This is a genomic window from Streptomyces sp. NPDC051207, assembly GCF_040682395.1.
In the GTDB taxonomy this organism is placed as follows: domain Bacteria; phylum Actinomycetota; class Actinomycetes; order Streptomycetales; family Streptomycetaceae; genus Streptomyces.
In genome coordinates, this window is sequence record NZ_JBFBAX010000009.1 from 1 (window position 1) to 227,714 (window position 227,714).

A 227,714-nucleotide genomic window follows, 5' to 3' on the forward strand; every position below is an offset into this window, starting at 1 on the left:
CGGCTGTTCAGCGCGGAGCTCACGGTCGACGGTTTCGTCACGTCGACGCCGCGCTCCCCCGACCAGGAGTTCAGATACGCGACCGGGCGGGAGCGTGATGCGGTCCGCGGACGTCGAGGGCCGGTTCGAGGACCGGCTCGACGGTCGTGACCCCGGGGCGCACACGGGTCGTCCGCTCCCCGGCGTACAGCCGGGAAAGCACGGACCCGGGCGGCGCGGGCGTGGGCAGCGTGAACCACACGACCTTGCCGGACTCGCCGTCGGGCCGCACCCCCCAGCTCTCGCTGACCGCGGCCACCATGGCGAGCCCCCGCCCGCACGTCGCCAGCGGCTGGGCGTCTCCCACTTCCGGGAGGCGCGGATCGTGGTCGCGCACCGAGACCGTCAACCGGTCGAGCAGCAGCTCGATCTCCACGGTGCACGTCTTGTCGGGCCGGGCATGACGGTGGACGTTGGACAACAGCTCCGTCACACCGAGCATCGCCCGGTCGATCAGGGAATCCATATGCCAGTAGCGCAATTGCGCAGATACGATTCTGCGGACCTGGCCGATCCGCGACGGCAGGGCTTGCAGCTCCACCGTGCAGTGTCTGCTTGGGTGACTGATCACGGCTGCGACTCCCCGGTGTCAGGTCCGGAAAGAGGTCCGGAAGAACACGGAGTAGGGACACAGCAGGGCGCCTGCGTGGCACTGCCGCCTGCTGTCGTGGCCGGCGGGCTGGTTCGCAGCGTTATCGCCGGTAAACCCAGAGTGACGTAAGGACAGCGTGACCCAGGGCATGAGGTACCGCAACTCGCGCACATCTCAGTGGCCGCGCCCCGCCGCTCTGCGTACCGCTTCGACGAACGTGCGGGCGGCCGGCGGCCCCGACCCGCCCGGCGCCGGGTCGTTCTCGCCCAGAGTCAGCAGGTACCGCCTGCCGTTGAGGTCGGCGAGCGCCCTGTCGTCCGGCACGAACCAGGGCTTGGACGCGCGCACCGCCTGCACCGGCGCGCTGTCGATCTCACTGCCGTAGCTGGTGAGCAACTCCAGCCTGCCGTCGTTGATCCGGACCTGCCCGGCCCGGGTGAGCGAACGCAGCCCATTGCCGATCCGCACGCCCCTGGCCGTGAACTCCGGCTCCGCCATGTCGTTCCGCCCCCTTGCGCGTGTGCTCGGGCCGCCGGACCGTGCTCTCGCCCGGGGCCCGTCCGGCTGCTGTCGTGATCCAGTGTGCCCCGGTTCGGGACCTCGGCCCCGCCCGGTGCAGTCTGCCTTCGCCGCGCGCAGAGCACCAGTGCGCGCGGGCCCCTTCGTGCCGGGTGCCCGGAGCATTGGAGCGCACGCGCCCCCGCCCCATGCGCCCCCTGCCCCAGGAGTGCCTTTGGTCGGCTCAAAGATGCGTTTATGCAGGTGAGAAGCGGGGTCGAGGGTGCTTATGATCGGTGTGTCGGCCGCGCGACGCGCCGTCGGCGCGCAGCCTAAGGAGCACCGCCGTGAGCACCCCACAGCAGATCAGACCCGGCGAGACCCTCGACGTCGACCGCACCGACCCCGCCTACCGGGCATGGCTGAAAGAAGCCGTCCGCAGGGTCCAGGCCGACGCGAACCGCTCGGCCGACACCCACCTGCTCCGCTTCCCGCTGCCGGAGCACTGGAACATCGACCTGTACCTGAAGGACGAGTCGACCCACCCGACCGGCAGCCTCAAGCACCGCCTCGCCCGCTCCCTCTTCCTGTACGCGCTGTGCAACGGCTGGATCCACCCCGGCCGCCCGGTGATCGAGGCCTCCAGTGGCTCGACGGCCGTGTCCGAGGCGTACTTCGCCAAGCTGATCGGCGTGCCCTTCATCGCCGTCGTGCCGCGCACGACCAGCCGCGAGAAGTGCCGACTGATCGAATTCCACGGCGGGCAGTGCCACTTCGTGGACGACCCGCGCACCATGTACGAGGCGTCGGCCGCCCTCGCGGCGCAGACCGGCGGCCACTACATGGACCAGTTCACCTACGCCGAACGCGCGACGGACTGGCGCGGCAACAACAACATCGCCGAGTCGGTCTTCCGCCAGCTGCGGCTGGAGCGGTACCCGGAACCGGCCTGGATCGTCGCCACGGCCGGCACCGGCGGCACCTCGGCGACCATCGCGCGCTACGTCCACTACATGCAGTACGACACCCGCATCTGCGTCCCCGACCCGGAGAACTCCTGCTTCTTCGACGGCTGGACCACCGGCGACCCGGACGTCACCTGCGACTGCGGCTCCCGCATCGAGGGCATCGGAAGGCCCCGCATGGAACCGAGCTTCGTGCCCGGCGCCGTCGACCGCATGATGAAGGTGCCCGACGCGGCGAGCGTCGCCGCCGTACGGGCACTGGAGTCGGCCATCGGCCGCAAGGCCGGCGGCTCGACCGGCACCGGGCTGTGGAGCGCGCTGAAGATCGTCGCCGAGATGGTGGCCGAGGGACAGCAGGGGAGCGTGGTGACGCTGCTGTGCGACCACGGGGACCGGTACCTCGACAAGTACTACTCGGACGCCTGGCTCGCCGAACAGGGCCTGGACATCGCGCCCTACACCCACGCGATCACGACCCTGCTGAAGACGGGCGTCTGGTCCGGCTGACTCCAGCTGCACCGTCGGGCGCCGGACGTCCGGTCCGCCCGACCCCGCCTACACCGTCAGGCGCCGGTCCAGCGCCGCGAGCGAGTCGCGGAACGCCCGTCCGAGCCCCGCCCGGGCCAGGTTCAGCGCGCCGCAGAACGGCACCGTCCCGTCCGCGGCGAGCGTCCACTGCACGCGCGTGCCCGTCCCGATCGGCACGAGCCGCCACTCCTCGGCCACGGCACGGGCGCCGGGCACGTTGGTGACGTCCACGCGATGGGCGTACACGTCGGGCGCCTCCGACACGAGGACCGTCTCCAGGAACCGCGCGCCGCCCCTGAGCCGGACGTCGCGCCCCGCCCCGTCCCGCACCGGCCGGGCCACCGCCACCGCCGAGAACCACTCGGCCCAGCCCACCACGTCGTCGGCGAGCGCGCGGAACACGGCCGGGGGAGGGGCGGTGATGCCCCGCGCGAAGACCAGTCGGACCGGCGCGGTCCGGACGAAGTCGTGGTCGACGGGGCGCAGACGGTGAGCCATGGGTCCAACTCCCTTGCACGGGGCCTGAGTCCAGTAGGTGCACAGCAGCTGATCGGCGGGCCGGAACCGTGCGGCTGCGCGCGGGGAGGGCCCGGTTCGGTCCTCACTCCTCGATGTCGTCGTCCTCGGTCTCGCCCGCGACCACGATCCGCCGCAGGTGCTCCGAGACCTCGGAGCGCGCCTCGGCCGGCAGCCCCGAGTCCGTCACCAGCGTGTCGACCTGCTCCAGCGCCGCGAACGAACTCAGTCCCACCACACCCCACTTGGTGTGGTCGGCGACCACCACCACCCGGCGCGCCGACTGCACGAGCCGCCGGTTGGTCTCCGCCTCCGCCAGGTTCGGCGTCGACAGGCCGGCCTCGACCGATATGCCGTGCACACCGAGGAACAGCAGGTCGAAGTGGAGCGCCGCGATCGCCTGGTCGGCGACCGGACCCACCAGCGAGTCCGACGGGGTGCGCACCCCGCCGGTCAGCACGACCGTCGCCGCGCCCTGCCGCGGCCCCGAGGTGCGCTGCGCGGCGTGGAACACGTCGGCGACCCGCACCGAGTTGGTGACCACCGTCAGATCCGGCACGTCGAGCAGCTGGTGCGCCAGCGCGAACGTCGTCGTACCGCCCGACAGCGCGATCGCCGCGCCCGGTGCGACCAGCCCGGCCGCCGTCCGCGCGATGTCCTCCTTGGCGGTCAGCTCCAGGCTCGACTTGGCCTCGAAACCCGGCTCGTGCGTGCTGGCCTCGGCCACCGGCACCGCTCCGCCGTGCACCTTCTCCAGCACGCCCTGGCGGGCCAGCGCGTCAAGGTCGCGGCGGACCGTCATGTCCGACACGCCGAGCTTGCGCGTCAGCTCGTTGACCCGCACACCACCCCGGCGCCGGACCTCGTCCAGGATCAGGGCGCGCCGCTGCTCCGCGAGGAGGTTCTGATTCTCGCTCACGTATGCTCCGGTCCTCTCGCCTCAAGCCGCCGTCCGGCACACCCGGCGCACCCGCTCCGACAAGGCGTCCCACCGGCCCCGGTGCGCGGACGTCCCATCCTCGCACGCCGCCGCACACGCCGCGTCACCACCCGGTCCGATGTGCACATGTCACATTGGCACCGGACGGGACACACCTGCCGCACGGATCGCGGAGATTCCGTGCCGACGCGTGCGCACCCGCCCGGAACGGGAGATCCTGTTCCCGCACACCGGCATACCGACGGCGCGTCACGGGGGAAGTGCCAACAGTGGAACGTGCGCAGGAACGCCCGACGACGGGCGACACCGGCAGTCCGGCACCGCGGCTCACGGGAGCCGCCCTGGAACTCCTCGTCCACGGAGTGGGCGGGACGACACCCGGGGAGATGCTCAACGATCCGCGCACCGTGCGGATCACCGGCGACAACATCGCGGCCGTCTTCCGGCGCGCCGACGACGTCGACGCCGAGAACGACCCCGCCACGGGCACCGGCACCCGGCGCGACGGCCCGGTGCCCGAGGCCTACGTCTGGTGCAACCTCACCTCCGGCAACGGCTCCCGCGCCCTGTGGCTGCTGCTGCTGCCGTTCATGGTGGCCAACCTCGCCCACTGGATGCGCCCGAGCACCCACGGCCGCAGCCGGACCGTGCGCCTGTACGGGCTGCTGGTGCGGCTCGCGGGACTGTCCCTGACCGTGCTGCTCGTGGCCGCCGCCTGCGAGGTCGCCCTCGACCTGACGGCCTGGCAGTGCGCGGGCACCGCCGCGTGCGCCGAGCGGCACTCCTGGCTCGGCTTCCTGTCGCCCGAGGCCACCGGCGACGGCTGGTGGAGCCGGCCGGGGCGCCGCCTCGCACTCGCCGCCCTGGTGCCCGCCGCCCTCACCTGCCTGCTCTGGTACCTGTCCCGGCGCACCTGGAGCGCGTACGAGGCCCAGCAGCCCATGCCCCGCACCCCCGAGACCGAGGAGGACCTCGCCGACTCCGCGCCCACCGCGCTCGGCCGTCCCGGCTTCTGGTACGGCCGGCGCCTGGTGGCCCGGCTGCGCGCCGCCCACACCGCCGCCGCGCTGCTCACCGTCGCCGCCGCGGTCGGCATCTCCGCGGCCCGCTTCGACCGCGAGCCCGGCGGCCCCGCCCTCCTCGGCACGGCCGGACTGCTGCTGGAGGCGGCACTCGTCGCCGGCGGCGCGGTCGTGCTGTGGGTGGTGTGCCGCCGCGGACGCAGCGAACGCCGCCTGGACGCCGAGCTCGACGAGACCGTCGTCCGCGGACTCCCGCTCGGCGCCCTCGCCCTCCTCGCGCTCTCCCTGGTCTACGCCGGCTGGGAGCGGCCCGGCTGGGAATCGTCCGGCCGGCTCCCCGGCGACGCGACCTTCGGCGCCATAGCCCTGGGCCAGGGGCTGCTCGTGATCGCCCTCGCTGCGGTCGCCCACCTGCTGCACCGCACCAAACCCGACCCGCGCGCCGCCATGCGCGGCCTGGGCGGACCCGCCGTCGCCATGCTGGCCTGCGCCCTGGGCGGCGTCATGTCCGGCGGCGTGTCCCAGCGGGTCTCCGACTGGCTGGACGGCACCGGGGGGTCCATCCCCGGCCCGCCGGTCATGCTGACCTGGCAGGCCTCCGCGATCCCGCCGCTGCTCCTGCTCCTGCTGGTGCTGTGCGCCGAACTGGCCCGGCGCACCTGGCTGCTCGCCCGCGCCGAACGCGCCGCCGTGGAACGCGATCACCCGCACGAGGTCCGCGACCCCGGCCGCACCCGCCGCATCGCCGCCGTGCGCGCCATGGCCCGGCTCACCGACCGGGCACCCCTCATCGTCGCCGTCACCTCCACGGCGACCCTGCTGCTCGGCGCGGGCGCGCTCGTCGGCGCCCTCACCACCGACGACACCCCCGGCGACGCCGCGAGCGGTTCGAACGACTTCGTGCAGGGCGCCGCCGAGACCGCCGAGGCGCTGGGCTCCTGGCTCATAGGGTTCGGCTTCATACTGTTCGTCACCTGGGGCCGCCGCGCCTACAAGGACCCCTCCGCGCGGCGCACCATCGGCATCCTGTGGGACGTCGGCACGTTCTGGCCGCGCGCCGCCCACCCCTTCGCACCGCCCTGCTACGCCGAGCGCGCGGTGCCCGACCTGACCTGGCGGATGGCGACCTGGACCCGCGTCACGGGCGGCCGTCTCGTCATCTCGGGGCACTCGCAGGGCAGCGTCCTCGCCGCCGCGGCGGCCTGGCAGCTCGCGCCGTCCGCCCGCAAACGGGTCGCGCTGCTGACGTACGGCTCACCGCTGGAGCGGCTGTACGGCCGGTGGTTCCCGGCCCAGTTCGGGCCGGAGGCGCTCGGTTCGCTGCACCAGGAGGTGGACTGCTGGCGCAACCTGTACCGGGTCACCGACCCCATCGGCGGCCCCGTCCGGCTGTCCGGCGGCGACTGCGGCCCCGGAGTGGACCGAGAGGCCCTCGAAGACCCTCTCGCGTACGGCCGTACCGACCTGCATCCGCTGCCCGCGCCGATCCTCGGTCACTCCGACTACCAGGCCGACCCGGCGTTCGCCGAGGAACGGCAGCGGCTGCTGGCCCGGCTGCGCCCGGACGTGCCCGCACCCCGTGGCGCCGCGCGGGAGGGCGGGCCGGGCCCGGACGAGGACCCTCAGAGCAGCTCGGGCACATCCTCGGCGTAGAGCAGGGTCAGGTCGTCCTTGCTGGGTTCGGCCAGCTGGGCGACCCGGCTCGCGTGCCGCTCCACCATCGCCTCGAACGTCTGCCGCGCCGTGCGGCCGTTGCCGAACGCCGGGCCCTTGGGGATCGCCGTGAAGTACTTCAGCAGCGCCTCCGCCGCGCCCGGCGCGAGCCGGTACTCGTGCTCCTCGGCCTGTTGTTCGACGATCCGCAGCAGCTCGTCCGGGCCGTAGTCGCCGAAGGTGATGGTCCGTGAGAAGCGGGAGGCCACGCCCGGGTTGACGGACAGGAACCGCTCCATCTCCGCGGTGTACCCCGCGACGATGACCACGACGGCGTCGCGGTGGTCCTCCATCAGCTTCACGAGCGTGTCTATGGCCTCCCGGCCGAAGTCCCGGCCCGAGTCCTCCGGCGACAGGGCGTACGCCTCGTCGATGAACAGCACGCCGCCGCGCGCCCGCTCGAAGGCCTCCTGGGTGCGGATCGCCGTGGAGCCGATGTGCTCGCCGACCAGGTCGACGCGGGACACCTCCACGAGATGGCCCTTCTCCAGCACGCCGAGGGAGGCGAGGATCTCGCCGTACAGCCGCGCCACCGTCGTCTTGCCGGTGCCGGGCGAGCCCGTGAAGACCAGGTGCCGCTTGACGGAAGCCGCCTTCAGCCCCGCCTGCTGCCGGCGCCGGCCCACCTCGATCATGTCGGTCAGGGCCCGCACCTCGCGCTTGACGCTCTCCAGGCCGACCAGCGCGTCCAGTTCGCCCATCACGTCCTTCGCGGACCGCGCCGGCTGCTCCGGCTGCGCGGCGGCGACGAGGGCCTCCTGCTCGGTGGTGCGCTGCCCGGGGATCGTGCCGAGCAGGCCGGCCGAGGGCGTCGCCGTCTGCACGGCCGTCTCCCGGGCCGCGGGCGGCGTGAGCCCGCCGCTCTCGTCGCTGGTGCAGTCCTCGACGACCGGACCCGCACCCGAGGCGGCGTCCGTCCCGGCGTCCGCGAACTCGTAACCCCCGCGCACGCAGCGCTCGGTGCGGCACTTCTTCAGCGTCGTGCGGCAGCCGTCGATCACGTGGAAGCCGTAGCCGCCGCTGCCCGTCACCCGGCAGCCCAGGAAGCTGCCCCGGCCGCCCGCCGAGACGTAGAACCCGGCCTCGGCGGGGGACTCGACGGTGCAGCGCTCGATGGTCGGGTCGGCGCCCTTGGTGACGATCACACCGGTCTGCGTGCCCGTCACGGAGCAGTTGCTGAGCGTGCCGCCGCTGCCGTGGTCGCGGAACCACGCCCCGGTGGCGGCGCCGCTGATGCGGCAGTCGTCGAGCTGCGCCGTCGCGCCGTCGCTCACCGACACCGCCGTGTTGCGCACCTGCGTCAGGTCGCTGTCCACGACGTCCGCGCGGGAGCCGCGGTCGAGGACGAACAGCGCGTCCGGCACGTCGTGCACCCGGCAGGAGTCCAGCACGGCCGTCGCGCCGTCGCTGACCCACACCGCGGGATAGTCGCCGGTGCTGTCAAAGATCTCGCACTGGTTGGCGTCCACGCGCGTGCCCGGGTCCCACACCGACAGGCCGTTGCGGCCGAACTGCCGCACGCTGGTGCGGGTCAGCGTCAGCACGGACCGGGACCGCAAGTCGACCGCGTTCTCCGGGATGTCGTGGATGCGGCAGTCCGCGAGCGTCAGCACGGCGTCCGTGTCGAGCGTGACACCGTCCCCGGTGGTGCGGTGCACGTCGCAGTCGGTGAGGTGAGCGGTGGCCCGGCCGGTGACCTGCACGCCGCTGCCCCGCACCTCGTAGACCTCGCAGCCCACCGCCTCCAGCGCGGAGTTCTCCCCGGTCGCCGTCAGGCCCGAGCCCGCCGCGTGGTGCACACGGCAGCGGTCCAGCCGCGGATGGGCGCCGCCGCGTACCGCGACACCCGCCTGACCGGCCGCGACGACCTCGCACTCCTCGAACACCCCGCCGCCGCCGTCGAGCACGGCGATGCCGATGCCCGCCGGATTGTCGACCGTGCAGCGCCGCACCGTGGGCCGGGCGCTGCCGCGCACCTCGATGCCCGCGGCGGACCGGGTGACGACCCGGACGTCCAGCAGCTCCGGGGTGCCTTCCTCCACCAGCAGCGCCGGCGCCGCCGCGTCCTGCCCCTCCACGTGCAGGTCCTGGATCACGGCCGAGGCCCGCACGGTGAGCGGCACGCCCTCGGTCGGCGCGATACGGACCGAACCGGCGGAACCCTCCGGGCCGCGCAGGGTCACCGCCCGCTGGACGACGAGGTTCTCCCGGTAGGTGCCGGGCGCGACGGTGAGCACGTCACCGTCCGTCGCGGCCTCCAGGGCGGCGGCGAGCGTCGCGTACTCACCCGTGCGGCGCCGCCACCGCGATGTGCCGGTGTGCGTCACCTGGACCGTGCCCTGTGCCATGGCGCTGCTGTGCCCCCACCTCGTCGTACGCGGGTTGTCGCCGATCGGTTCGGCCGGTCCACCGTAGCGTGTGCGCAGGCGGTGAGTTGACCGGAGGCGGAAGGCCGTCAGCTGCCGGCGCCGGTCCTGCCCCAGTCCGGGCCCGCCCGGTCCCAGGCCTGGTCCCAGCGCGCGTATCTGCGGCGGACCATGCGCCACAGGACCAGCCGCCGCCCCGCCTCGAACAGCCCTGCGGTCAGCAGGGCCGCGCCGAACCCGGCGAGGACCGCGTGCGTCGTCGCCGTGGCGGAGTCGAGCGGCCGGGCCACCAACCGGCCCTGCCGGTCGGTCCACAGCGCGAAGCGGTCGCCCGGGCGCGGGTCCGTGAGACCGGCCATGACGGTGCCGCGGCGCGTGGTGCCGTCCGGCGCGGTCCAGTGGGCGAGGACCCGGCTGCGCAGGTCGCGTCCCGAGCTCGTCTCCGGGTCGGTGTCCCGCAGGGACCGGTCGAGACGGCGTATCACGAAGGCCCCGACCAGGTGCCGGGTCTCGTGCTGGTCGCGCACGGAACGCTGCAGGGCGTCCTCCGCCGCGCCGCCCACCAGGATGCCGACCACCGGCGCCACGAGGAGGACGAGCAGCAGGGCCACCAGGGCGAGCCAGGCCTCGGCCAGGTCGGTCGCGCGGCACAGCGGATTGTGCCGCCAGCGCCAGAGTCCGCTGATCGCTCGCACGGGCCGCACCCCCTTCCCCGCTCCGTGATAACCCCCGGCGGAGCCGCACATCCGGAACCTCGGCGAAGAGAGAGCCACATCACCCTGCACGCGCCGGGACCGGAGTCCTCACGACCTCCTCACACAACGCCAACGGGCCTGGTCCGCCGCGGGTTCCCGTCCCCACGCCGCCGCTCCGCCGGGTCGGCCGGACGCTTCAGCCGACGACGCGGACCGGGTCGCCCACCCTGATCGTGCCGGGGGAGAGGGGCACCAGGTTTTGCCCGAAGACGAGCATGCCGTCGATGCGGCGGTGCCGGCCCAGCGTGTGCAGCGGCTCCTTGCCGCGCTCGGCGCTGCTCTGGTCGGTCGTGGTCACGACGCAGCGCCCGCACTTCTTGGCGACGCGGAAGTCGACCTCGCCGATGGACACCCGCTGCCAGCCGTCCTCGGCCCAGGCGTCGGTGCCCGTCACGACCACGTTCGGCCGGAAGCGGTTCATGGGCAGCGGGCCCTCGTCCGCGTGCTCACCCTGCGCGATCAGGGAGTTGAGGGCGTCGAGCGAGGCGGTCGTCGTGACCAGCAGCGGATAGCCGTCGGCGAACGAGACGGTCTCGCCCGGCAGCGCGAACCGCGGGTCGACGGGCCGGCAGGCGGCCGGGTCGGCCATGTGCACGAGGCGCACGTCGGCGCCGAGGAACGCGCTGCACCAGGCGTGCACCGCCGCGTCCTCGGCCGGAACGGCCTCGATCTCGTCCCGGAAGATCTGCACGGGCACCGCCGCGGCCGGACGCGGCACGGGCACCGTCAGCGGCTCGGCGCCCGGCGCGGACAGCCGGACGCCGCCGCCGGGCAGCAACTCGGCGGCGGCCGTCGCGAGGCGCGGCTGCTGACGCTGTGTGACGACCCTTCCCCCGTCGTCGACCAGCATCCAGCGCCGGTCCCCGGCCAGCCCCCAGGGCTCCACGCCGGCCTGCCGGGGCGAGACGCCCCGGAACGCCTTGACCGGGTGGATGTGTATCGACAGCAACTGAGCGTTCCCCATGGGGTCATCGTGCCAGGCGGCACCGACAGTCCGGGGAGCGCCTCAGTAACCGCGGTACTGCTGGTTGTTGTACGGGTCCTGATAGGGCGCCGGGGCCGGCCGGGGAGCCGTGGGGCGCATCGCCTCGTAGCCGACGGGCGCCGCGGGCCGGGGCTGGTACTGCTGCGGTCCGGGGTAGCCGCGCGGGGCGGTGGCCTGCTGCGGGATGTACGCCGCGGGCGCCTGCTGCAGCGGAGCGGGCTGCTGCGCCTGCGGATAGCCGTAGGAGGGCTGGGACGGGGCCGCCGGGAGGGCGGGCAGCGCTGACGGCAGGGCGGGCAGCTGGCCGGCCGGCATGTCGTAGGCGGCGGGGACCCGGATCGGGGCGATCTGCGGGGTGCCCCGCTCGGCCACGAGGGAGTCGTAGATCGGAGTGTCCGGGAAGGAGGCGGAGTAGTAGCCGCCACCATAAGTGGAGCGGGGGGAGGTCATGGCACATAAGTTAAGCCCACGATGTGCTGGTTGGGGAGACCGATAAGAGGGTTGTTTTCCGTGCCCGGGGTGACGGGGGATCCCCAATGCGAGCGAAGTCGGCAAAAAGGGGCGGCGAGCAGGCCCCTGATCCTGTAAAGGCCGAGTTCCGAGCGGGTTTACAGCGGTTGGACAGCTGTCTGTCCACAGCCCTCGTGACGGTTCGGGAACGTGGAATAGGTTGTGCGGGCAGACATCGGAAAGGGCGGCCGGAACCGGCCGGCGCGGTGACACGTGATGGGGGCGGACATGTCCATGCCGAAGGGATCGAATACGCCGGTGCCGACGTCGGCACTGCGGGTGGAAGTGGGGTGGCGTTCCGGACCGGGCGTGCCCGACGCGGACGCCTCGGCGCTCCTGCTGGTCGGCGGGAAGGTCCGTTCCGACGACGACTTCGTCTTCTACAACCAGCCGGCGCACACCTCCGGCGCGATCCGCCACGAGGGCAAGCAGAACACCGGCGGCCGGGTCACCGACACGCTCCTCGTCGACCTCGCGCGCGTGGAGCCCGCGATCGAGACCGTCATCCTGGCGGCCTCCACGGACGGCGGCGCCTTCGGCCAGGTCCCCGACCTGTACATCGAGGTCCGCGACGCCGCGCAGGGCACCGTCGCGGCCCGCTTCGACAGCACCGGCGCGAGCGTCGAAACGGCCTTCGTGCTCGGCGAGTTCTACCGCCGCCAGGGCGCCTGGAAGTTCCGCGCGGTCGGCCAGGGCTACGGCAGCGGACTCCAGGGCCTGGCCACGGACTACGGCATCTCCGTGGACGAGCCGCAGCAGGCCGCGCCCGCGGTGACACCGCCTCCCGTGACCGTGGCGCCCCCCGTCGCCCCGCCCCCGCCGGCCGCGCCCCCAGCCGCCCCGGTCCGGCTGACCAAGGTGACGCTCACCAAGGCGGCCCCCTCGGTGTCCCTGACCAAGCAGGGCGGCACCTCGGGCCAGCTGCGCGTGAACCTCAACTGGCAGGTCCGCAAGCAGTTCTCCGGCTGGGCGAGCAAGCTGGGCCGCTCCATCGCCATGCACGACGACCTCGACCTCGACCTGTGCGCCCTGTTCGAGCTCAGCGACGGCCGCAAGGGAGTCGTCCAGGCCCTCGGCAACGCCTTCGGGTCCCTGCACCAGCCGCCGTACCTCCACCTCGACGGCGACGACCGCACCGGCGCCGTGGCGACCGGCGAGAACCTCACCGTCAACCTGGACCACAAGGACGACTTCCGGCGGATCCTCGTCTTCGTCACCATCTACGAAGGCGCCCGCTCCTTCGCCGACCTGAACGCCACGGTCACCCTCCAGCCGCAGCACGGCGCCGCGATCGACTTCTCGCTCGACGAGTGCACGGTCCCCTCACCGGTCTGCGCCCTCGCCCTGATCACCAACAACGGCGGCGACCTGGTCGTCCAGCGCGAGTCGCGCTTCCTCGTCCCCGAGCGCGGCGTCAGCCCGCAGCGAACCGTCGACCACGCGTACGGCTGGGGCATGAACTGGACGCCGGGCCGCAAGTGAACCGGGACGGCGCTCAGCCCTCCTCGGGCACCGCGTCCGGGCGCGCGTACGTGCGGCCCTTCCAGGCCGCGCCGCGCCCCTGGTAGTGCCGCACCGCGGAGTCGACCGTCATCAACAGGTAGAGGAACGCGGTGAACGGCAGCAGGGGAGCGAGCCACAGGGGCTGCCGGTAGTACCGGAGCATCGGCACGTACGTCCCGGTCATCACCAGCCACGCGAGCGTGCCGGACAGCGCCGCCGCCCGGTCCCCGCCGGCCGCGCCCACGGCCACCGCCACCGGCGGCACCAGGTACACCAGGGCGAGCCCGGCGACCGTGCCGGCCAGCAGGACGGGACTGTGCCGCAGTTGCGCGTACGCGCTGCGCGCCACCATCCGCCACAGGTCGCGCAGCGCCGGGTAGGGGCGCACGCTGTCGACGCGGTCGGCAAGGCCCAGCCAGACGCGGCCACCGCTGCTCTTCACCGCCCGCGCGAGCGCCACGTCGTCGATGACGGCGTGCCGGATGGCGTCCGGGATCCGCGCCCGCTCGGCGGTCTCGGCACGCAGCAGGACACAGCCGCCCGCCGCGGCAGCCGTCCGCGTGCCTCTCCCGCTCCTCGTCTCCTTGCCGATGCGCCGGAAGGGATACAGCTGCGCGAAGAAGTACACGAACGCCGGCACGACGAGGCGCTCCCAGGCGCTCTCGACCCGCAGCCGCGCCATCTGCGAGACGACGTCGAAACCGCCCGTGCGGGCCGCCGCCACCAGCTCCCGCAGGCTGTCCGGCGCGTGCGCGATGTCGGCGTCCGTCAGCAGCAGGTACTCGGGCGCACGCGCGCGTGCCAGCCCGACGCCGTGCCGCACCGCCCAGAGCTTGCCCGTCCATCCCGCGGGCGGCTCACCCGGCGAGTCCACGGTGAGCGGCAGGCCGCCGTGGAGGCGGGACAGCTCCCGGGCCAGTTCCCCGGTGCCGTCCGTACTGCCGTCGTCCACGAGGAAGACCTCTGCCCGGCCCGGATAGTCCTGGGCGAGCAGCGACGGCAGGCTCGCGGGCAGCACCGCCGCCTCGTCGCGCGCCGGGACGACCACGCACACCGGCGGCCACGTCTCCGGTTCCCGGCGCGGCGGCAGCCTGACGTCCGTGCGCCAGAAGAAGCCCTGGCAGAGCAGCAGCCACAGCCAGGCGGCGAGTGATCCGGCGGCGGTCCACGCGATGGCGCTCACGTCCGCAGTCTGCCCCACGGCACGGGCCGCGGACGGCTCATCGTCTATCGTGGCCGGGTGAAGATCGCGCTCATGGACTCCGGAATCGGTCTGCTCGCGGCCACCGCCGCGGTACGGCGTCTCCGCCCCGACGCCGATCTCGTCCTCTCCCTCGACCCCGACGGCATGCCCTGGGGACCGAGGACCCCGCAGGACCTCACCGAGCGCGCGCTCGCCGTCGCCGAGGCCGCCGCGGCGCACCGGCCCGACGCCCTCATCGTCGGCTGCAACACCGCCACCGTGCACGCCCTGACCGCGCTGCGCGCCCGGCTGGAACCCGGCATCCCGGTCGTCGGCACCGTTCCGGCGATCAAGCCGGCCGCCGCGGGCGGCGGGCCCGTCGCGATCTGGGCCACCCCCGCCACCACCGGCAGCCCTTACCAGAAGAACCTCATCCGGGACTTCGCCGCCGGCGTGAGCGTCACCGAGGTGCCCTGCTGGGGGCTCGCGGAGGCCGTCGAGCACGCCGACCAGACGGCGATCGACGCCGCCGTGGCCGCCGCCGCGGAACTGACGCCCGACGACGTGACGACCGTCGTCCTGGGCTGCACCCACTACGAACTGGTCGCCGAGCGCATCAGGGCCGCCGTCCAGCGCCCCGGCTTCCCGCCGCTCGTCCTGCACGGGTCCGCCGGGGCGGTCGCCGCCCAGGCGCTGCGCCGGATCGGCGCCGGGCCGCAGCGGCGCGCCGCCGCGGGCGGCACCCTGACGGTGCTGCTCAGCGGCCGGGAGGGCCCGCTGCCCGCCGCCGCGCTGTCCTACGAGGAGGGGCGGATGCTGCGGACGGTCGCACCGGCGGGGTGAGCGCGGCGGCCGGGTCGCGCATCGGGATCGGATCCGCCGTGTCCGGGTCGGCGTATCCGGATCGCCCCCGCAGCGCCCGGGCCGCGCACCGGAAGGGGATCCGCAGCGTTCGGGCCGCGCGGCAACGGAACCGGAGCCCGGAGCACGCGGGCCGCGTATCGCGATCCGACGTGAAGCCCGCAGGCCGGGTATCGGAATCGGAACCGCGGCGTCCGGGCCGCACCCCGGAACCGCAGGCGCGTATTCCGGCCGCGCCCGTCCGGAGCAGTCGCCCTCCGCGACGAGGGTCCCGCGCGGCGGAACCTGAGTACCCTCGGAGGCATGAGGCACCACTCCCACAGCACGGGGCACGGCGCGGACGGCCCGCACCCCGATGTCTGGACGGGACGCGCCACCAACCGGGCCCAGTGGCTGGCGGCGCTCGCCGGTGCGGGCTGCCTGGCCCTCGGTATCGGGCTCGCCGTGGACTCCGCGTGGACCACCGAAATCGCCCCGCTGGCCATGGCGGTCGTCGGCTGCATCGCGGCCGGTCTGCTGGTCCTCTTCGGCACCCTCGCCTTCGTGCACGTGGCGCTGCGCGTGGACCAGGACTGGCTGGAGGTGCGCTGCGGCCACATCGGCGTGCCGCGCCGCCGCATCCCGCTCTCCCACGTCGCGGGCGCCGACTTCGCCCCGCACGTCACGCCGCGCCACTGGGGCGGCTGGGGATACCGCTGGCGCCCCGAGAGGGGCACGGCCGTCGTCGTACGCGGTGGTGAGGGCATCGTGCTGCGGCTGTGGGACGGGCACACGTTCACGGTCACCGTGGACGACGCCGAAGCGGCGGTGCGCGTCATCAGGGACCGGCTGCGGCCGACGACACCCGGTTCCGCCCACTGAACCGGCGCCCCGTACGGCGGTGTGCGTCAGCGGCGGCAGGGCGGCGCGTGGGACACCGACGGCGACCGTCCGGCCCGGCGGCGTACGGCGGCACGTCCGCACCTCGGCACCGCGATCACCCGGCGGGCCGGTCCTGCCGGCGGTGTGCGTCACCCAACCGGCTCCGGCGGGTCGTCCGTGAACGGCCGGGCCGTGGCCAGGCCCGCCAGCACTCCCGCGCCCACCGTGACCGCCGTGAAGCTGAGCGCGTTGCCGACCGACGCGATGGCCGCCAGCACCGTCAGGGCGGCGCCCGCCGTGAGCGCGATCGGCGTCGGGCGCGGTGTGCGCCACAGCGCGTGGAGCAACCAGCCGAAGGCCGCCGCCAGCAGGACCACCCCGACGACGCCCTGCTCGGCCGCCTGCTGAAGCGGCGCCGAGTGCGGCTTGCCGTCGGACAGCAGCGAGCCGGCCGCCGTGGCGCTGAGTTCTCCGAAGCGCCCCGGGCCGACGCCGAGAGCGGCGTCCTGCCCGGCCATGCCGAGCGCGTCGTGCCACAGCCGTACGCGGTGTGACGTCAGCTGTTCGTCCACGGCCGAGGCGAGTCCGCCCGGCAGGCGACGGGCCGCGACGGCCGGGATCAGGACGGCCACCAGGGCCGCGACCAGCGCCAGCCCCGCGATGCCCGCCCCGCGGTGCCGCATCCGTCCGGCGGCCAGCGCGCACAGCAGCACCGCGCCACAGGCCACGCACCCGGCGGTGGAGCCGAGCGCGGCGGCCGTCACCGCGGCCCCGACGGCCGGCACGCTCAGCACGAGGCGTGCCGCGCGGGTCGGGGCGGCCCAGACCGCGCAGCACGCGGCACCCGCCGACAGGGCCAGCACGGCCGCGGTGGCCCCCGCGTGCCCGAGCGGCGTGACGATCTGCGGCCCCGGCGCGAGGTGCGGAACGGCGACCGTCAATACGACGCCGGCCAGCGCCCAGGCGCACGGCGCGGCGACCGGCAGCAGCGCGCCGGAGATCCGGCCCGCGGCGTAACCGGCGGCGACCGCCAGCACCGCGAGCAGCACTCCCTCGGGCCGTCCCCCGTGTGCGGCGCCCGTGATCAGCGACCAGACGGCGCAGGCACCGAGGATCGCCACCCCCGCCACATCGGAAACGCCGTCCCTTCCCTCGTCCCACACGCTGTGCCGTCCGACGTGCGCCGACTCCGCAGACGCCATCATCCCCGTGAGACCCACCCCGCCCCCCGAACCACGTCGCCCCCGACCTGTGACAGTCCCGGCCGCGCGCCCGCGACAGGGCCGGGACCAGGACGTGGCCACCGTAACGGCTGGTGGACGGTTTGTGGAGAAGTTGCGGACGGGTCATGTGGAGCGGTGGGGGTGCGGTGGGGGCTGAAGGACTGGTACTGCGGCCGGGAAGGGGGTGGCGGCGGGGCCGGGCGCCCCGGGCCGCGCTGTCGGTGCGCAGGTCAGCCGCCGTACACTCCCGGAGTGACCGTCACCGCAACCTCCGTAGGCGAGTCGGACCGGCTGGAGCCCCGGGCGGCGTCCGCGTCTCGCGGCGCACGTCTCGCGTGGCTCGCGCGTCTCACGCCGTCCGCCGCGGCGGTGCTCTCCGGAGTGCTGCTCTACGTCAGTTTCCCGCCGCGGACGCTGTGGTGGCTGGCCCTGCCGGCCTTCGCCGTCTTCGGCGGGGTGCTGCGCGGGCGAAGCTGGAAGGCGGGCCTCGGTCTCGGCTACCTCTTCGGCCTCGGCTTCCTGCTGCCGCTGCTGGTGTGGACCGGTGTGGAGGTGGGCCCCGGGCCCTGGCTGGCGCTCGTCGCGGTGGAGGCGGTGTTCGTCGCGCTGGTCGGCGCGGGCGTCGCCGCGGTCTCGCGGCTGCCCGCCCGGCCGGTGTGGGCCGCGGCGCTGTGGATCGCGGGCGAGGCGGCACGCGCGCGTGCGCCGTTCAACGGCTTCCCCTGGGGCAAGACCGCCTTCGGGCAGGCGGACGGCGTGTTCCTGCCGCTCGCCGCCCTGGGCGGCACCCCGGTGCTCGGCTTCGCGGTCGTGCTGTGCGGTTTCGCGCTGTACGAGGTCGTCCGCCTCGCCCTCCGGGCGCGCCGCACGCGTGACGTACGGCGGGGCGCCGCCGCGGCGGCCCTGCTGGGCCTGGCCGTGCCGGTCGTCGCGGCCGTCGCCGCCCGCCCGCTGGTGAGCGACGCGGCCGAGGACGGCACCGTGACCGTCGCCGTCGTACAGGGCAACGTGCCGCGCGCGGGCCTCGACTTCAACGCCCAGCGGCGCGCCGTACTCGACCACCACGCGCGTGAGACGGAACGCCTGGCCGCCGCGGTCCGGGCCGGGACGGTCGCCCGGCCCGACTTCGTGCTGTGGCCCGAGAACTCGTCGGACATCGACCCGTTCGCCAACGCCGACGCGCGTGCCGTGATCGACGGCGCCGCCAGGTCGATCGGCGTGCCCATCTCCGTCGGCGGTGTCGTGGAGAAGGACGGCAGGCTGCTCAACGAGCAGATCCTGTGGGACCCGGCCGACGGCCCCGTCGACACCTACGACAAGCGGCAGATCCAGCCGTTCGGCGAGTACCTGCCGCTGCGCTCGCTCATCGGGGCGATCAACGGGACCTGGACCTCCATGGTCCGCCAGGACTTCAGCCGGGGCAGCGAGCCCGGCGTCTTCACCGTCGGCGGCACCCGCGTCGGCCTGGCCACCTGCTACGAGGCCGCCTTCGACTGGGCCGTGCGCGACACCGTCACCGACGGGGCGCAGATGATCTCCGTGCCGAGCAACAACGCGACCTTCGGCCGCAGCGAGATGACCCACCAGCAGCTCGCCATGTCCCGCATCCGGGCCGTCGAGCACAGCAGGGCCGTGACCGTGCCGGTGACCAGCGGTGTCAGCGCGGTCATCATGCCGGACGGGACCATCACGCAGAGGACCGGCATGTTCGTGGCCGACTCACTGGTCCAGGAGGTCCCGCTGCGCTCGTCGCAGACGCCCGCCACCCGGCTGGGCATCCTGCCCGAGATCGCTCTCGTGCTGGTCGCGGCCGGTGGCCTCGGCTGGGCGATCGGCGCGGGTGTGCGCGGCCGACGCGCGGGTGACGTGTAGCCGTACGACCGCCGTACGCCCCCGGAACCGGCCGTGGCGGCGCAATCCCGCCGTTAGGGTCGGCCTCATGGCAACTCCTGAGTTCATCCGCTCCCTGCGGGCATCGGCCGGTCAGCAGCTGCTGTGGCTCCCCGGAGTCACCGCGATCGTCTTCGACGACGCGGGCAGAGTGCTGCTGGGGCGCCGTTCGGACAACGGCAAGTGGTCGCTGATCGGCGGCATCCCGGACCCGGGCGAGCAGCCGGCGGCCTGCGCCGTGCGGGAGGTCCACGAGGAGACGGCGGTGCACTGCGTCCCGGAGCGGGTCGTCCTCGTGCAGGCGCTGGAACCCGTCAGCTACCCCAACGGGGACATCTGCCAGTACATGGACATCAGCTTCCGCTGCCGCGCGGTCGGCGGCGAGGCCCGGGTCAACGACGACGAGTCGCTGGACGTCGGATGGTTCGAGGTGGACGCGCTGCCGCAGCTGAACGAGTTCGCGCTGCACCGGATCAAACTGGCGCTGTCGGACACGCCGACGTGGTACGACCCCATCCCTTCCCTGTGAAGTGTGGGTGGTGAGCACATGGGGCGGTGGGGGGCCGCTGCCTAGGGTCGAGCCATGACCGCGCCCAGTCCCTTCCCGGGTCCCCACGCCTCCCCGCTCGACCTCGGTGGCCGCACCGCCCTCGTCACCGGCGCCGCCGGTGGCATCGGCCGCGCCTGCGTGCTGCGGCTGGCCGCCGCCGGGGCGAAGGTCAGAGCGGTCGACCGCGACGCCGCCGGCCTGGAGGCGCTCGCCGAACCGGCCGCCGGCCTGCCGGGCACCGTCGAACCGCACGTCCTCGACCTCACCGACCTGGACGCCGCCGAACACGCCGCCGCGGGCACCGACATCCTGGTCAACAACGCCGGGCTGCAACTGGTCAGCCCCATCGAGGACTTCCCGCCCGACGTCTTCCACACCGTGCTCACCGTCATGCTGGAGGCCCCCTTCCGGCTCGTCCGCGGCGCTCTGCCGCACATGTACGGACAGGGCTGGGGCCGCATCGTCAACATCTCCTCCGTCCACGGCCTGCGCGCCTCGCCGTTCAAGGCGGCCTACGTGTCCGCCAAGCACGGCCTGGAGGGCCTGTCCAAGACGGCCGCGCTGGAAGGCGCCCCGCACGGCGTCACCTCGAACTGCGTGAACCCCGGGTACGTCCGCACCCCGCTCGTGGAGAAGCAGCTCGCCGACCAGGCCCGGGCCCACGGCATCCCCGAGGAGCGCGTGCTGTCCGAGGTCATGCTGCGGGACACCGCCCTGAAGCGGCTCATCGAGCCGGACGAGGTAGCCGAGGCCGTGGCGTACCTCTGCGGACCCGCGGCGTCCTTCGTGACCGGCGCCTCGCTCGTCCTCGACGGCGGCTGGACCGCGCACTGACCACCGGCCCACCGGCCCGGTGAGTTTTCCACAGGCCTGCCGGACGGACGGGGCGATGGTGAATCCTGTGAGCATGTCCCGCGATCACGTGCAGTCGGCCGAGCGCTCCACCAGTGGCACCGAAGCCAGGGGGGAGCGCTCGGCTCCCTGTGCCGCCAGTTCCGGAGTTGGAGCGGCTGTGGCCGGAGCCGCGTCCGTCGATGAGGGCGCCGCCGTCCGCACCGGGGCGGACCCCGTCGATGAGGGCGCCGCCGCCGTCCGTGCAGGGGCCGCGTCCGGCGACGCCGAGGCGCCGTATCTCGAGCTGCTGGCCAGAGGCGCGGCGGCCGACGCCTACGAGCAGCCGGTGCTGCGGGCCCGCGCCCAGGGCGCGCCGGCCGAGCGGATCGCCGCGCTGGAGCACGCGAAGCTGCTCGCGCTGCGCGTCCGCGCCGAGCTGGAGGGCAGGCGCCGCCGGGAGGCCGAGCTGTCGGCCCTCTTCGAGACCGCGCACGACCTGGCGGGCCTCAGGGACCTGGACGCCGTCCTCCAGGCGATCGTGCAGCGCGCCCGCTCCCTGCTGGGCACGGACGTCGCCTACCTCAGCCTGAACGACCCGGAGCGCGGCGACACCTACATGCGCGTCACCGAGGGCTCGGTCGCCGCCCGCTTCCAGCAGCTCCGCCTCGGCATGGGCGAGGGTCTCGGAGGCCTCGTGGCCCAGACCGCACGCCCCTACGTCACCGACGACTACTTCCAGGACGCGCGCTTCCAGCACACCGACTCCATCGACGCGGGCGTCCGGGACGAAGGGCTGGTCGCCATCCTCGGCGTGCCCCTGATGCTCGGGTCGGGCGTCATCGGCGTGCTGTTCGCCGCCGACCGCCGTGCCCGCGTCTTCGAGCGCGAGCAGATCGCCCTGCTCGGCTCCTTCGCCGCGCTCGCCGCAGCGGCCATCGACACCGCGAACCTGCTGACCGAGACCCGCGCGGCCCTCGCCGGCCTGGAGCGGGCCAACGAGATCATCCAGGACCGCAGCGCCGTCATCGAGCGCGCCTCCGACGTCCACGACCGGCTCGCCGAACTCGTCCTGCGCGGCGGCGGGGTCCACGACGTGGCCGCTGCCGTCTCCCAGGTGCTGGACGGCACGGTCGAGTTCACGGAGGCGGCCGACGCGCCCGCCGGCGCCCTGGAGGCCTCCCGCGCCGGAGGACACGCGGTGCGGCACGGCGACGCGTGGATCGCCGCCGTCACCGCGGGCGGCGAACTGCTCGGCGCGCTCGTGCTGCGCGGCCACCCCGGACTCGACCCGGTCGACCAGCGCACCCTGGAGCGCGCCGCGATGGTCACCTCGCTGCTGCTGCTCGCTAGGCGGTCGGCGGCCGAGGCGGAACAGCGCGTCCGCGGCGAGCTGCTGGACGACCTGCTCGACGCCCGCGACCGCGACCCGCGCCTGCTGCGCGAACGCGCCACCCGGCTGCGGGCCGACCTCGACGCCACGCACGTCGTGCTCGCCGCCCGCCTCGACGGCGCGGCGCAGGACGCCGAACAGGAGGCGGACGCCCGCCGTCGCCTGTGGGCCGCCGCGTCCCACCTCGCCGCGACCCGGCAGGGCCTCGCCGCCGCCCGCGACGGCGGCACCGTCCTGCTGCTGCCGCTGGGCACCGGCGACACCGCCACCGACGTGGCGCGCCGCACCGCCCGCCACCTCGGCACGGCCGTGCACGAAGCCGTCACCGTCGGCGCCTCGGCACCGGTCGAGGGCCTCGCCGCCGCCCCGGACGCCGTGGCCGCGGGCTACGCGGAGGCCAGACGCTGCCTCGACGCGCTGCGCCTCCTAGGACGCGCGGGGGACGGCGCCGCCGCCGAGGACTTCGGGTTCCTCGGGCTGCTCCTCGCCGGAGACCGGGACGTCGCGGGCTTCGTGGACCGCACCATCGGCCAGGTGGTGGCGTACGACGAGCGGCGCGGCACCGAACTGCTGCGCACGATGGACGCGTACTTCGCCTGCGGCATGAGCCCGGCCCGCACCAAGGACGAACTGCACGTCCACGTCAACACGGTCGCCCAGCGTCTGGAGCGCGTGGGCCGGCTCCTCGGCGACGACTGGCAGAGCCCGGCCCGCGCCCTGGAGATACAACTCGCCCTGCGCCTGCACCGTCTGTCGGCACCGGTACAGCACTGACCCCCGTACGCGCGGGGCGTACGGGGGGCGGTCGGTGCGGGCCGGGTCAGACCCTGTGCGGGTCGGCCGCCGGGGTCTTCGCCGGCGCGCGGTCGGCGGTGGGCGTCACGTCGGACAGGTCGCGGTTGCGGGTCTCCTTGGCCGCGAGCACGGCGATCACCGTCACGAGCGCGGCGGCGATGACGTACAGGGCGATCGGGGTGGAGCTGTCGTAGTCCGCGAGCAGAGCGGTCGCGATCAGCGGGGCGGGCGCGCCGGCCGCGACGGAGGCGAACTGGGCGCCGATGGAGGCACCGGAGTAGCGCATCCGGGTGGCGAACATCTCGGAGAAGAACGCCGCCTGCGGTGCGTACATCGCCCCGTGCAGCACCAGGCCCACGGTCACCGCGAGGAGCAGGGCGCCGAACCCGCCGGTGTCGATGAGCGCGAAGAACGGGAACATCCACAGGCCGATACCGACCGCTCCGATCAGATACACCGGCCGGCGGCCGACGCGGTCGGACAGCGCGCCCCAGAGCGGGATGACCGCGAAGTGCACGGCCGAGGCGATCAGGACCGCGTTGAGCGCGGTCTGCTTGGAGACACCGGCCGAGGTGGTGGCGTAGACGAGGATGAAGGCGGTGATCACGTAGTAGCTGATGTTCTCGGCCATGCGCGCGCCCATGGCGACGAGAACGTCACGCCAGTGGTGACGCAGGACGGCCACGAGCGGCATCTTCTCGACGACCGCGTCCACATCGGCCTTGCGGGCCTCGGCCTGCGCCAGCGCCTCCTTGAAGACGGGCGATTCGTCGACGGACAGCCGAATCCACAGGCCGACGATCACCAGCACACCGGACAGCAGGAACGGAATGCGCCAGCCCCAGCTCTCGAAGGCGGAGTCCGACAGCACGGCGGTGAGCAGCGACAGCACACCGGTCGCCAGCAGCTGGCCGGCGGGGGCCCCGGTCTGCGGCCACGAGGCCCAGAAGCCGCGCCGCCGCGCGTCCCCGTGCTCGGAGACGAGCAGCACGGCCCCGCCCCACTCACCGCCGAGCGCGAAGCCCTGCACGAGACGCAGCACGGTCAGCAGCACGGCCGCGGTGACCCCGATGCTGGCGTGGGTGGGCAGCAGACCGATGGCGAAGGTCGCGCCGCCCATCAGCAGCAGGCTCAGCACCAGCAGCTTCTTGCGCCCGAGCCGGTCACCGTAGTGCCCGAAGACCAGGGCGCCCAGGGGACGGGCGGCGAATCCGACCGCGTACGTGAGGAACGACAGCAGGGTGCCGACGAGCGGGTCGGAGTCCGGGAAGAACAGCTTGTTGAAGACGAGCGCGGCGGCGGAGCCGTAGAGAAAGAAGTCGTACCACTCGATGGTGGTGCCGATGAGAGACGCGGCGACGATGCGCTTGAGGCTGTTCGGCGTCGGGGGAGCGGGTGGGGCGCTAGAGGGCGACGACATCGGCACCACTTCCTGGCATTTGGCGGGGACGTTTGCGTGTCGCCACACAGTAGGAACGTGCCGGGCGTTGACGTATGTGGTGGGACACCATAGTTCTGGGCACTGGGGTGCGTGCGCCCACCATGGGACGGTAGAGCAGGACCGCCCGATGCGAGCAGCGCGTCAGTGTGCTGTCGTGTCGGACGGTCCTGGTGGCGGTGGGGTCTGGCGGACGCCTGCCCTTATGGGGCGGTCAGTTGAACGGGTCCAGGGTGAGGAGGGCCTGGCGGGGGTTGGCGTCGTGGACGAGGGACTCGTGGTGGCCCACGTCGTCGAAGGCGAAGGCGTAGGCCTTGCCGTCGGCCATCTGGGCGTGGATGTGCCGGGCGTAGTGGTTGGTGACGGCGTCCTGGTAGAAGCCGGCCGAGCTGGTGTCGGGCTGGTTGGGGTTCGTGAGGAGGGTGGAGCGGTTGAAGCCGGCGCACAGTGTGCGGGAGATGGGGCCGCGCACCTGGTCGTTGGGGGCGTCCAGCCGCTTGTGGCAGCCGAAGACGGAGTCGGCGTCGGGCTTCTGGAAGCTGGTGACCACGGCGCCCGAGCTGTTGGTGAAGTTCATGACGTCACCGGAGACCCTGCCGTAGTACTTGGTGCTCGGCTGGTGGGCGAAGGGGGTGACCGTCAGTGTGGAGGTCGTGTACTTGCTCCAGACGCGGTTGATGTAGTTGTCCATGACCGAGGCCGGCAGGGCGCCGGTCTCCAGCCCGTACAGCGGGGCGAGTGCCCGCAGTACGGTGCCGTCGGACCGGGTGTGGATGAGGTTGGACCAGCCGCCGGACTGTCCCCTGAGTGCGTTGAAGAAGCCGTTGTATCCGCCGGGCTTGAGCCGGCCGGTGGTGGCGGTGCTTCCGTCGGAGCGCTCCACGCCCACCGAGTAGGGCACGGCGAACATGTCGACCTGCGAGCTGTTGAACCACAGCCCGGAGTCGTTGAGGGTGTACTCCGCCCAGTGGAAGAGGATGTTGCGGTTCGGGTCGGACGGATTCTGCACCGCCGGCTGCACCAGACCGCCGGTGGCCAGCTTGAACACGAGCTTCTGCCCGAAGGACATGTAGATGCGGCCGGAGAACTTCGGCATCCGGATGGTCATCGACTGGCCCACGGCCGGGCCCGGTATCGCGGCGTCGGGGGCGGGAACCGGCGGGTTGCCGCCGGCGGGCCACGGGTGGAACGTGCCGCTCGCGTCGGCCCAGCCCTGGCGTCCGGTCGACAGCTCGGTGCCGACGTTGTAGAGGTACACCTGCTGGCCGCGGGCCGAGTTGTTGGTGATTTTCAGGGGGATGGTCGCCGGGACCGCCGCATGGGCGGGTGTCGTCGCGCCCACGGCGAGCAGTGAGCCCGCCAGGGCCAGGACCATGGCCACCACGGCCAGTGCCCGCCACCTCAGTGTGCTGATCATGCTCTGCTCTCCTTCGGCTGTTGCCGGTGGGGAAGGGAAGCTGAAGCTGCCGTAGTTCTGAGAGCGCTCTCAGAAGCGTTCTTCGAGCGTGGCGTTATGGCGGGGACCTGTCAACCGTCGGGTCTGTCATCCGTCGGGTTCGTATCCGCCGGGTCCGTCATCCGGTGGTCCGTCATCTTGTGGCTGTCACCCCCTGACGCCGGTGACGTGAGGGAACTGATGGGCTGGAGCGTGCTGTTTCCAGCCAATCTTCGGCGGTCGGGGTCGGCGCGGGTGGTGCGGCTCGGCCCGCGAGCTGTCGGTCAGCGCAGCAGCAGGTCGATCACGCCCGTCAGGTCCTCATCACCGCTGCCCTCGGCCAGGCGGCGGCGCATCAGGCGGAAGTAGGGGGTGAGCAGTTCCGGGCTGACGCCCTGCTGCTCGGCCGTGCTCAGGAAGGTCGGTGTGCCCGCCACCTGCATGGCGAGGGTGGACACGACGCCCTGGGTGTAGTCGCCGCTGCGCAGCTGGCCGGCGGTCTGGTGCACGGCCGGGGCCATCGCGACGAGCCAGTCGGCCAGCAGCGGGGCCAGTGACGTGGGGTCGATGTCCTCCTTGCGGATCAGGGCGAAGGCGTGCGCGGCCCCGGCGAACATCCCGTACATGGCGCTGAGCAGTGCCACGTCGTGCAGGGCCGCGAAGCCCGCGTCCTCGCCGACGTAGCGGGTGCCGGCCGGCACGGCCAGCGTCGGCCGGTGCCGTTCGAACAGGTCGTGTGAGCCGCTGTAGAAGACGTAGCCGCCGGCCTCCGGGACGCCGATCATCGGGGGGACGGCCATGATCCCGCCGTCGAGGTAACGGGCGCCGCGTGCGCGGGCCCACTCGTCGCGGGCGCGGGCCTGGGCGGGGGTGCTGGTGGTCAGGTTGACCAGGTCCTTGCCGGTCAGGTCGGTGCCGGCCAGCGCCTCACCGACCGACGCGTCGTCGAGCAGGCAGACGACGACGAGGGGGTTCGCCGCGACCGCCTCGGCGGCGCTGTCGGCGACGGCCGCGCCCTCGGCGGCGAGCGCGGCGGCGCGGGCCGGGGTGCGGTTCCAGACGGTGAGCGGGTGGCCGGTGGCGAGCCAGGTGCGGGCCAGCGCGGTGCCCATCGCGCCGATGCCCAGCAGGGTGACGGGCGTCTTCTTCATGGTGTCCTGTTCAACGGTGTTCTGTGCCATGCCGATTAGGCTGGCCAGAGGGCCCGGGGTGATCAAGTACGCACTTTGGAGTGGGTGGTTACCCCGGGGTGAGCGAGCACGTCGGAAGGGGTGGGGCATGACGACGCTGAACCGGCCGGGCGCACCGGACCGGCACGTCTGTGGCATCGACGTCGCCATGGAGGTGATCGGCGGCAAGTGGAAGGTGCTGATCCTGTGGGCGCTGCACGAGCAGCCCTGCCGCCGCTTCGGCGAACTGCGCCGGATGCTCCCGGGAATCACCGAGAAGGTGCTGGCCTCTCACCTGCGGGAGATGGAAGCGGACGGCGTCGTACGCCGCGTCTCCTACGACGAGGTGCCGCCCCGCGTCGAGTACTCGCTGACCGATGAGGGCACGCGCCTGAACGACGCGCTTCGGCCACTGGCCGCCTGGGGCCGCGAGCGGGCTGCCCCCGGGGCGGGCGACGCGGGATGAGGCCGGTTCAGGCCGGGGCATCGGCGTAGTAGCGGCGGCAACTGCGGAGCATGCCTTCCGGGGAGAGGGTGAAGACGTCCACGAACTCGCGGTGCTGGGGCGCCAGCCGGCCCATCACGACCACGCAGTCGCCGTCCGCCACGATGCGGTTGATCAGGTGCCGGATGCCCGGTGGGCGGGACTGCTCCAGGTCGGTGCCGAGGGCGTCGGCGTCGAGGAGTGAGCCGTAGCCGTCGACGTCCCCCGCGTCGAGATAGTCATAGGCGAGACGCACATGGTCCACCCCGGACTCGGTGACGACGCGGCTCGGCGCGGGGCGCCGGGGGTGCGGGATGTCCATGGCATGTCCTCTCGTGCGGCCGCTTGGCGAGCGACGGTGGGGCGGCGCGGTGACGAGCCAGGGGCACCGCGGTGTCACCACCGTCGGCGACGGACGCATCCCGCAGCTATCGCCCCCCTATCACGGGAGCGCCCCACCGGACGGTGACGCGACGTCACGGTGCCGGCTCGACCTGCGTCGACACGGGCTCCGGTGAGGTCACCCGACAGGCGGGATTCGGCCAACGACACTTCATCAACATGAAAAGTCCGCGCCATGGACAACCTGTGAACGTTTCAGCGAGACTGAGCCAGCGCTCCACCACCCAGGTGCGGCCTCTGCTGGGAGAGTTATGACTGCTTCGCCCGGCGGGGCTGTCCGCACTCCGGAATCCGTGGCGTTCCGCATCCTCGGTCCGCTGACGGTGACCGGACCGATCGGACTCGTGCGCGTGCCGCCCGGCCGTCAGGAAGTCATCTTGGCAGCGCTGCTGCTGGAGGCCGACCGCATCGTCAGCACGGACTACCTGGTCGACCTCATCTGGGACGACGAGCCGCCGGACACCGCCCGCACCCAGGTCCAGATCTGTGTGTCGCGGCTGCGGAAACTGTTCAGCAAGGCCGACATCGCCGCCGCCATCACCACACGTCCGCCCGGCTACGTCCTGAGGACCGAGCACGAGCAGGTCGACGCCCTGCTGTTCGCGCGCAGGGTCGCCGAGGCGCGCGTCGCGACCCGGCAGGGCGACCCGGGCGCCGCCGCCGATCTGTTACGCGCCGCCGACGAGTTGTGGCAGGGCAGCTGCCTGAACGGGATGCCCAGCGAGACCCTGCGCAACAAGGCGCTCCAGCTCGACGAGGAGCGGATGACCGCCGCCGAGACACGCATCGACCTGGAGCTGCAACTCGCCCGGCACCACCAGCTCGTCGCCGAGATCCAGACACTCGTGCACGTCCATCCCCTGCGGGAGCGGCTGCGCGGGCAGCTGATGCTGGCGCTGTACCGGTCCGGCCGGCAGGCCGAGGCGCTGGAGACGTACCGCGTCGGGCGCGAACTGCTCGTGGTGGAGCTGGGGCTGGAGCCGGGCGCTGAGCTGCGCGGTCTGGAGGCGGCCATCCTCGCGGGAGACGTGCCCCCCGCGGCGTCCGGTGACCGAGGCCGTACCGTCGGCGGAGTGCCCCCGGCGGCGACCGGTCCCGGCCTCGCGGACACGGGCCCGCATGCCGCGCCGGGGGCGGGTGGCAGCGGGACGGCACCGGACCCGCGGGAGGGGCGTCGTGACCCGGCCGGGGTGGGGGTGCCCGCCCCGGCCGGGCGTGCTGGGGGCGGGGGGACTGCCTCGGGTGGGCACGTGGGGTCCGACGGCGCCGCCGCGGGCGGGCGCCTCGGGGCGGAGGGCACCGCCTCGGCCGGATACGCCGGGGCGGACGGCACCGCCTCGGCCGGACACCCCGGGGCTGACGGCACCGCCTCGACGGGTGCGCCTGCGGTGGGGTTGACACTTCGTACGGCCGAGGCGACCGGCCTCGCCGGGACGCCCGGGACGCCCGGGTCGGTCGGGACACGTGAGCTGGCCGGGGATCAAGGGCTCGCCAGGACACATGGGCTGGCCGGGGATCAGGGGCTGACCGTGCCTCACGGAACGGCCGGGACACACGGGACCTCCGCGACCTCCGGGTCGGCAGGCCCGACGCCCGGTGCCCACAACCCGGCTCTGACCCTCGGGCCGGTCCTGGTCCGCGCACCGGGCGGGGCCGTCCTCGACACGCCCTCCCCGGACGGGCACGACCTCCCCTCCCCGGATGGGCACGGCACCCCCGCGACCGCGTACCGCGTCGACGTGCCGCCCGCCCGCACCACACCGGGGCCCCCGGCGTCCGGTGCCCCCTCCGGTGAGGAGATCCCGCGGCAACTGCCCGCGGACACCTTCGACTTCGTCGGCGACGAGGAGCAGATCGCCGGCATCGAGCGCCTCCTGCTGGGGGACGGCTCGCGCCGCTCCGTCGGCCTCGCCGTCATCGTCGGCAAGCCGGGCACCGGAAAGTCCACGCTGGCCACCCACATCGCGCACCGGCTCGGCGAACACGCGTATCCCGACGGCCAGTTGTACTGCGACCTGCGCGGCACGACCGGCGCTCCGGCCGCGTCCAACGAGGTGCTCGGACGTTTCCTGCGGGCGCTCGGCATCCCCGGGGCCGTCATCCCCGAGTCGCAGGACGAGCGGGGCGAGATGTACCGCACGCTGCTCGCCTCGCGCCGGATCCTGGTGGTGCTGGACGACGCCGTGTCCGAGAGCCAGGTACGCCCGCTGCTGCCCGGCAGCAGCCAGTGCGCCGTACTGGTCACCAGCCGCATCCGGCTGACCGGGCTGCCCGGCGCGCAACGCGTCGAACTCGACGTGATGAGCACCGAACGGGCCCTGGAACTGCTGGCACGGGTCATCGGCGCCGACCGGGTGGAGCGGGAGCGGCCGTCCGCCGAGATGCTCATCCGGACCGTCGGCGGGCTGCCGCTGGCCCTTCGGATCGTGGCCGCACGGCTCGCCGCCCGCCCGCACTGGAGCCTGGCGTCGATGGTGCAGCGGCTGGCCAGCGAACGCCACCGGCTCGACGAGCTGACGCACGGCGAGATGACCATGCGGGCCAGCCTCTCCCTCACCCACGACGGCCTGGCGCCCGGCGACCGGAAACTGCTGCGGCTGCTCAGCCTGGCGCGGACGGCCACCCTGCCGGGCTGGCTGGCCGGAGCGCTCCTGGACGACGACCGGCCCTACCCGTCGGACCTGCTGGAGCCGCTGGTCGACGTGCAGATGCTGGACGTGGTGGGAGTGGAGTCCACCGGCGGGTTCCGCTACCGCTTCCACGAGATCATCCGGGTGTTCGCCCGGGAGCAACTGCTCCTGCACGACGCGCCCGCCGTACAGACGGCGGCCCTGGAGCGCATGACGGGCGGCTGGCTTTCCCTGGCCGAGCAGGCCCACCGGCGCATCTACGGCGGTGACTTCACCGTGCTGCACGGGACCGCGCCCCGCTGGGTGCCGCCGGCCAACTGCGTGGCGGAACTGCTCGTGGACCCGCTGGAGTGGCTGGACAGCGAGCACGCCGGCCTCGTCGAGGCCGTCGAGCAGGCCGCCGGCGCCGGGATGGACGAGCTGTGCTGGGACCTGGCGACCACGCTGGCCACCCTGTTCGAGGGCAAGGGCTACTTCGACGACTGGCTGCGCACCCACCAACTGGCGCTGGAGTGCGTCCGCGCCGCGGGCAACACACGGGGCACCGCCGCGCTGCTCAGCTCGCTGGGCGTGCTGTACCTCGGGCGGAGCCAGCACGAGGAGTCGCTGGGCGTACTGACCTCCGCGCTCGACCTGTTCCAGGTGCTCGGCGACCGCAAAGGGCTCGCCCTGTGCCACCGGGACCTGGCGCTGCTCGCGCGGATGCGGGGCGACGACGACCGGGCCCTGACGCTGTACGACCGTGCGCTGCGGGATTTCGACCAGGCCGGTGACGTGGTGGGCCGGGCCATCGTGCTGACCCAGAGCGCCCACATCTGGATGCGGCGCGAGCAGATCACCACGGCCCAGTCCCGGCTGGACGAGGCCCTCGGCATCTACCGCTCGGTGGGGTACACGGGCGGCGAGGCGCGCACCCTGCGCCGGGCAGGGCAACTGCAACAGGGACAGGGCGCGTACGCGGCGGCGGTACGGACGTTCACCGAGGTACTGGAGCTGTGCCGGGACAGCGGCGACGTGATCGGCGAGGGCCACCTGCTGCGGGACCTCGGCCACGCGCACACCGAGATGGGACGCCGGCAGGAGGCGTGCGGCTTCTACGCGCAGGCGCTGGCGGTGCGCGAGCAGATCATGGACCACGGCGGTGCGGCGCTGGTACGGCTGGACCTCGCGCGGTTGCTCGCGGCGAGCGGCGACGCGGCGGACCGGGCGCGGTCGCGCGAGCTGCTGGAGGCGGCGACGGGGGCGCTGCGGGAACGGCGGATGGGACCGGAGCTGGCGGAGGCGCAGCGCTTGCTCGCCACGGCCGGAGCGGATCCGGCGGCCGGAGCGAATCCGGCGGGCCAACTCGCCGTGGGCCAGGGCCAGTGGGGTCAGGCGGTCGGCGGGTGACACCGTCCCGTGCGACGGCGCCATACGCGGGCGGCGCCGGGCGCCGCCGGGGTCTGTGCCGTCCCCCGTGCGATCAGTCCCACGGGTTCGTGTCACCGGTGGCGGTCGCGGTCGGCGACGGGGCGGCCAGCGGCGCGGTCACACCCGTACCGGTGGAGGTGGTGGCGGCCGTACCGTCGGCCTGGGCCATCTGGGCACCGAGGAGGGTGGCGGCGGCGACGGCGACGGTGACGAGAGCGGCGCGCACTGCGGGAACGAGAGCCATGATCGGTGTCCTTCCGGTGGGGCGTCCCGGCTGGTCCGGGGCGCTTCCTTCTTCGTGGGCACCACGCTAGGAACGGCTGGAATCCCGGCACCGGCCCCGGCCTTATCGCCGCGCTATCACGCGGCGGCGCAGGCGGCGACGGCACGTGATAGCGGTCCGCCGGCCGTGCGGTCGCAGCGGAATGCCCCCGGGATAGCCCTCTGCCGACGATGGGAGTCGGGCACGGACCGCGCCGTCCCGCACCGCCACCCACCGCCGCTTACACCGGGAGCGTCACCATGGACACCCTCGCCGTCCGCATCCCCTCCGTCCTCCCCGCCCGCGTCCCCGCCGCGCAGGAGACGTCACCGCTCGGATCGCTGATCCGCTCGCACCGCCTGCGCATGGGGCTCACGCAGCGCGAGCTCGCCGACCTGTCCACGATCAGCGTCCGTGCCATACGCGACCTGGAGCAGGGCAAGGCGAGACGGCCCCGTTCCGCCACCGTGCAGCTGGTGGCGGACGCGCTGCGGCTGGGCCCGCGGGCCCGGGCGGCCCTGGAGGAAGCCGCGCACCAGGGACGGTTCGTGACCGACCGTCAGGAGCCTGCGGCGCCTCCCACGGCCCTGCACGCCATGGCGGGCCGCGAGGGCGAGCGGGACGTCCTGGTGGCCGAGCTGTCGGGGACCGGCACGGAACGCCTGATCACCATGGTGGGACTGACGGGCGTCGGCAAGACCCGGCTGGCGCTGGCGGTGGCCGAACGGCTGCACGGCGCGGGCCTGCCGGTGCTCTGGCACGCCTTCCCCGGCGGCCGTGCCGAGTACCTCGCCTGCGGCGACGAGACCACCACCCCCGTGGCGGAACTCGTGGACGACCTGTACGGCACCCCGGGCCCCGGCGCGCGCACCGGCGCCGGGGCCGCAGCCGCGTCCCTGACCGAGCTGGTCGGCGACGGCAACGCACTGCTCGTACTCGACGGCGCCCCGGCCGCACCGCCCCGCCCGGACCGGCTCACCGCACTGCTGCGAGCCTGCCCGGGACTGCGCCTGCTCGTCACCTCGGACGCCCCCTGGCGAGTCCCCGGCGAGCGCGTCTTCCTGTTGTCCCCGCTGGAGATACCGGCGCACGGCAGCGCCGACGCCGCGACTCCGGCCGTACGCCTCTTCCTGGACCACGTACGCCGGGCCCGGCCCGACTTCGTGGCCGGGCCCGCCGACCTGGAGCGCGCCGCCTGGGTCTGCCGCCTCCTGGACGGGCACCCCGGAGCACTGGCCGCAGCCGCCTCCTGGCTGGTGGTGTACGACCTGGCGACCCTGTGCGACGGCCTGGGCGCGGACCCGGCCGCGCTGCTGCACCACCTGTGCGAGGCGGGCGGCGCGGCCGATCTGCGCACGGCCCTGCACGACCGCCTGACCCGGCTGCCGGCCGGGGCGCGCACGCTGCTGGACGCCCTGTGCACGCCCGCGGCCCACGGCGCGACCCCCGGTGCCGACCCGGACCAGGGCCGCGAACTGACCGAACTCACCGCCCTCACCGGCCTCTCCCTGCCCGACTGCGGCCGTCTCCTGCACGAGCTGTTGATCAACGGTGTGGTGCGCGCCGAGTACCGGGACGGCGTCTCCCGCTTCCGGGTCCTCGGTCTGGCACGCGCCGCCTGGGCCCACCCTGCCGCGGCAACTGCCGCCGCCCGGTGACCTGCTCCCGCATTGCCGCACCAACTGCCGCCCCCGGCCACCGGGCGGGACTTGGATGACACACGGCCGGAACGACGACCCGACAGTCCCGAACCCCCAGCCACCCCCGAACCCGAGGAGCACCTCCATGTCCCCGAACGCGTCTGAACAGGGCACCGCGTACGGGCCCGCCACGGTGCGGCTGCCCATGTCGGCCGCGCAGCGCGACATCTGGATGGCGCACGGACTGGACGACTCCGGCTGCCGCTACAACATCGGGGAGTACCGGGAACTCACCGGCCCGCTGGACACCGGTCTGCTGGCCTGCTGCTGGTACCGGCTGGCCTGCGAGGCCGACGTACTGCGCATCCGCGGCGCCGGCTCCGACGAGGACGGCTCCCTGTGGCAGGAAGTGCACGCCAAGCCCATCGGACGCACCCTGCACATGGTCGACGTGAGCGACGAGACCGACCCGGTGGCGGCGGCCCGCGCCTGGATGGACGCCGAACTGGCCCGCCCCTTCGACCTGGCGCACGACTGGCTCACCCGACACGCCCTGATCCGCGCGGGCCGCACCGGGACGGGGGAGGACCGCTGGTTCTACTTCCACGCCTTCCACCACCTGGCCATCGACGGCATGGGCATCGCCCTGCTGGACCAGCGACTCGTCGACCTGTACGAACAGGCGGCGGCGGGCCTGCCGTGGGGGGAGTCACCGTTCGGCACCCTCGCCGACCTGCTCACCGAGGACGCCGCCTACCGCGTCTCGGAGGAGGGCGCGGCGGACCGGGCACACTGGGCCGAGCACCTGGCCGGTCTCCAGCCGGCGCCGCGCATGGCCGAGGGCCACACCGCGAAGACCCGGCCGGGGCACCTGCCGTTCACCCGGCGCACCGTGCTCCTCGGGCCGGAGCGGACCCACCGGCTCAGAGAGGTGGCCCGCGGGCACCGGGCCCCGTGGACCATGCTGGTGCTGGCCCTCGTCGCGGCCTACGTCCACCGGGTCTGCGGGACGGCCGAACCCGTGCTGGGCCTGCCGGTGACGAGCCGGCGCACCGAACTGGCCCGGCGCACACCCGCCATGATGTCCAACGTCATCCCGCTGCGCGTGCCGGTCAGCGCCGACGGCTCACTCGCCGACCTGCTGGCAACGGTCGTGACCACGACCCGCGCGGGACTGAAGCACCAGCGGACCCGGTACGAGGACATCTGCCGCGACCTGGGCCTGGCCGAGGGATCGAGACGGATCGCCTCCCCGCAGGTCAACATCATGGCGTTCAACCCCGGCATGCGCTTCTTCGGCCTGCCCACCGTCCAGCACAACCTCGGCAACGGACCCGTCGAGGACCTCGCGGTCGGCGTCTACGACCTCGGTCCCGAAGGCGGGCTGCGCATCGACTTCGACGCCTCGCCCGAGGTGTGCGACCTCGCCGCGGTCGCCGGCCACCAGGACCGGTTCCTGGCCTTCGTGGAACGCCTCCTGACGGCGCCCGGGGAGGCGTTGTCCGACGTCGACCTGCTCGATGGGGTGGAGTGGGGGCGGGTGCTGGGGGAGTGGGCGGGTGGTTCGGTGCCGGTGGCGGGGGTGCCGGTGTTGTCGGTGCGGTTTGAGGAGCGGGTGCGGGAGCGGCCGGGTGCGGTGGCGTTGGTCGCGGGTGGTGTGCCGGTGTCGTACGGGGAGGTCAATGTCCGTGCGAACCGGTTGGCGCGGCATCTTCGGGCCCGGGGTGTGGGGCGTGGGGATGTGGTGGGTGTGCTGCTGGATCGGGGTGTGGAGTTCGCGGTCGCTCTGGTTGCGGTGGTGAAGGCGGGGGCGGGGTATGTGGTGTTGGATCCGGAGTTCCCGGACGAGCGGTTGCGGGGCATCGCGGCGGATGCCGGCCTGCGGGACCTGGTCACCGACAGCGCTCATCGTGGCCGGGTTGCCGACGGTTGCGGGAGTCACGTCGTCCTTGATGCCGAGCGGGCGGAGATAGCCGCAGGCGAGTCGTCGGACTTGCCGGTGGTGGTGGGTGGTGAGGATGTCGCGTGTGTGATGTTCACATCCGGGTCGACGGGGCGTCCGAAGGGGATTTTGTCCACGCATCGCAATCTGGTGTCGACGGTGTCGTCGCAGACTTACGCGGACTTCGGGCCTGATGAGGTGTTCCTGCAGTGTTCTCCGGTGTCGTGGGATGCCTTCAGTCTGGAGTTCTGGGGGGCGTTGCTGCACGGCGGTGTGTCGGTGCTTCAGCCGGGGCAGCGTCCGGAGCCGGCTGTGGTGGCGGAGCTGGCGGTGCGGCATCGGGTGACGATGCTTCAGTTGTCGTCCAGCCTGTTCAACTATCTGACGGATGAGCATGCGGAGGCGTTTGTTCATGCCCGGGTGGTGTTCACGGGGGGTGAGCCGGCTTCACCGACGCACATCGGCCGGTTGTCCGGGCTGTATCCGCGGCTGAGGATCGTGAACGGGTACGGTCCGGCGGAGTCGCTGGGGTTCACCACGACCTATGCGGTGGACGCTGTTTCGGGTGGTGCGGTTCCGATCGGGCGGCCCGTGGCCAACAAGTACGCCTACGTCCTGGACGGGCGTCTGCGTCCGGTACCGGCCGGGGTGATCGGTGAGGTGTATCTGGCCGGTGACGGCCTGGCCCACGGCTATCTGGCGCAGCCGGACGTCACCGCCGCCCGGTTCCTTCCGAATCCCTTCGGCGAGTCCGGCAGTCGGCTCTACCGGACCGGCGATCTGGCGCACTGGGACCGTGACGGCAACCTGCATTACGCGGGGCGCACCGACGGCCAGGTCAAGATCCGCGGCTTCCGCATCGAACCCACCGAGATCGAGACCCTGCTGACCACCCACCCCCACCTCACCCAGGCCGTCGTCCTGGCCACCGACCACCTCACCGCCTACGTGACGGCCGTACCCGGGGCCTCCGTGACGCCCGCCGTCCTGCGCGCCTGGTCGCGGGAGCGGCTGCCCGACCACATGGTGCCCACGCACTTCGCGGTGTTGGACCGGCTGCCGCTCACCCCCAACGGGAAACTCGACAAGCGGGCCCTGCCTGCCGTGGAGGCACCCCTGGAAAGCGGTGGGCGGGCACCGCGCACCGAACTGGAGGAGCTTCTGAGGACCCTGGTCGGCGACGTTCTGGGTTCGGCGGCGCCGCTGTCGATCGACGACGGCTTCTTCGAGCACGGCGGGCACTCCCTGCTCGCCGCCCGCCTCATCCAACGTGTCGCCACCACGTGCGGGGTCACCCTCACCCTCCGCGACGTCTTCCAGCACCCCACCCCGGCCGCCCTGGCCCGGCGTATCACGGAGGCGTCCGGCCGCCCGGCGCTGCCACCGCCGACCCGCGCCGCCGTGCGCCCCGAGCGGCTGCCGCTCTCCCACGCGCAGCAGCAGCTGTGGCTGATGGCGGGACTGCGGGGCGCGGACACCGCCTACAACGTGCCGATGGCGGTCCGGCTGACCGGCGGTGACGTGGACACGGTGGCACTGAGGGCCGCCGTCGGCGACCTGGTCGCGCGGCACGCTCCGCTGCGGACCCGTTTCGCCACCGCCGACGGACAGCCCCACCAAGTCGTCACCCCGGCCGAGGAGGCCGCCGCCTGCGTGTATGTCGAGGTGCGCGACGTGGCACCGGAAGAAGCGGAGACCGAACTGCTCGCCGCGGCCCGGCACCCCTTCGACCTGGCCACCGAGCACCCGCTGCGAGCCACCCTGTTCCGCGAGGGCGACGGGCGGTCCACGCTGCTGGTCCTGCTCCACCACATCGCCACCGACGGCCAGTCACTGCGGCCCCTCTTCGCCGACCTGTCCGCCGCCTACGCCGCCCGGCTGGACGGCCGGGCCCCCGACCCGGAGCCGCTGCCGCTGGAGTACGCCGACTACGCGCTCTGGCAGCGCCCGGCACTGGAGGGCCAGGTCCTCGACGAGCAACTGACGTATTGGCGTGGGGCATTGGCAGGCCTGCCCGAGGAGCTGGGCCTGGTGACGGACCGGTCCCGGCCGGTGGTCGCCGGACGGCTCGGCGGAGCGGTCCACCTGGACTTCGGCCGCGACCTGCACAAACGCGTGGTCGCACTGGCACGCGCCGAGAGGTGCACGCCGTTCATGGTGCTCCAGGCGGCGCTGGCCGCGACGCTCACCCGGCTGGGCGCCGGCACGGACATCCCGCTCGGTTCGCCCGTCGCGGGCCGTCCCGACGAGGCGCTCACGGACCTCGTGGGCTTCTTCGTCAACACGGTCGTGCTGCGGACGGACACCTCGGGCGACCCGGCGTTCCGGGACCTGCTGGCCCGGGTCCGTACCGCGGACCTGGACGCGTTCGCCCACCAGGACGCCCCGTTCGACCTCGTCGTGGAAGCCGTGAACCCGGCACGCTCGCCCGCCCGGCACCCCCTCTTCCAGATCTGCCTGGCCCTGGAGCAGGGTCAGGCGCCCGCCCCTGACTTCCCGGGCCTGCGGGCGGGACCGGCGGAGCCGCTGGCCACCGGGGCGGTCAAGTTCGACCTGGAGTTCCTGCTCACCGCCGACGAGGACACCGGCCTGACCGGCGCGGTGCTCTACAGCTCCGACCTGTACGACCGGGAGACCGTCGAGCACATGGTGCGGATGCTGGAACGGGTGCTGGAACACGCGGTGATCACCCCGGAGGTTTCCCTCTCGGAGCTCGACCTGCTCGATGGGGTGGAGTGGGGGCGGGTGCTGGGGGAGTGGGCGGGTGGTTCGGTGCCGGTGCCGGTGGCGGGTGTGCCGGTGTTGTCGGTGCGGTTCGAGGAGCGGGTGCGGGAGCGGCCGGGTGCGGTGGCGTTGGTCGCGGGTGGTGTGCCGGTGTCGTACGGGGAGGTCAATGTCCGTGCGAACCGGTTGGCGCGGCATCTTCGGGCCCGGGGTGTGGGGCGTGGGGATGTGGTGGGTGTGCTGCTGGAGCGCGGTGTGGAGTTCGCGGTCGCTCTGGTTGCGGTGGTGAAGGCGGGGGCGGGGTATGTGGTGTTGGATCCGGAGTTCCCGGACGAGCGGTTGCGGGACATCGCGGCGGATGCCGGGCCGCGCGTTCTGGTCACCGACACCGCACACCACGCACGGATGGTCGGCGGCCCATGGACTGCGGTCCTGGTCGACGCCGAGCGGGCGGAGATAGCCGCAGGCGAGTCGTCGGACTTGCCGGTGGTGGTGGGTGGTGAGGATGTCGCGTGTGTGATGTTCACGTCGGGGTCGACGGGGCGTCCGAAGGGGATTTTGTCCACGCATCGCAATCTGGTGTCGACGGTGTCGTCGCAGACTTACGCGGACTTCGGGCCGGATGAGGTGTTCCTGCAGTGTTCTCCGGTGTCGTGGGATGCGTTCAGTCTGGAGTTCTGGGGGGCGTTGCTGCACGGCGGTGTGTCGGTGCTTCAGCCGGGGCAGCGTCCGGAGCCGGCTGTGGTGGCGGAGCTGGCGGTGCGGCATCGGGTGACGATGCTTCAGCTGTCGTCCAGCCTGTTCAACTACCTCACCGATGAGCATCCGGAGGCGTTCGCCACGGTGCGGGTGGTGTTCACGGGGGGTGAGCCGGCTTCGCCGACGCACATCGGCCGGTTGTCGGGGCTGTATCCGCGGCTGAGGATCGTCAACGGTTACGGTCCGGCCGAGTCGCTGGGGTTCACGACCACCTATGCGGTGGACGCTGTTTCGGGTGGTGCGGTTCCGATCGGGCGGCCCGTGGCGAACAAGTACGCCTACGTCCTGGACGGGCGTCTGCGTCCGGTACCGGCCGGGGTGATCGGTGAGGTGTATCTGGCCGGTGACGGCCTGGCCCACGGCTATCTGGCGCAGCCGGACGTCACCGCCGCCCGGTTCCTGCCCAACCCCTACGGGGATTCCGGCAGCCGCTTGTACCGGACCGGCGATCTGGCGCACTGGGACCGCGAGGGCAACCTGCATTACGCGGGCCGTACCGACGGCCAGGTCAAGATCCGCGGCTTCCGCATCGAACCCACCGAGATCGAGACCCTGCTGACCACCCACCCCCACCTCACCCAGGCCGCGGTGGCGCTCCACCCCGACACCAACGGCACTCCCCAACTCGTCGCGTACACCGTGGCCGTCGGCCCCGCCGACGCCGAACCGCAGGAGATCCGGCGCTGGTTGCGGGAGCGGCTGCCCGACCACATGGTGCCGGCGTACGTGGTGCCGATGGAGCGGCTGCCGCTCACCCCCAACGGCAAGATCGACAAACGGGCGCTGCCCGCCCCGCGCGCCGTGGTGTCCACCGGTGGCCGGGCCCCGCGCACCCCTCTCGAAGGCACCGTCCTCGAGTCGTTCACCGAGGCCCTGGGCGCGGCCGGACCCCTGTCGATCGACGACGACTTCTTCGAGCACGGCGGGCACTCGCTGCTCGCCGCCCGCCTCACCCACCGGCTCGGCACCGCGCTCGGAGTCACCCTCACCCTCCGCGACGTCTTCCAGCACCCCACCCCGGCCGCCCTCGCCCAGTGCATCGAGTCCCGGCCGGCGGCGGGCACCGCCAAGCCTCGGCGGGCCCGGCCCGCCCTGCGCCGCCGTACCACCGACCACGAACGGAGTTCCTCATGACCGACCTGACCGACGTCACCGACTTCACCGCCCCGTCCGGTCACCTGTCCGGCCCGACCGGTCACGACATGCACGCCCGCGGCCAGGGGCCCGCGCCCGACGACGTGGTGTGGGACCTGCCCGGGGAGGGCCCGCAGCGCACCGCGCTCCTGGTCCTGCCGCACGCCGGCGGGAACGCCCACGGCTACGCCGAATGGCGTGAGCACCTCCCCGCCGACGTACGGCTGCTGATCGGCCAGTACCCGGGGCGCGGCGCCCGCTATGCCGAGGACCTGCCCCGCGACATCGCGGACCTGGCCGGACCGGTGGCCGCGTGCCTGCCCGAGGGAGCCGCCGACGACCTCGTGGTGCTGGGTCACAGCATGGGCTCCCTCGTCGCCTTCGAGGTCGTCCGGCTGCTCCAGGCGGCCGGACGCACCCCGCGGGCCCTGGTCGCCTCCGCGTGCCGGGCGCCGTTCCTCGCCAACCCGGCCGTGGTCCACCCCGAGCGGCTGGACGACGATCAGCTGGTGGCCGCCATCAAGGAACGCGGCGGCACCGACGACGGCATCCTCGACGACCTGGAGCTGCGCGAGATCGTCATCCCCTCCATCCGCGCCGACTTCGCCATCGACGACGTGTACCGGTGCGCTGCGGCCGAGGCCCGCGTGGACTGCCCGGTGACCGTGATCGGCGGGGACGCCGACCCGGTGGCGCCGGCCGCCTCACTCGGCCACTGGGCCGACGTCACTGACCACGCCTTCACCCGGCACGTCCTGCCGGGCGGCCACTTCTACTACCAGGACCAGCTGCCGGAGTTCTTCGCCGTGCTGTCCACGGTGCTCGGCGGCCACGTCACGGCCACCGCCGCCTGACCCTCCCCAGCCCCTTTCCCGCTGTCTCCCGTCCGACGTACAGACGCACTCACCTCAAGGACTTCTCATGACCCTTCACGCTGACGCCCCCGCACCCGCCGCCCTCGCCCCGGACACGGTCGACCCGGTCCGTGAGCCCGGCAAGCCCGTCGTCGTGCACGTCCCGCCCACCGACGGCCTCGACGCGGCGGTGGCCTGGCTGACCGCCCACCGCGACGCCATCCAGGCCGAGCTGCACCGCTCCGGGGCGGTCCTGCTGCGCGGCCTGCCCGTGCAGGACGCCGCGAGCTTCGCCGCCGCCCGCGACGCCCTGATCACCCGGCGCGCCGGCTACAAGGAGAAGGCCACCCCGCGCACCGACTTCGGCGAGGGCGTGTTCTCCTCCACCGACCTGCCCGCCGTCCAGCCGATCCGGCTGCACAACGAGAACAGCTACACCCTGGACTTCCCCGGCGTGCTCCTGTTCGGCTGCGTGACCGCGCCCGAGGAGGGCGGCGCCACCACGGTCGGCGACATGCGCGAGGCGCTGCGGCTGCTGCCGCCGGAATTGGTCGCCCGTTTCGAGGAGATGGGCTGGCTGCTGGTCCGCAACTACTCCGAGCTGGCGGGCCTGCCCTGGTACCGGACCTTCGCCACCGAGGACAAGGCCGTCGCCGAGGCCTACTGCGCGGACAACACCGTCGGCTTCGAGTGGCTCGGCGACGACTCCCTGGTCACCCGCCAGCGCCGCTCCGCGATCGTCACCCACCCGGTGACCGGTGAGCGCTGCTGGTTCAACCACTTCGCGTTCTGGAACAGCCGCACCCTCGACCCGGACGTCCGTGACGTCCTGGTGGACACGTACGGCGAGGACGGCCTGCCGTTCAACACCTATCTCGGCGACGGCAGCCGCCTCACCGACGAGGAGGTCGACGCCGTGAACGCCGTCTACGACCGGGTGACCGTGCGGGAGACCTGGCAGCAGGGTGACCTGATGCTCGTCGACAACCTGCTGTGCGCCCACGGACGCGAGGCGTTCCAGGGCGACCGGAAGATCCTCGTCGCCATGGGCGAGCCGGTGGCCCTGGCCGACTGCGCCCCCACCACCCAGCCGTCCACCACCGTCTTCACCGGGAAGTGACCACCGCCATGACCGCCGTCCTCCCCGAGCGCCCCCGCACCGCGCCCGCGCCCGCCGCCACCCCGTCCGTCACCGACCTGCTGGACCGCCTGGCCCTCGCCCCGCCCGCCCGCACCGCCGTGGTCGCCGCCGACCGTGAGCTGTCCTTCGCCGCGCTGCGCGCCGAGGCCATGCGGATCGCCGGCCGGCTGGCCGCCCGCGGCATCGGCCCCGAGAGCGTCGTGACGCTCGCCCTGCCGCGCGGCGCGGACCTGGTGGCCGCGCTGATCGGCACCCTGACCGCGGGCGCCGCCTACCTGCCCGTGGACCCCAAGCTCCCCGCCGACCGCCGCCGCTACCTGGTCGAGGACTCCGGGGCCGACCTGGTCGTCACCGCCGACGACACCGCCGGGCCCCTGGCGCCGGACACCGCGCACGTCACCGTCTCCGACCTCCTCGCCCCGGCCGTCGAAGACCTCATCGCCGCCGACGGCGACCCGGAGGACGCCTACCGGCCCGTGCCCGTGTCCGGCGACCACCTCGCGTACGTCATCTACACGTCCGGTTCCACCGGCCGCCCCAAGGGCGTGGAGATCGACCGGTCCGCCGTCTCGGCCCTGCTCGCCGAACTGGAGTACGAAGGGATCGCCGTCCCGGGTCACGGCCGGGTCGGCTGGAACGCCTCGCCGTCCTTCGACGCCTCCGTGCAGCAATGGGTACGGCTGTGCCGCGGCGACACGCTCGTCATGATCGACGACGACACCCGTGCCGACCCCGTGCTGCTGGCCCGGTTCGTCGACGAGCAGGGCCTGACCGACCTGGACATCACCCCCTCGCACGCCGAGCCGCTGCTGGACCTGCTCACCGACGGGGGCGGCCCCCGCCCCCTGACGCTGCTCATCGGCGGCGAGGCGATCGGCCCCGCCCTGTGGCGCCGCATCGGCGACCGGGCCGCCGCCGGGGTGCTGCGCGCGGTCAACCTGTACGGGCCCACCGAGTGCACCGTGGACTCCACCGCGGGCTGGATCGACGCCGCCGACGAGCCGCACATCGGGTCGGTGCTGCCCGGCCTGCGCATGAGAGTGCTGGACGACGCGCTGAACCCGGTCCCGCCCGGCGGCAGCGGCGAACTGTACCTGGCGGGCCCGCGGGTGGGCCGGGGCTACCGGCGCCGCCCGGTGCTGACGGCCGAACGGTACGTGGCCGACCCGGCGGGCGACGGCGGGCGCATGTACCGCACCGGCGACCGCGTCCGGCTGCTGCCGCACGGGCGGCTGGCCTACCTGGGGCGCGCCGACGGCCAGGTCAAGCTGCGCGGGCACCGCATCGAACTGCCCGAGATCGAGGCCGTACTGACGGCACAGCCGGAGATCGCCGAGGCCGTGGTCGTGCTGCGCGACGAGGTCGACGGCGCCCCCGGCCTGGTCGCCTACCACCGCCCGCAGGACCCGGCGGCCGGACCCGTCGACGCGGCGGACCTGCGGGCCCGCCTGGCGGCCGAACTGCCCGCCTACATGGTGCCCGCCGCCTTCGTCGCCGTGGACCGCTTCGCCACCACCACCCAGGGCAAACTCGACCGGACCGCGCTGCCCGCCCACGCCCGGGCGGCCACCGCCGCCCCCGCCGGGACCGCCGCGGGCCCGGCCCTGACCCGCTCCCAGGCGCTGATCGCCGGGGTCTGGTCCACCGTGCTCGGCAAGACCGGCATCGGCCCCGACGACAACTTCTTCAAGCTCGGGGGGCACTCCCTGCTCGCCATCAAACTGGTGTCGCGCGTGCGCGCCGAACTCGGCGTCACCCTCCCCGTCAAGGCCGTCTACGCCAACCCCCGGCTGCGCGACCTCGCCGCCCACATCGACACGCTCGTCGCCGCCGCGCCGGGCCAGGACGCGTAAGGACGATGACCGTGATCCCGCTGTCGTTCGCCCAGCGCCGGCTGTGGTTCCTGGGCCGGCTGCACGGCCCCTCCGCCGCCTACAACGCCCCCGTCGTGCTCCACCTGGACGGCGTCCCGGACACCGGCGCCCTGCGGGCCGCCCTGGCCGACGTGGTCGAGCGGCACGAGGTGCTGCGGACGGTCCTGGCGGCCGACGCCGACGGGGAGCCGTACCAGCACGTCCGGGAGGCCGCCGCCGTCGGTCCCCTGACCGTCGAGGACCACGAGCCCGGCCGACGCGACGCCGCCGTCGCCGCGTTCGCCCGGCAGGCGATCGACATCTGCGCCGAGCCGCCGCTGCTCGCCCGGCTGTTCCGGTCCGGCGGCCGGGCCCCCGGCACCCCGGGATCCTCGGTCCTCGTCCTGCTGATCCACCACGCCGCCACCGACGGGTGGTCCCTGCGCCCGCTGCTGCGCGACCTGGCCTTCGCGTACGACGCCCGGCGCGCGGGCCGGGCCCCCGACTGGCAGCCGCTGCCCGTGCAGTACACCGACTACACGCTGTGGCAGCACGACGTGCTCGGGGACCCGGACGACCCGGACAGCCTGGCCGCCGAGCAACTCGCCCACTGGCGCGACGCCCTGGCCGGCGCGCCGCCCCTGATCGACCTGCCGTCGGACCGGCCCCGCCCCGCGGAGCCGTCCGGGCGCGGCGCCACCGTCACCGGCCGGCTGGACGCGGCGGCCCACGGCCGGCTGCTCGCCCTGGCCCGCGGACGCCGGGCCACCCTCACGATGGTGGCCCGCGCCGCGCTGGCGGCGACACTGGCCGCGGCCGGGGCGGGCGAGGACGTGGTGATCGGCACGCCCGTCGCCGGCCGGCCCGAGGAGGACCTGTACGAACTGGTCGGGTTCTTCGTCAACTCCCTCGCCCTGCGCACCGACCTGACCGGCGACCCGACCGTGGCCGATCTGGTGGACCGGGTCCGCGACACCGACCTGGCCGCCTACGAGCACCAGGACCTGCCGTTCGACGTGCTGGTGGAGAAGCTGGCACCCGAACGGGCCCTCGGGCACCACCCCTTCTTCCAGGTGATGCTGACCGTCGCGGCGGACGGCGCCGACGCCACCGCCGTCCGCCTGGCCGACGGCATCACCGGCCGCACGGCCGACACCGGCTTGGACGCCGCGAAGTTCGACCTGACCTGGTACTGCGCCGAACAGCACACTCCGGACGGCCGCCCCGACGGCATCACCGTGGCCCTGACCTACGCCGAGGACCTCTTCGACGAGGCCACCGCCCGTCTCCTGCTCGACGCCCACCTCAAAACCCTCGCCGTCTTCGCCGCCGAACCGCTGCGCCGCCTGTCCGGGCTGGAGGCGCTGACCGCCGAGGAGCTGCGCGGCCTCGCGGCCCGGCGCGAGCGCGCCCGCCGGACGGCGCCCGCCGCCGGGGACGGTCCCGCGCCGGTACGGGCGGACGTCCTGAGCCCGCGCGAGGAGATCCTGTGCGGACTGTTCGCCGAGGTGCTGGGCCGCGACTGCCTCGCCGCGGACGCCAACTTCTTCCGCAGCGGCGGACACTCCCTCCTCGCGGGCAGGCTGGTCAACCGCGTCCGCGGGGCACTCGGCCTCCAGCTCGGCATCCGCGACCTGTTCCTCGCGCCCACCCCCGCCGCCCTGCACCGCCGCCTGACCGGGACGGCCGAGGGCGCCGGCCCGGCCGACCGGCCCGCGCTGACCGCCGTACCGGCCGCGGAACGCCCGGCCCCGCTGCCGCTGTCGGCGGCCCAGCGCGCCCTGTGGCTGCTCGGCCGCATCGAGGGCACCTCGGCCCGCTACAACGCGCCGCTCGTCCTGCGCCTCGACGGCGTGCCCGACCGGCGCGCGCTCGCCGCCGCCCTGGCCGACGTCCGGGAACGGCACGAGGTGCTGCGGACGGTGTACGGGGCCGAGGCGGGCGAGCCGTACCAGCGGGTGCTGCCCGCGGACCAGTGCCCGGGCGGACCGCCGCGGTGGGAGGAGTGCCCGGCCGGCGAGACCGACGCGCGGGTGGCCGCGTTCGGCCGCGAGCAGCTGGACCTCACCACCGACGGACCCCTGCGGGTACGGGTGTTCCTGCCGGGCGACGGCACGGCCGTGCTGGTGCTGCTGGTGCACCACATCGCCACCGACGGCTGGTCGCTGGCGCCGTTGCTGCGGGACCTGGGCGAGGCGTACGAGGCGCGGCTCGCCGGGCGGGCACCGCAGTGGCGGGCCCTGCCCGTGCAGTACGCCGACTTCGCCCTGTGGCAGCGCCGACTGCTGGCCGGACCGGCCCGCGAACGGCTGCTGGACTTCTGGCGGCAGGCCCTGGACGGCCTGCCCCCGCGCACCGCCCTGCCCTACGACCGGCCCCGGCCGCCGGAGCCCACGGGACGCGGAGCCGCGGTCACGGCGGCCCTCGACGCGGACACCCACCGCGGGCTGGCGGCGCTGGCGCGGGAACGGCGGGCCAGCCTCTTCATGGTGGCCCGCGCGGCGCTGGCCACGGCGCTGTCGGCCGTCGGCGCCGGAACGGACCTCGCGGTGGGCACACCCGCGGCCGGCCGCTCCCACCAGGACCTGCACGACCTGGTCGGCTGCTTCGTCAACTCCCTGGTACTGCGGACCGACCTGTCCGGCGACCCGCTGGTCGGCGAGCTGGTCGACCGGGTCCGCGACACCGACCTGGCCGCCTTCGACCACCAGGACCTGCCCTTCGACGTGCTCGTGGAAAAGCTCGGGGAACCGGGCCGGGCGCTGGGCGAACACCCCTTCTTCCAGGTGATGCTGACCGTGCAGGAGGCGGCGGCCGAACGGGCCGGACTCGGCGCCCTCACCGCCGAGGCCACCAGCACCGACCTGGGCGCCGCCAAGTTCGACCTCTCCTTCCACTGCGCCGTGCGCCGCACCCCGGACGGCGGTCCCGCCGGACTGGACCTGCACCTCCAGTACGCCCGCGACCTGTTCGACGCGCGCACCGCCGAGACGCTGCTGGAGGTGTTCACACGGTCCCTGCGGGCCTTCACCGCCGGCGGCGCCGAACGGAGGCTGTCGGAGCTGTCCCTGGTCACGGCCGAGGAGGAACACGCCCTCACCGCCCGGCGCACGGCGCTCGCGGCGGCGGCCACCACGCGGCCCGCCGACAGCACCCCCACGGGCACCAGCACCACCCCCCGCGTGGAGATCCTCACCGCCCTGTTCGCCGAGGCACTCGGCCGAGGGGAGGAGTTCACCGCCCACAGCAACTTCTTCAAGTCCGGCGGGCACTCCCTGCTCGCCGGGAAGCTGGCGAACCGGGTCCGGGCGGTGCTCGGCGTCCAGGCCGGCATCCGCGACCTGTTCCTCGCCCCCACCCCCGCCGCCCTGCACCGCCGCCTGACCGAGAACGGCACCGGCACCGCGACCCGGCCCGCACCCACCGCCGTGCCCCCCGGCGAACGCCCCGCGCGGCTGCCGCTGTCGTACGCGCAACGCCGCCTGTGGTTCGTCGACCAGCTCCAGGGACCCTCCGCCACCTACAACATCGCCCTCGTACGGCAACTGGACCGCCCGCTGGACCCGATGACCCTCGCCGACGCGCTCGCCGACGTCGCCGAGCGGCACGAAGTACTGCGCACCGTGTACGGCACCGAAGGGGGCGAGCCCCACCAGCGGGTGCTGGAGCAGGCGCGCCCCCACCTGGAACTGGGCCGGCCCGCGGACGTGACGGCAGCCGTGGACGCCGCCGCCGCGCACGTCTTCGACCTGGCCCGGGACATCCCGCTGCGGGCCTGGCTGTTCCACCCCCAGGGCGAGGGCCCGCAGACCCTGGTACTGCTCCTGCACCACATCGCCGCCGACGGCTGGTCCACCGGACCCCTGCTCGCCGACCTCTCCGCGGCCTACGAGGCACGCGCGGCCGGCCGGGCAGCGGACGTACCGGCGCTGCCGCTCCAGTACGCCGACTACACCCTGTGGCAGCGGCGGCTGCTGGCGGACGGCGGAGCCCACCGCGCTCTGCGGTTCTGGGAAGGCGCCCTGGCGGGCCTGCCGCCGCTCACCGACCTGCCGACCGACCGGCCCCGTCCGGCACTGCCCTCGGGCCGCGGCGCGCTCACCGGGTTCACGGTGCCCGCCGTGACCCACCGGGCCCTCGTGCGCACGGCGCGGGCCCGGGGCGCCACCCCGTTCATGGCCGTACAGGCGGCCCTGGCCGCGTGCCTGACCCGGCTCGGCGCGGGCACCGACCTGGCGATCGGCACGAGCGTCGCCGGACGCGCCGACGAGGCGCTGTCCGGGCTGGTCGGCTTCTTCGTCAACACCCTGGTACTGCGCACCGACACCTCCGCCGACCCCGACTTCGGCACCCTGCTGGAACGGGTCCGCGACGCCGGCCTCGCCGCCTACGACCACCAGGACCTGCCCTTCGACCTCCTGGTGGAGCACCTCAACCCGCACCGCTCCTCCGCGCACCACCCGCTGGTGCAGATCATGCTCCGCCTCGACACCCTCTCCGACCCGGGCGCCGCCCCGACCGGCCCCCTGGCCGGCACCGAGCTGCCGCACGGGTCGGGGACCGCCAAGTCCGACCTGACGTTCGCGCTGACGGAACAGCCGGACGGCTCCCTCGCGGGCGTCCTCGAATACGCCACGGACCTCTACGGGCCCTCCGGCGCGGCGCGGCTCACAGGGCTGCTGACGACGGCACTGGAACTGTTCGCCGCCGACCCCGGGGCACGGGTCACCGACCTGCCCGCCCCGCCCGACCCGCGCGGCGAGCAACCCTGGGCCGACGGCTACCGGATCGACGTACGGCACGTGGCGGCGGTGCTGAACGCCCACCCCGCGGTGCGCGACGCCGACGTCCGGGTCGAGGCCGGCCGGGTCACCGCACGGGTCACCGGCCCGGCCGTCACCCAGGCCGAACTCCAGGCGTGGGCCGCCGACCGCCTGCCGGAGTACACCGTGCCCGCCGTGATCACCCTGACGGACCCGGCACCGGAGGAAACCGCCGAGGCACCGGACGGGCCGGGGGAGACCCTGCTGACCCACGTGCTGCGCCTGTTCGCGGAGGTGCTCGACGGGCGTGCCATGGGTCCGGGCGACAACTTCTTCAAGGCGGGCGGGCACTCCCTGCTGGCGGTCCGCCTGGTCAACCGGGTCCGGACGGAACTGGGCCGCGAGGTGACCCTGCGGGAGGTGTTCCGCCACCCGACCCCGGCGAAGCTCGCCGCCCACCTCGCGGCGGGCGTCGACCGGGCCCCCACCGGCCCGGTCCCGCCCACGCCGCCGCCCCTGCGCCGACGCACGCGCGGCGGGACGCCGGTACGGAGGGCGTAGGTCCCACCCTGTGCGGCCGGCCGCACCCGCTGCCCGGAGCACGTGACCGTCCCTTGTGGTCACGTGCTCCGGGCTTTCGCGCGCCGTCCGCCCCGGCTGCGACAGCAGCGTCATAGGGCCCCGGCTGCGGAGCCGCCTCGTACGGTCCCGGCTGCGGCAGCCCCGCCGTACCGCCACGCTCCGGCAGCTTCGGCGGCAGTCAGGGGCGGGGAGGGGCAGCGCCGGCCCGTGCGGTCGCCGTGGAGCTGCCTCGGGGACTGCCTCTCAGGCCCGTCCGGTGTCCCTAGCGTGGGAGCACACCCAGTCACCCGCTCCCCCCGACCCTTCGCCTGGAGGCTCCGCGATGCCCTCGACCGCCCCCACCGCGTCCGCCGTTCTGGACGGCGGCCCGGCGCCCCTCCCGGCGCCCCGCGTCCTGGACCGGATCGCCGGGCAGGACGCCGAGCGGATCGCCCTCGTGCACGGCGAGCGCCGCATGACCTACGGGCAGTTGGCCCTCGCCGTGGCGATCCGCGCCGACGAGCTGGCCGCGCGGGGGGCCGGGCCGGGACGCCTGGTCGCCGTCAGCCGCCCGCGCGGAATCGCCGCCGTCGTGGGGCTGCTCGCGGCCCTGCGGACGGGCGCCGCCTACCTGCCGCTCGACCCCGCCGCCCCCGCCACCCGCACCGCCGCCGTCCTCGCCGACTGCACGGGGACCGACCTCGCGGCCGTCGACGGCGAGTGCGTGCTGCCCGGCCCGGGCGTCGACCCCGAGGCGGCGTACGTCATCTACACCTCGGGTTCCACCGGCACCCCGAACGGCGTGGTCGTCGGGCAGGACGCGCTCGCCCGTTTCACCGCCGCGGCCACCGCCGCGTACGGCATCACCGCCGACGACGTCACGCTCCAGTTCGCCCCGCTGCACTTCGACGCGAGCGTGGAGGAGGTGTTCCTGACCCTCGGCGCGGGCGCCACGCTCGTCCTGCGGGACGAGGAGATGCTCGACGTGCCGGGGCTGCTGGCGGGCTGCGCCGCCCACGGCGTCACCGTGCTCGACCTGCCCACGGCGTACTGGCACGAGCTGGCGCACGCACTGGCCGCCGGACTCGTCGATCTGCCGCCGACGCTGCGGACCGTGATCATCGGCGGTGAGGCGGCGCTGCCCGAGCGCGTGGCCCAGTGGTGCGCGGCCGTGGACCCGCGGCGGGTGCGCCTGCTGAACACCTATGGGCCCACCGAGGCGACCGTCGTCGCCACCGTCGCGGACCTGTCCCGGCACCCGGGCGGCCCGGTGCCGATCGGCACTCCGCTGCCCGGGGTGCGGGCCGCCGTGGTGGACGGTGAGCTGTGGCTGCTGGGCGGCGGACTGGCCCGGGGCTACCTGGGCAGGCCGGAACTGACGGACCGCCGCTTCACCCGGCTCGGCGGGGAACGCGCCTACCGCACCGGCGACCTGGTGCGCGTCCGCGAGGACGGGCAGCTCGGCTTCGTGGGCCGCGCCGACGACGAGGTGAAGATCAACGGCCATCGCGTCGACCCGGCGTCCGTGGAGTCGGTGCTCTCCGGTCACCCGGCCGTGCGCGAGGCGGCCGCGGTGGCCGTCGACGCACCCGGCGGCGGGAAGCAACTGGCCGCCTTCGTCGTCGCGGAGGACGGCACGGACCCGGACGCCCTGCGCGAGCACACCCGGCGGTCGCTGCCCGCCGCGGCCGTGCCCGGGACGTTCACCACGGTGGACGCGCTGCCCCGCACCTCGTCCGGCAAGATCGACCGCAAGGCGCTCAGAGCCCGGGCCGCACGGCCGGTCCCGGCCGCCCCGGGCGCCGTACCGGTCCCGCCCGCCCCGGGCGCCGTACCGGTCCCGCCCGCCCCGGCCGCCGTACCGGACCCGGCCTACGACGTGGACGCCGGGGACCCGCCGCCCGCCGAGGACCGGGTGCCGCTGTCCTACGCGCAGCGCCGGCTGTGGTTCCTCGCCGCGCTGGAAGGCCCCTCCACCACCTACCACCTGCCGGTGGTGCTGCGGCTGGACGAGGTGCCCGACACGGAGGCACTTGCCGCGGCCCTCGGTGACCTGGTGGAGCGGCACGAGGTGCTGCGGACCGTGTACCCGGCCGTCGACGGCGAGCCGTACCAGCACGTCCTCGACGCGCCGCCCGTCCCGCTGGACGTGCGGAGCTGCGCCGAGCGGGACGTCACGGCCGAGGTGACCCGCTTCACCTCCGGCACCTTCGACCTGGCCCGCCACCTGCCGCTGCGCGCCGCCCTGCTGCTCACCGGGACCGACACGGACGGCGACCGGCGGGCGACGCTCGTCCTGCTCACCCACCACATCGCCACCGACGGCTGGTCCGTCGGCCCCCTGCTGCACGACCTGGGCGCCGCCTACGCGGCCCGCCGCGCCGGTGCCGCCCCCGACTGGGAGCCGCTGCCGGTGCAGTACGCGGACTACACCCTGTGGCAGCGGGACCTGCTCGCCGACCCGGACGCGGCGCTGGCGCACTGGCGGGCCGCGCTCGACGGCATGCCCACCGTGCTGGACCTGCCCGCGGACCGGCCCCGCCCGGCCGAACCCACCGGCACCGGCGCCACCCTGACCGCGACCCTCGGGCCCGACGCACTGCGCCGGCTCACCGCCCTCGGCGAGGAACACGGGGCCAGCCTGCTGATGGTGCTCCAGCCGGCCCTCGCGCTGGCCATGGCCGCCGCCGGGGCCGGGGAGGACATCGCCGTCGGCACCCCCGTCGCGGGCCGGGGCGACGAGGCCCTGGACGGCCTCGTGGGCTTCTTCGTCAACACCCTGGTGCTGCGCACCGACGTGTCGGGGCCGCTGTCGTACGCCGGGCTGGTGGAGCGGACCCGGGACGCGGACCTGGCCGCCTACGCCCACCAGGACTTCCCCTTCGACCTGCTGGTGGAGCACCTGGCACCGGAGCGCGGCCTCGCCGTGAACCCGTTCTTCCAGGTGATGCTCACCGCCGAGACCGACGACGGCTCGGGCGGCGCGACCGGAGGCCCGCTGGCCGGGCGGTTCGCCGAAACCGGGCTCGAGGCGGCCAAGTTCGACCTCAGCGCCTCCTGCGTGGTCCTGCCCGACGGCACGCTGAAGGTGTGGTGGCAGTACGCCGCCGACCTGTTCGCACCCGAGACGGCCCGGCTGCTCCTCGACCTGTTCGTCCGCGCCCTGGAACGGGCCGCCGCCGACCCGCACGCCCCCGCCGCCGCACACCGGCTGCCCACCCCGGCCGAGCAGACCCGGATCACCGCCCTGCGCGCAGGACTGCACCGCGCCCGGCGGCGGGAGGAGACCGACCGGGCCCGCACCACCGTCACCGGGCGGCCGGAGGCCGAGGACGCGCTGCGCACCCTGTTCGCCGAGGTGATCGGCCGCGGCCAGGTCGGCCCGGACGACAACTTCTTCACGGTGGGCGGGCACTCGATGCACGGCATCCGCCTGATCAACCGCATCCGCGCCACCCTGGGCGTCCACGCCCGCATCCGGGACCTGTTCCTCGCCCCCACCCCTCGCAAGCTGGCGGCCCGCCTGGCAGAGCAGGGCTCGCCGTCCGGGCGCCCGGGACCGGTGCCGGTACCGGAGCACCTGCGGCCCGAGCGGGTGCCGCTGTCGTACGCGCAGCGCCGGCTATGGTTCCTGGACCAGATGGAGGGCCCGAGCCGCTCCTACACCATCCCCTTCGCCCTGCGCCTGGACCGGCCGCTGGACGCGGCCGTGCTCGCCGAGGCGCTGGCCGACGTGGCCGGACGGCACGAGGTCCTGCGCACCGTCTACCCGGCGGTGGACGGCGAGCCGTACCAGCGCGTGCTGACCGGCGCCGCCGCCCGGCCCCCGCTGGACCTCGTGGACTGCCCGGCGGGCGGCGCGGCGGACGCCGTGGACGCCGCCGCGGGACACGTCTTCGACCTGGCCGCCGACCTGCCGCTGCGGGCCACCCTCGTCACCGAGGCGGAAGCCGGGCAGATCCTGGTGCTCCAGGTCCACCACATCGCCGCCGACGGCTGGTCCACCGGCCCGCTGCTCGCGGACCTCGCCGCCGCCTACGAAGCGCGCGAGGCCGGGCGGGCACCGCGGTGGCGGCCCTTGCCCGTGCAGTACACCGACTACACGCTGTGGGAACACGCCGCCCTGGACGGCACGGCCGCCGACGAGCACGTGGCCTTCTGGCGCGACACCCTGGCGGGCGCCCCCGAAGCCCTGGCGCCCACCCCGGCCGGAATCCGTCCCGCGGAGGCGTCCCGGCGCGGCGCGTACCTGCCCGTGCACCTGGACGCGGACGTGCACGCCCGGCTGGAGCGGCTCGCCCTGGACCACGGCGCCACCCTGTTCATGGTCGTGCAGGCGGCCCTGGCGTCGCTGCTCACCCGGCACGGAGCCGGCACCGACCTGCCGCTCGGCACGGTCGTCGCGGGCCGCGACGACCAAGTCCTCGACGATCTGGTCGGGTTCTTCGTCAACACCCTCGTCCTGCGCTGCGACACCTCCGGCAACCCCCGGTTCGCCGACCTGCTGGACCGGGTGCGCACCACGGACCTGGCGGCCTTCGCCCACCAGGAACTGCCCTTCGACCTGGTGGTGGAACGGCTCAACCCCCGCCGCTCCACCGACCGGCACCCGCTCGTGCAGACCATCGTGCAGGTCGAACCGGCCGGCCCGGCGACCGCGACGGGCACCGCCCTGTCCGGCACCCCGCTGGGCACCGACTCCGGATTCACCAAGTTCGACCTGACGGTCTCCCTCCAGGAGACCCGGACCCCGGACGGCACCGCCGCGGGCCTGACCGGCGTACTGGAGTACGCCACGGACCTCTACGACGCCGGCACCGCCCGGACCCTCACCGCCCACCTGGAGCGGACCCTGCGCGCCGTCGCCGAGGACCCGGCGCAGCGCATCGCCGACATCGCGCTGCTGACGCCCGAGGACGAGTTCCGGCTGCTGACCGACTACAACGACACGGCCACCCCGCGCGCCGCCTGCGGCCTGCTCCACGAGCGGTTCACCGCCCAGGCCCGCCGCACCCCCGACCGGATCGCCCTGCGCCACGGCGACGAGCAGGTCACCTACGCCGAGCTGGACGCCCGCGCCAACGCCCTGGCGCACACCCTGCTCGCCGCCGGCGTCGGCCGGGACGCCGCGGTCGCTGTGCTGATGGACCGCACCCCGCTGCTGCCGGTGGCCGCGCTGGCGGTGCTCAAGTGCGGCGCGGCATACGTGCCGATGGACCCGAGGCTGCCCCAGGCGCGGGTGCGCATGATGACGCAGGACACCGGCGCGACCGTCCTGCTCACCCAGCAGGCGCACCTCAGCGCGCCGTCGGTGACCGCGGAGGCGGCGGCCGGGGTGCGGGTGCTGGCGGCGGACGCCCCCGGCGCGGTCGACGCGGCGCGCGGGGACGCCCCGGACGTGGCGGTCGGGGAGGACGCGCTGGCGTACATCATGTTCACCTCCGGCTCCACGGGCCGGCCCAAGGGCGTCGGCGTGACCCACCGCAACGTCGTGGAACTGGCCACCGACCGCTGCTGGAACCGTGAACACCACCGCCGCATGCTGGTGCACTCGGCGATCGGCTTCGACGCCTCCACCTACGAACTGTGGGTGCCGCTGCTCGGCGGCGGGCAGCTGGTGATCTGCCCGGGCGACGGCACGGACCTCGCCGAGATCGACCACACCGTCCGCACCCACGGCGTGACGGCCGCCTACTTCACCATGGGCCTGTTCCACATCCTGGCCGACGAAGGGCTCGACACCCTCAAACTCCTCGACGAGGTGTGGACCGGCGGAGACGTCGCCTCCCCCGAGGCACTCCAGCGGGTGCTCACGCACTGCCCGGACACCGTCCTGGTGCACAGCTACGGCCCCACCGAGACCACCTTCGCCTCCCACCACCAGCGCTTCACCGTCACCGAACGCACCCTCCACGCCGTCCACCTCGGCCTGCCCCTCGACAACACCCGCGTCTACGTCCTGGACGAGCGGCTGCGGCCCGTGCCGGTGGGCGTGGCGGGCGAGATGTACATCGCCGGCACCCAGGTGGCGCGCGGCTATGTCGGCCGGCCGGAACTGACGGCCGAGCGGTTCGTGGCCGACCCGTTCGGCGCGGACGGCGGGCGCATGTACCGCACCGGCGACCTCGTGCAGTGGACCCCCGACGGCGAACTGCGCTTCCTCGGCCGCGCCGACGGCCAGGTCAAGCTGCGCGGCTTCCGCATCGAACCCGGCGAGATCGAGGCGTCCCTCGCCCGGCACCCGGCCGTCGGGCAGGCGGCGGTGGTGGTCCTCGACGACGGCCCCGGCGGCAAACGGCTGGTCGCCTACGCCGTGCCGCGCGCCGGACACGACCTGACCGGCCCGGACCTGCTGCGGTGGGCGGCGGACGAGCTGCCCGAACACATGGTGCCCTCGGCGGCGGTGCTGCTCGACGCGATCCCGCTGACCGTCAACGGCAAACCCGACCGCAAGGCCCTCCCCGCCCCCGCACCGGCCGTACGCACCACCGGCCGGGTCCCGCGCACCCCGCGCGAGGAAGTGCTGTGCGGCCTCTTCGGCGAAGTGCTCGGCGTCGCGGACGTCGGCATCGACGACAACTTCTTCACCCTGGGCGGTCATTCCCTGCTCGGCGTCCGCCTGATCAGCCGGATGCGGTCGGTGCTCGGCCTCGACCTGGGCGTACGCGACCTGTTCCGCACCCCGACCGTGGCCGGGCTGCTGGCCGACGAACCGAGCGGTTTCGACCCGATGGGCGTCCTGCTCCCCCTCCAGACCAGGGGCAGCCGGCCACCGCTGTTCTGCATCCACCCGGGCACGGGCGTGGGCTGGACGTACGCGGGCCTCGCCCCGCACCTCGGCCCCGACCAGCCGCTCTACGCCGTCCAGGCACGGGCCCTCGGCGAGCTGGGCCACTCCCCGCAGTCGGTGGAGGAGATGGCCGAGGACTACCTGACGCTGATCCGCGAGGTCCAGCCGCACGGCCCCTACCGCTTCCTCGGCTGGTCCTTCGGCGGCACCGTCGCCCACGCCCTGGCCGCGCGCCTGGCCGAGCTGGGCGAGCGCACCGACCTGCTGGCGATGATGGACGTCCACCTGCTGCCGACCGAGCCGCAACGGCGCCGCATGACCCCGGCGCAGAAGCGCGAGATGCTCGTCGGCGACGCGTCGGACGAACCCGAGGACGCCCCCTTCGACGTGGCGGCCCTCATCGATCTGGTCCGGCTCACGGACCCGGTGCTCGGCGCGTTCTCCGACGAGGAGATCCGCTCGGTGATCGGCGCGTCCATCGACCACGCCGAAATCATGAACCTGTACTCCCCGCGCCCGGTGAGAACCGACCTGGTGTTCCTGGGGGCGCTGGAGGAAGGAGAAACGGAGAACACCCTCGTCCAGCGATGGATTCCCTATGTCGACGGCACTGTCGACAACCACCTGATCGGGGTTCCCCACCTCAGAATGGGAGAACCCGAGCCGCTCGCCCTGATCGGCCGTATCCTTTCCGAGAAATTGAGGAGCCTGTCATGACCAATCCTTTTGATGACGCCGAGGGTGTTTTCCACGTCGTGGTCAACGCGGAGGGCCAGCACGCCCTGTGGCCGGTCTTCGCGGACGTTCCCGCAGGCTGGGACGTGGTATGGGGACCGGGTGCGCGGGCCGAGGCCCTGGCGTACGTGGCCGCGAACTGGACCGACATCCGCCCGCTGAGTCTGGTCGCGCAGTATTCCTGAACCTGCCCGCCGAGAATTGTTTGCGTCGCCGGCCGCGCCCCGTGAGACCACGGGGCGCGGCTTTTTCATGCCCGTCGGACGTGCATTTCACCTGCCGTCGGACTGCCGCCGAAACTTCCCCTCGGTAATCCGCTGGGAATCTATATTTCTGACCATGCCACGACGGAATGTGCGAACCCTGCTGACCGGTACGGCCTCGGACTCCCATACCTGGAACCTCGTCTACCTCCAGCTGTTCCTGGAGGAGCTGGGACACCAGGTGCGCAACCTGGGTCCCTGCGTCACCGACGAGCTGCTGACCGGTGTCTGCGCGGCCGAGCGGCCCGAGCTGGTCGTCATCAGCAGCGTGAACGGGCACGGGTACCGCGACGGGCTGAACGCCGTGCGCGCCCTGCGCGCGGCAGGCCTGCACACGACGGTGGTCATCGGCGGCAAGCTGGGCGTCGCCGGGCAGGCCGACCCCGAGCGCCGCCGCCGGCTGCTGGCGGCCGGGTGCGCGGCCGTCTTCGACGACGGGGACACCGCGGCCCTGCGGAGCTGGCTGGAGCGGGCATTCGACCGGCGGGCCGCCGCGTGAGCACCGCCGCCGGTCTCGCCGCCCCCGACGCGGCCCCACCGGCCGCGCTCGCCGACCGGAGCCCGGTCCCGCCCTCCGCGCTCGCCGACCGGAGCCCGGCCGCACCGCCCGCGCTCGCCGACCGGAGCGCGGTCCCGTCGCCCGCGACCGCCGACCGGAGCCAGGTCCCGCCCGCCGAGGGCGTGTCGTTCGGGCAGTTCGTCGCCGCCGCGGCCGCCGCGGGCCGGCTCGTGGTGCAGCCCCGTATGGGTTTCAGCGACCCCCGGGTGATGCGCGACGGGCTGGAACAAACCCGCTCCGCCGTCGCCACCACCGTCGGCACCCTCACCATCGACAGCTACACCCGGGTCGGCGACCTCGCCGCCGCGCGCGCCGCGCTCGCCGAGGGCCTCCCGCTCAACGGCTACCCCATCGCCACCCACCCCGCGGACGTCACCCGCGGCCTGCTGCACGGAACAGCGGCCTCCGCCTTCCCCGTCCAGGTCCGGCACGGCTCCTCCCGGCCCGAGCCGATCATCCGCGCCCTGACCGCCGCGGGACTCGACGCCACCGAGGGCGGCCCCGTCTCCTACTGCCTGCCCTACGGCCGTACCCCGCTCGCCGAGTCCGTGGCCAACTGGGCCCGCGCCTGCGAGCTGCTGGCCACCCTGGTGCCCGCGCCCCGCGTCCCGCACCTGGAGAGCTTCGGCGGCTGCATGCTCGGCCAGCTCTGCCCACCGGGCCTGCTGATCGCGCTCAGCCTGCTGGAGGGACTGTTCTTCGCCCGGCACGGCATCCGCAGCGTCTCCCTCAGCTACGCCCAGCAGACCGACACCACGCAGGACGCGGAGGCGGTACGGGCGCTGCGCCGGCTGGCCGACGAGTTCCTGCCCGCCGACGTGGAGCGGCACGTGGTGCTCTACACCTACATGGGCGTCTTCCCCCGCACCCGGCACGGCGCCACCCGGCTGCTCCAGGACTCGGCGCGACTCGCGGTCCGCGCCGGGGCCCAGCGGCTGATCGTGAAGACGGCCGCCGAGGCGCACCGCATCCCGACCGTCGCGGAGAACGTCCGCGCCCTCGAGACGGCGGCGACCGCGGCGACCGCGGCGGCCCGTGCGCCGTACGGCCAGGGCCGCCCCGCCGCCACCGGCAGCGAGGTCTACCGGGAGGCCCGGGCCTTCCTGGAGGCCGTGCTGGAACTCTCCGACGACCCGGGGCGCGCCCTGCGGACCGCGTTCGCACGCGGCGTGCTGGACGTCCCGTACTGCCTGCACCCGGACAACGCGGGCCGCAGCCGCAGCTTCCTCGGCCCCGACGGGCGGCTGCACTGGTCCGACGTCGGCCGGATGCCCGTGGCGCCGTACGCGGCACCCGGCGCCCGCGTCCTCATGACCTCCGCCGGGCTGCTGCGGGCCCTCGACGCGGTCGCGGACCGCTACGACCGGCCACCCGGCCCCCTCCCGGCCCCCGAACACGCCCGGCCCGCCCATTTCCCCACCGGACAAGGAGACGACATGGACCTCACCACCCCTCCCGCGCTGGGCGAGCACCTGGCCTCGCCGACCCTGCGATCCGCGATGCTGGTGCAGCAGGAAGCCCTCCACGCGGCGCGGGAGTTCCTGCGCGGCGAGGGCTTCGTCGAGCTGCTGCCACCGCTCGTCGGGCCGGTCACCGACCCCGGCGGCCGAGGCGCCAAGGCCCTCGACGTCGACTACTACGGACAGCCGTACAAGCTGATGACCAGCGCCATCCTCTACAAGCAGGCCTCACTGAAGGGCTTTCCGCGGCTGTTCTACATCGCGCCGAACGTCCGCGTGGAACCGCCCGAGACCGCCGGCACCGGCCGGCACCTGGTGGAGTTCCACCAGATCGACGTGGAGCTGGCGTCGGGCACCCGCGAGGACGTGCAGGAGATCGCGGCCGGTCTGCTGACCCACGTCGTGGAGCACGTCTGGACGGCCGTGCCCGACGTGCTGCGCGGACTGGGCCGCGACGAGCTGGACTTCGCCGAGCTGCGGTCCGGCAAGTGCGATGTCCGCACCCACGAGGAGGCGGTCGCCCGGCTGCTGGCGAACGGCCACCCGCAGAGCCCGGACGCGGAGATCGACTGGGCCGGCGAACACCTGCTGTCCCTGGAGGCCGACCGCCCCTTCTTCGTCAACGACTACCCGAAGGGCTCACGCGGCTTCTACGACCGCGAGGACCCCGGCAACCCCGGCGTGCTGCGCAACTTCGACCTGATCGCGCACGGCGGCTACGGCGAACTGGTCAGCGGCAGCGAACGCGAGTCGAACTACGCGACCCTCGTGACACGGATGCGGGAGAGCGGCGAGAACCCCGCCAAGTACGCCTGGTACCTGGACCTGGCCCGCGAAGGCCTCAGCCCCAGCGCCGGGTTCGGCATGGGACTGCAGCGCCTGGTCCGCTTCCTGACCGGGCTGGACGCCCTGTGGCAGGTCAGCGCCTACCCGAAGCTGCCGGGGGTGATCGCGCCGTGACCGGCCTGCACGCGACCGGGTTCCCGGAGGAGCAGGTCCGGGCCCGCGCCCGCACCGGCACGGCGACCGTCTTCCCTCCGGCGCGGGCGTACGGCGGCGAACTGTTCGGCGCCGCGCACCCCGCCCCACCGGACACCCCCGGGATCCCCGACGGCCTGGACCGGCTGCGGATCGTCCCGCCGGTGTTCATGCCGCGCCGCCTGGAGAAACTGATCGACCTCGGCCGCGAGCCCTCCCACGACGACGTCGACCTGACCGGCCGGACCGGCGGGTTCACCACCCGGCTGCCCCTCTACCTCTCCGCGTTCGGCTCCACCCGGGCGGGCAGCGGCGACCTCGGACCGGCCGCCGCCCGGCAGGCGGCCCGGCTGGGCATACCGATGGTGATCGGCGAGAACATGGTGCCGGTGCACGGCTACCGGCGCGGCCCCGACGCGGGCGCCACCCGCTCGGCGCTGCTGGAACGGATCGCCGCCTACACCGAGGCCGTGCCCGACGGGGCCGGCGGAGTCGTCGTCCAGCAGTCCACCGAGGACGCCGACTCCGAGGTGTGGAACCTCCTCTACAGCGACCCCGGCACCCGCGCCCTGCGCGATTCCGGCCGGCTCGGTTTCGAACTCAAGGTCGGCCAGGGCGCCAAGCCCGGCCTCGGCGGCATGACCGTGGTCGGCGCCGAAGAAGCGCTGCGGCTCGCCGGGCAGTTCGCCGTGCACGACGTCCTGGGCGCCCCGGAGCGGCAGCTGCGCTGCGCCACCCCGGGCACCTTCACCGAGGAGATCGTCCGCCAGCAACTGCGGTTCATGCGGAACAACTTCCCCCTCGCCCGCACCTGGGTGAAGTTCCACCCCGGCCGCGACATCGCGCGGGCCGCCGCCACCGCCTGGGAGGCCGGCGCCGACGCGGTCACCGTGGACGGCGCCGAGGGCGGCACCGGCTGGGCACCGCGCGTCTTCCTCGACCACGTGGGACTGCCGCTCGGCGAATGCCTGCGCCGCATCGGCCCGCCCACCGGCGACCTGCTGGTCACCGGCCGGATCTGGGAGGGCGGCCGGACGATGCGCGCGCTCGCCCGGGGCGCCTCGGCGGCAGGCCTCGGCCGCGCGGCCCTGCTCGCCGTGGACGAGGACCCCGAAGAGGGACTGATCCGGCTCGTGGACGCCCTCGCCCTGGAACTGCGGCTGCTGATCAGCGCGGTCGGCAAGTACCGGGCCGCCGACCTCGCCCCCGCCGACCTGTGGGACCCGGCGGCGGCAACCGCCGCCCACCCCGCCGAGCCGGCCACCACCCACGCCGGAGACCTGCGGTGACCGGCCCCGGCCCGACGGCACGCGACGGGGAACAGGCGGCGGACACGGGGCGCGGCGCGGACCTCGCCCCCAAGGGTGCCCCTGCGGGCCGTCGCGCCCACCGTCCCCCGACACGTCGCCGGAAGGCCCGCGCGCTGCGAGGCCGACGGAAGGCAGCCGTCCGCAGGGACGGGAGGCGGTGGCCCACGAGCCGGCCGGACGTCGGACGGACCCTGGTACGGGCCCGGTTCCGGCTGACCGGCCCCGAAGGGCTGCCGGGTGTCGTCGTCGAGTCCGCCGGCGGCCCCGGCCCCGTCGGCGCGGTGGCGACCCGAGCCCTTGCCGAAGCAGGGCTCGGCCACCTGGGCGGTCAGCTCCGGCTGCGCACCTACGGCAGGCCACCCGGCACCGCCGCCACGGCGCGCGCCGTCCGCAGGGCCGTACAACGGGCGCTGGCCGCCGGTCCGCCCTGAATCCGGCGGCAGCCCTTGAAACGGGCTGCCGCCGGTCGCTCCCGAACCCGGCCCCCCGCCGACCGCCCTTGAACCCGGCCCTCGTCCCCGCACCACCCCCTCCCTCACTCACCCACTCCCACAGAACGGGTACGTCCATGGACACCACCGCGCACCCTCCGGTCCCCTGGGGACGGGTCGCCTCCCTGGTCGGCGGCCAGGCCGCCGTCCAGTTCGGCAGCTTCGCCCTGCTCATCGCCATGAACTGGACCGCCGTCGAACTCGGCGGCACCGGCGCGGTCACCCTGCTGACGCTCGCCGCCACCGTGCCGCGTGCCCTGATGCTCATCTTCGGCGGCGCGGTCGCCGACACCATCGGCCCGCGCTTCGTCCTGCTGCGCACCACCAGCGCTCGCGTGGCACTGCTGGCCGTGGGCGCCGTGGTCACCGCGACCACCCAGACGCTGTGGCCGCTGGTGGTGATCGCCCTGATCGAGGGGGTGCTGCTGGGCCTGGCCGGACCCGCCTCGGGCGTCCTGCTGCCGATGCTCGCCCGCGGCGAGCAGCTGACCCGCGCCAACTCCCTGTACGCGATGGTGCTCCGGGTGGCCCCGATCCTCGGCGCCCCCGCCGGGGCGTTCCTCATCGCGGCGGGAGAACTGTGGGTCGCGATGGCCGCGGGCGCGGTGACCGGGGCGATCTGGCTCGGCTGCCTGCTGCACGTCACCCACGGCTTCGCGCGCCCGAAGCCGGAGCCCGGCATCTCCCTCGTCCGGCGCTCCGGCGACGGCTTCCGGCTGCTGGCCGCGCACCCGCGGCTGCGCTGGATGTTCATCGCCGCCCTCTCCCTGGACATGGCCTTCAGCTGGCCCGCCGAGGTCGCCCTGCCGCTGCTGGTCTCCGAACGCGGCTGGGGCGTGGGCACGGTGGGCGTGGTGCTGGCCGCCTTCAGCGCGGGCGCCCTCGGTTCCAGCGCGCTCGGCGCGATCCTGGCGCACCGCATCCCGATGTACGTCCGCCTGGTCGTGACCGGCGCCGGACTGGCCGCGGGCATCCTGGTCATGGCGCTGATGCCGTCGGCCCTCTCGCTCACCGCGGTCGCCGCCGCCGTGGGTCTGCTGTCCGGGCTCAACGGGCCCGCCATCGTCACCCTCTACCAGCAGGCCGCGCCCGAGGAGCGGATGGGCGCCGCCATGTCCACGCTGTCGCTGGCCGGCATCGGCACCGCGCCGATCTCCATCGCCGTGTTCAGCTCCCTGTCCCTCGTCCTCGGCGTCAAGACCACGTGGCTGCTGTGCGGCACCATCGCCTTCGTCTCCCCGCTGGCCGCCGTCCTCGCCCTGCGGCACCCGGCCAGGGCGGAGGAGCCCGCGACGGCAGCCGCCGCATCGCCCACTGCGGCCGGCGATGCGTCCGTGTCGGCCGCCAAGCCGTCGGTGTCCGTGGTCAAGCCGTCCGTGCCCTAGGCCGAACCGTCCGCTCGCGACGCGGGATCGCCGCTGACCGCCGCCGAGCCGTCCGTGCCCGGGACCGAAGCGCTGCTGCCCCCCGTCGATTCGCCCGTCCACGCCCCCAAGCCCCCCGTGCCCGCCGCCTGAAGGAGGGTCATGACCACGCTGACCGTTCCCCGACTGCTGCTTCCGAGACGGCTGACCGGTCCGGGCCCGGGCCCGGGACCCGACCCCGGCCACCACCCGGCACCGGTCCCCGGCCGAACCCCGGCACCCGCCCCCGGCCCGGAGGTGTGGCTCGTGGACACCACCGCCTACCGGTCGCACGCCCACCGGCAGGCGCCGGGCACCCTGGACGCCCAGGAACTGGCGCGAGCGGCGGAGTTCGTACGGGCCGCCGACCGCGACTCCTACGTCTGCGCGCACGTCGCCCTGAGGCGGCTGCTCGGCGCCTACCTGGACATCGCCCCGGGCGACGTCACCGTGGAGCGGGCACCGTGCCTGCACTGCGACGAACCCCACGGCAGACCCGTGCTGCCGGACGGGGCGCTGCACTTCTCGCTCTCGCACTGCACCGGTCTGAGCCTGCTGGCCTTCGCGACCGCGCCGGTCGGCGTGGACGTGGAGGAACTGGTGGCGCCGGCGACCGTCCTGGAGGCCTCGGACGTCCTGCACCCCAGGGAGGCGGCGGAACTGGCGCGGCTGCCCGCCGCCGAGCGGCCCGCCGCCTTCACCCGGGTGTGGACCCGCAAGGAGGCCTACCTGAAGGGACTCGGCGTGGGCCTGTCCGCGGACCCGTCAGCCGATTACGTGGGCGCGGGGCACGACCCGGCCCTCGTACCCGGATGGCTCCTCACGGACGTCGTCGTCCCCGAAGGACACTGCGCCGCGGTGGCCCTGCGCACTCCGTGAGCGCGGCCACGACAGGGAGGGCGGAGAGGGGAACGGGTCGCCGGTCCGGGAGGACCGGCAACCCGCTCCCATGCCCTCACAACCGCTCACCCGCGATCTCGTCCTCCCCGGGCTCCCGCCCCGCCCGCAGGCCGGACCGGACCCGCAGCGCGCGGAGCCGGTCGAGCCGGGAGATGACGGGTGAGGCGGTCACACCGTGCAGGGCGACCGAGACGAGCAGCGTGAAGGCCACCACGGCCCACAGCTCACCGGCCGGCACGTGGAAGTCCTCGATGCCGAGTGCGTGGGCGAGGTAGAACAGCGAGCCGATGCCGCGGATCCCGAAGAAGGCGATCACGACGCGCTCGCGGGGCCCGGCGGGGGTGCGGAACTGGGCGAGCCCGCCGGTCAGCGGCCGGACCACCAGCAGCAGGAGCAGACCGACGACCGCGCCCGCGAGGGGGAGCGGGGCCAGACCGCCCTGAGCGACGAACACACCGAGCAGGAACAGCAGCGCCGCGGTCAGCAGCCGCTCCACCTGCTCCACGAAGTCGTGCAGCACGGTGTGATAGCCGTGGGCCCGTTCCGCGGAGCGGATGCGGCAGGCGGTGACGAACACGGCCAGGAATCCGTAGCCGTGCGCCAGCTCGGTCACGCCGTAGGCGAGGAACGTGGCGCCCAGGGCGACGAAGCCCTCCCGGTGCTCGGACAGCCGCATCGCACGCCGGCCGGCACGGAAGAACAGCCAGCCGAGCAGCGCGCCGACCGCGAGCCCCGCGCCCACGCCGACCACGCACTTGTACGCCAGGTCGACCAGCGCCCAGTGCCCGATCCAGCCGCCGGACAGGCCCGCGCCCGCGGCGGACGCCAGCGCGATCGCCGCCGCCACGACGGGGAAGGCGAGGCCGTCGTTGAGCCCGGCCTCGCTGGTCAGGGCGAAACGCACCTCGTCCTCGTCGTGCTCGGAGTCGGTCGGCGCCCCGACCCGCACCTCCGAGGCCAGCACCGGGTCGGTGGGCGCCAGAACGGCCGCCAGCAGCAGGGCCGCGGCGGGCGGCCAGGCCAGTACCGCCCAGCCCAGTACGCCCACCGCCGCCACGGTCAGCGGCATGGTGATGCCGAGCAGCCGCCAGGTGGCGCGCCAGTTGCGACGGCCGAACGGACGGTTCAGCGCGAGCCCGGCGCCCATCAGGGAGATGATCACGCACACCTCGGTGAGGTGCTCCACCCACACCCGGTCGGCGACGGGATCGATGTCCGGCAGCGGCGCCCCCAGCAGCTGGACGAGCACTCCGCAGACGAGGAAGACGAGCGGCAGGGACAGCGGTCTGCCCGCCACGAGACGGGGCAGTACGGCCGCGCACAACGCGCCGGCGCCGAGCAGGGCGAAGAGGAAGTCGACCGGGATCACCGATGACGTGTGCCCAGGACGAGGCGGGAGACGCCGGCCCTGTGGCCGAAGCCACTCCACGTCATCCGGGCCGCCCCGTCCCCGACGTGCGGCGGGACGCGGCGGCGCACCGCGTTTTCCGGCCGTGCGTGGTGTGGTGGAGACTGGACCCGGGGGCCGGTGTTCGACGCTCGCGGTCGCCCATCGGCAGGCCGACCCGGGAAGGGACCACCACATGATCATCTTCGGTACCAAGGGGTATCTGTACCAGCTGGCGATACTGACGCTGGTCTGCGGCCAGTGCGGCAACCCCGCCGCGCACACGCTCAAGAAGCGCGTGACCAAGTTCACCCTGTTCTTCGTGCCGCTGTTCCCGTTCTCGACCAAGTACCTGACGCAGTGCACCTTCTGCGGCGCCGAGCAGCAGGTGACCGGGGAACAGGCGGAGCAGTTGCAGGCGCAGGCCGCGAGCGGCCAGGGCGGTCAGACGTACGGGCAGCCGCACCAGCAGCCGTACCAGCGCTGAGCGGCTCCGCACCCACGGCAACCCGTCCCGGGGCCCTCGATCCTCTTCGGCGGCCCTGCGGGACCGGCCGCCGCGCCGCGGGTCAGGCGCCCGCGTCCGCGTCGGCGGGGAAGGAGGCCCACGGCGGCGCCATCGCGCCGTCGCTCCACGCCCGCAGCTCCCGCCCGCCCACGCACACTATTCCGCACTGCTCGGCGTACTCCGTCGCCGGAACGGTGAAGTCGCCGGTGGTGACGACGACGGCCACGTCCGCCTCGTGGACGGTGAAGCAGGTGCCGCCGAAACGCTGCAGTTCCTGGGAGCCCACCTTGTTGTCGTCGGTGTAGCGCTTGCACTGGATCACCACCCGCCGGCCGTCCGCCGTCGTCGCCAGCACATCGGCGCCCAGGTCTCCCGCGCCGCCCACGACCTCCACCTGCGGACAGCCGTCCCGGGCACAGAGGGCGGCTATCGCCTGCTCGAAGCCGGCCGGGCTGAGAGCGCCGTAGTCGGCGAGGGCGGGCGTGCCGACCGCCTCGGCCGGCTCGCGCGGGGAGACGACCGCCGCGGCCAGGTCACCGGCGAGGACGACCGTCTCGGCCTCGCCGCGCCGCGGCGGGCCCGGCTCCCCGGCGCCGGATGCCTCAGGTACCCCGACCGTCCCGGCGAGCACGGCCCTTCCGTGGACTTCCTCTCCTTCACCCACCGCGTCCGGCGCGGGGGCCGCGCGCTCCGCCTCAAGGGCGTCGAGTGCCGTGGTCGTCGCCTCTTCGAGGGCCGCCCCGGTCCGGCGCGCCAGCCTCGCCGCGGAGAACCTGCGGTGTCCGCGCCTGCCCGCCACGGCGACGGACGGCACCAGGACCAGCAGGGTGACGGCCCAGGCGGGGTGCCGCTCGGCGACGTGCGCCGCCGCCCGCCCGAGCCAGCCCGCGATGCACACGAGCACGGCGAGCAGAGCGAAGAACATGGCCGTCGCGCGGAGGTCGAAGGGGCGCTCGCGGTGGGTCGTGCGGGTCCGGCGCTGGAAGGCGGCCAAGGCGATCAGTCCTCTCGGTTCGACCGGAACGAAGATCACTTGCGCCCGTCTGCCCGGGAAACGATCATTTACCGCTCCCGCTCCCGCTCCCGCTCCCGCTCCCGCTCCCGCTCCCGCTCCCGCTCCCGCTCCCGCTCCCGCTCCCGCTCCCGCTCCCGCTCCCGCTCCCGCTCCCGCCCCCGCTCCCGCCCCCGAGCCCGGCCGGGAGTTGCCCCTGCACCTCCCCGACACCCCGCTCCCGTCACCTCCGCACGCCGTCGGCGCACTCCTGCGTACAGGCAGCCCATGACGCGCGCGGGGCCCCGCGCCGCTCGCAGCGGGCCGGGCCTGCGGGCACTGTGTGCCACATGACGTGGGCTTTCCTGGAAACCCGGGCGGCATGACCGACGACGAACAGCACACGACGCCCTCGACGCCTCCGCCCGACGACGCGCGGGTCGTGGAACGCCTCGTGCCGATCTGGCTGGACGAGACGCAGCACCACGACGCCGACGCCGCGCACCGGGCCCGCGAGGGCTGGCGGAAGGGATCACTGCCGGCCGACAGTGCCCGGGACTTCGCCCACTGGGTCACCGCCCGGATCACGGACACGGCCTTCAACGAGGACGAGGGCCCGGACGTGGCAGGCCCCGCCCGGATCACCCCGGCGGACAAGAGCGCGGTGCTGCGGTGGCTGGGGGAGCAGGGGCACGCGGTGTGAGACCCGCAAGGGGCACGCCGCCCGCCCGAACGCCTCCGCCGAGGAACTGGCCCACCTCATCGGTGTCCTGCAGTCACACGTCGAACGCCCCGAGAACACCGTCCGCCGACCGTGACGCGCCGGTGACGTGGCTATCTGGGACAACCGCGCCACGCAGCGCTACGGCGTGGACGACTCCGACGACCACGAGCGCACCCTGCGCCGCGTCGTCATTGACGGGGACCTCCCGGTGGGCGTGGACGGCCGCCGGCCGGTGCTGCTGACCCCGGAGTCGGTGCCCCGGCCACGCACACGGCGCACTCTCCGCAGCCTCCACCGCCGGGTCGGTGGCGCACGCCTGAGCCGGCCGCGGCGGCCGGTGCCCTCCCCCCGGCCGCCGCCCCCGCCGTATTCGCCCCATCGACAACTGCCCGACGGGTTGACGTGTTCGTGGCGAGATGGCTTCATGGGAGCGCTCCCACACCCGATCGACGCTCAGTCCGACGCTCAGTTCCTAGGCGCTCACCCCCATGGAGGCGCAGTGAGAACGACGACAGGCACGACACCGCCCACCCCCGCCGCGTCCCCACCGGCCGTCCGTGCCGCCCTGGCCGCCCTGGTCGCTCTGGCCGTGCTGCTCGGCCTCGGCGCCCTGGGCGCCGGCCCGGCCCGGGCCGTGGAGACACCCGGCGCGGAACCGCCCCGCACCCAGGCGACCGGCCTGCACATCAGCAACGGCCGGCTGCTGGAGGCGAACGGCAACGACTTCGTCATGCGCGGCGTCAACCACGCCCACACCTGGTACACCACGCAGACGCAGTCGTGGGCGGACATCAAGGCGCTGGGCGCCAACACCGTCCGCGTCGTCCTGTCCGACGGCCACCGCTGGACCGAGAACAGCCCCGCCGACGTGGCGGCCGTCGTCGACCGCTGCAAGGCCAACCGGCTGATCTGCGTCCTGGAGGTGCACGACACCACCGGCTACGGCGAGGAGGCCGCCGCCGGCACCCTTGACCACGCGGCCGACTACTGGATCGGCCTCAAGGATGTACTGGCCGGTCAAGAGGACTACGTCGTCATCAACATCGGCAACGAGCCCTGGGGCAACACGAATCCCGAGGGCTGGACCGCCCCCACCATCGCCTCCGTCAAGAAGCTGCGCGCGGCGGGCTTCCAGCACACGATCATGGTGGACGCGCCCAACTGGGGCCAGGACTGGCAGGGCGTCATGCGGGCCAACGCCCAGTCGGTGTACGACGCCGACCCCACGGGCAACTTGATCTTCTCGATCCACATGTACAGCGTCTTCGACACCGCCCAGGAGATCAACGACTACCTCAACGCGTTCGTCAACGCGCGCCTGCCCATCGTCATCGGCGAGTTCGGCGGTCCCGCCGACCAGTGGGGCGACCCGGACGAGGACACCATGCTGGCCGCCGCCGAGCGGCTCGACCTCGGCTATCTGGCCTGGTCCTGGAGCGGCAACACCGACCCGGTCCTCGACCTCGCCATCGGCTTCGACCCGAAGCGGCTCAGCTCGTGGGGGCAGCGCATCTTCCACGGCACCAACGGCATCGCCGCGACCTCGCGCGAGGCCGAGATCTTCGGAGGCGGCCAGGCCGACACCCGGGCCCCGACCGCTCCCGGCACCCCCACCGCACCGTCCGTGACGGCGGCCTCCGTCACGCTCACCTGGCCGGCCGCCACCGACAACGTCGGCGTCACCGGATACGACGTCGTCCGCGTCGCCGCGGGCGCGGAGACCCCGGTCGCCGCCTCCACCACCACCTCGGCCACCGTGTCCGGCCTGACCGCCGCGACGACGTACACCTTCGCCGTCTACGCACGCGACGCCGCCGGGAACCGTTCGGCCCGCTCCGCGACGGTCACCGTCACCACCGACGGGGACGGTGGCGGCACACCGGGCACCTGCTCCGTCGGCTACCGCGTCGTCGGCGAATGGCCGGGCGGCTTCCAAAGCGAGATCACCCTGCGCAACACCGGCACCGCCCCGGTCCGTGACTGGACCCTGGTCTTCGCCTTCCCCGACGGGCAGCGGATCACCAACATGTGGGGCGGAACACCCGCCCAGTCCGGCGGCACGGTGACCGTCACCCCCGCCTCCTACACCACCACCATCCCGGCCGCGGGCTCGGTCACCCTCGGCTTCACGGCGGCCAAGGGCAGCACGAACCGCAGCCCGAGCACCTTCACCCTGAACGGTGGCACCTGCGCCAGGTCCTGACCGTCTCGACACCTGTCCGCATGCCGGCCGGCGAGGACACCCGCCCCGCCCGGCCGGCACGCGGACGGCAGCCCCGAACCACCGGACGACCACGCGCTTTCGGCCAAGGACCGTCCATTCCTCAACAGCCGGCCGGGATCCCCTGTCCTGCCCGACGGATGATCAACTACCTTGTGGGACAAGCCTGTTACTCGATTCAGGGAGTCCCATGTCCACCGCGCAGCCGGTCCCCGACATCCTCTCGCCCGAATTCGCCGCCAACCCCTACCCGGCCTACCGCACGATGCGCGAGACCGCCCCCCTGATCTGGCACGAGGCCACGCAGAGCTACATCATCTCGCGGTACGAGGACGTCGAACGTGTCTTCAAGGACAAGGCGGGCGAGTTCACCACCGACAACTACGACTGGCAGATCGAGCCGGTGCACGGCAGGACGATCCTCCAGCTCAGCGGCCGGGAGCACGCCGTACGCCGTGCGCTCGTCGCCCCCGCCTTCCGCGGCAGCGACCTCCAGGACAAGTTCCTGCCCGTCGTCGAGCGCAACTCCCGCGAACTCGTCGACGCCTTCCGGCACACCGGCTCCGCCGACCTCGTCGCCGACTACGCGACGCGCTTCCCGGTCAACGTGATCGCGGACATGCTGGGCCTCGACAAGGCCGACCACGCCCGCTTCCACCGCTGGTACACCTCGGTCATCGCCTTCCTCGGCAACCTCTCGGGCGACCCGGAGGTGACCGCGGCGGGGGAGCGGACCCGGGTGGAGTTCGCCGAGTACATGCTGCCGATCATCCGCGAGCGCCGGGACAACCTCGGCGACGACCTGCTGTCCACGCTGTGCGCGGCCGAGGTGGACGGCGTCAAGATGAGCGACGAGGACATCAAGGCGTTCTGCAGCCTGCTGCTCGCCGCCGGCGGGGAGACCACGGACAAGGCGATCGCCAGTGTCTTCGCGAACCTGCTGACGCACCCCGACCAGCTCGCCGCCGTCCGCGAGGACCGCGGTCTGATACCCCGGGCCTTCGCCGAGACGCTGCGCTGCACACCGCCCGTGCACATGATCATGCGTCAGTCGGCGACCGAGGTGAAGCTCAGCGGCGGCACCGTCCCCGCGGGCGCCACCGTCACCTGCCTGATCGGCGCCGCCAACCGGGACGGCAGCCGCTACCGGAATCCGGACAGCTTCGACATCTTCCGCGACGACCTCACCACCACGACCGCCTTCTCCGCCGCCGCCGACCACCTCGCGTTCGCCCTCGGCCGGCACTTCTGCGTGGGCGCCCTGCTCGCCAAGGCCGAGGTCGAGATTGGCGTCGGGCAGCTCCTCGACGCCATGCCCGACATGCGGCTCGCCGACGGCTTCGAGCCGGTCGAACAGGGCGTGTTCACGCGGGGACCGCAGTCCCTGCCGGTGCGTTTCACACCGATCACCGCGGTCACCACCGTCACCGGCTGACCCGCCGCCTCCCGGTACGGGCCCCCGCACACCGGGGCCCGCCCACCGTTACCGCGCCACCGGCTACTGCACCACCGGCGTGAACTCCACCGGCAGCGCCGTCAGCCCGCGCATCCAGATCGACGGACGCCAGGTCAGCTCCTCCGGCTCCACCGCGAGCACCAGGTCCGGCAGCCGCTCCAGCAGCGTCTCCACGGCCGTACGCGCGATGACGTCGGCCAGCAGCGGCGCCGGATACGGGCAGCGGTGCTCGCCGTTGCTGAACGACAGGTGCGCGGAGTTCTCCGCGCCGACGTGCGCCTCCGGCCAGATCTGCGGGTCCGTGTTGGCGGCGGCCAGGCCCAGCACCAGGCAGTCACCGGCCCGGATCCGCCGCCCGCCGAGCTGGGTGTCGCGCACCGCCCAGCGGCCGATGAAGTTCTGCGTCGGCGTGTCCAGCCACAGCACCTCGTTGAGCGCCTCGCCCACGCTCAGCCGGCCGCCCGACACGTTGAGCGCGAACCGCTCGTCGGTCAGCAGCAGGCGCAGCGTGTTGCCGATCCAGTTCGCCGTCGGCTGCTGCGCCGCCGCGATGATCGAGACCAGGTCCTGGACGATCTCCTCGTCGGTCAGCCCCGCCGGGTGCAGCAGCATCCGCGAGGTGACGTCCGGACCCGGCCGCTCCCGCTTCTCCTTCACCAGCCGCGCCAGCCGCGCGCCCACCCGCCCGTACGCGGCCACCGGGTCGTCGCCCTCCGCCGCGTCCAGGGAGATCCGCAGGTCGTCCATGAGCTGCTGGGTGTCCGTGCCGGCGTGCGGCATCCCGCACATCTGCACCGCGGCACGCATCGGCAGGGCGTGCGCGTACGCGCTCATCAACTCCGCCTGGCCGCTGCCCGAGAAGGCCGCGATGAGCTGGTCGGCGATGTGCCGGCAGTCGCGCGCCAGCTCGAACTGGTCGACGCCCTCCAGCGCCTCGGTGATCACCCCGGCGCGCCGCCGGTGCTCCTCGCCCTCGGTGAACAGCACCGACGGCTGGTGTCCGACGAACGGCAGCAGCGGCCAGTCCGGGGGAATGTTCGGCCACTGGTTCCAGCGGCGCGAGTCCCGGGCGAACAGCTCGTCGTGGCTGGTCACATAGCCCACCTCGGAGTAGCCGAGCACCAGCCAGGCGGGGATGTCGCCGTCGAGCAGCACCGGCGCGACCGCGCCGTGCTCCCGGCGCAGCGTCCGGTACAGCTGCGAGGGCGTCTGCTGGTACTCCAGACCGCCCAGGCGCACCGCGCCCGCGTGGGCGGGGCAGCCAGGGGGAGCCGCGTCGGCGCAAGGGGTTCCGGTGTCGGTCACGGTGTCGTCTCCTGGGCCATGGCCAGTTCGTAGAGGTGGTCCACGAGGGTGATCAGCACGTCCTTCCCGGACTGCCTGAGCCGCGCGTCGCAGTCGATCAGCGGCACGTGCCCGGGCAGCGCGAGCGCGTCGCGGATCTCGTCCAGGGAGTACCGGGCGGTGTCGTCGTCGAAGCGGTTCACGGCCACCACGAACGGCGTGCGGTGGTGCTCCAGCCGGTCTATAGCGTACCAGGAGTCGTCCATCCGGCGCGTGTCCACGAGGACGACCGCGCCCAGCGTGCCGGAGAACAGCCGGTCCCACAGGAACCAGAACCGTTCCTGCCCCGGCGCACCGAACAAGTACAGCACCATGCGCTCGTTGAGGCTGATCCGCCCGAAGTCGAACGCCACCGTGGTGGTCGTCTTCGACGCGACCCCGCTCGTCTCGTCCACGCCGACACCGGCCTGCGTCATCACCTCCTCGGTGTTCAGCGGCCGGATCTCGCTGACCGAGCGGACCAGCGTCGTCTTGCCGACTCCGAAACCGCCCACGACGACGATCTTCAGGCCGGTCTCTGCGGCGTCGTCCAGGGGCGTGCGGTGGGAGGGCAGCTCAGAGGTTGCGGAGCCCATGGAGCACCTCCTTCAGAAGGGCGGTTTCGGGGAGCGAGGCGGCGGACTTCGCCGTGCGCGGGTGGCGGGCGCTGATACGGCCCGTGGCGAGCAGGTCGCCGAGCAGGATCCGCACCACGGTGATCGGCAGCTTCAGCTCCGCGGCGATCTCCACCACGGCCGCCGGATGCCGGCACACCTCGAGGATCCGGGCGTGCTCCGACTGCATCCCGGCCGTGGGTTCGCACTCACTGACGACGAGCGTGACCAGGTCGAACGCGTCGTCGGCGCGGCTTCGCCCGCCCGTGACCGTGTAGAGCCGGTCGGGAACACCGGTGTCCACGGGCCTGCGCGTCACGAGCCGGCACTCCCCGGTACGGGCTGGCGTGGCTCGGCCCGCAAGTGCTCCCCGATCTGCTCGACCATCTCGGTCATCTGGTGGCCGACGACGCCGGGGTCGGCGCTCTCCTCGGCGACGACCGCCAGGTGCGCGCCCCGGCCGGCCTCCACGATGAACAGCAGGCCGCCGTGGAACTCGGTCATGGAATGGCGTACGCCGCCGGTCCCGTCGCCGAACTCGACGGAGGCGCCCTGGGCGAGGGCCTGGATGCCGGAGCAGATCGCCGCCAGCTGGTCGGCCTGGTCGAGCGACAGGTGTTCGGTCCAGCACAGCTTCAGGCCGTCCCGGGACAGGACCAGGGCGTGCCGGGTGCCGGGGGTGCGCTCCAGGAGGCTCTGCAGAAGCCAGGTGAGGCTGTTGTCGGTGGTCTGCATGGTGGGTGATGGGACGGTGGTGCCCGGCTGACCGGTCACCGGCCCGTTCCTCCAATCTCACGTGCTCAAGCGGGGGAAGTGGGCGCCGGGGCCCGGGCGCCGTACGGGAGGGTCTGGGCCTACGGCGCTGTCGGCGGCCCGGGTTCGGTCTCGGGCCGGGCACCCGCGCCGCCGGACCGGCGCCCGCGGTGGAAGGCGCCGAAGCGGGAGCCCGCGTCGCGCGCCGGGGCGGGTGCCCGGTCGGCCGTGCCGTCCTGCGCGGACCCGGCGTCCGTGTCCCGGCGCCGCTCGCGTTCGCGTTCGGCCTCGGCCATCGTGCGGCCGGGCATGCGCACCGGCAGGCCGTTCGGGGTGGACCCGTGCGGGCGCCGGTGCGCTTCGCCCTGCTCGGGCAGCTCCACCCGGGCGGCGGGGCGTTCCACGGCCGCCGGACCCGCGGCGGGTTCGGGCAGGGCCGCGGGCGGCTCGGCCGCGGCGGGCGCGGGCCCCGGGGTGGGCGGCGCGACGGCGGCACGGCGCGGCGTCCGCACCGGGGCCGGATCGCGCTGCTGGGCAAGCAGTTGCGGCGGGACGAGGACGACGACGCCGGTGCCGCCGCGCGACGACGGCCGGTAGTTGACGCTGATGCCGTACTTGACCGCCAGCCGCCCGACGACCGCGAGACCCAGCCGTGTGCCCTGGAGGGAGGCGAGGTCGGTCATGCGGCCGGACACCGCCTGCTCAGCGCGCCGCATGGCCGCGTCGGCCATCCTCAGGCCGCTGTCCTCGATGGTGACGACGATGCCGGCGCTGCGCTCCTCGACGTAGACATGGACCTCGTCGATCGGCGGGGAGAAGTTGGCGGCGTTGTCCATCAGCTCGGCGAGCAGGTGCATGAGGCCTTCCGCGGCGAAGCCGGAGATCGCGGCGCTCGTCGAACAGTGCAGCCGGACCCGCTGGTAGGCGGCGATGCGGCCGACCGCGCCGCGCAGGATGCTCTCCATCACGATCGGCTTGTTCCAGGCGCGGCTGGAGCGGCCGCCCATGAGCAGCGCCAGGCGGTCCGTCATGAGGCCGAGCTGCGAGGTGCTGTGGTCCAGCTTCAGGAGGTCGCCGAAGACCTCCTCGCCGTGCCGTTCCTGCATCTCCCTCAGGTCGGCAAGCATGCTGACGGCCTTCGCCTGCACGCGGCTGAGCGCATTCGCCGAGGCGGCCTGCGCGGCTGCCGCGCGCCGCTCGCTGCGGGCGATGTCGCGGACGAACGATTCGGCAGGCGCGCGCAGCAGCGGGGTGCGGGGCCAGTCCAGTTCGGCGAGCACGGTGTCGGCGGACTGCCCGTCGCGGAGCTTGGCCACCCCGGCGGGCAGGGTCTCGGTGGTGAGCCGTTCCAGCTCGGCGACGGTCTGGTTCAGCTCCTCGCGGGCCTGGCGGCGTTCGGTGTCCAGGGCCGTCGCGTGCTGCACGGCCTCCTCGACGACCGAGGCGAAGGTGTGCACGACCTGGCGCAGTTGCGGGTCGGTCGGCGGTGTCACGGCCGTCAGGGCGTCACTCGCGCGCGTGCCGTCCCGCAGCCGTTTGGCGACGGCGGGCAGCGTGACGTTCACCAGGTGGGCGGTCTCGGCGGACAGGTGGGCCGACTGGGCCTTGAAGTGGCCGGCTTCGGCGAACTGCCGTGCCGCGGACCGGCGGGCGCGCCGGATCAGCAGGGTGCCGACCGCGACGGCGAGGGCGATGCAGAGCCAGCCGCCGAGGGCCGTGGCGGGTGCCCAGGGCCGGGCGTCCGCGGGCGCCGCCAGGGCCGCCGCGGCGGCGCCCGCGGCAGTGACGACCAGCACGGCCAGGGGTACGGCCGCAGAGGGCTGGGAAGCCTTCGCTGACCGGTGCTGACTGGGCGGTGCAGGCACTGACATTCCGCGGTCCCTCGGTCCTTGAGAGCAGGAGAATTCGGGTCGACCGGCACACGGCGGGTCGCAGGTCAGGAGAGCGCCTGCAAAAGGGCGGCGGTCTTCCGGACCGGGTATGCGTTCATGCTAGTCATCCTGCTGCGCACCGAGTTCTGACCTGGGGAACAGTCACGCCAGGACGCGATTTCGTCCCGAAGTCGCCACCACCTCACACCGGGCGTGGTAAAGGATGTGAGAGGCATTCCACGCGGCTCAGAAAGCGCTGGTGGCGACCAGGGCGTCGGTGTGTGCGGTCGACTGCTCGAGCATTACCGTTTTTTCGGTGGGTCCAGCCCTCGAACGAGTGAATGTTTTCCGGTCAACTGCGGGCTTCTGCAAGGGAAGTGAGATCGCGTTTATCATGCGATTCCGGGCCGCCTGAGCGACCCGGAACGGGCGTGGTGAGGGGTCTTCACCTCGTGGGGGGCTCACCTCCTTCGTCGCCCTCGGTGTCGATCCGCTCCTTGCGAACCTGACCGCGAACGGTCTCCTCCTCGACCTGCTCGTCGGTCGTCAGGCGCACGCGCTCCACCGGAACCGTCTCGGTCTCCGCGACCGGGCGTTCCTCGTGCAGCGTGACCTCGTGCTCGGCCTCGGAGATGGGCTCGCCGGACAGGGCGGCGTCACGGTTGGCCTCCGTGATCGGCTCGCGCTCGACGCGCACCTCCTCCCGGCGCACCGGAACGGTCTGCTGCACGTCCTCGGTGACCACGTACTTCCGCAGCCGGGCGTGGCCCGCCTCGCGGCGTTCGACACCGACCTTCATCTGTTCCTCGGAGCGTGTCATGGCGTCGTCGCCGCGCGAGCCCGCCCGGGCCTGTTCGCCCATGTCCGGCCCGGTGCGGTCGCCCGCGCCCGCCGCCCCCGCAGCGCCTGCCGTGCCCGAGTCCTGCTCCCCGCCGGAGTGGGCCCAGCCGCCCTCGCCGGGCCGGTTGGCCCGCTGCCAGGCCTCGTCCCAGTCGATGCCGTAGTAGTCGTACAGGCGGTGCTCCTCGTCCTCGGACAGGTGGCCGCCACCGTCGACGTCCACGTGCGGGGCGTCCTTGACCTTGTTCTTCGGGTAGGGCACCTCGAGGTGGTCCTGGACGAGCGCCGCCTCCCGGATCGGCACGAACGACTCGCTCGTCCCGAACAGGCCCGTTTTCACCGTCACCCACTCCGGACGGCCGGTCGCGTCGTCGAGGAAGACGTGCTTGGCGTCTCCGATCTTGTTGCCGTCGGCGTCGTACACCGGGTGATCGAGGACCGCGGGAATCTGTTCTCTGGTGATCATGAATCGTTGCTCCTTCCATGTCCGACACGTCCCGGGTGCACCAGGAGAAACAGGACGAAACGCGCAAAACATGTCCCGTTTTGTCCTCTGGTGGACGCGCGTAGAACTCGGGCACCATCTCCCTGCACGCACGCACCACCTGCACAGCCACCCCACAGGAATCCGGTTCACCGCAGGAAGGTTCCCCCATGAAGGCTCAGATGCCTGCGACGGCTCCCCAGGCCTCGCCGTCCCCCAAGACCCGCAAGCGGGCGAGGATCCGCTCGATCCTGACGGCTCTCGCCCTCGTCGTCGCCCCCGGCGTCGTCGTGGTCGGCGGCGCGAGCGACGCGTTCGCCGTCACCAAGATCAGCCACTCCACGGCCACCTCGATGTTCCGCGAGGTCGGCAACACCTGGTCGTCCTCGGGCGGCTGCTCCGACCGCTACACCTCGACCTGCACGTCCTTCGAGCAGCTCAACCTCGCCAGCGCCCAGGGCGCCCAGACCCTGAAGCGGGCCAGCGGCTGCGCGCTGAACATCACCGGCGGCACCGAGGTCGGCCACGCCTCCGGCACGTACTCGCACTGGAACGGCTACAAGCTCGACTACAGCAAGTACACCTGCATCGGGAACTACATCAAGAACACCTTCACCTACATAGGCGTGCGCGGCGACGGCGCCCCGCAGTGGCGGTCCGGCTCGGGCAACATCTACGCCGACGAGGGCAACCACTGGGACGTCCTGTACTACAACTGCGGCGGCTGCTGACCGGCGTAGCGCACGACGCGGCACCCCGGCCGGGCCCGACCGAAGCGGGCACAGGATGTCGGGTCCGGCCCCCGGCCCCTCCGTAGCGTCAGTGGCCGCAAGGGAAGGAGACCGGGGTGCTGGAACGGCTCAACGCGGCCATGGAGTACATCGAGGAGCACCTCGACGGGACCGTCGAGGCCGCCGAACTGGCGCGCGTCGCCGTCACGTCGGAGTACCACTTCCGCCGGATGTTCTCGGCGCTGGCCGGCATGCCGCTGTCCGAGTACGTCCGCCGGCGCCGGCTCACCGTGGCCGGCGCGGAGGTGCTCGACGGACGGCGGACGCTGCTCGACATCGCCGTGCGGTACGGCTACGGCTCGGGGGAGGCCTTCGCGCGTGCCTTCCGTGCCGTGCACGGCGTCGGCCCGGGTGAGGCCAGGCGCGGCGGCGCGACGCTGCACGCCCAGCCCCGGATGTCCTTCCGCCTCGTCGTCGAAGGGAGTACCGGCATGCGGTACCGGGTCGTGGAGAAGGAAGAGTTCACCGTGGTGGGCAGGAAGGCGCGGGTGCCGCTGGTCCACGAGGGCATGAACCCGGCGATCGTCGAGTTCGTGCGGAGCATCGGCAAGGACACCTTGCAGCGGCTGGCCGGGCTGTCGGACCAGGAACCCGCCGGGCTGCTGAGCGCCTGCGTCAACCTGGACGCCGGCCGCGCCGAGGGCACCGAGCTGGACTACTACCACGGGGTCGTCACGAGCGCCGGCGCCCCCGGGGGCATGGACGTCCTGACCGTGCCCGCGGGCGCCTGGGCGGTGTTCGAGAGTTCGGGCCCCCTGCCGGAGGCCGTGCAGTACCTGTGGCGGGACGTGTTCACGCAGTGGTTCCCGTCCCACCCCTACCGCAGCCGGCCGGGCCCGGAGATCATGCGGGCCGACCTCTCGCGGGACGGCGGGCACGCGGACGCGGAACTGTGGATCCCCGTGGAACGCGCCGCCGCCTGACGCGCACGCCGGGTGACCGTCCGGCGCGACCTGCCGCCCGGCGCGAGTGGTTCGGGTCCTGACGGTCACTCGGCATCCATGAGCCGACTTTCGAAACCGGGACGCGGGCACCGCGACCACGACGAGTCCGAGCCGCACTACGGTCCGGACGAGCAGGTGGAAAGGGCGGCGCCGGACAAACCCTCCGATCTGCCCAAGGGGTCCTGGTCGGCCGTCTTCAGGGGCAGCATCCGCGAGTTCAAGGACGACGAGCTCACCGACCGGGCGGCGGCACTCACGTACTACAGCGTGCTGTCGCTGTTCCCGGCGCTGCTGGTGCTCGTGTCGCTGCTCGGCATCGTCGGCGAGTCGGCCACCGACAAGGTGATGGAGAACATCAACCAGCTCACCCCCGGCGCGGCCCGCGACATCATCACCCGCGCCGTCGAGCAGCTCCGGGACAGCGGCGGCACCGGCTCCGTCATGGCCGTCGTCGGCCTGGCGCTGGCGATCTGGTCGGCGTCCGGCTACGTCGCCGCGTTCATCCGCACGGCCAACGCGGTGTACGACATCCCGGAGGGCCGCCCGGTGTGGAAGGTCCTGCCGGTGCGGATCGCCGTCACCGTCGTGCTGATGGTCTTCGCGGTCGTCAGCGCGCTGATCGTCGTCTTCACCGGCTCCCTGGCGCACCAGGTGGGCACGGCGCTCGGGATCGGCGGCCCGGCGCTGACGGTCTGGTCGATCGCCAAGTGGCCCGTCCTGGTGATCCTCGTGACCGTCATGATCGCGATCCTGTACTGGGCGACGCCCAACGCCAAGGTGCACGGCCTCCGCTGGATCACACCGGGCTGCTGCCTGGCCCTGGTGATCTGGCTGATCGCCTCCGCCGGATTCGCGTTCTACGTCGCCAACTTCGCCTCGTACAACAAGACCTACGGCACGATGGCCGGCGTCATCGTCTTCCTGGTGTGGCTGTGGATCACCAACCTGGCCATTCTGCTGGGCCTGGAGTTCGACGCGGAGACCGCACGGCAGCGGGCCATCGCCGGAGGGCTCCCGCCCGAGGCCGAGCCGTACACCGAGCCGCGCGACACGCGTGCGTGGGACGAGCAGGACCGGCGCCGCATGGACAGCCAGTGACGCTCAGCGGACGGCGGGCGGCGGGGCGCTGCTGCGGCGCACGACGAGGTCGACCGGGACGACGGACGACGCGGGCGGCGGCTCGTGGCCCGCGTCGATCCGGTGCAGCAGGAGCCGCAGGGAGCGGGTGCCGATCTCGGCGAAGTCGGTGCGCACGGTGGTCAGCGGCGGCAGCAGGTGGGCGGCCTCCGGGATGTCGTCGTAGCCGACGACACTGACCTCGTCCGGGACCGGGCGGCCCGCCTCGTGCAGCGCGTGCAGGACACCGACGGCCATCTGGTCGTTGGCGACGAACACCGCCGTCACGTCCGGGTCGGCGGCCAGGCGGCGGCCCCGCTCGTACCCGGACTCGGCGCTCCAGTCGCCGGCCAGGGGCTCCAGGACCGGGGCACCGGCGGCCTCCAGGGTCGCCCGCCAGCTCGTCAGCCGCTGCTCGGCGGGGGTCCAGCCGGCCGGCCCCGCGATGTGCCGGACGGTCCGGTGCCCGAGGGCCAGCAGGTGCTCGGTTGCCTTGCGGGCACCGGCGCGGGAGTCACCCGTGACCAGCGGCGTGCCGTCGTCGACAGGACTCTCCAGCACCACCAGGGGAGTGCCGAGCCCGGCCGCGGACAGCGCCCGGCCCACCCATGTCTGCGGGGCGATGGCGATGACGCCCTCCGCGCCCTCGGCCGACAGCCGGTCGACCGCCGCCACCACCGTGCCGTGGTCGGCCGTGTCCAGCGCGATCGAACTGATGAGGTAACCGGCCTCCTGCGCCGCGGTGTTGACGGCGGTGAGAATGGCGGCGGGGCCGTAGCGGGCCGCGTCGAAGGACAGCACGCCGAGCATCCGGGTCCGTCCACTGGCCAGCGACCGCGCGCTGCGGCTCGGCCGGTAGCCGAGCGTCCGCATCGCCTCCAGGACCGCCTCGCGGGTCGTGGCGCGGACGGCCGGATGGTCGTTCAGCACCCGTGAGACGGTCTGCTTGGACACACCCGCCAGCCCGGCCACGTCGTCCATGACGGGACGCGCCCCGGCGAAGTTGCGCCTGCTGCGCCACGGCGGGACGGAACCTTCGGCGGCGCTTCGGGGCATGACGGGAGTTTCCTCGACGGGGTCACGGCGGGCGGGGACCGCCCGGGAGGACCACAGCATAAGGCGCCAGGGGCAGCGGGGCGGTGGGCTGACCCGCCGCCCCTCCCGGCGGCGCGGTCAGGCCTTCACCGGCCCGAGATCCGGCGCGCCGGTGAGCAGTGCGCGGGCCTCGGTGGTGCCGTGCAGTTCCAGCAACAGCAGTTCGTTGCCGCCGCCCGGCCGCAGTACGGGACCGGGGACGTACAGGGCGCGCTGTGGGCCGCGGTTCCAGTAGCGGCCGAGGTGGAAGCCGTTGATCCAGGCCTGGCCCTTGGTCCAGCCGGGCAGCGACAGGAAGGCGTCGGCGGGCGCGGCCACCTCGAACGTGCCCCGGTGGAAGGCGGGCTCGGCGCACGCCCGGGCGGCGGCCGGTGCGAACGGCACCGCGCTCAGGTCGTCCAGCGGCAGCGGGTGGCAGTCCCAGCCGTGCAGGACGATGCCGTCGAACGACACGGGGCCGAGCAGGCCCTTCGGGTCGCCGATCCGCGGGCCGTAGTTGACGCCGCCCATGTTCTCGACCAGGACCTCCAGCGTGGCACCGGGGCGGGGGACGCTCACGGGCAGTGTCTCCTCGTGGCGTTCGCGTTCCAGGACGCCCGCGGGAGCGCCGTCGACGAAGACCTGAGCGCGGTCGCCGACACCGCCCGCGAAGTGCAGCAGGCCGGTACCGGACGTGGGCACGGTCGTGCGGTACAGGGCGTATCCGGCCGACTGCCCGAGGTCGCCGATCGTGAGCGGGTCCGCGCCGCGCACCGGCCCGGACAGCGCGCCGACGTGCGGCAGCAGCGGCGCGCGGCGGTCCAACTGCACCTCGGTGCGCGGGAGTTTCGCACTCGGGGCGGGGACCGGCTCGTCGGGGACCCCGGCGTGCCGGGCGATGACCTCACGGAAGGCGTGGTACTTCGGGCCCGGGTCGCCCCACTCGGTGAGCGGGGCGTCGTAGTCGTACGACGTGACGACCGGCGCGTACGCGTGGTCGTGGTTGGCGCCGTTGGTGAAACCGAAGTTGGTGCCGCCGTGGAACATGTAGATGTTCACGGACGCCCCGGCGGACAGCAGCCGGTCGAGATCGGCGGCGGCGTCGGCTCCGTCCCGCGTGTGGTGCGGCTCGCCCCAGTGGTCGAACCAGCCCACCCAGAACTCCGTGCACATCAGCGGGCCCTCACCGACGTGGGCGCGCAGCCGTTCCAGGGACTGCTCGATCCTGCTGCCGAAAGTGCCGGTGGCGAGCGCGCCCGGCACGCTTCCGGCGGCGAGGTGCTCGGCGTTGGCCTGGTCGCAGGTGAACAGCAGTTCCTCCACGCCGCGCGAGCGCAGCCCGTCGGCCAGGTGCTTGAGATACGCGGTGTCGTCGCCGTACGCCCCGTACTCGTTCTCCACCTGCACGGCGACGACCGGGCCGCCCGAGGCCGCGCAGTGCGGCAGCAGCTCGGGCAGCAGCAGGTCGAGGTAGCGGTCGATCGCCGCGGTGAAGCGCGGGTCGCTGCTGCGCAGCCGGATGTCACGGTCCGAGGTGAGCCAGGCGGGCAGTCCGCCGCCGTCCCACTCGGCGCAGATGAAGGGACCGGGCCGCAGCAGCACGCGCAGGCCCTCTTCGCCCGCGAGCCGCAGATAGCGGGGCAGGTCGAGCAGGCCGTCGAGGGCCAGCGGGCCGTCGGGGTCCGGCTGGTGCAGGTTCCACGGCACGTACGTCTCGACCGTGTTGAGGCCCATCAGCCGGGCCTTGCGCAGCCGGTCGGCCCACAGGTCCGGGTGGACGCGGAAGTAGTGCATCGCGCCGGAGATGATCCGGAACGGCTCGCCGTGCAGCAGGAAGCCGTCGGCCGTGGTCGTCAGGGCGGGCATGCGGTGATCCCTCTCGTGGGCGGGCGGCGGGCCGGTCACGAGAGGGATGTTACCGGTAACATGCGTCGGGTCAACCTTTCCCGGCGACCGGCGTGACGCCCCGTGCCGCCGACGGCGATCTCCTCACGCGGCAAGGGATCATGCCTCCCGGCGCGGGGTAGTCACGAAGGACGCGCCCCCGGCGCACCCCCCTCCCGTCCGGACAGGCAGGTGGACATGACGGACAGCGACGGCACGACGGACCCCCGCGGCGGTGGCCCCGCCGCGAGGCAGCTCCAGGTGGAGACGCACGGCCTCGACGTCATCGGCGACGCCGAGCGCAAGGGCACCCCGCGCACGCTGTTCTGGCCCTGGTTCGGGGCGAACGTGTCCGTCCTCGGGCTGAGCTACGGCTCCTTCGCGCTCGGCTTCGGGATCTCCTTCTGGCAGGCCCTCGCCGCCGGCGTGATCGGCATCGTCTTCTCGTTCCTGCTGTGCGGCCTCGTCGCCGTCGCCGGCAAACGCGGCTCCGCGCCCACGATGGTCCTCAGCCGCGCCGCCTACGGGGTGCGCGGCAACCGCCTGCCGTCGGTGATCTCCTGGATGCTCACCGTCGGCTGGGAGACGGTGCTGTGCGCCCTCGCCACCATGGCCACCGCGACCGTCTTCGGACGCCTCGGCTGGGGCGGCGGCACCGGTACCAAGGTGGCCGCCCTCGTCCTGGTCAGCGCGCTGACCGTGGTCGTCGGCGTGATGGGCTTCGACCTGATCATGCGGTTGCAGACGGTGATCACCGTGGTCACCGGCGTCCTCACCGTCGGCTACGTGGCCCTCGTCGCCGACCACGTCCACTGGAGCACCGTCGACGCCCTGCCCGCCGGTTCCGCGCAGCAGTTCATCGGCGCGCTGGTGTTCATGATGACCGGCTTCGGCCTGGGCTGGGTCAACGCCGCCGCCGACTACTCCCGCTACCTGCCGCGCACCTCGTCCAGCGCGGGCGTGGCCGGCTGGACCGCCTTCGGCGCCTCCCTCGCGCCGGTGCTCCTGCTGGTGTTCGGCCTGCTGCTGGCCGGTTCCTCCGGCGCGCTCGGCGAGGCGGTCGCCGCCGACCCGATCGGCGCGCTGACGACGCTGCTGCCCACCTGGTTCCTGGTGCCGTTCGCGGTGGTCGCCGTGCTCGGCCTGGTCGGCGGCGCGGTCCTCGACATCTACTCGTCCGGGCTCGCACTGCTGTCCGCGGGCCTGCGCGTGCCCCGCCCGGTCGCCGCCCTCGCCGACGGCCTGCTGATGATCGCGGGCGCGGTCTACATCGTCTTCGTCGCCGACGACTTCCTCGGCCCGTTCATGGGCTTCCTCACCACACTCGGCGTCCCCATCGCCGCCTGGTGCGGCATCATGCTCGCCGACCTCGCCCTGCGCCGCCGCGACTACACCGAGGCCGACCTCTACGAACCGCGGGGCCGCTACGGCGACGTACCGCTCACCCCGCTGCTGCTCACCATCGCCGCCACCGCGCTCGGGTGGGGCCTGGTGACCAACGCGTCCGCGAGCTGGCTGACCTGGCAGGGCTATCTGCTCGGCCCGTCCGGCCTGGGCGGCACCTCCGGCGACTGGGCCTACGCCAACCTCGGCGTCCTGGCCGCCCTCGCCACCGGCTTCCTGGGCACGCTGCTCCTGGGCCGCGACCGGGTCCGCCGGCAGGAGACGCGGGCACCCGGCGCGACCGAGCCGGGGGTGAGGGCCGTATGAGCACCGAGGGACAGCTCGCCGTCATCGACATGCAGCGCGTCTTCGCCGACCCGGGCAGCCCGTGGGCGGCCCCGCGCTACGGCGAGGCGGCGGCGGGCGTACGGCGACTGCTGCCGGCCTTCGGGGACCGCGTCACGTTCACGCGGTTCGTGCCGCCGCGGGAACCCGCCGGCGCGTGGCGGGCCTACTACGACCGGTGGCCGTTCGCCTGCGAGCCGGCGGACGCCCCGCTGTGGCGGCTGACCGACGACTTCGCCGACCGGGCGCCGCACGTCCTGGACGCCCCCACCTTCGGCAAGTGGACCCCCGAACTGGCCGACCGCACCGGCCCCGGAGGCCGCCTCGTCCTCGCCGGCGTCAGCACCGACTGCTGTGTGCTGTCGACCGCGCTCGCCGCCGCGGACGCGGGCGCCGAGGTGCTGGTCGTGGCCGACGCCTGCGCGGGCGCCGACGACGACTCCCACGCCAAGGCGCTGCACGTCATGGACCTGTACCGGCCACTGATCCGGGTCACCACCGCCGCTGCGCTGCTCGGCGCGGGGGACCGGTCCGCGGACCCTTCGGAACCTGCCGCTCCGCAGATGATTGCCCGGGGCCCGGACGGGTACGCGAGGCACGACCGAGCCCGGTGACGATCATGGCCGGGCAGGCGCACGCCGCAACCTGGGGACCTGCCATGGACACACCCGCCAACGACAACCACACCACGCCCGCCCAGCGTGCCCTGGACGCGCTCGCCCTGAACACCGAGGACAGCACGGCGCTGGACACCCTCGCGAGCAGCGACGTGCTCGTGCCCGTGCCGGACGACGCCGGCGACGAGGAGGCCGCCGACCCCGGCGCGCTGGCACTGCCCGTGCTGGAGGAGCCGGGCGGCGAGTCGGTGGTGCCGGTGTTCACCTCGGAACTGGAGATGGCCGGGCTGCTGCCGTTCGTCTCCCGCTACCGTCTGGTGCCGCTCGGCGCGCTCGCCGCCCAGTGGCCCGCCGACGACCTGTCGCTCACCATCGACGGCAGCTCCGCGCACCGGCTCACCCTGACGTCGGAGGGCGTGCGCACTCTGCTCGCGCGCCCCTGAACGGGCCGTGCGGCCAACGGGCCGTCCGGCCGCTGTCAGCCGGTCGACGCCCAGTCGCCGTCAGTCCGTCGCGTCGTCCGCCGCGTCGCCGAGCGTGCGCTCCAGAGCCGCACGCTGGAGCGGCAGCACCCGCGCGTGCAGGTCACGCCCCTTGGCGGTCAGGGCGACCCACACACCGCGCCGGTCCTCCCGGCACATGGACCGCTCCACCAGGCCGTCCTTCTCCAGACGGGCGATGAGGCGGGACAGCGCGCTCTGACTGAGGTGAACGCGCCCGGCCAGGTTCTGCACCCGGCACTGGGCGCCCTCCTCCGGCACCGCCGTCGCCAGGATGTCGAGCACCTCGAAGTCGCTCGCGCCCAGCCCGTGCGGATGGAGCACGCGGTCGATCTCGCACATCGTGCGCGCGTGCGCCGACAGAATGCGGCGCCACCGTTCCTCGAGCCGGGCACCGGCCGTTTCCACTGCCATACCCGCACGGTAACACCGTCCACGCGATTCGTTTACCGTGCAACTACCAAGTGTGGCGGCTGGGGCCGGGATCAAGCCTGCGCGTCCCGCCCTAGGCCGACCAGCGTGCCGTCCGCGCCGCGTACGGACGCGATCCGCCTGCCGCCGCCCACCTCCTGCACGTCCCGCAGCGTCTCGGCGCCGGCCGCGAGCAGCGCGGCCGGCGCCGGCCGGATGTCCGGCACGTGCGCGTGGGGGACCGGTCCGGTCATGCCCGTCGCGTGCCCGTGGGGGTCCGGCCCCACGTCCTGCCCGGCGTCCTGGTAGCCGACGTGATACGGCTCGTCCGCGTACGGCTCCGCTCCGGGCAGGGCGCCGAAGAGTGCCTTCGCGCGGTCGATGCCTTGACGGGGCAGACGATCGTCTTCAGGCCGTCGGTCATAGCGTGCTCCTGTCGTGAGACGTGAGGCGGACGCCCGTTGGCGTCGTGGCGTCACGCCAGGACGGGGCGGCGGCGGACGGCCTCTCGAAAAACTGACCGGTTGCGGCGGCGCGGCTCGCGCTTCACGTCGACGCCCCGCCTCATGTGGACGCCCGCTTCACCAGTTCCGTCGGCAGGATGACCGCCGCCGCCTCCTCGCCGCCGATCTGGGCGAGCAGCACCCGGACCATCTCCGTGCTGATGCGGTCCCACGGCTGGCGGATCGTGGTGAGCGCGGGGCGGGCCGCCAGCGCGGCCGGTGAGTCGTCGAACCCGCCGACCGCGACGTCCTCCGGCACCCGCCGCCCGGTCCGCTCAAGAGCCGTCAGTACGCCCTGCGCCATCAGGTCGGACGCCACGAACACCGCGTCCACGTCCGGCGCCCGGGCCAGCAGACGCTCCGCGCCCGCCTCGCCGCTGGCCCGGCTGTAGTCGCCGGACACGATGAGCCGCTCGTCGATCTCCATGCCCGCCTCGGCGAGCACCTCCTTGTAGCCGGCGAGGCGCTCGACACCGCCCGGGGTGTCCAGCGGGCCGGTGACCACGCCGATCCGGCGCCGGCCGGTCGACAGCAGGTGGCGGACCATGTCACGGGCGCCGTCCCGGTCGTCCGCCGCCACATAGCTCACCTTGGAGCCGAGCCCGATCGGCTTGCCGCACGCGACGAGCGGCACGCCCGCCGCGCGCAGCTGCTCCGCGACCGGGTCGCCCGAGTGGCTGGAGACCAGCAGCACCCCGCCGACGTGCCCGGCGGTGATGTAGCGCGTTATGCGCCGCCGTTCGTCCTTGGTCCCGGCCAGCATCAGCAGCAGCGGGATGTCGTGCGCGGCGAGCGCCTGGGTGCAACCGCGCAGCAGGACGTTGAAGTTGGGGTCCTCGAAGAACCGCTCCTGCGGCTCCGTCAGCAGGAAGCCGACCGAGTCCGACCGGCCGGTGATCAGCGAGCGGGCGTGCCGGTTGACGACGTAACCCGTCTTGCGGATGGCCGCGTTGACCGCCTCCTGCGCGGCCGGACTGACGTAGTGGCCGCCGTTGAGGACGCGGGACACCGTGCCGCGCGAGACGCCCGCCTCGCGCGCCACGTCGTGGATCGTCGGTGGCTTGCGCCGACCCCCCGTTGTGCTCATGGTCATGACTTTACGGCCCCGGACAGCAGATCCAGGCTCCAGAACCGCTGGACGACGAGGAACAGGGCGACCAGCGGCAGCACCGCGACGAACGCGCCCGTGATGACGAGGGTGTACAGCGCCGGCGTGTTGGAACCCTGTTCCAGCAGGGTGTACAGACCCAGCGTGATCGGGAACTTCTCGTCGTCGCTGAGCATGATGAACGGCAGCAGGAAGTTGTTCCACACCGCCACGAACTGGAACAGGAACACCGTCACCAGTCCCGGGACCATCATCGGCAGCGCGATCCGCGTGAAGATCCGCCACTCGCCCGCCCCGTCCATCCGGGCGGCCTCCACGACGTCGCCCGGTACGGCAGCCGCCGCGTAGATCCGCGCGAGGTAGACACCGTACGGGGAGAGGATCTGCGGGAGCAGCACGGACAGGTAGGAGTCCGTGAGGTCGGCCTTCGCCAGCAGCAGGTACTGCGGGATCGCCAGGATCACCGGCGGCATCAGCACGCCCGCGAGCAGGACGTTGAACATCGTCTCGCGCCCCCGGAAGCGGTACGTCGCGAGCGCGTAGCCGCTGAACGCCGACACGGCCGTGGACAGCAGGGCGCCCAGCACGGCGTAGAAGGCGGAGTTGGCCATCCACTGCCAGTACACGCCGTCCCGGTAGGCGCTGAGGTCGGAGAGGTTGCCGGTGAAGCCGCTGCCCGGCAGGAACGTGAACGTGGAGAACAGCTCACGCCCCGACTTGGTCGACGCGATCACCACCCACGCCACCGGCAGCAGGCAGTACAGCGCGCCGATGAGCAGCGTGACGGTCGGGACGAGGGCGATCCGGTGGCGCGGCGGCGGAGCCTGCGCGGTGCCGGGCGCGGTGCCCGCGGCGGGGCGCGCCTTGCGGACGGCAAGAGAACTCATCGTGCTGCCTCCTGCTTGTTGCGGCGGTTCGCGGCCCGCAGGAAGCCGAAGGACAGCAGCAGCGTGGCGAGCGCGATGAGCGTGGCCTGGGCCGCCGCGGCGTGGATGTCGCCCTTGCCGAAGGCGTCCTGGTACACCTTCATCAGCGGACTCCACGTGGTGGACAGGGAGTTGGTGAGCGGCCTGAGGGTGGTCGGCTCGTTGAACACCTGGAGCGTGGCGATGATCGAGAAGAAGAAGGTGAGCACCAGCGAGGGCGCCACCATCGGGATCTTGATGCGCAGCGCGATCTGCAGGGGAGTGGCGCCGTCCAGCTTGGCCGCCTCGTACACCTCGGCCGGGATCGCCTGGAGCGAGGTGTAGATGACGATCATGTTGAAGCCGGTGCCGCCCCAGACCGCGATGTTCGACAGGGCGAGATACAGCGGACCACCGTCCAGCAGATCCGGCTGCGGCAGTCCCAGCCCGTCGAGCACGAAGTGGAACGGGCTGACGTCCGGCAGGTACAGAAAGCCCCACAGCAGCGCCGCCACGACACCGGGAATGGCGTACGGCAGGAAGATCGCGAGCCGGGTGAAGGGGGCGAGCCGCACCTTCTCGGCGTCGAGCATCAGCGCGAACAGCAGGGCGAGGCCCAGCATCACCGGTACCACGATGCAGCCGTAGCCGAATACGCGCAGCGCGCCGTCCAGCAGCTCGCCGTCGGTGAGGGCGGCGGTGTAGTTCTCCACGCCGGCCCACACCTCCGAGCGGGCGCCGGACCCGAGGCCGAGCCCGGAGACCTTCACCTTGCGGAAGCTGAGCCACAGCGCGTAGCCGATCGGCAGCGCGAAGAACAGCAGGAACAGGACGGTCGCGGGGACGAGGAAGACGTACGGCGCGCGATGTGCGCCGCCGCGGGCGGTACGGGGAGACGGACGGTCGTACGGGGCTCCCTCGACCCCGTACGGCCCCCGGCGTGCTGCGGATTTCACTGAGCGACCTCGAAGCCCTGCTTCTTCAGGTCGGCGACCGTGTCCTCCTGCATCGTCTTCAGGGCGGCGCCGAAGTCCGACTTGTTCTTCGCGGCGGCGCCGAAGGCGTCCTTGAAGGACGTGTAGGCGACGTTCACGTTCGGACCCCAGGCGGACGGCGTCGTCGTCTTCGCGATCTCGGCGGCGCGGGTGTAGAAGTCCGGCTGGTTGGAGAAGTAGGCCGGCGGGTTGGTGAAGGCCCCGCTGAGCTGGGCCGACGTGGAGGCCGGGTAGATGCCGCTCTCCTTGGCGAGGGCGTTGAGGGCCTCGCCGTCGGTGTTCAGCCAGGCGGCGAACTTCGCGGCGGCGGCCTTGTGCCGGGAGTCCGTGGTGACGGCGGTGGAGGAGCCGCCCCAGCTGCCGGTGCGGTTCTCGTTCCGCGACCACTGGGGGAGCGGGGCCATGGCCCACTTGCCCTTGGTGTCGGGCGCGGCCGTGGTCAGCGTGCCCGGCGCCCACACGGCGCTGACCCACGCGATCTGCTTGCCGGTGTTGAGCGCCTTGTTCCAGGCCGGGGTGTACATGGGCTGGTTGTCGACCAGGCCCTCCTTGACCAGGTCACCCCAGAACGCGGCGACCTTGCGCGTCGCCGCGTCGTCGATGCCGACCTTCCACTGCTCGCCGGAGGCCGTCCACCACTGGGCGCCGGCCTGCTGGGCGAGACCCGCGAACAGGCCGGAGTCATTCGCGGAGAAGGTGGTGAGGTCCTTGTCCGGGGCCTTCTTCTTCAGCGTGCGGGCGGTCTCGGCAAACTCGTCCCAGGTCGCCGGCGCCTTCAGGCCGTACTCCTGGAACAGGTCCGCGCGGTAGTAGAACATCATCGGCCCGGTGTCCTGCGGCACCGCGTACACCGCGTCCGTGCCCAGCGTGGTCTGCTGCCAGACGCCCTCGGCGAACTTGCCCTTCGCGTCGCCGACCTCACCGGATATGTCCGCGAGCGCGTCGTTGCTGACCAGCGTCGGCAGCGCCTGGTACTCGGCCTGCACCAGGTCGGGGGCCTTGCCCGCCTTGTGCGCGGTGAGGATCTTGGTGACCAGCGTGTCGCCGGACGCCTGCTTCTTCACCGTGACGGTGATCTGCTCCTTCTTGCCCGGGCCCTTGTTCCACAGGTCGACGACCTTGTCCATGCCGGGCGCCCAGGACCAGTACGTGAGCGAGACGGGACCCGACTGGGCCTCGCTGTCCTCCCCGGACGAGCCGCAGGCGGCGAGTGTGGTGGCACCGAGCGCGACGGCGACGGCGGAAGTCACGAGGCGACGGCGCTTCGTGTACGGCATGGATCTCTCCCCTGACCTGGGCCCCGGCGTCGTGCGGGACCGTGCCCTGCTTCTGTGAGCGTTCACAGTAGAGAAACATCCCGGACACTTGTCAATGGCTGTTGCGGTGCGGTTATGTTGGGCTCGCGCCGCCGAATCGGTGTGTGCACGTTCCCAGATTGATCAATGACCCGGGAGACTTGATGCCGGACACCGCCCCCAGGGGCCTCACCAGGCTCGCCTTCGGCGGGGACTACAACCCCGAGCAGTGGCCGGAGAGCGTCTGGCAGGAGGACGTCCGGCTGATGCGGGAGGCCGGCGTCACGATGGTGAGCGTCGGGATCTTCTCCTGGGCCCTGCTGGAGCCCGCGCCCGGTACGTACGACTTCGGCTGGCTCGACCGGATCCTCGCGCTGCTGCACGACAACGGCATCCGCGTCGACCTCGGCACCCCGACCGCCGCCCCGCCCGCCTGGTTCTACCGTGCCCACCCCGACGCCCTGCCCGTCACCGCCCAGGGCGTCCGCTACGAGTTCGGCTCCCGCGCCGCGATCTGCCACAGCAACGCCGACTACCGCGCCGCCGCCGCGACCATCACCACCCGGCTCGCCGAGCGCTACGGCGACCATCCCGCGCTCGCCCTGTGGCACGTACACAACGAGTACGGCGTGCCCGTCTCCGCCTGCTACTGCGACTCCTGCGCCGCCCACTTCCGCCGCTGGCTCGCGGCCACCTACGGCACGGTCGACGCCGTCAACGACGCCTGGGGCACCGCCTTCTGGGGCCAGCGCTATGCGGACCTGGAGCAGATCAACCCGCCGCGCGTGACCCCGACCGTGGGCAACCCGGCCCAGGCGCTGGACTACAAGCGGTTCGCCGACGCCACCATGCGCGAGAACTTCGTGAGGGAACGCGACATCCTGCACCGCCTGTCACCCGGCGTCCCCGTGACCACCAACTTCATGACCGCGCTCAGCCAGTGCGACTCCGTCGACTACTGGGCCTGGGGCCGCGAGGTCGACATCGTCACCAACGACCACTACCTCATCACCGACGGCCGCCGCACCCACGTCAACCTCGCCATGGCCGCCGACCTCACCCGCTCCGTCGCGGGCGGCGCGCCCTGGCTGCTCCTCGAACACTCCACCTCGGGCGTCAACTGGCAGCCCCGCAATCCCGCCAAGGCGCCCGGCCAGATGGCCCGCAACTCCCTCGCCCACGTGGCCCGCGGCTCCGAGGGCGCCATGTTCTTCCAGTGGCGGCAGTCCCGGCGCGGCGCCGAGAAGTTCCACTCGGCGATGGTCCCGCACGGCGGCACCGGCACACGCGTGTGGCGCGAGGTCGTCGAACTCGGCGCGTCCCTCGATTCCTTGACGCAGATCCGCGGCACCCGCACCACCGCCGACGCGGCCGTCCTGTGGGACTGGCACTCCTGGTGGGCGCAGAGCCTCGACTGGCACCCCAGCGAGGACCACGACGCCCGCGAACGCGCCGACGCCTACTACGAAGCCCTCTACGACCACCACCTCACCGTCGACTTCGCCCACCCGGAAGCCGACGTGTCGAGGTATCCCCTTGTCGTCGTTCCGGCGCTGTACCTGATGACCGAGGCGGCCGGCACCAACCTCACGGCCTACGTGGAGAACGGCGGCACACTCGTCGTCTCCTACTTCTCCGGCATCGTGGACGAGCACGACGCCGTCCACGAGGGCGCCCACCCCGGCCCGCTGCGCGACGTGCTGGGACTGACCGTCGAGGAGTTCTCGCCGCTCCTGAAGGACGAACGGGTGCGCCTGACCGGCCCGGACGGCTCCGAGTTCCACGCCGACGTGTGGACCGAGTTCGTCGTGCCGCGCGGCGCCGAGACCGTGTGGACGTACGCCGACGGCCTGACCGCCGGCCACCCGGCCGTCACCCGGAACCGCCTCGGCGAAGGCACCGCCTGGTACGTCTCCACCCGGATCGGGGCGGAGGGCCTGGCCACCCTGCTCGGCAGGGCCGCCGAGGACGCGCGTGTCGCACCGCGCGCCGATCTGCCCCGCGACGTCGAAGTGGTCCGCCGCACCGGCGAGTCGGGCACCTACCTGTTCGTGATCAACCACACCGCCACCGACGCCAAGGTGCCGCTGGAGACCTCCGGCACCGAGCTGCTGACCGGTGAACGCGCCGCGGGCCGCCTCGCGGTCCCGGCAGGAGCCGTCCGGGTCGTCCGACTCGACGGCTGAGCCGCGACTCTTCTCCGCCCGCGCGGCAACCGAGCCGCGGGCGGAGGGACCCTCGCCGCCGAACCGTGTCCTTCGGGCTGACCCGAAGGACACGGCGCGGGGCGGGACACCTCATCACCCTCACGTCGAAGGGACGACGGACGACGATGTTCCATCCCAGACGCACTCTCAGGGCCCTGCTGCTGCCGCTCGCGGCCGGGCTCGCCCTCACCGCGCTGCCCGCCCAGACGGCCCGGGCGGCGAGCACGCTCACCAACGGCGGCTTCGAGGCCGACGGCGCCGGCGCGGCCACCCCGGCCGGCTGGTCCGAGTACGGCTCGGCCGCCGCCTCGTTCGCCGAGGCCGGTGGGCGCAGCGGCAGCTACCGCCTGAGCCACTGGTCCTCCGGGGCGTACAAGGTGGAGACCTACCAGTACCTGTCCGGACTCACCAACGGCCCCCACAAGCTGACCGCCTGGGTGCGCTCCGGGGGTGGCCAGAACGCGGCGTACATAGCCCTGAAGAACTGCGGCGGGGCCGAACAGCGCACGGATCTCCCGGTGTCGGCCGGCGGGTGGATCAGGATCGTCGTGCCGGTCAATGTGACCAGCAACCAGTGCACGATCAGCATCAACAGTGACGCGAACGCGGGCAACTGGATCAATGTCGACGACCTGACCTTCGCGCCGGGCACGTCCGGTACGTCGATCAAGGGTGCCGACATCTCGTCGGTCCCCAAGAGCGAGGCCAAGGGCGGCGTGTACCGGACGGGTGCGGGGGCGACCGGTGACCCGGTGGCGATCCTCAAGTCCGCCGGGATGAACTACGCGCGGCTCAAGGTGTGGGTCAACCCGGCCGACGGCTACAACAACAAGACGCGTGTGCTCGCCATGGCCAAGCGCGTCAAGGCCCAGGGCATGAAGCTGCTGGTCGACTTCCACTACTCGGACACGTGGGCCGATCCGGGCGCGCAGTCCAAGCCGGCCGCCTGGGCGGGGCATTCGTACAGTCAGCTCAAGACGGACGTGTACCACCACACGTACGACGTATTGAACGCATTGAAGGCCCAGGGGACCACGGCCGACATGGTCCAGGTCGGCAATGAGATCAATGGCGGCATGCTGTGGAACGAGGGTTCCACCGACAACTGGACGCAGCTCGCCGGACTGCTCAACAGTGGATACAACGCGGTGAAGGCGGTCAACTCGTCCACATCCGTCGCCCTGCACCTCGCCAAGGGCGGCGACCTCACGGGCACCCGCTGGTGGTTCGACAGCGCCGTCGCCAACGGCGTGCGGTTCGACGCGATCGGCCTGTCGTTCTACGGCTACTGGCACGGCACGCTGTACGACTTCCAGACGACCCTGGACGATGCCGCCGCCCGCTACGGCAAGCCGGTCTTCGTCGCCGAGACGGCCTACCCCTTCCGTCTGGACAGCGACGACACGCACGAGAACATCATCAACACGACCGACGAGCTGGTCCCCGGCTACCCGGCGTCCACGACCGGTCAGACCCGGTGGATGAACGACATGGCCAGCATCGTGGAAGCGGTCCCGAACGGCCGCGGACTCGGCGTCTTCTACTGGGAGGCGACCTGGACCGCGGTCACCGGCAACGGCTGGGACCCGACGGACCCGGCCTCCGGCAACGGCTGGGAGAACCAGGCGCTGTTCGGTTACGACGACAGGGCGCTGACGTCGATGTCGTGGTTCCGCCACCGCTGACACCTTCGGTACGCCCCATTCGGCACCGCCGGGCGTCTCCGGCATCTCCGGCACCTCCGGTGTCGAGCCGCGGCGCCTGACGTCGCTCACCGGGCCCGGCCGCGCACCCGCGGCCGGGCCGCGCCGCCTTCCGGAGCACGGCACAGCAGCCCGGTATCGGACAAGCGCACGGAGTCCGGAACGCGGCGGCTACGCCTGCGGGACAGGGGGAAGACTCAGTACGAGGAGGCCGCGAAGGACGGAGATCCGATGCTGAAGACTCCCGTCGGCGACACCCGGCTGCGCATCCTCGCGTGGCTGCGCGAGCCCGGCCGCGGCGAACATGGGGCCACCGCGGACGCCGTCGCCGCCCGCTTCGGGCTGCCCCGCCCGGTGGCCGTCACCCACCTCCGCCTGCTGACCTCCCTCGGCCTGCTGCACACCGCCAGCTTCGTCGGCCGTCTCCACTACCGGCGCGACGAGGTACGGATCGTCCAGGTGGCGCGGACGTTCGAAAAGGGCTGGTAGCAGCCGTACGACGGAACGGGTCCCCGCTCGGTCGCCCGGGAGCGACGAACGCCGCCCCCGCATGCCCCGGCCCTCCCCTGCATGACCGAGCCATCCGCCCGGCGTTACCCTGTTGACCGGCCGCGATCACCGTCGCGGCGCGGCGGTGGGGCCCGCCGTACCCGAACCGCGGCACCGGTCCCGTCAACGGTCCCTGCTTGCGACGGAGGGCACGCGCGTGCCCGGAGCCCGGCGAGTAGGAGACGTACGACCATGCCAGTCCCGGAAACCCGCAGTGGCGGCCTCCGGCGCGCGGTGCCGCGGCGGACCGCGTGGCGCGGGCAGGCGCCGGTCGTGGCGGTGGTGGCGCTCGGCGGGGGAGGGGGAGCGGCGGCCCGGTACGCGGCATCCCTCGCCTGGCCCGTGCCGGCCGGCGGATTCCCCTGGACGACGCTGGGGGTGAACATCGCCGGGTGCGCCTTGATCGGCGTCCTCATGGTGACCGTCACCGAGCTGCGGGGCACGCACCGGCTCGTGCGCCCGCTCCTCGGCACCGGGGTGCTCGGGGGCTTCACCACCTTCTCGACGTATGCCGTCGACATCCAGAGCCTGCTCGACGGGGGCAGGGTCGCCACGTCGCTGGCCTACCTCGCCGCGACACCGGTCGCGGCGCTCCTCGCGGTCTGGTGCGCGGTCACGGTGTCCCGCCGCGCCCTGAAGCGGAGGCGGTCATGACCGGACCGGGCGGCCGGGCCCCGCGGCTGACCGTGTGGGTTGGGGATCGTGCGCGGGGCTTCCTGCCCCGGCTCGGGGGAGTGCTCGCGGTCGTCACGGTCGGCGCCTGTGAGGTCGTCCGGTACGCAGGCAGCGCCGGGCGGCGCGGCCCGGGCACGGAGGACGGGACGCGGAGGTGAACTGGCTGCTGGTCGTCACGGGCGCCATGGTCGGCGCCCCGCTGCGCTACCTCACCGACCGAGCCGTGCGGTCGCGGTACGACTCGGCCCTCCCCTGGGGGACGTTCGCGGTGAACGTCGTCGGCAGCCTGGTGCTCGGCCTGCTGACCGGTGCGGCAGCCGCGGGCGCCACGAGTCCCCACGTCCAGTTGCTGCTCGGCACCGGTCTGTGCGGGGCGCTGACGACGTACTCGACGTTCTCCTACGAGACCCTCCGGCTCGCGGAGGAGGGGGCGCCGGGGTACGCCGCGGTCAACGTCGTGGGGAGTGTGACGGCCGGCCTGGGGGCGGCCTTCGCGGGTGTCTGGCTGGCCGGGGCCCTGTGGTGACCGTCAACCATTGACGAGTCAGTCCATGTACCGGCTCCCCGGAGCCTGACCTTGCTCACCTTGACAGCCTCCACACGCCACGCGCAGGATCAACCCCGTGAACCTGTCAGACAGGGAGACAGGTGGTCCCGGGCCGCGACGCGTCAGCGCGATGGAAGCGGTGCTCGGCCACCTCCGCGGCGCCATAGAGCGCGGCGACTACGCCATTGGGGACAAGCTCCCCTCCGAGGCGGAGCTGTGCCGCACCCTGGAGGTCTCCCGGCCCGTGCTGCGCGAGGCGCTGCGCGCGCTGCAGACCATGGGGCTCACGGTTTCCCGGACCGGGAAGGGCACCTTCGTCGTCGCCGGCGCCGTCGAGGACCCCACGTTCGGTGACTACGCGGCCAGCGACCTGCTGGAAGTGCGCCGGCACGTCGAGATCCCGGTGGCCGGGTACGCGGCACGCCGCCGCACCCCGGACAACCTCGACCACCTGAGCCACCTGCTCGACCGGATGGAACGGGAGACCGACACCACCGCGTGGGTCGCGATGGACACGCTGTTCCACCTGACCGTTGCGGAGGCCGCGCAGAATCCGGTGTTCCGCCGGGTCATCGAGGAGATCCGGGACGCGCTGGCCCGCCAGTCCGCCTTCCTCAACGAACTCGGCGGCCGGCGCGAGCAGTCCAACCGCGAGCACCGGGCGATCGTCGAGGCCCTGGTCGACGGCAGCGCACACGACGCGGAACGGGCGATGGCCCACCACATCGACCGCGTCGAGACCACCCTCACCGCCATCGTGCGCCGCACGAGCACGGACGCGCCCGCGGAAGGCGGACCCGAGGCATGACGGAGGGAGAAGCTCCCGGCCGGTTCGGCGTCCGTCGGTCCAGGCGCCGCGGGCCGGCCGGAAAGGTGACGCGCCACCCGTGTCCCCGGTCTCCAGCCGCCACCCGTTGACCACGTGGACCACGTAGACCACGCGGACCACGACAACCTCTTGACCCCTTCGACCCCTAGGCAGTCATGTACAGCATTGCCCCCGTGGACGCACCCCCGATCCGCGAGCCCTTCCACGTCCCCGTCGCCCACCTGATACGCGGCGGGATGGTCGAGGGCATCCACTACGGCTCCGTCGTCGTCCTCGGCACCGACGGGCAGGTCCGCCTCCAGCTCGGCGACATCGAGGCGGCCTGCTACCCGCGCTCGGCGCTCAAGCCCGTGCAGGCGGTCGCCATGGTGCGCGCCGGGCTGCCCCTGGACGGCGAGCTGCTCGCGCTCACCGCGGCCAGCCACTCCGGGGAGGAGCGCCACGTCGCGGGCGCCCGCCGCATCCTGGAGGCCGCCGGGCTCACCGAACAGCACCTGCGCAACGTGCCGGACCTGCCGTACGAACCGGTCGCCCGGGACGCGTGGGTGCGGGAGGGCCGCATGCCGTCCCGGCTCGCCCAGAACTGCTCCGGCAAGCACGCCGCCATGCTCTACACCTGCAAGCTCAACGGCTGGTCCCTGGACGACTACCTCGACCCCGGGCACCCCCTCCAGCAGGCCGTCGCCGAGAGCGTCGAGAACCTCACCGGGCAGCGTGTCGCCCAGGTGAGCGTCGATGGCTGCGGCGCGCCGCTGTTCTCCATCTCCCTGCACGGCCTCGCCCGCGCCGCCGCCCGTATCACCACCGCCGCGCCCGGGACCCCCGAGGCCCTGGTGGCGGACGCGATGCGCGAGCACGCCGAGATGGTCTCCGGCTCCGGCCGGGACGTCGCCGCCCTGATGCGGGCCGTGCCGGGACTGCTCACCAAGGACGGCTACGAAGGCGTCCAGGTCGCCGCCCTGCCGGACGGCCGGGCCGTCGCCGTGAAGATCGCCGATGGCGCCAACCGGGCCCGCGTCCCGGTCACCGCCGCCGCCCTCGCCCGCGCCGGAGTCGACCCCGCGCTGCTCACCGCGTTCGCCGGTGAACCGCTGTTCGGCGGCGGTCGGCCCGTCGGCACGATCCGCCCCGTGCGCGCCCTCGACCCGGTGTCGCCGCAGCCCTCGTACACCGACGCCTGACCGAAAACCCTCGCCGTCCGTGTCCGTCGCCGCCACCCGCGCCGAGCACGACCTGCCCCCCAGGGCGAACGGCCCGGCGCGGTGATACCCACCCGCGGCACGGAAGAGGCGAGAGCGGCCCCCCGCCGCGTCGCGGCCGCCCACCGCTGCCCGCCCCTGTGCGGATCGCCGTGCACGGCCCGGACGGGCATGCCCCGGTGACGGCACAGCAGCCGGCGCGCCGACCGCCGTGCACCCGACCGCTCCCGCGGCTGCCGACCGGTCAGCCCTCCTCCCGCCGCGGCACTTTGCCCCGTAGCAGGAGCCACACCGCGGCGGCGCCCAGTGCCGCCGCGCCCGTGATCGCCGCGGCCTGCGGCCAGGGCGGTCCGGCGTCCGGCGCGAGCGTGGGCGTGACGGCGGGCGCGGCGTCCGGTGGTCCCGGTCGCGGCGCGGCCCTGCGGGCGTCCAGCGAGCCCACCGGTTCGACGCGCCCCGCGGCGGCGAAGCCCCAGTCGAGCAGCCGGCGGGTCTCCTCGTACACGGCCCGGGGGCCGCCCGACTGAGGGTTCATCACCGTCACGACGAGGGTGCGCCCGTGCCGCTCGGCGGCGGAGACGAGCGTGTGCCCCGCCTTCGAGGTGTAGCCGTTCTTGACGCCGATCAGGCCGGGGTAGCGGTCCACGCCGTCGGCGCCGGTGAGCAGCCGGTTGGTGTTCTGGATCCGGTACGCCCCCCGGCGTCCGCCGGGGAAGGTGGCGCGGACCGTGGCGCAGTACCGCGCGAAGTCGGCGTTGCGCAGGCCCGCCCGGCCGAACACCGCCAGGTCGAACGCGGACGACACCTGCCCGGGGGCGTCGTAGCCGTCGGGCGACACCACGCGCGTGTCGTGCGCGCCGAGGGAACGCGCCTTGGCCTGCATGCGGGCGGCCGTGGAGCGCCAGCCGCCGCTGAGTTCGGCCAGCACGTGCACGGCGTCGTTGCCCGAGTTGAGGAACACGCCGTGCCACAGGTCGGCGACCCGGTAGGTGGTGCCCTTCGTGATGCCGACGAGGCTGCTTCCTGCGCCGATGCCCTGCAGTTCCCTCGCCCCGACCTTGTGCCGGACCCCTCCGGGCAGCACCGGCAGCACCGTGAGGGCGAACAGCGTCTTGAGGGTGCTGGCCGGAGGGAGCCTGCGGTGCGCGTCGTGGGCGGCGAGCACCTCGCCGGTGCGGGCGTCGGCCACCAGCCAGGACAGGGCGGAGACCCGCGGGACCTTCGGCGCGCCGGCACGCGGCTGGACCTGGGTGCCGGGGCGGTCCAGCAAGGACGGCTGCTGCCCCGCGGCGGTGCGGACCTCGGGCCCGCCGGGGTCCGGCGCCCCCGCGCGGGAGGCCGCCGCCGCGGGCGTGAGCGCGAGCAGGCCCGCGGCGCAGAGCGCGCAGGCCGACACGACAGCCCGGGAATTAAGTCCGATTGTCATACCGCAAACGTAGGAACGGCCGGGGTGAACACCGCGACGACGGGGCCGGACGGCGCCCGCGAGCACCCGGATGCCGCACGGGGCGGCGACGTCCGCGCGGTGGGCGGCCGGTGCGCGGGCGGTACACGGGTGGCCGTGCGCCCGGATGCCGGGCGCGGCGGCCGGTCAGCCGACGGGCAGCGTGGGCTGGACGAGCCGCAGGAAGGCCGCGTTGTCCGGGGTCTGCCGCATCCGCTCCAGGATCGTCTCCAGGCCGGTCTGGCCGTCCCGGCCGCGCAGCACCCGGCGCAGCCCGTGCACGGCGGTCAATTCGGCCGGGGTCAGCAGGATGTCCTCACGGCGGGTGCCGGAGCCGTCGATGTCGACGGCGGGGAAGACCCGGCGGTGGGCGAGTTCGCGGCTGAGCCGCAGCTCCATGTTGCCGGTGCCCTTGAGCTCCTCGAAGTAGAAGTCGTCGGCGCGCGAGCCGGTCTCCACCAGGACGGTGGCGAGGATGGTGAGCGAGCCGCCCTCCTCGGCCTGCCGGGCGGCGCCGAAGAACCGCTTGGGCCCGTGCAGCGCCGCCGCGTCGACCCCGCCGCTCAGGGTGCGGCCACCGGAGGAGGCGGCGTTGTTGTGGGCCCGGCACAGCCGGGTCAGGGAGTCGAGCAGGATGACGACGTCCTCGCCCGCCTCGACGAGCCGCTTGGCCCGCTCGATGACGAGCTCGGCGAGGGCGATGTGCTCCTTGGGCGCCTTGTCGAACGTCGAGGAGTACACCTCGCCGCGCACGGAACGCCGCATGTCGGTGACCTCCTCGGGCCGCTCGTCCAACAGGACGACCATCAGCCGGCAGCCGGGGTGGTTGCCCGCGACGGCGGCGGCGAGCTGTTGCAGCAGGACGGTCTTGCCGGTCTTCGGCGGGGCCACGACGAGCCCGCGCTGGCCCTTGCCGACGGGGGCGATCAGGTCGGTGACCCGCCCGGTCAAGGAGGCCGCCGGGTGTTCGAGCCGCAGCCGCTCGTGCGGGTGAAGTGGTGTCAGGTCCTGGAAGTGGCGCCGGGCGCGCCTCCTGGGCGGGGCGTCCGTTGACGCGGGCGACCTCGGTGACGGAGCGCCGGTCGCCGCGTACGCCGTCGACCAGGTCGCCCTTGCGCAGGCCGTACCGGCGGATCAGCGCGGGTGCGACCTGCGGGTCGGCGGGCGTGGGCACGAAGTCCGCCGCGCGCAGGTGTCCCTTCCCGGCCGCGTCGATGTCCAGGACGCCGGTGACGGCCCGTACGGGAGTCTGCTGCTGGACGGGAGGGTGTTCGAGGGTGGTGGTCATGAGGGCCGGTCCTTTCACGGACGGAAGGCATGAGTCGTGCGGAGAGAAGGGGGGGAGAAGCCGCGCGGGAGGCTGGCAGCGCTCCGTCGGGGCGGCGGGAACAGCACCTCGAACGCGCGGTGCGGAAGGTGCCCGGAAGCCACTGGACCGGTCGATGCGCGACGGCGGTCAGCGAGCTGGAGGAGAGATGAACCGGCACCGGCGCCCGAACGGGGCGTGCACAGGTGCTGACCGCACTTTACCACCGGCGGGCGATGTCCACCGTGAACGAGGTCTCAGCGGGTGGCGAGCAGGCCGTACAGCAGGGGGATGCGCGGCTCGGGGAGCCGCCACCAGCCGGAGTCGGTGCGCCGCATGTGCGGCCAGCGCTGCCAGGGGAGTTCCTCGGTCTCCCGCAGGCTCCGGACGGTCAGTCCTGCCCCGGTCAACGCGTTCAGCACCTCGCCCATTCCGTGTGCCCACTCGTAGCTGTCGGTGGCGCCCTCGACGGCCGGGCCGTCGGTGTAGGTGTGCGCGGCGTCCCGGAGCACGGGCCCGGCGCCGCCCAGGTAGTCGTGGCGCAGCAGCAGCTCGGGGCCCTCGCCCGGTGCGGGCGTCGGGCCGAGGGCGCTGAGCACGGGGTGGAACTCGGCGACGTACAGCCGGCCGCCGGGGCGCAGGAGCCGGGCGGCGACGTCCGCCCAGCGGTCGAGGTCGGGCAGGTAGCACAGGGCGCCCTTGCCGGTGTAGACGACGTCGAAGCGCCGTTCCCCGAGGGCGTCCACGGCGTCGTACACATTGGCCTGGACGTACCCCACCTCCAGGCCCGCCTTGTCGGCGATGTCCCTGGCGGCGGCCACGGACGCCGACGAGAAGTCGAGGCCGGTGGTCCGGGCGCCGCGCCGGGCGAAGGCGAGCGTCTCGGTGCCGAGGTGGCACTGGAGGTGGAGCACGTCCCGGCCGGTCAGCTCGCCCAGGTCGTCCCATTCGAAGGGCGCGAACCAGCGGGCCGGGTCCAGGTCCTGGTCGAGCCCGTAGAACCGGCTGGCGACGTGGACGGGGGTGCGGGCGTCCCAGTTGGCCTGGTTGGCCCGCATCATGCGCGCGAGCTCGTCGGAGGTCATACGGCCATCCAACACCCGGCGTCCGGCGCGCGGGCAGCGGAACGCCGGACGGGGCGCGGCGGGCGAGCGGTTCAGGCCGACGGGGCGTCCCCGGCGATCCGGTCGAGGCGTGCCCCCATCGCCTCGGCGAGCGCCTGAACGCCCGACAGCGGCCGGACCATGACCATGAGGCTGTCGACCAGCCCGTCCTCGCCGACGTGGAGGATGTCGCAGCCGTCGATCCGGCGGTCGCCGACCCGCGCGGTGAACACGAGCGTGTGGTCGCGGCCGTCCGCGCTGCTCGTCTCCGCCACGTACCGGAAGTCCTCGAAGACCTGCACGACGTTGCGCAGGATCGCCGCCGTGATCGCCTTGCCCTGGTACGGCTTGAACACCACCGGGCTGGAGAAGACGACGTCCTGCGCCAGCAGCGCCTCGGCGGCGTCGAGGTCCTGGGCCTCGACGGCCTCGCGGAACGCGCGCATGGGATCACCTCATAGTCAACGAGTTGAATAAGTGCGGATGAGAATAGTCACCTGCTGTTACGGTGTCCACATGTCCCTCAAGTACGCCGTTCTGGCCGCCCTGCTGGAAGGCGAGGCCTCGGGCTACGAGCTGTCCAAGGTCTTCGACGTGTCCCTGGCGAACTTCTGGCCCGCGACCCCCCAGCAGCTCTACCGGGAACTGGAGCGCCTGGAGCGGGACGGGCTGATCAAGGCACGGGTGGTGCAGCAGGAACGACGGCCCAACAAGCGGATGTTCACGCTCACCGAGGCCGGCCGCGAGGATCTGCGCGCCTTCGCCGTCGAGCCGCCCCGGCGGCCCGCCGCCCTCCGCGACGAATTCATGATCAAGATTCAGGCCATGGACGGCACCGACCCCGAGCGGATCCGCGCCCTCATCGAGGAGCGCATGTCCTGGGCGCGCGCCAGACTCGGCCGCTACCAGCGGGTCCGCGAACGGCTGCTGGACGGGCGCACCGAGGACGAGTACCTGCGCGAGGGCGACCGCATCGGCCCCTACCTCACCCTGCTGGGCGGCATCGCCTTCGAGGAGGAGAACCTGCGCTGGTGCGAGCGCGCGCTCACCGTCCTGCGGCAGCGCGCCCCGCTGGGCTGAAGCCCGTGTTCGGCCCCCGAGGACCCCGCCTGCGCGAACTCGCCGTCCAGGCACTGTCGTCCGTCGAGCGCGGCTACGACCTGCTCGCCCCGAAGTTCGACCACACCCCCTTCCGCACCCCCGAGCCGGTGCTCGACGCCGTGGCCGCGGCCCTGGCGCGCCTCGGTCCCTTCGGCGCCGGGCTCGACCTGTGCTGCGGGACCGGCGCCGGGCTCGGCGTGCTGGCGAAGGTGTGCCGCGACGGCGTCACGGGCGTCGACTTCAGCGCGGGCATGCTCGCCGTCGCGCGCGAGCACACCCGGGCCACGCGCCCGCCGGTCTCCCTGGTGCGTGCCGACGCCCGCGCCCTGCCGTTCGGCCGGGCCTTCGACCTCCTGGTGAGCTTCGGCGCGTTCGGGCACTTCCTGCCGCGTGAACTGCCCGGACTGTTCACCCAGGTCCACTCCGTGCTGCGTCCCGGCGGCAGCTTCGCGTTCCCCGTGCTCGCCCCGCCGCGGCCGAGCAGCCCCGTGTTCTGGATGCTGCTCGGCTTCGACACCGCGATGCGGGTCCGCAACGCCGTGTGGCGTCCGCCGTTCGTCATGTACTACCGCGCCTTCCGGTACGGGGACGTGGTAGGGGAGTTGACGCGCGCGGGCTTCGACGTCGCAAGCCATGCCCTGCCAGAGCTGGGCCACCGCCGCGACGGCAGTCCGCACGCCCGCCTGGTGGTGGCCCGGCGCCCGCGTCACACCGCGGACGGCAGCGTGAACTCGTAGACCAGCGCGTCCCGTTCGGCGTCCACCACCAGGTCGGTGATCTCCAGGGGCCGCCCGTACTGGTCGTGCACCCGCCGCGTCACCCGCACCGACGCCGCGTCGGACGGCCGGGTGATCGTGTCCCGGTGATGCAGCGTCAGGCCCGCCCGGCGCATCCAGTCGTAGGCGTGCCGCAGGTGCGCCTCGGCGTGGGCGCCGGCGCGGTGCCGGTAGCGGGCCAGCTCCTCGACCTCGGCGAGCGCCACGGCGGAGAACGACGTGAGCGCCGTGCGACGGGCGCCGCCGTCCGCCGTACCGGACGCGTAGCGGTGCACGAGGGTGGGGCGCCCGGGCGCCAGCCCCAGCGCCTCGGCGTGCTCGGCCGGGGGGGTCTCCCAGCTGACGCCCGCCCGGTCCCCGCCGCCCGGTTCGGCCGCGCGGGCGCCGACCGGGAAGGTGAGGGACGCCGGGCTCTGGGACGGCAGTGCGGGCAGCGCGGCATGGCTGCCACGCCGGTCGGTGGCGACCTGGCCGTCCCGGCGCAGGATCTCCAGGGCCTGCCGGACGGTCTCCCGGCTGACGCCGAAGTGGCCGGCCAACTGCCGCTCGCCCGGCAGCCGTTCGCCGGGCCGGATGGTTCCGTCGTGCAGTTCGCCGAGCAGCTCCGCGGCGATCCGCCGGTACAGCGGCGGACCGCCGGCGAGCGGACGGTCGTGCGAGGTGGTGGTGCGGGCCATGCCGCGACCTCCTGTTGGTGACGTGCGGTAGCCGTACGGGCTCGGTACGCCACCAGATCTAACATTGGTCTAAACCAATAGGGAAGGGCGGGTCGCCGGTTCGGCTGAAACGTCACCCGCCCCTCGCCTGCTCACAACACGCCGTACACGGCCTCGACCAGCGCCATCTTCCGCGGGTCGTCGGCGATGCGCGGCCCCATGCGGTTCATCACGTACCCCAGCGAGACGCCCGCCTCCGGGTCGGCGAGGCCGCAGGAACCTCCCGCGCCGTCGTGTCCGAAAGCCCGCGGATTCGGCCCGTACGAGCCGTGCGGGCCGCTCAGCCACAGGCCGAGGCCGATCTCCATCTCACGGTCGAGGCCCGTTCCCAACACCAGGTCCCGGCAGCTGCCCTGCCCCTCCCGGACCCGCTCCGCGGCGGCCCGGGACAGGATGTGGTGGCCGTCGACGGTGCCCCGGCCCGCGAAGATCCCGTACAGCGCCGCGACGGCCCGCGCCGTGCCGTGCCCGTTCGCCGCCGATATGTCGGCCGACCGCCACTCGGGCGAGTTGGCCTGCGCCGCGCCCACCCCCGGGTTGGCCAGCGCGGCGCGGGCCACCGGAGGCAGCTGGGCGAACGCCTCGGCCCTGCCCGGCGCCGGGGCGTGCGTCAACTCCGCCGCCCGCCCCCAGCGCTTCTCCGGCAGCCCCACCGTGAAGTCGATGCCGAGCGGCCCGGTCACCTCCCGCTCCAGGAACGCCCCCGGCAGCAGCCCCGACACCCGCCGCACCACCTCACCGACCAGGAAGCCGTACGTCAGCGCGTGATAGCCGGAGACGGTGCCCGGCTCCCACCACGGCTCCATCGCCGCGAGCCGCTGCGTCGTCAGCTCCCAGTCGCACAGCTGCGCGAACGAGTGCGGCTCCCGCAGCCCGGCGAGCCCGGCCCGGTGCGACAGCAGGTGCCGTACCAGGACGCGCTCCTTGCCCGCCGCGGCGAACTCCGGCCAGTACGCGGCCACCGGCGCGTCGAGGTCGAGCAGCCCGCGGTCGGCCAGAATGTGCGCACACAGCGCCACCGGGCCCTTGGTCGTCGACCAGACGTTGACCGGCGTGTCCCGCTCCCACGGCCGGGTGCGGCCCGGGTCGGCCCACCCGCCCCACAGGTCCACGACGGTCACGCCGTCCACCAGCACGGTCACGGCGGCGCCCAGCTCGCCCCGGTCCCCGAAGTTCTCCTCGAACGCCGTACGCACCGCCGCGAACCGCGCGTCGCAGTGACCGTGAACTCGTGTCTCGTGCCCGGGCACGGGCCCTCCCTCGTCGCAGGAACCACCAGCGGAAACATCCATGGCGAAAACCCGGGCCGCGCACGCGGCCCGGGCAGAACGTACCGACTGGTCGGACTGGAGGGAACCCCGGGAACGGCCCGGCGGCCGGAATCAGCCGCGCGACGCCAGCCAGCGCAGCTTGGCGGCCTCCTGGAAGGGGCCGCCGCCCTCGTGGTCGTTGAAGTCGTACACCTCGATCGCCTTGTCCTCGTGCGCCCAGGCGTTGTACGCCGCGTACACCGTCGACGGCGGGCACGTCTGGTCCTCCAGCGCGGCCGAGAACAGCGCCGGGGCCGTGCCGCGCGACGCGAAGTGCACACCGTCGAAGTACGACAGGGTCCGCAGGATGTCGTCGGTGCGCCCGCGGTGCGTCTTCAGGTAGAGGCCGATCTCGCGGTACGGGTGCTTGTCCGTGAGCGTCACCGCGCGCGGGTAGTCGCACAGGAACGGCACGTCCGGCGCGATGCCCGCGAGGTCCGGCACCAGGCCGCCCACGGCGAGCGTGATGCCGCCGCCCTGGCTGCCGCCGACCGCGACCGTGCGGGTGGCGTCGGCCAGCGGGTGCGAGCGGGCCGCCTCGACGGCACGCACCGCGTCCGTGAACACGCGCCGGTAGTAGTAGTTCTCCGGGGCGTCGATGCCGCGCGTCATGAAACCGGGGTACGCGGGCGCGCCGCCCACCGGGTCCGGGGTGTCGCCCCCGGCGCCCCAGGCGCTGCCCTGGCCGCGGGTGTCCATCACGAAGTGCGCCCGTCCCGAGGCCGCCCACAGCAGGTGCTGGTGCGGCAGGCCCCGGCCGCCCCCGTACCCGATGAACTCCACGACCAGCGGCAGCGGTCCCGCGGCCCCGGCGGGCACCGTCAGCCAGCCCTTGACCGGGTGACCGCCGAACCCGGCGAACGTCACGTCGTACACCCGCACCTCGGTCAGACCCGTGTCCACGGGCTCGAAGCGGGCGTCCAGGTCGTGTTCGCGGGCCTCCTGAAGCGTCTTCGACCAGAACGCGTCGAAGTCCTCCGGCTCGGTGGACGCGCTGCGGTAGGCGCGGAGTTCGTCGAGAGGGAGGTCGAACAGGGCCATGGGGGACCGCCTTCTGAAAGGACCGGGCGAGTGATCGCAGACACCGTACGCGGGCGGTGGAAGGGCTTGCCAGACCCTTCTCGACTGACGGAACGGTGGTCGACACATCGAACGGGCGAGCAGCCGAGCGGTCGGACGGCGGTGGACTGCCTGGCGGGGCGAGGCGTCTGCTGAGACCGGTGCCTCACGCCCGGCGGCGCGTCCACTCGGGCTCGGTGCGGGCCCAGGCCTCTTCCCACTCCGCCAGCCGGCGCCGCATGGCGACCCGGCGTACGGCCCAGTGCGCGCCGAGGACCACGGCGGCGGCACCGCCCGCCGCACAGAGCCCGAACGTGACCGCGTAATGCCAGACGGCGGCGCCGTCCACCGGGGGCGGCACGCTGCGGCCCCGGGAGTCGAGCCACACGTCGACCTTCTCGCCCGCGCGCGTGCCCGACGGGACGCGGGTCGTGACCGTGCGCGGCGCCTCGCCCGGCTCGGTCCAGCGGACTGTCGCCCGGTACGAGTGCAGGGTGCCGGACTGCACCGAGGACGACGAGCCGGAGAGGGAGGCCCGCCCGACCACCTCGGCGCGGACCAGCCGGCGTTCGGCGCGCTGCTCGGCCGCCACCGTCCGCGCCTCGTCGTGCGCCCACCAGGCGGTGACGACACCGGCGACGGGCGCGCCCACCCACAGCAGCACGGCGACGGCCAGTACCGTCCACGCCTCCACCACGTCCGACCGGCGCCGTAGTGGATTGGGCGGCCTGCGCCGGCCGCGCACCATGGTTCGCATGTCGACCTCCTCGCCGTCCGAGCGGCCGGAGGGACGGGCGGCCACCGGACAGGACCGCGTCCGGCGCCGCCGGGCTCCGCACCGCGCCGCGCGCCGGGCACCCGCATGCTTCTGGTACCCCGTCCCGCGGGCTTCCCCCATCGCACGGCGGGCGCGGTCACACAGGCACAGGCCGGGGCGCCGCCGATCCTGGGGCGGTCGTCAGCCGAAGCGTTCGATGCGGATGCGGTCCACGGGCTGCCCTGCCGCCACGAGCAGGCGCGAGGCGTGTTCGGCGAAGGCGTTGGAGCCGCACACGTACGCCTCCCACCCGCCGGACGGCGGCTCGGACAGGAACGGCGCCAGGTGCGCGGCCGTCATCCGGCCCACCGGCACACCCTCGGGCGCGCTCCGGGTGAACACGGGCGTGGTCTCCGCGCCGAGCTCCCGCGCGTAGATCAGCTCGTCCGGGCTGCGCGCCGACACCAGCAGCCGCAGCGGCACGTCGAGGCCGCGCGCCCGGTGGTGCCGGATCATCGACATCAGCGGGACGACCCCGGAGCCCGCGCCGATCAGCAGCGCGGGCCGGTCGCCGGGCCAGGCGAAGAAGCCGCTCACCGGACCGCGCACCTCCACCCGGTCCCCGGGCCGGGCCACCGTGTGGAACCAGCCGGAGACCTCGCCGCCCTCGACGCGATCCAGCGTCAGCTCGACGTGCCCGCCGTCGTCCGGCGCGGAGGCGATCGAGTAGTGCCGCTGGGCCGTGTAACCGTCCTCGGCGGTCAGCCGCAGCAGCAGGTGCTGGCCGGGAAGGTGTCCCGGCCAGCCGGGCACGGCGAACCGGAACGTCGCCGCCCCGGGAGTCTCGCGCCGGATCTCCGTCAGCGTGGCCGTCCGCCACACCGCGGCCGTCCGCTCGCCGACGGCGATGCGTCCGGGCACGGCGAAGCCGGTCGGCGGAGTGAAGGTTCCCGTCGTCCGCGTCTCAGTCACCGGCGTACCGCTGTTCTTCCCAGGGGTTGCCGCGGTCGTGGTAGCCGTTGCGCTCCCAGAAGCCGGGCTCGTCGTGGTCGAGGACGTGGATGCCCGCGATCCACTTGGCGCTCTTCCAGAAGTACAGGTGCGGCACCAGCAGCCGCGCCGGGCCGCCGTGCTCGGCCGGGAGCGGCCGTCCGTCGTACTCCCAGGCGATCCAGGCCCGGCCGCCGGTCAGGTCGGCGAGCGGGAGGTTCGTGGTGTAGCCGGTGTGCGAGTAGGCGACCGCGTGCGTGGCCGGCTCCAGCGGCCGTACGGCGTCCAGGAACGCGTCCAGGGACACGCCCCCGAACCGCACCCCGAACTTCGACCAGCTCGTCACGCAGTGGATGGCGCCCTCGTACGCCGAGGCGGGCAGCTCGTGCGCCTCCTGCCAGGTCCAGGTGCGCGGCTCCGCCACGAGGCCGTCGATGCGGAAGGTCCAGTCCGCGGGGGCCAGCTCCGGGGTGACCTCGGCGGACAGGACGGGCCAGTCGTCGCCCGCGTCGTACTGGCCGGGCGGCAGCCCGGGGTCGGGGACGCGCGGGCGGCCGGTGAAGCCTCGGGTGACGTGCATGCCGGTGGTGCCTCCAGGCCGCCGCGAGGGCGGCCCGCCGATCGAGCGGACGAATCGCTTACGCATTCAACCGTACGGGTGGGTGCGGGGCGCCCGCACCCCGCACCCAGGCGGTCCACGGGGGCCGCGAGGCGTTTGTGGCGCAGCAGGTACGCGGCGAACCGCTCCAGGTCCTCGGCCGGCCTGTCCGTGAGCCGCCGCCGGACCACGGCCCGGCGGCTCTCGGTGACCTGCGCCGGGATGCGGCGGTCCGCCCCCGCCAGGTGCAGCGCGTGCACGCGGTGGTCCTGCGCGCGCCGCCGTGCGACGAGCCCGGCCCGCTCCAGGGCCGGCGCCTGACGGCTGACGGTGGGCTCGCCCAGGGCGTGGTGCGCGGCGAGATCCGTGGCGCGGCAGCCGTCCCGTTCGCCGGGTACTATCGCCGCACCCCGGCCGGGAAGCGTCCCGGCCGCCCAGGACACGAGGAGGTGAGACCCGTTGACGCCGTGTCAGACCGGGTGCTCTCACCTCGACGCAGAACGGATCGCCGACGGCAGGTGACCGCGAGGGCGCCCCTCGGCTTCCGAAAGGCTCCCGTTCACCATGACCACTGTCTCTCCGTCGTCCGTCGTCGCCGCGCTGCGCGCCGCGGGCTGTGTCTTCGCCGAGGACGAGGCGGAACTCCTCCTCGCCGCCGCCCGCACCCCTGAGGAACTCACCGCCCTCGTGGACCGCCGCGTCGCGGGCACCCCCCTCGAACACGTCCTCGGCTGGGCCGAGTTCCGGGGCCTGCGCGTCACCGTCGAACCGGGCGTCTTCGTGCCCCGCCGCCGCACCGAGTTCCTGGTCGAACAGGCCCTGGCGCAGGCGCCGGACGCCACGGTCGTCGTGGACCTGTGCTGCGGCTCCGGCGCCGTCGGCGCGGCCCTCGCCGCCGCCCTCGACGGCGTCGAACTGCACGCCGCCGACATCGACCCGGCCGCCGCGCGCTGCGCCCGCCGCAACCTCGCCGCCGCGGGCGGCCGGGTGCACACCGGCGACCTGTTCGAGGCGCTGCCCGGCGACCTGCGCGGCCGGGTCGGCATCCTCGCCGCCAACGTGCCCTACGTACCGTCCGGCGAGGTGCCCCTGCTGCCGTCCGAGGCGCGTGAGCACGAGCCGCTCGTCGCTCTCGACGGCGGCGCGGACGGCCTCGACGTGCTGCGCCGCGTCGCCGCCGGGGCGCGCCACTGGCTCGCGCCCGGCGGCTGCCTGCTCGTCGAGACCGGCGAACGGCAGGCACCGGCAGCCGTGGCGGCCTTCACCCGCGGCGGCCTCACCACCCGCCTCGCGGTCCCCGAGGAGCGCTACGCCCACGTCGTGATCGGCGTGCGGCCCTGGAGCGCCACGCCCACGTCGTGACCGGCGTACGACCCCGGGCCGCCGCGCGGCTACGGCAACTGGCGCGCGCAGGCGATGAGCAGCGCCACGTCGTCGGAGTTGTCGGGCTCCCGCAGCGTCCGCAGGAGGAGGTCGCACACCTCCTCCAGCGGGCGGTCCGGGCCGTCGAGCAGCGTCAGCAGCCGGGCGAGCCGCTCGTCGAGCGGGTCGCGGCGGGTCTCGACCAGCCCGTCGGTGTAGAACACCAGCCGGTCGCCGGGTTCCAGGCCGACGGTGGTGGTCGAGAAGGCGACCCCGCCCACGCCCAGCGGGGCCCCGGTGGGCAGGTCCAGCAGCTCGGGCGGCCGTCCGGCGCGGACCCGGACCGGCGGCAGGTGCCCCGCGTTGGTGATGCGGCACTGCCGCAGATGCGGGTCGTGGACGGCGTACACGCAGGTCGCGAACGCCTGGTCCAGGCCGGAGACGATCCCGTCGAGATGGTCCAGGAGCCGCTCCGGCTCCAGCGACAGGGAGGCCAGGGTGTTGGTGGCGGTGCGCAGCCGGCCCATCGTGGCGGCGGCCGTGATGCCGCTGCCCATCACGTCGCCCACCACGAGCGCGGTCCTGTCCCCGTCCAGGGGGATCACGTCGAACCAGTCGCCGCCGACCTCGCTGGTGGCGCCGGCCGGCTGGTAGCGGGAGGCGACCTCCAGGCCGCCCGTCACCGCCGGATGGCTCGGCAGCAGGCTGCGCTGCAGCGTCAGGGCCGTCTCGCGGGCGTTCTGGTACCAGCGCGCGTTGTCGATCTGCACCGCCGCGCGGGCGGCCAGTTCCCGCGCCAGCAGCAGGTCGTCGGCGCTGAACGGCAGCGGGTTGCGGGTGCGCTTGAGGTCGAGGGCGCCGAGCACCTCCCCGCGCGCGATGAGCGGCACGGCGAGATACGAGTGCACGCCCGCGCGTGCGAGCAGCGTGACCGCCTGCGGCGAGCGGGCGATGCGGGGCAGGTCCTCGCGGCGGACCTCGGGCACCATCACCGGGTCCCCGGTGCGCACGCACTCGGTGACCAGGCGGTCGGGCCCGTACCGGGCGACCTGCCCCGGCGGGTCGGCCGCCGCGAGCGCGTCCGGCGCGTTGTCCGCCCGCACCGCCAGGGCGCGGATCACCGCCGGCTCCGCGGGTTCCAGGCGGCAGCTGCGGCCCTCGACCACCGACTCCAGCAGGTCGACGGCGGCGACGTCGGCGAGTTCCGGCACCGCCACCTCGGCCAGCTCGCAGGCCGTGCGCTCCAGGTCCAGCGTCGTGCCGATCCGCGCGGAGGCGTCCGCGATCAGCGCCAGGCGCCGCCGCGCCGCCTCGGCCTCCACGCCCGCCCGGTACTGCTCGGTGACGTCCACGACCGAGCAGGCGACGCCGAGGACGTTCCCCAGGGCGTCCTCCAGCCGGTACAGCGACACGGCCCAGGCGTGGTCCTCGCCCGGGTCGGCGGGGGTACGTCCGATCCACTGGTGGTCGATGACCGGTTGCCCGGTGCGCAGCACCTGGCGCGCCGCCGCCTCCACGGACCCGGCGTTCAGCGACGGCAGGACGTCGCTCACCCGGCGCCCGATGTGGTCGGCGGCGGGCACGCCGTTGAGGCGTTCCAGCGCCGGGTTGACCGAGACGTACCGCAGCTCGTGGTCGAGGACGGCCAGCCCGATCGGCGACTGCGCCACCATCCGCGTCGACAGCGCCACGTCCTGCTCCAGCTTGAGCACCGTCGACTGGTCGGCCGCGAGCCCGAGGGCGTAGACGTCGCCCCGGTCGTCCAGGAGCCGCATGTTGCGGAACTCCACCAGGCGGGTCGTGCCGTCCGGGCGCCGGATCGGGAAGGCGCCGGCCCAGCCCTCGCCGGTCGCCATGACGTCCGCGAACAGCTTGACGACCAGATCGAAGTGCCGCTCGTGGACCATGATCCGCGCGGCGTACTGCCCGAGCGCCTCCCGCGCCGGATGGCCGAAGAGTTCCTCCGCCTGCGGACTCCACAACACGATCCGCCCCTCGGTGTCCAGCACGATCGACGCGACGCCGAGAACGTCGAGCAGCCCACTGGGCCGCACGGCACCGCGGGGCGGGTCGGGGGTGGGCGTTCCGGGAGCCGGGGCGGGCGTGTGAGGAGGCGGGCCCGGCGCGCCGGAGTCCGGCCCGTGCGGGGCGGGGTGGGGGCCCGCGGTACTGCCGCGAGCCGGGCCGGTCGCGCCGGGGCCAGGATCGGTGGGGGTGTGGCCCGGGTCGGCCGTGCCGTGGTCGTGCTCGGCCGCGCTGTGGTCGCGGCCCGCCGTGCCGCCGTCCGGCCCAGCCGCGCCGTGCCCCGGCGGAGACCCACCGGCGGAAGAGGGAGGCCCACCGGCCGAGGAAGCAGGCCCACCGGCGGGGGAGGCAGGCGCACCGGAAGGAAAGGCAGGCGCACCGAGCCCCGGGGGAGACCCATCGGGCCGCCCCGGGGGAGTCTCACCGGGCGACGGACCAGGTCCACCGGCGGCCGAGACAGGTCCACCGAACCCTTGAGAACCCCCGCCCCTCGCCGAACCCGCCCCAGCAGGCCCCAGCCGCCCCCAGTCCTCTCCCGACCCAGGGCGCGGGCCACCGCCGCCCCGTCCCGGCCCGGCACTGTCGCCCGGGAGGGACCCGGCGCTTCCGAGGGGAGACCCGGCTGCACTCATCGCACGCCCCGCCTTCGCCGATCCTCACGGCACGCCTCCCGGCTGCCGATCCCCTTCGTCCTACCGCGCCGCGCGGTTGCGCCCGGCCCGCGGCCTGTCCTGGCGCGCGCCGCACGGTTGGCCCGCCCGGCCCGCAGCTCGTCCTGTCGCGTGCCGCACGGTCGGCCCGCCGGCCCGCCGCCTGTTCCACCGCGCGCGGCATGTTCGTCCGCCCGATCCGTGGTCTCCCTCCACCATCCCCCAACCACGCGGTGACCGCTGCGCAAAATCCTCCGGACGGCACGGCGCACGGCCCTCATTGGTCTGTACATGACCGACACCACGGGCCAGACTGTCGCCGCACGCTTCCCGCCCCCCACGAGGAGCCGCCCCATGCCCCCCAGCCTCCGGCAACGTTGTCATGCCCTGCTCGCAGGACTCGTCACGCTCGCCACCGCCGCCGTCCTGGCCGCCGCCCCGCCCGCCTCCGCGGTCGGAACCCGGACCGAGGCGGGTTCCGACCGCGCCGATCCGCTGACCGAGAGCCAGGGTCTGACGTCGGTGGAGGTGCCGGCGAACAGCCCCAACCGCTACACCGGCATCGGCACCATCCCGGTCGGCGTCTCCACCCGCGGCTGGAACCACGTCGGCGACCCCGACGCCTCCTACGACGGCCACTACGTCGAGCCGTACCAGCGGGACGCGGGCGGCGCGAAGATGTTCCGCGTGCAGGCGCCGGGCGGCGGCTGGGCGGAGTACGTCCACGCCCTCGGCCCCGGCGAGGCCCCGAACAACTCCTGGGTCGCCATCTCGCCGGACGGCCAGTGGATGCTGTCGGGGGAGTGGGGCACGATGAACCGCCTGCTGGTCTTCCCGACCCCGGGCGTCAACCGCGCCACCTCGCCCTCGGCGAACCTCCCGCAGGCCGCCACCGTCCGCCTCGACCACCCCGTGCGCGACGTACAGGGCGACTTCGTCACCGCCACCCAGCTGCTGTGCTCCTCCGACGACCCGGAGGGCACGCTGTTCGGCATGACCAAGCCGCTCCTCCAGATCGACCTCTCCGCCGCGCCGAACGGCACCTCGGACGTGTCCGGGCACGTCACGGCGCTGCGCCGGCTGCCCCTTCGCAGCGCGTGCCCGGGCACCTTCGAGACGGAGGGCATCGACTACGACCGCCGGACCGGCACCCTGCGGGTGATCGTCGTCTCGCCCGGCTTCTGCGTCCTCACCGACAGCAAGACCTACCGCTTCACCCGCGGCTGACGGCCCGCACCGCCGCGCCGGTAGTGGTCGGGCGCGGGTGGTGCTTACCTGGGGGTGGGGCCGGCGTCCCGGGGCACCCGGGGCCCCGCACCCCCGGCCAGGAGAGGAGCGATCCGATGGACAGCGAGCGACCGCACCCGGAACACGTCTCGGTGGAGATCAGCGGCTGCGACAAGGACGACGCTCGGATCGTGTTCGGCGCGCTGTGCGCGTGCTTCGCGTCCGACCGGTGCGCCGACGACGTACCGGAGGACCTCTCGGACACCCGCCCCACCGTGTGGCTCGGCACGTTCGACGTGGCCGACGCGCGCGAGGGCACCCGGCCCGCCGCCCGCCTGTCGTCCCCCGTCGTCGCCGACGCGCACGGCGGCTACTGGGCGATCGACCGGTTCCGCGCCACCCTCGATTCGCTGTTCACCGTGCACCACCACAGCACGGTGCCGGGCGACCAGGAGGAGGAGCTGCACGTGCGGCTGGAGAGCCGTTGAAGCCGTACCGCCGGTGACGAACAGGCCCGCCCCGGTCCGTCGCGGACCGGGGCGGGCCGCGGCGTGTCCGGAGTCACCCGCGACCCATTGTGCAACTAGTTGCAAAAGGTGTCCGCGCTGCCTTAGAACTGAGGGCACGACACCGCGCACGGAGGGTCCGATGAGCCGTTTCCCGCATCTGCTGAGCCCGCTCGACCTGGGTTTCACCACGCTGCCCAACCGGGTCCTGATGGGCTCCATGCACGTCGGCCTGGAGGAGGCCGAGCGGGGCTTCGAGCGCATGGCGGCGTTCTACGCCGCCCGGGCCCGCGGCGGAGTCGGCCTCATCGTCACCGGCGGCATCGCGCCCAACGACGAGGGCAGGCCGTACGAGGGCGGCGCCCGGCTCACCACCGAGGACGAGGCGGAGCGGCACCGGATCGTCACGGACGCCGTGCACCGCGAGGGCGGCCGGATCGCGATGCAGATCCTGCACTTCGGCCGGTACGCCTACCACCAGGACCTGGTCGCGCCCAGCCCGCTCCAGGCGCCGATCAGCCCTCACGTGCCGCGCGAGCTGACCGACGCCGACGTGGAGCGGACGATCGAGGACTACGCCCGTGCCGCCCGCCTCGCGCGGCAGGCCGGGTACGACGGCGTGGAGATCATGGGCTCCGAGGGCTACCTCATCAACGAGTTCATCGCCGCGGGGACCAACCACCGCACCGACCGCTGGGGCGGCTCGTACGAGAACCGGATGCGCTTCCCCGTCGAGACCGTGCGGCGGGTGCGCGAGGCGGTCGGCGAGGACTTCATCCTGATCTACCGGCTGTCCATGCTGGACCTGGTGCCCGGCGGCTCCACGCTGGACGAGGTGATCACGCTCGCCAAGGCCGTCGAGGCGGCCGGCGCGACCATCATCAACACCGGCATCGGCTGGCACGAGGCCCGCATCCCCACCATCGCCACGTCGGTGCCGCGCGGCGCGTACACCTGGGTGACCAGGCGGCTGATGGGCGAGGTGTCCGTCCCGCTCGTCACCACCAACCGCATCAACACCCCCGAACTCGCCGAGAGGTTGCTCGCCGAGGGCGCGGCCGACATGGTGTCGATGGCCCGCCCGATGCTCGCCGACCCCGACTTCGTCGCCAAGGCCGCCGCCGGCCGCCCCGAGGCGATCAACACGTGCATCGGCTGCAACCAGGCCTGCCTGGACCACACGTTCAGCGGGAAGATCACCTCCTGCCTGGTCAATCCGCGCGCCTGCCACGAGACCGAGCTGGTGCTGTCCCCGACCAGGCGGCGCAAGCGCGTCGCCGTCGTCGGCGCCGGACCGGCCGGCCTCGCCTGCGCGGTCTCCGCGGCCGAACGCGGCCACGACGTCACCCTGTTCGACGCCGCCGGCGAGATCGGCGGGCAGCTCAACGTCGCCCGCAAGGTCCCCGGCAAGCAGGAGTTCGACGAGACCCTGCGCTACTTCCGCACCCGGCTCGACGAGGAGGGCGTACGGGTCCGCCTGAACACCTGGGTCGGCGCGGACGACCTCGCGGACCACGACGAGGTGGTCGTCGCCACCGGCGTCACCCCCCGCACCCCGGACATCCCCGGCGTCGACCACCCGAGCGTCGTCGGCTACCTCGACGTGCTCCGCGACGGCGCCCCGGTCGGCGACCGCGTCGCGATCCTCGGCGCGGGAGGCATCGGCTTCGATGTCGCCGAGTTCCTCACCGACGGCGGCGACAAGGCGCACGAGGACCCGGAGACGTACTTCCGGCTCTGGGGCGTCGACACCGACTACCGCGCGCCCGGCGGACTCGCCGCGCCCGAGCGGCCCGCCCCGCCGCGCACCGTGCACCTGCTCCAGCGCAAGCCGACGAAGGTCGGCGCCAACCTTGGCAGGACCACAGGATGGATCCACCGCACCGAGCTGAAACACCGCGGCGTCACCATGGTCCCGGGCGTGCGCTACGACCGCATCGACGACGCCGGACTGCACATCACCGTCGGCCAGGAGAGCACGGTCCTCGAGGTCGACACCGTCGTGCTGTGCACCGGCCAGGAACCGCGCCGGGGCCTCTACGACGAGCTGCTCGCCGCCGGTCGCGGCGCGCACCTCATCGGCGGTGCCGACGTGGCCGCCGAACTGGACGCCAAGCGCGCCGTCAAGCAGGGCACCGAGCTGGCGGCGGCGCTGTAGGGGCGGGCGGGGCACTCCCTAGGATGAGCCCATGTCACTCCCGCACGCGATCCTCACCGCCCTGCTGGAGAAGCCGTCGTCGGGGCTGGAGCTGACCCGCCGCTTCGACAAGTCGATCGGCTTCTTCTGGTCCGCGACGCATCAGCAGATCTACCGCGAGCTGGGAAAACTGGAGGCAGGGGGATACATCCGCGCCCTGCCGTCCGAGCAGCCGGCCCGCGGCCAGAAGAAGAACTACGAGGTGCTGCCCGCGGGCCGCGCCGAACTGGCCCGCTGGACCGCCACCGCGCAGGACCCGCGGCCGATGCGCGACCCGCTGGCGGTGCGCCTGCGGGCCGCGGCCGTGGTCGGCACGGCCGGCATCGAGGAGGACCTCAGACGCCATCTCGATCTGCACGAACGGCAGTTGGCGCGGTACCGGGAGATCGAGGAGCGGGACTTCCCGCCCGGGCAGGACGGCCCGCAGGACAGGCTCAGGCACCTGGTACTGCGCGCGGGCATCGACCTGGAGACGTTCTGGACGCGGTGGCTGCGGCAGGCGCTCGCGGAGTTCCCCGAGGTGCCCGGCCAGGACCCGGCATGACGGCGGCCGCCCGCCCGGAGCACCTCGGACGGGCGGCCACCCTCATGCCGGACGGCACGGTGCGCGTCGGTACCGCCCACGTGCCGGACGCGCCGGGCACATCGGTACCGCTCACCTGCCCGGACCCGTCAGAAGCGGTACGGCTTCTGACGGCGCCGCAGGTACCAGGCCGTGGCGAACACGCCGGACCCGACCAGGAGCCCGCCGCCCACGAGCGTGACGGTGCCGTAGTCGCGGGCCGCGCCGCCGACGCCGCCCATGACACCGCGCGACGGCGACGCGGAGACCGTCGGTGAGGCCGTGGCCGACATCGTCGGTGTGGCGGGGGAGGAGACCACGACGGACTGGGTGCCCGCCGTGCTGTTGTTGGAGCACATGACGATCACGGTGTAGGTGCCCGGACTCACGTCCGACCAGGTGGCGGACTGGCCCGAGCCGCTGCCCGACAGGGACGCCTGACGCCCCTGGGCGAAGCTCGACTGGCCGCTGCTGAGCAGGGAGGCCGTGCCCCAGCTGCCGTTGAGCTGGGCGCAGGCGGTGGTGGTGACCGAGACCGTCGAGCCGGTGGTGCTCACCGAGATACCGGGGTCCGCGTGCGCGGACCCGGCGGCCAGGGCGATCGGCAGCGCGGCGGCGGCCGCCACGGTCAGGCCGGTGCGAAGGTGTGGCGATGAGTTGCGCATGTGGACTGCCCTCCGGCGGCACGGTTGGCGGTACATCCCTTGCGCCGCCGAGGATCGGGGAACGCCCGTGCTGCCTCGGAGTCAGCCAACGTGCCGCCGGCCGGGGCCGCACTCCCACCGCACCCGTGCAGGTGACGCGTTCCTTCGTCCGGCGCAGTGCGGCGGGCCGTCAGCGCGCGCCGGTCGTCACCGTCCGCTCCGCCGAGAACCCGCCCCACGTGCCGTCCGGCAGCTTGGCCCGCACGCGCACCCGGTGCGTGACCCCCGCCTCGGCGTAGAAGCTGTGGGTGGCCCGCCCGCGCGGCACGGTCCCGCCGTAGACGAGCGACGTGGCGGGCTTGCCGTCGAGCTGGATCTGGTACTCGGTGATCACGCCGTCCGTGCGCGGCGGCACCCAGCTGAGGTCGATGTGGTACGCCCCGTCCACCCGGCGGGTCGAGGCCCGGAAGTCACCGGGGGCGGTGGCGCGTCCGTCGTCGGAGCCCGGCGTGGTGAGCCGGACGGCGGCGCCGGCGGGGGAGAGGTTGTCGGCCGCGTCCCGGGCCCGGACGGTGAACGCGTACCGCGTGCCGGGCCTGAGCCCCGTCACGACGGCCGCCGTCTGGTTCCCGCCCACACTGTGGACCTTGGTGTCGCCCTGATAGATGTCGTACGACACCACGCCCCGGTCGTCCGTCGACGCCGACCAGGACAGCTGGACCATCCGGCTCCCCGCCGCCCGGCCCCGCGCGGCACCGGGCCGGGTCGGAGCCGACCGGTCCGCCGCGCCCGCCGCGGGGGTCGTCGCCCGGACCTCCCGGCTGGGCGGTCCGAGCCGCCCGTCGGCGTTCCGCGCCCGCACGGTGAAGACGTACGCGGTGGAGGGCCGCAGCCGGGTGACGTCCACCATGTGCCGCGAGGCGGGCACGTCCACGACCTTCCTGGGGCCGCGGTACACCTCGTAGTGGGTGATGTCGTCGGCCCCGGGCAGGGCGTTCCACATGACGTGCACGCTGGTGGCGCTCCCCGCGTCGGCGGTGACACCCGTGGGGGCGCCGGGCAGCCGGCCGCCCTCGTTGTCGTCCGCGCCCGCCCAGCCGCAGGACGTGACGAACACGAGCACCGCGCAGCACGCGGCGCGGCGGTACAGGGCAGCGGCGGAGGGAACGCCTCGCACGACTCGGCCTCCCGGGACGGGTCCGACGGTCACGGCAATGGTCCGGACCAATATGGACCGGGGATGCGCCCACATCAAGAGGGCCGCCGCTGCCGACCGCCTCGCGGCATTACGTATGCTGACACTCCGTACGGCCGAACTCCTCGGGGGCATCGGGGAGTTCGTGCCGGTGGGCGCGGACCGCTGTCGTCGCCGTCACCGCGCCGACGCGGGGGCCGGGTGACCGAGCCGACACCGGCCGGACGCCCGGCCCCCGCAGACTTCCGGCAGCGGCTGGGGCCGCCGACCCCTGCCGGCACGGCCGGGCATGCACCGTACGGCCCCGCACCAGTGGCGCGGGTCGCCGATGCGGGACCAGATTGGGCCGAGTGTCCCCCAGTGTCCCCCGGGAAGGCCCAACATCGTGCGTGCCCAGTGCCTGATGGTGGCCACGGCAGGCGCCGCCCTGCTCGCCCCCACGACGCTGCCCACCCCGCCCCCGCAGCCCTCCGCCCAGTCGGTGCTGCCGCACGCGGGCGCCGTCCGCGCCGCCGACCTGCTCGCCAGGGCACGCGACTGCGAGCAGGTCTCCCGCGGCCGGTACCGCAGCGACGTCGGCAGGCCCGCCGACATCCCGGTGTGCGGCACGCGCGACGCCGTGTACTGGAAGGCCGACCTCGACATCGACTGCGACGGCCGCCCAGGACCCCGCTGCAACGCGCGCACCGACCCGCTGTTCTCCGACATCACCGCCTTCCCGCAGTCCGACGGCCGCCCGCTCAGCGCCGAACTCCTCCCCTACGTGGTGGTGCCCGGCCCGAGCCGCGTCTGGGACTACCGCGAGCACGGCGTGCGCGGCGGGACCGTCGTGGCCGTCGTCCACCGCGACCGCGTGCGGTACGGGGTCGTCGGCGACGTCGGCCCGCGGGACATCATCGGCGAGGCGTCCCACGCCATGGCGCGCTCGCTCGGTGTCCGCCCCGACCCGCACGGCGGCGGAACGGACGCCGAGGTCACCTACATCGTCTTCAAGGACAGCCGGGTGGCACCGATCGAGGACCACAGGGCGGCCGTGATGACGGGCGAGCGGCTGGCACGGCAGTTCGTCCGGGGCGGCTGAGCGGCCCGAGCGCCGCCGTGGGGACGCCGAACGCGTCGGGCGGCTCACACCTTCCGGTACGTGTACGCCTCCGCCGCCGCCGCCTCCACGGCCGCCAGGTCGGCTCCGGCGGACGCCGTGACGACCGCCGCCACCGCGCCCTCGACGAACGGGGCGTCGACCAGGCGCGTGCCCTCGGGGAGTTCGTCGCCCTCCGCGAGCAGTGCCTTCACCGTGAGCACCGCGCTGCCGAGGTCGGTCAGCACCGCGACCCCGGCCCCGCGGTCCACCGACGAGGCCGCCGCGGCGATCAGTTCGGCGCTGGTGCCCAGCCCGCCGTCCTCGGTGCCGCCCGCCGCGGCGACCGGCGCCGTGACCCCGCCGCCGGCCAGGCCCTTCGCCAGTTCGGCCACCGAGGCGGCCACCTGCGCGCTGTGCGACACCAGCACGATCCCGACCAGCTTCCCGTCACTCACCGCGCGCCTCCGCCGCCTCGGACAGCCCGGCGACGAGCAGCGCCGCCGAGGTGGCGCCCGGGTCCTGGTGCCCGATGCTGCGCTCCCCGAGATAACTGGCCCTGCCCTTGCGGGCCTGCAACGGCGTCGTCGCCTCCGCGCCCTGCTCGGCGGCGGCGCGCGCCGCGGCGAAGGAGTCGCCGAGGGCGTCCACGGCCGGGACCAGCGCGTCGATCATGGTCTTGTCGCCCGGCGCCGCACCGCCCAGTGCCATGACCGCCTCCACCCCGGTCCGCAGCGCCCGGGCCAGCTCCTCCTCGCTGACCTCCGCCCCGTCCCCGAGCGCCTTGCCGGTGCGGCGCAGCAGCGTCCCGTACAGCGGGCCCGAGGCCCCGCCGACCGTCGACACGAGTTGCCGCCCGGCCAGCATCAGGACCGCGCCGGGCGTGCCGGGGGCCTCCTTCTCCAGCACGGCCGCCACGGCCCGGAAGCCGCGCTGGAGATTGCTGCCGTGGTCGGCGTCGCCGATGGGGGAGTCGAGGGCGGTGAGGCGTTCCGCCTCGCGGTCGACGGACGCGGCGGTCGCCGTCATCCAACGGCGGAAGAAGTCGGCGTCGAGCACTGGATCTCCTTGCCTGGTAGGTATGCGTGTGATCCCTTACACGTTCGCCGTCACGTGCCCCACCGCAGGGCCGGCGTGTTCACCGGCGCGTCCCACAGCCGCAGCAGCTCCTCGTCGATCTGGCAGAGGGTGACCGAGGCGCCCGCCATGTCGAGGGAGGTGACGTAGTTGCCGACGAGCGTGCGGGCGACGGCGACACCGCGGGCCGCGAGCACCCGCTGCACCTCCGCGTTGAAGCCGTACAGTTCCAGCAGCGGCGTGGCGCCCATGCCGTTGACCAGCACGAGGACCGGGTTGCTCGGCGTGAGGTCCGCGAGGATCGCCTCGACGGCGGCGTCGGCGATCTCCCCGGAGGTCATCATCGGCCGCCGCTCCCGGCCGGGCTCGCCGTGGATGCCGACGCCCAACTCCAGCTCGCCGGGCGGCAGATCGAAGGTGGGGCTGCCCTTGGCGGGCGTGGTGCACGCGCTGAGCGCCACACCGAAGCTGCGGGAGTTGTCGTTGACCTGCCGGGCCACCGCCTCCACCCGCTCCAGCGGCTGCCCCTCGTCGGCGGCGGCGCCCGCGATCTTCTCCACGAACAACGTGGCGCCCGTGCCGCGCCGCCCGGCCGTGTAGAGGCTGTCGGTCACCGCCACGTCGTCGTCGACCAGCACCTTGGCCACCTGGACGCCCTCGTCCTCGGCGAGTTCGGCGGCCATGTCGAAGTTGAGGACGTCGCCGGTGTAGTTCTTCACGACGAACAGCACCCCGGCCCCGCTGTCCACGGCCGCCGCCGCCCGCACCATCTGGTCGGGCACCGGAGACGTGAACACCTCACCCGGGCAGGCCGCCGACAGCATGCCGGGCCCCACGAAACCTCCGTGCAGCGGCTCGTGCCCCGAGCCGCCACCGGAGATCAGGGCGACCTTCCCGGCCACGGGCGCGTCCCGCCGCACGATCACGCGGTTCTCCACGTCGACGGTCAGCTCGGGATGGGCGGCCGCCATGCCGCGCAGCGCGTCCGCGACCACCGTCTCGGGAACGTTGATCAGCATCTTCATGAGTACCTCCTGGTGACGGGTCCGGAAGCCTGCCCTGGCAGTATTGCCCGCTGACCGGGCACGGGTCACGCGTGTACCCCGACGGAGATGCCGGGGCCCCGCGGAGCGTGCCTTCCGCCCGGAATGCTCGGGCAGTGGGCCCACTGGGGCGACGATGCCTGCCAGTCACCGCCGCCGCGGGGGCAGGCTCACCACACGCACCTGACCGCCGTTCTCACTCGCCCGGCACCTCCAGCTCGAACCACACCACCTTGCCCGTGCTCACCCGCGTCGCGCCCCAGCGGTCGGCGAGCTGGTCGACCAGCCACAGGCCGCGGCCGCCCTCGTCGCTGAGCTGGGCGTGGCGCATCCTCGGCACCAGCGGCGAGTCGTCGCCGACCTCGCAGCGCAGCACGTCCGTGCGCAGGATCCGCAGGCTGATGGGCCGGGTGGCGAACCGTACGGCGTTGCCGACGACCTCGCTGACCAGCAGCTCGGTGGTCTCCAGCAGGTCGTCGAGACCCCAGCGGCGCAGCGCCCTGCGGGCCAGCCGACGGGCCTGGCCGGCGGTGCGCGGATGGGGCGCGAGGTACCAGTAGGTGACGGTCTCCGGCTCCACGCCCTCCAGCCGGGCGGCGAGCAGCGCCACGTCGTCGTGCCGGTCGCCGTGGCCCAGGGTGCGCAGCGCCTCGTCGCACAGCGCCTCCAGCGGCGGCGGCCCGGCGGGGCGGGCGGTGGCGTGGCCGTCGAGCCGGGCGGCCAGCTGCTCCACGCCCGTCTGCAGGTCCGAACCGCGGGACTCCACGAGGCCGTCGGTGTAGAGCATCAGCGTCGCCCCGGCAGGCGCCGCCATCTCGGTCGCCTCGAAGGCGCAGCCGCCGACCCCGATCGGCACCCCGGTCGGGATCTTCATGATCTCGGCGGTGCCGTCCGGGTGGACGAGCAGCGGTGGCGGGTGGCCCGCGTTGGCCAGCAGCATGCGCTGCTGCACGGGGTCGTAGAGAACGTAGAGGCAGGTCGCCATGTGCTGACCGCCGAGCCGCTCGGCCTGTTCGTCCAGGTGGTGCAGGATCTCGGCCGGGGGCAGGTCGAGACCGGCCAGTGTCTGCACGATGGTGCGCAGCTGGCCCATGATCGCCGCCGACGTCACGGAATGCCCCATCACGTCGCCGATGACGAGGGCGACGCGGCTGCCGGGCAGCGGTATCGCGTCGTACCAGTCGCCGCCGACCTGTGCCGTGCGGGAGGCGGGCAGGTAGCGGCTGGCGAGGCGGACGCCGGTCGGCTCGGGCAGCGACTGGGGCAGCATCGCGCGTTGCAGCGCGTCCGCGACGGACGCCTCGTGCCCGTACCGTACGGCCTTGTCGATGCCGAGGGCGGCGAGCGTGGCGAGCTGGGAGACGACGAACAGGTCGTCGTCGGTGAAGGCGGGCCGGTGGGCGCCGCGGGTGAGGACGAGGACGCCCATGGCGTGTTCGCGGCCGAGGAGCGGGGCGACGATCGAGCGGCGCCCCGCAGGGCCCGCCGCGGGCCCGAGCATGTCCGCCAGCACGGCGGCCGTCGCCGGGCCGTCCCCGAAGACGGGCCGCCGGCCGCGCAGCAGCCCGGCGAGCCGCCGGGTGACCGCCATGGGCAGGGCGCCGTCCGGGGGCGCCGTGCCGTGGGCGCGCAGGACGGTGGGGGCGTCCGGGGCGCCGTCGGCCAGCGGCAGCGGATGCCGCAGGAAGACGTGCGCCCGGTCGGCGTACGCGGGCACGGCCGCGGCGGTCAGCTCGCGCAGCGTCTCGTCCAGCTCCATGGACCGGGTGATCCGCCGCGTGGCCGCGTCCAGGAAGCGCAGCCGGTCCGCCCGGGCCCTGGCGGCCGACGTGCGGGCGGCGTGCGCACCCGCGGCCCGGACACGGGTGACCGGGCCGCGCCGCTGCGGGGAACCCGTCCCGTCCGGCCGTGACGGCATCCCGTCGCCGCGGCCGGCGGGCGCGAGCGGCGGCCCCCCGCCCCGCTCGCCGTGCGGCGGCAGCGGCGCGGGGGAGAGGGGCGCTGCCGCGGAGCCGTCCGGGCGGCCGGCTCCGTCGGCCGCACTGCCGGGGTCCGCGTGTGCCGAGGGGTGTTGCGTCACGCGTGTCCTTCCCTCTGTGCGGTGCCCGTACGGCGGGCGGGGACCGGGTCTGTCAGTCGATTCGCCTGCAGCGCAGGAAGACGTGCTCCTCGGGCTGCACATCGGTGCTGGCCGGGGCGTACGAGTAGGAGGACTCGTCGACGACCTCGAAGCCCGCCGACTCGACCACCTGGCGCAGGTCCTCGCGCAGATAGCCGGAGACCCGGATCCGCTGCCCCAGGAACGGGATCGGGTAGTCGTCCACGTCGGCCTCCACCATGGACAGGGCGAGCAGCCCGCCCGGCACCAGCAGGTCGTGGACCATGCGCAGCGCGACGGGGATCTCGGCGCGCGGCAGCATCAGCAGCGAGAAGAAGGCCACGGCCGCGTCGAAGCGCCCCAGGTCGAGGGGGCCGCCCGGCCGCAGGTCCGCTATGTCCGCCTGGTGGAACGTCGCGGTGGGCACGTTCGCCTTCGCCAGCGCGATCATGCCGCCCGAGAGGTCGACGCCGACGACGTCGAGGCCGGCCTCGGCCAGCTGACGCGCCGTGGGCAGTCCCGTACCGCAGCCCACGTCCAGGACGCGGGACCCGGCGTCCAGGGACCCGGCGATCCACTCGGCTGCCGCGAGCTGTCCTTCCTTGTGCGGGAAGGCGTCGTCGTAGCGGTCGCCGATGACGTCGAAGGCTTCGGCCTGGCCCGTGCGGTCGAGCTGCAGGTCGCCGTATTCGGGACGGCCAGCGTGGTCACTCATGTGTGATATCCACCCTTAGGGGCTCGTGGTGCGATTTTGTCATAGTTCGCGGGGGCGCGAGATGTGGGGTGCCAGGCGTGGGGGAAGCCGGACTCGCAGTCCCGGGGGCACGACCTTATTGCCCCGCCCGCCGAAACTCCCGTGCTTCGCCCGACCAGCTCGGACGGAGTACCCGGCAAACGGCACAGGGCGGGGCGTACGGACCCTCCGCACCTCGGCCCGGTCGTGAATCCGGCGACCTGCGCGGCGAGGCCAGGGCGCACGAACGGGCGGAGGCGCAGGCACGGCGGCGGCGCGGCCGTCGGTGAGCCCTGCCAGGGCATCCGCCGGGCGCCCTGCGGTGAGCCACCCGCCCACGCCCGGCGCGGCCGACCCGGCGCCCGAGCACGGCGGGGTCGTCTTCGAGGTCCACCCGTCGTTCGTCGACGGTGAACCGGAGAAGGTGGCCGTGCCCTGCGTGAAGGCCCACCTCGACGCCCTGGACCGCAGCCGGGCGGGAGTGTCGCCGGGCCGGGCCGGGGAACCCGGCACGACGGACGCCTCCACCAGGTGACGGACCGTCGAAGAGGCACGGCGTCCCCTCCAGCAGCACAGCACGGCACCCCCGCCCCGCAACCGCCAGGGCTGTCCGGCCCGCCCGGCTGCGCGCGGCCCGACGACGGTGGACGCTGGATCTGCGCGCCCCGCACAGGACGCGCGAACCGACCCCTGACCCGGCGAAAGGCGGTACGGACGATGGAGCAGCCCGCGCACCGGACCGGCACCACCGAGACGCCCCCCGGCACGCTCACCGACGTGCTGCGCGGCGTGCGCGGCGTCGTCTTCGACACCGACGGAGTGATCACCGACTCGGCCCGGGTGCACGCCGCCGCCTGGAAGGAGGCCTTCGACGCCTTCCTGCGGCAGCACCCGCCCGCCGACCCCGCCATGCGCCGCCCGTTCGACGCGCGGGACGACTACCTGCGGTACGTCGACGGCAGGTCCCGGCTCGACGGCGCCGCCGCGTTCCTCGCCTCGCGCCTGCCCGACCCCCCGGAGGATGCGGTGCGTGCCGTCGCCGAGGCGAAGGAAACCCTCTTCCTGCGGCGCCTGCACGAGGATGGTGTGGACGCCTGCCCGGGCACGGTGCGGCTGGTGCGGGCCCTGCGCCGGGCCGGGATTCCGCGCGCGGCGGCGTCCGCCTCCCGGCACGCCGGTGAGCTGCTGACCCGGGCCGGGGTGCTCGACCTGTTCGACGTGCTCGTCGACGGCGCCGAGGCCGCCCGCCTCCGCCTGCCGGGCAAGCCGCGCCCCGACCTCTTCCTGGAGGCCGCGAGGAGGCTCGGCGTCCCGGCCGGGAGCGCCGCCGTCGTGGAGGACGCGCTGGCGGGCGTGGCGGCGGGCCGCGCCGGAGGGTTCGCCCTCGTCGTCGGGGTGGACCGCGCCGCGAGCGAGGAGACCCGGCAGGACCTGCTGCGGCACGGCGCCGACCTCGTCGTACGCGACCTCGCGGAACTGCTCGACCCGGCCGACGGCCGGCGACCGGCCCCCGGGTGAGGCAATGAGGAGCACCGACGTGACGGAACTGACCGAACCGGCGGAACCGGCCGGCGTGACGGAACCCGCCCGGGCGGCGGCGGAGCCGGTCCAACCGGCCGATCTGACCTGGGAGTACGAGGGCTACGACCCGGCCGAGGAACGGCTGCGGGAGTCCCTGTGCACCCTCGGCAACGGCTACTTCGGCAGCCGGGGCGTCCTCCCCGAGTGCACCGCGGACGACGTGCACTACCCGGGCACCTATGTGGCCGGCTGCTACAACCGGCTCGTCTCCGAGGTGGCGGGCCGCAGGGTGGAGAACGAGGACATGGTCAACGTGCCGAACTGGCTGCCGCTGCGGTTCCGCCTCACCGGCGGGAAGTGGCTCACCCCGGACACCGCGCCCGTGCTCGCCCACCGCCAGATCCTGCACCTCGGCCTCGGCGTCCTGGAACGCCGCACACGGTTCGACGCCGGCGACGGCCGGGTGCTCGCGGTGCGCCAGCAGCGGCTCGTGCACATGGCCGACCCGCATCTGGCGGCGCTGCGCACCGAGTTCACCGCCGAGGGCTTCTCCGGCGAACTGGACGTCGAGGCCGCCCTCGACGGCGGCGTCACCAACGACGGCGTACCCCGCTACCGGGACCTGGACGGCCGCCACCTGACCCACGTGCACGCCGGCACCGCCGCCCCCGACCGGGTGTGGCTTCGCTGCCGCACCCGCACCTCCGACATCCGCATCGGCATGGCCTCCCGCGTCACCGCCGGCGCGCCCCTGACCGTCCGGCACGAACCGCCCGTCACCCGCCAGCTCCTCCGGCTCGCGCTGGAGCCGGGGCGCACCGTCACCGTCGACAAGACCGTCGCCCTGCACACCTCGCGCGACCCGGCCATCAGCGACCCGCTGTACGCCGCGGTCGACCGGGTCGGCCGGGCGCCCGGCTTCGACGCCCTGCTGGCCTCGCACCGCACGGCCTGGGCCCAGCTCTGGCGGCGCGCCCAGCTCGACGTCCCCGGAGACGCGGGACGCATCCTGCGGCTGCACCTCTTCCACGTCCTGCAGACGCTGTCCCCGCACACCGCCGACCTCGACGTCGGCGTACCCGCCCGCGGACTGCACGGGGAGGCCTACCGCGGGCACGTCTTCTGGGACGAGCTGTTCGTGCTGCCCTTCCTCAACCTGCACTTCCCCGAGGTCGCCCGCGCCCTGCTGCGCTACCGCCACCGGCGGCTGGAACGCGCCTGCACGGCCGCCCGCGACATCGGCCGCCGGGGCGCGCTCTACCCCTGGCAGAGCGGCAGCGACGGCCGGGAGGAGACCCAGCAGCTGCACCTCAACCCGCGTTCCGGGCGCTGGCTGCCCGACCACACCCACCTCCAGCACCACGTCGGCTCGGCGATCGCGTACAACGTGTGGCAGTACTGCGAGGCGAGCGGGGACGCCGAGTTCCTGCACACCAAGGGCGCCGAGATGCTGCTGCAGATCTCCCGCTTCTGGGGCGACTCGGCCACCTGGGACGGCACGCTGGGCCGGCACCGGATCCGGCGCGTGATGGGGCCCGACGAGTACCACGACGCCTACCCGGGCGCCGCGGGACCCGGCCTGGACGACAACGCGTACACCAACGTCACCGCCGCCTGGGTGCTGTCGCGGACCCTGGAGCTGCTGGACACCCTGCCCGAGCCCCGTCGCCGTGAACTCGTGGAGCGCATCAGCCTGGAGGACGGCGAGACCGAGCGCTGGGAGGAGGTGTCGCGCACCCTGCACGTGCCGTTCCACGAGGGCGTCGTCAGCCAGTTCGAGGGCTACGGCGACCTCGCCGAGCTCGACTGGGACCGCTACCGGCAGCGGTACGGCAACATCCGCCGTCTGGACCGGATCCTGGAGGCGGAGGGCGACACCGTCAACCGCTACCGGGCCTCCAAGCAGGCCGACGTCCTGATGCTCGGCTACCTCTTCTCACCCGGTGAACTCCAGGCCCTGTTCCGGCGGCTGGGGCTGCGGCTGGACGAGGACACCTGGCGGCGCACCGTCGACCACTACCTGCACCGCACCAGCCACGGCTCCACGCTCAGCGGCCTGGTGCACGGCTGGGTCCTCGCCCGCGCCCGCCGCGCCGAGGCGTGGAGGTTCTGCCAGGAGGCCCTGCGCGGTGACATCGCCGACGTGCAGGGCGGCACCACCGGCGAGGGCATCCACCTGGGTGCCATGGCCGGCACCCTCGACCTGGTGCAGCGCGGGCTGACCGGCATGGAGACCCGCGGCGGAGCCCTCTGGCTCGACCCCGTGCCGCTGCCGGAGCTGTCGTCGTACGGGTTCTCGGTCCGCTACCAGGGCCACTGGGGCGTCCGGCTGCGTCTGGAGTCCGGGCAGATGGAGATCGCCGTGCCGTCCTCCGACCTGCCGCCCATCGACCTCAGGCTGCCCGGCCGCGTGGTCCGCCTGGAGCCGGGCGAGACGACCACGCTCGCGCTGGCCGAGTGAAGCGGTGTCCCGGTGGGGGTGTCCCGGTGAAGTGAGGTCCCGGTGAAGTGGTCCGGGCGAACCGAAGGCCCGGGGCGTGGTCGCCCCGGGCCTTCGACCTCTTCGTTGTCACCGCAGTGCTACGTCCGGTCGCCCTTCGGCTTGCCCCGCTGGTCCGGGGTGCCGTGCGGCGGCGGGCTGAACGGCTCCGGCGACGTCGCCGGCGACACCGGCGAACCCGAACGACCCGCACTGCTCTCGGGCCGCAGCGCGCCAGGGTCGCCGGACGTCGGCTCGGCGCCGGACCGCAACTGCTCCAGGCGGGCCGTCAGCACCTCCGTCACCGGCAGCCGGTCGGCGTGCGACCGCTCGTAGGCGAGCAGGTCCTCCACCTCCTCGGTGGACAGTGACCGCACGCGGCTCTCCAGTCCGCCGATCGGCAGATGGTCGTAGTCGGGCAGCGGCAGGGTGTTGCGGGCGGGGTCGGCCATGGTTCTCACTTCCCTCTGTACGACGGCTTGCACGACGGCACGACGGCCTCCCGTGCGTTCGCGTGCAGTCTCGGCGTCCGGGGCGGTCGCGGCCCCGTGCGGTGCGGTCAGTTGCCGCCCGGGCCGCCACTGCCGAACGATCCGCTGCTGCCCTCGTTCCAGCGCGGCCGGTCCTCCGACGGGCTGGTGCGGGTGCCGGAGTTGCCGTGCGCCGGCATGTCGTGCGGCAGGACCCGCTCGTCGCTGCGCGGCATCTCGTTCGGCTCCCGGTGCTCCCGCACCTCCCGGACCGGCCCGCCGTCCGGCATGTGCGGCTGCTCCTCGCTCCGGGGCCGTCGCGGCTCTCGGCGCATGACGCGGACGCCGAGCACGAACGCACCGATCAGGACCGCGACGACGATCAGGCCCGCCACCAGCAGCCCGCCGCCGACCGCGCCCCGACCCGCGGCGATGTCCATCCATACGGTGTTCATGACCCGCGAGTACCCCGGGCGGACGTCATGAACCCGTTCACCGGGACCGCGCCTCGCGGGTCTTCGCCCGGTTCGCCTTGCGGATCGCGTCCAGCAGCTCCGCCTTCGACATCCGGGAGCGCCCGTCGATGTCCAGGTCGCGGGCCAGGTCGTACAGGTGTCGCTTCGACGCCTGCTCGTCGACGCCCTCGCCGCTGCGCCCGCCCTGCCCGCGGGGCCGGGCCGAGCGCGGGTCCGAGGGGCCCTTGCGGCCACCCTCCTTGCGCTGCCAGTGGTCGCCGACCTTCTCGTACTTGTGCTTCAGCGCCCCGAACGCGACCCGGTGGGCGCGTTCGCCCTCGCCGTACTGCTTCACCGCGGAGTCGTGCGCCTTGATCCAGGTGCGCTGCGCGTCCTTGGCGGACCGTTCCAGGGTCGACGGGAGTTCCTGTCGTCCGGCACGGGTTCCACCTCCGTCCGTCGTCGGTCATGGCGGTGCCCGGGTGCCCGGCCGACAGTCGGGAAAACTGCCCGGAACCCTCGGGAGCGCCGGGTTTGACGCTGTCGGCGGCGGCTACCCGCGCGGTGTGACCACGACATCTCAGCAGGAGCTCTTCCGGTTCCTGGAGGACCGCTTCGCCTGCGCCCAGGCGTGCACCGAGTGCGCGAGGGCGTGCGCGTTGCGTGCGAGCCTGGTGGAGCCGGACGGAAGCGAGAAACAGGAACTCGTACGACGCAAGGCGATCATGTGCGCGGAGGTGTGCGACGCGACGTGCCGAGTGCTCTCCGAGCAGAACCAGGTGGACGAGGGCGCCATCCGTACGCAACTGGAGTGGTGCCGCACGGTCTGCCTGGAGGGCGCTCACGTTTTCGACGATCATCCGGGCGCGGAGGACACCGCGAAGGCCTGCCGCGAATGCGCCCAGGCCTGCACGGACTTCCTGGCCACGCTCAGGTGATGCGGGAGGGGGCGGCCGGATGCCACCGGCCGCCCCCTCCCGCATCAGGAGCAGGGGCGACCGGAAGCACGGCGTACGCGCGGCGCACCCCTGGCCGACGTGGATCACCACGTGCTAGCAAGAGCCATGACCGCACACGCAGCGCACCGCGCCTATGACGCCGTGATCGTCGGCGGGGGCCACAACGGCCTCGTCGCCGCCGCCTACCTGGCCCGCGCCGGACGGTCGGTGCTGGTGCTGGAGCGGCTGGACCACACGGGTGGCGCGGCCGTGTCCACGAAGCCGTTCGCCGGTGTCGACGCCCGCCTGTCCCGCTACTCGTACCTGGTGAGCCTGCTGCCCCCCAAGATCGTGCGCGACCTGGGCCTGGACGTCCGGCTGCGCACCCGCACGATCTCTTCGTACACCCCCGCCGAACGGGACGGCCGGCCGACCGGGCTGCTGGTCGGCGGCGGCGAGCGGCGGACCCGGGAGGCGTTCGCCCGGCTCACCGGCTCGGACCGCGAGTACGAGGCCTGGCAGCGCTTCTACGCCATGACCGGCCACGTCGCCCGGCGGGTCTTCCCGACGCTCACGGAGCCGCTGCCCACCCGGGAGGAGCTGCGCCGCCGCACCGACGACCCGGACGCCTGGCGGACGCTGTTCGAGGAGCCGATCGGCGCCGTCATCGAGGAGCGCTTCGCCGACGACCTGGTGCGGGGCGTGGTCCTCACCGACGCCCTGATCGGCACGTTCGCCGACGCCCACGACCCCTCCCTGGCGCAGAACCGCTGCTTCCTCTACCACGTCATCGGCGGCGGCACGGGCGCCTGGGACGTGCCGGTCGGCGGCATGGGCGCCCTCACCGACGCGCTGGCCGCAGCGGCCCGCGGGGCGGGCGCCGTGATCGCCACCGGCCACGAGGCCGTGCAGATCGACACGGACGGCCGCTCGGCCGAGGTCACCTACCGGACCGCCGGCACGGAGGGCACCGTCACCGCCCGGCACGTGCTGGTGAACGCCGCGCCGAGCGAGCTGGCCGACCTGACCGGCGATCCGCCCCCGCCGCCCGCCGAGGGCGCCCAGCTCAAGGTGAACATGCTGCTCAAGCGGCTGCCCCGGCTGCGCGACGAGTCCGTCGACCCGCGCGAGGCGTTCGCGGGCACCTTCCACATCGCGGAGGGCTACGAGCAGCTCGCCTTCGCGCACGCCCAGGCCTCGGCGGGGCGGCTGCCCGACGCGCCGCCCTCCGAGATCTACTGCCACTCGCTCACCGACCCGACGATCCTCGGCCCCGGCCCGGCCGGGCAGGGCTGCCACACCCTCACCCTGTTCGGGCTGCACACCCCGGCCCGGCTGTTCGACCAGGACAACGACGCCGTGCGCGAGGAACTGCTGACGTCGACGCTCGCGCAGCTCGACGCCCACCTGGCCGAGCCCCTCGCCGACTGCCTGGCGACCGACGCCGACGGGCGGCCCTGCATCGAGGCGAAGACCCCGCTCGACCTGGAGCGCGACCTCGGGCTGCCCGGCGGCAACATCTTCCACCGGGAGCTGTCCTGGCCGTACGTCCAGGAGGGCACCGGCCGCTGGGGCGTCGAGACCCGGCACCCGAACGTGCTGCTGTGCGGCGCGGGCGCGGTACGCGGCGGTGGCGTGAGCGGCATCCCCGGGCACAACGCGGCCATGGCCGTGCTGGAGGCGACACCGGATGCGTGAGGCCGTGTGACCCGGCCAGGGCTGGATACTGCGGCAAAACGGATATAGAGCCCATCTTGATCCGGAGTGAGGAAGGTGCCATGGCCGAGCTCAGCCCGAACGAGGTCCAGAAGGCGGTCTTCAACCAGTAGACCGCCTTTGTCGGCGCCCCTCTGCCGCCACCCTTCCACTGGCGCTTCTCAGTCGGCCGACGCCGTCCACCCGGCCGTCTCGACGCGCGCCGCGTCCGCCGGGCGCGCGTCGGCGAACAGGACGTCGCCGGCCGACTGGACGCGCACCCCGTCCACGTAGACCCCGCGGCCCACGTACAGCCGGTCCGTGGCGTACCGCCAGCGCAGGGTGAGGCGGCGGGCGGCCGGCAGGTCGGCGGTGAGCCGGTGCCAGGCGCGTCCCGACCAGCCGGTGACGGAACCCTCCGGGTGCTCCCGCGGCTCCCCGCCGCCCCGGCGCGTGGTCGTGAACGGCACCGGCCGCCAGGCGCCGTCGCCGTCCGCCGCGGCCTCCAGCACGAGCGTGTCCGCCCGCGGCTCGGTGTCCCACCACAGGGCGCACACCAGGCGCGCGTCGCCCGCCGAGGTGTCGAGGACGGGCAGCGTGAGCGTCGCGGCGGTGGCGTTCGCCATGCCGGAGAACCAGGCCGACCGCCCGTGCGCCGGACGGACCGGCACCGCCCGCGCCAGGTTGTTCGCCGCCGCCACCCGGGGCGCCGAACCGGAACGCCAGCTGCGCACCGGGTGGACCGAGTTGCCGAGCACCACCAGGAACGAGTCGGTCGTCGGGTCGAGGACCAGCGAGGTGCCGGTGAAGCCGGTGTGCCCGGCGGTGCGCGGTGTGGCCATCGCGCCCATGTACCAGTGCTGGTGGAGCTCGAAGCCCAGGCCGTGCTCGTCGCCGGGGAAGGCGGTGTTGAAGTCGGTGAACATCAGCTCCACCGACTCCGGCCGCAGGATGCGCGCCCGGCCGTAGGAGCCGCCGTTGAGCAGCGTCCGGCCCAGCACCGCGAGGTCCCAGGCCCGTGAGAACACCCCGGCGTGGCCTGCGACACCGCCCAGGCTGAACGCGTTCTCGTCGTGCACCTCCCCCCACACGAGCCCCCGGTCCAGGCCCGACCACGGCTTGCGCGCGTCCTCCGTCGCGGCGATGCGCGGCTTCCAGGAGGCGGGGGGGTTGAAGCGGGTGCCGTCCATGCCGAGCGGGCCGGTGATCTTCTCGTGCAGCAGCGTGTCCAGGGCGCGGCCGGTGACGCGCTCCAGGACCAGTTGCAGGGAGATCAGGTTCAGGTCCGAGTACAGGTACACCGTGCCCGGCGGGTTGAGCGGTGCCTCGTCGTGGACACGCTGGATCCTCGCCTCGTACGTCGGCGCGCTGAACAGCGGGATCCAGGCGCGGAAGCCCGAGGTGTGGGTGAGGAGCTGACGGATCGTGATGTCCTGCTTGCCGGCCCGGCCGAACTCCGGGACGTACGAGGCGACGGTCGCCTCCAGGCGCAGCGCGCCGCGCTCGATCTGCTGGACGGCGAGGATCGAGGTGAACAGCTTGGACACCGACGCCAGGTCGAACACCGTGTCCTCGGCCATCGGGATCTGCTCGTCGGCCGGGAACTCGACGCCGGTGTCCGTCTTCTCGTCGTACGCCCGGTAGCGCACCGCCTTGCCGATCGGCTGGTGCAGCGCGACGGTGCCGCCCCGCCCGGCGAGCAGCACGGCGCCCGCGTACCAGGGGCGCCTGGGGGAGGGGCGCAGGAACGTCTCGGCGTCGGTGACCAGTTGGCGCAGGTGGTCGGGGAGCAGCCCGGCCTCCTCGGCGGTGCCGCGCCGCAGCACGGTGCCGCGGCCCGTCGCCTGCGCCGCCGCGACCGGTCCGGCCGGCAGCGCGGCGAGCGCCACGGCACCGCCCAGCGCCAGCGCCGTACCACCCAGCCGGCGGCGGGTCAGCCCACTGCCGTTCCCTCTGCCGCTCACCGCGTCCTCGGTCATCGAGAGCCTCCCGTCGCACCTGACTGAAAGTATCTTTCGGGTCTGCGTCGCGCGATGAAACTTTCCGGTCAGCGGTGAGGTGGTGTCAATGGTCCGTGCCCGACTCGGTGTTCGCGCACCGGACGCCGCGGTCCGCGCCTCAGCGCTCGCGCACCCGGACCACCCTCAGCTCCGGGGACGACAGGATGTCCTTCTCGCAGAAGCGGGACGTCACCCACCGGCCGTCCGAGTACCGCCGCGTCTGGTCGCTGAAGTGGGGCGACGCGGGGTTCGAGGACTGGGAGTACGTCAGCAGCGTCCGGGCGACCGGGCAGCGGCTCCCGTCCCAGCCCACGGCCTGGAGGTAACTGGAGCCCGTCGTCACCTCCGTGTAGCCGCGCTCCCGGTCCCACACCGGCTCGATCTTGTTCCACACGCCCAGCGACTCGGTGCCGCCGTGCACGGGGATGCGCATCCCGTCGCGCACCACGAACTGGTGCTCCCCGAGCGGCGCGTCGAGCGCGATGCCCGCCGCCCGCAGCTCGGCCACCGCGTCCGCCAGGGCCGTCGCGAAGCCCGGCACGGACGTGTCGAGCGTGCGCGGCGTGGCGACCGGGTCGGCCGCCGAGAACGGCACCTTCCACAGCCGCGCCGCCGGCACCGCCGCCGTCAGCTTCCGCCAGAACCGGTCGAACAGCAGGGCGCCCCGGCTGCCGGTGTTCGTCGTGCGGTCCCAGGTGGCGAGTACGGCACACGCCCCGGAGACGTCCACGGCCCGGCGGTCGCTGCCCGTCGCGGTCCCGCCCGGCAGCGCGGCACACGCCTCCGCCGCGTCGGCGGCGGCCAGGTCACCGGCGGGCGCCCGGTTGGCGAACTGCTGCCGCTGCAGGTCCCGTACGGTCAGCCCGCCCCGGTCCGCCATCGCCGCCACGTCCTCGAGGGCACCCCGCGTCCGCATCGACCGGGCGGTGCCGATCGTGCCGAAGACCCGCTCGTAGCCCGTGATCGGGCGGTCCGGGTTGGTCAGCCAGGCGCTGTCGTTGGAGTTCTCCGCGTACGGCGCGTCCGTCAGCGTCGGCATGCGGGACGGACCGAAGATGCCCTCCTGCACGGCGTCCGGGTCGCTGCCGGGCGCGCAGTCGCCGCGCGAGCCGTCCAGGACGGCGACCCCGGACGCCGGGTAGGTGGCCCTGCCGAGCGGCGTGGAGCAGCGCTGCGCCAGTTCGTCGGTGATGCGGGGCAGCACCTGCGACTGCGTGAACAGCGTGCCGCCGCGCGAGTCGGCGGCGATGGTGTTCACCCACGGCAGGCCCTGCGTGCGCCGCAGCGCGTCCAGGACGTCCTTCGTGCCGCGTGCCGTGCTGAAGCCCAGAGCGGTGTCCGAGGCGCGCAGGTTGCCCGCGTTGGGGTCGCCGAGCGCGTACGCCGTCGTACCGGTCCAGGGCAGGGGCAGCGAGGCGCCGAGTGAGGTGGCGACGGGGCCGTACCGGGTCCACCACTGGGTGCGGGTCACCGGCGAGCCGTTGTTCACGGCGACGGTGACGGTCCGCTTCGTCATGCGCTCCCGCTCGCCGTCCACCAGGTACGCCGTCGGGTCGGCCGGATCGAGCGTCAGCTGGTGGAGGCTGAGGGGGACGCCGGTGGCGACGGTGTGGCTCCACGCGACGTGCGCGGTGTGGCCTATGGACACCGTGGCCGAGCCGAGCAGCGAGCCGCCCGCGACGTTCAGCCGGCCCGGGATGGTCTGCTGCGACTGCCAGAAGCGGCGGCCGCCGTGCCACGGGTAGTGCGGGTTGCCGAGCAGCAGGCCCCGGCCGTTCGCCGTGGTGGCGCCGCTGAAGGCGACCGCGTTGGAGCCCATGCCCGCGGAGTCCGCCGCGAACAGCTCACGCGCCGCGCGGGCCGCCGACGCCGGATCGGTCCTCTCCTCCCGCGAGGCCGCGTCGCCCTGCCCGGCGCCGGTGGCCGGCGGCTGCGCGGCCGTGATGCCGTCGACCGCCCGCCCCTGGCCGCCTAGCACGGCCAGCGCGTAGCCGCGCGCCGCCACGTCCAGCGCCGTCACCGGCCGCACCCACGACGCGCCCCGGCACGCCGGGTCGGTGACGCGGTTCTGCGCGAGCCAGGCGTTGTAGCCGGCCGCGAACCCCCGCATCAGGTCCTTCGCCGCACGGCTCGGGCCGCGCGGCGCCGGCTCGGCGAGCAGCCTCTCCACGGTGCCCGCCTGCCGTACGCCGCGGAAGTACAGGTCGCTGGCGAGGTTCGTGGAGGCCGACGACAGCGCCGCGTCCGCGGGGGCGTCGTGCCCCAAGTAGCGCGAACGTTCCCCGCGGACGGTCAGGAACCCGTCGGCGAGGGTGCACACCTGGTCGGCGGCCTGCGCCCAGCCCGTACCGAAGCCGAGGCCCGCGAAGTCGCCGGCGACGATGTGCGGGATGCCGAACTCGGTGTAGCGGACGACGGCCGACAGACCGCCGCGCGCCGGACGCTCCTGCCGGTGCTGCCCGTCGGCAGCGGCGGCAGGCAGCACGGAGCAGGCGGTGAGCAGAGCCGCGGCCATGACGCCGACTCGTCCCGGACGGGTGCGCATGGGGCCTCCCAACATCATCGGGGGAAGGGGCGGTTGAGCGTAACAGCGGATATCCGGCACGTCAGCGCTCCGAGCGGTCCCTGGCAGGCACCGGCCACGCGCGGCGCCTTGACCTCCCCGGGCGGCCCGCGCAGGATCGGCCTGCATGACCTCCGGACATGACAGCACGGTCGACGGGATGCTGCGGCGCAGCGCCCGGCGGACTCCGACCCGCGTGGCGCTGGAGTACGGCGAACGCACCTGGACCTACGGCGCACTCGACACCGCCGTCTCCCGCGCGGCGGGCCTGCTGCGCGCGCGGGGCCTGACCCCGGGCGACCGGGTCGGCGCCTACGGCCACAACTCCGACGCCTACCTCATCGCCTTCCTCGCCTGCGCCCGCGCGGGGCTCGTGCACGTGCCGGTCAACCAGAACCTCACCGGCGACGACCTCGCCTACATCGTCGGCCAGTCCGGCAGCTCACTGGTGCTCGCCGACCCGGACCTCGCGGACCGGCTCCCCGGCGGCGTGCCCGTGCTGCCGCTGCGCGACACCGGCGACGCCCTGCTGACGCGGCTGGCGACGGCCGACCCGTACGACGGGCCCGGGCCGGGCGGCGAGGACCTGGTGCAGCTGCTCTACACGTCGGGCACCACCGCCCTGCCGAAGGGCGCGATGATGACGCACCGCGCGCTGGTGCACGAGTACGTCAGCGCCATCACCGCCCTCGACCTGCGTGCCGCCGACCGGCCCGTGCACGCGCTGCCGCTGTACCACTCGGCGCAGCTGCACGTGTTCCTGCTGCCGTACCTCGCGGTCGGCGCGACCAGCATCGTCCTTGACGCGCCCGACGGCGACCGCATCCTCGACCTGGTCGAACAGGGCCGCGCGGACAGCCTGTTCGCGCCGCCCACGGTGTGGATCGCGCTCGCCAACCGGCCCGACTTCGCCACCCGCGACCTCGACGGCCTGCGCAAGGCGTACTACGGAGCGTCGATCATGCCGGTGCCCGTGCTGGAGCGGCTGCGTGAACGGCTTCCGCGGCTCGCGTTCTACAACTGCTTCGGCCAGAGCGAGATCGGCCCCCTGGCCACGGTCCTCGGGCCCGACGAGCACGAGGGGCGCATGGCCTCCTGCGGCCGTCCGGTCCTGTTCGTGGAGGCGCGCGTGGTGGACGAGGACGGCAAGGACGCGCCCGACGGCACGCCGGGCGAAGTCGTCTACCGCTCACCGCAGTTGTGCGAGGGCTACTGGGGCAAGCCCTCGGAGACCGCCGAGGCCTTCCGGGACGGCTGGTTCCACTCCGGCGACCTCGCGGTGCGCGACGCGGACGGCTACTTCACGATCGTGGACCGCGTGAAGGACGTCATCAACTCCGGCGGCGTCCTGGTCGCCTCCCGCCAGGTCGAGGACGCCCTCTACACCCACGACTCCGTCGCCGAGGTCGCCGTCGTCGGCCTCCCCGACGACCACTGGATCGAGGCGGTCACCGCGGTCGTCGTACCGCGCGGCGAGGTCACGGAGGAGGACCTGATCGCCCACGCCCGCGAAAAGCTCCCCGCCTTCAAGGCCCCGAAGCGCGTGATGTTCGTCCCGGAACTGCCCCGCAACGCCAGCGGCAAAATCCTGAAGCGGGAACTGCGGGACCGTTTCGCCGACGGGGCGCCGTAGCGGCGGGACAGCTCCGTTGCCGTCGCACCGGAGCGCGCCTCATGATCGGCGGTATGCGGTACTTCACCGCGCCCGACGTAATAACCCGCCTCGCCCACCACGTCCGCGGCGCGGGCGCCCCGCTCGTCGTCCTGCCCGACGAGGCCCATGCGTGCCTGGGCATACCTCGGTGACCTCGGAGGCCTGGACCGCCACCGCCGGCTGATCCTGCTGGACCCGCGCGGCACGGGAGACTCGGCACGGCCGGCGGACCCGGCGACGTACCGCTGCGACCGCCTCGTCGACGACGTCGAGCGCTGCGCGTCCATCCGGGCCCGGAGCGGATGGACCTGCTCGCGCACTCCGCGGGCGGCAGCCTCGCCCTGCTGTATGCCGCCTGTCACTGGCTGGACGACCCCGACTGGTTCGTGCGCCGTGTCGCCGCGGTCCTCGACGGACGGGGCGGCGATCCGCTGTCGGCACAGCAGGGCGGCGTGTCTGCTCCGGGCCGCGGCGACGGCGATGCTGATCGTTTCGCCATACGGTCGGGCTGCACCGGACCCGCGTCCCACGGGCGGTTGCGTTCCGGGCGCTCAGTGCGCCGGGCGGCGCCCCCCCATTCCGCGTGCGCGGTCCGGCCGCCGTCCCGGACCGTGCGCCGGCCGTGCCGTGCAGGTGGGAGGGGGTGCACGGCTCCATCGCCTCCCCGAGCCACCCCCCTCGGACTCGACCGAGGCCACCCGCCGGGCGACGAACGTACCGGGCAAAAGCCTTGAGGTGTGTTGATATGACTAATGGCCTGTGTCTTGCTCATGCCGCGCGTCGCCCCGCTAGCTGGAGACACCGCCGCCGGCCGCAAGGAAGGCCGCCGGCACCGCTCACATCGAGGTGATGGCATGAAGAAGGCATACGAGGCACCGACGCTCGTCCGGCTGGGGTCGTTCCGCCGGAAGACCGGCCTGCTGCAGCGCAGCGGCAACGACCGTCTGCTCCTCAGCAAGAACTGACGGCGGCCGGCACGTAACACGACTCCATGTCCGACATGCACGCAAGTGCGGAACCGGGCCGCGGCGACGCCCACTTCGCGGTCTTCCCCGACTGCGAGGAAGCGGCAGCCGCGGCCCGCTTCTTCCGCCACCCTGGTACCCGCGTCCTGGCCCACGCCTCGGGCCGCCCCTGGCTGGTCGGCACCTGGTCCGGCACGGAGATCGTCACGGCCCGGGCCGGCCGGACAGTCCTCGCCGCCGTCGGGTGGTGCGCCGCAGACCCGCAGCGGCTCGAACGCCACGCCGCCGGTCTGCGCGACCTCGCCGAACTCGACGCCCTGGCCCGGTCCCTGCCGGGCAGCTTCCACCTGGTCGCCACCCACGAGGGACAGCTCAGGGTGCAGGGCACCGCCTCCGGGCTGCGGCTGGTCTTCCACGCCCGCATCGGCGGCGTCCACGTGGCCGCGACGAGTGCGGACCTGCTCGCCACCGCCCTCGGCAGCCGGCCGGACACGGCCCAGCTGGCCGTCCGGCTCCTGTGGCCCGTGCCGCATCCGCTGTACGAGGCCCCGGTGTGGCAGGGAGTCGACGCGGTCTCCCCGGAGGACGCCCTCCTAGTCTCCGCCGACGGCCACCGGGTCCGCACCTCGCGCTGGTGGCGGCCCCCGGAGCCGACCCGCACCCTCGCCCAGGGCGCACCGGCCGTCCGCGAGGCGCTGGCCGAGGCCGTGGACGTGCGGACCCGGCCCGGCGGAGTGGTCAGCTGCGACCTGTCCGGCGGCCTCGACTCCACCTCCGTCTGCTTCCTCGCCGCCCGCTCCACCGCCTCCGTCGTGGCGGCGACCTGGCCCGGACGGGACCCCGCGGACACCGACCTGGCCTGGGCCCGACAGGCGGCGGAACACCTGCCGAAGGTCGACCACGTCGTCTGGGACGCGGACACCTCGGCCCTCGTCTACTCGGACCTGCTCGGCATCGACGACCTGCTCGACGAGCCGACCGTCGGGGTGATGGACCGCTCACGCGTCCTGCAGCACCTGCCGTGGCTGGCCGAACGCGGCAGCCGGGTGCACCTCACCGGGATCGGCGGCGACCACGTCGCCTGGTGCTCGGAGGCGTACTACCACCGGCTGATGCGCACCCGCCCGCTGTTCGCGCTGCGCCGGCTGCGCGGCTTCCGCGCCCTGTGGAACTGGCCGCTCGGCGCCACCGCGCGCGCCCTCGCCGACTCCCGTTCCTACCCGCGCTGGCTCGCGCACTCCGTCCGCCACCTGCGCGCCCCGATGCCGCAGTCCTCGGCGACCGGGAGCCTCGGCTGGGGGATGCCGCCCCGCCTGTTCCCCTGGACGACCCCCGAGACCGAACGGCTGGCCCGCCAGGCCCTGCTGGACGCGTCGGCGCAGGCCGAGCCGCTGCACCCGGACCGCGGCCTGCACACCGACCTGGAACTGATCCGCACCTGCACGCGCATCATCCGCCAGTGGGAGCGGATGGCGACCCGGGCGGGACTCCCGATGGCGTCGCCGTTCCTGGACGACCGCGTGATCGAGGCGTGCCTCGAGGTCCGGCCCGACGACCGTGTCACGCCGTGGCGGTACAAGCCGCTGCTCGCCGAGGCGATGCGCGGTGTGGTCCCGGACGAGTGTCTGCGGCGCTCCAACAAGGCCGAGGCGTCGATGGACGCCTCCGAAGGACTGCGCCGCCACCGAGGCGACCTGCTGACCCTGTGGACCGACTCCCGGCTGGAACGCCTCGGCCTGGTGGACGGCGAGGAACTGCGCCGGCTCGCCCAGCGACCCTCGGCCCCGGGCCTGCGCGACGCGGTCCTCTACTCGACCATCGCGTGCGAGGTGTGGCTGCGCTCCCACAACCGCGCACCCCGACCGGAGCCCGCCCCCGGGCAGGGAGAAACCCCAGGAGACCCAGCCGTAGTACGAGGAGAAGACCCGGCCGGACGGCGAGAGGACACCGTCGGATGACGGAAGACAGCAGAAAGGCGCCGACCCCATGACACTCCGATTCGACACCGACGTCTCCACCGCGGAGACCCAGTACGGCACGGTCCTCCTCCACCAGCGCACCGGAGAGTACTGGGAACTCAACCCCACCGGCGCCCTGGTGGTGAGGACCCTCATGGACGACGGCGACGAGACCGCGGCCGTCGCGGCACTCGTCGCGCAGTTCGACATCGCCCGCGACCGCGCCGAGCAGGACGTGAGGACACTGGTGCGGGACCTGAAGGACGCGGGGCTGGTCTCATGACCACGCCCAGCGCCCTCGACCGGCCCACCGGTGTCCCCCTCGCCCGGCGACTGGCCGCCCGCCTCGTCCTGGTACCCGCGCTGGCCCTGTCGTTCCTGCCGCCGCGGCACATCCGCGCCGTACTGGAGCAGGCCCGCCGCGGCGCGCGACCCGCCACCCCCGCACAGGCGGCTGCGGCCCGCGAGGCACTGTGCGCGGTGAGCCTGCGCTGCGCGGGACCGCGCGGCTGCCTGCCGCGGTCCCTGGGCGCCGCCCTGCTGTGCAGGATGTACGGCACCTGGCCCACCTGGTGCACCGGGGTCCGCAATGTGCCGCCGTTCTCCGCCCACGCCTGGATCGAGGCCGGCGGCCGCCCCGTGGGGGAGGGCGTCCCGGACGACTACTTCGCGCGGCTGATGACCGTGGCCCCGGCGGGGCGGGCGGGCACGTGAGCGACACGGCCGTCGCGGACGACGCCCCGGCCGGCGCCGGCCCGGACGAACCCGCGGCGAAGCGGCCCGCACCGCCCGCGGGCGGCACGACGAGCGGTTCGGTCGCCGCCCTGTTCCGGCTGACGTCCGGTCACCGCACGGCCGTCGCCGTGGCGACCGGGCTGACGCTGGTGGCGTCGGCACTCGGCCTCGCCCAGCCGCTCGTCGCCAAGCACGTCGTGGACTCCAGCGCCCGCGGTGAGGTGCTGTGGCCGTTCCTCCTGCTGCTGTCCGGCCTCTTCGTCGCCGAGGCCGCCGCGGGAGCGACCGGCCGGTTCCTGCTGGACCGCATGGGCGAGGGCGTGGTCCGCATGGTGCGCCACGGACTCGTCTCACGGCTGCTGCGGCTGGAGATGCGGGAGGTGGACCGGCGCCGCCGCGGCGACCTGGTCTCCCGCGTCACCGCCGACACCACCCTGCTGCGGGACGTCGTGTCGCAGGCCCTGGTCGACCTCCTCACCGGCTGCCTCGTCTCGGCCGGCGCCCTGCTGCTGATGCTGTGGCTTGACCCCCTGCTGCTGCTCCTCGTCGTCGCGGTGGTCGCCCTCGCCGCGGCCGTCGTCGCCACGCTCCTGAAGGGCATGCGGGTGGCGTCGGAACACATGCAGTCCGCCGTGGGCGCCATCGCCGCCGAACTGGAGCGCGCCCTCGCCGCGCTGCCGGTGGTGCGGGTGTACCGCGCCGAGGAACGCGAGGCGCGCCGCATCGGCGAGCGGGTGGACTCGGCCCACCGGTCGGGCGTACGGGCGGCGAAGCTGGCCGCGGTGATGAGCAGCGCCGTCGAACTCGCCGTCCAGGGATCCTTCCTGCTCGTCCTGGTCGTCGGCGGCATGCGGGTGGGCAACGGCGGAGCGGACTCCCTCGGCGACCTGGTCGCCTTCCTGCTGTACGCGTCGTACCTGGTGATGCCCCTGTCGTCGGTGTTCCGCGCCATCGGCCTGATCCAGCGCGGCACGGGCGCGTACCTGAGGATCCACGAGGCCCTCGCCCTCCCGCAGGAACCCGCCGAGCAGCCCGGCCGGACGGTCCCCGGCCCGCAGCCGCCCGCCCGGCCGTCCCCGGCCCCCGCGCTGGAACTGTCCGACGTCCGCTTCGCCTACGTCCCGGGCCGGCCGGTCCTGCGCGGGGCGGCCTTCACCGTGCCGCGGCACGGGCTGGTGGCGCTCGTCGGCCGCTCGGGAGCCGGCAAGAGCACCCTCTTCTCCCTGATCGCCCGCCTCTACGACCCCGACGCCGGGACCATCCGCTTCGACGGCATCCCGGCGACGGCCCTGAGCCGCCAGGAGAGCCGCGCGGGCATCGCCCTCGTCGACCAGAACACCCACGTACTGGAGGGCACCCTCCGGGAGAACATCACCTACGCCGCCCGCGACGCCACCGACGACGACATCCGCCGCGTCGTACGGCTCACCCGGCTCGACCACGTCGTGCAGCGGCTGCCCGGAGGCCTGGACGGCAGACTGGGCGACCAGGGCGGCACCCTCTCCGCAGGGGAACGCCAGCGCGTCGCCCTGGCCCGCGCCCTGCTCGCCCGGCCCCGGCTGCTCCTCCTCGACGAGCACACCTCGCACCTGGACGCCGTCAACGAAGCGGCCCTCACCCGGGCGCTCGCCGACGTCACCCGGCACTGCGCGGTCCTCGTCATCGCCCACCGCCTCTCCACCGTGCGCCACGCCGACCGGATCGTGGTCCTCGAGGACGGCCGTACGGTGGCCTGCGGCCGGCACGACGAACTCCTCGCCACCAGCCCCGCCTACCGCGAACTGGCCACCACCCACGTCCTGCGCGGCCGTCCCCTCAGCGACCCGCCCGCCCCGGACCGTACGCCGTCATGAAGGGTCCCGAAAGGTACACCTCACGTGGCCTGTCGGCGCCACGCACCGCTCGCTAGGCTGACCGCGGACGACGCAACCGGGAGGAGCACGGACGTGGCCGAGAGCATCACTCAGCAGCGCCCGCTCACGGGCTGGGACAAGCCGGAGCTGGACCTGAGCAACGCGCAGTGGCAGTCGACCAGCGGGGGCCTGGGGGACGTCCAGATAGCCTTCGTCGAGGGCTTCATCGCCATGCGCAACAGCGCCCGCCCGGAGAGCCCTTCCCTGATCTTCACCCCGGCGGAGTGGGGCGCCTTCGTGTCCGGCGCGCGGGAAGGCGACTTCGACCTCACCTGAACGGGACACCCCGCACACCCGGCCCGGCGGCGCCGGCTTGCGCGCGCACCGGCCGAACCGGGGGTGTCAGGGCCGACTTTCCGGACACGCGACCTCGAGCACCGTCCCGGGGCCCGGCCTGAGCGAGGCTGGCCCCAGGAACGGAACAGCGTGACCCGGAGGTGAGGGACCATGAGCACTCTGCCGGTCGTCGCGGCGGTCGACGGTTCGGACGACGGCCTGCGCGCCCTGGACTGGGCCGTCGACGCCGCCCGCCGCCGCGGCGCCCCGCTCCGGGTGGTCCACGTACGGCAGTACGCCGCCTGGGCACGGCTCGACACCCTGGCCACCGCACCGCCCGACGCGGCCACCGACCCGGTCCTCGACGGGGCGCGCGGCCGGCTCGCGGACCGCGCGGACGCCCCGCCCGCGGAGTACGTGCTGCTGGAGGGCGCCCCGAGCGCGGTCCTGCCCGAACTGGGCGCCACCGCCCAGCTGCTGGTGCTCGGCTCCCGCGGTCGCGGGGGCTTCGCCGGCCTGCTGCTCGGCTCCAACGGCATGGCCGCCGCCCGTGACGCCGAGTGCCCCGTCGTGGTCGTGCCCCGCCCGGGCCGCGAGGTGCACGGCGAAGGGCCCGGCGAACCCGGCCCGTTCGTGGTGGCCGGCCTGAACGTGGACAGCCCCGACGAGGCCACGCTCGCGTTCGCCTTCACCGAGGCGGCCCTGCGCGGCGCCCACCTGCGGGCGGCCGTCGCCTACCCGTGGCCGCCGCCCGCCTGGCTGGTCCCCGGCGAACTCGCGCCCCCGCTGATCGACCAGTCGGCCGTCGAGAGCGAGACCCGCTCCCTCGCCGAGGGCTTCCTCGCCCCGCACCGCGCCCGCCACCCCGAGGTGCGTGCCGACGCGTACGTCGTGCCGGGCGACGCGGCCGGCGCGCTCGTCGCCGCCTCCAGGGATGCCGACCTGGTCGTCGTCGGCCGCCACCGGCGCCGCCTGCTCGCCCCGGCCCGCCTGATGGGCTCGGTCACGCAGGCCGTCCTGCTGCACGCGGCGAGCCCGGTCGCCGTCGTACCGCCGACGCCGCCGCAGGACTGACACGCGCGGCCCCACCGCCCCGCACGGCACGACACCGCACGGCGGCGGAGTACCGCGGGACGGCGCGGCGCCCCCCCGCCCGGCCGGTGGACCGTGCCGGACCTGGTGTTCACCGTCCGACCGGGCGGCACCGAGCGGCCCCGGGCACGTACCATGGCGGCATGTCGTTCCTCCGCCGCCGCAGCGCAACGCCCGCCGGGCCCGACTTCGACGTACTGGCCATGGACCCGGGCGACTGGCCCGGAAACCTGGGCGCCGGACTGCTGCCCGCTCCCGACGGCACCTGCCAGGGCGTCTTCCTGCGCTACGACCTGTTCGGCGGCCGTGGCCCCGCGATGATCATCGGCAATCTGCCGGAGGGCTCCCCGGCCCGCGAGATCCCCGAGGGCCAGGTCCCCTTCGAGGTGGCCCAGCTGCTGCTGGCCCTGGAGAACGACGAGGAGATCACCGTTGTCGGCACCGAGGACGTGCCGGTGATGCAGGGCGACAACCTCCTGATCGTGCGGCGCGTCAAGCTCTCCGAGAGCCGCATCTCCTGCGTCCAGTTCGACCGCAGCGACAACGTCCTGGTGACCATCGCCGCCTGGGACCGCCCCATCACCGACGACCTGTACGCGCTGCTCAAGCCGCTGCCCGCGGAACTCTTCCAGCAGGGCTGAGCGCACCGGACGGCACACCCCGGGCCGGGACCCCCGAGAGGGTTCCGGCCCGCGGTCGGTGCGGCTAGCCCGCGGACGGCAGCAGCTGGACGTCCGCCGCCCGGACGAAGGCCACCCGGTGGCCGAACTGGATCTCGTAGTACAGGTCCGTGCCGGTGACGACCTGGTGGGACGCCGCGTCGAAGGCCACCGCGTAGTAGTACTGGCCGGGCACCCTGTCGCCCACGACGTACTTCTGCCCCGCCGGCAGCCTGTACTGCAGCGGCGACACCGACTGCGCCGGCACCCCCGCCGGATAGGCCTCCTTCTCCGGGTACGCGCGCCCGTACACCGGTACGCTCTCCAGGCCCTCCTTCGGCGTCACGACCAGGCCCTTCGCGGGCACCGCCGTGGGCTCCTTCGGCGGGTTGCGGAACCAGGCCTTCTGGCCCAGGTACCAGATCGCCGTCCAGTCGCCCCAGCGGTCGGCTACCGCGTACTGCTGACCGGTCGACACCCGCGAGGAGATGTCGTTCACGCCCTTGGTCGGGGTCCTGCCCCGGCCGATGTCCGTGATCAGCGCGGAGTTCTCGTCGTGGTCGGAGTACAGCCGCACCGCGCTGGAGCCGTGCGTCGCGCACGGCCGGCCCGCGGTGGCGCAGCCCGTGAACACCGGCCGGTTCGCGGCGTAGTCCGGGCGGATCGTCACCAGCCCGCCGTTGGGCCCCGCCGACGGCTGGAACGGGCGGCCGAGCAGCTGGAAGTAGTGCGCCCAGTCCCAGTACGGTCCGGGGTCGGTGTGCATGCCCGCCACCGTGGAGGCGGTCGGCCCCGGCACGTTGTCGTGGCCGAGGATGTGCTGGCGGTCCAGCGGCACGTCGTACTTCACCGCGAGGTACTTCACCAGGCGGGCCGACGAGCGGTACATCGCCTCCGTGTACCAGGAGTCCGGGTTCGCCAGGAAACCCTCGTGCTCCAGGCCGATCGACTTGGCGTTGACGAACCAGTTGCCCGCGTGCCAGGCCACGTCCTTCGCCTTCACGTGCTGGGCGATGTGCCCGTCCGTGGAGCGCAGCGAGTAGTGCCAGGACACATAGGTGGGGTCCTGCACCATCTTGAGCACGCCCTCCCAGGCGCCCTCCGTGTCGTGCACGACGATGTAGTCGATGGACGGGGACGCGGGCCGGTTCGCCAGGTCGTGGTTGCCGTAGTCGCCGTCCCCGAACTGCTCGTACGGCGCCGGGATCCACTCGCAGGACACCGACGCCGGGCACTCGGTCCCGGCGTTGGAGGACCGGCGCAGGCCGGTGCGCGCGAGCTGCCCCGTGTCGGGCTCCAGGCCCGGACGGGCGGCCAGGGCGACGCGCTGACCGGAGTCGGTGGTGCGTTCCCCGCCCGCCCGGATCAGCTCGAAGACGTCGTTCGCGTACGCCGACGCCGTCGCGGTGTCGTCGGCGCCCGAGAAGCGGGCCACCGCCCCGTACCAGTCCGCCGGGTCGTCGCTGAGCGGTTCGCCCAGCTCCTTCTGGGCGGCGGCCAGCAGCGCGGCACCGCCCGCGACGTTGGCCGCCGGGTCGCTGCGCAGCCGCTCGGCGCCGAGCCCTGTCAGTTCGGCCGCCTCCGGCAGGGTGCGCAGCCGGGCCGGGAGGTCCGCGGTGTCCGGCAGCGCCGCCTCGGGGTGCAGCGGCGGGCGGGCGCTGTCGCCGCGCGGGTCCTCGGTGCCCTCGCTGTGGTGCGGGGCCGAAGCGAGCGCGGTCCGGGCGTCGGTGAGGTGCATGGGGCCGTAGCCGCCGGTCACGCTCGGGGCGCCGGCGTGCGTGTCCCAGCGGGACTGGAGGTAGGAGACGCCCAGCAGCACGCTCTGCGGCACCCGGTACTCCGCCGCGGCGGAGGCGAACGCCTGCTGCAGCCCCTGCGCGGACGGCTCGTCGCCGGACGGCGCGGCGCCGAGCAGCGGCAGCAGCAGCGCCGCCGTGGCGACGGCGCCCGCGGCACCACGGGTGCGTCTGCGCCCGGCCGCCCGGTTCGGTTCGGTGGCGAATCCTCGCAAAGCAGCCTCCTGGGACAGACGGGCGGGACAGCCCTGCGGGGCCGGGCTGCGTCAGTGGTACCGGCTGGCCGACGATCCGTCAATCATGCCCAGAGGCAGGGATTTTCCCATGTCAGGCGCCACGCGCGGGAGTTTCGCGCCGACCCGTGCCGGGCCTGCGGGGCGTCAGTGGAGTACACCAGTGGCTGCGCGGTCGAGGCTGTGCCCAACGGTGGGACCGGCGCACAACAAAGACCCGCGGCACGTCCTGTCCGGACATGCCGCGGGCCCTGGGCTCCGGTCAGCGGGTTCCGACCGCCGCCCGCACGGCCCGCCGGGCCATCTGGACGTCGTCGTGCAGCCGCCGCAGCAGCAGCCGCTGCTCCTCACCGGACGGCAGGGCGCCCGGGTGGGCCGTACCCGGTGCCGTCGGGGCCGGGTCCTGCATGGAACGCTGCACGGCCGTCTCGTACGTGCGGATCTCACGGGTCAGCACCAGCATCAGGTTCACCAGGAACGCGTCGCGCGACGCCGGTCCCGCCGACTGCGCGATCTGGCTGATCTGGCGCCGCGCCACGGGCGCGTCCCCGAGGACAGACCACAGCGTCGCCAGGTCGTAGCCCGGCAGGTACCAGCCCGCGTGCTCCCAGTCGACGAGCACCGGGCCGGCGGGCGAGAGCAGGACGTTGGAGAGCAGTGCGTCGCCGTGGCAGAACTGCCCCATGCCCTGACGGCCCGCCGAGTGCGCGATGCCATGGAGCAGCTTCTGCAGGTCACCGAGGTCCCGGTCGGTGAGCAGCCCCAGCTCGTGGTACCGGGAGATCCGGGCCGCGTAGTCCAGCGGCGCGTCGAACATGCCCGCCGGCGGGCGCCAGGCGTTGAGCCGGCAGATCGCGCCGAGCGCCGCCCTGATGTCCGCACGCGGCGGCGCCTCGACCGGGTGGCGCTGCAGTGCCACCGTCCGTCCCGGCATCCGCTCGATGACGAGGGTGCAGTTGTCCGGGTCCGCCGCGATCAGCCGGGGCGCCCGCACAGGCGGGCGGTGCCGGACGAACGAGCGGTAAGCAGCTATTTCGTGCCGGATGCGTTCGGCCCACGCGGGGGAGTGGTCCAGTAAACACTTGGCGACGGCCGTGCTGCGTCCGGTCGTTCCGACCAGGAGCACGGCCCGGCCGCTGCGGCGGAGCACCTGCACCGGGGCGAACTCCGGGCAGATCCGGTGCACCGACGCGATCGCCGTACGCAACTGGGCGCCCACCGGGCCGGACAGATCGAGTTTCCCGCTGAGCGGCTGGCCGCCGGGCCCCGAGGGGCGTCGTGTCCTGCCCGTCCCGAGGCCGGGTGCCGCCGTTCGCGCGGGGGCCAGGTAGGGGCCGCTCCCCGCCGGACGGGCGTGCAGCGACCGGGGCGGGGCGGACACGGAGGACGATGCTGCGTACATGGGCGATACAGATCCCTTCGTGTGCCTGCTGTGCCTGCCTTGCGTACACGCCGTCCCGTCCCGGCCCCACGGATGCACCCTGGGGAATGCCCGGCGGTGACCGGGTCGGGGTGGCGCATTCCTACCTGACACCCGGGGGCCACTGGCACACCATCTGGCGCACCCTGGCGAACCGTGGCGAATAGTCGCCCGGCATGTCTGCCGGGGCTACTGTCAACTCAGCCGAGAACCTGGGGGCTTGACGTGAGCGGACAACCCAACACCCGGCTCGCGGACCTGTTCGGCCTGGCCGGCTGGTCCAAGGGCGAACTCGCGAGGCTGGTCAACCGGCAGGCGGCGGCCATGGGCCACCCCCAGCTGGCGACCGACACCTCACGGGTGCGGCGGTGGATCGACATGGGAGAGATCCCGCGCGATCCGGTGCCGCGGGTGCTGGCTGCCCTGTTCACCGAGCGTCTCGGCCGTGTCGTGACCATGGAGGACCTCGGTCTGGTCCGGCACGGGCGTACGGGGAAACGGCAGGGCGGCGGGAGCGTGGAACGCCCCGACGGAGTGCCGTGGGCGCCCGAGCGGACCGCCGCGGTCCTCACCGAATTCACGGGAATGGACCTCATGCTCAACCGACGCGGTTTGGTGGGCGCGGGTGCCGCGCTCGCCGCGGGATCCGCACTCAGCAGTGCCATGCACGACTGGCTGCACACCGACCCGGCGCTGGCCGCCGACGCTCCCGGACTCGATCATGCCCTGCGCGCCGACCCCGCCGGGTTCGACCGTTACGAGGCCGCCCCCATCGGGTCGCAGGAGATCGAGGAACTGGAGCGTTCGGTCGAGGTGTTCCGGGCCTGGGACGCCGCCCGCGGCGGCGGGCTCCAGCGCAAGGCCGTCGTGGGGCAGCTCAACGAGGTGGGCGGCATGCTCGCCTACCGTCACCCACCCCATCTCCAGCGGCGCCTGTGGGGCGTCGCCGCCAACCTCGCCGTCCTCGCGGGCTGGATGTCGCACGACGTCGGCCTGGAGCCCACGGCGCAGAAGTACTTCCTCATTGCCGCCCACGCGGCCCGGGAGGGCGGCGACCGGCCGCGCGCCGGGGAGGCGCTGTCGCGGGCGGCCCGCCAGATGGTGCACCTGGGCCGGCCCGACGACGCGCTGGACCTGATGAAGCTCGCGCAGGCCGGTTCCGGGGAGCGCGTGCTGCCCCGCACCCGGGCGATGTTCCACACCATCGAGGCCTGGGCGCAGGCGTCGATGGGCAAGGGCCAGGCGATGCGCCGAACCCTCGGGCAGGCGGAGGACCTCTTCGTCTCCGACAAGGCGGACACCGAAACGCCGGACTGGATGCTGACCTTCAAGGACGAGGACCTGTACGGCATGCAGGCCCTGGCCTACCGCACCCTGGCGGAGTTCGAGCCGGGCGCGGCGGCACACGCCCAGTACTACGCGCGGAAGGCCCTGTCGCTGCGCAACGACGGGCGTGAGCGGTCGAAGATCTTCGACCATCTGTCGATGGCGTCGGCCTGCTTCATCGCGGACGACCCCGAACAGGCGGACCGCTACGCGCGGCTGGCCCTGATGTCGATGGGCTCGAACTCGTCGCGCCGCACCTGGGACCGGCTGCGGGAGATGTACCGGCTCACCGCCCAGTACTCCGGCTACCCGAACATCCAGCAGCTGCGGGAGGAGATCAAGCTGGCGCTGCCCAAGCAGAAGGGCAGGTCCGGCAACGCCCGTGCGTAGGCGGTGTCATGCCGTGACCCTGGCGACGAGCAGGCAGCCGCTGGTGTCGCGGTCGGTGCCGCCCAGCTCCCGCGCGACCACGCGCACGCAGTCCTGGGCGCTCCCGGCCCGGGCCAGACAGGGGGCGAGCGCGAGGAGACGGTCCACGGCCGGTGTCGTGCCGCCCGGCGGCAGCAGCCCGTCGGTGCGCAGGAGCAGCAGGTCGCCCGCTTGGAGGGCCTCTTCGGCCTCCGCGTGGCCGGGTGCCGCCAGGGCACGTCCCGTCCCGGCGCGGAACAGCAGCGGGGCGGCGCGTCCCGCGCGCGCCCACACCAGGGTGCGGGTCCGCGGCTGGTAGCGGCAGCACACCGCGCCGGTCAGGCCGGGCTGCGCGGAGGCCCGCAGTAACTCCTCGGCCAGCTCCAGCAGCCGGCCGGGCCGGGTGCCGGCCATCGCCAGGCCGCGCAGGGCGCCCAGCAGCATCGTCACGCCCGGGGTGACGGCGGCGCCGTGGCCGGCCAGGTCGCCGGCGCCGAGCAGGGTCTCGCCGTCGGGCAGGCCGAGCGTGTCGCACCAGTCGCCGCCGGCGAGTCCGCTCGTGGTCGCCGGCAGCTGGTGGGCCGCCAGGTCGAGGCCCGGCGTGGCGGGGTGCGGGAGCCGCGGGGAGCCGTGCCGCGCAGGCACCGCTTCCCGCGGCTCGACCGCGGGCCCGTGTCCGGTGTCTGCGCGAATCCCCCGGGGCGGGAGCGAGTCACGGGTCTCGCTCACCGCCCGTCGGCGGCGGCGCAGTTCGCTGACGTCCCGCAGCACGGCCCACATGGAGACGGTGCTGCCGTCGGCGGCCAGCACGGGCTCGCCCATCATGTGCACGGTCCGCACGTCGCCGTCCGGGCGCACCACGCGGAACTCCCCGTCGACGGGCCGGGCGTCGACCAGGCAGTCGGTGACCATCGCCGTCAGCTTCGGCCGGTCGGCGCCGTGCATCACGCAGGGCAGTTCGTCCAGGGTGAGCGGGGGAGCGGCGGGGTCCCGGCCCAGGATGTCGTACAGCTCGGCGGACCAGCGGGCCTCGTCCGTGCGCAAGTCCCATTCGGCGCTGCCGACCCGGCTGAGCAGCGAGCCGGGCGACGGCGCCCCGAGGCGGGTGGGGACCGGCAGCGGGCCGTCCCGCAGCTGCGCCAAGTGCTCGCCGAGGTCGTCCAGTTGATACATCGCCAGATCGCACAGCGCGCGCCGCCACCGGCACCGCGGGTCCGATCCGTCGGCCGGCGTGCCGCGCCGTACGGCGTCCACGTCGCCCTTGAGCCGCCGCGTCTGCGATATCAGCGCGTCCACCGGACCGCGCCCCGGCGGCTGGGCGGCCGAACGGATGGCGGGCTGATGGGGCGGCATGACGGACTCCGATGGGGGGACGGTACGACCGGGGCGGACGGAGGGAGCGCTACGACTGTCGCACAGCCCGCGACGCCCTGTGAGGGAATCGGCGAGACCCGGCACGCTGATGCTTCTGGCATATGCCACCGTCTTCGCAGAGCAGCACGGGAACGCGCTCGCCGTATGTCGACGGGGCCCCAAGTCGTGCGGAAGGTACGGCACTTGGCGTGGGACCTCGAAAGGACAACCCGTGCCGGCTCAGGTGTTCGGTGAGCGTGTGTTCCCATCGGAGTGGGAGTCACGGAGAGTCATGCGTACAGCTCCGGTCGCGGGGCGAGGTCGACGGGGACGCGGGCGCCGGTCTCCAGGGACTCGACCCCCGCCTCGGCGACCACGGCCGCCGCGTAGCCGTCCCAGGCGCTCGGGCCGGTGACCGTGGATCGCCGGACGGAGTCCACCCAGGACTGCACCTGGCGGTCGTAGGCGTCCGCGAACCGGACGAGGTAGTCCTGCGGCACCTCCGCGCGGGCACCGCCCCCGGCCGTGACCGTCATCGCCCGCTCCTCGCCGATCCGCGCGCTGCCCCGCTCGCACACGGCCTCGCAGCGCACCTGGTAGCCGAAGCCGCAGTTGACGAACACCTCCACGTCGACCAGGGCGCCGTCCGCGGTCTCGAACAGCACGAACTGCGGGTCCAGCAGGCCGGAGGGCGCGCCCGAGGAGGAGGCCGGGCGCAGCACCGTCACCGCGGTCAGCTCCTGCCCGAGCAGCCAGCGGGCCGCGTCGATCTCGTGCGAGACGGAGCTGCTGATCAGCATGTCACTGGTGAAACCGGGCGGGGACGAGACGTTGCGGTGGACGCAGTGCAGCATCAGCGGCCGACCCAGGCGCCCGCTGTCCAGCAGCGCCTTGAGATCCCGGTACTCGGCGTCGTGCCGCCGCATGAACCCGATCCGCGCCAGCCGCCTGCCCAGCCGCGCCTCCGCCTCCATCACGCGCAGCGCGCCCGCCGAGTCGGACGTCATCGGCTTCTCGCACAGCACCGGCAGTCCCCGGGCGAACGCGGCCAGCAGCGCCTCCTCGTGCGCGGGGCCCGGCGAGGCGATCAGTACGGCGTCGACGCCCGGCGCGTCGAGCGCGGCCTCGGTGTCCGTGTGCACCGAGACGCCGCCGATGCCGACCACGGCGTCCCGGGCGCGCGCGTCGTCCGGGTCGGCCACGGCGGCGACCCTCGCCCCGCTCACCACCCGGTCGAGACGTCGTATGTGGTCGGCGCCCATGTGCCCCGCGCCCAGGACCGCCACACCCAGCAGCTCGGCCATGCTCCGTCGACTCCTCTCCCGGTCCGTCGCGCGGACCGGGCATCGGCCTGCGCGACGATCAGGGTTTCATGGTCGTCAAGGCCCGGGTGCGCCGCTGGTCGCCCGCCTCCTGTCACCCGCCGCTCGCTGCTCGCCGCCCGTCGTCTCAGTCGTCGTCCTCGTCCGGGCCGCAGGAGCTGCCGTGCGGCGGCAGGGTGCCGTACAGCAGGAACGCGTCGATCTTGCCGTGCACGCACTTGGAGGACGCGTAACCGGTGTGGCCCTCGCCCTTGTTGTCCAGCACGACGGCCGACGGGCCGAGCCGCTTCGCCGTCTGCTCGGTCCAGCGGTACGGCGTGGCCGGGTCGCCGCGGGTGCCGACCAGCAGCATCTTCGGCGTGTCGACGTCCTTGACCTGCCGGCGGATGTAGTCGGTGCCCTTCGGACGGCCGTGGCACATCAGCACCTGCGCGAGCCGGTAGCGGCCGAACACGGGCGACGCCTGCTCGTACCGGCCGCGCAGCCGGCGCAGGTTCTCCGCGACCCTGCCGGGGGCCGGGCGGTCGGGATCGTCCGCGCAGTTGATCGCCATCAGCGCCGCCGGCAGGTTGTCGAGCGGGACGTCCTCCTCGTCCACGAGACCGCGGTGCGTCCCGCTGTTCCTGCTGTCCCTGCTGCTCCACTCCCGGCCGCGCCGCTTGCCGTGGCCGCCCTCCTCCTTGTCCCGGCGGTCCGTACCGGCCCGCTGGGGGATCGCGAAGCCGCCCGAGGTGAAGGCCTCGACGCCGCGTGTGTCGCCGTCCTCGACCAGCTGGGCGAGGGCCCGCTCCAGCAAGGGCCACCTGTCCTTGCCGTAGAGCCCCTGGCCGATGGCGCCCACCAGGTCCTGGCCGGAGAACGGGGCGCCGAAGCCCGTCGGCACCGGGTCCTCGTCGAGCGAATCGATGAGCTGCACGACCTGCTCGCGGGCGTCGCGCGCGTCCTGGCCGAACGGGCAGGCGATGCCCTTCACGCACCAGTCGAGGAAGTTCTCCAGCGCGGTCTGCTGGCCCAGCGCGCGCACCCGCGCCTGCTCGGTCAGCGGCTCCGTCAGCGTGTCCACGCCGTCCAGCGCCAGTCGGCCCACCTTGTCCGGGAACTGGGCCGCGTACACCGCGCCGAGCCGCGTCCCGTACGAGAAGCCCAGGTAGGTGAGCTTGTCGTCGCCGAGCGCCGCGCGGATCACGTCCAGGTCCCGGGAGGTGTTGACCGTGCCGATGTGCGGCAGGACCGGCCCCGAGTTCTTCTCGCACTCCTCGGCGGCCTTGCGCAGCTGGGCCAGTTCGGGGTGCGGGTCGTTGACGTCGCCGTCCCCGTCGGTCGCCTCCGCGAGGTCCTCGAAACCCTCGCCGCAGCTGACGGGGGAGGACCGGCCGACGCCGCGCGGGTCGAAGGACACCACGTGGTAGCGGTCCGTCAGCTCCATGAAGTCCTCGCCGCCGAGCGCGAGTTCGCTGACGCCCGCACCGCCCGGGCCGCCGAAGTTGAGCACCACCGAGCCGTGCGGCTTCCCGGTCGCCCGGTAGCGTGCCACGGCCAGGTCGAGCGTGCCGCCCTCCGGCCTGCTGTAGTCCAGCGGGACGGTGACCTTCCCGCACTGCAGGTCCTTCGGAGCGTCCTGGCCCTCGCAGGCCGCCCACTTCACCGTCTGGCGGTAGAACCGGGACAGGCCGGGCCCGGCGTCCTGAGCCACCGCGGCCGGCAGCCCCGCGCCCAGCAGCGCCAGGCCGACCGCCCCGGTGACCGCGCGGCGCCGGGTCGAGGGCCGCGTCGACAGCTTGGCCAGCATGGATGCCTCCAAGGGCGCCCCGAGGGACCGGGAGTGCGGCGCCCTCGATCACCATAAGCGGCACCCGGAAGGCCCGCCTCCGGACGAGCGGGACGGCCCGGGATGCCTTAGGCTGCGCGCCGTGCGGACGGGCGGGCCGCGGGGTTGCCCGCTGCCGCGTCGTCGCGCCGACCACCGGCAGCCGTACCGGCCGGTGCGGGCCGCTGGGGGGAAACGGGAGGCCGGGCGGTCCGCCACGTGATCCGCGTGGTCCGCGCGATCCTCTTCCTCCTCGATCGCAGGCACGGGGCAGCGCCCGCCGTCTCTCGGCGGCCGGCGCTGCCGTCCGCCTCCGTCAGCCGCGTCCGTGGTGGAAGCGGCGGTGCAGTTCCCGTACCTCGTCGGTGAGTCCGGGCACCGGGCCGACCACGGCCACGCCGGGTGCCACGTCGTTGACGGGCAGTGTCCGCACCGGGGGCGGGGGCACGTCCCATTCGGCGAGCCAGGCGCCCAGTTGCGCGGACGAGGCGATGTACACGATGCGGCCGAGCCCCACCCAGGCGTGTGCCGCCGCGCACATCGGGCAGTGCTCACCGGAGGTGTAGACCGTCGCCGCCGCCCGCTGCCCGGGCGTCAGATGCGCGGCCGACCAGCGAGCGAGCTCGAACTCGGGGTGCCGGGTGCGGTCCCCGGAGGCCACCCGGTTGTGGTCCTCGGCGAGCACCGTGCCGTCGGCGCCGACCAGCACCGACCCGAACGGTTCGTCCCCGGCCTCCAGCGCCTCGGCAGCCAGCTCCACGCAGCGGCGCAGGTAGGGCAGTTCGGTGTTCTTCACGGCCATGGGCCCGGACCTCCTCGTCCCTCGATGATCACCGGGACTCTACGTCTGCCACCGCGCAGGGCGTCGCCGCCACCGCCGAATGCCGGTTGCCGCGCACCGCGTGCTCCTGCTGCACTGGGCGCATGGATCACACCGCCTTCCTCGCCCTCGTCGACCGCGACCTGCGCGAGGAGGCCCGGCCCGACGGCCCCGACGCCCACGTGGAGCGGTCCGGGGACGTGGTGCGCCAGACCGCTCCCGCGCACGGCTGGAACGGCGTGCTGTGGTCCCGCCTGGACGAGGACGGTGCGGAGGCGGCGATCGCCGGGGAGATCGCCCACTTCACCCGCCTCGGCCGCGAGTTCGAGTGGAAGGTGTACGGCCACGACCGCCCGGCCGACCTCGGACGACGGCTGGCCGGGGCCGGATTCGTCCCCGGGCCCGAGGAGACCCTGATGGTCGCGGAGGCCGCGCGGCTGGACCTCGATCCGGTGCTGCCCGAGGGCGTCCGCGTGCTGCCCGTCACCGACGCGGCGGGTGTCGGCCTGGTGGCCGAGGCGCACCGGGAGGCGTTCGGCGCGGACAGTACGTGGCTGCGTGAGCGGCTGCTCGCCCGGCTGGCGTCCGACCCGGACACCGTGGTCGCCGTCGTGGCACTGGCCGGCGAGGTGCCGGTGGGCGCCGCCCGCATGGAACTGGTGCCCGGCACGTCGTTCGCCGGTCTGTGGGGCGGCGGCACCGTACGGGCCTGGCGCGGGCTCGGCATCTACCGCGCCCTGGTGGCCCACCGCGCCCGCGCCGCCGTCCGGCGCGGTTACCGTTATCTCCAGGTCGACGCGTCGGCCCGGTCGCGGCCGATCCTCCAGGGCTTGGGCTTCGTCCCGCTGACCACGACGACGCCGTACGTGTACACGCCGTAGCCCCGCCCCGCCTGCGGGCCGTGGCCCCGCCGCTCACCGGGCCGGACGCGTCCGCCGGCACGGGGCCGCCAACAGCGCCTGGTCCGCGTGCAATTGATCAGGCAGGCAGCGGTGAGGCCGTAGCGTGGGCCGCATGCCCGAACACACGCACATACTCCACATCACCGAGCGTTCCTTGTGGGACGCGGCCCGCGAGCGCGGCGAGTACCGGGTGTCGACGCGCGGCCGCACCCTTGCGCAGGAGGGCTTCATCCACTGCTCGACGCGCGCTCAACTCCCGCCCGTGGCCGCGTTCCTGTACGGCTCCTACGAGGGTCCCGACGAACTGGTGGTGCTCGTCGTGGATCCCGCGCGGCTGGAGGTGCCGGTCAGGTACGAGGCGCCCGAGCCCGGGGCCGAGGAGTATCCGCATGTGTACGGGCCGATTCCGGTGGACGCGGTGGTGGAGGTGGAGCCGTGGCCGTGAGGGGCGGCCGTGGGCCATGGCGGTGGGTTCTGGCGGCGTCGCTGGTCCCCGTGGCCGTCGCGGCTTGGCTGACATCCAGCCGCACGGCTCCATCGCCCGCCTGACCGTCACCCACGAGAACCTCGCCGACGAGCGCGACCGCGCCGACGCGGCGCCGGGCTGGGCGGCGGTGCTGTCCCACCTCAAGTCGCTGCTGGGGACCGGCAGCCCGCTGCCAGGAGCCCTGGTCGGTGCCGAGCGGCTGAGGCCGCTCCCGGACGCGCGGAGGCCGGTCCGCGCGACGCGGACCGGCCTGTCCGTGCGACCGGTTTCCGTCACCTCCTAGGGCTTCGGCGTGCTCTTGGCCGCCGTGGCGGCGCACACCAGGCCGAGGATCACGGCCAGGGCGCCGATGATGACGTTGTTCCACACCACGCCCGCGTCCGGGTTCTCGCCGACGATCCACGGCGAGACGATCATCCACACGCCCATGGCGCAGAACGCCCAGCTCAGGCCGTACATCCGTTCCGGTGCGCGGGTGAACCCGAGGGCCAGCAGGCCGATCGCGACGCCCATGATCAGGTTGTGGGTCACGAGCGCGGGCTGGCTCGTCGTGTAGTGGAGGATCCACGGGGACGCGGCGCAGTACAGACCGAGCAGGAACACCGGTCCGTCCACGAGCGCCACATCGCGACCGCCGAGCATACGGGCGTACCGTTCCCGCATTTCGGAGGCATCGGGGTGACCGGTGATGTCACCTCTGGTGGGCGAGACATTGGCCATGACTCGTCTCCTTCGACTAGCACGCCTGACCACGTTCGGCGCGGTGTGCGCCGCATATCTCAATTGTGCGCTTATGCCCAAATTTCGGGTAGTGGCTGGAAGGCGCGTGAGTGACGGAGGAGGAGGGTGGTGCGGGCTCCGGAGGCCGTGCGGATTCCTGCGCGAGATCCTCGCGAGAATTTTTTCCGGTGTCGCGTCGCACGGTGTCGATCCCGGCCCGCGCCGTTCGTGTAGGAGGTGATACGACACCCCGATGGTGAGGAGGCCGTCATGACCGCCATGAAGTACTACCTGCTGAACGTGATGCAGCCCGGCTGGGACCAACTGCCCGCCCCGGAGGTGCTGGCCGAGATCAACAAGAACCTCGACGCCTTCCACCGCGAACTGCGCGAGGCCGGCGCCTGGGTCTTCGCCGGCGGCCTGCACAGCCCGGACGCCTCCACCGTGCTGCGCCCCCGGGACGGCGACGTGCTGATCACCGACGGCCCGTACGCCGAGGGCAAGGAGCAGCTCGGCGGCATCTGCGTCGTCAAGGCGCCCGACCTGGACGCCGCCCTGGAATGGGGTCGCAGGGCGGCCCTCGCCACCACCCTGCCGATCGAGGTGCGGCCCTTCATCGGCGACGCCGAGGACTGATGGGCACCGACGTCGAGGCGGTCTTCCGCGCGGAGTACGGCCGCGCGGTCTCCGTCCTCGTCCGCTTCCTCGGCGACATCGACCTCGCCGAGGAAGCGGTCCAGGACGCCTTCACCGCGGCCGTGCGGCGCTGGCCGGAGACCGGCGTGCCGCCCAGCCCGGCCGGCTGGATCATCACCACCGCCCGCAACCGCGCCATCGACCGGCTGCGCCGCGAGTCCTCCCGCGAGGCCCGCCACGCCGAGGCCGCCCTGCTGCACGCCCCCGACGCGCCGACCGAGGAGGGCCCCGTGCGCGACGAACGGCTCCGCCTCATCTTCACCTGCTGCCACCCCGCGCTCGCACCCCAGGCGCGGGTCGCCCTCACTCTGCGCCTGCCCGGCGGGCTCACCACGGCGCAGATCGCCCGGGCCTTCCTGGTGCCCGAACCGACGATGGCCCAGCGCCTCGTCCGCGCCAAGGCCAAGATCCGCGACGCGGGCATCCCGTACCGCGTGCCCCGGGACGCCGACCTCCCCGACCGGCTCCGGGGCGTCCTGGCCGTCGTCTACCTGATCTTCAACGAGGGGTACGCCGGTACGCCCGGCCTGTGCGCCGAAGCCGTACGGCTCGGCCGCGTTCTCGCCGAGCTGATGCCGGACGAGCCCGAGGTCACCGGCCTGCTGGCGCTGATGCTGCTCGTGGAGTCGCGCCGCGCGGCACGGCAGGACGAGCGCGGCGAGCTGGTGCCGCTGCCCGAGCAGGACCGCGCCCGCTGGGACCGGGACCTGATCGCGGAGGGGCAGGCACTCGTCCGCCGCTGCCTGCGCCGGGGCAGACCGGGGCCGTACCAGATCCAGGCCGCCATCCAGGCCGTCCACAGCGACGCCCCGGCCGCCGACGCCACCGACTGGGGGCAGATCCTCCAGCTGTACGACCACCTCATGACCGTGGCGCCGAGCCCGGTCGTGGCCCTGAACCGCGCGGTCGCCGTGGCCGAGACCCGGGGCCCGCGCCAGGCCCTCGACCTCGTCGACGGCCTCGACCTCGCCGGGTACCACGTCTTCCACGCGGTCCGCGCCGACCTGCTGCACCGCCTGGGCCGCGACACCGAGGCCGTACGGGCCTGCGCGAGGGCCGCCGAACTCACCGAGAACCCGGCCGAACGCGCCTGGCTCGAACGCCGCCGCCGCGCCCTCGCACGCTGAACGCCGAAGGCGGCAAGCCTGCCGTGGGCGCCGTAACAGGACGCGCGAGCACGGCCGTTGGCACGGTGACTGGTCTACACCCTTGACTGGTACAGACCAAAGCGGTTGAGTGTGGCTCCACACCCCCCACCCGGCCGCCCCCCACGCCGAGGCGGCCCGCCGGCGCGAGCCCTCACCGGGCCGCGCCGCGGGCTGCCCCGTGCCGGACGGCCCCGCTCCGCGAAGGAGTTGACCCTGTGTCGAGGCGCCGCACCTCCGCCGTCCTGGCCGCGCTGATCATCTCGAGCGCCGCGCCGGTGCTCCTGCCGGCCACCCCCGCCGCCGCCGCGGCCTGTTCGAGCTACCCGAGCTGGGTGGCCGGCAGGTCGTACAACGCCGGTGACATCGTGCGCTACACCGACGGCAAGGCGTACATCGCCGAGCACGCCAACCCGGGCTACGACCCGACCATCAGCACCTGGTACTGGGAGCCGTACGCCTGCGACAGCGGTTCCGGGACGCCGGTCGGCACCTTCGTGGTGACCGAGGCCCAGTTCCACCAGATGTTCCCGAACCGGAATTCCTTCTACACCTACAGCGGTCTCAAGGCCGCGCTCAGCGCCTACCCCGGCTTCGCGAACACCGGCAGCGACACCACCAAGAAGCAGGAGGCCGCGGCCTTCCTCGCCAACGTCAGCCACGAGACCGGCGGTCTGGTGCACGTGGTCGAGCAGAACCAGACCAACTACCCGCACTACTGCGACTGGAGCCGGCCCTACGGCTGCCCGGCCGGTCAGGCGGCCTACTACGGGCGCGGCCCGATCCAGCTCAGCTGGAACTTCAACTACAAGGCCGCGGGCGACGCGCTCGGCATCGACCTGCTGCGCAACCCCTGGCTGGTGGAGCGGGACGCGGCCGTCGCCTGGAAGACCGCTCTGTGGTACTGGAACACCCAGACCGGGCCCGGCACCATGACGCCTCACAACGCCATGGTCAACGGTGCCGGCTTCGGCCAGACCATCCGCTCCATCAACGGCTCACTGGAGTGCGACGGCAAGAACCCGGCGCAGGTGCAGAGCCGCGTGAGCACCTACCAGCGGTTCACGCAGATCCTCGGGGTGTCCCCGGGCGGCAACCTGTACTGCTGAACCACCGCCACGCCACGCAGGCGGCGTCCCCGCGCACCCCGCAGGGACGCCGCCTTCCGCTTGCCCGACGGCCGTCCGCGGGCGCGCGCGGTGCCACTGACTGGCGCGGGTGAGGTTTTACGTATAACCTCACCCGTCAATCGCACCGCCCGGAGGGTCCGCATGAGACGCATCGCCCTGGTCACCCTCGTCGTCGGCGACTACGACGAGGCGATCGGCTTCTACACCGGGGCCCTCGGGTTCCGGCTCGTCGAGGACACCCCGCGCCCGGACGGCTCGCGCTGGGTCGTCGTGCGGGCCGGTGCCGACGGACCCGGCACCGACCTGCTGCTCGCCCGCGCCAGGGGCGGGTCGCAGCGCGCCCGGGTCGGCGACCAGACCGGGGGACGCGTCGGCTTCTTCCTGCACACCGACGACTTCGCCCGCGACCACGCCCGCATGCTCGCCGCCGGCGTGACCTTCCTGGAGGAGCCGCGCCACGAGCCGTACGGCACGGTCGCCGTCTTCCAGGACCTGTACGGCAACCGTTGGGACCTGCTCCAGCCCGCCGGGTGACCCCGCCGGCCGCTCCACCCGAACGCCCCGCACCGAGGAAACACCGCTCATGAAATCTACGCGCATAGACGCCGATGTCCTCCGCCGCCTGCCCAAGGCGGTCCTGCACGACCACCTCGACGGCGGCCTGCGCCCCGCCACCGTCGTGGAACTCGCACAGGAGGTCGGCCACACCCTCCCCACCACCGACCCCGACGAACTGGCCGCCTGGTACGTCGAGGCCGCGAACTCCGGCGACCTGGTCCGCTACATCGCCACCTTCGAGCACACCCTCGCCGTCCTGCAGACCCGCGAGGGCCTGCTGCGCACCGCCGAGGAGTACGTCCTCGACCTGGCCGCCGACGGCGTCGTCTACGGGGAGGTGCGCTACGCCCCCGAGCTGATGCTCAAAGGCGGGCTGACCCTGCCCGAGGTCGTCGAGACCGTGCAGGAGGGCCTCGCGGCGGGCATGGCGAAGGCGGCGGCGGCCGGGACGCCCGTGCGGGTCGGCACCCTGCTGTGCGGCATGCGGATGTTCGGCCGCACCCGCGAGACCGCCGAACTGGCCGTCGCCTTCCGGGACGCCGGGGTCGTCGGCTTCGACATCGCCGGCGCCGAGGACGGCTTCCCGCCCGCCGACCACCTCGACGCCTTCACGTACCTGCGCCGCGAGAACGTGCCGTTCACCATCCACGCCGGGGAGGCCCACGGCCTGCCCAGCATCCACCAGGCGCTCCAGGTGTGCGGCGCCCAGCGCATCGGGCACGGCGTGCGCATCACCGAGGACATCCCTGACCTGGCGGCGGGCAAGCTCGGCCGCCTCGCCGGCTGGGTCCGCGACCGCCGGATCGCGCTGGAGATGTGCCCCACGTCCAACCTCCAGACCGGCGCGGCCACGTCGATCGCCGAGCACCCCGTCACGGCGCTCAAGGACCTCGGCTTCCGCGTCACCGTCAACACCGACAACCGGCTGGTGTCCGGTACGACGATGACCCGCGAGATGTCCCTGCTGGTCGAGCAGGCGGGCTGGACGGCCGAGGATCTGCGCACGGTCACGGTGAACGCCCTCAAGAGCGCGTTCGTCCCGTTCGACGAGCGCAACGCCCTCATCGAGGACGTGGTCCTGCCGGGCTACGCCGACGTGCTCTGAAGGAGCCCTCGGACATAGGCGGCCTGTCCGGCGTGCTGGAGATCGTCGGACAGGACGCTGACCAGCCGGACCCCGAGGGTGACCGGCGGGTCCCAGCGCTCGTCCACGACCCGCTCCAGGTCTTTCGCGGTCAGCTCGCGCAGGGCTCCGAGGGTCTGCTCGTGCACGGCGTCGTAGTACCCGGTCAGCAGCTCACCGGAGTCGACCCGCACCTTGGCGACCTTCGCGGCGCTGTGCCCGTAGCCGGTGTCGTGGCGGGGCAGGCCGAGCCCGAACCGCTCGGCCCAGCCCCGGGTCAGCCACACCTGGCCGAGTCCGAAGGCGTCGGCGATGTGGTCGTCCTGGACGCGGGTGAGGTGCCAGACGAGCCAGGCGATCGAGTTCGTGTCGTCGGCGGGACGGGCGTTGAGGTCGTCGGGGCCGAGGTCCGCGGCGACGGCGTGGACCTCTTCCCGGATGCGGCCGTAGGCCTCGATGAGGATGTCCTTCGCGTGCATACCGTCCACCATCGCTCAGGGGGGCCTCACGCGCTTGCCGTTTCCAGCAGCGCCATCAGCGCGCGGGCCGCCGGGCTGGTGGCCTGCGGCGGCGGCAGCAACGCGATCGTCTCGTAGGCGGCCTCACCGGTGCCCTTCAGCGGCAGCGAGGCGAGGGAGGCCCGCTTGTGGCGGAAGTGCCGGGGCACGACGGCGACGCCGAGGCCCTCGCCGATCAGGTCGAGCAGGCCGTGCACGTCGTTCACCTCCAGCGCCACCGTCCGGCGCACACCGGCCGCGGCGAACGCGGTGTCGGTGACGCGGCGCGGCCCCCAGTCGGGGTGGAAGTCGACGAAGACCTCGTCGGCGAGGTCGTGCGGGGTCAGCGCCGCCCCGCCGGCCGCCAGCCGGTGACCGGGGTGGCACAGCACGGTCATCGGCTCACCGGCCAGCGAGGCGGAGCGCAGCTGGTCGGTGTCCGCCTGGGTCCGGTAGGCGAAGGCCAGGTCCAGACGCCCGGCCGCGACCTCTTCTGCCAGCTCGCCCGAGCCCGCCTGCCGCAGCCGGATCTCCACGTCCGGGTGGCGGCGCCGGAACGCGGCCAGCAGCCCCGCCACGTCGACCCCGGCGATGCACTGCTCGGTGCCCAGGGACAGCGTGCCGCGCAGCACGCCCTGCACCGCGGCGACCGCCTCGTGCGCCGCCCGCACCTGTGCGAGGATGCGCTGCGCCTCGCCCAGCAGGGCCCGCCCGGCCTCCGTCAGGGTGACCCGGCGGGTCGTCCGCACGAACAGCGGCGTCTGCAGCTCACGCTCCAGGGCACGGATGGACGCCGACAGGCCGGACTGGGAGACCAGCAGCCGTTCCGCCGCGCGGGTGAAGTGCTGGTCCTCGGCGACCGCCACGAAGTGCTGGAGATGGCGCAGTTCCATGATTGAGAAGCGTAACCGCTGAATCCCATCGGATTCTTCTGTTGGACCACTGCCCGCGGGCCGCGCGAGAGTGGGACCCGGTTTCCGTCAAGCCCCGGCACCCCGTGCCAACCCCACTGGAGTCGCGTTGTACACCGCACACCCCGACCGCTACGCGGACATGCCCTACCGGCGCACCGGACGCAGCGGCCTCAAGCTCCCCGCGCTCTCGCTCGGCCTGTGGCACAACTTCGGTCCGGACCGGCCGGTCGAAACCCAGCGCGCCATCCTGCGCCGCGCCTTCGACCTGGGCGTCACCCACTTCGACCTGGCCAACAACTACGGTCCGCCGCCCGGCGCGGCCGAGTCCGCCTTCGGCGAGGCCCTGCGCGACGACTTCGCGTCCTACCGGGACGAGCTGGTGATCTCCACCAAGGCCGGTTACCTGATGTGGCCGGGCCCGTACGGCGAATGGGGCTCGCGCAAGTACCTGCTGTCGTCCCTCGACCAGAGCCTGACGCGCATGGGCCTGGACTACGTGGACATCTTCTACTCCCACCGGCCCGACCCGGAGACTCCCCTGGAGGAGACGATGGGCGCCCTGCACTCCGCGGTACAGCAGGGCAAGGCCCTCTACGTCGGCGTCTCGAACTACTCCGCCGAGCAGACCCGCGAGGCCGCCCGCATCCTCGGCGAGCTGGGCACCCCGCTCCTCATCCACCAGCCGCGCTACTCGATGCTCGACCGGCGCCCCGAGGACGAGGGCCTGCTCGACGCGCTGGACGAACTCCGGGTCGGCTCGATCGCCTACTCGCCGCTGGAGCAGGGCCTGCTCACCGGCCGCTACCTCGACGGGATTCCCGAGGACTCCCGCGCCGCGAGCGACAGCCCCTTCCTGAACTCCGACGCCGTCACCGGGGAACTGGTGGACCGGCTGCGCACCCTCAACGACCTGGCGAAGACCCGCGGTCAGTCCCTGGCGCAGATGGCGCTGGCCTGGGTGCTGCGCGGCGGCCGGGTGACCTCCGCCCTGGTCGGTGCGAGCAGCCCGCGGCAGCTGGAGGACAGCGTCGCGGCGATCCGGAACCTGGAGTTCGACGCGGAGGAGATCGCCCGCATCGACGAGGTGGTGCGGGCGGCGTAGACGCGCCCGTCCCGGACCGGCCGGGGCACCGGTTTCGCGCGTGCTGGAGGAGCGGCTCATGACCGAGCCGCTCCTCCAGGCGTACGGCGACGGAGCCGCCCTTTGCCGATCGCCCCGGACAGGGCGGCCGGGCCCTGAGCGCCCCGCCGCACGGGGGCGCCTCCGGCGCGTTCGGGGGCGTACGAGTGGGTGTTCCGTGCGCCGCCGGATTCCGGCCAGTTCGGGCGGTGAATATGCCAGGAGACTGGCCAAAAAGCCATGGTGACAGTGATTCAGCAGTGAACATACTCAACTGCGGGAGCGCTTCACGCCGCGCGACAGCGTCCTCACGCACCGCACACGAGCCCACGGCACGAGAACGCGCAGCACGCAGGCCGCACGGACACCAGAACCGACCGGCAGGTGAGCGCTGCGAGGGGGAGGGTACGTGCACGACGAATTCCTGTGCCACGTCACCGCGTACGGCGTCTGCGACGGCAGGCGCATCGGTGTCCCTCTGGGTACCTACCGCGCGCCCACCCTGGCCCTCGCCCTGTGGTGGCTGCGGGACCGGGCCTGCTGGATCGCCGACCGCCTCGACCCGCGGCCCGACGCCGAGCACTTACCGCCGGGCGCCCTCGTCCCGGTCGCCGCCACGGTGCCCGACGTGCCCGCCGTGCTCCGCGCATGGTGCGGTGACGTCGATCAACAGCAGCTGATAGCCGAGGAGTTGGCCGCCGGACGGCTGGTACGCATCGCCACCGGCGACGAAACCACCGAGTACGAGCTGCTCGCCGAGTCCGTCGACGCCCTGCGCATGCAGCGCACCCTTCCCGCGCTGGTGGTGCCCGTTGCGTGAGCCGCCACCCGCAGATCAGGCGCACGTCTGGACGAATCGGTAGAATCCAGTCATGGCACAGCGGCCATCCGCGCCGACCCCGCCCGAACTCGTCCTGGAGACCGAAACGGGCTCCACGGTGATGACCCCGGGCCGTGACTACCACGTCGGACGCGACCCGCTGAGCGACATCGTCATCGACGACGCCCGGGTCTCCTGGCACCACGCGGTACTGCGCCCCGCGGACGGCCACTGGACCATCCAGGACGAGCACAGCACCAACGGCACCTACGCCGACGGCCGCCGCGTGGACACCGGGGACGTCGGCCCCGGCAGCGTCATCCGCTTCGGCAGCCCCTCCGACGGCCCCCGCGCCGTCCTCCTCGGCCGGACCCGGCCACCGCCGGAACGCCCCTCCGCCGTGGCGAACCCGGCGGGCACCGGAACCTACCGGCAGCCCACCACCGTACGGCCGCTGCCCACCCGCACCGTCCGCATCGGCCGCGCCCCCGACAACGACCTCGTCGTGGACGACCTGGTCGTCTCCCGCCGCCACGCCGAACTGCGCGCCCTGCCGGACGGCACGTACGAGATCGCCGACCTCGGCAGCCACAACGGCACCTACCTCAACGGCCGGCCCGTCACCGCCGCCCCCATCGGCCCCGGCGACATCGTCGGCATCGGCCACTCGGCGTTCTGCCTGGTCGGCGACACCCTCCAGGAGTACGTCGACACCGGCGAAGTCTCCCTCGACGTGCAGGACCTCACCGTCGCCGTGGACCGCGGCCGCAAGACCCTGCTCGACCACGTGTCCTTCCCGGTGGGGGAGAAGTGCCTGCTCGCCGTGGTCGGCCCGAGCGGCGCGGGCAAGTCCACCCTGCTCGGCGCCCTCACCGGCCAGCGGCCCGCCGACCACGGCACCGTCGTCTACGACGGCCGCGACCTCTACCGCGACTACGCCGAGCTGCGCCAGCGCATCGGACTCGTCCCGCAGGACGACATCCTGCACGCCCAGCTCACCGTCCGCGCCGCCCTCACCTACGCCGCCGAACTGCGCTTCCCGCAGGACACCGCCAAGGCCGAGCGCCGCGCCCGGGTGGACGAGGTGATCCGCGAACTGGGCCTGGAGCAGCGCGCCGCGCAGCCCGTGCACAGCCTGTCCGGCGGGCAGCGCAAGCGGGTCAGCGTCGCCCTGGAACTGCTCACCAAGCCGTCGCTGCTGTTCCTGGACGAGCCGACCTCCGGCCTCGACCCCGGCATGGACCGCTCGGTGATGCACATGCTGCGCGGCCTCGCCGACGACGGCCGCACCGTCATCGTCGTGACGCACAGCGTTCTCAGCCTCGACGTGTGCGACCGGCTCCTGGTGCTCGCACCCGGCGGCAAGGTCGCCTACTACGGCCCTCCCGAGGAGGCGCTGCACTTCTTCGGCTTCGCGCAGTGGCCGGAGGCCTTCGAGGCCTTCGAGCGGGACACCGCCCGCGACTGGGCGGGCGACTTCCGCCACGCCCCCGAGCACCGCCGGTACGTCGCCGACGCCTCGGCGCAGCCCTCGCTGCCCCGCTCCGGACCCGTCGTCATCACCCCGCCGCCCCGGCCGCGCAACCGCGCCGCCCAGCTCCGCACCCTGGTCCGCCGGTACACCGCCGCGCTCAGCGCCGACCGCACCTTCCTCGCCATCATGATCGCGCTGCCCTTCGTGATGGGCGCCATGGCCCGCGCCCTGGCCGGCGCGAAGCTGACGCAGGAGACGGCGATGAACGCGCTGCTGATCCTCTGCGTCGGCGGCGTGCTCACGGGCGCGGCCAACGCCGTACGGGAACTCGTCAAGGAACGCGTGATCTACCAGCGGGAGAGAGCCGTCGGCCTGTCCAGATCCGCGTACCTGATGTCCAAGGTCGTCGTCCTCGGCACGATCACCGTCCTGCAGGCCGTGGTGCTCACCCTCGTCGCCCTGCTGGGCGTCGACCTCAGCGCGCCCGGCGGCAAGGGCGTGCTGCTGCCACCGCTCATGGAGATCACCCTCGCCGTCGCGCTGCTCGCGTTCACCGCGATGATGCTCGGCCTGCTGGTGTCCGCGCTGGTGCGCAAGGAGGAGGTCACGATGCCGCTGCTCGTGCTCCTCGCCATCGTGCAGGTCGTGTTCTGCGGCGCCCTGCTGAAACTGGACGGCGTGCCGGGGCTGGAACAGCTGTCCTGGCTGGTGCCGTCGCGGTGGGCGCTCGGCGCGATGGCCGGCACCGTGGAACTGGCGCGGATCGTGCCCGGCGAACTGACCGCCGACCCACTGTTCCGGCACTCCGCCGGGATGTGGCTGCTCAACGTGGGCATGCTCCTCGTGCTGTCGGCCGTCCTCGCCTTCCTCGTCTCCCGGCTGCTGCGGCGGCACGAACCCGCCGTGATGCGGAAGTAGGCGCCCATGACGACCCCCGGCTTCCGGCCCACGCACGTCGTCCCGCAGGACGGCCTGGCCGCCTGGGACGAACCCGACCCGGCCCGGCCCACCGTGCCCCTCGACCCGCTGCTGCCCGTCCAGCTCCTCCAGCGGCGCGGCGACTGGGCGCAGGTTCTGTGCTCCAACGGCTGGTCGGCGTGGGTCGACGGCCGCTTCCTGATCGCCGTGCCGCAGGACCCGCCCGCCGCCGGCAGCCCGCTCACCCGCACCGCCGACCCGCGCCCGCTGCTCGCCCGCGCCGAACAGGCCCTGGCCCGCTACCTCGCCGCCGTCGAGGAACTCTCCGCCGGCGCCCTGGACGGCGAGACCTTCCGGGCCCGCACCCGCGGACTGCGCATCGGGGCGGTCGTCGACGGGGAGTCCGTATGGCTGTACGACAGCGACCACGGCCGCTGGGTCTACGCCGACGGCACCCGCCTCACCACCTACGCCGCCGACGAGGCACCCCGCGCCGAGACCCCGGACCCCGCGTCCCTCGCCGCCGCCGACCAGGGCCACGCGCCCACCCGGGTCGTGACGCCCGACGGTGACCGCTGATGCCCGACGGCACCCGCGCCTCCTCTGGCCGGCCCTCCGAACTCGTCGGCCGGGAGATCGCGGCGTACCGCATCGAGGACGAGATCGGCCGCGGCGGCATGGCCGTCGTCTACCGCGCCCGGGACCTCAGGCTGGACCGCACGGTCGCCCTCAAGCTGCTCGCGCCGGAACTCGCCCGCAACGACACCTTCCGGCGCCGCTTCACCCACGAGTCCCGGGTCGCCGCCGCCATCGACCACCCGCACATCGTGCCGGTCTTCGAGGCGGGCGAGACGGACGGCGTGCTGTACATCGCCATGCGCTACGTCGCCGGCAGCGACCTGCGCCACCTCCTCGACCGGCAGGGCCCGCTGCCGCCCCCCACCGCCGTGCGCATCGCCGCGCAGGTCGCCTCGGCGCTCGACGCGGCCCACGCCCACGGCCTGGTCCACCGGGACGTGAAACCGGGCAACATCCTCGTGTCGCACGGCACCGACAGCGACCACCCCGAGCACGTGTACCTCACCGATTTCGGCCTGACCAAGAAGTCCCTGTCGCTGACCGGGTTCACCACGGTCGGCCAGTTCGTTGGCACGCTCGACTACGTGGCGCCCGAGCAGATCTCCGGCCGCCCGGTCGACGCCCGCTGCGACGTGTACGGCTTCGCCTGCGTCGTCTACGAGACCCTCGCCGGGCATCCGCCGTTCCGCCGCGACGACGACATGGCCCTGCTGTGGGCCCACCAGTACGACGACCCGCCGCCGCTGACCGCCGCCCGACCCGAGCTCGCCCGGCAGGTCGACACGGTCTTCGCCACGGCCCTCGCCAAGCGGCCCGACGACCGCCACGACTCCTGCCTGGCCTTCGTGGCCGCGCTGCGCACCGCCCTGACCGGCGCCGCCGTCACGGACCACCCCCCGACCCAGGTCGACCTGAGGGTCGCCGCGGCGACCGACCGCCCGGCCCGGCCCCCGCACTGGGCGGAACCGGTCTTCCGCTTCGGGCCGTAGCGTCGCCGGCGCCGGTCGTTGCGGCGGATGGGCTGCGGTGTCGTCTCGGCGCGGGTCTTGGTCCGGGTGGTCTGCGGTCTCGTCTCGGCGCGGGTCAGTGTTCCGGGTGGGCTACGGTGTTGTCTCGGCGCTGGTGTCTGCTCCGGGCCGGTCGCGGCCTGGGCCCGGCGCCGCTCACTCTCCGGATCGACCGCACCCCGGCGCCGCTCACCGGGCCGGATCGGCCGTACCTCGGCGCCGGTCACCGGTTCCGATCGGCCGCACCCCGGTGTCGCTCACCCCTCCGGTTCGGGTGCCGCCTCGCCCCGGCGCCGTACCGGCCGCGCCAGCAGTCCGCCCAGCGCTCCCGCGGCCAGGCCCCACAGCAGGGCCAGTGCGACGGCCCTCCACAGCCGGGGCCGTAGGAACAGGTCCCCGGCGAGATCGCCGCCCAGGTCGCCGATGCCGAGCACCGACAGGCCGTAGTGCGCGGAGATCCGGGCGACGAGGCAGATCGTGAGGACCGTGAGGGCGAGCGCGACGGCCATGTGCACCGCGTGCTGCCACACGCGCGTGCGGGCCGGGGAACGCGTCGCCATCAGGAACCCGGCGGCCGTGACCAGCACCGCCGCGACGGCCACCAGCCACCACGCCTGGCCGTCGTGCTCGGCGAGCGTGCCGACGTCCAGCGTGGCCACGCCGGGCACCCGCAGCACCTCGTCCAGCACCTGCGGCATCGGCAGCCCGAACGGGCCCTTGACCCTGCCCTCCCAGGAGGCCCCCAGGCCGAGCGTCAGCACGAGCCACACCAGGTTCGGCAGTCCCAGCAGCAGCACCGCGAAGGTCTCCGCCGCATGCCCCCGCGTCGCCGCGACGATCAGCCCGACCAGGACACCCAGCGCCACGTACGCCAGCAGCAGCACGACCATCGCGTACGCCGCCGGCCGCACCGCCGCGGCGAAGCGCAGCAACCGGCCGGGCAGCGGCGCGCCGGGCGCCACCAGCACGGCCAGCACCAGCACGCCCGCCAGCCACAGCAGACCGAACAGCAGCGTCAGCGGCACGTCGGCGCGGAAGCCCACCTCCGGCGACACCCCGAACAGCTCGCCGATGTCGCCCAGGTCGCCCTCGCCGAGGGACACCTCGAAGGTCTGGCGGGCGGCGAGGGCCAGCCCGAGGAGCGCCAGGAGCCACAGGGCGGCGATCCGCCCGGCCCAGCCCGCCAACTCGCGGGCGCCCGCGACCGCGCGGTGCCGCAGCGGACGCAGAAAACCGGCGGCGATCACGAGCACGCCGGTCAGCGTGACGGTCAGCGGGATCACGGTCAGCCCGCTGTCGCTGCCGACGAGCGCACCGGCGTCCCCCGACATCTCGACGCTGCCGCCGACCGCCGTGACGAGGGTCGCCGCGACGACCCGCCAGAAGGCGTTGCCCGGAAGGCCGGTGGCACCTGCGGCCCACAGCCCCAGCGCCGCGACCACGGCCATGGCGGCCAGGCCCGCCAGCACGGTGGCGACGGCCCGTGCCCAGCCGTGACGGGCGACGGCGGCCTGGTCGGAGGGGGTTCGTGAACTCACGCTGTCACGCTAGGCAGCCCCCGCCCGGCGCGCCCGCCGGGCTCCGCCGTCCGCGTCGGCTTGCGAGCGGCAGGGGAGACGAGCACACAATGGGGATGTTGCGAACAAAGCGGCGCATTACGCAGGAGAAGCCGCACGGACCCCCGCGGAAGAAGAGCTCGATGAGCGCCGAACCGCCATCATCCGGCCGCCCCACAGGACCCCCTTCCGGCCCGCTGTCCGGTCCTTCCCAGGGCCCCGCCCAGCCGTCGTCCGGCCCGCCGACGCAGCCGCCCACCGCCCAGCCCCCGCCGTCCGGCCCGCCGGCGCAGCCGCCCTCCGGACCGCCGCCCCCGTCCGGCGGCGCCCACCGCGAGCCGCCCGGTCCCGGCAGGCCCTGGTGGCGGTCCGTGCCACGGGTGGCGACCATCGCCGCGGTCGTCGTCGCCGTCGTGATCGCCGCTGTGGTCTTCAGCCGCCCCGGCGGCGGCCCGGGCGAGGCGGGCGGCGAGATCTTCCTCCAGGCCGCGGGCAAGTCCGGCCCCGACCCGTTCACCGCGTCCACGGCCAAGGACGACTCGGCGCCGCCCGCCACCCCGTCCCCGACCACCCAGTCGCCGCCCGCGAACGCGGTCCGTGGCGTGGACGGCGCGGAGCCGGGCCTGTACGGGGGCACGCGCAACGCCGCCGCCTGTGACGTCGAGAAGCAGATCAAGGCCCTGCGCGCGGACGCCGCGAAGAACAGGGCGTTCGCCTCCGTCGCCGGCGTCGCCCCCTCCGGCGTACCGGCCCATCTGCGCTCCCTCACCCCCGTACAGCTGCGCATCGACACCCGCGTCACCAACCACGGCTACCGCGACGGCGCCGCCACCAGCTACCAGGCCGTCCTCCAGGCGGGCACCGCCGTCCTCATCGACGACCGCGGCCGGCCCCGCGTCCGCTGCGCCTGCGGCAACCCGCTGACCCCGCCCGTCGCCCAGCAGGGCACACCGCGCCGCACCGGTGACAGCTGGCCGTCGTACAACCCGGCCGGCGTCGTCGCGGTCGCGCCCGCGAAGCAGCCGGTCAAGGCCTTCGTCGTCTACGACGTCGAGAACGGCACCTGGTTCACCCGGCACAAGGGTGACACCGGTACGAAGGACCGCGAGACCGAACCCCCGGCCGAGCGGACCACCCCCTCGGCGAGCATCACCACACCGTCGTCACCGGCCAAGCCCGACGACGAGACCTCCCCGCCGACCGACGGGACCAGCTCCGAGCCGCCCGGTTCCGAGCCCGAGTCGCCCGGCTCACCGGCACCCGAGGAGTCCCCGCCCGGCGACTCGCCCCCGCTGTCCGAGCCCGCGCCCGACACACCGCAGTCGGCGCCCGGCTCCGGTGCCGAGCGGCCGGGCAGCTCCCCGGTGCTGTGACCGGACCGGCGCTGTGACCGGACCCGCTCAGTCCGCGAGGACGACCAGGGCGTAGTCGCCGAGCCCGACCAGCCGGCCCGGCGGCACCTCGCCGAGGGTTGTGAAGACCGCCTCGACGCGGCCGGTGCTCTCGTCGAACGCGGCGTCCAGGACTGTGCCGCGCCGCTCGCCCGTGTCGGTGAGGACCGTCCGGTCCAGGAGGTCGTGGTGCGGCGGCACCGGGTCGGGGGAGCGGCGCGCGTCGACCAGCACGGCGTCGGGCCCGAAGGACCGCAGCGCCGACCACGGCAGGACCTTCTTCCCGAGCGGGCCGGTGCGCACGCGCAGATGCGTCACCGTGCCGGAGGCGGCGTCGACGGTCAGCGACAGCAGGACGCCCACCTCGGCGTCCCCGTCAGGACCGCGCACCGGCAGGCCGCGCACCTGCGTCAACAGCATCACGACGGCGAGCCCTTCCGGGACCGGCGGAACGCGCCGGCCGTCGTGGCGAAGGCCGGCAGGTCGTCCGCCACGAAACGGGTCACGTCGGACTCCACCACGAGGGTCCGCCCGGAGACGGTGACCGCATCGCCGCGCGGCAGGTACATCTGGCGGTGGCGGCGTCCGGACAGCTGCGGCAGCGTCCGCGCCCCGGCTATGCGGAAACCCACGACCCGGCCGCTCGTGCCGCCCACCACGATCACGTCGAGCACCGTGCCGACCTCGTCGCCGTCGTCCGTACGGACCCGCGCGCCGATCAGCCGCCCGCGCAGCGGCCCGCCGTACGCGGCGACGACGTCCGAGCGCACCAGCCGCCGGGGGTCACGGATCATGACCGCGTCGTGGCCGAGCGAGTGGACCGCAGGCCACGGCAGGCCGTGCTTCAGCGAGCCCGACAGCAGGCCGAGGCCGCTCAGCGTGAACCCCGCGATCCGCTCGGCGCGGCCGTCGAAGACCGCTTCCTTGATCTGCCCGACGGCGTCTCCGCCCAGCGTGACCGCGGGGCGGGTCGTCAGGCTTCGCGCGGCCATGAGTTCGTCCATCGCACGCCTTTCCCACCGGACCTCCCGGGTGCCCCGTACCGATGGGAAGATGCCCCTGGCAGCAGGCTCGGCCGCGCGGTGGGGACTGCGCTGGCGCGCACGGGGTACGAGCAGAGTTGCAGTAGTGTCCGGCCTGGCCGGCTTCCGAGAGAGAAACGCATGACCCAGCATGTGGGCGGGACAGTGATACCGACTGGTTTCGACGTGCCCGTGGAACCGCTTCGGCGGGCGGCGCACTACACCGGCGAGCCCGGCTGCATAGCCGAGGCCCGGGCCTTCGCGGCGCAGTTCCTGGAGCAGCTCAGGAACGAGTGGTGCGCCGGCATAGACGAGCGGACCGAGGGCGCCGTGCTCCTGGTGGTGAGTGAACTGGTCACCAACGCGGACCGGCACAGCAACGGCCCGTACATCCTGGAGCTGGAGGGCACCGCCGCGGCGATGACCGTCCTCGTCTACGACAGCAGCGCCGCGCTGCCGCGGCGCTTCCCGCGCGATCCCGAGCGGATCGGCCGGCACGGCCTGGAGATCGTCCACGCGCTGACCCAGCAGGTCGCCGTCGAGCGGGTGCCGGTGGGCAAGCGGGTGCGCGCCACGCTGGAACTGGCGGGCTGAGCGGGCTCCCCGGCCTGCCGAGCCGGCCTGCTGAGCACGTTCAGGGGCCTCCGCACCATACGGCCCCGCACCACATGGCCCCACCACAGCTCAGGGGCCGCCGCACCACATCGCCCCGTCACATGGGTGAAGGCCGGCGATCATGTGACCACCGGCCTGCGCGACCTCACGAGATCAACGCCCCCGGGCACGCAAGAGCGCCGGGCGCAGCCGCACGCCGACAGCGGCCCCGCCCGACGCGGTCCTTCCTCAGGCGCAGCCCAGCTCGCCCAGCATTCCCTCGCGCAACCGTGAAATGAGCCGCTTGATCAGGCGGGACACATGCATCTGCGAGCAGCCGAGCCGTTCACCGATCTCGGCCTGGGTCGCCTCCTCCACGAACCGCATGTGGATGATCTGCCGGTCCCGCTCGCTCAGCTCGGCCATCAGCGGCGCCAGTGACTGGAAGTCCTCCACCAGCCGCAGCCCGTCCTCCTCGACGCCGATGAAGTCGGCGAGGACCGCCTCGCCGTTCTCCGGCCCGTCGCCGGTCAGGGCGGCGTCCAGGGAGGAGGAGTTGTAGCCGTTGGCGGCAATCTGCGCCTCGACGACCTCGTTCTCCGAGATGTTGAGCAGCGTGGCCAGCTCGGCGACCGTCGGTTCGCGGTCCAGCCGGCTGGCGAGTTCCTCACGGGCCTTGGCGAGCTCGACACGCAGCTCCTGGAGCCGGCGCGGCACGTGCACGGCCCACGTCGTGTCGCGGAAGAAACGCTTGATCTCGCCGACGATGTACGGCAGCGCGAACGACGTGAATTCCACCTCGCGCGCCAGCTCGAACCGGTCGATCGCCTTGATCAGACCGATCATGCCGGTCTGGACGATGTCCTCCATGTCGTCGCCGCGGCCCCGGAACCGGCCCGCGGCGAACCGCACGAGGGACATGTTCATCTCAATCAGGGTGTTGCGCGCGTACTGGTACTCGTGCGTGCCTTCTTCGAGTTCCGTCAGCCGACGGAAGAACTGGCGGGACAGCTCGCGCGCATCGCGCGGCGCCACGGCCCGCGGGTCCTCGACTCCCGGCAGCTTCCCGTCCTGCGTCCTGGTCCCGGCGGTCTCTGCATCGCCTTGTACCTCCGGCCGGATCACGGCGGTGTCCATTGCCTCTCCCCACGAAAAGTCTCGGCATGACGTCTGCCTGGGTGCTTCCCCCGGAGCGCGTACCCAGGCTTCGCCAGGACATGCCCCCCGGTTTTCGCGGGGCCGCGCACGAGGGCCCGCTCCGCGTGCCCGGGCTTCACCCAGGGCGGAACGCCCACGCCTTCCCTCACGGTACGGGACTCCTAGGCTTGAGGGGTGAGCAACCAAGCGACGAACCACGCCCGCCGCGTCATCCCGCTGCGCCCGGCCTCCCCGGAGCCGGGGCCGTCCGGGCAGAGGCCCCCCGTACCGCGCCCCGTGCCGTCGGCTCCCGCCCCGAAGGAACCCCTGTGGCGCGACCTGGTGGGCGACGTCCTGCGCCAGGAGCGCCTGGCCCAGGAACGCACGCTCAAGGACGTCGCCGACGCCGCCCGCATCTCCATGCCGTACCTGTCGGAGGTGGAGCGGGGCCGCAAGGAGGCCTCCTCGGAGGTCCTCGCGGCCGCCGCCCGCGCCCTCGGCCTGAGCCTCGCCGACCTGCTGTCACGGGCCCACGGCGAACTCGCCCGGATCACCGCACGCCGGACACCCGGCAGCCGTGTGACGTCCGTCACCGGAAGCAGCACCACGTCCGCCACAAGCGCTCTCGTCGCACTGGCGGCCGGCAGCCGCGCCCCGTCCGCCCCGCGCCGCGGCGGACTCTGCCTGGCCGCGTGACCCGGCCACCGACGTAGCCGGGCCGGCGCCTCACCTCGTCACGAGGCGCCGGCTCAGTACCTCGTCGGCCAGGCCGTAGGCCACCGCCTCCTGCGCGGTGAACACCTTGTCGCGGTCCATGTCCGCGCGCAGCGTCGCCACGTCGTGGTGCGTGTGGCGCGCCAGCACCTCCTCCACCTGGGAGCGGATCCGTACCAGCTCCTTGGCCTGGAGTGTCAGGTCGGACACCGTGCCCTGCCGGCCGCCGCTGGCCGGCTGCCCGAGCAGCACGCGCGCGTGTTCCAGCACGAACCGCCGCCCCGGGTCCCCGCCGGCCAGCAGCACGGCCGCCGTGGACGCCGCCTGCCCGACGCAGAACGTGGAGATGGGCGCCTGCACGAACGTCATCGTGTCGTAGATCGCCATCAGTGAGGTGAACGAGCCGCCGGGGGAGTTGATGTAGACCGCGATCTCGTTTTCCGGCGCCGACGACTCCAGGTGGAGGAGCTGCGCGATGACGACGTTGGCGACGCCGTCGTCGATCTCGGTGCCGAGGAAGATGATCCGCTCCGACAGCAGCCGGCTGAACACGTCGTACGACCGCTCGCCCTGCGGGGTGCGCTCGACGACGTTCGGAATCGTGTACGTCCCCATGGCTACAGCCCCGCCCTGCGTCGTGAGGAGGCCGGGCGGACGTCCGTGAGGGACTCCACCACCCGGTCCACCATGCCGTACTCCCTGGCCTCCTCGGCCGTGAACCAGCGGTCCCGGTCGCCGTCCCGGGAGATGGTCTCCGGGCTCTGCCCGGTGTGCTCGGCGGTGATCCGCTCGATGGTCCGCTTGGTGAACTCCAGGTTCTGCGCCTGGATCTCGACATCGGCGGTGGTGCCGCCGATGCCCGCGGACGGCTGGTGCATCATGATCCGCGCGTTCGGCAGGGCGTACCGCTTGCCGGGCGTGCCGACGCTGAGCAGGGACTGGCCCATGCTGGCGGCGAAGCCCATGGCGAGCGTGGAGACGTCGTTCGGGACGAGCCGCATCGTGTCGTAGATGGCCAGACCCGCGTGCACCGCGCCGCCCGGGCTGTTGATGTACAGGGCGATGTCGGTGCGCGGGTCCTCCGCCGACAGGATCAGCAGCTGGGCGCAGACCCGGTTGGCGGACACCTCGTCCACCTGCGTGCCGAGCAGCACGATGCGCTGTGCGAGCAGCTGGGCCGCCAGGTGGTCGTCGAACCGGGTCGGCGGGGTGTCGCCCTCCTGCGCCCGCGGCAGCGGGACCGGCACCGGGCCGGCGGTGAATGGAGACATCGGCGCTCCTTGTCGAGTCGTGGAGGCTGGTCGCGGCGCCCTGGTCGGCGCGGCGCTCTCCACTGTCGGCCCGGTGCGGCCCCGGCCGGGCATTTCTCGGCCCGCGGCAGATTCGCCACGGGCAGAGCGGCCGGACGGCCCGCGGACAGCCCGAAGCCGGGGATGCTCGGCAGCACCACGTGGGAGGCGTCGGCGGGATCGCCGCCGTGCGCGGCCGGATCCGGCAACGGCCCACGAGCCCGTCCGGCCATCGCGTCCCGTCCGGGCGCTCGGGCAGGTCGTCGAGGCCGCGCTGCGGCACGTCGAGACGGAAGGGCCGGACGGATGCCGCCCGGGACGAGGTCATGGCCGTGCTGCCAGGGGTGTCCCTGCCGGTGTGTGGCCTTTACACGCGCATTGTCCGCCCGTCGGTCGATGAGTTCCGCGGCGCGGCCCGGTCGTTACAGGCGACCGAGTTCCGCACCCGTCTTCGAGGAGACAGGCATGACCACCGTCGGATTCACCACGTGTCTCTGGTTCGACGACCAGGCCGAGGAAGCCGCCCACTTCTACGTGTCCCTGTTCAAGAACTCCCGCGTCGACGGCGTCACCCACTACAGCGAGGGCGGCCCGCGCCCGGCGGGCACGGTGATGACCGTGGAGTTCACCGCCAACGGCCAGAGGTTCGTCGCGCTGAACGGCGGCCCGCAGTTCACGTTCACCGAGGCCGTCTCCTTCCAGATCCTCTGCGACAACCAGGAAGAGGTCGACTTCTACTGGGACAAGCTCACCGAGAACGGCGGCGAGCCCGGCCCGTGCGGCTGGCTCAAGGACAGGTACGGGCTGTCCTGGCAGGTCGTGCCCACCCGGCTGATGGAGATGATCGGCGGCCAGGACGCCGAGAAGGCCGGCCGCGTGACCAGGGTGATGATGTCGATGGGCAAGATCGACATCGCGGAACTGGAGAAGGCGTACGCGGGGGAGTAGGGCCGGGACGGGCCGCCGCCCGCGGTTCGGGCCGGGAAACCTTCGGCGCGCGACCCGGCCCGGGGGTGACTAGCGTGAAAAACGGACCCACCCATCGAGACCCGAAAGGCCGCAGTCATGGCGGTACAACCTGAGGGGGCCCCTTGCTGGGCCGACGCGATGTTCCGTGACGTCGAGGGGGCCAAGCGGTTCTACGGCGGCGTCCTCGGCTGGACCTTCGGTGAGGCGTCGTCGGAGTTCGGCAATTACACCGAGGCCTATGTCGACGGCAAGGCGGTCGCCGCCGTCGTACCACCGATGTCCGGGCAGGAAGGGCACTCGCAGTGGTGTCTCTACTTCGCCTCGCAGGACGCCGCGGCCACGGCGGCGCGCGTCCGTGAGGCGGGCGGCGAGGTGCTGATGGAGCCCATGCAGGTCGCCGACTACGGAACCATGTGCCTGGCCCGCGACCCGAGCGGTGTCGTCTTCGGCGTGTGGCAGGCCGGCCGGCACGAGGGCTTCGACGCCATGGCCGAACCCGGCGCCTACTGCTGGGCGGAGGTCTGCACCCGCGAGCCCGAGAAGTCCGACCCCTTCTGGGCCGCCCTCTTCCCGTACCGGGTGAAGACGATGCAGGACGCCGGCGTGGAATTCCGCGTCTACGACCTGGGCGACCGCAGCGTCCTGGGCCGCATGAGGATGGGGGACGACTTCCCGCCCGAGGTGGGCCCCTACATCAACGTCTACTTCACCGTCGAGGACTGCGACGCGGCCGTCACGAGGGCCACGGAGCTCGGCGGTGTGCTGCGGTTCGGGCCGATGGACACCCCGTTCGGCCGGTTCGCCGCCCTGAGCGACCCGCAGGGCGCGAACTTCTCGGTCATCGACGTCACGAAGACCGAGGGCGAGATGCCGCAGATGACGGACGTCGGCTGAGGCTGCCCGCCCGCGGCCGGACGCCGCGCCCGCCCATGGCATGATCGGATCCATGCGTGAACGTGTGGTGGCCGCCTGCGACGGGGCGTCGAAGGGGAATCCGGGTCCGGCGGGCTGGGCCTGGGTCGTCGCCGACAGCTCCGGGACCCCGGAGCGCTGGGAGGCCGGACCGCTCGGCCGGGCCACCAACAACGTCGCCGAACTCACCGCCCTGGAGCGGCTGCTCGCGGCGACGGACCCGGCGGTGCCGCTGGAGATCCGGATGGACTCCCAGTACGCCATGAAGGCCGTCACCACCTGGCTGCCCGGCTGGAAGCGCAACGGCTGGAAGACGGCCGCCGGCAAGCCGGTCGCCAACCAGGACCTCGTGGTGCGCATCGACGAACTGCTCGACGGGCGCTCGGTGGAATTCCGCTACGTGCCCGCCCACCAGGTCGACGGCGACCGGCTCAACGACTTCGCCGACCGCGCCGCGAGCCAGGCGGCGAGCATCCAGGAACCCGCGGGCAGCGCCCTCGGCTCCCCGGAGCCGCCGCCCGCCCCGGACGTCCCGGCCAAGACCCCGCGCCGCCGACCGGCCGCGGCCAAGCAGCGCGGCGGTGGCTCCTCGCGCACGATCAAGGCGAAGTTCCCCGGCCGCTGCCTGTGCGGCCGGGGCTACGCCGCCGGCGAACCCATCGCCAAGAACGCGCAGGGCTGGGGCCACCCGGAGTGCCGGACGGCGGACGCCTGACCGGCCGGGCCGGTCAGGCGACCACGCCGCGCCAGCCACCGGTCTCCTGACCGCGCTGCTCGATGAACCGCTTGAAGCGCTCCAGGTCACCCTTGGTCTGCCGCTTCACGAACCCGAGCTTGTCACCGACCTTCTCGGTGACGCTGTCGGGATGGAAGTCCATCTGCAGCATCACCTTGGTGTGGCTGTCGTCCAGGCGGTGGAAGGTGACCACCCCCGCCTGCTTGGCCTCGCCGGAGACCGTCGTCCAGGCGACCCGCTCGTCCGGGATCTGCTCCGTGATCTCCGCGTCGAACTCGCGGTGGACGCCGTTCACGTTCGTCACCCAGTGCGTGAGGGTGTCGGTGCGCTGCTCAATGCGCTCGACACCGTCCATGAACTCGGGAAACGTCTCGAACTGGGTCCACTGGTTGTAGGCGGTGTGCACCGGCACGCCGACCTCAATGGATTCCTCGACCTGCGACACAGGGTTTCGCCTCCTTCGTCGTTGTCCTGCGATCGGGTCCGGCGCGGGTACCCGTGACCGGCCGCTCGAATCGCCGTCGCCGTGCGTCGTCCGGCGAACCTCGCTGCTGTTAATCTGCGTCCCCCATGACCGATTTGAGGCTATTGCGGGGGTATGTGTGAAGGTCGTCTGCGTCGGCGGCGGGCCCGCCGGGCTGTACCTGGCCATCCTGCTCAAGCGGCAGGACCCGTCCCACCACATCACCGTCCATGAACGCAACCCGGAGGGCTCCACCTACGGCTGGGGCGTCACCTACTGGCGCGGGCTGCTCGACAGACTCCACACCCACGACCCCGCATCCGCCCGCGCCCTCGCCGGGGCCTCCGTCCGCTGGAGCGACGGCGTGGCCCACGTACGAGACCTGACGACCCGTCACAGCGGCGACGAGGGCTTCGGCATCGGCCGCCACCGGCTCCTCGAACTCCTCGCCGCGCGGGCCCGCGCCCTCGGCGTCCACCTGGAGTACGGGAGCGACACCGGTCCCGGCGACCTGCCCGCCGACGCGGACCTCGTGGTCGCCGCCGACGGCGTGCACAGCGCGCTGCGCACCCGCCACGCCGAACACTTCGGCACCCGTCTCACCACCGGCCGCAACCGCTACATCTGGCTCGGCACCACCAAGGTCTTCGACGCCTTCACCTTCGCCTTCGTGGCGACCGAACACGGCTGGATCTGGTGCTACGGCTACGGCTACGCACCCGACCGCAGCACCTGCGTCGTGGAATGCGCCCCCGAGACCTGGACCGGCCTCGGCCTCGACCGCGCCCCCGAGGCCGACGGTCTGGCCCTGCTGGAGACCCTGTTCGCCGACGTCCTCGACGGCCACCCGCTCATCGCCCGCTCCGGCGGCGACATCCGCGCCCAGTGGCTGAACTTCCGCACCCTCACCAACCGCACCTGGCACCGCGGCAACCTCGTCCTGATCGGCGACGCCGCCCACACCACGCACTACTCCGTCGGCGCCGGCACCACCCTCGCCCTGGAGGACGCCGCCGCCCTCGCCGGCGCGCTCCACGACCACGCCGCACTGCCGCACGCCCTCGCCGCCTACGAACGCGAGCGGCTGCGGGCCCTGCTGCCCGTCCAGAGCGCCGCCCGCCACAGCGCCCAGTGGTACGAGAACCTCACCCGGTACATCGACCTGCCCCCCGACCGCATGTTCGCCCTCCTCGGCCAGCGCCACTCGCCGCTGCTGCCGTACGTACCGCCCGGGCTCTACTACCGCGTCGACCGCGCGGCCGGGCGGGTGGAGGCGCTGCGCCGCCTCAAGCGCTGGCTGGGGCCGAGGGTCGCGCGGGCCGTGCAGGCGCGCACGCCGGCCTCCCACGGCGGGGCGGTTCACCCGGGCGACGGCGTGCCCGGGCCTGTCGGAGGGAGCGGTTCCACGCCGTCGCGCACCGGGTGACACACTGACGCCATGGACGAGCGCACATTCCACAGGTCGGGCCAGCACGCATCCGTCGTCGGACTCGGCACCTGGCAACTGGGAGCCGACTGGGGAGACGTCGACGACAAGGAGGCCCTGGCGGTCCTGGAGGCCGCGGCCGAGTCGGGCGTCACCTTCTTCGACACCGCCGACGTCTACGGCGACGGCCGCAGCGAGCAGACCATCGCCGCGTTCCTCAGCGGAAGGCCCGACCTGCACGTGCTGGTCGCCACCAAGATGGGCCGCCGCGTCGACCAGATCCCCGAGAACTACGTCCTGGACAACTTCCGCGCCTGGAACGACCGTTCGCGGCGCAACCTCGGCGTCGACCGCATCGACCTCGTACAGCTGCACTGCCCGCCCACCCCCGTGTACTCCACGGACGAGGTGTTCGACGCCCTCGACACCCTGGTCGAGGAGGAGCGCATCGCCGCCTACGGAGTGAGCGTCGAGACCTGCGCCGAGGCGCTGACCGCCATCGCCCGGCCGAACGTGGCCAGCGTGCAGATCATCCTCAACCCGTTCCGCATGAAGCCGCTGCGCGAGGTGCTCCCGGCCGCGCGCGAGGCGGGCGTCGGCATCATCGCGCGGGTGCCGCTGGCCTCGGGCCTGCTGTCGGGCAAGTACACCAAGGACACCGTCTTCGCCGCGAACGACCACCGCACGTACAACCGGCACGGCGAGGCCTTCGACCAGGGCGAGACCTTCTCCGGCGTGGACTACGGGACCGGCGTCGAGGCCGCCGCCGAATTCGCCGCCCTCGCCCCGCAGGGCTACACCCCGGCCCAGCTGGCGCTGCGCTGGATCATCGAGCAGCCCGGCGTGACGACCGTCATCCCGGGCGCCCGCTCGCCGGAGCAGGCCCGCGCCAACGCGGCCGCCGCGAAGCTGCCGGAGCTGCCGCAGGAGACGCTCGGCGCGATCCGCGACCTGTACGAGCGGCGGATCAGGGCTCAGGTGGAGAGCCGCTGGTAGACGCGGCGCCGGTCATGCAAACGTGCCCCCCGGCTTCCGGCCGGGGGGCACGTCGCTTTCCGGGCCGGCGTCACGGCTCCAGGAGCAGTTGACGTTCCTGCTCCTGGTCGCCGGACGCGGTTCCCTGGTCGCGCGTCGTGAACGCGCCGGCCAGGGTCTCGCTCGCCCTGCGCACGGCGTCGGGGGTGCCCTGCACGGTCACCGTCACGGGCGCCGACAGCCGGCCGGCGCCGACGGGTGCCCCGCCGTCCGCGGGCCGGTCGCCCGGGGACCGGCCATCCGGGTCGGCGGCGAAGGTGGCGGTGTGGACCGTGGCCCGGTCGTCGGCCGGTACCTCGTCCGGAGCGCCGAAGGCGCTCTCCAGGGCCCTGACGACCGCCTGCGCGTCGGCGGCGCCGCCCTGCGGGCTCAGTGTCACGGTGAGCTGCGTGCCGGGCATCGCCCACGACCTCCTCGGTTAGGCGTCCTCACGTCCGCGGGCCGTGTAACCCCGGCCCGGGGAATCAAACCGGCCACCGGCAGGACAGATTCCGGCGCTGACGGGGAACTCGCGGGAAGGCAGACAGTCAGATCGCCGGACCAGGAGGAAACGTGTCGGACGCGCAAGGGGGCGGGGTCATGCGGAGGGGCCGCAACGAGACCGAGGAGGAGCGGGCGGACCGGATGTGGCAGGAACTCATCCAGGAGGTCCGCGTGGCCCAGATGGGCGTGCAGATCCTGTTCGGCTTCCTGCTCACCGTGGTGTTCACCCCGAAGTACGCGACGCTGGACGGCACGGACCGGACGATCTACATCGTCACCGTCGTGCTGGGCGCGGCGGCCACCGGTGCCCTGATAGGGCCGGTGTCCCTGCACCGCCTGGTCTCCGGGCGCCGCGTGAAGCCCCAGGCCGTCACCTGGGCCTCGCGGCTGACGTTCGTGGGGCTGGTGCTGCTGCTGGCCACGACGACGGCGTCACTGCTGCTGATACTGCGGGTCGCCACCCACGACGGGGCGGTGCCCTGGCTCGTCGCGGGCGTGGTGCTGTGGTACCTGCTGTGCTGGTTCGCCCTTCCGCTGTGGACCCGCCGCCGGTACACGACGCAGTGATGACGCGATGACAAGGGCGCGGCCGGCCACGGTGGCCGGCCGCGCCCTTGTCCCAGCCGTACCAGCGGGTGGCGCCCCTCTCCCGGATTTCTCAGAGGTTCCTGGGCTGTCTCAGAGGCCCGTCTCAGCTGCCCGCGAGCAGGTCGGCGAGGAAGTCGTCGATACGGATCTGCTCCCGCCCCGGCGGCACGATCTCGTGGGTGCGGTGCAGGAACGCCGCCAGCGCCGGCGCCCACCAGAACACCAGGGCGTGCTGCCGGCTGCCGTCGGGCCGGGCGTCGCCGAGGAGTTCCATGCGCACTTCGTCCCAGACGCCCTGCGAGACGGGGCGCAGCCGCACGTCGCCCACCCCGACCGGTCGGAGCAGGCCCTCGAAGAGCATCTCCCGGTCCAGCCGCCAGTCGGCGAGGACCCGGCCGTCGTGGCTGAACACGGCGGTGACGGCGAACGGGTCGGCGGCGTCGTAGCTCAGGTGGGCGAGTACCGAAAAGCGGTCCGTCTCGCCCGCCTGGAGCTGAGCCACCAGGGTCTTGTGCACGAACGAGTTCATAGCGCGGGCCTCCCCGGAGTACGGACTGGAACCAACCCAGTACCCGCTGAAGCCCGGGAATGCTCACTCGTGCGGGGGATTTCCCGGGGGCCGCGCGGTGACTTCCCCAGAACTCCCGCGACGACGCGGCCCCGGACGGTCGCCGGACGGCGGGTGCCGCGTCAGGCGAACGCGTCCCGCAGCGCGGGCAGCAGGGTCTTCTCCGACCAGTCCAGGAACGCCGGCTGCGACTCGCCACCGATCTGCACCAGGGCGACCTCGGTGAACCCGGCCTCGACGTACGGCCGGACCGCCGCCACGAAGGCCTCCGGGTCGTCGCCGCACGGGATCGAGGCGGCGACGTCGTCCTGCGTGACGAACTGCGTGGCCGCCTCGAACGAATCCGGGTGCGGCAGCTCGGAGTTGACCTTCCAGCCGCTGCCGAACCAGCGGAACTGGGAGTGGGCGCGCCTGATCGCCGTGTCCCGGTCGGGGTCGTAGCAGACCGGCAGCTGGCCGACGCGCGGTTTGCCCTCGCCGCCGCTGCGGTCGAACGCCTCCAGCAGCCCCGCCTTGGGCTCCGTCGCGATCACCAGGTCCGCGAGCCGGCCCGCGAGGGCGCAGGAGCGCTCCCCGGACACGGCGATGCCGATGGGCGGCGGCTGGTCCGGCAGGTCCCACAGCCGGGCCGACTCCACGTCGAAGTGCGGGCCGCGGTGATTGACGTGCCCGCCGTCGAACAGGGCCCGGATGATCTCCACGGCCTCCTCGAGCATCTCGTGCCGCACGTCGACGGGCGGCCAGCCGCCACCGACGACGTGCTCGTTGAGGTTCTCGCCGGAGCCGAGCCCCAGCCGGAACCGGCCCTCGGACAGCAACTGCATCGTCGCCGCCTTCTGCGCCACGACCGCCGGGTGGTAGCGCATCGTCGGGCACGTCACGTACGTCATCAGCGGGATGCGCGAGGTGGCCTGGGCCGCGGCGCCCAGCACGCTCCACGCGTACGGCGAGTGGCCCTGGGAGCGCAGCCACGGGAAGTAGTGGTCCGAGGTCACGGAGAAGTCGAAGCCGACCTCCTCGGCCCGCACCACATGGTCGACGAGGTCACGGGGACCGGCCTGCTCGGTCATCATCGTGTATCCGATTTGCACCATGCGTGCCGAGTCCCCGGACCCGGGCCCGGGGAAACGGCCCGGCGTCATCGCCGTTCACCGCGTGCCGCCCGTGCCCTCAGCACAGGCCGAATCGCCCGGACCAGTCGGCCATGTCGGCCGTGGACACGTTCCCGCCGCACACCACCAGTCCGATCCGGGCCTCGTCGCCCACCCGCTCCAGCACCCGCCGCGCGGCGGGCAGCAGGCAGCCGGCGGCCGGTTCGGTCCACACCTTGGCGTGCTCGGCCAGGTCGAGGGAACCCTGCACGGCCTCCCGGTCCGGGACCACCAGCACCTCGGTGACCAGCGTGGACACATGGTCGTACGTCAGCTGCGAGACCGCCGGGGCGCTCAGCGTCGACACGACGGACGACAGCTCGACCGGCACCGGGCCGCCCGCCTTCAGCGCCCGCGACATCGCCTCGGCACCCTCGGTCTCCACGCCCCAGACCCGCACCCCGGGCCCGAGGGCGTGCAGCGCCGCCGCGACACCGGCGATCAGTCCGCCGCCCCCGATGCTGACCAGGACGTCGGTGAGCTCCCCGGCGTCCTCGGCGAACTCCAGGCCGACGGTGCCCTGGCCCGCGATCACCACCGGGTCGTCGAAGGGGTGGACCAGCGTCAGGCCCTCGTCGCGCAGGCGCGTCACGAGGGCGAACGCGCTGTCCATGCCGTCGGTCAGCCGCACCGACGCGCCCGCCGCCTCGGCGATCCGCACGGCCCGGGCGGGCGCCGAGCGCGGCATGACCACCGTGGCCTTCACGTGCAGCGCGGCGGCCATCTCCGCGACGGCGATGCCGTGGTTGCCGCCGCTGACCGCCACGACACCCGCGGCCCGCTCCGCGTCGCTCAGCGACAGCAGCTTCGCCGTCGCGCCGCGCGCCTTGAACGAGCCGGTCCGCTGGAGCAGCTCCAGCTTCGCCGTCACCGGGACGCCGAGCAGTGCGGTCAGGCCCGGGCTCGGCACGGTCGGGGTGCGGACGACATGCCCGGCGATCCGCCCGGCCGCGGCCTCGACGTCCGAAATGCCGATCACGACAGTCACCTTTCCGGCGCGGAGCGGTCGTACGCGCCGCCTCGAACCCTGACCCGTGACGCCCCCCAGGTCAACTCCGGTGCGCGGCGGCGCCCGGAGATCACGCCGCACCGGGTGGCCCGGCGATCGCCGCAGCCCGCCCGCGGCAGCGGCACCTCGCCGCACGGCGCCGTCTCAGTGCTGCTGCGTCTTCTGCGGTGTCACCTCGCTCGGCCGCACCACCACGTATCCCTCGCCGGACAGCATCAGCTGCACCGCCTCCCCGGAACCGCCGCGCAGCATCGACCCGATGGACTGCGACCGGTGCAGCGACGTCTGGAGCCCCGCGGTCCAGCCGACCACCGCGTCCGTGTCGACGTACACCGGGTACTGCGCCGACACCGGAATGACCAGCGGGTTGCCCTGGCACACCAAACCCAGCCTGCCGTGCCCGCTGAACACGCTGTTGAACAGGCCGCCGCCGGTGATGCCGGCGCCCTTCACCGTCGAGATCCGGTAGGACAACGTGGCGTCGAAACACAGGACGTTGCGGCCGTTGACGGTGAACTCGTCGCCCGGTTCGACGTCCACGACGAAGCAGTTCTGCGCCTCGTTCGCGAACCAGGCCTCGCCCTGCCCTCGGACCGCCATCAGCGGCAGCCCCTCGCCGGTCACCGCGCGCTTGAGCATGCCGCCCACCCCCTGGCCCCTGCGTTCGAACTGGAGACTGCCGCGGTGGGCGACCATCGCGCCCTGCCTGGCGAGCATCTCCCCGTTCACCACGTACCTGATGCACTTGGCGTTCTCGACGGTCATGCCGGGCGCGGACGCCGGCTGGACCATGTGCTCGCTGGAAAAGAGGTCACCTTTCATGCGGGCATCGTGTCCCGGACGACCGCGATCCGTCACGCCCTTCGCCGGGCGGGTCGGCCTCAGCCGCCGAAGAGCTGCGTCCAGTACGTGCCCGAGCGCCCGCCGCCCGCGAAGCCCACGCCGATGTGGGTGAAGCCGGGTCCGAGGATGTTCGCGCGGTGCCCCGGGCTGTTCATCCAGCCGCGCACCACCTCGGCGGGGGAGCGCTGGCCGCAGGCGATGTTCTCCCCGACGCTGCGCCGGGGGGAGCCCGCCGCGGCGGCCCGGTCCCCCGGTCTGCGGCCGTCGGGGGACGTGTGGGAGTAGAAGTCGCGGGCCACCATGTCCGCGCTGTGCGCCTGCGCGGCGGTGGTGAGGAGCGGATCCACGGCCAGGGGCGGCAGACCGGCCGCGGCGCGCTCGCGGTTGGTGAGGTCGACGACGTCGGTCACCGTCCGGCGCAGGCCCTCCGGTGTGAGGGGCGTCGCCCACAGCGCCGTCCAGAAGGTGTCGCCGGACGGCCCCCGCGCCGCGTACGCCAGCCCCGCGTGGACGTACCCCGTGTCGTGCAGGGTGCGCCGGGCCTGCTCGGTGCGCAGGCAGTACGCCACGAACTCCGCGGGGCTGCGCGGCCCGGACACCAGGTGCTCGCCGACGGTGAGATACGCGTACCCGGCGGTGACGACACGCTGGTGGACGGAGACGCCGTCCCGGCTCTCGATGCTCAGCCGCCCGGCGGCGGCCATGGCCCCGGCGTGCGCACGCGCGGCCGACATCAGGCGGGCGTCGAGCGCCACGGGCGGTGAACCGGCCGCGGCGCGGGCGGAGTTGACGACGGCGAGGAAACCCTCGGGGTCCGGGACGGGCGCCGGCGCGCGGAAGCCCTGCCCGCCGGGGACGACCGCGGCGGCGCTGGAGAAACCGAGGGCTGCCGTGTCGGGTGGACCGGGTGCTGCCGTGCCGGGAGCTGCCGCTCCCGGCGGCGTTGCGTCGTCCGTGACGTCCACGCCGAAGTCCCGGGCGAGGCCCGCCAGCCCGTCCGCGTACCCCTGGCCCAGGGCGCGCAGCTTCCAGCGGTCGCCGCGCCGGTACAGCTCCGCCAGCAGCAGTACCGTCTCCTCGCCCGGCCGGGGCGCCGCGAACCGGGCGACCGGCCGGCCCTGCGCGTCGGTCACCTGCGGGGCGGGCGGGGGCAGGGCGCTCAGCGGCGTGCCCGGCTCGGCGGGGCTGACCGCCACGGTGACCCGGGTGGCGCCCGCCCGCAGCCCGGCCGGGTCGACGCGGAGCGTGTCGCCGCGCAGGGCGATCCCGGGCGCCGACGGCTGGTTGTAGAACACGAAGTCGCCGTCGTCACGGACCCTGCCGCCGTCGTCCGTGACCAGCGCCGACACGTCGAACGGCCCCGGCACCCGGACCGTCACGACACCCCCCGGCAGGGGTACGTTGCCCCCGGGAACCAACTCCCTCATCCCGCCGCCCCCCTGAAGCCGTCCCCGCGTGCGGCCGCCACCGCGCCCCTGTCCCGGGAACGCGTCCCGGCGAGCGAGGGTTCCACACCGCGAGGCTGGGGACCAGGGGAGGGCGGACGGGACGTCACACCCGTGACGGGTGAGCCGGTGCGGCGTTCTCGTGCCGTGCCCCGTACGCCCGGGCGGCTCGCCACCGGCCGTGGCAGCGCTCGGCGGGCGGGCCCCGTCGTCGCTGCGCCACCGGCCTGTGGCATCGTCCGGCGGGCGGCCCTCGTCGTCGACAGTGAGGAAGGACGGATGACCGACCCAGCGGCGCCCACGCGCCCTCGCCCGAACACCCCGGGCGTGGTGGCGGCACGGATCGTACGAGGGTGCCGGGCGGCGGCAGCCGTCCTGCTGCTGGCCGCCACCGTCCAGTGCGCCCCGGCCGACGACTTCACGCAGGGCTCCACCGGCCCCCGTGACGTGGTCACGTGGGCGGCCGGCGCCCAGCGGCTCGGCGAGGGCGTGGCCGGGCGCGGCTACCGGCTCGTCGTGCACACCAGCGTCGGCGGGACCGGCCCGCGGGTCAGGCTCTCCAACGCCCACGGAGACCGGCCGGTGACCTTCAGCAGCGTGTACGCGGGCCTGCGCGAGCGGGGCGCCGCGCTCGTCCCCGGGACCAACCGGCGCCTCACCTTCGACGGCGAACCCTCCGTCACCGTGCCGGCCGGCAGGGCCGCGCTCAGCGATCCGGCGCGCCTCACCGTGCCCGCCTCCTCCGACCTGGTGGTCAGCATCCACTCGCCGGACGCGGCGGGCCCGGCGACCGGTCACTGGCTGGCCATGCAGACCTCGTACACGACCCACGGCGACCACACCGCCGAGGAGAGCGGCGCCCACTGGCGGCGGACGACCGGCTCCTGGTTCCACCTCGACGCCGTGTCCGTACGCCCCGCCCGGCGCACCGGTGCCGTGGCCGTGCTCGGCGACTCCCTCACCGACGGCTGGCGCTCCACGACCGGCGCCAACCGCCGCTGGCCCGACCTCCTCGCCGAGCGGCTGCGCCGCGCCGGTTCGCAGGTGCGGGGCGTCGCCAACGCGGGCATCGCCGGCGGCAAGGTCCTGTCGGACGGCGCGGGGCCGAGCGCCCTGACCCGGCTGGGGCCGGACGTGCTCGCCCAGCCCGGCGTACGCACCGTGATCCTCTTCCAGGGGATCAACGACATCAAGTACCGCCCCGGCGCCACGGCCCCCCAACTCCTCGCCGGCCACCGGGATATCGTCAAGCGCGCGCACGCGGCCGGGAAGTGCGTCGTCGGCGCCACCCTCGCCCCGTTCAAGGGCTGGACGGAGTGGACCCCGCAGGCCGAGGCCGTACGCCAGGACGTCAACCGCGCGATCCGCGGCGGCGGGCTGTTCGACGCGGTCACCGACGCCGACCGCGCCCTGCGCGACCCCCACCGCCCGGGGCGTCTGCGGCCCGCCTACGACAGCGGCGACCATCTGCACCCCAACGACCGGGGCATGCGCGCGATCGCCGACGCGGTCGACCTGACGGCCCTCGACTGCCGCGCCCGCCCCGAGGCGGACTGACCGCACACGCGCCCGCCGACCCGTCGTCCACAGTCAGGACGAGGTCCGCGCCCTCAGCCCCGGCGCGGCCCCAGCACGCAGAACTCGTTGCCCTCCGGGTCCTGGAGCACCACCCACGGCGCGTCGCCCTGTCCGACGTCCGCGCGGCGCGCGCCGAGTGCCAGCAGCCGGTCCACCTCCGCCGCCTGGTCGACCGGGCGGAAGTCGAGGTGCAGCCTGTTCTTGACGGTCTTGCCCTCCGGCACCGGAGCGAACAGCAGCCCCGGCAGCCGGTCCGGCTCGGGCCGGATCTCGAACTCGCCGGGCTCCTCGCCGACCACCACCCAGCCGAGCGCCTGCGCCCACCAGCGGCCCAGCGCGGCGGGATCGGCGGCGTCGACCACGACCTGCTCCCACTCCAAGGACATGGGGAGAGGGTAGTGAAGACTGGCCCGAACACGCGACCGCACAACAGGGAGGCAGCGGCATGACAGGCGCGATCACGGCAGGCGTCGACGGAACGGCGGAGTCCCTCGCGGCACTGGACTGGGCCGCCAGGGAGGCGGTCCGGCGCGGCCTGGCGCTGCGCGTCGTGCACGCCTGGCGGTTCCAGCAGTACGACACCGTCGGCTCCGTGGACCGCGAGAGCCAGCAGCAGGCCGCGCGGGCCCTCGCCGACGAGGCCGCCCGGACCGTCGCCGAACGGCACCCCGGCCTGCACGTGAGCACCGAGGTGCCCGAGGGCGGGCCCGCCGACACGCTCGCCCGGGCCGCCGCGGACACCGAGATGCTGGTGCTCGGCTCGCGCGGCCACGGGGCCGTGGTCGGCTTCCTGCTGGGCTCCGTCGGCCAGCAGGTCGTCGCCGGGACCACCCGGCCCGTGGTGCTGGTGCGGGCGAAGGACCGGCCAAGCACCGAGGCCGCCGGCCGGGAGGTCGTCGTGGGCCAGCAGGGCGAGCCGGACGACAGCGCCGCCGCCCTGCGGTTCGCGTTCGAGACGGCCGCCGCCCGCGACGCCACCGTGCGGGTCGTGCGGGCCTGGACGCTGCCGCCGCTGTTCGCCTACAGCCCGGCCTCGCTCAAGCTCCTCGACGAGGCCGGCGGCCTGGAACCGTTCGAGAAGAAGGCACTGGCCGAAGCGGTACGGCCGTGGCGGGAACGCTTCCCGGACGTCCGCGTGGTCGAGCACGTGGAGATGGGCAGCGCCGGCCAGGTGCTGCTGTCGGTGGCGGGCACCGCGCAGCTGATGGTTGTCGGGCGCCGCGCGCACCGCACGGCCGTCGGCGCCCGGATCGGCTCGGTCGCGCACGGCGTGCTGCACCACGCGGACTGCGCGGTGGCGGTCGTCCCGCACACCGCCTGACCGGCGTGCCGTCACGGGCGAGACGCCCCGGCCGTCAGTCCGGCACCGCCGGCTGGAGCGTCTCGCGCGCCTTGGGCAGCACGTTCTTGATGTAGTCCTCGACGGCCGTGTCCAGGCCGATGTCGTGCTGCGCCCGCTCGGACAGGTACCAGCGGTGCTCCAGCAGCTCGTGGTAGATCTCGGCCGGGTCCATGGCGCCGCGCAGCTCGACCGGCACGGCCCGCACCGTGGGCCGGAACACGTCCCGTACCCACCGGTGCGCCAGCACTTCGGGGCGGGCCGCGAGCGGGTCGCCCGGGGCGAAGTCCTCCTGGGTGGCCATCCAGCTCTCCAGGTCGTTGAGCAGCCGCCTGGCCTGGTTCTCCTCGGCGTCCAGCCCGGTCAGGCGCAGCAGCTGGCGCTGGTGGTGCCCGGCGTCGACGACCTTCGGCACGAAGGTCACCGTGTCGCCGTTGGAGGAGTGCTCGATCTGCATCTCGGCCACGTCGAACCCGAGGTCGTTCAGGCGGCGTATCCGGCGTTCTATGTAGTGGTACTTGCCCGCCGGGTACACCGAGGTGCGGGTCAGCTCCTGCCACAGGCCCCGGTAGCGGGCGCAGATCTCCCTGCCGAACTCGATCGGGTCGACCGAGGGGTGCAGCGCCCCGGACGCCTCCAGGTCGAGGAGTTCGCCGCTGATGTTGACGCGCGCCAGGTCGAGGTCGTAGTCGCGCTGCCCGGGGCTGAGCTGCGGGTGCAGCTCGCCGGTCTCGGCGTCGACCAGGTACGCGGCGTAGGCGCCCGCGTCGCGCCGGAACAGCGTGTTGGACAGCGAGCAGTCGCCCCACGCGAAGCCGGCCAGGTGCAGCCGCACCAGCAGCACGGCCAGCGCGTCCATCAGCCGGTGCATGGTCTCCGGACGCAGCGTGGTCTCGAACATCGAGCGGTACGGCATGGAGCCGCCCAGGTGCCGGGTGATCAGCACCGGCTCCAGCGGGGCGCCGTCGCCGTCGGTGCGGCCGGTGACGACGGCCAGCGGGTCCACGGCCGGAATCCCGAGGCGGTCCAGGTCGCGCAGCAGCTCGTACTCGCGCAGGGCGGGGCGCCGGGCGAGTTCCTTGACGGCGATCACCTCGTCACCGGCGCGGGAGTAGCGCACCACGTGCCGGGAGATGCCGCGCGGCAACGGGACCAGGTACTCGTCGGGCCAGTCCTCCAGTGGGAGGTGCCACGGCAGTTCCAGCAGGAGCGCCGGGTGCTCGGAGTTGGTCGCGCTGATCTGCAGAGCCATGGGTCGAGTGTCCTTGTCTCGGCCGGTGATCGTCACCTCACCCTAGAGGAACCGATTTTCCTGGCCAGCCGCGCTGCCTCCCGCACCGGACCGCGCAGCGCGGGCCCGTGGCCGGGCAGCAGCAGGTCGGCGTCCAGCCCGGCGAGGACGTCCAGCGAGGCCGCGGCCCGGTCCCGTTCGTGGTGGAACATGCCGGGCAGCAGCTGCGGTCCCGCGATCCGCGAGGTGGGATGGCCGCTCACCAGGGCGTCACCGGAGATGAGCACGCCCGCGCCGGGCAGGTGGAAGGCGCAGTGCCCACCCGTGTGGCCGGGAGTGTGCACGGGCACCGGCCGGCCGGGCAGGTCGAGGGCACCGGTGGACGGCAGCGGGCGCGGGGCGGCGACCGGAATGTGCGCCGTGCCGCCGGACCGCAGCGCGCGCAGCGCCCACGGCAGCACACCGGGCCGCCAGCTGTGGCGCAGCACCTGCCCGGCGGACACCTGGTGCAGGAACTCCCTGCGGGCGTGCGGCACTTCGGCGTCGTGCAGCAGGACCGGCGTGCCGTAACGGGCGGCCAGGTACTCGGCGGAGCCCAGGTGGTCGTTGTGGGCGTGCGTGACGAGGACGGCCGTGACGGCCTCCGGTGAGGCGCCCACCGCCGCCAGGGACGCCAGCAGCAGTTCCCGGTCGCGCGGGTAGCCGGTGTCGACCAGCGTCACCGCGTCCCCGTCCGTCAGGAGCACCCAGTTGGTGTCGCTGCCGTGCACCAGGTGGGTGCCGTCCGCGACTTGCCGCACATCCACCCGCATGACCGTCCCGTTCGCTCCGAAGCCCCCGCCCGTCGCACCAGCAAAGCAGACCGGCCTGCGGGGGGTGTGCCTCACCGCACGCCGTGCGGCCGGAACTGGATGCTGATGCGCGGCCCCGCGGCCCGCGCGGACTTCGGTACGCAGTGCTCCCAGGTGCGCTGGCAGGAGCCGCCCATCACGATCAGGTCGCCGTGCCCCAGCGGCCGGCGCACGGTGTGGCCGCCGCCCACCGGGCGCAGCAGCAGATCGCGGGGCGCGCCGACGGACACGATGGCGACCATGGTGTTCTCGCGTGCGCCGCGGCCGATCCGGTCGCCGTGCCAGGCCACGCTGTCCCGGCCGTCGCGGTAGTAGCACAGCCCGGCCGTCGTGAACGGTTCGCCGAGTTCACCGGCGTAGTGGTCGCTGAGCGCCCGGCGTGCCTCGGTCAGCACCGGGTGCGGCAGCGGGTCGTCGGCGCCGTAGAACGCGAGCAGCCGGGGGACGTCCACGACGTGGTCGTACATCTGGCGCCGCTCGGCCCGCCACGGCACCTCGGCGGCGAGCTGTTCGAACAGCGCGTCGGACCCGGTGAGCCAGCCGGGCAGGACGTCGATCCAGGCGCCGGACCCCAGGTCGGTGCGGCGCATCCCGCCGAGCCCGCCGAGCCGCAGCTCGTCGGCCTGGTCGAACAGCGAACCCTGGAGGTGCCTGGTCATGGTCCCAGCCTACCTCGCAATCGAAAATGTGTTCCCATGATCGAAGCCGGTGACACCCGGGGGCTCGGATACATCGGTGTATCGGATACATTCGCGTATCGAACGGAGGGCGGCATGGCGGTGGAGGGCACGACCGGGCGGGTGACCAGGCGCCGGCTGCGGACGCGGGCCAGGCTGCTCGACGCGGCGTTCGCCGTGTTCGCCGCCAAGGGCTTCGGCCGGGTGTCGATAGAGGAGGTCTGCGAGGCCGCCGGATACAGCCGTGGCGCCTTCTACTCCAACTTCGCCACCCTGGACGAGCTGTTCTTCGCCCTCTACCGGCAGCGCGCCGACCTGATCGCGGAGCAGGTGGCCGGGGCGCTCGCGGTGGACGGGACGGACCTCGACGTGCCGGCGTCCGTCGACCGGGTCACCGGCATCCTCCTGCTCGACGTGGACTGGCTGCTCGTCAAGACGGACTTCCTGGTGCACGCCGCCCGCGACCCGGCCGTCGCGCGGAGCCTGCTCGAACACCGCGAGCGGCTGCGGCGGGCCATCGCCGGCCGGCTCGCCCGCGCCGCCGGGCACACCCGGCTGCCCGCCGTCCTGGGCGACGCGGACGGCGCAGCCCACGCGGTCGTCGCCGCCTACGACGGAGTGACCGTGCAACTGCTGCTGGACAAGGACGTGGAGCACGCCCGCGCCTGGCTCAAGCAACTGCTCACCGCGCTGCTGACGGACGGCAGCGGCACCCCCGGATGAAGAAGGGAACGTCGCCATGGACGCCGACGTCATCGTCGTCGGAGCAGGACTCGCCGGGCTCGTCGCGGCCCACGAACTGACCCGCCGGGGCCGCAGGGTCGCGGTCGTGGAACAGGAGAACGCCGCCAACCTCGGCGGCCAGGCCTTCTGGTCCTTCGGCGGGCTGTTCCTCGTCGACTCGCCCCAGCAGCGGCGCCTCGGCATCAAGGACTCCGCCGACCTCGCCTGGAACGACTGGCAGGGCAGCGCCCGGTTCGACCGGACCGCGGACGAGGACGCCTGGGCGGTGCGCTGGGCCCGCGCCTACGTCGAGTTCGCGGCCGGCGAGAAGCAGTCCTGGCTCGCCGGACACGGCATCACCTTCCTGCCCACCGTCGGCTGGGCCGAACGCGGCGACCTCACCGCGCACGGGCACGGCAACTCCGTACCCCGCTTCCACGTCGCGTGGGGCACCGGCACGGGCGTCGTGGAACCGTTCGTCCACTACGCCCGGCAGGCCGAACGGGACGGGCTGCTCACCTTCCACCACCGGCACCGCGTGGACGAACTCGTCATCGAGGGCGGCGCCGCACGCGGCGTGCGCGGCACGGTCCTCGCGCCGGACACCTCGCCCCGCGGCGTCACCTCCAGCCGCGAGAGCGTCGGCGACTTCGACCTCACCGCGCAGGCCGTGATCGTCACCAGCGGCGGCATCGGCGCCAACCACGACATCGTGCGCGAGCACTGGCCCGAGCGCCTCGGCACACCCCCGAAGCGGATGGTCACCGGCGTGCCCGCGCACGTCGACGGCCGCATGCTCGGCATCAGCGCGGCGGCCGGGGCCCGCCTGGTCAACCGCGACCGCATGTGGCACTACACCGAGGGCCTGCGCAACTGGGACCCGGTCTGGCCCGGCCACGGCATCCGCATCCTGCCCGGACCGTCCTCGATGTGGTTCGACGCGCTCGGCCGCCGCCTGCCCGAGCCGTGCCTGCCCGGCTACGACACGCTGAGCACCCTCAGGCACCTGCGCACCGCCGACGGCCTCGCGGACCACGACCACTCGTGGTTCGTCCTCACCCAGAAGATCGTCGAGAAGGAGTTCGCGCTGTCGGGCTCCGAGCAGAACCCCGACATCACCGCCAAGGACCGCGCGGCCTTCCTGCGCGAACGCCTCCTCGGCAAGGGCGCCCCCGGACCCGTCGACGCCTTCCTGCGCAAGGGCGCCGACTTCGTCACCGCGCCCACCCTGGAGGAACTGGTCGAGAAGATGAACGAGCTGACCGACCAGCCGCTGCTCGACGCGGCGCGGATGCGCCGCCAGATCGAGGCCCGCGACCTGCAGATCACCCACGGCTACAGCAAGGACGCCCAGGTGCAGGGCATCCGCAACGCCCGCCGCTACATCGGCGACCGCCTCGGCCGGGTCGCCACCCCGCACCGCATCCTCGACCCGTCCGCCGGGCCGTTGATCGGCGTGAAGCTGCACATCCTCACCCGCAAGACACTCGGCGGCATCCAGACCGACCTCGACTCCCGCGCGCTCGGCACCGACGGCACGCCGGTCGAAGGCCTGTACGCGGCGGGGGAGGTCGCCGGCTTCGGTGGCGGCGGCGTGCACGGCTACAACGCGCTGGAGGGCACCTTCCTCGGCGGCTGCCTCTTCTCGGGGCGCGCCGCGGGCCGGGCCGCGGCGCGGCAGACCGGCTGACCGGCGCCCGGGTTCTCAGTCCCGCAGGAGCCGGGCCAGCACCGCCGCGTGGCTGCGCTCCGGGTCCTTCGACGCGGTCAGCAGCGTCACCGTCCCGCCGCAGGCCAGAGCACGCAGCTCATGCAGGAGCCCGGCGGCTTCGGGACCGGCGAGCTCCGCCTCGTACCGCTCGGCGAACTCCTCGTACGAGCCCTCGCCCGCGTGATACCAGCGGCGCAGCTCCGTCGACGGTGTGACGCCCTTCGGCCAGTGCTCGACCCGGGCCGCGTCCTTGGCCAGGCCGCGCGGCCACAGCCGGTCGACCAGCACCCGCACGCCGTCGCCGGGCCCGGGCGGTTCGTACACGCGGCGCACCCGCACGCTCACGGGCGGACCTCCTCGGGGGTCGGCACGGTGGTCCCGCGAGGTTACTGCCGGCGCACGGGCGGCGCGACGCGACCGGGGGAGTGGTGCCTGGTTGCGGTCGCTTCCTGCGGGTACTCCGACCGCCTGACGGCACCGAGGCCGACGCGGCGACGAGGGAGGACGCGACATGAGCGCATCGGACGGCCTGCCGGTCGTGCGCACACTCGCCGAGCTCACCGGCCTGGTGGAGCGGCACCAGGGTCTGTACGTGCGCTGGTCGCGCGGACCGGAGACGGACCTCTCCGAGGTGTCCAGCACGGACGACCTCACCGGCGTGGCCATGCCCGGCCTGTCGGCCAACCCGCTGGACGTCGAGGGCTGGTGGGAGGACCGGCCCGTACGCGTGTGGGTGGCACGCCGGCTGCACGACTACGCCCACCTGCCGCACGAGAAGGGCCCCGGCGTACGGCCCTGGGTGCTGGCCGGACGGGAGAACGGCCGCGGCCCCGACAACGAGCCGCTGGTGGTCGACGCCCGCCCGATGTGCTGGATAGCCGACGACGTGATCGAGGAGGCGCGGGGCGTCGTGGAGCGGCAGGAGCACCCCTGGGGTCCGCTGCGCCGCACCGGCCGCTGACACCGCGGTGCCCCCGTCCACGGCGGACGGGGGCACGCGGCGCGGGTGCCGGTCAGGCGCCGACGTAGGCCGCCAGGTGCTCGCCGGTCAGCGTGGAGCGGGCGGCGACCAGGTCGGCGGGCGTGCCCTCGAACACGATCCGGCCGCCGTCGTGGCCGGCGCCCGGACCGAGGTCGATGATCCAGTCGGCGTGCGCCATGACCGCCTGGTGGTGCTCGATCACGACGACCGACTTCCCGGAGTCGACGAGCCGGTCCAGCAGGCCGAGCAGTTGCTCGACGTCGGCCAGGTGCAGGCCGGTGGTCGGCTCGTCCAGGACGTACACGCCGCCCTTGTCCCCCATGTGCGTGGCCAGCTTCAGCCGCTGCCGCTCGCCGCCGGACAGCGTGGTGAGCGGCTGGCCGAGGGTGAGGTAGCCGAGCCCGACGTCCGCCATCCGCTCCAGGATCCGGTGCGCGGCGGGGGTGCGGGCCTCGCCCGTGCCGAAGAACTCCTCCGCCTCGGCCACCGACATCGCCAGCACCTCGCTGATGTCACGCCCGCCGAAGCGGTAGTCCAGCACCGACGCCTGGAACCGCTTTCCCTCGCAGTCCTCGCACGGGGTGTCGACGCCGGCCATCATGCCCAGGTCGACGTAGACGACCCCGGCGCCGTTGCAGGTGGGGCAGGCGCCCTCGGAGTTCGCGCTGAACAGCGCCGGCTTCACTCCGTTGGCCTTGGCGAACGCCTTGCGGATCGGGTCGAGCAGCCCGGTGTACGTCGCCGGGTTGCTGCGCCGCGAGCCGCGGATCGGCGACTGGTCCACCGACACCACGCCCTCCGGAGCCGGGACGGAACCATGGACGAGTGAGCTCTTGCCCGACCCGGCGACGCCCGTGACGACGCAGAGCACGCCGAGCGGGATGTCGACGTCCACGTTCCGCAGGTTGTTCGCCGTGGCGCCACGGATCTCCAGCGCCCCGGTGGGCCTGCGCACCGACTCCTTCAGCCGGGCCCGGTCGTCCAGGTGGCGGCCGGTGACAGTGTCGCTCGCCCGCAGCCCCTCGACCGTGCCCTCGAAGCAGACGGTGCCGCCCGCCGTGCCCGCGCCGGGACCGAGGTCCACGACGTGGTCGGCGATCGCGATCGTCTCCGGCTTGTGCTCCACGACGAGCACCGTGTTGCCCTTGTCCCGCAGCCGCAGCAGCAGGCTGTTCATCCGCTGGATGTCGTGCGGGTGCAGGCCGACGGTCGGCTCGTCGAAGACGTACGTGACGTCGGTCAGCGACGAGCCGAGGTGGCGGATCATCTTGACGCGCTGCGCCTCACCGCCCGACAGCGTGCCCGCGGGACGGTCGAGCGAGAGATAGCCGAGGCCGATCTCCACGAACGAGTCGAGGGTCTGCTGCAAGGCGGTCAGCAGCGGCGCCACCGACGGCTCGTCGAGGCCCCGCACCCACGCGGCCAGGTCCCGGATCTCCATTGCGCACGCGTCGGCGATGGAGATCTCCTTGATCTTCGAGGACCGGGCGCCCTCGCTGAGCCGGGTGCCGTCGCACTCGGGGCAGACGGTGAAGGTGACCGCCCGCTCCACGAACGCCCGGATGTGCGGCTGCATCGCCTCCTTGTCCTTCGACAGGAACGACTTCTGGATCTTCGGGATCAGCCCTTCGTAGGTGAGGTTGATGCCGTTGACCTTGATCTTGGTCGGCTCCCCGTAGAGGAAGGCGTGCAGCTCCTTCTTGGTGTACTCGCGGATCGGCTTGTCCGGGTCCACGAAGCCGGACTGGGCGTACAGCTGCACCGTCCACTGGCTGTCCGACTTCCAGCCGGGAATCGTGAACGCCCCCTGCGACAGCGACTTGGAGTCGTCGTAGAGCTGGGTCAGGTCGATGTCGGAGACCTTGCCGCGGCCCTCGCAGCGGTTGCACATGCCGCCGATGCGCTCGTAGGTCGCCTTCTCCGCCTTCGTTTTGGCGCCCCGCTCGACGGTGATCGCGCCGCTCGCCCGGACCGAGGCTGTGTTGAAGGAGTACGCGCTGGGCGGGCCGATGCGCGGCGTGCCGAGCCGGCTGAACAGGATGCGCAGCATCGCGTTCGCGTCGGTGACCGTGCCGACCGTGGAGCGCGGGTCGCCGCCCATCCGCTGCTGGTCCACGCTGATCGCGGTCGTCAGCCCGTCCAGGACGTCCACCTCGGGCCGCGCCAGCGTCGGCATGAAGCCCTGTACGAAGGCGCTGTACGTCTCGTTGATCAGCCGCTGCGACTCCGCCGCGATCGTGTCGAACACCAGCGAACTCTTGCCCGAGCCGGAGACGCCGGTGAACACCGTGAGCCGCCGCTTCGGGATCTCGATACTGACGTCCTTGAGGTTGTTCTCACGCGCCCCGTGCACGCGGATCATGTCGTGGCTGTCGGCGGCGTGCGGTGCGCCGGGCGTCGCGCCCGACCTCGCGTCCGACCTCGTGGACGTGCTCATGCTCTGTCTCCATCCGTCGCGCGGGCCCCTGCGCGGCCCGTCGGCGTCCCCTGGACCGATCCAACCAGGCATCGGGCGGTCCGTCTGCCGCAACGCTAGAGCGGGCCGGGGGCCCGGCGCTTCTCGAATACTGACCGATACCGACCGATCCCGACGATCGGCCGGGAGGCGGCCGGTCACTGCTCCCTCATGCCCCACGGGGAGCCGTAGGCGGTCAGCAGGTCGAGGAACGGGCGGGCCGGAAAGGCCTCCGGGCCGAGCACCCCGGTGCCCGACCAGACGCCGGTGGCGAGGAGTTCGAGGGCGACGACCGGGTTGACGGCGGTCTGCCACACCACGGCCTGACAGCCGTACTCCTTCATCGACCACTCGTTGTCCACCACGTGGTACAGGTACACCTCGCGCGGTGAGCCGTCCTTGACGCCCCGCACCCAGGTGCCCGCGCAGGTCTTGCCCCGCATCCGCCCTCCCAGCGTCGCCGGGTCGGGCAGGCAGGCGGCGACGACGTCCCGGGGCGCGACCTCCACCGGCCCGGCCGGGCCCGGCACGGTCACCGGCTCGGTCCGGTCGAGGCCGAGCAGGTGCAGCGTCCTCAGCGTGTTCACGAACTCCTCGCCGAGCCCGTACTTGAAGGTGACGCGGCGCGCGTCGATCCAGCGCGGGACGAGCAGCACCTCCTCGTGCTCCACGTTCACGCACTCCACGAGGCCGATCCCCGCGGGGAAGTCGAACACCTCGGGCTCGCTGAACGGCTCGGTCGTGTACCAGCCGCGGCCCGCCTCGTAGACGACCGGCGGGTTGAGGCACTCCTCGATCGTGGTCCAGATGCTGAAGGACGGCGCGAAGGCGTACCCGTCGACGGTGAGGTTCGCGCCGTCACGGACGCCGATCTCCTCGATGGTGTCGAACAGTTCGTCGGCCGCGTACCGGGCGAAGACGTCCGACAGGCCCGGCTCCACGCCCATGCCGACGAGCGCGAGGACGCCCGCCGCCTCCCAGCCGGCCGCGTCCGCGAACTGCTCGTCGCCCAGCTTCACCCCGCACTCCTGGTACGGGCGCTCAGGGTGCGGCCGGGACAGCGACATCGCCATGTCGAGATACGTGACGCCCGCCGCCCGCGCGGCCCGGAACAGGGGCATCACGAACCGGGGGTCGGTGGCGTTGAACAGCACGTCGCAGGCGTGCCGGCGCAGCAGCTCCGCCACCGCCGCCTCGTCACCGGCGTCCACCCGCTCGGCGCGGAAGCGGACCGCCGCCCTCTCGCCGAGCGCCGACACGGCCGCCCCGGCGCGCGCCGGGTCGTGGTCGGCCACCACCATCAGCTCGAAGAACGGACGGCGGGCGGCGATCCGGGTGACGGCGGTGCCCACACCACCGGCTCCCACGAGCAGTACACGCATGACACGGACTCCCTGGAGTCGAGGAACGAGAAGGAAAGGTGAGGTGGGGCCCCTGGAGGGAGATGGTTCGCCGGGCCGTCCCTTAAGGTCAATGCCGTTGGCATAAGGGTTCCGGCACAGAGGAGGACAGTCATGGCGAAGCGGGTGGTGCCCGAGGAGAAACGGCGGCGGCGACGGCCCACGAGAAGCGGCACCGTGCTGTCCGAGACACTGATCGTGGAGACCGCGCTGCGGATGCTGCGCGAACACGGCAGCGGCGGCCTGACCGCCCGCCGGCTCGGCCTCGCCCTCGACTGCGACCCGAGCACGCTCTACCGGTACTTCCGCGGCATGGACGACCTGACCCTCGCCATCGGCGACGCCCTCATCGGGCAGGCCCTGCGGGGCTGGCAGCGCACCGGCCAGTGGCGTGCGGACCTGCGCAGCTTCGGGCTGCGCCTGCACGCCGCGTACGTCGCGCATCCGCAGGCCGCGCTGCTCACGGCGAACCGGGTCACGGGCCGCGCGCACGAGCTGGCGGCCGACGAGGCGGTCCTCGACGTGCTGCGCGCGGCCGGGTTCCCGCTGCCCGACACCGTGCGCGTCTACCACGCCTTCGTCGACCAGACCCTGGCGTTCGCCGCCCTCGACGCCGCCTCGCTGGCCCTGCCGCCGGACGCGCTGCGCGCCGACGAGGACATGTGGCTGTCGACGTACGCCCGGCTGCCCGCCGAGACCCACCCCCGGATCGCCGAGGCCGCGCCGCTGCTGGCGACCCGCATGGTCACCAGCGCGTACCCGGCGGCCCTGGAGATGCTGCTGGAGAGCGCGGCGGCGCGGCTGGAGTCGGTGCGTGGGGAGGGGGGTGGTGCAGGGGACGGCGAGGAGTGAGGGCTGCGGGTGCCGCGTGGCGGGCGGGCAGGCGGTGAAGTGAGCGCCGTCGGCAGCGCAGGCAACGATGGGAGTGGGCGCCGTCGGCCGGGCGGGCTGCGGGGGAGTGGCCGCCGTCGACTGGGCGGGCTGCGGGAGAAGTGCCGCGCGGCAGGCGGGCGGTGAAGTGCGCCGTCGGCCGGGCAGGCAACGGGGGAGTGGCCGCCGTCGACTGGGCGGGCAGCGTCGGGGTGGGCGCCGCGTGCCAGGCAGGCAGCGTCGGAGTGGCGCAAAAGGCTCAGCCCGGCGGGCCTCAGTCTGTGCCCGGACAGGGTTTCAGCCGTCCCCGCAGGGACTCAGCCGCACCCAAGCGGGCCTCACAGCCCGTGCGCGCGCAGGGCTTCACCCGTCCCCGCACGGATTCAGCCGCACCCTCGCGGCCCTCAGCCGAGCCCCTGCGCGTTCAGCCCGCTTCAGCCGTCCCGCCGTACGGCCTCAGCCGTGCCCCCGCAGTGCCTCCCGCGCCGTCGACACCACCGCCTCCGCGACCGCCGCCAGTGCCGGCGAGTCGAGCTTCCACTGCTGCCAGTACAGCGGCATGTCGACCCAGCTGTCCGGGGCCAGTTCGACCAGGCGGCCGGCGCGCAGCAGCGGGTCCGCCTGCGCCTCGGGCAGCATGCCCCAGCCGAGACCGGCCGCGACGGCCTCCGCGAACCCCTCCGACGTGGGCACGTAGTGCCGCCTCCCGCCGGCGGCGCCCGGCCCGCCGAGCCGCCGGACGAAGCCGTCCTGGAAGTCGTCCCGCCGGTCGAAGACCACCACCGGCGCCTCGGGGAGCGCCTCCGCCAGCGGCGCGCCCCGCAGCCGCCGCGCGGCGAACTCCGGGTTCGCCACCGGCAGGTACCGCATCGTGCCGAGGGCCCGCACCGAGCACCCCGGCACCGCCTCGGGCGAGGACGTCACCGCCGCCATGACGAGCCCCTCCCGCAGCAGCGCCGCCGTGTGGTCCTCGTCCTCGCGGCGCAGCTCGAAGGAGAGCGCAGGCTCCCCGGGCACCCGCGTCAGCGCGGCCAGGAACCAGGTCGCCAGCGAGTCCGCGTTCACCGCCACCGACACCCGTGTCGGCTCCCCGGCGCCGCTCAGTCCCAGCTCGGCGTACGCGTCGCGTTCCAGCCGGGCCAGCTGTCGGGCCAGCCGTACGACGACCGCACCGGACTCGGTGGGCCGCACCGGCTTGGTGCGCATCAGCAGCACCCGGCCGGTGCGCTGCTCCAGCGCCTTCACCCGCTGGCTCACCGCCGACGGCGTCACGTGCAGCGCGGCGGCCGCCGCATCGAAGGTGCCCTCGTCGACCACCGCCAGCAGCGTCCGTACCTGGTCCAGCGGAAGCTCACCCATCACATCGGCTAATGATACGTAAGAATCTTTAGCTGTATGCCAAGTGATCCTTTCCTTAGTGTCGAGGCCATGAGCCCCGCACTGACCGCCGCCGTCGCAGGCTTCGGCACTGGCCTTTCCCTCATCGTCGCCATCGGCGCCCAGAACGCCTTCGTCCTGCGCCAGGGCGTCCGCCGCGACGCGGTCCTCGCCGTCGTCGGCATCTGCGCCCTGTCCGACGCCCTCCTCATCGCCCTCGGCGTCGCCGGGGTCGGCGCGGTCGTGGTGGCCTGGCCCGGCGCGCTCACGGCGGTCGGCTGGATCGGCGGCGCCTTCCTGCTCTGCTACGGCGCCCTGGCGGCCCGCCGGGTGTTCCGCCCCGCCGACGGCCTCACCACCGAGGGGGAGGCGGCCGGGTCGCGCAGGCGGGCGGTGCTCACCTGCCTGGCGATGACGTGGCTCAACCCGCACGTCTACCTCGACACCGTGTTCCTGCTCGGCTCCGTCGCCGCCGACCGCGGCCCGCTGCGCTGGACGTTCGGCCTGGGAGCGGTGCTGGCCAGCCTCTGCTGGTTCACCGCGCTCGGGTTCGGGGCCCGGCTGCTGAGCCGTTTCCTGGCCCGTCCAGCCGCCTGGCGGTTCCTGGACGCCCTGGTCGCCGTCACGATGATCGTCCTCGGCGTGACCCTGATCGCCGGGAGCTGAGGCGCGGGGCCGCGAGTGCGAGCCCTGCCCGGCCGCGCACCGTGGGCCTCAGAGCACCCCGCGCCGGTGCATCGAGTACTGCTCCATGAGCTTGCCCCGGGTCATCTCCAGGCGGTGCGCGAGGATCTCCGCCACGCCGCGTACCAGCGTGAGCCCGAGCCGCGGGTCCTCCTCGCACGCCGCGAGCACCGCCGCCGCGTCGAACTCGTAGGCGCGCACCGGGCTGAACGCCTCAGCGCCGAAGTCCCACTGGTACGGCGGGAACAGCCAGGACCAGCCGAGCAGGTCGCCCGCGCCCAGGCTGGCGACCGTCACCCGGTGCAACGAGTTCACGCGCTGGTCCAGGCTGACGGCGCCCGAGCGGATCACCCAGAAGCGGTCGGCCCGGCCGCCCGCCTCGAAGATCCGGGCGTCCTCGGGGAAGGAGACCTCCCGGGCCAGCGCCATCAGATGCTGCCGCTGGGGCGACGGCAGGGCGGTGAGCAGTTTGATCGCTTTGGTCATGAGGCGGGGCTCCTCGCCGGCAGATGGGTCCGTCCGGGTGCTTTCCCTACGCCCATTTCAGCCGCTGTGCACGCCCGGGGCACCTTGGCGGACGGCCCTTTTTCCGCGAGCGCGAGCCGGCGGGGCACTTTTCCGCGGAGCACGGGACGCGAGGGCACAAAAAGTGCCCTGGCTGGACGGGGGAAACCAGCCAGGGCCGTAAGAGGTGACGTACGGAGGACGCTGCGTCGACCCCGTCGCCAGGTGTGAATGAACGATAAAGGACCGAGCGGCGCAGTGCGTAGCCGAAAGCGGGCCACGTGACCTGTTTCACTCGAAGAAGGCTCTCACTGGGCGTCGCGGGCCCTCAGCGGCGTCCCGGGCCACGACCCGGATCGTCTCCAGCTCCGAATCACCCGGGTCGGGCAGGCGCATCCCGGCCGCCATGCCGGCCGCAGGTACGGCCGGCATGGCGGAACCCGCTGGTCGACGGGGGTGCGGAGCGTCGCCGGGCGGGGCCCCGTGCCGAGTCGGCCCGGGGCTCTCAGTCCGGCCCCGCGTGCCTGCCGGGCGTGAGTATCTCGTCCAGCACCCGTAGCACCACCTCGTAGGACAGCTCCCGCACGGCCGCGTCGCCGGCCCCGGCCGGGTCGGTGCCGTCGAGTTCGCCGCGCCGGGTGCGCCAGGTGCGCTGTTCCGCCGCCGCGCAGGCCCTCGCGCGCTGGATGCGTCGCAGCAATTCGTCCGAGTTCACCACTTCGGTCATGGGGTCCAGGTACCCCGGGACAGCCGAATGACCGCCCCTCCGGCGGGCGAAGCGGATGTTTGACACTCCTCGCACAGGTCAGCCGGAAGGGGAGGCTCACGGATCCGTACGGACCGGCCGCCGAGGCCGGCCCACGAGGTCGCCCGCCGCGCGGTCACCGTGCACGGGCGCCGCCCGCTACGGCTTCTCATCCACAGACCAGGGAGCTCAGCGATGTGCGAGGAGCGCACCACAGAACCTGTCGTCGAGCCGTCGGGTGCCCGAACGGCCGGGCGGCCAAGGCCCTACAAGCCCGCCGAGGCACGCCGGGCCGTGGAACGCGCGGTCGCCGAACGCTGCCGGACCGCCCACCGCCCGTGCGACGCGGACGCCCTGTCGGACGCCGTACTCGTCGCCTCGGAACTGACCACCAACGCGCTGCTGCACGGCGGCGGCATCACCGACTTCCGGGTCGACGTCACCGGCCGGGACGTCCGCGTCTCGGTCAGCGACCGCAGCGCCGAACCGCCGGTGGTGGTGCCGCCGGCCGACGGGCAGGCCCGCCGCCGCCCGGGCGGCCACGGCTGGCCGATCGTGTGCCGGCTCGCCTGCGACGTCCACGTCTCCTGCCTGCCCACGGGCGGCAAGTGCATCACAGCCGTCGTGCCGCTTTTCTGAGCATTTTTCCCGCATGAGGTGTTTGTCATCCTTGTGACCGGGCAAATGCAGACTCGTGCTTCGGACCGGAGGCGCGCCAGCGGGAGCGGTACGGCTCCGGGCCCTCCAGGTGATCCGGACAGCGACCGTCCCGCGGTACACCCTGACACAACCGCTCAGGAGCGATTCCGCATGCTGATGGATACGCCGACCAGCCGTCCCGGCACGGGCAGCCACGCCACCACCACCGGCACGACACCCCCGGCGAGCCCGCCCGCCGAGCCCTCCCCGCCGACCGGCAGGCGGCGGCACGACGACGCACCCGACACGGCGGAACTCTTCGCCAGGCTGGCCGCCACGCCGGACGGCCCCGAGCGGGACGCGATCCGCGACCAGCTCGTCACGGCCTGGCTGCCCATGGCCCACCGCATCGCCGGCCGGTTCCGCGACCGCGGCGAGTCCATAGAGGACCTGCGCCAGGTCGCGGCCCTCGGCCTGGTGAAGGCCGTCGACCGGTTCGACCCCTCGCGCGGCGCCTTCGAGAGCTACGCGGTGCCCACCATCACCGGTGAGGTCAAGCGGCACTTCCGGGACCGCATGTGGGCCCTGCGGGTGCCCCGCCGCGTCCAGGAACTCCGCAACAAGGTGCGCGTGGCACGCCGGGAACTCACCCAGAACCCCGGCAGCCCCGAACCGTCGGTCGCCGACATCGCCGCGCACACCGGCCTGACCGAGGAGGAGGTCGGCGCCGGCCTCGAAGCCCTCGAAAGCTTCAGCACCCTGTCGCTGGACGCCGAGCTGTCGGCCGGCGACGACGGCTACAGCCTCTCGGACACCCTCGGCGAGACCGACGTGTCGTACGACGTCGTCATCGACCGCGAGTCCGCCAAGGAGGGCCTGCGGCGGCTGCCCGAGCGTGAGCGGGCGATCCTCTACATGCGGTTCTTCGAGGACATGACGCAGAGCCGCATCGCCGACCGGCTCGGGATCTCCCAGATGCACGTCTCCCGCCTCATCAGCCGCAGCTGCGCCCGGGTGCGCGACGAGGTGCTGGGCGCCGACCGGACCACGACGCCCTGAACAGCGTCACCGGGGCCGGAAAGCCCCTGTGGGCGGCCGGGGTGTGACGCCCCCGCACCGGGGCATCCGCATCCCCGGAGGCGGAGATGAAGACAGGCGCGATGACGGGTGGCGGCCTGCTGCGGCGGGGCAACCGGCCCACGGGATCGGTCGCGGAGGGCGCGGCGCGGGCCGGGCTCGCCGCACGTGGTGTGATCTATCTGCTGGTGGGCGTGCTCGCCCTGCAGGTCGCCTTCGGCGCCACCAGGCGCCAGGCGGACCGCGGCGGCGCGCTCGCCGCGGTCGCCGACCAGCCCTTCGGCGCCGTACTGCTGTGGGCGCTCGGCATCGGGCTCGCCGGCATGGCCCTGTGGCGGCTGTCCGAGGCCCTGCTCGGGGAGGCCGGGCGTGACGGCCGCAAGCCGCGCAAGCGCCTGCTGGCCACCGCACGGTGCGTCTTCTACGCGTTCGTCGCCTACTCCGTGCTGGCCTTCGCGTCCGGCGACACGTCGGGCGCGGGCAGCGACTCCAGCGACCGGCAGTCCCGGGACGCCACGGCCAGGATCCTCGACCTGCCCGCCGGGCAGTGGCTCATGGGCGCCGCCGGGATCGCGGTGGTCGCGGCCGGCGTGTGGATGGGCACGACGGCGGTCCGGCGCAAGTACCAGGACAAGCTGCACCACCACGGGATGTCCGCGCGGACCCGGCGGCTGGTCGACGTGGCGGGCGTCGGGGGCGGCGTCACCCGCGGCCTGGTGTTCGCGGTGGCGGGCGGCTTCGCCGTACGGGCCGCCGTCACCTACGAGCCCGACCGGGCCAAGGGTCTGGACGACACGCTGCGCTCGTTCTCCGGCACCCCGCTCGGGCCCTGGCTGCTGGTCGGCGTGGCGGTCGGCCTGGTGCTGTTCGGGCTGTTCTCCTTCGCCATGGCCCGCTGGCGCAGAGTCTGATCCGCCCGGCGTCTGAGCGGCGCGCGGTGGGGAACCCGTAGGGCATGAGCGAATTCGAGATCCCCCCGGAGGACGGCCGCCCCGTGGAGATGTACCTCGATCTCCTGCGCATCAGGATGAACAGCGAGGACTACCAGCTGCTGCTGAGGGTGGTCGAACCCGTGCTGCGGGCCATCGACCGGCAGGAGCTGTCCACCCTCGACTTCGCGTTGGACGGCGACGACACCCAGGACCTGCCCCAGGAGGTGCGGGACGAGGCCGCGCTGGTCATCGCCACCGCCGTCACCGGGCGCCTGGACAACGAGGTCGTCGAGATCACCGTCGACGACACCGGCCCTGTGCGGGTCGTCACCGACGCGGACACCGCCTCGGACCCGGAGCGGCTCGGCGAGATCGCCGAGCACATCCGCGAACGCCACCGGCAGAACGAGGAGCTGCGCGGCATCGCCGAGGCCAGCGGCCTGCCCACCGACTTCTGAACCCCGGCCGGGGCCACCGCTGCGGGCACCCGCAGCGGCAGTCGCTCCAGGCTCCCGGCCGCGGTCCGCGGGACGATCCCGAAGCACACCCCGGCACTGCGCACGAACACGCGCAGATGACCGCGCACGACCGCGAGGGTGGAGACCGGCCGCTCCGGATCCCTCACCGCGCCGCACTCCCGCCACGCCACCACCGGCCCGGCCCTCGAACAAGGGCCGGGCCGGTGGTGCGACTCCGGGCAGGCGCGCCGCCCCGGCGCCTCACGTCAGGCGTTCCTGGCCACCCGCTCCCTCGACCTGCGCCCGCACCTGCTCCGGGGTCAGATACGAGTCGGTGTACTCGAAGTCCTTCAGCTTGGCGGGCTTGCGGGCCTGGAACCCGGTACGCACGAAATCGTCGCCGGCGACCGCGTTGAGCAGCCAGTTGGTCAGCACGCGCGTCTTGGCGACGTTCGTGCGCAGCGCCGACCAGTGGTAGCCGCGCGCCACGGCCTGGGCGGGAATGCCGCGCAGCTCGATGCCGAGCGGCTTGGACACCGCGTCCTTGCCGCCGAGGTCCACGACCAGGCCGAGGTCCTTGTGGACGTAGGGTTGCAGCGGCTGGTTGCGCAGGGTGGCGATGACGTTGTCGGCGACGTGCTTGCCCTGCCGCTGGGCGTGCTGCGCGGTCGGCGGGCAGACGGCGTCCTCGTCCTTGGCAAGGTCGGGCACCGCGGCGGCGTCGCCGAGCGCGAACACCCCGTCGTGGCCGGGCAGGTTCAGCTCGGCGTTGACGGCGAGCCGCCCCCGGACCGTCTCCGCGCCGAGCGTGGCGATGAGCGGGCTGGCGACGACACCGGCGGTCCAGATCAGGGTGCGGGTCGGGACGACCCGGCCGTCGGTGAAGGTGACCTCCTCCGGGCCCGCCTTCTCGATGGAGACGCCGAGGGAGATCTCGATGCCGCGTTTGCGCAGGATCTCCTGCGCGCTGCGCCCGAGCTTCTCGCCCAGTTCGGGCATGAGCTTCGGCGCGATGTCGATGAGGTGCCACTTGATCAGCCGCGGGTCCAGCCGCGGGTAGCGCCGGACGGCGGCGTGCGTCAGGCGCTGGAGGCAGGCGGCGGTCTCGGTCCCCGCGTAGCCGCCGCCGACGACCACGAACTGCAGCCGGGAGGCGCGCTCGGCCGGGTCCTGGCTGGCGTCGGCCAGGTCCAGCTGGGAGATGACGTGGTCGCGGACGTAGGCGGCCTCCGCGAGCGTCTTCATGCCGAACGCGTGGTCCGTCAGGCCCGGGATGTCAAAGGTGCGGGTGACGCTGCCGGGCGCCAGCACGATGTAGTCGTACGGCTCGTTGACGACCTGGTCGGTGATGGTGCGGATGACGCAGACCTTCGACTTGAGGTCCACGCCGATGGCACCGCCCGGGATGATCCTGGTGCGGTACTTCTTGCTGCGGCGCAGGGACACGGCGATCGACTGGGGCGTCAGCACGCCGGAGGCGACCTGGGGCAGCAGCGGCAGATAGAGCTGGTAGGCGAACGGCGTCACCAAGGTGACGTCGGCCTCGTCGGGGGAGAGCTTGCGCTCCAGGCGGCGGACGCACTCCACGCCGGCGAAGCCTGCGCCGACCACCAGGATCCTGGGTCGTGTCACGTGTTCATCCCTTTCTGCGGCTCCAGGCGGTCTGCCACGAACGCCATTCGCATGCCCCTGGATCGCTGCTTCGCACCTCATTGATCCCACCGTGTCCGTGCCCGTTCCGCCAGCCGGACGGGCCAGGCAGACGAAACCGCAGGTCACCGCCGTGCCCCGGGCATGGCCGAAAAACATCGGTGGGGAAGGAGCGCCCGCGCCCTCAGCGGAGCGGGGCCGTGCCGGTCAGCGCGTGCCGCGGAAGTGGCACAGCAGCAGGCACACGTCGTCGTCCCGCTCGGAGTCGCTCAGCAGCGGCTGCAGGATGCGGTCCGCCGAGCCGTAGAGGTCCGCGTCCAGCTCCTCGGTGCCGAACGAGCCGAGCGCCGCCGCCAGCCGGCCGATCCCCGGGTCTATGCCGTGCGCGCGCCGCTCGACCAGACCGTCGGTGTAGAGGGCCAGCGTCGACCCGGGCGACAGCCGCACCGTGTGGTCGCCGATCTCCTGGCGCAGCGGAATGCCGAGCATGGCACCCGGCCGGGCGTCCAGGGTGTGCACCCGCCCGTCCGGGGTCCGCAGGACCGGCGGGGGATGACCGGCGGCGGCCCACGTCAGGGTCGCGTCGTCCGGGTGGAACCGCGCGATGACGGCGGTGGCGTACAGATCGGGCTGGAGGTGGTGCAGGAACTGGTGCAGCCGCGTCAGCAGCCGCCCCGGGCTGCCGCCGTCCACGGCGTAGGCACGCAGCGCGGTGCGCAACTGGCTCATCATGACGGCCGCGCGCAGACCGTGCCCGGTGACGTCCCCGACGATGGTGATCAGGCTGCCGTCCCGCTGCCGGAACGCGTCGTACCAGTCACCACCGATGTTCAGGCCCCGGGTCGCCGGCAGATAGCGCGCCGCCAGGCCGAGGCCCGGCGTCTCCGGCAGGTCCGTGAGCAGGGCGCGCTGGAGCGTCTCCGCGATGTCCCGGTTGTGCTCGAAGCGCCGGGCGTTGTCGATGGCGATGCTGGCCCGGCGGGTCAGCTCGATCAGCATCACGGCGTCGTCCGGGTCCCAGCGCATACCGGGCGGCGACAGCGTCAGCACGCCCAGCGGGGCCTGCCGGGTCACCAGCGGAATGCACAGCAGCGGCCGGTTCGGCTCCAGCACCGAGGGCGGATGGTCGTCCACGCCGGGCAGACCGCCCGGATGGTCGGCGGCGTACTGCGCACGCCCGGTGCGCACCGCGCGTACGGCCGCCGCCGGATGCGACACCGGGCCCTGCCGGCCGGAGCCGTTGTCGCTGTCGTTCTCGAACAGCCACACATCGACACTGCGGGCGTACTCGGGCACCAGCAGACCGGGCAGCAGCCGCACGATCTCGTGATGGTTGAGCGACGACGTCAGCACGGCACTGGCGTCCGCGAGGAACGTCAGCCTGCGGCGGGCGTCCTCCGCCTCCCGGCGCGCCCGGCGCTCCGCCGCGAACGCCTCCCGCTGCGCCCGCCCGGCCGCGTCCAGCTCCGCGTGCAGCGCCAGCACGCCCTGGTTGGTCTGGTGCAGCTCCTCCCGGTGGAAGGCGACCAGTTCCTCCTGCTCGGAGAGCTTCTCCAGCACCAGCGCGGTGTCCTCGTCCGCGCCGAGCAGCGCCTCGGCGAACCCGCTGTCCTCGGCGGCCGGGGACGGCACCTGGGCCGGGGTCTCCGCCGTACCCGGGCAGGCGACGGCCGTGCTCCACGGTGTCTCCCCGGCGGCGGACGCCTCCCGCGGCGGCGTCACCACCACGTGCAGGAGGCCGTTCCCGGCCGTCGGCGCCTCCACGCTGAGCCGCCAGGTGCCGCCCTTGGTGAGGCACTGCCGCAGGTGCGTGCTGAGCGACGCGGTCAGCCGGGTGCGTTCCAGGGCGGACACGCCGTACGCGGCGGCCAGCCGGGCGGTCATGACCCGCGCCCGGGCGGCGTCGGCGACGGAAGAGATCTCCCAGCTGCGCGTCATGCGGCGACCGGACCCGGGGTCAGCACCGCCACGGCGGTGTCGTCCCGCACCGGGCGGGCGGAACTGCTGGCGTCCCGGATCGTCACCGCGGCCGTCACCGCCGGGTCCGTCTCCCACAGCCGTTCGTCCGACGGCGGCGTCCAGCGGCTGGGCAGTCCGTCGGTGTGCATGATCAGCAGCCGGTCGGGTCCCCACTCGGTCTCCTCCTCGCGCAGGGTCGCGCGCCGGTGCACGCCGACGATGCCGGGCCGCGACGTCAGATGGCGCCAGGTGCCGCCCTGGCACAGCCGCGCCCCCACGTTCCCGATGCCGGCGAACCGCAGCCGCCCGGCACGGGTGTCGACCTGGGCGACCGCGACGGCCGCGCCGCGCGTGCCGGACAGCGCCGCGTCGAGCCGCCGCAGCATCTCGCCCGGCGGGAGGCGGGCCGCCTCCCGCAGCGCCTCGACGGCCGCGGTCGAGGCGCGGGCGGCCTCCGGGCCGTGCCCCAGCCCGTCGGCCATCATCAGCGTCAGCCGGTCCTCGTGGCGCACCCACGCCCAGGCGTCGCCCGAGTAGTCGGCCGCGCCGAACGGCACGTTCACCCCGCCCGCCCGCACCCCGGCCGACCGCTCCGGGGCGGTCCGCGCGCCTCTGCCGGCGGCGCCGATCCGGGCCAGCGCCACCGTGCCCCGGCCGGGCGTGCTGTGCAGGCCGAAGTCGTCGGAGATCCTCCGGCACGCGCCGAGTCCGGCGCCCAGCGACCCGGCCGTGGAGAACCCGTCGCGCCGCGCCTCCGCCACGTCGGCGATCCCCGGACCGTGGTCGATCGCCGAGATCTGCACCACTCGGGGCGCGTCCCGGCCGGCCGGCAGGACCGGAGGCGGCACCACGTCGATGAGCACCCGGCCGCCCTCCGCGTGCTTGATGAGGTTGGTGGCCAGCTCGGTCGCCACCAGGGCGGCGGAGGCGGCGCGCCGCTCGTCCAGGCCGGCCAGCGAGGCGGCCTGCTCGGCGGCCACCCGAGCGTCCCGCACCCGCGTCGAGTCGCACACCGGGACGTCCCACACGCGCGGCATTCAGACCTCCTCGCGCGGACGCGGCGGCAACCCCGCCCACGACGTCACCCGCACCGACGTACCCGCGCCCGGACTGCTCTCCAGGACGAACTCGTGCACCAGGCGCCGGGCGCCGCCCAGCCCCATGCCCAACCCGTCCCCGGAGGTGTAGCCGTCGCTGAGGGCCAGCTCCGGGTCCGGGATGCCCGGCCCCTGGTCGACGAAGGTCAGCCGCAGTCCGTTGACCGCCCCGTGCACGACGTGCTCCACATCCACGTGGCCGCCGCCGCCGTGCACCAGCGTGTTGCGTGCCAGTTCGCTGGCCGCGGTGACCAGCTTCGTCTGGGCCACCAGCCCGAAGCCGACCTGCGCGGCGGCCTGCCGCACGTGCTGGCGCACCCACACCAGATCCATGTCCGAACGGATCGGCAGGCGGGCCTCCACGCCCGTGCCCGTCCGCATCACGGAAGCTCCTGACGTCTGCCACCGGAACGGGACGCCGTCCGGGCGTCCCGCTTCAGCAGTTCCAGACCCGCCTCCGTGCTGAGCGCGGTGCGCACTCCCGGCAGGGTCAGACCGAGTTCGACGAGGGTGATGGCGACCGCGGGCCGCATGCCGGCCACCACGGTCGTGGCCGCCAGGAGCTCGGCCTGCGCCGCGATCTCGGCGAGCACCCGGCCCAGGAACGAGTCGACGATCTCCACCCCGGACAGGTCGAGCAGCACGCCGATCACCCGGCTGCGCGCGATGGCCTCCGCGATGTCCTGCTGGAGATCCTGCGCCGAGGTGTCGTGCAGGTCACCCTGGAGGGTGACCAGAAGGACGTCGCCGATCCGCAGGACCGGCACACGGCCCGTGCCGGGCACGGGAAACGCTTCGCTCACCGGGTACCCGCACCGTGGGACGGCGCGTTCACGATGTCCGCGCCGAGCTTGTGCAGGGCGTACGCCAGCGCGTCGGCGAGGCCCGCCCGCGTCACCACCGCACCGAGGTCCAGGCCCAGGTGCACCATGGTCTGCGCGATGGCCGGGCGGATGCCGGAGACGATGCACTCCGCTCCCATCAGCCGGGCCGCGGCGACGGTCTTCATCAGGTGCTGGGCCACCAGCGAGTCCACCGTCGGCACACCGGTGATGTCGAGGATCGCGAACCGGGCGTGCTGCTCGACGACCGACTCCAGCAGCGTCTCCATCACCACCTGGCTGCGGGCGCTGTCCAACGTCCCGATCAGCGGAACCGCCACGATGCCGTCCCACAGCTTGATGACGGGGGTGGCCACCTCCAGCAGCTGCAGCCGCTGCCGGTCGATGAGGGCCTGCCCCTCGCTGAGCGCCGTCTGCATGACCACCACCCGCAGCGTGCCCAGCAGCACGGTCAGCGTCGACGTGCACGCCAGCAGATGACCGGCCGGCGCGTCCGGCAGGTCACCCGCCAGGAGGTTCTCGACGGGGGACCGCAGACTGTCCAGCTCGGTCGACACCTGCGCCGTGGTCAGACCGGCCCGCGACCGGGACGCTCCCATCCGGGCCAGCTGCTCGCGGATCATGGTGAATCCGGCGGCGTCCGGGTCCTCCACGCGCTCCGCGTCGGCCACTTGGGCCAGCGCGTCGACCAGGGCCTTGCCCGCTTCCACCGCTTCGTCCCGCGAGACGGTGAACACGGTGCGGAAGAGGGGTTCGTCCGCCCACCGCTGGGCGATCTGCTCACGGCGACGGCGCAGGAAGTCCCCGACCTCCCGCGCCGGCGATGCGAGCGTTCCCTCCGCTTCGTGTTCCGGCACGTGCTTCACTCCTCGATAGCTCGTCCGCGTCGCGCCGCACCGCACACCCTTTCGGGCCAGGTGAGAGGCGACGCCACCTCTGCCGGACGACAACTTTAACCAGCGGTACGAGCCCGTACGACACCGCTTCCGGTACAACAGGACGCCCGCGGACCGGGCGTCACATCTCGCTCTGCGCGGGAGGCTCCGGGCCGTCGGGTGTCTGTGGGCCCCGGTCGACGCGCTCCAGCGCCTCCTCGGCGCTCTGCGACACCGGAACCGTGATGCTCACGCCCGTCAGGTCCAGGATCCGGCGCACGGCGGGGGTGGGGGAGATGACATGGACGCTGCCCGGCATCTCCCGCACCTGCTGGTAGACGCGCAGGATGATGTTCATGCCGGACGAGTCCATGAACGGCACCGCCGACAGATCGAGCAGGAAGTGCCGCCGGCCGTGGTGGAGCTGGTTGGCCAGGTGGTGCTGGAACTCGGTCGCGGTGTCCACGTCCAGGTACCCCTGCACCTTGATCAGCGCGACGTCCTCCCGGGGCAGGGTCACCTCGACGGACAGCGGGTTCTGGGCAATGTGCACGACTACCTCCAACGAGTCCTGACGGCCGGGTGCGGGCCACCCTGCGAGCGTCCGCGGTACGGATGCCGGTGCCGGACGCGATGGATCAGTACTCCGGCCGGCAAACTGCACCGCGCCCCCGCGCTTACCCCTTAATCAGCAGTACATGCCTGGAACCTTCGGCGGGACATGCGAAAGCCCGACCGGGGTATCCGCTGCTGTGGAGCCGCCCCGGCGGGCGCCACCGCCCACCGGGGCGGATCATGTCACGGGCCCGCGAAGAGGGGAGCAGTGTGCCCAGGGACACAATCCCGCCATACTTGCCGGACAGCCTCCAGGCCGAGGACGGAGGCCCGACGGGCGCGCGGGCGCGGCGCCGGAACGGAACGAGTGAATGACGACGGGGGCGCGACACGTATGGAGCTGACCGACGGGACCAGTCCCACCGCGCACGGTGGTTCGCCGCCCGGCACGCCGGTTTCGGGCGAGGTGACCAGCGCCGCGGGCGCACGCGCGTACGCGGCATCGGTGGTGCGGCGCGCGTGGGACGCCGCGGCGGGCGCCGGCCCGCGCGAGGAAGACGTCATCGACCTGCTGCTCGTCGTCTCCGAGCTGGTCACCAACGCGATCCGGCACGGCGGCGGACTGGCCGGCTTCGAGGCCTGGGCCGTCGAGGACGGCCTGCGGGTCGCCGTGCACGACCACAGCCCCGTCGTGCCCGCGGTCGCCTACGGCCCGGGCTCCCTGCCGGTCGGGCACCGCGGCAGCGGCTACGGCTGGCCGCTCATCCTCCGCCTCGCCCGGGAGATCGCCATCGACCGGCGCCCCGAGGGCGGCAAGACCATCACCGTGCTGGTGCCGGTGCGCACCGCCTCCGGCCGCCACTGAGCGAGCCCCGAGCCCCCGTCTGAGGCCCGTCACCAGGGCAGGAAGACATGTATGTCCTTGCCGCGGTCGTTCGGCACGACACTGACCTGGTCGCACAGCGTGTGAATCAGGTGCCAGCCGATCCCCCCACCGCCGCGGCTCGGGTGGAACGGACGCGGCGCGGGCGGCGTGGTGTTCGTGTCGTGCAGCACCACGTGCACACCGTCGAACGTACGGCGCAGCCGAAGCTCGAACGGCCCCGGGGCGTACTGCACCGCATTGGCCGCCAGCTCCGTCACCACCAGCAGGATGTCGTCCCAGTGCTCCGGAGCCGACGGCGGTGACACGCTCGACAGCTCCTGCAGGAACTCCTCCGCGACGAGGCGCGCACCCGTGACATTGTGCAGCGCCCCCGCGAAGCTCGCGGTGCGGCTCGAAATCTCCTTGGCAGCCAGTGTCCTGTCCCAACGCGGCTCGGTTGCCATGTCGCCTTCCCGGCCCGACTCAGTGCGGCTGTCGGCCTTTCCCTTCGTCCTTTGGTTGGCTAGTTCCCAGTCGGCGGGGTCCTACGCGCCCGCCGGCCCGCGCCGGGGTACGCCTCAGCGGAACACATGGTCCGAGTCGTCCCACACCGCGGCCTCGTCCGGCGAGGTGCGCCGACCGGACCGGGAGCGCGCCTGGTACATCGCGTCGATCTCCAGCGCGTAGCGGCGCACCACCTCGTCGCGGCGCAGCTTCATCGACGGCGTCAGCAGCCCGTTGGCCACCTCGAACGGCTCCGGCAGCACCCGGAACACCCGGATCGACTCCGAACGCGACACCGCGCTGTTGGCCGCGGCCACGGCCCGCGCGACCTCCTCGCGCAGCGCGTTCTCCTCCCGCGCCTCCCGGCCCGGCGCGTCGCTCTGCCACGCCAGCGCGGCCCGCCAGTGCGCCAGGAACTCCGGGTCCAGCGTGATCAGCGCCCCCACGCACGGCCGGTTGTCGCCCACCACGACCGCCTGGTGGATGAGCGGATGCATCCGCAGCCGCTGCTCCAGCGCGGCCGGGGAGACGCTCTTGCCGCCGCTGGTGATGATCACGTCCTTCTTGCGGCCGGTGATCGTCAGATAGCCCTCGTCGTCGAGGCGTCCGAGGTCACCGGTGGCCAGCCAGCCGCCGCGCAGCGCCCTCCGGGTCGCCTCCGGGTTGTTGACGTAGCCCTGGAACACCGCGGGTCCGCGCACCAGGATCTCCCCGTCGTCGGCGACCCGGATCTCCGTGCCCGGCAGGGCCTGCCCGACGGTGCCGGACTTCTCCCGGCCCAGCGGCTGCATGGTGACGCCGCCACTGGTCTCCGTCAGGCCGTAGCCGTCGTGCACGAAGATGCCGATGCCCTCGAAGAAGAGCGACAGCTCCCGGCTCAGCGGCGAGCCGCCCGAGGTGGCGCGCCGCACCCGGCCGCCCAGCGTGGACCGCAGCCTGCGGTACACCGTCCGCTCGTACAGCGCGTGCTGCAGCCGCAGGTCGAAACCCGGCCCCGGCCCCTGCCCGAGCCGCTGCCGCTCCAGGGCGAGGGCGTAGTCCCGCGCCGTGCCCGCGGCCCGCTCGAACAGCGCGCCGCGCCCCGACTCCTGGGCCTTGCGCAGGAACGTCTTGTAGATCTTCTCGAACAGCGACGGCACGGCGTACAGATATGTGGGCCGGAAGGAGCGCAGCGCCGCCAGCAGGGCGGGCTCCCTCAGGTCGGGCTCGTGGCCCATGAGCACCCCGCCGCGCACGCACATGCTCTGCATCATCAGCCCGTACACGTGGGAGAACGGCAGGAACGCGAGGACGGCGGCCTGCTCGCCCGGGGGCGCCGCCGTGTGGCCCCAGCCGGCCAGCAGCGTGTCGCAGGGGCTGGCCAGACCCCGGTGGCTCAGCGCGCAGCCCAGGGCACGGCCGGTCGTCCCGGACGTGTACGCGATGACCGCCGTGGCGTCCGGCAGCACGATGCGGCGCATCGAGTCGACCGTGGTGGGCGCAATGACCTCGCCGCGCGCCGCCAGATCCCGCAAGGCTCCCGCGTCCAGCTGCCACACGTGCCGCAGGTACGGCAGCGTCGCGCACACCGAGCCGACCGTCATCACGCCCTGCTCGTCCTCGACGACCACGGCCACGCACGCGGCGTCCCGCAGGATCCACTCGACCTGGTCGCGCGACGACGTCGGACAGATCGGCACCAGCTCCGCGCCGACCGCCCACAGCGCGTGGCTGAGCACCGTCCACTCGTACCGGGTGCGCGCCATGACCGCGACGCGGTTGCCCGGCGAGATCCCGGACGCGATCAGGCCGCGGGCCAGGTCGACCACCTCGTCGCGGAACTCGGCGGCGGTGACCTCCTCCCACTGCTGGGAGGCCGGGTCGGGCCGGCGCGCCAGGACGGGCAGGGCGGGGGTGCGGTCGGCCGTCACGAAGACACTGTCGGCGAGCCCGCCGGTCAGGGGCGTGGCCGCCGTCGGAGCGATGGCGAAGTCGCGCATGCGCTGCTCCTGACGTGTACGGGGTGTCACAAGGCCGACGAGTAGCGTCATCGCCGCTGCCCGAAATCTAGCGGAGGCGAAAAGCTCACGGGGTGGCGAACCCGGAAGTGATACCCGTTTGGTGATCCGGGCGCGATCGGGGGACTCGGACGGCATGACTCACATCAATCCCGATCCCGATCCCGACCGCACCACCGGCCTGGAGCCGGGCGGCGGAGTGCCGCCCGGCGAGACACCGCCGGCGGAGAGCAGCATGCCCGAGGCGGGCCCGCAGGAGACGCACAACCCGACCAAGGGCTGGGGCAAGGGACCGCTGACGGTCATCCTCGCCCTGTGCGTGCTGATCGCGGCGTTCTTCCTGGCGTATGCCCTGATCCTGATGTTCTGAGGGGTGACCGCCCCGCCGACACGGGGGGCGATCACCCCTGCGCGCGGCGCGTCATCCTTGCGCGCGGCGCGTCACTCCTGCCCGCGGCCGGTCACTCCTGGGTGTGGCGCACGCACTCCACCACGACGTCCCTGAGGCTGTCGGTGCGCCGCAGCGCCTCGCGCTGCACGTCCGCGCCGGTGCCGTGCCGCATCACCTCGGCGACGGCCTTGCGGACCTCCTCCAGGTCCCCGCTCTCGCCGAGCGCGTCCTCGACGTGCTCCAGCAGGGACCGTACGACGGTGTCGGCGGGCATCCGCCGCATGGTCACCGGATGCAGCAGCTCGTCCGAGAGGCCGGAGCGGGCGGCGCGCCACGCGGCCAGCCGCAGCAGGCTCACGCTGTGGTCGAGCGGCTCGCGGCCCTCCCGCCACTCGCGGGCGGCGGTCTCCACCAGACCGCGGGCGAGCGTGGCGATGAGCACGGCCGTGTCGGCCCGCAGGCACACGTCGGACACCCGTATCTCCACCGTCGGGTACCGCTGGGACAGCCGCGCGTCGAAGTAGATCATCCCCTCGTCGAGGATGGAGCCGGTGGCCACCATGTCCGCGACCCGCCGGTGGTAGGTCTCCGCCGAGCCGAACATCTCGGTCGGCCCGGCCGACGGCCAGCGCTGCCAGACCCGGCTGCGGTAGCTGCTGTATCCGCTGTCGCTGCCCTGCCAGAACGGCGAGTTCGCGCTGATCGCCGACAGCACCGACAGCCACGGACGCAGCCGGTCCACGACGGCGACGCCCTCCTCGTCGGACTCGACGGACACATGGACGTGGCAGCCCAGGACGAGCTGCTCACGCGTCGCTATGCCGTACTGCTCCGCCATCCACTGGTAGCGCCGGCTCACGCCGACGGACGGGCTCACCGGCAGCGGCGACGTCGCGAGCGCGACGACCGTGCAGCCGATCTCGCCGGCGTGCCGGGCGGCCTCCTCACGGCAGCGCCCTATCTCGGCCCGCAGCGCCGCCATGTCCGACTGGGGGTGTGTGGCGAACTCGAGCATCTGCTCGTGCAGTTCTTCCTCGAACACGTCCTGGTCCGCGTCGTCCCGCTCGGCGCGGGCGAGCACGGCCGCGGACATCGCCCGCGGTTCGCCCGTTTCGGGATCGACCAGGAGGAGTTCCTCCTCCACTCCGACGGTCCGCACGGCATGCACCCCTTCTGTGGTCCGGCGCGACGACAAGACGTTCCGGTCGTACGCGTACGACCCCGAATGCCCCGGCAGGGGCATTCGAACACCTCTCACGTCGCGTCCGGTGTCACATCGGGAGCGGCTCCAGCCACACCGTGGCCAGCGGCGGCAGGGTCAGCCGCAGCCTCCCCACCTCGGGTTTGACGGGGCCGGGCTCGCCGACGCCGCTGCCGCCGTACCGTGTCGCGTCGGTGTTGAGGACCTCCCGCCAGGCGACGTGGTCGTCGCCGACCCACAGTGCGTAGTCCTGCCGGACGACCGGGGAGAAGTTCGACACGGCCAGCAGCGGGGTGCCCTCGGTGTCGTAGCGCAGGAACGCGTAGACGTTGTCGTCGGCGGCGTCCACGGCCACCCACCGGAAACCGGCGGGGTCGGTGTCGCGCTGCCACAGGGCCGGGGTCGCCAGGTACCGGGTGTTGAGGTCGCGGACCAGGTCCCGCACCCCGCGGTGGTCGGGCTCGGCCGGGTACTCCGGGTCGAGCAGCCACCAGTCCGGGCCGCTCTTCTCGGACCACTCGGCGCCCTGCGCGAACTCCTGTCCCATGAACAGCAGTTGCTTGCCGGGGTGGGCCCACATGTAGCCGAGGTAGGCGCGGTGGTTGGCGCGCTGCTGCCACCAGTCGCCGGGCATCTTGGAGACGAGGGCGCGCTTGCCGTGGACGACCTCGTCGTGGGAGATCGGCAGGACGTAGTTCTCGCTGTAGGCGTACACCATCGAGAAGGTCATTTCGTGGTGGTGGTACTTGCGGTGCACGGGTTCCTTGGACATGTACTCCAGGGAGTCGTGCATCCAGCCCATGTTCCACTTCAGCCCGAAGCCGAGCCCGCCGCTGTCGGTGGGCCGGGTGACCCCACCCCAGGCCGTGGACTCCTCGGCGATGGTCACGACGCCCGGCGCGCGCCGGTAGACGGTGGCGTTCATCTCCTGCAGGAACGCCATCGCGTCCAGGTCCTCCCGGCCGCCGTACACGTTCGGCGCCCACTGGCCGGAGTCGCGCGAGTAGTCGAGGTAGAGCATCGAGGCGACCGCGTCCACGCGCAGCCCGTCGATGTGGAACTCCTCGCACCAGTAGACGGCGTTGGCGACGAGGAAGTTGCGCACCTCGGTACGCCCGAAGTCGAACTCGTAGGTGCCCCAGTCCGGGTGCTCCGCGCGCCGCGCGTCCCCCGGTTCGTACAGCGGGTCCCCGTCGAACCGGGCCAGCGCCCAGTCGTCCTTCGGGAAGTGCGCGGGCACCCAGTCCATGATCACGCCGATGCCGGCCCGGTGCAGGGCGTCGACCAGGTACCGGAAATCGTCGGGCGAGCCGAGCCGCGCGGTCGGCGCGTAGTAGGACGTGACCTGATAACCCCACGACGGGCCGAAGGGGTGCTCGGCGACCGGCATCAGCTCGACATGTGTGAACCCGAGGTCCTTCACGTACGCCGGCAGCTCCTCGGCCAGCCGGCGGTACGTCAGCCCCGGTCGCCAGGAGGGGAGATGGACCTCGTACACGGAGAACGGCGCCTCGTGCACGGGCGTGTCCCCGCGGTGCGCCATCCACTCGGCGTCGCCCCACTCGTAGTGCGAGGCCGTCACGATCGACGCGGTGTTCGGCGGCTCCTCGGCGCGGCGCGCCATCGGGTCGGCCTTCAGGAACCGGTGCCCGTACCGGGAGGTGATCTCGAACTTGTACCGGGTGCCCTCGCCGACGCCCGGCAGGAACAGCTCCCACACGCCCGACGCGCCGAGGGACCGCATCGGAAAGGCCGTGCCGTCCCAGAACGTGAAGTCCGCGGCGACCCGCACGCCCTGCGCGTTCGGCGCCCACACGGTGAAGCGGGTGCCGGGCACGCCCTGGTGCGTCATCGGCTCCGCGCCGAGCGCCTTCCACAGCTGCTCGTGCCGGCCCTCCCGGATCAGGTGCAGGTCCAGCTCGCCGAGCGCGGGAAGGAAACGGTACGGGTCGTGCACCTCCCGCTCCTCGTCGCCGTACGTCACGAGCAGCGTGTACTCGGGGACCGTGTCGAGCGGCAGGACGCCGGAGAACAGGCCGTCGCCCTCCGAGGCGAGAGCCGTGCGCCGGCCGTCGGCGAGCACGCTCACCGCCCGGGCGAAGGGCCTGAGCGCCCGGAACACGACGCCGCCGGGCACCGGACGGGCGCCCAGCAGGCCGTGCGGGTCGTGGTGGGCGCCCGCCAGCAGGCGCCCCCGGTCGGCGGCGTCCAGCGGCGGCGCGGCCCCACAGGGAACGGGGCCGGACGGCTCGGGAAGCGAAGTGTCACGCAGAGCCACGGGTCAGTCTCCTCTCACGGCGAGGCGCTCGATGGCCGCCATCGGCACGGGTAGCCAGTCGGGGCGGTGCCGGGCCTCGTAGAGCACCTCGTACACGGCCCTGTCGGTCTCATAGGCGCGCAGCAGTCCGTGCTTCTTGCGCGGATCCCAGCCGGCGCTCGCCGCGTAACCGGCGCAGTACGCCTCGCGGCAGCGGCGCGCCCACTCCGGGCGCCAGGGGCGGCGCTGCCGGGCGGCGTAGTCGAAGGAGCGCAGCATGCCCGCGATGTCCCGGACGGGGGAGTGGGCGCTGCGCCGTTCCGCGAGCGGGCGGGACGGCTCACCTTCGAAGTCGATCACGAACCAGTCCCGGCCGGCCCGCAGCACCTGCCCGAGGTGCAGGTCGCCGTGGATGCGCTGGGCGGGCGGCCCGGGGTCGCAGCTGGTCAGCGCGGCGAACGCGGCGCGCAGGCCGGGGACGAACGGCCGCAGCGCCGGTACGGAGTGCGCGGCGGCGGTGAGCCGCTCGGTCATCGCCGTCGCGGTACGGCCGTTCTCGCCGGGGGCTCCGACCGGGAACGCCGACGCCAGCGCGAGGTGCACCTCGGCGGTGGCCCGGCCCAGCTGGCGGGCCTCGGCGGTGAAGTCGTCGGCGGCGGCGAGCGCGTTCAGGGCGAGGGTCCAGCCGTCGGAGGCGTCCCGCAGGAACGGCTGGAGCACGCCGAGCGTGGCCTCCTGCGGGTGCGTCGTGCGCAGCCACGCCACCGGCGCGGGCACCCGGCGGCAGCCCTGCAGGGCCAGCGCGACCGGCACCTCCAGGTCGGGGTTGACGCCGGGCTGGATGCGCCGGAACAGTTTCAGGATGAACTCGTCGCCGTAGACAAGGGAGGAGTTCGACTGCTCCGCGTCCAGCAGCCGCGGTACGAGCCCGCCGGGCACCGGCCGGGACGGGTCGGCCTCGAAGCGCAGGGGGCCCGCCGAGCCCGGGTGCCGCAGCCGGTCCAGGAGCAGCTGCGCCGACCGCGGGTCGTGCAGGGCGTCGTACACCGTCAGACCGGCGAGCGGCCCCTCGTGCACTTGGCCGATCAGCGCCCGGGCGAGCCGTGGGGCGGGGTGGTCCCGCACGCCGAGCAGCAGCTGGTAGCAGTCGCCGGGTGGGGGACTGCCGCCGGGGGAGGGCACGCCGCCGTGCCCGGCGTGGACCAGCACGTGCAGACAGCCGGGGAACAGCTCGGTCATCGACAGCAGGCCGAGCTCCGTGACGGGCCGGTCCTTGCCCGCGAACCAGCGCTGCCGTGGCAGCCACTCCCGCAGGAGCCCGGCGAGGGACGCCATGGGCTCCGCGAGGAGCGTACGGCTCGGGCGGAGGGATGCGGTCTTCGGCATGGTCACGCCTCCTTTCGTCGGCGCAGTGCTCATGGCCGACGGCCGATGCGGGATGCGACTCGGGTGAGCCGGAACCAGTAGAAGCCGTGACCACCGAGCGTGAGCAGGTACGGCAGTTCGCCGATGGCCGGGAAGCGGACGCCGCCGAACAGCTCGACCGGGTGGCGTCCGTCGAATTCCCGCAGGTCCAGTTCGGTCGGCTGTGCGAACCGGGAGAAGTTGTGGACGCACAGCACGAGGTCGTCCTCGTATTCGCGCAGGAAGGCGAGGACGGCCGGGTTGGAGGAGGGCAGTTCGGTGTAGGA

Annotated in this window: 195 protein-coding genes and 7 pseudogenes; 101 read left to right on the plus strand and 101 right to left on the minus strand. The window is 73.6% G+C overall.

Features of this window, described 5'->3' with window-relative positions:
• Positions 1-70: 70 nt before the first annotated feature.
• Together AB0M97_RS11480 and AB0M97_RS11485 are read right to left on the minus strand one after the other, a co-directional pair.
• On the minus strand, positions 71-610 hold the full coding sequence (locus tag AB0M97_RS11480) for an ATP-binding protein (protein ID WP_365960579.1): 540 nt from the start codon (positions 608-610) through the stop codon (positions 71-73).
• Between the two features lie 195 nt (positions 611-805).
• On the minus strand, positions 806-1,129 hold the full coding sequence (locus AB0M97_RS11485) for a hypothetical protein (protein WP_365960580.1): 324 nt from the start codon (positions 1,127-1,129) through the stop codon (positions 806-808).
• 347 nt (positions 1,130-1,476) lie between these two features.
• Between AB0M97_RS11485 and AB0M97_RS11490 the strand changes: the two genes are divergently transcribed.
• Positions 1,477-2,601, plus strand: coding sequence for a PLP-dependent cysteine synthase family protein (locus tag AB0M97_RS11490; RefSeq protein WP_365960581.1), 1,125 nt, complete (start codon positions 1,477-1,479; stop codon positions 2,599-2,601).
• Positions 2,602-2,649: 48 nt separating this feature from the next.
• Here the strand turns inward: AB0M97_RS11490 and AB0M97_RS11495 are convergent, their stop codons facing one another.
• The gene (locus AB0M97_RS11495; RefSeq protein ID WP_365960582.1) at positions 2,650-3,120 is read right to left on the minus strand and encodes an SRPBCC family protein; all 471 of its coding nucleotides are present in this window, start codon (positions 3,118-3,120) and stop codon (positions 2,650-2,652) included.
• A gap of 103 nt (positions 3,121-3,223) precedes the next feature.
• A complete protein-coding gene (locus tag AB0M97_RS11500) occupies positions 3,224-4,057 on the minus strand; it encodes a DeoR/GlpR family DNA-binding transcription regulator (protein ID WP_365960583.1) in 834 nt (277 codons plus the stop codon).
• A gap of 290 nt (positions 4,058-4,347) precedes the next feature.
• Here AB0M97_RS11500 and AB0M97_RS11505 point away from each other — a divergent pair, with 290 nt between their 5' ends.
• On the plus strand, positions 4,348-6,753 hold the full coding sequence (locus AB0M97_RS11505) for a hypothetical protein (RefSeq protein WP_365960584.1): 2,406 nt from the start codon (positions 4,348-4,350) through the stop codon (positions 6,751-6,753).
• Here AB0M97_RS11505 and AB0M97_RS11510 read toward each other — a convergent pair.
• From AB0M97_RS11510 to AB0M97_RS11525, 4 genes are all read right to left on the minus strand, one after another.
• Positions 6,723-9,161, minus strand: coding sequence for a right-handed parallel beta-helix repeat-containing protein (locus AB0M97_RS11510; protein ID WP_365960585.1), 2,439 nt, complete (start codon positions 9,159-9,161; stop codon positions 6,723-6,725). The genes AB0M97_RS11505 and AB0M97_RS11510 overlap by 31 nt on opposite strands.
• 107 nt (positions 9,162-9,268) lie before the next feature.
• A complete protein-coding gene (locus AB0M97_RS11515; protein ID WP_365960586.1) occupies positions 9,269-9,874 on the minus strand; it encodes a hypothetical protein in 606 nt (201 codons plus the stop codon).
• A 196-nt stretch (positions 9,875-10,070) separates the two neighbouring features.
• The gene (locus AB0M97_RS11520; RefSeq protein ID WP_365960587.1) at positions 10,071-10,898 is read right to left on the minus strand and encodes an MOSC N-terminal beta barrel domain-containing protein; all 828 of its coding nucleotides are present in this window, start codon (positions 10,896-10,898) and stop codon (positions 10,071-10,073) included.
• Between the two features lie 42 nt (positions 10,899-10,940).
• Positions 10,941-11,369 carry a DUF6643 family protein gene (locus AB0M97_RS11525; RefSeq protein WP_365960588.1) on the minus strand — a complete coding sequence of 143 codons (429 nt, stop codon included), beginning with the start codon at positions 11,367-11,369 and terminating at the stop codon, positions 10,941-10,943.
• Between the two features lie 294 nt (positions 11,370-11,663).
• Here AB0M97_RS11525 and AB0M97_RS11530 point away from each other — a divergent pair, with 294 nt between their 5' ends.
• The gene (locus tag AB0M97_RS11530; protein ID WP_365960768.1) at positions 11,664-12,911 is read left to right on the plus strand and encodes a TerD family protein; all 1,248 of its coding nucleotides are present in this window, start codon (positions 11,664-11,666) and stop codon (positions 12,909-12,911) included.
• A 13-nt stretch (positions 12,912-12,924) separates the two neighbouring features.
• Here the strand turns inward: AB0M97_RS11530 and AB0M97_RS11535 are convergent, their stop codons facing one another.
• Complete coding sequence (locus AB0M97_RS11535) at positions 12,925-14,115, minus strand: glycosyltransferase (protein WP_365960589.1); 1,191 nt, start codon at positions 14,113-14,115, stop codon at positions 12,925-12,927.
• 57 nt (positions 14,116-14,172) lie between these two features.
• Between AB0M97_RS11535 and AB0M97_RS11540 the strand changes: the two genes are divergently transcribed.
• Together AB0M97_RS11540 and AB0M97_RS11545 are read left to right on the plus strand one after the other, a co-directional pair.
• Positions 14,173-14,958, plus strand: coding sequence for an aspartate/glutamate racemase family protein (locus AB0M97_RS11540; RefSeq protein ID WP_365960590.1), 786 nt, complete (start codon positions 14,173-14,175; stop codon positions 14,956-14,958).
• Between the two features lie 321 nt (positions 14,959-15,279).
• A complete protein-coding gene (locus AB0M97_RS11545; protein WP_365960591.1) occupies positions 15,280-15,837 on the plus strand; it encodes a hypothetical protein in 558 nt (185 codons plus the stop codon).
• A 149-nt stretch (positions 15,838-15,986) separates the two neighbouring features.
• Here the strand turns inward: AB0M97_RS11545 and AB0M97_RS11550 are convergent, their stop codons facing one another.
• Positions 15,987-16,958: an O-antigen ligase family protein gene (locus AB0M97_RS11550; protein ID WP_365960592.1), complete on the minus strand. Its 972-nt coding sequence runs from the start codon at positions 16,956-16,958 to the stop codon at positions 15,987-15,989.
• 354 nt (positions 16,959-17,312) lie between these two features.
• On the opposite strand from AB0M97_RS11550, the gene lnt reads away from it, so the two are divergent.
• The 4 genes from lnt to AB0M97_RS11570 all read left to right on the plus strand — a co-directional run bounded on the left by lnt (position 17,313) and on the right by AB0M97_RS11570 (position 22,498).
• Positions 17,313-18,932 carry an apolipoprotein N-acyltransferase gene (lnt, locus tag AB0M97_RS11555; protein ID WP_365960593.1) on the plus strand — a complete coding sequence of 540 codons (1,620 nt, stop codon included), beginning with the start codon at positions 17,313-17,315 and terminating at the stop codon, positions 18,930-18,932.
• A gap of 67 nt (positions 18,933-18,999) precedes the next feature.
• Positions 19,000-19,479 (plus strand): NUDIX domain-containing protein, encoded by a 480-nt coding sequence (locus AB0M97_RS11560; RefSeq protein WP_365960595.1) that lies wholly within the window; start codon positions 19,000-19,002, stop codon positions 19,477-19,479.
• A 54-nt stretch (positions 19,480-19,533) separates the two neighbouring features.
• Entirely contained in the window at positions 19,534-20,334 is an 801-nt protein-coding gene (locus tag AB0M97_RS11565) for a 3-hydroxybutyrate dehydrogenase (RefSeq protein ID WP_365960596.1), read from the plus strand.
• Positions 20,335-20,638: 304 nt separating this feature from the next.
• The gene (locus tag AB0M97_RS11570) at positions 20,639-22,498 is read left to right on the plus strand and encodes a GAF domain-containing protein (RefSeq protein WP_365960769.1); all 1,860 of its coding nucleotides are present in this window, start codon (positions 20,639-20,641) and stop codon (positions 22,496-22,498) included.
• A 46-nt stretch (positions 22,499-22,544) separates the two neighbouring features.
• Here AB0M97_RS11570 and AB0M97_RS11575 read toward each other — a convergent pair whose 3' ends face one another.
• The 3 genes from AB0M97_RS11575 to AB0M97_RS11585 all read right to left on the minus strand — a co-directional run bounded on the left by AB0M97_RS11575 (position 22,545) and on the right by AB0M97_RS11585 (position 26,573).
• Positions 22,545-23,939 (minus strand): MFS transporter, encoded by a 1,395-nt coding sequence (locus AB0M97_RS11575; RefSeq protein WP_365960597.1) that lies wholly within the window; start codon positions 23,937-23,939, stop codon positions 22,545-22,547.
• A gap of 232 nt (positions 23,940-24,171) precedes the next feature.
• A complete protein-coding gene (locus AB0M97_RS11580; protein WP_365960598.1) occupies positions 24,172-25,374 on the minus strand; it encodes a glycoside hydrolase family 64 protein in 1,203 nt (400 codons plus the stop codon).
• Between the two features lie 302 nt (positions 25,375-25,676).
• Positions 25,677-26,573 (minus strand): NAD(P)-binding domain-containing protein, encoded by an 897-nt coding sequence (locus AB0M97_RS11585; RefSeq protein WP_365960599.1) that lies wholly within the window; start codon positions 26,571-26,573, stop codon positions 25,677-25,679.
• Between the two features lie 97 nt (positions 26,574-26,670).
• Here AB0M97_RS11585 and AB0M97_RS11590 point away from each other — a divergent pair, with 97 nt between their 5' ends.
• Entirely contained in the window at positions 26,671-27,027 is a 357-nt protein-coding gene (locus tag AB0M97_RS11590; protein WP_365960600.1) for a helix-turn-helix domain-containing protein, read from the plus strand.
• 7 nt (positions 27,028-27,034) lie between these two features.
• Here the strand turns inward: AB0M97_RS11590 and AB0M97_RS11595 are convergent, their stop codons facing one another.
• Positions 27,035-27,367 carry a nuclear transport factor 2 family protein gene (locus AB0M97_RS11595; protein WP_365960601.1) on the minus strand — a complete coding sequence of 111 codons (333 nt, stop codon included), beginning with the start codon at positions 27,365-27,367 and terminating at the stop codon, positions 27,035-27,037.
• A gap of 373 nt (positions 27,368-27,740) precedes the next feature.
• On the opposite strand from AB0M97_RS11595, the gene AB0M97_RS11600 reads away from it, so the two are divergent.
• On the plus strand, positions 27,741-31,466 hold the full coding sequence (locus AB0M97_RS11600) for a BTAD domain-containing putative transcriptional regulator (RefSeq protein WP_365960602.1): 3,726 nt from the start codon (positions 27,741-27,743) through the stop codon (positions 31,464-31,466).
• A gap of 73 nt (positions 31,467-31,539) precedes the next feature.
• Here AB0M97_RS11600 and AB0M97_RS11605 read toward each other — a convergent pair whose 3' ends face one another.
• Complete coding sequence (locus AB0M97_RS11605; protein WP_365960603.1) at positions 31,540-31,731, minus strand: hypothetical protein; 192 nt, start codon at positions 31,729-31,731, stop codon at positions 31,540-31,542.
• A 278-nt stretch (positions 31,732-32,009) separates the two neighbouring features.
• Between AB0M97_RS11605 and AB0M97_RS11610 the strand changes: the two genes are divergently transcribed.
• From AB0M97_RS11610 to AB0M97_RS11675, 14 genes are all read left to right on the plus strand, one after another.
• The gene (locus AB0M97_RS11610) at positions 32,010-33,407 is read left to right on the plus strand and encodes a helix-turn-helix domain-containing protein (RefSeq protein ID WP_365960604.1); all 1,398 of its coding nucleotides are present in this window, start codon (positions 32,010-32,012) and stop codon (positions 33,405-33,407) included.
• 127 nt (positions 33,408-33,534) lie between these two features.
• Positions 33,535-39,948, plus strand: a complete 6,414-nt coding sequence (locus AB0M97_RS11615) for an amino acid adenylation domain-containing protein (protein ID WP_365960605.1) — start codon at positions 33,535-33,537, stop codon at positions 39,946-39,948.
• A 68-nt stretch (positions 39,949-40,016) separates the two neighbouring features.
• Positions 40,017-40,802 (plus strand): alpha/beta fold hydrolase, encoded by a 786-nt coding sequence (locus AB0M97_RS11620; protein WP_365960770.1) that lies wholly within the window; start codon positions 40,017-40,019, stop codon positions 40,800-40,802.
• Positions 40,803-40,869: 67 nt separating this feature from the next.
• The gene (locus AB0M97_RS11625; protein ID WP_365960606.1) at positions 40,870-41,922 is read left to right on the plus strand and encodes a TauD/TfdA family dioxygenase; all 1,053 of its coding nucleotides are present in this window, start codon (positions 40,870-40,872) and stop codon (positions 41,920-41,922) included.
• 8 nt (positions 41,923-41,930) lie between these two features.
• Positions 41,931-43,796 carry an amino acid adenylation domain-containing protein gene (locus tag AB0M97_RS11630; protein WP_365960607.1) on the plus strand — a complete coding sequence of 622 codons (1,866 nt, stop codon included), beginning with the start codon at positions 41,931-41,933 and terminating at the stop codon, positions 43,794-43,796.
• Between the two features lie 5 nt (positions 43,797-43,801).
• A complete protein-coding gene (locus tag AB0M97_RS11635; RefSeq protein ID WP_365960608.1) occupies positions 43,802-49,120 on the plus strand; it encodes a condensation domain-containing protein in 5,319 nt (1,772 codons plus the stop codon).
• A 343-nt stretch (positions 49,121-49,463) separates the two neighbouring features.
• The gene (locus AB0M97_RS11640; protein WP_365960609.1) at positions 49,464-56,627 is read left to right on the plus strand and encodes an amino acid adenylation domain-containing protein; all 7,164 of its coding nucleotides are present in this window, start codon (positions 49,464-49,466) and stop codon (positions 56,625-56,627) included.
• Positions 56,624-56,830, plus strand: a complete 207-nt coding sequence (locus tag AB0M97_RS11645; protein WP_365960610.1) for an MbtH family protein — start codon at positions 56,624-56,626, stop codon at positions 56,828-56,830. The genes AB0M97_RS11640 and AB0M97_RS11645 overlap by 4 nt, the downstream gene beginning before the upstream one ends.
• Before the next feature lie 154 nt (positions 56,831-56,984).
• On the plus strand, positions 56,985-57,407 hold the full coding sequence (locus tag AB0M97_RS11650) for a cobalamin B12-binding domain-containing protein (protein WP_365960611.1): 423 nt from the start codon (positions 56,985-56,987) through the stop codon (positions 57,405-57,407).
• Positions 57,404-59,887: an amino acid--tRNA ligase-related protein gene (locus AB0M97_RS11655; protein WP_365960612.1), complete on the plus strand. Its 2,484-nt coding sequence runs from the start codon at positions 57,404-57,406 to the stop codon at positions 59,885-59,887. The genes AB0M97_RS11650 and AB0M97_RS11655 overlap by 4 nt, the downstream gene beginning before the upstream one ends.
• Positions 59,884-61,194, plus strand: a complete 1,311-nt coding sequence (locus AB0M97_RS11660; RefSeq protein ID WP_365960613.1) for a glutamate synthase-related protein — start codon at positions 59,884-59,886, stop codon at positions 61,192-61,194. The genes AB0M97_RS11655 and AB0M97_RS11660 overlap by 4 nt, the downstream gene beginning before the upstream one ends.
• 302 nt (positions 61,195-61,496) lie before the next feature.
• The gene (locus tag AB0M97_RS11665) at positions 61,497-61,646 is read left to right on the plus strand and encodes a hypothetical protein (protein ID WP_365960614.1); all 150 of its coding nucleotides are present in this window, start codon (positions 61,497-61,499) and stop codon (positions 61,644-61,646) included.
• A 137-nt stretch (positions 61,647-61,783) separates the two neighbouring features.
• Positions 61,784-63,091 (plus strand): MFS transporter, encoded by a 1,308-nt coding sequence (locus AB0M97_RS11670; protein WP_365960615.1) that lies wholly within the window; start codon positions 61,784-61,786, stop codon positions 63,089-63,091.
• A gap of 141 nt (positions 63,092-63,232) precedes the next feature.
• Positions 63,233-63,988, plus strand: coding sequence for a 4'-phosphopantetheinyl transferase superfamily protein (locus tag AB0M97_RS11675; protein ID WP_365960616.1), 756 nt, complete (start codon positions 63,233-63,235; stop codon positions 63,986-63,988).
• A 76-nt stretch (positions 63,989-64,064) separates the two neighbouring features.
• Here the strand turns inward: AB0M97_RS11675 and AB0M97_RS11680 are convergent, their stop codons facing one another.
• Positions 64,065-65,378, minus strand: a complete 1,314-nt coding sequence (locus AB0M97_RS11680; protein ID WP_365960617.1) for a cation:proton antiporter — start codon at positions 65,376-65,378, stop codon at positions 64,065-64,067.
• 214 nt (positions 65,379-65,592) lie between these two features.
• Here AB0M97_RS11680 and AB0M97_RS11685 point away from each other — a divergent pair, with 214 nt between their 5' ends.
• Positions 65,593-65,883, plus strand: a complete 291-nt coding sequence (locus tag AB0M97_RS11685) for a zinc-ribbon domain-containing protein (protein WP_365960618.1) — start codon at positions 65,593-65,595, stop codon at positions 65,881-65,883.
• An 82-nt stretch (positions 65,884-65,965) separates the two neighbouring features.
• On the opposite strand, the gene AB0M97_RS11690 is transcribed toward AB0M97_RS11685, so the two are convergent.
• Positions 65,966-66,937: a restriction endonuclease gene (locus AB0M97_RS11690; RefSeq protein WP_365960619.1), complete on the minus strand. Its 972-nt coding sequence runs from the start codon at positions 66,935-66,937 to the stop codon at positions 65,966-65,968.
• A gap of 340 nt (positions 66,938-67,277) precedes the next feature.
• Between AB0M97_RS11690 and AB0M97_RS11695 the strand changes: the two genes are divergently transcribed.
• The 3 genes from AB0M97_RS11695 to AB0M97_RS11705 all read left to right on the plus strand — a co-directional run bounded on the left by AB0M97_RS11695 (position 67,278) and on the right by AB0M97_RS11705 (position 71,275).
• Positions 67,278-67,598, plus strand: a complete 321-nt coding sequence (locus tag AB0M97_RS11695; RefSeq protein WP_365960620.1) for a hypothetical protein — start codon at positions 67,278-67,280, stop codon at positions 67,596-67,598.
• A 586-nt stretch (positions 67,599-68,184) separates the two neighbouring features.
• The gene (locus AB0M97_RS11700) at positions 68,185-69,822 is read left to right on the plus strand and encodes a cellulase family glycosylhydrolase (RefSeq protein ID WP_365960771.1); all 1,638 of its coding nucleotides are present in this window, start codon (positions 68,185-68,187) and stop codon (positions 69,820-69,822) included.
• A gap of 208 nt (positions 69,823-70,030) precedes the next feature.
• On the plus strand, positions 70,031-71,275 hold the full coding sequence (locus AB0M97_RS11705) for a cytochrome P450 (protein WP_365960621.1): 1,245 nt from the start codon (positions 70,031-70,033) through the stop codon (positions 71,273-71,275).
• A gap of 63 nt (positions 71,276-71,338) precedes the next feature.
• Here AB0M97_RS11705 and AB0M97_RS11710 read toward each other — a convergent pair whose 3' ends face one another.
• From AB0M97_RS11710 to AB0M97_RS11735, 6 genes are all read right to left on the minus strand, one after another.
• On the minus strand, positions 71,339-72,601 hold the full coding sequence (locus tag AB0M97_RS11710; protein WP_365960622.1) for a cytochrome P450: 1,263 nt from the start codon (positions 72,599-72,601) through the stop codon (positions 71,339-71,341).
• Entirely contained in the window at positions 72,598-73,215 is a 618-nt protein-coding gene (locus tag AB0M97_RS11715; protein ID WP_365960623.1) for an ATP/GTP-binding protein, read from the minus strand. Before AB0M97_RS11715 ends, AB0M97_RS11710 begins: the two co-directional genes overlap by 4 nt.
• A complete protein-coding gene (locus AB0M97_RS11720; RefSeq protein WP_365960624.1) occupies positions 73,196-73,552 on the minus strand; it encodes a DUF742 domain-containing protein in 357 nt (118 codons plus the stop codon). Before AB0M97_RS11720 ends, AB0M97_RS11715 begins: the two co-directional genes overlap by 20 nt.
• On the minus strand, positions 73,549-73,968 hold the full coding sequence (locus AB0M97_RS11725; protein ID WP_365960625.1) for a roadblock/LC7 domain-containing protein: 420 nt from the start codon (positions 73,966-73,968) through the stop codon (positions 73,549-73,551). The genes AB0M97_RS11720 and AB0M97_RS11725 overlap by 4 nt, the downstream gene beginning before the upstream one ends.
• Positions 73,969-74,087: 119 nt before the next feature.
• Positions 74,088-75,857, minus strand: coding sequence for an ATP-binding protein (locus tag AB0M97_RS11730; protein ID WP_365960626.1), 1,770 nt, complete (start codon positions 75,855-75,857; stop codon positions 74,088-74,090).
• A gap of 445 nt (positions 75,858-76,302) precedes the next feature.
• Complete coding sequence (locus tag AB0M97_RS11735; RefSeq protein ID WP_365960627.1) at positions 76,303-77,163, minus strand: PRC and DUF2382 domain-containing protein; 861 nt, start codon at positions 77,161-77,163, stop codon at positions 76,303-76,305.
• Between the two features lie 200 nt (positions 77,164-77,363).
• Between AB0M97_RS11735 and AB0M97_RS11740 the strand changes: the two genes are divergently transcribed.
• From AB0M97_RS11740 to AB0M97_RS11750, 3 genes are all read left to right on the plus strand, one after another.
• Positions 77,364-77,912 carry a hypothetical protein gene (locus AB0M97_RS11740; protein ID WP_365960772.1) on the plus strand — a complete coding sequence of 183 codons (549 nt, stop codon included), beginning with the start codon at positions 77,364-77,366 and terminating at the stop codon, positions 77,910-77,912.
• A gap of 116 nt (positions 77,913-78,028) precedes the next feature.
• Positions 78,029-78,895 carry an AraC family transcriptional regulator gene (locus AB0M97_RS11745; protein ID WP_365960628.1) on the plus strand — a complete coding sequence of 289 codons (867 nt, stop codon included), beginning with the start codon at positions 78,029-78,031 and terminating at the stop codon, positions 78,893-78,895.
• 78 nt (positions 78,896-78,973) lie between these two features.
• Positions 78,974-80,014, plus strand: coding sequence for a YihY/virulence factor BrkB family protein (locus AB0M97_RS11750; protein WP_365960629.1), 1,041 nt, complete (start codon positions 78,974-78,976; stop codon positions 80,012-80,014).
• 3 nt (positions 80,015-80,017) lie between these two features.
• On the opposite strand, the gene AB0M97_RS11755 is transcribed toward AB0M97_RS11750, so the two are convergent.
• Both AB0M97_RS11755 and AB0M97_RS11760 read right to left on the minus strand, forming a co-directional pair.
• Entirely contained in the window at positions 80,018-81,088 is a 1,071-nt protein-coding gene (locus tag AB0M97_RS11755) for a LacI family DNA-binding transcriptional regulator (RefSeq protein ID WP_365960630.1), read from the minus strand.
• A 117-nt stretch (positions 81,089-81,205) separates the two neighbouring features.
• Positions 81,206-82,972, minus strand: coding sequence for a beta-galactosidase (locus tag AB0M97_RS11760; RefSeq protein ID WP_365960631.1), 1,767 nt, complete (start codon positions 82,970-82,972; stop codon positions 81,206-81,208).
• Positions 82,973-83,188: 216 nt separating this feature from the next.
• Between AB0M97_RS11760 and AB0M97_RS11765 the strand changes: the two genes are divergently transcribed.
• From AB0M97_RS11765 to AB0M97_RS11775, 3 genes and pseudogenes are all read left to right on the plus strand, one after another.
• Positions 83,189-84,700, plus strand: coding sequence for a cytosine permease (locus tag AB0M97_RS11765; protein ID WP_365960632.1), 1,512 nt, complete (start codon positions 83,189-83,191; stop codon positions 84,698-84,700).
• Positions 84,697-85,218 (plus strand): annotated as a pseudogene (locus tag AB0M97_RS11770) (isochorismatase family protein); the annotation flags it as partial. The gene AB0M97_RS11765 and the pseudogene AB0M97_RS11770, both read left to right, overlap by 4 nt.
• Positions 85,219-85,376: 158 nt before the next feature.
• Positions 85,377-85,778, plus strand: a complete 402-nt coding sequence (locus AB0M97_RS11775) for an SseB family protein (protein ID WP_365960633.1) — start codon at positions 85,377-85,379, stop codon at positions 85,776-85,778.
• A 60-nt stretch (positions 85,779-85,838) separates the two neighbouring features.
• Here AB0M97_RS11775 and AB0M97_RS11780 read toward each other — a convergent pair whose 3' ends face one another.
• From AB0M97_RS11780 to AB0M97_RS11805, 6 genes and pseudogenes are all read right to left on the minus strand, one after another.
• A complete protein-coding gene (locus tag AB0M97_RS11780; RefSeq protein ID WP_365960634.1) occupies positions 85,839-86,249 on the minus strand; it encodes a MarR family transcriptional regulator in 411 nt (136 codons plus the stop codon).
• 71 nt (positions 86,250-86,320) lie between these two features.
• Positions 86,321-86,670, minus strand: a pseudogene (locus AB0M97_RS11785) (glyoxalase).
• Positions 86,671-86,810: 140 nt separating this feature from the next.
• On the minus strand, positions 86,811-87,842 hold the full coding sequence (locus AB0M97_RS11790; RefSeq protein ID WP_365960635.1) for a LacI family DNA-binding transcriptional regulator: 1,032 nt from the start codon (positions 87,840-87,842) through the stop codon (positions 86,811-86,813).
• Positions 87,839-88,744, minus strand: coding sequence for a carbohydrate ABC transporter permease (locus AB0M97_RS11795; RefSeq protein WP_365960636.1), 906 nt, complete (start codon positions 88,742-88,744; stop codon positions 87,839-87,841). The genes AB0M97_RS11790 and AB0M97_RS11795 overlap by 4 nt, the downstream gene beginning before the upstream one ends.
• Positions 88,741-89,718 (minus strand): sugar ABC transporter permease, encoded by a 978-nt coding sequence (locus AB0M97_RS11800; RefSeq protein ID WP_365960637.1) that lies wholly within the window; start codon positions 89,716-89,718, stop codon positions 88,741-88,743. Before AB0M97_RS11800 ends, AB0M97_RS11795 begins: the two co-directional genes overlap by 4 nt.
• Positions 89,715-91,034, minus strand: coding sequence for an extracellular solute-binding protein (locus tag AB0M97_RS11805; protein ID WP_365960638.1), 1,320 nt, complete (start codon positions 91,032-91,034; stop codon positions 89,715-89,717). The genes AB0M97_RS11800 and AB0M97_RS11805 overlap by 4 nt, the downstream gene beginning before the upstream one ends.
• Positions 91,035-91,216: 182 nt before the next feature.
• Here AB0M97_RS11805 and AB0M97_RS11810 point away from each other — a divergent pair, with 182 nt between their 5' ends.
• The 7 genes from AB0M97_RS11810 to AB0M97_RS11840 all read left to right on the plus strand — a co-directional run bounded on the left by AB0M97_RS11810 (position 91,217) and on the right by AB0M97_RS11840 (position 98,743).
• Positions 91,217-93,238, plus strand: a complete 2,022-nt coding sequence (locus AB0M97_RS11810; RefSeq protein ID WP_365960639.1) for a beta-galactosidase — start codon at positions 91,217-91,219, stop codon at positions 93,236-93,238.
• 146 nt (positions 93,239-93,384) lie between these two features.
• The gene (locus AB0M97_RS11815) at positions 93,385-94,944 is read left to right on the plus strand and encodes an arabinogalactan endo-1,4-beta-galactosidase (protein ID WP_365960640.1); all 1,560 of its coding nucleotides are present in this window, start codon (positions 93,385-93,387) and stop codon (positions 94,942-94,944) included.
• Positions 94,945-95,193: 249 nt separating this feature from the next.
• The gene (locus AB0M97_RS11820) at positions 95,194-95,451 is read left to right on the plus strand and encodes a helix-turn-helix domain-containing protein (protein ID WP_365960641.1); all 258 of its coding nucleotides are present in this window, start codon (positions 95,194-95,196) and stop codon (positions 95,449-95,451) included.
• A gap of 252 nt (positions 95,452-95,703) precedes the next feature.
• The gene (crcB, locus tag AB0M97_RS11825) at positions 95,704-96,165 is read left to right on the plus strand and encodes a fluoride efflux transporter CrcB (protein ID WP_365960642.1); all 462 of its coding nucleotides are present in this window, start codon (positions 95,704-95,706) and stop codon (positions 96,163-96,165) included.
• A gap of 175 nt (positions 96,166-96,340) precedes the next feature.
• Positions 96,341-96,712 carry a fluoride efflux transporter CrcB gene (crcB, locus tag AB0M97_RS11830; protein ID WP_365960643.1) on the plus strand — a complete coding sequence of 124 codons (372 nt, stop codon included), beginning with the start codon at positions 96,341-96,343 and terminating at the stop codon, positions 96,710-96,712.
• A 151-nt stretch (positions 96,713-96,863) separates the two neighbouring features.
• The gene (locus AB0M97_RS11835; RefSeq protein ID WP_365960773.1) at positions 96,864-97,541 is read left to right on the plus strand and encodes a FadR/GntR family transcriptional regulator; all 678 of its coding nucleotides are present in this window, start codon (positions 96,864-96,866) and stop codon (positions 97,539-97,541) included.
• 176 nt (positions 97,542-97,717) lie between these two features.
• Positions 97,718-98,743, plus strand: a complete 1,026-nt coding sequence (locus AB0M97_RS11840) for an asparaginase (protein WP_365960644.1) — start codon at positions 97,718-97,720, stop codon at positions 98,741-98,743.
• A gap of 262 nt (positions 98,744-99,005) precedes the next feature.
• Here the strand turns inward: AB0M97_RS11840 and AB0M97_RS11845 are convergent, their stop codons facing one another.
• The 4 genes and pseudogenes from AB0M97_RS11845 to AB0M97_RS11860 all read right to left on the minus strand — a co-directional run bounded on the left by AB0M97_RS11845 (position 99,006) and on the right by AB0M97_RS11860 (position 103,060).
• Entirely contained in the window at positions 99,006-100,187 is a 1,182-nt protein-coding gene (locus AB0M97_RS11845) for a serine hydrolase (RefSeq protein WP_365960645.1), read from the minus strand.
• Between the two features lie 165 nt (positions 100,188-100,352).
• A pseudogene (gene rho, locus AB0M97_RS11850) lies at positions 100,353-101,493 on the minus strand (transcription termination factor Rho).
• A 275-nt stretch (positions 101,494-101,768) separates the two neighbouring features.
• Positions 101,769-102,596, minus strand: coding sequence for a class I SAM-dependent methyltransferase (locus AB0M97_RS11855; protein ID WP_365960646.1), 828 nt, complete (start codon positions 102,594-102,596; stop codon positions 101,769-101,771).
• A 71-nt stretch (positions 102,597-102,667) separates the two neighbouring features.
• On the minus strand, positions 102,668-103,060 hold the full coding sequence (locus AB0M97_RS11860) for a nuclear transport factor 2 family protein (RefSeq protein WP_365960647.1): 393 nt from the start codon (positions 103,058-103,060) through the stop codon (positions 102,668-102,670).
• Between the two features lie 70 nt (positions 103,061-103,130).
• Here AB0M97_RS11860 and AB0M97_RS11865 point away from each other — a divergent pair, with 70 nt between their 5' ends.
• Both AB0M97_RS11865 and AB0M97_RS11870 read left to right on the plus strand, forming a co-directional pair.
• Positions 103,131-103,694, plus strand: a complete 564-nt coding sequence (locus AB0M97_RS11865) for a PadR family transcriptional regulator (protein WP_365960648.1) — start codon at positions 103,131-103,133, stop codon at positions 103,692-103,694.
• A gap of 5 nt (positions 103,695-103,699) precedes the next feature.
• Positions 103,700-104,452, plus strand: a complete 753-nt coding sequence (locus AB0M97_RS11870) for a class I SAM-dependent methyltransferase (RefSeq protein WP_365960649.1) — start codon at positions 103,700-103,702, stop codon at positions 104,450-104,452.
• Here AB0M97_RS11870 and AB0M97_RS11875 read toward each other — a convergent pair.
• The 7 genes and pseudogenes from AB0M97_RS11875 to AB0M97_RS11905 all read right to left on the minus strand — a co-directional run.
• Positions 104,422-105,168, minus strand: a complete 747-nt coding sequence (locus tag AB0M97_RS11875; protein WP_365960650.1) for a GntR family transcriptional regulator — start codon at positions 105,166-105,168, stop codon at positions 104,422-104,424. The genes AB0M97_RS11870 and AB0M97_RS11875 overlap by 31 nt on opposite strands.
• Positions 105,169-105,299: 131 nt before the next feature.
• The gene (locus tag AB0M97_RS11880) at positions 105,300-106,457 is read right to left on the minus strand and encodes a serine hydrolase domain-containing protein (protein WP_365960651.1); all 1,158 of its coding nucleotides are present in this window, start codon (positions 106,455-106,457) and stop codon (positions 105,300-105,302) included.
• Positions 106,458-106,589: 132 nt separating this feature from the next.
• The gene (locus tag AB0M97_RS11885; protein ID WP_365960652.1) at positions 106,590-107,558 is read right to left on the minus strand and encodes an acetylxylan esterase; all 969 of its coding nucleotides are present in this window, start codon (positions 107,556-107,558) and stop codon (positions 106,590-106,592) included.
• Positions 107,559-107,742: 184 nt separating this feature from the next.
• On the minus strand, positions 107,743-108,333 hold the full coding sequence (locus tag AB0M97_RS11890) for a hypothetical protein (RefSeq protein WP_365960653.1): 591 nt from the start codon (positions 108,331-108,333) through the stop codon (positions 107,743-107,745).
• A gap of 201 nt (positions 108,334-108,534) precedes the next feature.
• The gene (locus AB0M97_RS11895; RefSeq protein WP_365960654.1) at positions 108,535-109,305 is read right to left on the minus strand and encodes a ferredoxin reductase; all 771 of its coding nucleotides are present in this window, start codon (positions 109,303-109,305) and stop codon (positions 108,535-108,537) included.
• Positions 109,298-109,903, minus strand: a complete 606-nt coding sequence (locus AB0M97_RS11900; protein WP_365960655.1) for a sulfite oxidase-like oxidoreductase — start codon at positions 109,901-109,903, stop codon at positions 109,298-109,300. The genes AB0M97_RS11895 and AB0M97_RS11900 overlap by 8 nt, the downstream gene beginning before the upstream one ends.
• Before the next feature lie 137 nt (positions 109,904-110,040).
• Positions 110,041-110,310, minus strand: a pseudogene (locus AB0M97_RS11905) (MarR family winged helix-turn-helix transcriptional regulator); the annotation flags it as partial.
• 175 nt (positions 110,311-110,485) lie between these two features.
• Here AB0M97_RS11905 and AB0M97_RS11910 point away from each other — a divergent pair.
• The gene (locus AB0M97_RS11910; RefSeq protein WP_365960656.1) at positions 110,486-111,283 is read left to right on the plus strand and encodes a putative protein N(5)-glutamine methyltransferase; all 798 of its coding nucleotides are present in this window, start codon (positions 110,486-110,488) and stop codon (positions 111,281-111,283) included.
• A 29-nt stretch (positions 111,284-111,312) separates the two neighbouring features.
• Here the strand turns inward: AB0M97_RS11910 and AB0M97_RS11915 are convergent, their stop codons facing one another.
• Positions 111,313-113,337, minus strand: a complete 2,025-nt coding sequence (locus AB0M97_RS11915; protein WP_365960657.1) for a SpoIIE family protein phosphatase — start codon at positions 113,335-113,337, stop codon at positions 111,313-111,315.
• Positions 113,338-114,312: 975 nt separating this feature from the next.
• Here AB0M97_RS11915 and AB0M97_RS11920 point away from each other — a divergent pair.
• The 4 genes from AB0M97_RS11920 (at position 114,313) to AB0M97_RS11935 (ending at position 118,432) form a co-directional block, all read left to right on the plus strand.
• Positions 114,313-115,185, plus strand: a complete 873-nt coding sequence (locus AB0M97_RS11920; RefSeq protein WP_365960658.1) for a hypothetical protein — start codon at positions 114,313-114,315, stop codon at positions 115,183-115,185.
• A gap of 116 nt (positions 115,186-115,301) precedes the next feature.
• Positions 115,302-115,673 (plus strand): hypothetical protein, encoded by a 372-nt coding sequence (locus AB0M97_RS11925; RefSeq protein WP_365960659.1) that lies wholly within the window; start codon positions 115,302-115,304, stop codon positions 115,671-115,673.
• 160 nt (positions 115,674-115,833) lie between these two features.
• The gene (locus AB0M97_RS11930; protein WP_365960660.1) at positions 115,834-117,849 is read left to right on the plus strand and encodes an NADPH-dependent 2,4-dienoyl-CoA reductase; all 2,016 of its coding nucleotides are present in this window, start codon (positions 115,834-115,836) and stop codon (positions 117,847-117,849) included.
• A 31-nt stretch (positions 117,850-117,880) separates the two neighbouring features.
• On the plus strand, positions 117,881-118,432 hold the full coding sequence (locus AB0M97_RS11935) for a PadR family transcriptional regulator (protein WP_365960661.1): 552 nt from the start codon (positions 117,881-117,883) through the stop codon (positions 118,430-118,432).
• A 128-nt stretch (positions 118,433-118,560) separates the two neighbouring features.
• Here the strand turns inward: AB0M97_RS11935 and AB0M97_RS11940 are convergent, their stop codons facing one another.
• Positions 118,561-119,115 (minus strand): hypothetical protein, encoded by a 555-nt coding sequence (locus AB0M97_RS11940; RefSeq protein WP_365960662.1) that lies wholly within the window; start codon positions 119,113-119,115, stop codon positions 118,561-118,563.
• A 169-nt stretch (positions 119,116-119,284) separates the two neighbouring features.
• Positions 119,285-120,217 (minus strand): fibronectin type III domain-containing protein, encoded by a 933-nt coding sequence (locus AB0M97_RS11945; protein ID WP_365960774.1) that lies wholly within the window; start codon positions 120,215-120,217, stop codon positions 119,285-119,287.
• Positions 120,218-120,674: 457 nt separating this feature from the next.
• Here AB0M97_RS11945 and AB0M97_RS11950 point away from each other — a divergent pair, with 457 nt between their 5' ends.
• A complete protein-coding gene (locus AB0M97_RS11950) occupies positions 120,675-121,370 on the plus strand; it encodes a glycoside hydrolase family 75 protein (protein ID WP_365960663.1) in 696 nt (231 codons plus the stop codon).
• Positions 121,371-121,414: 44 nt separating this feature from the next.
• On the opposite strand, the gene AB0M97_RS11955 is transcribed toward AB0M97_RS11950, so the two are convergent.
• The 5 genes from AB0M97_RS11955 to AB0M97_RS11975 all read right to left on the minus strand — a co-directional run bounded on the left by AB0M97_RS11955 (position 121,415) and on the right by AB0M97_RS11975 (position 126,300).
• Positions 121,415-121,825 (minus strand): PTS fructose transporter subunit IIA, encoded by a 411-nt coding sequence (locus AB0M97_RS11955; protein ID WP_365960664.1) that lies wholly within the window; start codon positions 121,823-121,825, stop codon positions 121,415-121,417.
• On the minus strand, positions 121,818-122,426 hold the full coding sequence (dhaL, locus tag AB0M97_RS11960) for a dihydroxyacetone kinase subunit DhaL (protein WP_365960665.1): 609 nt from the start codon (positions 122,424-122,426) through the stop codon (positions 121,818-121,820). The genes AB0M97_RS11955 and dhaL overlap by 8 nt, the downstream gene beginning before the upstream one ends.
• A gap of 50 nt (positions 122,427-122,476) precedes the next feature.
• On the minus strand, positions 122,477-123,469 hold the full coding sequence (gene dhaK / locus AB0M97_RS11965) for a dihydroxyacetone kinase subunit DhaK (RefSeq protein ID WP_365960666.1): 993 nt from the start codon (positions 123,467-123,469) through the stop codon (positions 122,477-122,479).
• Between the two features lie 214 nt (positions 123,470-123,683).
• Entirely contained in the window at positions 123,684-125,567 is a 1,884-nt protein-coding gene (locus AB0M97_RS11970; RefSeq protein WP_365960667.1) for a SpoIIE family protein phosphatase, read from the minus strand.
• A gap of 52 nt (positions 125,568-125,619) precedes the next feature.
• A complete protein-coding gene (locus AB0M97_RS11975; RefSeq protein WP_365960668.1) occupies positions 125,620-126,300 on the minus strand; it encodes a class I SAM-dependent methyltransferase in 681 nt (226 codons plus the stop codon).
• A 340-nt stretch (positions 126,301-126,640) separates the two neighbouring features.
• Between AB0M97_RS11975 and AB0M97_RS11980 the strand changes: the two genes are divergently transcribed.
• The 3 genes from AB0M97_RS11980 to AB0M97_RS11990 all read left to right on the plus strand — a co-directional run bounded on the left by AB0M97_RS11980 (position 126,641) and on the right by AB0M97_RS11990 (position 130,300).
• The gene (locus AB0M97_RS11980) at positions 126,641-126,853 is read left to right on the plus strand and encodes a hypothetical protein (protein ID WP_365960669.1); all 213 of its coding nucleotides are present in this window, start codon (positions 126,641-126,643) and stop codon (positions 126,851-126,853) included.
• Positions 126,854-127,035: 182 nt separating this feature from the next.
• Positions 127,036-127,836, plus strand: a complete 801-nt coding sequence (locus tag AB0M97_RS11985) for an HAD-IA family hydrolase (protein ID WP_365960670.1) — start codon at positions 127,036-127,038, stop codon at positions 127,834-127,836.
• Positions 127,837-127,939: 103 nt separating this feature from the next.
• Positions 127,940-130,300, plus strand: coding sequence for a glycosyl hydrolase family 65 protein (locus tag AB0M97_RS11990; RefSeq protein WP_365960775.1), 2,361 nt, complete (start codon positions 127,940-127,942; stop codon positions 130,298-130,300).
• Positions 130,301-130,419: 119 nt separating this feature from the next.
• On the opposite strand, the gene AB0M97_RS11995 is transcribed toward AB0M97_RS11990, so the two are convergent.
• The 3 genes from AB0M97_RS11995 to AB0M97_RS12005 all read right to left on the minus strand — a co-directional run bounded on the left by AB0M97_RS11995 (position 130,420) and on the right by AB0M97_RS12005 (position 131,655).
• Positions 130,420-130,770, minus strand: coding sequence for a hypothetical protein (locus AB0M97_RS11995; RefSeq protein ID WP_365960671.1), 351 nt, complete (start codon positions 130,768-130,770; stop codon positions 130,420-130,422).
• Positions 130,771-130,877: 107 nt separating this feature from the next.
• Positions 130,878-131,243 (minus strand): DUF6479 family protein, encoded by a 366-nt coding sequence (locus AB0M97_RS12000; protein ID WP_365960672.1) that lies wholly within the window; start codon positions 131,241-131,243, stop codon positions 130,878-130,880.
• Between the two features lie 37 nt (positions 131,244-131,280).
• Positions 131,281-131,655, minus strand: a complete 375-nt coding sequence (locus AB0M97_RS12005) for a ChaB family protein (protein WP_365960776.1) — start codon at positions 131,653-131,655, stop codon at positions 131,281-131,283.
• Between the two features lie 154 nt (positions 131,656-131,809).
• On the opposite strand from AB0M97_RS12005, the gene AB0M97_RS12010 reads away from it, so the two are divergent.
• Positions 131,810-132,181: a ferredoxin gene (locus AB0M97_RS12010; protein WP_365960673.1), complete on the plus strand. Its 372-nt coding sequence runs from the start codon at positions 131,810-131,812 to the stop codon at positions 132,179-132,181.
• Positions 132,182-132,307: 126 nt separating this feature from the next.
• A complete protein-coding gene (locus AB0M97_RS12015; protein WP_365960674.1) occupies positions 132,308-133,879 on the plus strand; it encodes an NAD(P)/FAD-dependent oxidoreductase in 1,572 nt (523 codons plus the stop codon).
• A gap of 179 nt (positions 133,880-134,058) precedes the next feature.
• Here the strand turns inward: AB0M97_RS12015 and AB0M97_RS12020 are convergent, their stop codons facing one another.
• Together AB0M97_RS12020 and AB0M97_RS12025 are read right to left on the minus strand one after the other, a co-directional pair.
• Positions 134,059-135,855 carry a serine hydrolase gene (locus tag AB0M97_RS12020; protein WP_365960675.1) on the minus strand — a complete coding sequence of 599 codons (1,797 nt, stop codon included), beginning with the start codon at positions 135,853-135,855 and terminating at the stop codon, positions 134,059-134,061.
• Positions 135,856-135,994: 139 nt separating this feature from the next.
• Positions 135,995-138,421 carry a penicillin acylase family protein gene (locus AB0M97_RS12025; protein WP_365960676.1) on the minus strand — a complete coding sequence of 809 codons (2,427 nt, stop codon included), beginning with the start codon at positions 138,419-138,421 and terminating at the stop codon, positions 135,995-135,997.
• A gap of 145 nt (positions 138,422-138,566) precedes the next feature.
• Here AB0M97_RS12025 and AB0M97_RS12030 point away from each other — a divergent pair, with 145 nt between their 5' ends.
• The 10 genes and pseudogenes from AB0M97_RS12030 (at position 138,567) to AB0M97_RS12075 (ending at position 147,673) form a co-directional block, all read left to right on the plus strand.
• On the plus strand, positions 138,567-140,072 hold the full coding sequence (locus AB0M97_RS12030; RefSeq protein ID WP_365960677.1) for an acyl-CoA synthetase: 1,506 nt from the start codon (positions 138,567-138,569) through the stop codon (positions 140,070-140,072).
• A gap of 53 nt (positions 140,073-140,125) precedes the next feature.
• Positions 140,126-140,455 (plus strand): annotated as a pseudogene (locus AB0M97_RS12035) (alpha/beta fold hydrolase); the annotation flags it as partial.
• Between the two features lie 492 nt (positions 140,456-140,947).
• Positions 140,948-141,058, plus strand: coding sequence for a keywimysin-related RiPP (locus tag AB0M97_RS12040; protein ID WP_365960678.1), 111 nt, complete (start codon positions 140,948-140,950; stop codon positions 141,056-141,058).
• A gap of 26 nt (positions 141,059-141,084) precedes the next feature.
• A pseudogene (locus AB0M97_RS12045) lies at positions 141,085-142,899 on the plus strand (asparagine synthase-related protein); the annotation flags it as partial.
• A 145-nt stretch (positions 142,900-143,044) separates the two neighbouring features.
• Positions 143,045-143,299, plus strand: coding sequence for a lasso peptide biosynthesis PqqD family chaperone (locus AB0M97_RS12050; RefSeq protein ID WP_365960679.1), 255 nt, complete (start codon positions 143,045-143,047; stop codon positions 143,297-143,299).
• The gene (locus AB0M97_RS12055; protein WP_365960680.1) at positions 143,296-143,730 is read left to right on the plus strand and encodes a lasso peptide biosynthesis B2 protein; all 435 of its coding nucleotides are present in this window, start codon (positions 143,296-143,298) and stop codon (positions 143,728-143,730) included. Before AB0M97_RS12050 ends, AB0M97_RS12055 begins: the two co-directional genes overlap by 4 nt.
• Entirely contained in the window at positions 143,727-145,604 is a 1,878-nt protein-coding gene (locus AB0M97_RS12060; protein ID WP_365960681.1) for an ABC transporter ATP-binding protein, read from the plus strand. The genes AB0M97_RS12055 and AB0M97_RS12060 overlap by 4 nt, the downstream gene beginning before the upstream one ends.
• A gap of 93 nt (positions 145,605-145,697) precedes the next feature.
• Positions 145,698-145,940: a DUF397 domain-containing protein gene (locus AB0M97_RS12065; protein ID WP_365960682.1), complete on the plus strand. Its 243-nt coding sequence runs from the start codon at positions 145,698-145,700 to the stop codon at positions 145,938-145,940.
• A 171-nt stretch (positions 145,941-146,111) separates the two neighbouring features.
• Positions 146,112-147,014, plus strand: a complete 903-nt coding sequence (locus AB0M97_RS12070; RefSeq protein ID WP_365960683.1) for a universal stress protein — start codon at positions 146,112-146,114, stop codon at positions 147,012-147,014.
• Between the two features lie 161 nt (positions 147,015-147,175).
• The gene (locus tag AB0M97_RS12075; protein WP_365960684.1) at positions 147,176-147,673 is read left to right on the plus strand and encodes a hypothetical protein; all 498 of its coding nucleotides are present in this window, start codon (positions 147,176-147,178) and stop codon (positions 147,671-147,673) included.
• Positions 147,674-147,737: 64 nt separating this feature from the next.
• Here the strand turns inward: AB0M97_RS12075 and AB0M97_RS12080 are convergent, their stop codons facing one another.
• Together AB0M97_RS12080 and AB0M97_RS12085 are read right to left on the minus strand one after the other, a co-directional pair.
• On the minus strand, positions 147,738-149,702 hold the full coding sequence (locus AB0M97_RS12080) for an N-acetylmuramoyl-L-alanine amidase (RefSeq protein ID WP_365960685.1): 1,965 nt from the start codon (positions 149,700-149,702) through the stop codon (positions 147,738-147,740).
• A gap of 280 nt (positions 149,703-149,982) precedes the next feature.
• Positions 149,983-151,122: an aminoglycoside phosphotransferase family protein gene (locus AB0M97_RS12085; RefSeq protein ID WP_365960686.1), complete on the minus strand. Its 1,140-nt coding sequence runs from the start codon at positions 151,120-151,122 to the stop codon at positions 149,983-149,985.
• 243 nt (positions 151,123-151,365) lie between these two features.
• On the opposite strand from AB0M97_RS12085, the gene AB0M97_RS12090 reads away from it, so the two are divergent.
• The gene (locus AB0M97_RS12090) at positions 151,366-152,856 is read left to right on the plus strand and encodes a hypothetical protein (protein ID WP_365960687.1); all 1,491 of its coding nucleotides are present in this window, start codon (positions 151,366-151,368) and stop codon (positions 152,854-152,856) included.
• A 6-nt stretch (positions 152,857-152,862) separates the two neighbouring features.
• Here AB0M97_RS12090 and AB0M97_RS12095 read toward each other — a convergent pair whose 3' ends face one another.
• The 4 genes from AB0M97_RS12095 to AB0M97_RS12110 form a co-directional block, all read right to left on the minus strand.
• A complete protein-coding gene (locus tag AB0M97_RS12095) occupies positions 152,863-154,227 on the minus strand; it encodes a SpoIIE family protein phosphatase (protein WP_365960688.1) in 1,365 nt (454 codons plus the stop codon).
• A gap of 290 nt (positions 154,228-154,517) precedes the next feature.
• Positions 154,518-155,531 carry a Gfo/Idh/MocA family oxidoreductase gene (locus tag AB0M97_RS12100; protein WP_365960689.1) on the minus strand — a complete coding sequence of 338 codons (1,014 nt, stop codon included), beginning with the start codon at positions 155,529-155,531 and terminating at the stop codon, positions 154,518-154,520.
• 145 nt (positions 155,532-155,676) lie between these two features.
• Entirely contained in the window at positions 155,677-157,338 is a 1,662-nt protein-coding gene (locus tag AB0M97_RS12105; RefSeq protein WP_365960690.1) for an alpha/beta hydrolase, read from the minus strand.
• Positions 157,339-157,672: 334 nt separating this feature from the next.
• Positions 157,673-158,158 (minus strand): nucleoside deaminase, encoded by a 486-nt coding sequence (locus AB0M97_RS12110; RefSeq protein WP_365960691.1) that lies wholly within the window; start codon positions 158,156-158,158, stop codon positions 157,673-157,675.
• A gap of 122 nt (positions 158,159-158,280) precedes the next feature.
• Here AB0M97_RS12110 and AB0M97_RS12115 point away from each other — a divergent pair, with 122 nt between their 5' ends.
• The 3 genes from AB0M97_RS12115 (at position 158,281) to AB0M97_RS12125 (ending at position 159,848) form a co-directional block, all read left to right on the plus strand.
• On the plus strand, positions 158,281-159,057 hold the full coding sequence (locus tag AB0M97_RS12115; protein ID WP_365960692.1) for a GNAT family N-acetyltransferase: 777 nt from the start codon (positions 158,281-158,283) through the stop codon (positions 159,055-159,057).
• 133 nt (positions 159,058-159,190) lie between these two features.
• Complete coding sequence (locus AB0M97_RS12120) at positions 159,191-159,523, plus strand: DUF952 domain-containing protein (RefSeq protein WP_365960693.1); 333 nt, start codon at positions 159,191-159,193, stop codon at positions 159,521-159,523.
• Between the two features lie 64 nt (positions 159,524-159,587).
• Complete coding sequence (locus tag AB0M97_RS12125) at positions 159,588-159,848, plus strand: hypothetical protein (RefSeq protein WP_365960694.1); 261 nt, start codon at positions 159,588-159,590, stop codon at positions 159,846-159,848.
• Here the strand turns inward: AB0M97_RS12125 and AB0M97_RS12130 are convergent.
• Positions 159,845-160,285, minus strand: coding sequence for an SPW repeat protein (locus AB0M97_RS12130; RefSeq protein WP_365960695.1), 441 nt, complete (start codon positions 160,283-160,285; stop codon positions 159,845-159,847). The two genes, AB0M97_RS12125 and AB0M97_RS12130, sit on opposite strands and share 4 nt — an antisense overlap.
• Before the next feature lie 279 nt (positions 160,286-160,564).
• Here AB0M97_RS12130 and AB0M97_RS12135 point away from each other — a divergent pair, with 279 nt between their 5' ends.
• From AB0M97_RS12135 to AB0M97_RS12155, 5 genes are all read left to right on the plus strand, one after another.
• Positions 160,565-160,921 carry a YciI family protein gene (locus AB0M97_RS12135; RefSeq protein WP_365960777.1) on the plus strand — a complete coding sequence of 119 codons (357 nt, stop codon included), beginning with the start codon at positions 160,565-160,567 and terminating at the stop codon, positions 160,919-160,921.
• Positions 160,921-162,108: an RNA polymerase sigma factor gene (locus AB0M97_RS12140; protein ID WP_365960696.1), complete on the plus strand. Its 1,188-nt coding sequence runs from the start codon at positions 160,921-160,923 to the stop codon at positions 162,106-162,108. The genes AB0M97_RS12135 and AB0M97_RS12140 overlap by 1 nt, the downstream gene beginning before the upstream one ends.
• Before the next feature lie 236 nt (positions 162,109-162,344).
• Positions 162,345-163,235: a glycoside hydrolase family 19 protein gene (locus AB0M97_RS12145; RefSeq protein ID WP_365960697.1), complete on the plus strand. Its 891-nt coding sequence runs from the start codon at positions 162,345-162,347 to the stop codon at positions 163,233-163,235.
• 162 nt (positions 163,236-163,397) lie between these two features.
• A complete protein-coding gene (locus AB0M97_RS12150) occupies positions 163,398-163,790 on the plus strand; it encodes a VOC family protein (protein ID WP_365960698.1) in 393 nt (130 codons plus the stop codon).
• Between the two features lie 49 nt (positions 163,791-163,839).
• Positions 163,840-164,919, plus strand: coding sequence for an adenosine deaminase (locus tag AB0M97_RS12155; protein WP_365960699.1), 1,080 nt, complete (start codon positions 163,840-163,842; stop codon positions 164,917-164,919).
• Here the strand turns inward: AB0M97_RS12155 and AB0M97_RS12160 are convergent.
• Positions 164,901-165,416: a DinB family protein gene (locus tag AB0M97_RS12160; protein WP_365960701.1), complete on the minus strand. Its 516-nt coding sequence runs from the start codon at positions 165,414-165,416 to the stop codon at positions 164,901-164,903. The two genes, AB0M97_RS12155 and AB0M97_RS12160, sit on opposite strands and share 19 nt — an antisense overlap.
• A gap of 26 nt (positions 165,417-165,442) precedes the next feature.
• Positions 165,443-166,327: a LysR substrate-binding domain-containing protein gene (locus AB0M97_RS12165; RefSeq protein ID WP_365960702.1), complete on the minus strand. Its 885-nt coding sequence runs from the start codon at positions 166,325-166,327 to the stop codon at positions 165,443-165,445.
• Positions 166,328-166,454: 127 nt separating this feature from the next.
• Between AB0M97_RS12165 and mgrA the strand changes: the two genes are divergently transcribed.
• The 5 genes from mgrA (at position 166,455) to AB0M97_RS12190 (ending at position 172,248) form a co-directional block, all read left to right on the plus strand.
• Entirely contained in the window at positions 166,455-167,450 is a 996-nt protein-coding gene (mgrA, locus tag AB0M97_RS12170; RefSeq protein ID WP_365960703.1) for an L-glyceraldehyde 3-phosphate reductase, read from the plus strand.
• A gap of 427 nt (positions 167,451-167,877) precedes the next feature.
• Entirely contained in the window at positions 167,878-168,288 is a 411-nt protein-coding gene (locus AB0M97_RS12175; RefSeq protein ID WP_365960704.1) for a hypothetical protein, read from the plus strand.
• A gap of 52 nt (positions 168,289-168,340) precedes the next feature.
• Positions 168,341-170,680 (plus strand): FHA domain-containing protein, encoded by a 2,340-nt coding sequence (locus tag AB0M97_RS12180; protein WP_365960705.1) that lies wholly within the window; start codon positions 168,341-168,343, stop codon positions 170,678-170,680.
• 6 nt (positions 170,681-170,686) lie between these two features.
• Positions 170,687-171,259, plus strand: coding sequence for a hypothetical protein (locus AB0M97_RS12185; protein ID WP_365960706.1), 573 nt, complete (start codon positions 170,687-170,689; stop codon positions 171,257-171,259).
• Positions 171,259-172,248 (plus strand): serine/threonine-protein kinase, encoded by a 990-nt coding sequence (locus AB0M97_RS12190; RefSeq protein ID WP_365960708.1) that lies wholly within the window; start codon positions 171,259-171,261, stop codon positions 172,246-172,248. The genes AB0M97_RS12185 and AB0M97_RS12190 overlap by 1 nt, the downstream gene beginning before the upstream one ends.
• Before the next feature lie 275 nt (positions 172,249-172,523).
• Here the strand turns inward: AB0M97_RS12190 and AB0M97_RS12195 are convergent, their stop codons facing one another.
• A complete protein-coding gene (locus AB0M97_RS12195; RefSeq protein WP_365960709.1) occupies positions 172,524-173,804 on the minus strand; it encodes a streptophobe family protein in 1,281 nt (426 codons plus the stop codon).
• Positions 173,805-173,965: 161 nt separating this feature from the next.
• Between AB0M97_RS12195 and AB0M97_RS12200 the strand changes: the two genes are divergently transcribed.
• Complete coding sequence (locus AB0M97_RS12200; protein ID WP_365960710.1) at positions 173,966-175,195, plus strand: DUF6777 domain-containing protein; 1,230 nt, start codon at positions 173,966-173,968, stop codon at positions 175,193-175,195.
• A 27-nt stretch (positions 175,196-175,222) separates the two neighbouring features.
• On the opposite strand, the gene AB0M97_RS12205 is transcribed toward AB0M97_RS12200, so the two are convergent.
• Positions 175,223-175,633 (minus strand): PRC-barrel domain-containing protein, encoded by a 411-nt coding sequence (locus AB0M97_RS12205; RefSeq protein ID WP_365960778.1) that lies wholly within the window; start codon positions 175,631-175,633, stop codon positions 175,223-175,225.
• On the minus strand, positions 175,633-176,217 hold the full coding sequence (locus AB0M97_RS12210) for a PRC-barrel domain-containing protein (RefSeq protein WP_365960711.1): 585 nt from the start codon (positions 176,215-176,217) through the stop codon (positions 175,633-175,635). Before AB0M97_RS12210 ends, AB0M97_RS12205 begins: the two co-directional genes overlap by 1 nt.
• Positions 176,218-176,376: 159 nt before the next feature.
• Between AB0M97_RS12210 and AB0M97_RS12215 the strand changes: the two genes are divergently transcribed.
• Complete coding sequence (locus AB0M97_RS12215) at positions 176,377-176,829, plus strand: ATP-binding protein (RefSeq protein WP_365960712.1); 453 nt, start codon at positions 176,377-176,379, stop codon at positions 176,827-176,829.
• A gap of 249 nt (positions 176,830-177,078) precedes the next feature.
• On the opposite strand, the gene AB0M97_RS12220 is transcribed toward AB0M97_RS12215, so the two are convergent.
• Complete coding sequence (locus tag AB0M97_RS12220) at positions 177,079-177,966, minus strand: RNA polymerase sigma factor SigF (RefSeq protein ID WP_365960713.1); 888 nt, start codon at positions 177,964-177,966, stop codon at positions 177,079-177,081.
• A gap of 195 nt (positions 177,967-178,161) precedes the next feature.
• On the opposite strand from AB0M97_RS12220, the gene AB0M97_RS12225 reads away from it, so the two are divergent.
• Positions 178,162-178,662 (plus strand): helix-turn-helix transcriptional regulator, encoded by a 501-nt coding sequence (locus AB0M97_RS12225; RefSeq protein WP_365960714.1) that lies wholly within the window; start codon positions 178,162-178,164, stop codon positions 178,660-178,662.
• Positions 178,663-178,692: 30 nt separating this feature from the next.
• Here AB0M97_RS12225 and AB0M97_RS12230 read toward each other — a convergent pair whose 3' ends face one another.
• The 3 genes and pseudogenes from AB0M97_RS12230 to AB0M97_RS12240 all read right to left on the minus strand — a co-directional run.
• Positions 178,693-179,295: an ATP-dependent Clp protease proteolytic subunit gene (locus AB0M97_RS12230; protein WP_365960715.1), complete on the minus strand. Its 603-nt coding sequence runs from the start codon at positions 179,293-179,295 to the stop codon at positions 178,693-178,695.
• A 2-nt stretch (positions 179,296-179,297) separates the two neighbouring features.
• Positions 179,298-179,951: an ATP-dependent Clp protease proteolytic subunit gene (locus tag AB0M97_RS12235; RefSeq protein WP_365960716.1), complete on the minus strand. Its 654-nt coding sequence runs from the start codon at positions 179,949-179,951 to the stop codon at positions 179,298-179,300.
• Positions 179,952-180,094: 143 nt separating this feature from the next.
• Positions 180,095-180,297, minus strand: a pseudogene (locus AB0M97_RS12240) (hypothetical protein); the annotation flags it as partial.
• A gap of 137 nt (positions 180,298-180,434) precedes the next feature.
• On the opposite strand from AB0M97_RS12240, the gene AB0M97_RS12245 reads away from it, so the two are divergent.
• The 3 genes from AB0M97_RS12245 (at position 180,435) to AB0M97_RS12255 (ending at position 182,565) form a co-directional block, all read left to right on the plus strand.
• Positions 180,435-180,917: a VOC family protein gene (locus tag AB0M97_RS12245; RefSeq protein WP_365960717.1), complete on the plus strand. Its 483-nt coding sequence runs from the start codon at positions 180,435-180,437 to the stop codon at positions 180,915-180,917.
• 117 nt (positions 180,918-181,034) lie between these two features.
• Positions 181,035-181,832 carry a VOC family protein gene (locus AB0M97_RS12250; RefSeq protein ID WP_365960718.1) on the plus strand — a complete coding sequence of 266 codons (798 nt, stop codon included), beginning with the start codon at positions 181,035-181,037 and terminating at the stop codon, positions 181,830-181,832.
• Positions 181,833-181,872: 40 nt separating this feature from the next.
• Positions 181,873-182,565: a ribonuclease H gene (locus tag AB0M97_RS12255; RefSeq protein WP_365960719.1), complete on the plus strand. Its 693-nt coding sequence runs from the start codon at positions 181,873-181,875 to the stop codon at positions 182,563-182,565.
• 13 nt (positions 182,566-182,578) lie between these two features.
• Here the strand turns inward: AB0M97_RS12255 and AB0M97_RS12260 are convergent, their stop codons facing one another.
• Positions 182,579-183,031, minus strand: a complete 453-nt coding sequence (locus AB0M97_RS12260; RefSeq protein WP_365960720.1) for an SRPBCC family protein — start codon at positions 183,029-183,031, stop codon at positions 182,579-182,581.
• Between the two features lie 157 nt (positions 183,032-183,188).
• Between AB0M97_RS12260 and AB0M97_RS12265 the strand changes: the two genes are divergently transcribed.
• The gene (locus AB0M97_RS12265) at positions 183,189-184,475 is read left to right on the plus strand and encodes an FAD-dependent monooxygenase (protein WP_365960721.1); all 1,287 of its coding nucleotides are present in this window, start codon (positions 183,189-183,191) and stop codon (positions 184,473-184,475) included.
• 12 nt (positions 184,476-184,487) lie between these two features.
• The gene (locus AB0M97_RS12270; protein WP_365960722.1) at positions 184,488-185,471 is read left to right on the plus strand and encodes an aldo/keto reductase; all 984 of its coding nucleotides are present in this window, start codon (positions 184,488-184,490) and stop codon (positions 185,469-185,471) included.
• 70 nt (positions 185,472-185,541) lie between these two features.
• Here the strand turns inward: AB0M97_RS12270 and AB0M97_RS12275 are convergent, their stop codons facing one another.
• Positions 185,542-185,910, minus strand: a complete 369-nt coding sequence (locus AB0M97_RS12275; protein ID WP_365960723.1) for a hypothetical protein — start codon at positions 185,908-185,910, stop codon at positions 185,542-185,544.
• 179 nt (positions 185,911-186,089) lie between these two features.
• Here AB0M97_RS12275 and AB0M97_RS12280 point away from each other — a divergent pair, with 179 nt between their 5' ends.
• On the plus strand, positions 186,090-186,560 hold the full coding sequence (locus AB0M97_RS12280) for a DUF6328 family protein (RefSeq protein ID WP_365960779.1): 471 nt from the start codon (positions 186,090-186,092) through the stop codon (positions 186,558-186,560).
• 124 nt (positions 186,561-186,684) lie between these two features.
• On the opposite strand, the gene AB0M97_RS12285 is transcribed toward AB0M97_RS12280, so the two are convergent.
• The 5 genes from AB0M97_RS12285 to AB0M97_RS12305 form a co-directional block, all read right to left on the minus strand.
• Positions 186,685-187,110: an SsgA family sporulation/cell division regulator gene (locus AB0M97_RS12285; protein ID WP_365960724.1), complete on the minus strand. Its 426-nt coding sequence runs from the start codon at positions 187,108-187,110 to the stop codon at positions 186,685-186,687.
• A 161-nt stretch (positions 187,111-187,271) separates the two neighbouring features.
• Positions 187,272-188,243, minus strand: coding sequence for an LLM class F420-dependent oxidoreductase (locus tag AB0M97_RS12290; protein WP_365960725.1), 972 nt, complete (start codon positions 188,241-188,243; stop codon positions 187,272-187,274).
• 76 nt (positions 188,244-188,319) lie between these two features.
• Positions 188,320-189,279, minus strand: coding sequence for a threonine/serine dehydratase (locus AB0M97_RS12295; RefSeq protein ID WP_365960726.1), 960 nt, complete (start codon positions 189,277-189,279; stop codon positions 188,320-188,322).
• A gap of 174 nt (positions 189,280-189,453) precedes the next feature.
• A complete protein-coding gene (locus AB0M97_RS12300) occupies positions 189,454-190,131 on the minus strand; it encodes an AIM24 family protein (RefSeq protein WP_365960727.1) in 678 nt (225 codons plus the stop codon).
• 59 nt (positions 190,132-190,190) lie between these two features.
• Positions 190,191-191,579 carry a CAP domain-containing protein gene (locus AB0M97_RS12305; protein ID WP_365960728.1) on the minus strand — a complete coding sequence of 463 codons (1,389 nt, stop codon included), beginning with the start codon at positions 191,577-191,579 and terminating at the stop codon, positions 190,191-190,193.
• 297 nt (positions 191,580-191,876) lie between these two features.
• On the opposite strand from AB0M97_RS12305, the gene AB0M97_RS12310 reads away from it, so the two are divergent.
• On the plus strand, positions 191,877-193,154 hold the full coding sequence (locus AB0M97_RS12310; protein ID WP_365960729.1) for an SGNH/GDSL hydrolase family protein: 1,278 nt from the start codon (positions 191,877-191,879) through the stop codon (positions 193,152-193,154).
• A gap of 53 nt (positions 193,155-193,207) precedes the next feature.
• Here the strand turns inward: AB0M97_RS12310 and AB0M97_RS12315 are convergent, their stop codons facing one another.
• Positions 193,208-193,561 (minus strand): VOC family protein, encoded by a 354-nt coding sequence (locus AB0M97_RS12315; RefSeq protein ID WP_365960730.1) that lies wholly within the window; start codon positions 193,559-193,561, stop codon positions 193,208-193,210.
• 59 nt (positions 193,562-193,620) lie between these two features.
• On the opposite strand from AB0M97_RS12315, the gene AB0M97_RS12320 reads away from it, so the two are divergent.
• On the plus strand, positions 193,621-194,496 hold the full coding sequence (locus AB0M97_RS12320) for a universal stress protein (RefSeq protein ID WP_365960731.1): 876 nt from the start codon (positions 193,621-193,623) through the stop codon (positions 194,494-194,496).
• A gap of 34 nt (positions 194,497-194,530) precedes the next feature.
• Here AB0M97_RS12320 and AB0M97_RS12325 read toward each other — a convergent pair whose 3' ends face one another.
• The 3 genes from AB0M97_RS12325 to AB0M97_RS12335 all read right to left on the minus strand — a co-directional run bounded on the left by AB0M97_RS12325 (position 194,531) and on the right by AB0M97_RS12335 (position 197,255).
• Positions 194,531-195,766 (minus strand): DUF4032 domain-containing protein, encoded by a 1,236-nt coding sequence (locus AB0M97_RS12325; protein ID WP_365960732.1) that lies wholly within the window; start codon positions 195,764-195,766, stop codon positions 194,531-194,533.
• A 32-nt stretch (positions 195,767-195,798) separates the two neighbouring features.
• Positions 195,799-196,557 carry an MBL fold metallo-hydrolase gene (locus AB0M97_RS12330; protein ID WP_365960733.1) on the minus strand — a complete coding sequence of 253 codons (759 nt, stop codon included), beginning with the start codon at positions 196,555-196,557 and terminating at the stop codon, positions 195,799-195,801.
• A gap of 71 nt (positions 196,558-196,628) precedes the next feature.
• Positions 196,629-197,255, minus strand: coding sequence for an alpha-ketoglutarate-dependent dioxygenase AlkB (locus tag AB0M97_RS12335; protein ID WP_365960734.1), 627 nt, complete (start codon positions 197,253-197,255; stop codon positions 196,629-196,631).
• 114 nt (positions 197,256-197,369) lie between these two features.
• Between AB0M97_RS12335 and AB0M97_RS12340 the strand changes: the two genes are divergently transcribed.
• Positions 197,370-197,996 (plus strand): TetR/AcrR family transcriptional regulator, encoded by a 627-nt coding sequence (locus AB0M97_RS12340; RefSeq protein WP_365960735.1) that lies wholly within the window; start codon positions 197,370-197,372, stop codon positions 197,994-197,996.
• A 16-nt stretch (positions 197,997-198,012) separates the two neighbouring features.
• The gene (locus AB0M97_RS12345; RefSeq protein ID WP_365960736.1) at positions 198,013-199,686 is read left to right on the plus strand and encodes an FAD-binding dehydrogenase; all 1,674 of its coding nucleotides are present in this window, start codon (positions 198,013-198,015) and stop codon (positions 199,684-199,686) included.
• A gap of 15 nt (positions 199,687-199,701) precedes the next feature.
• On the opposite strand, the gene AB0M97_RS12350 is transcribed toward AB0M97_RS12345, so the two are convergent.
• The gene (locus AB0M97_RS12350) at positions 199,702-200,052 is read right to left on the minus strand and encodes a DUF488 family protein (RefSeq protein WP_365960737.1); all 351 of its coding nucleotides are present in this window, start codon (positions 200,050-200,052) and stop codon (positions 199,702-199,704) included.
• 166 nt (positions 200,053-200,218) lie between these two features.
• Here AB0M97_RS12350 and AB0M97_RS12355 point away from each other — a divergent pair, with 166 nt between their 5' ends.
• On the plus strand, positions 200,219-200,668 hold the full coding sequence (locus AB0M97_RS12355) for a DUF6098 family protein (protein WP_365960738.1): 450 nt from the start codon (positions 200,219-200,221) through the stop codon (positions 200,666-200,668).
• A 52-nt stretch (positions 200,669-200,720) separates the two neighbouring features.
• Here the strand turns inward: AB0M97_RS12355 and AB0M97_RS12360 are convergent, their stop codons facing one another.
• On the minus strand, positions 200,721-203,126 hold the full coding sequence (locus AB0M97_RS12360) for an excinuclease ABC subunit UvrA (protein WP_365960739.1): 2,406 nt from the start codon (positions 203,124-203,126) through the stop codon (positions 200,721-200,723).
• 176 nt (positions 203,127-203,302) lie between these two features.
• Positions 203,303-204,526, minus strand: coding sequence for a saccharopine dehydrogenase C-terminal domain-containing protein (locus tag AB0M97_RS12365; RefSeq protein WP_365960740.1), 1,224 nt, complete (start codon positions 204,524-204,526; stop codon positions 203,303-203,305).
• Between the two features lie 132 nt (positions 204,527-204,658).
• Here AB0M97_RS12365 and AB0M97_RS12370 point away from each other — a divergent pair, with 132 nt between their 5' ends.
• On the plus strand, positions 204,659-205,396 hold the full coding sequence (locus AB0M97_RS12370; RefSeq protein ID WP_365960741.1) for a TetR/AcrR family transcriptional regulator: 738 nt from the start codon (positions 204,659-204,661) through the stop codon (positions 205,394-205,396).
• Positions 205,397-205,870: 474 nt separating this feature from the next.
• Here AB0M97_RS12370 and AB0M97_RS12375 read toward each other — a convergent pair whose 3' ends face one another.
• Entirely contained in the window at positions 205,871-206,773 is a 903-nt protein-coding gene (locus AB0M97_RS12375) for a LysR family transcriptional regulator ArgP (RefSeq protein WP_365960742.1), read from the minus strand.
• Between the two features lie 69 nt (positions 206,774-206,842).
• On the opposite strand from AB0M97_RS12375, the gene AB0M97_RS12380 reads away from it, so the two are divergent.
• On the plus strand, positions 206,843-207,457 hold the full coding sequence (locus AB0M97_RS12380; protein ID WP_365960743.1) for a LysE/ArgO family amino acid transporter: 615 nt from the start codon (positions 206,843-206,845) through the stop codon (positions 207,455-207,457).
• A gap of 48 nt (positions 207,458-207,505) precedes the next feature.
• Here AB0M97_RS12380 and AB0M97_RS12385 read toward each other — a convergent pair whose 3' ends face one another.
• On the minus strand, positions 207,506-207,961 hold the full coding sequence (locus AB0M97_RS12385; RefSeq protein ID WP_365960744.1) for a cyclic nucleotide-binding domain-containing protein: 456 nt from the start codon (positions 207,959-207,961) through the stop codon (positions 207,506-207,508).
• A gap of 523 nt (positions 207,962-208,484) precedes the next feature.
• Entirely contained in the window at positions 208,485-208,706 is a 222-nt protein-coding gene (locus tag AB0M97_RS12390) for a hypothetical protein (protein WP_365960746.1), read from the minus strand.
• Positions 208,707-208,919: 213 nt separating this feature from the next.
• Between AB0M97_RS12390 and AB0M97_RS12395 the strand changes: the two genes are divergently transcribed.
• From AB0M97_RS12395 to AB0M97_RS12410, 4 genes are all read left to right on the plus strand, one after another.
• On the plus strand, positions 208,920-209,363 hold the full coding sequence (locus AB0M97_RS12395; protein ID WP_365960747.1) for an ATP-binding protein: 444 nt from the start codon (positions 208,920-208,922) through the stop codon (positions 209,361-209,363).
• A 171-nt stretch (positions 209,364-209,534) separates the two neighbouring features.
• A complete protein-coding gene (locus tag AB0M97_RS12400; protein ID WP_365960748.1) occupies positions 209,535-210,422 on the plus strand; it encodes a SigB/SigF/SigG family RNA polymerase sigma factor in 888 nt (295 codons plus the stop codon).
• A gap of 86 nt (positions 210,423-210,508) precedes the next feature.
• Positions 210,509-211,351, plus strand: coding sequence for a DUF1206 domain-containing protein (locus AB0M97_RS12405; protein ID WP_365960749.1), 843 nt, complete (start codon positions 210,509-210,511; stop codon positions 211,349-211,351).
• Positions 211,352-211,395: 44 nt separating this feature from the next.
• Positions 211,396-211,830: a hypothetical protein gene (locus AB0M97_RS12410; protein WP_365960750.1), complete on the plus strand. Its 435-nt coding sequence runs from the start codon at positions 211,396-211,398 to the stop codon at positions 211,828-211,830.
• A gap of 261 nt (positions 211,831-212,091) precedes the next feature.
• On the opposite strand, the gene AB0M97_RS12415 is transcribed toward AB0M97_RS12410, so the two are convergent.
• From AB0M97_RS12415 to AB0M97_RS12445, 7 genes are all read right to left on the minus strand, one after another.
• Positions 212,092-213,462, minus strand: coding sequence for an NAD(P)/FAD-dependent oxidoreductase (locus AB0M97_RS12415; RefSeq protein WP_365960751.1), 1,371 nt, complete (start codon positions 213,460-213,462; stop codon positions 212,092-212,094).
• Positions 213,463-213,687: 225 nt separating this feature from the next.
• On the minus strand, positions 213,688-215,418 hold the full coding sequence (locus tag AB0M97_RS12420) for a SpoIIE family protein phosphatase (RefSeq protein WP_365960752.1): 1,731 nt from the start codon (positions 215,416-215,418) through the stop codon (positions 213,688-213,690).
• Positions 215,415-216,476: an ATP-binding SpoIIE family protein phosphatase gene (locus AB0M97_RS12425; protein ID WP_365960754.1), complete on the minus strand. Its 1,062-nt coding sequence runs from the start codon at positions 216,474-216,476 to the stop codon at positions 215,415-215,417. Before AB0M97_RS12425 ends, AB0M97_RS12420 begins: the two co-directional genes overlap by 4 nt.
• Positions 216,477-216,917 (minus strand): anti-sigma regulatory factor, encoded by a 441-nt coding sequence (locus AB0M97_RS12430; protein WP_365960755.1) that lies wholly within the window; start codon positions 216,915-216,917, stop codon positions 216,477-216,479.
• Positions 216,917-217,339 (minus strand): STAS domain-containing protein, encoded by a 423-nt coding sequence (locus AB0M97_RS12435; protein ID WP_365960756.1) that lies wholly within the window; start codon positions 217,337-217,339, stop codon positions 216,917-216,919. The genes AB0M97_RS12430 and AB0M97_RS12435 overlap by 1 nt, the downstream gene beginning before the upstream one ends.
• A complete protein-coding gene (locus AB0M97_RS12440) occupies positions 217,336-218,235 on the minus strand; it encodes an STAS domain-containing protein (RefSeq protein WP_365960757.1) in 900 nt (299 codons plus the stop codon). Before AB0M97_RS12440 ends, AB0M97_RS12435 begins: the two co-directional genes overlap by 4 nt.
• 160 nt (positions 218,236-218,395) lie before the next feature.
• Positions 218,396-218,806: an STAS domain-containing protein gene (locus tag AB0M97_RS12445; RefSeq protein WP_365960758.1), complete on the minus strand. Its 411-nt coding sequence runs from the start codon at positions 218,804-218,806 to the stop codon at positions 218,396-218,398.
• A 396-nt stretch (positions 218,807-219,202) separates the two neighbouring features.
• Here AB0M97_RS12445 and AB0M97_RS12450 point away from each other — a divergent pair, with 396 nt between their 5' ends.
• Positions 219,203-219,673 carry an ATP-binding protein gene (locus AB0M97_RS12450; protein WP_365960759.1) on the plus strand — a complete coding sequence of 157 codons (471 nt, stop codon included), beginning with the start codon at positions 219,203-219,205 and terminating at the stop codon, positions 219,671-219,673.
• 29 nt (positions 219,674-219,702) lie between these two features.
• Here AB0M97_RS12450 and AB0M97_RS12455 read toward each other — a convergent pair whose 3' ends face one another.
• Entirely contained in the window at positions 219,703-220,137 is a 435-nt protein-coding gene (locus tag AB0M97_RS12455) for an ATP-binding protein (protein ID WP_365960761.1), read from the minus strand.
• A 114-nt stretch (positions 220,138-220,251) separates the two neighbouring features.
• Positions 220,252-222,156, minus strand: a complete 1,905-nt coding sequence (locus AB0M97_RS12460) for an AMP-dependent synthetase/ligase (RefSeq protein WP_365960762.1) — start codon at positions 222,154-222,156, stop codon at positions 220,252-220,254.
• Between the two features lie 154 nt (positions 222,157-222,310).
• Between AB0M97_RS12460 and AB0M97_RS12465 the strand changes: the two genes are divergently transcribed.
• Positions 222,311-222,544, plus strand: coding sequence for a DUF6480 family protein (locus tag AB0M97_RS12465; RefSeq protein ID WP_365960763.1), 234 nt, complete (start codon positions 222,311-222,313; stop codon positions 222,542-222,544).
• A 91-nt stretch (positions 222,545-222,635) separates the two neighbouring features.
• Here AB0M97_RS12465 and AB0M97_RS12470 read toward each other — a convergent pair whose 3' ends face one another.
• The 4 genes from AB0M97_RS12470 to AB0M97_RS12485 form a co-directional block, all read right to left on the minus strand.
• Positions 222,636-223,724: a glutamate--cysteine ligase gene (locus AB0M97_RS12470; protein WP_365960764.1), complete on the minus strand. Its 1,089-nt coding sequence runs from the start codon at positions 223,722-223,724 to the stop codon at positions 222,636-222,638.
• Positions 223,725-223,836: 112 nt separating this feature from the next.
• The gene (gene glgB, locus AB0M97_RS12475) at positions 223,837-226,044 is read right to left on the minus strand and encodes a 1,4-alpha-glucan branching enzyme (protein WP_365960765.1); all 2,208 of its coding nucleotides are present in this window, start codon (positions 226,042-226,044) and stop codon (positions 223,837-223,839) included.
• Positions 226,045-226,047: 3 nt separating this feature from the next.
• The gene (locus tag AB0M97_RS12480; protein ID WP_365960766.1) at positions 226,048-227,409 is read right to left on the minus strand and encodes a maltokinase; all 1,362 of its coding nucleotides are present in this window, start codon (positions 227,407-227,409) and stop codon (positions 226,048-226,050) included.
• 29 nt (positions 227,410-227,438) lie between these two features.
• Positions 227,439-227,714, minus strand: a 276-nt coding sequence (locus AB0M97_RS12485; protein ID WP_365960767.1) for an alpha-glucosidase C-terminal domain-containing protein, incomplete at its 5' end; no start/stop codon positions are given.

Coding starts and splice junctions, on each gene's coding strand:
- AB0M97_RS12410 (WP_365960750.1), top strand. CDS start 211,396: ATGAGCGAATTCGAGATCCCCCCGGAGGACGGCCGCCCCGTGGAGATG.
- AB0M97_RS12105 (WP_365960690.1), bottom strand. CDS start 157,338: ATGCTGGCCAAGCTGTCGACGCGGCCCTCGACCCGGCGCCGCGCGGTC.
- dhaK (WP_365960666.1), bottom strand. CDS start 123,469: ATGAAGATGCTGATCAACGTTCCCGAGACGGTGGTCGCGGACGCGCTG.
- AB0M97_RS11495 (WP_365960582.1), bottom strand. CDS start 3,120: ATGGCTCACCGTCTGCGCCCCGTCGACCACGACTTCGTCCGGACCGCG.
- AB0M97_RS11510 (WP_365960585.1), bottom strand. CDS start 9,161: ATGGCACAGGGCACGGTCCAGGTGACGCACACCGGCACATCGCGGTGG.
- AB0M97_RS11595 (WP_365960601.1), bottom strand. CDS start 27,367: ATGGACATCCCGCACCCCCGGCGCCCCGCGCCGAGCCGCGTCGTCACC.
- AB0M97_RS12430 (WP_365960755.1), bottom strand. CDS start 216,917: ATGCGGACGGGCACGGGCGTGGAGGCCCGCCTGCCGATCCGTTCGGAC.
- AB0M97_RS11520 (WP_365960587.1), bottom strand. CDS start 10,898: ATGGGGAACGCTCAGTTGCTGTCGATACACATCCACCCGGTCAAGGCG.
- AB0M97_RS12400 (WP_365960748.1), top strand. CDS start 209,535: ATGCTGATGGATACGCCGACCAGCCGTCCCGGCACGGGCAGCCACGCC.
- AB0M97_RS12340 (WP_365960735.1), top strand. CDS start 197,370: ATGGCGGTGGAGGGCACGACCGGGCGGGTGACCAGGCGCCGGCTGCGG.
- AB0M97_RS11605 (WP_365960603.1), bottom strand. CDS start 31,731: ATGGCTCTCGTTCCCGCAGTGCGCGCCGCTCTCGTCACCGTCGCCGTC.
- AB0M97_RS12355 (WP_365960738.1), top strand. CDS start 200,219: ATGAGCGCATCGGACGGCCTGCCGGTCGTGCGCACACTCGCCGAGCTC.
- AB0M97_RS11635 (WP_365960608.1), top strand. CDS start 43,802: ATGACCGTGATCCCGCTGTCGTTCGCCCAGCGCCGGCTGTGGTTCCTG.
- AB0M97_RS12150 (WP_365960698.1), top strand. CDS start 163,398: ATGAGACGCATCGCCCTGGTCACCCTCGTCGTCGGCGACTACGACGAG.
- AB0M97_RS12375 (WP_365960742.1), bottom strand. CDS start 206,773: ATGGGTGAGCTTCCGCTGGACCAGGTACGGACGCTGCTGGCGGTGGTC.
- AB0M97_RS12220 (WP_365960713.1), bottom strand. CDS start 177,966: ATGGACACCGCCGTGATCCGGCCGGAGGTACAAGGCGATGCAGAGACC.
- AB0M97_RS12190 (WP_365960708.1), top strand. CDS start 171,259: ATGCCCGACGGCACCCGCGCCTCCTCTGGCCGGCCCTCCGAACTCGTC.
- AB0M97_RS11685 (WP_365960618.1), top strand. CDS start 65,593: ATGATCATCTTCGGTACCAAGGGGTATCTGTACCAGCTGGCGATACTG.
- AB0M97_RS11865 (WP_365960648.1), top strand. CDS start 103,131: ATGTCCCTCAAGTACGCCGTTCTGGCCGCCCTGCTGGAAGGCGAGGCC.
- AB0M97_RS12420 (WP_365960752.1), bottom strand. CDS start 215,418: ATGACGCGCAGCTGGGAGATCTCTTCCGTCGCCGACGCCGCCCGGGCG.
- AB0M97_RS11900 (WP_365960655.1), bottom strand. CDS start 109,903: ATGCACGTCACCCGAGGCTTCACCGGCCGCCCGCGCGTCCCCGACCCC.
- AB0M97_RS11840 (WP_365960644.1), top strand. CDS start 97,718: ATGTACAGCATTGCCCCCGTGGACGCACCCCCGATCCGCGAGCCCTTC.
- AB0M97_RS12380 (WP_365960743.1), top strand. CDS start 206,843: ATGAGCCCCGCACTGACCGCCGCCGTCGCAGGCTTCGGCACTGGCCTT.
- AB0M97_RS12155 (WP_365960699.1), top strand. CDS start 163,840: ATGAAATCTACGCGCATAGACGCCGATGTCCTCCGCCGCCTGCCCAAG.
- AB0M97_RS11910 (WP_365960656.1), top strand. CDS start 110,486: ATGACCACTGTCTCTCCGTCGTCCGTCGTCGCCGCGCTGCGCGCCGCG.
- AB0M97_RS11935 (WP_365960661.1), top strand. CDS start 117,881: ATGTCACTCCCGCACGCGATCCTCACCGCCCTGCTGGAGAAGCCGTCG.
- AB0M97_RS11775 (WP_365960633.1), top strand. CDS start 85,377: ATGGACACACCCGCCAACGACAACCACACCACGCCCGCCCAGCGTGCC.
- AB0M97_RS11565 (WP_365960596.1), top strand. CDS start 19,534: ATGACCGCGCCCAGTCCCTTCCCGGGTCCCCACGCCTCCCCGCTCGAC.
- AB0M97_RS11875 (WP_365960650.1), bottom strand. CDS start 105,168: ATGGCCCGCACCACCACCTCGCACGACCGTCCGCTCGCCGGCGGTCCG.
- AB0M97_RS11925 (WP_365960659.1), top strand. CDS start 115,302: ATGGACAGCGAGCGACCGCACCCGGAACACGTCTCGGTGGAGATCAGC.
- AB0M97_RS12070 (WP_365960683.1), top strand. CDS start 146,112: ATGAGCACTCTGCCGGTCGTCGCGGCGGTCGACGGTTCGGACGACGGC.
- AB0M97_RS12250 (WP_365960718.1), top strand. CDS start 181,035: ATGGCGGTACAACCTGAGGGGGCCCCTTGCTGGGCCGACGCGATGTTC.
- AB0M97_RS11585 (WP_365960599.1), bottom strand. CDS start 26,573: ATGGCACAGAACACCGTTGAACAGGACACCATGAAGAAGACGCCCGTC.
- AB0M97_RS12025 (WP_365960676.1), bottom strand. CDS start 138,421: ATGCGCACCCGTCCGGGACGAGTCGGCGTCATGGCCGCGGCTCTGCTC.
- AB0M97_RS11630 (WP_365960607.1), top strand. CDS start 41,931: ATGACCGCCGTCCTCCCCGAGCGCCCCCGCACCGCGCCCGCGCCCGCC.
- AB0M97_RS11930 (WP_365960660.1), top strand. CDS start 115,834: ATGAGCCGTTTCCCGCATCTGCTGAGCCCGCTCGACCTGGGTTTCACC.
- AB0M97_RS11625 (WP_365960606.1), top strand. CDS start 40,870: ATGACCCTTCACGCTGACGCCCCCGCACCCGCCGCCCTCGCCCCGGAC.
- AB0M97_RS12245 (WP_365960717.1), top strand. CDS start 180,435: ATGACCACCGTCGGATTCACCACGTGTCTCTGGTTCGACGACCAGGCC.
- AB0M97_RS11920 (WP_365960658.1), top strand. CDS start 114,313: ATGCCCCCCAGCCTCCGGCAACGTTGTCATGCCCTGCTCGCAGGACTC.
- AB0M97_RS12050 (WP_365960679.1), top strand. CDS start 143,045: ATGACACTCCGATTCGACACCGACGTCTCCACCGCGGAGACCCAGTAC.
- AB0M97_RS11580 (WP_365960598.1), bottom strand. CDS start 25,374: ATGATCAGCACACTGAGGTGGCGGGCACTGGCCGTGGTGGCCATGGTC.
- AB0M97_RS11590 (WP_365960600.1), top strand. CDS start 26,671: ATGACGACGCTGAACCGGCCGGGCGCACCGGACCGGCACGTCTGTGGC.
- AB0M97_RS12255 (WP_365960719.1), top strand. CDS start 181,873: ATGATCGGATCCATGCGTGAACGTGTGGTGGCCGCCTGCGACGGGGCG.
- AB0M97_RS12085 (WP_365960686.1), bottom strand. CDS start 151,122: ATGTACGCAGCATCGTCCTCCGTGTCCGCCCCGCCCCGGTCGCTGCAC.
- AB0M97_RS11810 (WP_365960639.1), top strand. CDS start 91,217: ATGCCGGACACCGCCCCCAGGGGCCTCACCAGGCTCGCCTTCGGCGGG.
- AB0M97_RS12300 (WP_365960727.1), bottom strand. CDS start 190,131: ATGAAAGGTGACCTCTTTTCCAGCGAGCACATGGTCCAGCCGGCGTCC.
- AB0M97_RS12335 (WP_365960734.1), bottom strand. CDS start 197,255: ATGACCAGGCACCTCCAGGGTTCGCTGTTCGACCAGGCCGACGAGCTG.
- AB0M97_RS12200 (WP_365960710.1), top strand. CDS start 173,966: ATGAGCGCCGAACCGCCATCATCCGGCCGCCCCACAGGACCCCCTTCC.
- AB0M97_RS12370 (WP_365960741.1), top strand. CDS start 204,659: ATGGCGAAGCGGGTGGTGCCCGAGGAGAAACGGCGGCGGCGACGGCCC.
- AB0M97_RS12140 (WP_365960696.1), top strand. CDS start 160,921: ATGGGCACCGACGTCGAGGCGGTCTTCCGCGCGGAGTACGGCCGCGCG.
- AB0M97_RS12210 (WP_365960711.1), bottom strand. CDS start 176,217: ATGGACGAACTCATGGCCGCGCGAAGCCTGACGACCCGCCCCGCGGTC.
- AB0M97_RS11975 (WP_365960668.1), bottom strand. CDS start 126,300: ATGAGTGACCACGCTGGCCGTCCCGAATACGGCGACCTGCAGCTCGAC.
- AB0M97_RS11805 (WP_365960638.1), bottom strand. CDS start 91,034: ATGCCGTACACGAAGCGCCGTCGCCTCGTGACTTCCGCCGTCGCCGTC.
- AB0M97_RS12425 (WP_365960754.1), bottom strand. CDS start 216,476: ATGCCGCGCGTGTGGGACGTCCCGGTGTGCGACTCGACGCGGGTGCGG.
- AB0M97_RS11780 (WP_365960634.1), bottom strand. CDS start 86,249: ATGGCAGTGGAAACGGCCGGTGCCCGGCTCGAGGAACGGTGGCGCCGC.
- AB0M97_RS11735 (WP_365960627.1), bottom strand. CDS start 77,163: ATGATCACCAGAGAACAGATTCCCGCGGTCCTCGATCACCCGGTGTAC.
- AB0M97_RS12465 (WP_365960763.1), top strand. CDS start 222,311: ATGACTCACATCAATCCCGATCCCGATCCCGACCGCACCACCGGCCTG.
- AB0M97_RS12000 (WP_365960672.1), bottom strand. CDS start 131,243: ATGAACACCGTATGGATGGACATCGCCGCGGGTCGGGGCGCGGTCGGC.
- AB0M97_RS11705 (WP_365960621.1), top strand. CDS start 70,031: ATGTCCACCGCGCAGCCGGTCCCCGACATCCTCTCGCCCGAATTCGCC.
- AB0M97_RS12315 (WP_365960730.1), bottom strand. CDS start 193,561: ATGTCCTTGGAGTGGGAGCAGGTCGTGGTCGACGCCGCCGATCCCGCC.
- AB0M97_RS12480 (WP_365960766.1), bottom strand. CDS start 227,409: ATGCCGAAGACCGCATCCCTCCGCCCGAGCCGTACGCTCCTCGCGGAG.
- AB0M97_RS11645 (WP_365960610.1), top strand. CDS start 56,624: ATGACCAATCCTTTTGATGACGCCGAGGGTGTTTTCCACGTCGTGGTC.
- AB0M97_RS11835 (WP_365960773.1), top strand. CDS start 96,864: ATGGAAGCGGTGCTCGGCCACCTCCGCGGCGCCATAGAGCGCGGCGAC.
- AB0M97_RS11860 (WP_365960647.1), bottom strand. CDS start 103,060: ATGCGCGCGTTCCGCGAGGCCGTCGAGGCCCAGGACCTCGACGCCGCC.
- AB0M97_RS11795 (WP_365960636.1), bottom strand. CDS start 88,744: ATGAGTTCTCTTGCCGTCCGCAAGGCGCGCCCCGCCGCGGGCACCGCG.
- AB0M97_RS12055 (WP_365960680.1), top strand. CDS start 143,296: ATGACCACGCCCAGCGCCCTCGACCGGCCCACCGGTGTCCCCCTCGCC.
- AB0M97_RS11995 (WP_365960671.1), bottom strand. CDS start 130,770: ATGGCCGACCCCGCCCGCAACACCCTGCCGCTGCCCGACTACGACCAT.
- AB0M97_RS11545 (WP_365960591.1), top strand. CDS start 15,280: ATGAGGCACCACTCCCACAGCACGGGGCACGGCGCGGACGGCCCGCAC.
- AB0M97_RS11530 (WP_365960768.1), top strand. CDS start 11,664: ATGCCGAAGGGATCGAATACGCCGGTGCCGACGTCGGCACTGCGGGTG.
- AB0M97_RS12160 (WP_365960701.1), bottom strand. CDS start 165,416: ATGCACGCGAAGGACATCCTCATCGAGGCCTACGGCCGCATCCGGGAA.
- AB0M97_RS11650 (WP_365960611.1), top strand. CDS start 56,985: ATGCCACGACGGAATGTGCGAACCCTGCTGACCGGTACGGCCTCGGAC.
- AB0M97_RS12100 (WP_365960689.1), bottom strand. CDS start 155,531: ATGGCCGAGCTGCTGGGTGTGGCGGTCCTGGGCGCGGGGCACATGGGC.
- AB0M97_RS11670 (WP_365960615.1), top strand. CDS start 61,784: ATGGACACCACCGCGCACCCTCCGGTCCCCTGGGGACGGGTCGCCTCC.
- AB0M97_RS11575 (WP_365960597.1), bottom strand. CDS start 23,939: ATGTCGTCGCCCTCTAGCGCCCCACCCGCTCCCCCGACGCCGAACAGC.
- AB0M97_RS12130 (WP_365960695.1), bottom strand. CDS start 160,285: ATGGCCAATGTCTCGCCCACCAGAGGTGACATCACCGGTCACCCCGAT.
- AB0M97_RS12205 (WP_365960778.1), bottom strand. CDS start 175,633: ATGCTGTTGACGCAGGTGCGCGGCCTGCCGGTGCGCGGTCCTGACGGG.
- AB0M97_RS12030 (WP_365960677.1), top strand. CDS start 138,567: ATGACCTCCGGACATGACAGCACGGTCGACGGGATGCTGCGGCGCAGC.
- AB0M97_RS11985 (WP_365960670.1), top strand. CDS start 127,036: ATGGAGCAGCCCGCGCACCGGACCGGCACCACCGAGACGCCCCCCGGC.
- AB0M97_RS11940 (WP_365960662.1), bottom strand. CDS start 119,115: ATGCGCAACTCATCGCCACACCTTCGCACCGGCCTGACCGTGGCGGCC.
- AB0M97_RS12015 (WP_365960674.1), top strand. CDS start 132,308: ATGACCGCACACGCAGCGCACCGCGCCTATGACGCCGTGATCGTCGGC.
- AB0M97_RS11715 (WP_365960623.1), bottom strand. CDS start 73,215: ATGGGCTCCGCAACCTCTGAGCTGCCCTCCCACCGCACGCCCCTGGAC.
- AB0M97_RS11885 (WP_365960652.1), bottom strand. CDS start 107,558: ATGGCCCTGTTCGACCTCCCTCTCGACGAACTCCGCGCCTACCGCAGC.
- AB0M97_RS12310 (WP_365960729.1), top strand. CDS start 191,877: ATGACCGACCCAGCGGCGCCCACGCGCCCTCGCCCGAACACCCCGGGC.
- AB0M97_RS11725 (WP_365960625.1), bottom strand. CDS start 73,968: ATGCAGACCACCGACAACAGCCTCACCTGGCTTCTGCAGAGCCTCCTG.
- AB0M97_RS12450 (WP_365960759.1), top strand. CDS start 219,203: ATGGAGCTGACCGACGGGACCAGTCCCACCGCGCACGGTGGTTCGCCG.
- AB0M97_RS12320 (WP_365960731.1), top strand. CDS start 193,621: ATGACAGGCGCGATCACGGCAGGCGTCGACGGAACGGCGGAGTCCCTC.
- AB0M97_RS11695 (WP_365960620.1), top strand. CDS start 67,278: ATGACCGACGACGAACAGCACACGACGCCCTCGACGCCTCCGCCCGAC.
- AB0M97_RS11765 (WP_365960632.1), top strand. CDS start 83,189: ATGACGGACAGCGACGGCACGACGGACCCCCGCGGCGGTGGCCCCGCC.
- AB0M97_RS12095 (WP_365960688.1), bottom strand. CDS start 154,227: ATGCCGCCCCATCAGCCCGCCATCCGTTCGGCCGCCCAGCCGCCGGGG.
- AB0M97_RS11640 (WP_365960609.1), top strand. CDS start 49,464: ATGCCCTCGACCGCCCCCACCGCGTCCGCCGTTCTGGACGGCGGCCCG.
- AB0M97_RS12405 (WP_365960749.1), top strand. CDS start 210,509: ATGAAGACAGGCGCGATGACGGGTGGCGGCCTGCTGCGGCGGGGCAAC.
- AB0M97_RS12040 (WP_365960678.1), top strand. CDS start 140,948: ATGAAGAAGGCATACGAGGCACCGACGCTCGTCCGGCTGGGGTCGTTC.
- AB0M97_RS11525 (WP_365960588.1), bottom strand. CDS start 11,369: ATGACCTCCCCCCGCTCCACTTATGGTGGCGGCTACTACTCCGCCTCC.
- AB0M97_RS12230 (WP_365960715.1), bottom strand. CDS start 179,295: ATGGGGACGTACACGATTCCGAACGTCGTCGAGCGCACCCCGCAGGGC.
- AB0M97_RS11730 (WP_365960626.1), bottom strand. CDS start 75,857: ATGTCAGTGCCTGCACCGCCCAGTCAGCACCGGTCAGCGAAGGCTTCC.
- AB0M97_RS11820 (WP_365960641.1), top strand. CDS start 95,194: ATGCTGAAGACTCCCGTCGGCGACACCCGGCTGCGCATCCTCGCGTGG.
- AB0M97_RS12285 (WP_365960724.1), bottom strand. CDS start 187,110: ATGAACTCGTTCGTGCACAAGACCCTGGTGGCTCAGCTCCAGGCGGGC.
- AB0M97_RS12455 (WP_365960761.1), bottom strand. CDS start 220,137: ATGGCAACCGAGCCGCGTTGGGACAGGACACTGGCTGCCAAGGAGATT.
- AB0M97_RS12460 (WP_365960762.1), bottom strand. CDS start 222,156: ATGCGCGACTTCGCCATCGCTCCGACGGCGGCCACGCCCCTGACCGGC.
- AB0M97_RS11620 (WP_365960770.1), top strand. CDS start 40,017: ATGCACGCCCGCGGCCAGGGGCCCGCGCCCGACGACGTGGTGTGGGAC.
- AB0M97_RS12345 (WP_365960736.1), top strand. CDS start 198,013: ATGGACGCCGACGTCATCGTCGTCGGAGCAGGACTCGCCGGGCTCGTC.
- AB0M97_RS12275 (WP_365960723.1), bottom strand. CDS start 185,910: ATGCCCGGCACGCAGCTCACCGTGACACTGAGCCCGCAGGGCGGCGCC.
- crcB (WP_365960642.1), top strand. CDS start 95,704: ATGCCAGTCCCGGAAACCCGCAGTGGCGGCCTCCGGCGCGCGGTGCCG.
- AB0M97_RS12330 (WP_365960733.1), bottom strand. CDS start 196,557: ATGCGGGTGGATGTGCGGCAAGTCGCGGACGGCACCCACCTGGTGCAC.
- AB0M97_RS12180 (WP_365960705.1), top strand. CDS start 168,341: ATGGCACAGCGGCCATCCGCGCCGACCCCGCCCGAACTCGTCCTGGAG.
- AB0M97_RS12185 (WP_365960706.1), top strand. CDS start 170,687: ATGACGACCCCCGGCTTCCGGCCCACGCACGTCGTCCCGCAGGACGGC.
- AB0M97_RS11675 (WP_365960616.1), top strand. CDS start 63,233: ATGACCACGCTGACCGTTCCCCGACTGCTGCTTCCGAGACGGCTGACC.
- AB0M97_RS12235 (WP_365960716.1), bottom strand. CDS start 179,951: ATGTCTCCATTCACCGCCGGCCCGGTGCCGGTCCCGCTGCCGCGGGCG.
- AB0M97_RS11615 (WP_365960605.1), top strand. CDS start 33,535: ATGTCCCCGAACGCGTCTGAACAGGGCACCGCGTACGGGCCCGCCACG.
- AB0M97_RS11755 (WP_365960630.1), bottom strand. CDS start 81,088: ATGCCCCGAAGCGCCGCCGAAGGTTCCGTCCCGCCGTGGCGCAGCAGG.
- AB0M97_RS12135 (WP_365960777.1), top strand. CDS start 160,565: ATGAAGTACTACCTGCTGAACGTGATGCAGCCCGGCTGGGACCAACTG.
- AB0M97_RS11485 (WP_365960580.1), bottom strand. CDS start 1,129: ATGGCGGAGCCGGAGTTCACGGCCAGGGGCGTGCGGATCGGCAATGGG.
- AB0M97_RS12165 (WP_365960702.1), bottom strand. CDS start 166,327: ATGGAACTGCGCCATCTCCAGCACTTCGTGGCGGTCGCCGAGGACCAG.
- AB0M97_RS12365 (WP_365960740.1), bottom strand. CDS start 204,526: ATGCGTGTACTGCTCGTGGGAGCCGGTGGTGTGGGCACCGCCGTCACC.
- AB0M97_RS11740 (WP_365960772.1), top strand. CDS start 77,364: ATGCCTGCGACGGCTCCCCAGGCCTCGCCGTCCCCCAAGACCCGCAAG.
- AB0M97_RS11560 (WP_365960595.1), top strand. CDS start 19,000: ATGGCAACTCCTGAGTTCATCCGCTCCCTGCGGGCATCGGCCGGTCAG.
- AB0M97_RS12395 (WP_365960747.1), top strand. CDS start 208,920: ATGTGCGAGGAGCGCACCACAGAACCTGTCGTCGAGCCGTCGGGTGCC.
- AB0M97_RS12325 (WP_365960732.1), bottom strand. CDS start 195,766: ATGGCTCTGCAGATCAGCGCGACCAACTCCGAGCACCCGGCGCTCCTG.
- AB0M97_RS11815 (WP_365960640.1), top strand. CDS start 93,385: ATGTTCCATCCCAGACGCACTCTCAGGGCCCTGCTGCTGCCGCTCGCG.
- AB0M97_RS12110 (WP_365960691.1), bottom strand. CDS start 158,158: ATGGCCGTGAAGAACACCGAACTGCCCTACCTGCGCCGCTGCGTGGAG.
- AB0M97_RS11845 (WP_365960645.1), bottom strand. CDS start 100,187: ATGACAATCGGACTTAATTCCCGGGCTGTCGTGTCGGCCTGCGCGCTC.
- AB0M97_RS12020 (WP_365960675.1), bottom strand. CDS start 135,855: ATGACCGAGGACGCGGTGAGCGGCAGAGGGAACGGCAGTGGGCTGACC.
- AB0M97_RS11855 (WP_365960646.1), bottom strand. CDS start 102,596: ATGACCTCCGACGAGCTCGCGCGCATGATGCGGGCCAACCAGGCCAAC.
- AB0M97_RS12305 (WP_365960728.1), bottom strand. CDS start 191,579: ATGAGGGAGTTGGTTCCCGGGGGCAACGTACCCCTGCCGGGGGGTGTC.
- AB0M97_RS12215 (WP_365960712.1), top strand. CDS start 176,377: ATGACCCAGCATGTGGGCGGGACAGTGATACCGACTGGTTTCGACGTG.
- AB0M97_RS11750 (WP_365960629.1), top strand. CDS start 78,974: ATGAGCCGACTTTCGAAACCGGGACGCGGGCACCGCGACCACGACGAG.
- AB0M97_RS12360 (WP_365960739.1), bottom strand. CDS start 203,126: ATGAGCACGTCCACGAGGTCGGACGCGAGGTCGGGCGCGACGCCCGGC.
- AB0M97_RS11760 (WP_365960631.1), bottom strand. CDS start 82,972: ATGCCCGCCCTGACGACCACGGCCGACGGCTTCCTGCTGCACGGCGAG.
- AB0M97_RS12390 (WP_365960746.1), bottom strand. CDS start 208,706: ATGACCGAAGTGGTGAACTCGGACGAATTGCTGCGACGCATCCAGCGC.
- AB0M97_RS11890 (WP_365960653.1), bottom strand. CDS start 108,333: ATGCGAACCATGGTGCGCGGCCGGCGCAGGCCGCCCAATCCACTACGG.
- AB0M97_RS11610 (WP_365960604.1), top strand. CDS start 32,010: ATGGACACCCTCGCCGTCCGCATCCCCTCCGTCCTCCCCGCCCGCGTC.
- AB0M97_RS12290 (WP_365960725.1), bottom strand. CDS start 188,243: ATGGTGCAAATCGGATACACGATGATGACCGAGCAGGCCGGTCCCCGT.
- AB0M97_RS12280 (WP_365960779.1), top strand. CDS start 186,090: ATGCGGAGGGGCCGCAACGAGACCGAGGAGGAGCGGGCGGACCGGATG.
- AB0M97_RS11790 (WP_365960635.1), bottom strand. CDS start 87,842: ATGACCATGAGCACAACGGGGGGTCGGCGCAAGCCACCGACGATCCAC.
- AB0M97_RS12075 (WP_365960684.1), top strand. CDS start 147,176: ATGTCGTTCCTCCGCCGCCGCAGCGCAACGCCCGCCGGGCCCGACTTC.
- AB0M97_RS12385 (WP_365960744.1), bottom strand. CDS start 207,961: ATGACCAAAGCGATCAAACTGCTCACCGCCCTGCCGTCGCCCCAGCGG.
- AB0M97_RS12270 (WP_365960722.1), top strand. CDS start 184,488: ATGGACGAGCGCACATTCCACAGGTCGGGCCAGCACGCATCCGTCGTC.
- AB0M97_RS12115 (WP_365960692.1), top strand. CDS start 158,281: ATGGATCACACCGCCTTCCTCGCCCTCGTCGACCGCGACCTGCGCGAG.
- AB0M97_RS12120 (WP_365960693.1), top strand. CDS start 159,191: ATGCCCGAACACACGCACATACTCCACATCACCGAGCGTTCCTTGTGG.